Origin of the sequence: Ignisphaera sp., assembly GCA_038831005.1 — an archaeon.
Lineage (GTDB): Archaea > Thermoproteota > Thermoprotei_A > Sulfolobales > Ignisphaeraceae > Ignisphaera.
In genome coordinates, this window is record JAWBKZ010000001.1 from 1 (window position 1) to 230,686 (window position 230,686).

The 230,686-nt window shown below is 36.1% G+C and carries 222 protein-coding genes, 3 tRNA genes and 1 pseudogene (1 of these 226 cut by a window edge); 130 read left to right on the plus strand and 96 right to left on the minus strand.

The annotated features are described in order from the left end of the window. Nucleotides 1–1,431: glycoside hydrolase family 5 protein (locus QXK50_00005; GenBank protein ID MEM2007545.1), on the minus strand; the 1,431-nt coding region annotated here is incomplete at its 3' end. Nucleotides 1,432–2,211: 780 nt separating this feature from the next. Here QXK50_00005 and QXK50_00010 point away from each other — a divergent pair. From QXK50_00010 to QXK50_00025, 4 genes are all read left to right on the plus strand, one after another. Beyond that, nucleotides 2,212–2,403, plus strand: a complete 192-nt coding sequence (locus tag QXK50_00010) for a hypothetical protein (GenBank protein ID MEM2007546.1) — start codon at nucleotides 2,212–2,214, stop codon at nucleotides 2,401–2,403. A 606-nt stretch (nucleotides 2,404–3,009) separates the two neighbouring features. Then, nucleotides 3,010–4,959, plus strand: coding sequence for a hypothetical protein (locus QXK50_00015; protein MEM2007547.1), 1,950 nt, complete (start codon nucleotides 3,010–3,012; stop codon nucleotides 4,957–4,959). Between the two features lie 83 nt (nucleotides 4,960–5,042). Next, on the plus strand, nucleotides 5,043–6,323 hold the full coding sequence (locus QXK50_00020) for a hypothetical protein (GenBank protein MEM2007548.1): 1,281 nt from the start codon (nucleotides 5,043–5,045) through the stop codon (nucleotides 6,321–6,323). Between the two features lie 36 nt (nucleotides 6,324–6,359). Then, a complete protein-coding gene (locus QXK50_00025) occupies nucleotides 6,360–7,736 on the plus strand; it encodes a hypothetical protein (GenBank protein MEM2007549.1) in 1,377 nt (458 codons plus the stop codon). A gap of 155 nt (nucleotides 7,737–7,891) precedes the next feature. Here QXK50_00025 and QXK50_00030 read toward each other — a convergent pair whose 3' ends face one another. Genes QXK50_00030 through QXK50_00040 form a run of 3 tightly spaced genes read right to left on the minus strand, consistent with a single transcriptional unit; the run spans nucleotide 7,892 to nucleotide 11,173 of the window. Then, entirely contained in the window at nucleotides 7,892–8,707 is an 816-nt protein-coding gene (locus QXK50_00030; GenBank protein MEM2007550.1) for an ABC transporter permease, read from the minus strand. After that, complete coding sequence (locus tag QXK50_00035; GenBank protein ID MEM2007551.1) at nucleotides 8,704–9,618, minus strand: ABC transporter permease; 915 nt, start codon at nucleotides 9,616–9,618, stop codon at nucleotides 8,704–8,706. The genes QXK50_00030 and QXK50_00035 overlap by 4 nt, the downstream gene beginning before the upstream one ends. Further along, entirely contained in the window at nucleotides 9,605–11,173 is a 1,569-nt protein-coding gene (locus QXK50_00040; protein MEM2007552.1) for an ABC transporter substrate-binding protein, read from the minus strand. The genes QXK50_00035 and QXK50_00040 overlap by 14 nt, the downstream gene beginning before the upstream one ends. A gap of 570 nt (nucleotides 11,174–11,743) precedes the next feature. Here QXK50_00040 and QXK50_00045 point away from each other — a divergent pair. Further along, nucleotides 11,744–11,887, plus strand: a complete 144-nt coding sequence (locus QXK50_00045) for a hypothetical protein (GenBank protein ID MEM2007553.1) — start codon at nucleotides 11,744–11,746, stop codon at nucleotides 11,885–11,887. Further along, on the plus strand, nucleotides 11,856–11,993 hold the full coding sequence (locus QXK50_00050; protein MEM2007554.1) for a hypothetical protein: 138 nt from the start codon (nucleotides 11,856–11,858) through the stop codon (nucleotides 11,991–11,993). Before QXK50_00045 ends, QXK50_00050 begins: the two co-directional genes overlap by 32 nt. Before the next feature lie 1,506 nt (nucleotides 11,994–13,499). On the opposite strand, the gene QXK50_00055 is transcribed toward QXK50_00050, so the two are convergent. Together QXK50_00055 and QXK50_00060 are read right to left on the minus strand one after the other, a co-directional pair. Then, a complete protein-coding gene (locus QXK50_00055) occupies nucleotides 13,500–13,898 on the minus strand; it encodes a transcriptional regulator (GenBank protein ID MEM2007555.1) in 399 nt (132 codons plus the stop codon). Further along, entirely contained in the window at nucleotides 13,898–15,223 is a 1,326-nt protein-coding gene (locus QXK50_00060) for a DUF438 domain-containing protein (GenBank protein ID MEM2007556.1), read from the minus strand. Before QXK50_00060 ends, QXK50_00055 begins: the two co-directional genes overlap by 1 nt. A 324-nt stretch (nucleotides 15,224–15,547) precedes the next feature. Between QXK50_00060 and QXK50_00065 the strand changes: the two genes are divergently transcribed. Then, entirely contained in the window at nucleotides 15,548–16,033 is a 486-nt protein-coding gene (locus QXK50_00065) for a pyrimidine dimer DNA glycosylase/endonuclease V (protein ID MEM2007557.1), read from the plus strand. A 145-nt stretch (nucleotides 16,034–16,178) separates the two neighbouring features. On the opposite strand, the gene QXK50_00070 is transcribed toward QXK50_00065, so the two are convergent. Next, nucleotides 16,179–16,655 carry a ferritin-like domain-containing protein gene (locus QXK50_00070; GenBank protein MEM2007558.1) on the minus strand — a complete coding sequence of 159 codons (477 nt, stop codon included), beginning with the start codon at nucleotides 16,653–16,655 and terminating at the stop codon, nucleotides 16,179–16,181. Between the two features lie 383 nt (nucleotides 16,656–17,038). Here QXK50_00070 and QXK50_00075 point away from each other — a divergent pair, with 383 nt between their 5' ends. From QXK50_00075 to QXK50_00110, 8 genes are all read left to right on the plus strand, one after another. After that, nucleotides 17,039–18,202 carry a hypothetical protein gene (locus QXK50_00075; GenBank protein MEM2007559.1) on the plus strand — a complete coding sequence of 388 codons (1,164 nt, stop codon included), beginning with the start codon at nucleotides 17,039–17,041 and terminating at the stop codon, nucleotides 18,200–18,202. Nucleotides 18,203–18,302: 100 nt separating this feature from the next. Further along, the gene (locus QXK50_00080; protein MEM2007560.1) at nucleotides 18,303–18,482 is read left to right on the plus strand and encodes a hypothetical protein; all 180 of its coding nucleotides are present in this window, start codon (nucleotides 18,303–18,305) and stop codon (nucleotides 18,480–18,482) included. Nucleotides 18,483–18,611: 129 nt separating this feature from the next. Next, nucleotides 18,612–20,831, plus strand: a complete 2,220-nt coding sequence (locus tag QXK50_00085) for a beta-glucosidase (GenBank protein MEM2007561.1) — start codon at nucleotides 18,612–18,614, stop codon at nucleotides 20,829–20,831. A gap of 246 nt (nucleotides 20,832–21,077) precedes the next feature. Continuing rightward, nucleotides 21,078–23,525, plus strand: a complete 2,448-nt coding sequence (locus QXK50_00090; protein MEM2007562.1) for a glycosyl transferase — start codon at nucleotides 21,078–21,080, stop codon at nucleotides 23,523–23,525. A gap of 291 nt (nucleotides 23,526–23,816) precedes the next feature. Next, the gene (locus QXK50_00095) at nucleotides 23,817–24,578 is read left to right on the plus strand and encodes an aldolase/citrate lyase family protein (GenBank protein MEM2007563.1); all 762 of its coding nucleotides are present in this window, start codon (nucleotides 23,817–23,819) and stop codon (nucleotides 24,576–24,578) included. 208 nt (nucleotides 24,579–24,786) lie between these two features. Beyond that, nucleotides 24,787–25,890 carry a M42 family metallopeptidase gene (locus QXK50_00100; protein MEM2007564.1) on the plus strand — a complete coding sequence of 368 codons (1,104 nt, stop codon included), beginning with the start codon at nucleotides 24,787–24,789 and terminating at the stop codon, nucleotides 25,888–25,890. Nucleotides 25,891–26,061: 171 nt separating this feature from the next. Next, nucleotides 26,062–27,693, plus strand: a complete 1,632-nt coding sequence (locus QXK50_00105) for a DEAD/DEAH box helicase (protein MEM2007565.1) — start codon at nucleotides 26,062–26,064, stop codon at nucleotides 27,691–27,693. Next, nucleotides 27,690–28,928 (plus strand): DUF790 family protein, encoded by a 1,239-nt coding sequence (locus QXK50_00110; GenBank protein MEM2007566.1) that lies wholly within the window; start codon nucleotides 27,690–27,692, stop codon nucleotides 28,926–28,928. The genes QXK50_00105 and QXK50_00110 overlap by 4 nt, the downstream gene beginning before the upstream one ends. A 27-nt stretch (nucleotides 28,929–28,955) precedes the next feature. On the opposite strand, the gene QXK50_00115 is transcribed toward QXK50_00110, so the two are convergent. Further along, the gene (locus QXK50_00115; protein ID MEM2007567.1) at nucleotides 28,956–29,753 is read right to left on the minus strand and encodes a formylmethanofuran dehydrogenase subunit C; all 798 of its coding nucleotides are present in this window, start codon (nucleotides 29,751–29,753) and stop codon (nucleotides 28,956–28,958) included. Beyond that, complete coding sequence (locus tag QXK50_00120) at nucleotides 29,746–31,461, minus strand: formylmethanofuran dehydrogenase subunit B (protein MEM2007568.1); 1,716 nt, start codon at nucleotides 31,459–31,461, stop codon at nucleotides 29,746–29,748. Before QXK50_00120 ends, QXK50_00115 begins: the two co-directional genes overlap by 8 nt. Before the next feature lie 588 nt (nucleotides 31,462–32,049). Here QXK50_00120 and pheA point away from each other — a divergent pair. Together pheA and QXK50_00130 are read left to right on the plus strand one after the other, a co-directional pair. Continuing rightward, nucleotides 32,050–33,105, plus strand: a complete 1,056-nt coding sequence (pheA, locus tag QXK50_00125) for a prephenate dehydratase (GenBank protein ID MEM2007569.1) — start codon at nucleotides 32,050–32,052, stop codon at nucleotides 33,103–33,105. Nucleotides 33,106–33,171: 66 nt separating this feature from the next. Further along, the gene (locus QXK50_00130) at nucleotides 33,172–34,116 is read left to right on the plus strand and encodes a GNAT family N-acetyltransferase (GenBank protein ID MEM2007570.1); all 945 of its coding nucleotides are present in this window, start codon (nucleotides 33,172–33,174) and stop codon (nucleotides 34,114–34,116) included. 974 nt (nucleotides 34,117–35,090) lie between these two features. On the opposite strand, the gene QXK50_00135 is transcribed toward QXK50_00130, so the two are convergent. Together QXK50_00135 and QXK50_00140 are read right to left on the minus strand one after the other, a co-directional pair. Further along, nucleotides 35,091–35,483 carry a phage integrase N-terminal SAM-like domain-containing protein gene (locus QXK50_00135; GenBank protein MEM2007571.1) on the minus strand — a complete coding sequence of 131 codons (393 nt, stop codon included), beginning with the start codon at nucleotides 35,481–35,483 and terminating at the stop codon, nucleotides 35,091–35,093. A 300-nt stretch (nucleotides 35,484–35,783) separates the two neighbouring features. Beyond that, complete coding sequence (locus QXK50_00140; protein ID MEM2007572.1) at nucleotides 35,784–37,202, minus strand: MATE family efflux transporter; 1,419 nt, start codon at nucleotides 37,200–37,202, stop codon at nucleotides 35,784–35,786. A gap of 104 nt (nucleotides 37,203–37,306) precedes the next feature. On the opposite strand from QXK50_00140, the gene QXK50_00145 reads away from it, so the two are divergent. The 4 genes from QXK50_00145 (at nucleotide 37,307) to QXK50_00160 (ending at nucleotide 40,818) form a co-directional block, all read left to right on the plus strand. Continuing rightward, nucleotides 37,307–37,750: a PadR family transcriptional regulator gene (locus QXK50_00145; GenBank protein MEM2007573.1), complete on the plus strand. Its 444-nt coding sequence runs from the start codon at nucleotides 37,307–37,309 to the stop codon at nucleotides 37,748–37,750. 226 nt (nucleotides 37,751–37,976) lie between these two features. After that, entirely contained in the window at nucleotides 37,977–38,579 is a 603-nt protein-coding gene (locus QXK50_00150; protein ID MEM2007574.1) for an ECF transporter S component, read from the plus strand. A 42-nt stretch (nucleotides 38,580–38,621) separates the two neighbouring features. Then, nucleotides 38,622–40,079, plus strand: coding sequence for an ABC transporter ATP-binding protein (locus tag QXK50_00155; GenBank protein ID MEM2007575.1), 1,458 nt, complete (start codon nucleotides 38,622–38,624; stop codon nucleotides 40,077–40,079). A gap of 22 nt (nucleotides 40,080–40,101) precedes the next feature. Beyond that, a complete protein-coding gene (locus tag QXK50_00160) occupies nucleotides 40,102–40,818 on the plus strand; it encodes a hypothetical protein (GenBank protein ID MEM2007576.1) in 717 nt (238 codons plus the stop codon). Here the strand turns inward: QXK50_00160 and larC are convergent. Genes larC through QXK50_00175 form a run of 3 tightly spaced genes read right to left on the minus strand, consistent with a single transcriptional unit; the run spans nucleotide 40,806 to nucleotide 43,391 of the window. Beyond that, the gene (gene larC, locus QXK50_00165) at nucleotides 40,806–42,074 is read right to left on the minus strand and encodes a nickel pincer cofactor biosynthesis protein LarC (protein ID MEM2007577.1); all 1,269 of its coding nucleotides are present in this window, start codon (nucleotides 42,072–42,074) and stop codon (nucleotides 40,806–40,808) included. The two genes, QXK50_00160 and larC, sit on opposite strands and share 13 nt — an antisense overlap. Nucleotides 42,075–42,088: 14 nt before the next feature. After that, nucleotides 42,089–42,901 carry a nickel pincer cofactor biosynthesis protein LarB gene (gene larB / locus QXK50_00170; GenBank protein ID MEM2007578.1) on the minus strand — a complete coding sequence of 271 codons (813 nt, stop codon included), beginning with the start codon at nucleotides 42,899–42,901 and terminating at the stop codon, nucleotides 42,089–42,091. 22 nt (nucleotides 42,902–42,923) lie between these two features. After that, nucleotides 42,924–43,391: a VOC family protein gene (locus QXK50_00175; protein ID MEM2007579.1), complete on the minus strand. Its 468-nt coding sequence runs from the start codon at nucleotides 43,389–43,391 to the stop codon at nucleotides 42,924–42,926. A 58-nt stretch (nucleotides 43,392–43,449) separates the two neighbouring features. Here QXK50_00175 and QXK50_00180 point away from each other — a divergent pair, with 58 nt between their 5' ends. Both QXK50_00180 and QXK50_00185 read left to right on the plus strand, forming a co-directional pair. Then, nucleotides 43,450–44,229, plus strand: coding sequence for a radical SAM protein (locus tag QXK50_00180; protein ID MEM2007580.1), 780 nt, complete (start codon nucleotides 43,450–43,452; stop codon nucleotides 44,227–44,229). Nucleotides 44,230–44,641: 412 nt separating this feature from the next. Next, nucleotides 44,642–44,929, plus strand: a complete 288-nt coding sequence (locus QXK50_00185) for a hypothetical protein (GenBank protein MEM2007581.1) — start codon at nucleotides 44,642–44,644, stop codon at nucleotides 44,927–44,929. A gap of 108 nt (nucleotides 44,930–45,037) precedes the next feature. Here QXK50_00185 and QXK50_00190 read toward each other — a convergent pair whose 3' ends face one another. Further along, on the minus strand, nucleotides 45,038–46,117 hold the full coding sequence (locus tag QXK50_00190) for a deoxyhypusine synthase (GenBank protein MEM2007582.1): 1,080 nt from the start codon (nucleotides 46,115–46,117) through the stop codon (nucleotides 45,038–45,040). 337 nt (nucleotides 46,118–46,454) lie between these two features. On the opposite strand from QXK50_00190, the gene QXK50_00195 reads away from it, so the two are divergent. Then, a complete protein-coding gene (locus QXK50_00195) occupies nucleotides 46,455–47,435 on the plus strand; it encodes an FAD-dependent oxidoreductase (GenBank protein MEM2007583.1) in 981 nt (326 codons plus the stop codon). 78 nt (nucleotides 47,436–47,513) lie between these two features. After that, a complete protein-coding gene (locus QXK50_00200) occupies nucleotides 47,514–48,287 on the plus strand; it encodes a ZIP family metal transporter (protein ID MEM2007584.1) in 774 nt (257 codons plus the stop codon). 282 nt (nucleotides 48,288–48,569) lie between these two features. Here the strand turns inward: QXK50_00200 and QXK50_00205 are convergent, their stop codons facing one another. Together QXK50_00205 and QXK50_00210 are read right to left on the minus strand one after the other, a co-directional pair. Then, nucleotides 48,570–48,893, minus strand: a complete 324-nt coding sequence (locus QXK50_00205) for a transcriptional regulator (protein ID MEM2007585.1) — start codon at nucleotides 48,891–48,893, stop codon at nucleotides 48,570–48,572. Between the two features lie 51 nt (nucleotides 48,894–48,944). Next, nucleotides 48,945–49,277 (minus strand): hypothetical protein, encoded by a 333-nt coding sequence (locus tag QXK50_00210; GenBank protein ID MEM2007586.1) that lies wholly within the window; start codon nucleotides 49,275–49,277, stop codon nucleotides 48,945–48,947. Between the two features lie 796 nt (nucleotides 49,278–50,073). Here QXK50_00210 and QXK50_00215 point away from each other — a divergent pair. Then, on the plus strand, nucleotides 50,074–51,105 hold the full coding sequence (locus QXK50_00215; protein MEM2007587.1) for a hydroxyacid dehydrogenase: 1,032 nt from the start codon (nucleotides 50,074–50,076) through the stop codon (nucleotides 51,103–51,105). On the opposite strand, the pseudogene udg reads toward QXK50_00215, so the two are convergent. Further along, nucleotides 51,065–51,706: pseudogene (gene udg, locus QXK50_00220) on the minus strand (type-4 uracil-DNA glycosylase). The gene QXK50_00215 and the pseudogene udg overlap by 41 nt on opposite strands. A gap of 156 nt (nucleotides 51,707–51,862) precedes the next feature. On the opposite strand from udg, the gene QXK50_00225 reads away from it, so the two are divergent. Next, entirely contained in the window at nucleotides 51,863–52,066 is a 204-nt protein-coding gene (locus tag QXK50_00225; GenBank protein MEM2007588.1) for a DUF5622 domain-containing protein, read from the plus strand. Nucleotides 52,067–52,212: 146 nt separating this feature from the next. Then, nucleotides 52,213–52,755, plus strand: coding sequence for a PUA domain-containing protein (locus tag QXK50_00230; protein ID MEM2007589.1), 543 nt, complete (start codon nucleotides 52,213–52,215; stop codon nucleotides 52,753–52,755). On the opposite strand, the gene QXK50_00235 is transcribed toward QXK50_00230, so the two are convergent. Beyond that, nucleotides 52,748–53,293: a THUMP domain-containing protein gene (locus tag QXK50_00235; protein MEM2007590.1), complete on the minus strand. Its 546-nt coding sequence runs from the start codon at nucleotides 53,291–53,293 to the stop codon at nucleotides 52,748–52,750. The two genes, QXK50_00230 and QXK50_00235, sit on opposite strands and share 8 nt — an antisense overlap. 93 nt (nucleotides 53,294–53,386) lie before the next feature. Between QXK50_00235 and QXK50_00240 the strand changes: the two genes are divergently transcribed. The 3 genes from QXK50_00240 (at nucleotide 53,387) to QXK50_00250 (ending at nucleotide 54,835) form a co-directional block, all read left to right on the plus strand. Next, a tRNA-Leu gene (locus QXK50_00240) sits at nucleotides 53,387–53,471 on the plus strand. Nucleotides 53,472–53,666: 195 nt separating this feature from the next. After that, the gene (locus QXK50_00245) at nucleotides 53,667–54,611 is read left to right on the plus strand and encodes a DUF362 domain-containing protein (GenBank protein MEM2007591.1); all 945 of its coding nucleotides are present in this window, start codon (nucleotides 53,667–53,669) and stop codon (nucleotides 54,609–54,611) included. Beyond that, the gene (locus tag QXK50_00250; protein MEM2007592.1) at nucleotides 54,608–54,835 is read left to right on the plus strand and encodes a 4Fe-4S binding protein; all 228 of its coding nucleotides are present in this window, start codon (nucleotides 54,608–54,610) and stop codon (nucleotides 54,833–54,835) included. The genes QXK50_00245 and QXK50_00250 overlap by 4 nt, the downstream gene beginning before the upstream one ends. Nucleotides 54,836–55,082: 247 nt before the next feature. On the opposite strand, the gene QXK50_00255 is transcribed toward QXK50_00250, so the two are convergent. From QXK50_00255 to QXK50_00265, 3 genes are all read right to left on the minus strand, one after another. Then, entirely contained in the window at nucleotides 55,083–57,764 is a 2,682-nt protein-coding gene (locus tag QXK50_00255; protein ID MEM2007593.1) for an ATP-dependent helicase, read from the minus strand. Nucleotides 57,765–57,862: 98 nt separating this feature from the next. Then, a complete protein-coding gene (locus QXK50_00260; GenBank protein MEM2007594.1) occupies nucleotides 57,863–58,111 on the minus strand; it encodes a hypothetical protein in 249 nt (82 codons plus the stop codon). 22 nt (nucleotides 58,112–58,133) lie between these two features. Beyond that, nucleotides 58,134–58,841 (minus strand): DUF2192 domain-containing protein, encoded by a 708-nt coding sequence (locus QXK50_00265; protein ID MEM2007595.1) that lies wholly within the window; start codon nucleotides 58,839–58,841, stop codon nucleotides 58,134–58,136. 103 nt (nucleotides 58,842–58,944) lie between these two features. Here QXK50_00265 and QXK50_00270 point away from each other — a divergent pair, with 103 nt between their 5' ends. Both QXK50_00270 and QXK50_00275 read left to right on the plus strand, forming a co-directional pair. Next, nucleotides 58,945–60,525 (plus strand): radical SAM protein, encoded by a 1,581-nt coding sequence (locus tag QXK50_00270; protein MEM2007596.1) that lies wholly within the window; start codon nucleotides 58,945–58,947, stop codon nucleotides 60,523–60,525. An 83-nt stretch (nucleotides 60,526–60,608) separates the two neighbouring features. Continuing rightward, the gene (locus tag QXK50_00275) at nucleotides 60,609–61,109 is read left to right on the plus strand and encodes a hypothetical protein (protein ID MEM2007597.1); all 501 of its coding nucleotides are present in this window, start codon (nucleotides 60,609–60,611) and stop codon (nucleotides 61,107–61,109) included. Between the two features lies 1 nt (nucleotide 61,110). On the opposite strand, the gene QXK50_00280 is transcribed toward QXK50_00275, so the two are convergent. Next, nucleotides 61,111–61,608, minus strand: coding sequence for a class I SAM-dependent methyltransferase (locus QXK50_00280; protein MEM2007598.1), 498 nt, complete (start codon nucleotides 61,606–61,608; stop codon nucleotides 61,111–61,113). A gap of 176 nt (nucleotides 61,609–61,784) precedes the next feature. Beyond that, nucleotides 61,785–62,444, minus strand: coding sequence for an MBL fold metallo-hydrolase (locus QXK50_00285; GenBank protein MEM2007599.1), 660 nt, complete (start codon nucleotides 62,442–62,444; stop codon nucleotides 61,785–61,787). A 210-nt stretch (nucleotides 62,445–62,654) separates the two neighbouring features. Between QXK50_00285 and QXK50_00290 the strand changes: the two genes are divergently transcribed. Together QXK50_00290 and QXK50_00295 are read left to right on the plus strand one after the other, a co-directional pair. Beyond that, nucleotides 62,655–62,927, plus strand: a complete 273-nt coding sequence (locus QXK50_00290; protein ID MEM2007600.1) for a UPF0147 family protein — start codon at nucleotides 62,655–62,657, stop codon at nucleotides 62,925–62,927. 11 nt (nucleotides 62,928–62,938) lie between these two features. Next, complete coding sequence (locus QXK50_00295) at nucleotides 62,939–64,369, plus strand: DUF402 domain-containing protein (GenBank protein MEM2007601.1); 1,431 nt, start codon at nucleotides 62,939–62,941, stop codon at nucleotides 64,367–64,369. Here QXK50_00295 and QXK50_00300 read toward each other — a convergent pair. Beyond that, complete coding sequence (locus QXK50_00300; GenBank protein ID MEM2007602.1) at nucleotides 64,366–65,352, minus strand: phosphate uptake regulator PhoU; 987 nt, start codon at nucleotides 65,350–65,352, stop codon at nucleotides 64,366–64,368. The genes QXK50_00295 and QXK50_00300 overlap by 4 nt on opposite strands. Nucleotides 65,353–65,549: 197 nt before the next feature. On the opposite strand from QXK50_00300, the gene QXK50_00305 reads away from it, so the two are divergent. From QXK50_00305 to QXK50_00330, 6 genes are all read left to right on the plus strand, one after another. Further along, complete coding sequence (locus tag QXK50_00305) at nucleotides 65,550–66,824, plus strand: alkaline phosphatase family protein (GenBank protein MEM2007603.1); 1,275 nt, start codon at nucleotides 65,550–65,552, stop codon at nucleotides 66,822–66,824. A gap of 83 nt (nucleotides 66,825–66,907) precedes the next feature. Further along, entirely contained in the window at nucleotides 66,908–67,912 is a 1,005-nt protein-coding gene (locus QXK50_00310; protein ID MEM2007604.1) for an ROK family protein, read from the plus strand. A 4-nt stretch (nucleotides 67,913–67,916) separates the two neighbouring features. Further along, nucleotides 67,917–68,840 carry a hypothetical protein gene (locus QXK50_00315; GenBank protein ID MEM2007605.1) on the plus strand — a complete coding sequence of 308 codons (924 nt, stop codon included), beginning with the start codon at nucleotides 67,917–67,919 and terminating at the stop codon, nucleotides 68,838–68,840. An 82-nt stretch (nucleotides 68,841–68,922) separates the two neighbouring features. Next, nucleotides 68,923–69,654, plus strand: coding sequence for a 16S rRNA methyltransferase (locus QXK50_00320; GenBank protein ID MEM2007606.1), 732 nt, complete (start codon nucleotides 68,923–68,925; stop codon nucleotides 69,652–69,654). 73 nt (nucleotides 69,655–69,727) lie between these two features. Continuing rightward, complete coding sequence (locus QXK50_00325; protein MEM2007607.1) at nucleotides 69,728–70,225, plus strand: hypothetical protein; 498 nt, start codon at nucleotides 69,728–69,730, stop codon at nucleotides 70,223–70,225. Nucleotides 70,226–70,326: 101 nt separating this feature from the next. After that, entirely contained in the window at nucleotides 70,327–71,379 is a 1,053-nt protein-coding gene (locus QXK50_00330) for a hydroxymethylglutaryl-CoA synthase (GenBank protein MEM2007608.1), read from the plus strand. Here QXK50_00330 and QXK50_00335 read toward each other — a convergent pair. Continuing rightward, nucleotides 71,376–71,528: a hypothetical protein gene (locus QXK50_00335; protein ID MEM2007609.1), complete on the minus strand. Its 153-nt coding sequence runs from the start codon at nucleotides 71,526–71,528 to the stop codon at nucleotides 71,376–71,378. The genes QXK50_00330 and QXK50_00335 overlap by 4 nt on opposite strands. A 61-nt stretch (nucleotides 71,529–71,589) precedes the next feature. Then, complete coding sequence (locus QXK50_00340; protein ID MEM2007610.1) at nucleotides 71,590–72,069, minus strand: hypothetical protein; 480 nt, start codon at nucleotides 72,067–72,069, stop codon at nucleotides 71,590–71,592. Nucleotides 72,070–72,203: 134 nt separating this feature from the next. On the opposite strand from QXK50_00340, the gene QXK50_00345 reads away from it, so the two are divergent. From QXK50_00345 to QXK50_00365, 5 genes are all read left to right on the plus strand, one after another. Continuing rightward, complete coding sequence (locus QXK50_00345; GenBank protein MEM2007611.1) at nucleotides 72,204–72,512, plus strand: hypothetical protein; 309 nt, start codon at nucleotides 72,204–72,206, stop codon at nucleotides 72,510–72,512. A gap of 139 nt (nucleotides 72,513–72,651) precedes the next feature. Then, nucleotides 72,652–73,380, plus strand: coding sequence for a phosphoribosyltransferase family protein (locus QXK50_00350; GenBank protein MEM2007612.1), 729 nt, complete (start codon nucleotides 72,652–72,654; stop codon nucleotides 73,378–73,380). 50 nt (nucleotides 73,381–73,430) lie between these two features. Further along, nucleotides 73,431–74,075 carry a hypothetical protein gene (locus QXK50_00355; protein MEM2007613.1) on the plus strand — a complete coding sequence of 215 codons (645 nt, stop codon included), beginning with the start codon at nucleotides 73,431–73,433 and terminating at the stop codon, nucleotides 74,073–74,075. An 88-nt stretch (nucleotides 74,076–74,163) separates the two neighbouring features. Beyond that, a complete protein-coding gene (locus tag QXK50_00360; protein MEM2007614.1) occupies nucleotides 74,164–74,691 on the plus strand; it encodes an N-acetyltransferase in 528 nt (175 codons plus the stop codon). 10 nt (nucleotides 74,692–74,701) lie between these two features. Next, complete coding sequence (locus QXK50_00365) at nucleotides 74,702–75,571, plus strand: hypothetical protein (protein MEM2007615.1); 870 nt, start codon at nucleotides 74,702–74,704, stop codon at nucleotides 75,569–75,571. Here QXK50_00365 and QXK50_00370 read toward each other — a convergent pair. Together QXK50_00370 and QXK50_00375 are read right to left on the minus strand one after the other, a co-directional pair. Beyond that, a complete protein-coding gene (locus QXK50_00370; GenBank protein ID MEM2007616.1) occupies nucleotides 75,551–77,113 on the minus strand; it encodes a radical SAM protein in 1,563 nt (520 codons plus the stop codon). The genes QXK50_00365 and QXK50_00370 overlap by 21 nt on opposite strands. Before the next feature lie 52 nt (nucleotides 77,114–77,165). Further along, the gene (locus QXK50_00375) at nucleotides 77,166–77,591 is read right to left on the minus strand and encodes a hypothetical protein (GenBank protein MEM2007617.1); all 426 of its coding nucleotides are present in this window, start codon (nucleotides 77,589–77,591) and stop codon (nucleotides 77,166–77,168) included. Nucleotides 77,592–77,917: 326 nt separating this feature from the next. Here QXK50_00375 and QXK50_00380 point away from each other — a divergent pair, with 326 nt between their 5' ends. The 3 genes from QXK50_00380 (at nucleotide 77,918) to QXK50_00390 (ending at nucleotide 79,866) form a co-directional block, all read left to right on the plus strand. Next, on the plus strand, nucleotides 77,918–78,169 hold the full coding sequence (locus tag QXK50_00380) for a ribbon-helix-helix domain-containing protein (protein MEM2007618.1): 252 nt from the start codon (nucleotides 77,918–77,920) through the stop codon (nucleotides 78,167–78,169). Between the two features lie 43 nt (nucleotides 78,170–78,212). Beyond that, nucleotides 78,213–78,300: transfer RNA gene (locus tag QXK50_00385), tRNA-Leu, on the plus strand. A 615-nt stretch (nucleotides 78,301–78,915) separates the two neighbouring features. After that, complete coding sequence (locus QXK50_00390) at nucleotides 78,916–79,866, plus strand: hypothetical protein (GenBank protein ID MEM2007619.1); 951 nt, start codon at nucleotides 78,916–78,918, stop codon at nucleotides 79,864–79,866. A gap of 397 nt (nucleotides 79,867–80,263) precedes the next feature. On the opposite strand, the gene QXK50_00395 is transcribed toward QXK50_00390, so the two are convergent. After that, nucleotides 80,264–81,412 carry a pyruvate formate lyase-activating protein gene (locus tag QXK50_00395; GenBank protein MEM2007620.1) on the minus strand — a complete coding sequence of 383 codons (1,149 nt, stop codon included), beginning with the start codon at nucleotides 81,410–81,412 and terminating at the stop codon, nucleotides 80,264–80,266. Nucleotides 81,413–82,226: 814 nt separating this feature from the next. Between QXK50_00395 and QXK50_00400 the strand changes: the two genes are divergently transcribed. The 5 genes from QXK50_00400 to QXK50_00420 all read left to right on the plus strand — a co-directional run bounded on the left by QXK50_00400 (nucleotide 82,227) and on the right by QXK50_00420 (nucleotide 86,865). After that, the gene (locus tag QXK50_00400) at nucleotides 82,227–83,378 is read left to right on the plus strand and encodes a thiolase domain-containing protein (GenBank protein ID MEM2007621.1); all 1,152 of its coding nucleotides are present in this window, start codon (nucleotides 82,227–82,229) and stop codon (nucleotides 83,376–83,378) included. Nucleotides 83,379–83,384: 6 nt separating this feature from the next. Further along, complete coding sequence (locus QXK50_00405) at nucleotides 83,385–83,810, plus strand: Zn-ribbon domain-containing OB-fold protein (GenBank protein ID MEM2007622.1); 426 nt, start codon at nucleotides 83,385–83,387, stop codon at nucleotides 83,808–83,810. 57 nt (nucleotides 83,811–83,867) lie between these two features. Next, entirely contained in the window at nucleotides 83,868–85,313 is a 1,446-nt protein-coding gene (locus QXK50_00410) for a potassium transporter TrkG (GenBank protein ID MEM2007623.1), read from the plus strand. Nucleotides 85,314–85,362: 49 nt separating this feature from the next. Next, entirely contained in the window at nucleotides 85,363–86,004 is a 642-nt protein-coding gene (locus QXK50_00415) for an NAD-binding protein (protein MEM2007624.1), read from the plus strand. Nucleotides 86,005–86,070: 66 nt separating this feature from the next. After that, nucleotides 86,071–86,865 (plus strand): hypothetical protein, encoded by a 795-nt coding sequence (locus QXK50_00420; GenBank protein MEM2007625.1) that lies wholly within the window; start codon nucleotides 86,071–86,073, stop codon nucleotides 86,863–86,865. Between the two features lie 29 nt (nucleotides 86,866–86,894). On the opposite strand, the gene QXK50_00425 is transcribed toward QXK50_00420, so the two are convergent. From QXK50_00425 to QXK50_00435, 3 genes are read right to left on the minus strand one after another with little or no spacing between them, the layout of a single operon-like run. Continuing rightward, nucleotides 86,895–88,061 (minus strand): CBS domain-containing protein, encoded by a 1,167-nt coding sequence (locus QXK50_00425; protein MEM2007626.1) that lies wholly within the window; start codon nucleotides 88,059–88,061, stop codon nucleotides 86,895–86,897. Nucleotides 88,062–88,109: 48 nt separating this feature from the next. Continuing rightward, nucleotides 88,110–88,355 carry a hypothetical protein gene (locus QXK50_00430; protein MEM2007627.1) on the minus strand — a complete coding sequence of 82 codons (246 nt, stop codon included), beginning with the start codon at nucleotides 88,353–88,355 and terminating at the stop codon, nucleotides 88,110–88,112. After that, on the minus strand, nucleotides 88,294–89,145 hold the full coding sequence (locus tag QXK50_00435; protein ID MEM2007628.1) for a radical SAM protein: 852 nt from the start codon (nucleotides 89,143–89,145) through the stop codon (nucleotides 88,294–88,296). Before QXK50_00435 ends, QXK50_00430 begins: the two co-directional genes overlap by 62 nt. A 472-nt stretch (nucleotides 89,146–89,617) precedes the next feature. Between QXK50_00435 and QXK50_00440 the strand changes: the two genes are divergently transcribed. Genes QXK50_00440 through QXK50_00450 form a run of 3 tightly spaced genes read left to right on the plus strand, consistent with a single transcriptional unit; the run spans nucleotide 89,618 to nucleotide 94,967 of the window. Beyond that, nucleotides 89,618–91,366: an ATP-binding protein gene (locus QXK50_00440; GenBank protein ID MEM2007629.1), complete on the plus strand. Its 1,749-nt coding sequence runs from the start codon at nucleotides 89,618–89,620 to the stop codon at nucleotides 91,364–91,366. 43 nt (nucleotides 91,367–91,409) lie between these two features. Continuing rightward, nucleotides 91,410–92,642, plus strand: coding sequence for a DNA repair exonuclease (locus QXK50_00445; protein MEM2007630.1), 1,233 nt, complete (start codon nucleotides 91,410–91,412; stop codon nucleotides 92,640–92,642). Nucleotides 92,643–92,660: 18 nt separating this feature from the next. After that, complete coding sequence (locus QXK50_00450) at nucleotides 92,661–94,967, plus strand: SMC family ATPase (protein ID MEM2007631.1); 2,307 nt, start codon at nucleotides 92,661–92,663, stop codon at nucleotides 94,965–94,967. A gap of 23 nt (nucleotides 94,968–94,990) precedes the next feature. Here QXK50_00450 and QXK50_00455 read toward each other — a convergent pair whose 3' ends face one another. Genes QXK50_00455 through QXK50_00470 form a run of 4 tightly spaced genes read right to left on the minus strand, consistent with a single transcriptional unit; the run spans nucleotide 94,991 to nucleotide 98,018 of the window. Beyond that, complete coding sequence (locus tag QXK50_00455) at nucleotides 94,991–95,953, minus strand: thiamine pyrophosphate-dependent enzyme (GenBank protein ID MEM2007632.1); 963 nt, start codon at nucleotides 95,951–95,953, stop codon at nucleotides 94,991–94,993. Beyond that, complete coding sequence (locus tag QXK50_00460) at nucleotides 95,950–97,140, minus strand: ferredoxin oxidoreductase (GenBank protein ID MEM2007633.1); 1,191 nt, start codon at nucleotides 97,138–97,140, stop codon at nucleotides 95,950–95,952. Before QXK50_00460 ends, QXK50_00455 begins: the two co-directional genes overlap by 4 nt. Further along, the gene (locus QXK50_00465) at nucleotides 97,141–97,467 is read right to left on the minus strand and encodes a 4Fe-4S binding protein (GenBank protein MEM2007634.1); all 327 of its coding nucleotides are present in this window, start codon (nucleotides 97,465–97,467) and stop codon (nucleotides 97,141–97,143) included. After that, nucleotides 97,464–98,018: a 2-oxoacid:acceptor oxidoreductase family protein gene (locus tag QXK50_00470; protein ID MEM2007635.1), complete on the minus strand. Its 555-nt coding sequence runs from the start codon at nucleotides 98,016–98,018 to the stop codon at nucleotides 97,464–97,466. The genes QXK50_00465 and QXK50_00470 overlap by 4 nt, the downstream gene beginning before the upstream one ends. A 93-nt stretch (nucleotides 98,019–98,111) precedes the next feature. Between QXK50_00470 and QXK50_00475 the strand changes: the two genes are divergently transcribed. Beyond that, nucleotides 98,112–98,648, plus strand: a complete 537-nt coding sequence (locus QXK50_00475; protein MEM2007636.1) for a CDP-2,3-bis-(O-geranylgeranyl)-sn-glycerol synthase — start codon at nucleotides 98,112–98,114, stop codon at nucleotides 98,646–98,648. A gap of 245 nt (nucleotides 98,649–98,893) precedes the next feature. Then, nucleotides 98,894–99,289, plus strand: coding sequence for a metalloprotease family protein (locus QXK50_00480; GenBank protein MEM2007637.1), 396 nt, complete (start codon nucleotides 98,894–98,896; stop codon nucleotides 99,287–99,289). Here QXK50_00480 and QXK50_00485 read toward each other — a convergent pair. Next, nucleotides 99,277–99,582 (minus strand): hypothetical protein, encoded by a 306-nt coding sequence (locus QXK50_00485; GenBank protein ID MEM2007638.1) that lies wholly within the window; start codon nucleotides 99,580–99,582, stop codon nucleotides 99,277–99,279. The genes QXK50_00480 and QXK50_00485 overlap by 13 nt on opposite strands. 205 nt (nucleotides 99,583–99,787) lie before the next feature. Between QXK50_00485 and QXK50_00490 the strand changes: the two genes are divergently transcribed. Continuing rightward, complete coding sequence (locus QXK50_00490) at nucleotides 99,788–100,159, plus strand: hypothetical protein (protein MEM2007639.1); 372 nt, start codon at nucleotides 99,788–99,790, stop codon at nucleotides 100,157–100,159. A 651-nt stretch (nucleotides 100,160–100,810) separates the two neighbouring features. Here QXK50_00490 and QXK50_00495 read toward each other — a convergent pair. Further along, nucleotides 100,811–101,644: a hypothetical protein gene (locus QXK50_00495; protein MEM2007640.1), complete on the minus strand. Its 834-nt coding sequence runs from the start codon at nucleotides 101,642–101,644 to the stop codon at nucleotides 100,811–100,813. A gap of 83 nt (nucleotides 101,645–101,727) precedes the next feature. Next, nucleotides 101,728–101,961, minus strand: a complete 234-nt coding sequence (locus QXK50_00500) for an Lrp/AsnC ligand binding domain-containing protein (GenBank protein MEM2007641.1) — start codon at nucleotides 101,959–101,961, stop codon at nucleotides 101,728–101,730. Between the two features lie 96 nt (nucleotides 101,962–102,057). Between QXK50_00500 and QXK50_00505 the strand changes: the two genes are divergently transcribed. Together QXK50_00505 and QXK50_00510 are read left to right on the plus strand one after the other, a co-directional pair. After that, complete coding sequence (locus QXK50_00505) at nucleotides 102,058–102,204, plus strand: hypothetical protein (GenBank protein MEM2007642.1); 147 nt, start codon at nucleotides 102,058–102,060, stop codon at nucleotides 102,202–102,204. Continuing rightward, nucleotides 102,185–103,024 (plus strand): hypothetical protein, encoded by an 840-nt coding sequence (locus QXK50_00510; protein MEM2007643.1) that lies wholly within the window; start codon nucleotides 102,185–102,187, stop codon nucleotides 103,022–103,024. Before QXK50_00505 ends, QXK50_00510 begins: the two co-directional genes overlap by 20 nt. Before the next feature lie 7 nt (nucleotides 103,025–103,031). Here the strand turns inward: QXK50_00510 and QXK50_00515 are convergent, their stop codons facing one another. Then, complete coding sequence (locus QXK50_00515) at nucleotides 103,032–103,445, minus strand: secondary thiamine-phosphate synthase enzyme YjbQ (GenBank protein MEM2007644.1); 414 nt, start codon at nucleotides 103,443–103,445, stop codon at nucleotides 103,032–103,034. A 204-nt stretch (nucleotides 103,446–103,649) separates the two neighbouring features. Here QXK50_00515 and QXK50_00520 point away from each other — a divergent pair, with 204 nt between their 5' ends. The 4 genes from QXK50_00520 to QXK50_00535 all read left to right on the plus strand — a co-directional run bounded on the left by QXK50_00520 (nucleotide 103,650) and on the right by QXK50_00535 (nucleotide 106,791). Next, the gene (locus QXK50_00520) at nucleotides 103,650–104,417 is read left to right on the plus strand and encodes a hypothetical protein (protein MEM2007645.1); all 768 of its coding nucleotides are present in this window, start codon (nucleotides 103,650–103,652) and stop codon (nucleotides 104,415–104,417) included. A 189-nt stretch (nucleotides 104,418–104,606) separates the two neighbouring features. Further along, nucleotides 104,607–105,320: an RAD55 family ATPase gene (locus QXK50_00525; protein MEM2007646.1), complete on the plus strand. Its 714-nt coding sequence runs from the start codon at nucleotides 104,607–104,609 to the stop codon at nucleotides 105,318–105,320. Nucleotides 105,321–105,539: 219 nt separating this feature from the next. Then, nucleotides 105,540–105,803, plus strand: coding sequence for a hypothetical protein (locus QXK50_00530; protein MEM2007647.1), 264 nt, complete (start codon nucleotides 105,540–105,542; stop codon nucleotides 105,801–105,803). Nucleotides 105,804–106,086: 283 nt separating this feature from the next. Beyond that, nucleotides 106,087–106,791, plus strand: a complete 705-nt coding sequence (locus tag QXK50_00535) for a phenylalanine--tRNA ligase beta subunit-related protein (GenBank protein ID MEM2007648.1) — start codon at nucleotides 106,087–106,089, stop codon at nucleotides 106,789–106,791. Here the strand turns inward: QXK50_00535 and QXK50_00540 are convergent, their stop codons facing one another. Beyond that, nucleotides 106,792–108,063: an ABC transporter permease gene (locus QXK50_00540; protein MEM2007649.1), complete on the minus strand. Its 1,272-nt coding sequence runs from the start codon at nucleotides 108,061–108,063 to the stop codon at nucleotides 106,792–106,794. It abuts the gene before it with no gap. Nucleotides 108,064–108,065: 2 nt separating this feature from the next. Then, a complete protein-coding gene (locus QXK50_00545; protein ID MEM2007650.1) occupies nucleotides 108,066–108,806 on the minus strand; it encodes an ABC transporter ATP-binding protein in 741 nt (246 codons plus the stop codon). A gap of 94 nt (nucleotides 108,807–108,900) precedes the next feature. Between QXK50_00545 and QXK50_00550 the strand changes: the two genes are divergently transcribed. The 3 genes from QXK50_00550 (at nucleotide 108,901) to QXK50_00560 (ending at nucleotide 111,345) form a co-directional block, all read left to right on the plus strand. After that, nucleotides 108,901–109,230 (plus strand): hypothetical protein, encoded by a 330-nt coding sequence (locus QXK50_00550; GenBank protein MEM2007651.1) that lies wholly within the window; start codon nucleotides 108,901–108,903, stop codon nucleotides 109,228–109,230. Between the two features lie 52 nt (nucleotides 109,231–109,282). After that, the gene (locus QXK50_00555) at nucleotides 109,283–110,224 is read left to right on the plus strand and encodes a trypsin-like peptidase domain-containing protein (protein MEM2007652.1); all 942 of its coding nucleotides are present in this window, start codon (nucleotides 109,283–109,285) and stop codon (nucleotides 110,222–110,224) included. Between the two features lie 170 nt (nucleotides 110,225–110,394). Next, entirely contained in the window at nucleotides 110,395–111,345 is a 951-nt protein-coding gene (locus QXK50_00560) for a PfkB family carbohydrate kinase (protein ID MEM2007653.1), read from the plus strand. A 17-nt stretch (nucleotides 111,346–111,362) separates the two neighbouring features. Here QXK50_00560 and QXK50_00565 read toward each other — a convergent pair whose 3' ends face one another. Together QXK50_00565 and QXK50_00570 are read right to left on the minus strand one after the other, a co-directional pair. Beyond that, entirely contained in the window at nucleotides 111,363–112,580 is a 1,218-nt protein-coding gene (locus QXK50_00565) for a DUF4157 domain-containing protein (GenBank protein MEM2007654.1), read from the minus strand. Between the two features lie 15 nt (nucleotides 112,581–112,595). Continuing rightward, complete coding sequence (locus QXK50_00570) at nucleotides 112,596–113,063, minus strand: DUF61 family protein (protein MEM2007655.1); 468 nt, start codon at nucleotides 113,061–113,063, stop codon at nucleotides 112,596–112,598. A gap of 81 nt (nucleotides 113,064–113,144) precedes the next feature. Between QXK50_00570 and QXK50_00575 the strand changes: the two genes are divergently transcribed. The 9 genes from QXK50_00575 to QXK50_00615 all read left to right on the plus strand — a co-directional run bounded on the left by QXK50_00575 (nucleotide 113,145) and on the right by QXK50_00615 (nucleotide 121,815). Further along, the gene (locus QXK50_00575) at nucleotides 113,145–113,447 is read left to right on the plus strand and encodes a hypothetical protein (GenBank protein MEM2007656.1); all 303 of its coding nucleotides are present in this window, start codon (nucleotides 113,145–113,147) and stop codon (nucleotides 113,445–113,447) included. Continuing rightward, on the plus strand, nucleotides 113,444–115,438 hold the full coding sequence (locus QXK50_00580; GenBank protein MEM2007657.1) for a hypothetical protein: 1,995 nt from the start codon (nucleotides 113,444–113,446) through the stop codon (nucleotides 115,436–115,438). The genes QXK50_00575 and QXK50_00580 overlap by 4 nt, the downstream gene beginning before the upstream one ends. Before the next feature lie 83 nt (nucleotides 115,439–115,521). Next, nucleotides 115,522–116,007 carry an ATPase gene (locus tag QXK50_00585; protein MEM2007658.1) on the plus strand — a complete coding sequence of 162 codons (486 nt, stop codon included), beginning with the start codon at nucleotides 115,522–115,524 and terminating at the stop codon, nucleotides 116,005–116,007. A gap of 63 nt (nucleotides 116,008–116,070) precedes the next feature. Beyond that, nucleotides 116,071–116,670, plus strand: coding sequence for a V-type ATP synthase subunit E family protein (locus QXK50_00590; GenBank protein ID MEM2007659.1), 600 nt, complete (start codon nucleotides 116,071–116,073; stop codon nucleotides 116,668–116,670). A 2-nt stretch (nucleotides 116,671–116,672) separates the two neighbouring features. Next, the gene (locus QXK50_00595; GenBank protein MEM2007660.1) at nucleotides 116,673–117,566 is read left to right on the plus strand and encodes a hypothetical protein; all 894 of its coding nucleotides are present in this window, start codon (nucleotides 116,673–116,675) and stop codon (nucleotides 117,564–117,566) included. A 2-nt stretch (nucleotides 117,567–117,568) separates the two neighbouring features. Continuing rightward, on the plus strand, nucleotides 117,569–117,910 hold the full coding sequence (locus tag QXK50_00600) for a V-type ATP synthase subunit F (protein MEM2007661.1): 342 nt from the start codon (nucleotides 117,569–117,571) through the stop codon (nucleotides 117,908–117,910). 90 nt (nucleotides 117,911–118,000) lie between these two features. Next, nucleotides 118,001–119,773 (plus strand): V-type ATP synthase subunit A, encoded by a 1,773-nt coding sequence (locus QXK50_00605; GenBank protein ID MEM2007662.1) that lies wholly within the window; start codon nucleotides 118,001–118,003, stop codon nucleotides 119,771–119,773. A 12-nt stretch (nucleotides 119,774–119,785) separates the two neighbouring features. Beyond that, complete coding sequence (locus QXK50_00610) at nucleotides 119,786–121,186, plus strand: V-type ATP synthase subunit B (GenBank protein MEM2007663.1); 1,401 nt, start codon at nucleotides 119,786–119,788, stop codon at nucleotides 121,184–121,186. Further along, nucleotides 121,183–121,815, plus strand: a complete 633-nt coding sequence (locus QXK50_00615; GenBank protein ID MEM2007664.1) for a V-type ATP synthase subunit D — start codon at nucleotides 121,183–121,185, stop codon at nucleotides 121,813–121,815. The genes QXK50_00610 and QXK50_00615 overlap by 4 nt, the downstream gene beginning before the upstream one ends. Nucleotides 121,816–121,872: 57 nt before the next feature. Here QXK50_00615 and QXK50_00620 read toward each other — a convergent pair whose 3' ends face one another. Then, nucleotides 121,873–122,343, minus strand: coding sequence for a YkgJ family cysteine cluster protein (locus tag QXK50_00620; protein MEM2007665.1), 471 nt, complete (start codon nucleotides 122,341–122,343; stop codon nucleotides 121,873–121,875). A 159-nt stretch (nucleotides 122,344–122,502) separates the two neighbouring features. Between QXK50_00620 and purM the strand changes: the two genes are divergently transcribed. Then, nucleotides 122,503–123,510, plus strand: a complete 1,008-nt coding sequence (gene purM, locus QXK50_00625; GenBank protein MEM2007666.1) for a phosphoribosylformylglycinamidine cyclo-ligase — start codon at nucleotides 122,503–122,505, stop codon at nucleotides 123,508–123,510. On the opposite strand, the gene QXK50_00630 is transcribed toward purM, so the two are convergent. Continuing rightward, nucleotides 123,499–123,930 carry a putative metallopeptidase gene (locus QXK50_00630; protein MEM2007667.1) on the minus strand — a complete coding sequence of 144 codons (432 nt, stop codon included), beginning with the start codon at nucleotides 123,928–123,930 and terminating at the stop codon, nucleotides 123,499–123,501. The two genes, purM and QXK50_00630, sit on opposite strands and share 12 nt — an antisense overlap. Nucleotides 123,931–124,015: 85 nt before the next feature. Here QXK50_00630 and QXK50_00635 point away from each other — a divergent pair, with 85 nt between their 5' ends. The 5 genes from QXK50_00635 to QXK50_00655 all read left to right on the plus strand — a co-directional run bounded on the left by QXK50_00635 (nucleotide 124,016) and on the right by QXK50_00655 (nucleotide 127,698). Continuing rightward, nucleotides 124,016–124,687 (plus strand): phosphoribosyltransferase, encoded by a 672-nt coding sequence (locus tag QXK50_00635; GenBank protein ID MEM2007668.1) that lies wholly within the window; start codon nucleotides 124,016–124,018, stop codon nucleotides 124,685–124,687. A 36-nt stretch (nucleotides 124,688–124,723) separates the two neighbouring features. Next, on the plus strand, nucleotides 124,724–125,011 hold the full coding sequence (locus QXK50_00640) for a hypothetical protein (GenBank protein ID MEM2007669.1): 288 nt from the start codon (nucleotides 124,724–124,726) through the stop codon (nucleotides 125,009–125,011). A gap of 25 nt (nucleotides 125,012–125,036) precedes the next feature. Next, complete coding sequence (locus QXK50_00645) at nucleotides 125,037–125,981, plus strand: hypothetical protein (protein MEM2007670.1); 945 nt, start codon at nucleotides 125,037–125,039, stop codon at nucleotides 125,979–125,981. Nucleotides 125,982–126,091: 110 nt separating this feature from the next. Beyond that, nucleotides 126,092–126,799 carry a ribbon-helix-helix protein, CopG family gene (locus tag QXK50_00650; GenBank protein MEM2007671.1) on the plus strand — a complete coding sequence of 236 codons (708 nt, stop codon included), beginning with the start codon at nucleotides 126,092–126,094 and terminating at the stop codon, nucleotides 126,797–126,799. A gap of 185 nt (nucleotides 126,800–126,984) precedes the next feature. Beyond that, complete coding sequence (locus QXK50_00655) at nucleotides 126,985–127,698, plus strand: class I SAM-dependent methyltransferase (protein ID MEM2007672.1); 714 nt, start codon at nucleotides 126,985–126,987, stop codon at nucleotides 127,696–127,698. A 70-nt stretch (nucleotides 127,699–127,768) separates the two neighbouring features. On the opposite strand, the gene QXK50_00660 is transcribed toward QXK50_00655, so the two are convergent. After that, nucleotides 127,769–129,202 carry a tRNA uridine(34) 5-carboxymethylaminomethyl modification radical SAM/GNAT enzyme Elp3 gene (locus QXK50_00660; GenBank protein MEM2007673.1) on the minus strand — a complete coding sequence of 478 codons (1,434 nt, stop codon included), beginning with the start codon at nucleotides 129,200–129,202 and terminating at the stop codon, nucleotides 127,769–127,771. Between the two features lie 133 nt (nucleotides 129,203–129,335). On the opposite strand from QXK50_00660, the gene QXK50_00665 reads away from it, so the two are divergent. Beyond that, on the plus strand, nucleotides 129,336–130,328 hold the full coding sequence (locus tag QXK50_00665; GenBank protein MEM2007674.1) for a phosphate uptake regulator PhoU: 993 nt from the start codon (nucleotides 129,336–129,338) through the stop codon (nucleotides 130,326–130,328). Nucleotides 130,329–130,517: 189 nt separating this feature from the next. Here the strand turns inward: QXK50_00665 and QXK50_00670 are convergent, their stop codons facing one another. Genes QXK50_00670 through QXK50_00680 form a run of 3 tightly spaced genes read right to left on the minus strand, consistent with a single transcriptional unit; the run spans nucleotide 130,518 to nucleotide 132,710 of the window. Next, entirely contained in the window at nucleotides 130,518–131,171 is a 654-nt protein-coding gene (locus QXK50_00670) for an ATP-binding cassette domain-containing protein (protein MEM2007675.1), read from the minus strand. Beyond that, nucleotides 131,162–131,809 carry an ABC transporter permease gene (locus QXK50_00675; protein ID MEM2007676.1) on the minus strand — a complete coding sequence of 216 codons (648 nt, stop codon included), beginning with the start codon at nucleotides 131,807–131,809 and terminating at the stop codon, nucleotides 131,162–131,164. The genes QXK50_00670 and QXK50_00675 overlap by 10 nt, the downstream gene beginning before the upstream one ends. Beyond that, nucleotides 131,799–132,710, minus strand: a complete 912-nt coding sequence (locus tag QXK50_00680) for a substrate-binding domain-containing protein (GenBank protein ID MEM2007677.1) — start codon at nucleotides 132,708–132,710, stop codon at nucleotides 131,799–131,801. The genes QXK50_00675 and QXK50_00680 overlap by 11 nt, the downstream gene beginning before the upstream one ends. Before the next feature lie 112 nt (nucleotides 132,711–132,822). Here QXK50_00680 and QXK50_00685 point away from each other — a divergent pair, with 112 nt between their 5' ends. After that, the gene (locus QXK50_00685) at nucleotides 132,823–133,863 is read left to right on the plus strand and encodes a substrate-binding domain-containing protein (GenBank protein MEM2007678.1); all 1,041 of its coding nucleotides are present in this window, start codon (nucleotides 132,823–132,825) and stop codon (nucleotides 133,861–133,863) included. 73 nt (nucleotides 133,864–133,936) lie between these two features. Here the strand turns inward: QXK50_00685 and QXK50_00690 are convergent, their stop codons facing one another. The 11 genes from QXK50_00690 to QXK50_00740 all read right to left on the minus strand — a co-directional run bounded on the left by QXK50_00690 (nucleotide 133,937) and on the right by QXK50_00740 (nucleotide 143,528). Next, on the minus strand, nucleotides 133,937–135,448 hold the full coding sequence (locus QXK50_00690) for a hypothetical protein (protein MEM2007679.1): 1,512 nt from the start codon (nucleotides 135,446–135,448) through the stop codon (nucleotides 133,937–133,939). A gap of 187 nt (nucleotides 135,449–135,635) precedes the next feature. Beyond that, nucleotides 135,636–135,905: a winged helix-turn-helix domain-containing protein gene (locus QXK50_00695; protein MEM2007680.1), complete on the minus strand. Its 270-nt coding sequence runs from the start codon at nucleotides 135,903–135,905 to the stop codon at nucleotides 135,636–135,638. After that, nucleotides 135,875–136,408 carry a hypothetical protein gene (locus QXK50_00700; protein MEM2007681.1) on the minus strand — a complete coding sequence of 178 codons (534 nt, stop codon included), beginning with the start codon at nucleotides 136,406–136,408 and terminating at the stop codon, nucleotides 135,875–135,877. Before QXK50_00700 ends, QXK50_00695 begins: the two co-directional genes overlap by 31 nt. 47 nt (nucleotides 136,409–136,455) lie before the next feature. Beyond that, nucleotides 136,456–136,929, minus strand: coding sequence for a hypothetical protein (locus tag QXK50_00705; GenBank protein ID MEM2007682.1), 474 nt, complete (start codon nucleotides 136,927–136,929; stop codon nucleotides 136,456–136,458). A gap of 61 nt (nucleotides 136,930–136,990) precedes the next feature. Continuing rightward, nucleotides 136,991–137,512 carry a hypothetical protein gene (locus tag QXK50_00710; GenBank protein MEM2007683.1) on the minus strand — a complete coding sequence of 174 codons (522 nt, stop codon included), beginning with the start codon at nucleotides 137,510–137,512 and terminating at the stop codon, nucleotides 136,991–136,993. 526 nt (nucleotides 137,513–138,038) lie between these two features. Beyond that, on the minus strand, nucleotides 138,039–138,710 hold the full coding sequence (locus QXK50_00715) for an ABC transporter ATP-binding protein (protein ID MEM2007684.1): 672 nt from the start codon (nucleotides 138,708–138,710) through the stop codon (nucleotides 138,039–138,041). A gap of 5 nt (nucleotides 138,711–138,715) precedes the next feature. Then, entirely contained in the window at nucleotides 138,716–140,320 is a 1,605-nt protein-coding gene (locus tag QXK50_00720) for a hypothetical protein (protein ID MEM2007685.1), read from the minus strand. After that, entirely contained in the window at nucleotides 140,295–141,467 is a 1,173-nt protein-coding gene (locus QXK50_00725; GenBank protein ID MEM2007686.1) for a hypothetical protein, read from the minus strand. The genes QXK50_00720 and QXK50_00725 overlap by 26 nt, the downstream gene beginning before the upstream one ends. Then, entirely contained in the window at nucleotides 141,464–142,456 is a 993-nt protein-coding gene (locus QXK50_00730; GenBank protein ID MEM2007687.1) for a hypothetical protein, read from the minus strand. Before QXK50_00730 ends, QXK50_00725 begins: the two co-directional genes overlap by 4 nt. Before the next feature lie 276 nt (nucleotides 142,457–142,732). After that, nucleotides 142,733–142,996 (minus strand): hypothetical protein, encoded by a 264-nt coding sequence (locus tag QXK50_00735; GenBank protein ID MEM2007688.1) that lies wholly within the window; start codon nucleotides 142,994–142,996, stop codon nucleotides 142,733–142,735. After that, the gene (locus tag QXK50_00740; protein MEM2007689.1) at nucleotides 142,989–143,528 is read right to left on the minus strand and encodes a hypothetical protein; all 540 of its coding nucleotides are present in this window, start codon (nucleotides 143,526–143,528) and stop codon (nucleotides 142,989–142,991) included. Before QXK50_00740 ends, QXK50_00735 begins: the two co-directional genes overlap by 8 nt. Before the next feature lie 211 nt (nucleotides 143,529–143,739). Between QXK50_00740 and QXK50_00745 the strand changes: the two genes are divergently transcribed. From QXK50_00745 to QXK50_00795, 11 genes are all read left to right on the plus strand, one after another. Then, the gene (locus QXK50_00745; protein MEM2007690.1) at nucleotides 143,740–144,693 is read left to right on the plus strand and encodes a MoxR family ATPase; all 954 of its coding nucleotides are present in this window, start codon (nucleotides 143,740–143,742) and stop codon (nucleotides 144,691–144,693) included. 44 nt (nucleotides 144,694–144,737) lie between these two features. Continuing rightward, nucleotides 144,738–145,424, plus strand: a complete 687-nt coding sequence (locus tag QXK50_00750) for a hypothetical protein (protein MEM2007691.1) — start codon at nucleotides 144,738–144,740, stop codon at nucleotides 145,422–145,424. Nucleotide 145,425: 1 nt separating this feature from the next. Continuing rightward, the gene (locus QXK50_00755) at nucleotides 145,426–145,680 is read left to right on the plus strand and encodes a hypothetical protein (GenBank protein MEM2007692.1); all 255 of its coding nucleotides are present in this window, start codon (nucleotides 145,426–145,428) and stop codon (nucleotides 145,678–145,680) included. Nucleotides 145,681–145,753: 73 nt separating this feature from the next. Beyond that, on the plus strand, nucleotides 145,754–147,631 hold the full coding sequence (locus tag QXK50_00760) for a hypothetical protein (protein MEM2007693.1): 1,878 nt from the start codon (nucleotides 145,754–145,756) through the stop codon (nucleotides 147,629–147,631). Then, on the plus strand, nucleotides 147,621–148,520 hold the full coding sequence (locus QXK50_00765) for a hypothetical protein (GenBank protein MEM2007694.1): 900 nt from the start codon (nucleotides 147,621–147,623) through the stop codon (nucleotides 148,518–148,520). The genes QXK50_00760 and QXK50_00765 overlap by 11 nt, the downstream gene beginning before the upstream one ends. Beyond that, entirely contained in the window at nucleotides 148,501–150,171 is a 1,671-nt protein-coding gene (locus QXK50_00770) for a DUF58 domain-containing protein (GenBank protein MEM2007695.1), read from the plus strand. The genes QXK50_00765 and QXK50_00770 overlap by 20 nt, the downstream gene beginning before the upstream one ends. A 13-nt stretch (nucleotides 150,172–150,184) precedes the next feature. Then, the gene (locus QXK50_00775; protein MEM2007696.1) at nucleotides 150,185–151,831 is read left to right on the plus strand and encodes an archaeosortase/exosortase family protein; all 1,647 of its coding nucleotides are present in this window, start codon (nucleotides 150,185–150,187) and stop codon (nucleotides 151,829–151,831) included. A gap of 30 nt (nucleotides 151,832–151,861) precedes the next feature. Then, nucleotides 151,862–152,320, plus strand: a complete 459-nt coding sequence (locus QXK50_00780; protein MEM2007697.1) for a hypothetical protein — start codon at nucleotides 151,862–151,864, stop codon at nucleotides 152,318–152,320. Between the two features lie 16 nt (nucleotides 152,321–152,336). Next, nucleotides 152,337–152,810 carry a DUF1616 domain-containing protein gene (locus QXK50_00785; GenBank protein ID MEM2007698.1) on the plus strand — a complete coding sequence of 158 codons (474 nt, stop codon included), beginning with the start codon at nucleotides 152,337–152,339 and terminating at the stop codon, nucleotides 152,808–152,810. Continuing rightward, the gene (locus QXK50_00790) at nucleotides 152,807–153,358 is read left to right on the plus strand and encodes a DUF1616 domain-containing protein (GenBank protein MEM2007699.1); all 552 of its coding nucleotides are present in this window, start codon (nucleotides 152,807–152,809) and stop codon (nucleotides 153,356–153,358) included. The genes QXK50_00785 and QXK50_00790 overlap by 4 nt, the downstream gene beginning before the upstream one ends. A gap of 190 nt (nucleotides 153,359–153,548) precedes the next feature. Then, on the plus strand, nucleotides 153,549–154,418 hold the full coding sequence (locus tag QXK50_00795; protein ID MEM2007700.1) for a class I SAM-dependent methyltransferase family protein: 870 nt from the start codon (nucleotides 153,549–153,551) through the stop codon (nucleotides 154,416–154,418). A gap of 60 nt (nucleotides 154,419–154,478) precedes the next feature. Here the strand turns inward: QXK50_00795 and QXK50_00800 are convergent, their stop codons facing one another. Further along, nucleotides 154,479–155,156: a hypothetical protein gene (locus QXK50_00800; protein MEM2007701.1), complete on the minus strand. Its 678-nt coding sequence runs from the start codon at nucleotides 155,154–155,156 to the stop codon at nucleotides 154,479–154,481. 440 nt (nucleotides 155,157–155,596) lie between these two features. Here QXK50_00800 and QXK50_00805 point away from each other — a divergent pair, with 440 nt between their 5' ends. Continuing rightward, nucleotides 155,597–157,027, plus strand: a complete 1,431-nt coding sequence (locus tag QXK50_00805; protein ID MEM2007702.1) for a radical SAM protein — start codon at nucleotides 155,597–155,599, stop codon at nucleotides 157,025–157,027. Nucleotides 157,028–157,256: 229 nt separating this feature from the next. Here QXK50_00805 and trpC read toward each other — a convergent pair whose 3' ends face one another. The 10 genes from trpC to QXK50_00855 form a co-directional block, all read right to left on the minus strand. Continuing rightward, the gene (trpC, locus tag QXK50_00810) at nucleotides 157,257–158,003 is read right to left on the minus strand and encodes an indole-3-glycerol phosphate synthase TrpC (protein MEM2007703.1); all 747 of its coding nucleotides are present in this window, start codon (nucleotides 158,001–158,003) and stop codon (nucleotides 157,257–157,259) included. Between the two features lie 4 nt (nucleotides 158,004–158,007). After that, nucleotides 158,008–158,598, minus strand: a complete 591-nt coding sequence (locus tag QXK50_00815; protein MEM2007704.1) for an aminodeoxychorismate/anthranilate synthase component II — start codon at nucleotides 158,596–158,598, stop codon at nucleotides 158,008–158,010. Then, a complete protein-coding gene (locus tag QXK50_00820) occupies nucleotides 158,595–159,866 on the minus strand; it encodes an anthranilate synthase component I (GenBank protein ID MEM2007705.1) in 1,272 nt (423 codons plus the stop codon). Before QXK50_00820 ends, QXK50_00815 begins: the two co-directional genes overlap by 4 nt. Further along, nucleotides 159,854–160,453, minus strand: a complete 600-nt coding sequence (locus QXK50_00825) for a hypothetical protein (GenBank protein ID MEM2007706.1) — start codon at nucleotides 160,451–160,453, stop codon at nucleotides 159,854–159,856. The genes QXK50_00820 and QXK50_00825 overlap by 13 nt, the downstream gene beginning before the upstream one ends. Further along, on the minus strand, nucleotides 160,450–161,484 hold the full coding sequence (trpD, locus tag QXK50_00830) for an anthranilate phosphoribosyltransferase (GenBank protein MEM2007707.1): 1,035 nt from the start codon (nucleotides 161,482–161,484) through the stop codon (nucleotides 160,450–160,452). The genes QXK50_00825 and trpD overlap by 4 nt, the downstream gene beginning before the upstream one ends. Continuing rightward, nucleotides 161,474–162,205, minus strand: a complete 732-nt coding sequence (gene trpA, locus QXK50_00835) for a tryptophan synthase subunit alpha (protein ID MEM2007708.1) — start codon at nucleotides 162,203–162,205, stop codon at nucleotides 161,474–161,476. The genes trpD and trpA overlap by 11 nt, the downstream gene beginning before the upstream one ends. 26 nt (nucleotides 162,206–162,231) lie before the next feature. Next, nucleotides 162,232–163,521, minus strand: coding sequence for a TrpB-like pyridoxal phosphate-dependent enzyme (locus QXK50_00840; GenBank protein MEM2007709.1), 1,290 nt, complete (start codon nucleotides 163,519–163,521; stop codon nucleotides 162,232–162,234). Between the two features lie 238 nt (nucleotides 163,522–163,759). Further along, nucleotides 163,760–164,545 (minus strand): sulfide-dependent adenosine diphosphate thiazole synthase, encoded by a 786-nt coding sequence (locus QXK50_00845; protein MEM2007710.1) that lies wholly within the window; start codon nucleotides 164,543–164,545, stop codon nucleotides 163,760–163,762. A 147-nt stretch (nucleotides 164,546–164,692) separates the two neighbouring features. Continuing rightward, nucleotides 164,693–165,001, minus strand: coding sequence for an ATP cone domain-containing protein (locus QXK50_00850; protein ID MEM2007711.1), 309 nt, complete (start codon nucleotides 164,999–165,001; stop codon nucleotides 164,693–164,695). A gap of 375 nt (nucleotides 165,002–165,376) precedes the next feature. Continuing rightward, entirely contained in the window at nucleotides 165,377–166,981 is a 1,605-nt protein-coding gene (locus tag QXK50_00855; GenBank protein ID MEM2007712.1) for a glutamate synthase-related protein, read from the minus strand. Between the two features lie 323 nt (nucleotides 166,982–167,304). On the opposite strand from QXK50_00855, the gene purE reads away from it, so the two are divergent. Then, nucleotides 167,305–167,778 carry a 5-(carboxyamino)imidazole ribonucleotide mutase gene (purE, locus tag QXK50_00860; protein ID MEM2007713.1) on the plus strand — a complete coding sequence of 158 codons (474 nt, stop codon included), beginning with the start codon at nucleotides 167,305–167,307 and terminating at the stop codon, nucleotides 167,776–167,778. Nucleotides 167,779–167,909: 131 nt separating this feature from the next. Further along, entirely contained in the window at nucleotides 167,910–169,397 is a 1,488-nt protein-coding gene (locus QXK50_00865) for a DUF2139 domain-containing protein (protein ID MEM2007714.1), read from the plus strand. Nucleotides 169,398–169,529: 132 nt separating this feature from the next. On the opposite strand, the gene QXK50_00870 is transcribed toward QXK50_00865, so the two are convergent. From QXK50_00870 to QXK50_00880, 3 genes are all read right to left on the minus strand, one after another. Next, nucleotides 169,530–170,642, minus strand: a complete 1,113-nt coding sequence (locus QXK50_00870; protein MEM2007715.1) for an endoglucanase — start codon at nucleotides 170,640–170,642, stop codon at nucleotides 169,530–169,532. 311 nt (nucleotides 170,643–170,953) lie between these two features. Beyond that, entirely contained in the window at nucleotides 170,954–173,764 is a 2,811-nt protein-coding gene (locus tag QXK50_00875) for a DNA-directed DNA polymerase I (GenBank protein ID MEM2007716.1), read from the minus strand. Between the two features lie 99 nt (nucleotides 173,765–173,863). Then, nucleotides 173,864–174,634 (minus strand): DapH/DapD/GlmU-related protein, encoded by a 771-nt coding sequence (locus QXK50_00880; protein ID MEM2007717.1) that lies wholly within the window; start codon nucleotides 174,632–174,634, stop codon nucleotides 173,864–173,866. A gap of 108 nt (nucleotides 174,635–174,742) precedes the next feature. Here QXK50_00880 and ppdK point away from each other — a divergent pair, with 108 nt between their 5' ends. From ppdK to QXK50_00900, 4 genes are all read left to right on the plus strand, one after another. Further along, nucleotides 174,743–177,628, plus strand: coding sequence for a pyruvate, phosphate dikinase (ppdK, locus tag QXK50_00885; GenBank protein MEM2007718.1), 2,886 nt, complete (start codon nucleotides 174,743–174,745; stop codon nucleotides 177,626–177,628). Nucleotides 177,629–177,755: 127 nt separating this feature from the next. Continuing rightward, on the plus strand, nucleotides 177,756–179,969 hold the full coding sequence (locus QXK50_00890) for a CDC48 family AAA ATPase (protein ID MEM2007719.1): 2,214 nt from the start codon (nucleotides 177,756–177,758) through the stop codon (nucleotides 179,967–179,969). Between the two features lie 62 nt (nucleotides 179,970–180,031). Further along, nucleotides 180,032–182,524, plus strand: coding sequence for a tRNA(Met) cytidine acetyltransferase TmcA (locus tag QXK50_00895; protein ID MEM2007720.1), 2,493 nt, complete (start codon nucleotides 180,032–180,034; stop codon nucleotides 182,522–182,524). 5 nt (nucleotides 182,525–182,529) lie between these two features. Then, the gene (locus QXK50_00900) at nucleotides 182,530–182,925 is read left to right on the plus strand and encodes a hypothetical protein (protein MEM2007721.1); all 396 of its coding nucleotides are present in this window, start codon (nucleotides 182,530–182,532) and stop codon (nucleotides 182,923–182,925) included. A 161-nt stretch (nucleotides 182,926–183,086) separates the two neighbouring features. On the opposite strand, the gene QXK50_00905 is transcribed toward QXK50_00900, so the two are convergent. Genes QXK50_00905 through QXK50_00925 form a run of 5 tightly spaced genes read right to left on the minus strand, consistent with a single transcriptional unit; the run spans nucleotide 183,087 to nucleotide 186,904 of the window. Next, entirely contained in the window at nucleotides 183,087–183,773 is a 687-nt protein-coding gene (locus QXK50_00905; protein MEM2007722.1) for a metallophosphoesterase family protein, read from the minus strand. After that, entirely contained in the window at nucleotides 183,770–184,720 is a 951-nt protein-coding gene (locus tag QXK50_00910; protein MEM2007723.1) for a hypothetical protein, read from the minus strand. The genes QXK50_00905 and QXK50_00910 overlap by 4 nt, the downstream gene beginning before the upstream one ends. A gap of 12 nt (nucleotides 184,721–184,732) precedes the next feature. Beyond that, nucleotides 184,733–185,134: a hotdog fold domain-containing protein gene (locus QXK50_00915; protein MEM2007724.1), complete on the minus strand. Its 402-nt coding sequence runs from the start codon at nucleotides 185,132–185,134 to the stop codon at nucleotides 184,733–184,735. A gap of 19 nt (nucleotides 185,135–185,153) precedes the next feature. Continuing rightward, nucleotides 185,154–185,918 carry an endonuclease NucS gene (locus QXK50_00920; GenBank protein ID MEM2007725.1) on the minus strand — a complete coding sequence of 255 codons (765 nt, stop codon included), beginning with the start codon at nucleotides 185,916–185,918 and terminating at the stop codon, nucleotides 185,154–185,156. After that, nucleotides 185,915–186,904 (minus strand): hypothetical protein, encoded by a 990-nt coding sequence (locus QXK50_00925; GenBank protein MEM2007726.1) that lies wholly within the window; start codon nucleotides 186,902–186,904, stop codon nucleotides 185,915–185,917. The genes QXK50_00920 and QXK50_00925 overlap by 4 nt, the downstream gene beginning before the upstream one ends. 93 nt (nucleotides 186,905–186,997) lie before the next feature. On the opposite strand from QXK50_00925, the gene twy1 reads away from it, so the two are divergent. From twy1 to QXK50_00950, 5 genes are all read left to right on the plus strand, one after another. Continuing rightward, complete coding sequence (twy1, locus tag QXK50_00930) at nucleotides 186,998–188,050, plus strand: 4-demethylwyosine synthase TYW1 (GenBank protein ID MEM2007727.1); 1,053 nt, start codon at nucleotides 186,998–187,000, stop codon at nucleotides 188,048–188,050. 84 nt (nucleotides 188,051–188,134) lie between these two features. Then, on the plus strand, nucleotides 188,135–189,133 hold the full coding sequence (locus tag QXK50_00935; GenBank protein MEM2007728.1) for a hypothetical protein: 999 nt from the start codon (nucleotides 188,135–188,137) through the stop codon (nucleotides 189,131–189,133). A 90-nt stretch (nucleotides 189,134–189,223) separates the two neighbouring features. Next, the gene (rpl12p, locus tag QXK50_00940; GenBank protein MEM2007729.1) at nucleotides 189,224–189,553 is read left to right on the plus strand and encodes a 50S ribosomal protein P1; all 330 of its coding nucleotides are present in this window, start codon (nucleotides 189,224–189,226) and stop codon (nucleotides 189,551–189,553) included. Between the two features lie 73 nt (nucleotides 189,554–189,626). Beyond that, nucleotides 189,627–192,362: an alanine--tRNA ligase gene (alaS, locus tag QXK50_00945; GenBank protein ID MEM2007730.1), complete on the plus strand. Its 2,736-nt coding sequence runs from the start codon at nucleotides 189,627–189,629 to the stop codon at nucleotides 192,360–192,362. 43 nt (nucleotides 192,363–192,405) lie between these two features. Then, nucleotides 192,406–192,483: transfer RNA gene (locus QXK50_00950), tRNA-Arg, on the plus strand. A 554-nt stretch (nucleotides 192,484–193,037) separates the two neighbouring features. Here the strand turns inward: QXK50_00950 and QXK50_00955 are convergent. The 4 genes from QXK50_00955 to nrdD all read right to left on the minus strand — a co-directional run bounded on the left by QXK50_00955 (nucleotide 193,038) and on the right by nrdD (nucleotide 199,376). Further along, the gene (locus QXK50_00955) at nucleotides 193,038–195,179 is read right to left on the minus strand and encodes a beta-propeller domain-containing protein (GenBank protein ID MEM2007731.1); all 2,142 of its coding nucleotides are present in this window, start codon (nucleotides 195,177–195,179) and stop codon (nucleotides 193,038–193,040) included. An 804-nt stretch (nucleotides 195,180–195,983) separates the two neighbouring features. Further along, nucleotides 195,984–196,682, minus strand: a complete 699-nt coding sequence (locus QXK50_00960; protein ID MEM2007732.1) for a ThuA domain-containing protein — start codon at nucleotides 196,680–196,682, stop codon at nucleotides 195,984–195,986. Between the two features lie 4 nt (nucleotides 196,683–196,686). Further along, nucleotides 196,687–197,418, minus strand: coding sequence for a nucleotidyltransferase family protein (locus QXK50_00965; protein MEM2007733.1), 732 nt, complete (start codon nucleotides 197,416–197,418; stop codon nucleotides 196,687–196,689). Nucleotides 197,419–197,501: 83 nt separating this feature from the next. Then, complete coding sequence (nrdD, locus tag QXK50_00970) at nucleotides 197,502–199,376, minus strand: anaerobic ribonucleoside-triphosphate reductase (GenBank protein MEM2007734.1); 1,875 nt, start codon at nucleotides 199,374–199,376, stop codon at nucleotides 197,502–197,504. Nucleotides 199,377–199,773: 397 nt separating this feature from the next. Here nrdD and QXK50_00975 point away from each other — a divergent pair, with 397 nt between their 5' ends. The 11 genes from QXK50_00975 to galT all read left to right on the plus strand — a co-directional run bounded on the left by QXK50_00975 (nucleotide 199,774) and on the right by galT (nucleotide 209,091). Then, nucleotides 199,774–200,046: a monovalent cation/H+ antiporter complex subunit F gene (locus QXK50_00975; protein ID MEM2007735.1), complete on the plus strand. Its 273-nt coding sequence runs from the start codon at nucleotides 199,774–199,776 to the stop codon at nucleotides 200,044–200,046. 5 nt (nucleotides 200,047–200,051) lie between these two features. After that, entirely contained in the window at nucleotides 200,052–200,423 is a 372-nt protein-coding gene (gene mnhG / locus QXK50_00980; GenBank protein ID MEM2007736.1) for a monovalent cation/H(+) antiporter subunit G, read from the plus strand. Beyond that, nucleotides 200,420–200,668: a DUF4040 domain-containing protein gene (locus QXK50_00985; GenBank protein MEM2007737.1), complete on the plus strand. Its 249-nt coding sequence runs from the start codon at nucleotides 200,420–200,422 to the stop codon at nucleotides 200,666–200,668. Before mnhG ends, QXK50_00985 begins: the two co-directional genes overlap by 4 nt. After that, nucleotides 200,665–201,489: an MnhB domain-containing protein gene (locus QXK50_00990; GenBank protein ID MEM2007738.1), complete on the plus strand. Its 825-nt coding sequence runs from the start codon at nucleotides 200,665–200,667 to the stop codon at nucleotides 201,487–201,489. The genes QXK50_00985 and QXK50_00990 overlap by 4 nt, the downstream gene beginning before the upstream one ends. After that, nucleotides 201,486–201,908: a cation:proton antiporter subunit C gene (locus QXK50_00995; protein MEM2007739.1), complete on the plus strand. Its 423-nt coding sequence runs from the start codon at nucleotides 201,486–201,488 to the stop codon at nucleotides 201,906–201,908. The genes QXK50_00990 and QXK50_00995 overlap by 4 nt, the downstream gene beginning before the upstream one ends. After that, complete coding sequence (locus tag QXK50_01000) at nucleotides 201,889–202,392, plus strand: Na+/H+ antiporter subunit E (GenBank protein ID MEM2007740.1); 504 nt, start codon at nucleotides 201,889–201,891, stop codon at nucleotides 202,390–202,392. Before QXK50_00995 ends, QXK50_01000 begins: the two co-directional genes overlap by 20 nt. Before the next feature lie 6 nt (nucleotides 202,393–202,398). Further along, the gene (locus QXK50_01005) at nucleotides 202,399–203,961 is read left to right on the plus strand and encodes a proton-conducting transporter membrane subunit (protein MEM2007741.1); all 1,563 of its coding nucleotides are present in this window, start codon (nucleotides 202,399–202,401) and stop codon (nucleotides 203,959–203,961) included. A 57-nt stretch (nucleotides 203,962–204,018) separates the two neighbouring features. After that, nucleotides 204,019–205,494, plus strand: coding sequence for a complex I subunit 5 family protein (locus QXK50_01010; GenBank protein MEM2007742.1), 1,476 nt, complete (start codon nucleotides 204,019–204,021; stop codon nucleotides 205,492–205,494). A gap of 5 nt (nucleotides 205,495–205,499) precedes the next feature. Further along, nucleotides 205,500–206,405, plus strand: coding sequence for a hypothetical protein (locus QXK50_01015; protein MEM2007743.1), 906 nt, complete (start codon nucleotides 205,500–205,502; stop codon nucleotides 206,403–206,405). Between the two features lie 426 nt (nucleotides 206,406–206,831). Continuing rightward, a complete protein-coding gene (locus QXK50_01020) occupies nucleotides 206,832–208,112 on the plus strand; it encodes a galactokinase family protein (protein ID MEM2007744.1) in 1,281 nt (426 codons plus the stop codon). Next, entirely contained in the window at nucleotides 208,102–209,091 is a 990-nt protein-coding gene (gene galT, locus QXK50_01025) for a galactose-1-phosphate uridylyltransferase (GenBank protein MEM2007745.1), read from the plus strand. Before QXK50_01020 ends, galT begins: the two co-directional genes overlap by 11 nt. Here galT and QXK50_01030 read toward each other — a convergent pair. Together QXK50_01030 and QXK50_01035 are read right to left on the minus strand one after the other, a co-directional pair. Then, the gene (locus tag QXK50_01030) at nucleotides 209,088–210,062 is read right to left on the minus strand and encodes a GDP-mannose 4,6-dehydratase (protein ID MEM2007746.1); all 975 of its coding nucleotides are present in this window, start codon (nucleotides 210,060–210,062) and stop codon (nucleotides 209,088–209,090) included. The two genes, galT and QXK50_01030, sit on opposite strands and share 4 nt — an antisense overlap. A 667-nt stretch (nucleotides 210,063–210,729) precedes the next feature. Then, the gene (locus QXK50_01035; protein MEM2007747.1) at nucleotides 210,730–211,170 is read right to left on the minus strand and encodes an archease; all 441 of its coding nucleotides are present in this window, start codon (nucleotides 211,168–211,170) and stop codon (nucleotides 210,730–210,732) included. 229 nt (nucleotides 211,171–211,399) lie between these two features. Between QXK50_01035 and QXK50_01040 the strand changes: the two genes are divergently transcribed. The 3 genes from QXK50_01040 to QXK50_01050 all read left to right on the plus strand — a co-directional run bounded on the left by QXK50_01040 (nucleotide 211,400) and on the right by QXK50_01050 (nucleotide 212,963). After that, nucleotides 211,400–212,032, plus strand: coding sequence for a hypothetical protein (locus QXK50_01040; protein ID MEM2007748.1), 633 nt, complete (start codon nucleotides 211,400–211,402; stop codon nucleotides 212,030–212,032). A gap of 134 nt (nucleotides 212,033–212,166) precedes the next feature. Beyond that, nucleotides 212,167–212,688, plus strand: coding sequence for a hypothetical protein (locus QXK50_01045; protein MEM2007749.1), 522 nt, complete (start codon nucleotides 212,167–212,169; stop codon nucleotides 212,686–212,688). Further along, nucleotides 212,685–212,963 carry a hypothetical protein gene (locus QXK50_01050; GenBank protein MEM2007750.1) on the plus strand — a complete coding sequence of 93 codons (279 nt, stop codon included), beginning with the start codon at nucleotides 212,685–212,687 and terminating at the stop codon, nucleotides 212,961–212,963. The genes QXK50_01045 and QXK50_01050 overlap by 4 nt, the downstream gene beginning before the upstream one ends. 39 nt (nucleotides 212,964–213,002) lie before the next feature. On the opposite strand, the gene QXK50_01055 is transcribed toward QXK50_01050, so the two are convergent. The 6 genes from QXK50_01055 to QXK50_01080 all read right to left on the minus strand — a co-directional run bounded on the left by QXK50_01055 (nucleotide 213,003) and on the right by QXK50_01080 (nucleotide 220,276). Next, a complete protein-coding gene (locus QXK50_01055) occupies nucleotides 213,003–214,169 on the minus strand; it encodes a cystathionine gamma-synthase family protein (protein MEM2007751.1) in 1,167 nt (388 codons plus the stop codon). A gap of 411 nt (nucleotides 214,170–214,580) precedes the next feature. Next, nucleotides 214,581–215,543 carry an AIR synthase related protein gene (locus QXK50_01060; protein MEM2007752.1) on the minus strand — a complete coding sequence of 321 codons (963 nt, stop codon included), beginning with the start codon at nucleotides 215,541–215,543 and terminating at the stop codon, nucleotides 214,581–214,583. Between the two features lie 1,595 nt (nucleotides 215,544–217,138). Beyond that, a complete protein-coding gene (locus QXK50_01065) occupies nucleotides 217,139–218,026 on the minus strand; it encodes a NosD domain-containing protein (protein MEM2007753.1) in 888 nt (295 codons plus the stop codon). Between the two features lie 424 nt (nucleotides 218,027–218,450). Next, complete coding sequence (locus tag QXK50_01070; GenBank protein MEM2007754.1) at nucleotides 218,451–218,630, minus strand: hypothetical protein; 180 nt, start codon at nucleotides 218,628–218,630, stop codon at nucleotides 218,451–218,453. Nucleotides 218,631–218,763: 133 nt separating this feature from the next. Beyond that, entirely contained in the window at nucleotides 218,764–219,546 is a 783-nt protein-coding gene (locus QXK50_01075; protein MEM2007755.1) for a TIM barrel protein, read from the minus strand. A gap of 211 nt (nucleotides 219,547–219,757) precedes the next feature. Beyond that, nucleotides 219,758–220,276, minus strand: a complete 519-nt coding sequence (locus tag QXK50_01080; protein ID MEM2007756.1) for a hypothetical protein — start codon at nucleotides 220,274–220,276, stop codon at nucleotides 219,758–219,760. Between the two features lie 215 nt (nucleotides 220,277–220,491). Here QXK50_01080 and mpgS point away from each other — a divergent pair, with 215 nt between their 5' ends. The 4 genes from mpgS to QXK50_01100 all read left to right on the plus strand — a co-directional run bounded on the left by mpgS (nucleotide 220,492) and on the right by QXK50_01100 (nucleotide 224,215). Further along, nucleotides 220,492–221,658 (plus strand): mannosyl-3-phosphoglycerate synthase, encoded by a 1,167-nt coding sequence (gene mpgS / locus QXK50_01085; protein ID MEM2007757.1) that lies wholly within the window; start codon nucleotides 220,492–220,494, stop codon nucleotides 221,656–221,658. Between the two features lie 84 nt (nucleotides 221,659–221,742). Next, on the plus strand, nucleotides 221,743–222,240 hold the full coding sequence (locus QXK50_01090) for a DUF123 domain-containing protein (protein MEM2007758.1): 498 nt from the start codon (nucleotides 221,743–221,745) through the stop codon (nucleotides 222,238–222,240). A gap of 262 nt (nucleotides 222,241–222,502) precedes the next feature. Then, complete coding sequence (locus QXK50_01095) at nucleotides 222,503–222,733, plus strand: hypothetical protein (GenBank protein ID MEM2007759.1); 231 nt, start codon at nucleotides 222,503–222,505, stop codon at nucleotides 222,731–222,733. Nucleotides 222,734–222,832: 99 nt separating this feature from the next. Then, nucleotides 222,833–224,215 carry an ATPase domain-containing protein gene (locus QXK50_01100; GenBank protein MEM2007760.1) on the plus strand — a complete coding sequence of 461 codons (1,383 nt, stop codon included), beginning with the start codon at nucleotides 222,833–222,835 and terminating at the stop codon, nucleotides 224,213–224,215. 222 nt (nucleotides 224,216–224,437) lie between these two features. Here QXK50_01100 and QXK50_01105 read toward each other — a convergent pair whose 3' ends face one another. Next, the gene (locus tag QXK50_01105; protein MEM2007761.1) at nucleotides 224,438–225,598 is read right to left on the minus strand and encodes a sugar phosphate nucleotidyltransferase; all 1,161 of its coding nucleotides are present in this window, start codon (nucleotides 225,596–225,598) and stop codon (nucleotides 224,438–224,440) included. Nucleotides 225,599–225,610: 12 nt separating this feature from the next. Continuing rightward, a complete protein-coding gene (glmS, locus tag QXK50_01110) occupies nucleotides 225,611–227,455 on the minus strand; it encodes a glutamine--fructose-6-phosphate transaminase (isomerizing) (GenBank protein ID MEM2007762.1) in 1,845 nt (614 codons plus the stop codon). 166 nt (nucleotides 227,456–227,621) lie between these two features. On the opposite strand from glmS, the gene QXK50_01115 reads away from it, so the two are divergent. From QXK50_01115 to QXK50_01125, 3 genes are read left to right on the plus strand one after another with little or no spacing between them, the layout of a single operon-like run. Further along, on the plus strand, nucleotides 227,622–228,782 hold the full coding sequence (locus QXK50_01115) for an ABC transporter substrate-binding protein (GenBank protein ID MEM2007763.1): 1,161 nt from the start codon (nucleotides 227,622–227,624) through the stop codon (nucleotides 228,780–228,782). Continuing rightward, nucleotides 228,769–229,854, plus strand: a complete 1,086-nt coding sequence (locus QXK50_01120) for an iron ABC transporter permease (GenBank protein ID MEM2007764.1) — start codon at nucleotides 228,769–228,771, stop codon at nucleotides 229,852–229,854. The genes QXK50_01115 and QXK50_01120 overlap by 14 nt, the downstream gene beginning before the upstream one ends. Next, complete coding sequence (locus tag QXK50_01125; protein ID MEM2007765.1) at nucleotides 229,826–230,587, plus strand: ABC transporter ATP-binding protein; 762 nt, start codon at nucleotides 229,826–229,828, stop codon at nucleotides 230,585–230,587. Before QXK50_01120 ends, QXK50_01125 begins: the two co-directional genes overlap by 29 nt. Before the next feature lie 7 nt (nucleotides 230,588–230,594). Here QXK50_01125 and QXK50_01130 read toward each other — a convergent pair whose 3' ends face one another. Beyond that, nucleotides 230,595–230,686: the end of an FmdE family protein gene (locus QXK50_01130; protein ID MEM2007766.1), read on the minus strand. Its footprint extends 607 nt past the window's final position; only the last 92 of its 699 coding nucleotides appear in the window; its start codon lies beyond the right edge, outside the window — the gene reads right to left on this strand; the stop codon is at nucleotides 230,595–230,597.

Genomic DNA, 230,686 nt, shown 5'->3' on the forward strand with positions numbered 1-230,686 from the left:
AGTCGTTACAACAGTAGTAGTTCTAGGAGTAGTTAATGTAGTAGTAGGCGTTGGAGTAGGAGTAGTAGTTCTAGGAGTAGTTAATGTAGTAGTAGGCGTTGGAGTAGGAGTAGTAGTTCTAGGAGTAGTTAATGTAGTAGTAGGCGTTGGAGTAGGAGCCCATACTTCACCATATGTCGATTTGCATGAATCCATGGATCTTTTTAGGTTTTGGTATTTGTCCTCCCATATTGTTGTCCAATCATCTTTTAGTATTCCCCCTGTATCGCCGCTATTGGGGTTCCAGCTCCAGTAAGTCCACCAACATATTCCGTTCTGTATGAAATAGTCTATGAGTTTTTGTTGCCATATTCTATCTCTTGAATCTCCTCCATTGCCATATCTACCACCGAATTCTCCTACAAGTATTGGTAGACCTAATTGTGTCTTAACGTAGCCGTAATTTTGTTCCCATATTTTGTAGAGGTTGTCTGGATATACGTTTGGATCATTGAAGTATGGTTGTACGTATACATCGGGTCCATAGGTATGTGGCGAGTATAAGAGTTTGTTGCTTGGCAGATTCACCGGATAATCTTTTACCGCTCTTAGGTTCTCGCCCCAGTATACTGCATCAGGGTATAGAGGCACATTATCAGACCTTGGATTTGTGTAATGCGTTCCTTCAACTATTATTAGCCAATGTGGTGCTACATTCAAGATTTCTCTACCTATTCTTTCAGCAGCTAGATTCCAATCGGTTCTTGTGTTACCAATACCCCATGTAGCTCCTTGACCACTTGTATAACAGTCTTGTCTACCCATTCCTATGGGACAGTGTGGTTCATTCTTTAAGTCAGCACCTATAACATTTGGATATTTCCCAAATCTTTGAGCCACGGATTTCCAGACGTTTATAAAGTCTTGTTCGCTAAACGAACTTGTATACCATAAAGGTTCTATCTCATTGCATCCTATCCTATGGAAATCAAATATAATAAATATCCCTAGTTCAGCAGCTTTCTGAACTATCTTCTCCATGACTGTTACAGAATCTAGACCTTGTAGATCTTGATTACGACTATAGTCTATAGTTTTGGGGGTTGTTCCAGGTGTTACAGATGGTGGACAGAATGGCAATCTTATGGCATTAAATCCTAAGCTTTTGATTTGTTGAAGCATATCTTGCCAATTCCTAGACCATAAACCATGGACAACATAATCCGATGTCTCAAAACCAAACCAGTTAACTCCTGTGATATATATGGCTCGTTCTCCACTCGCAGTACGCATCCACACCTTACCATCTCTAATGAAGTATTCAACTGTGGATGTTTGGGATACCACTTGCACCGACTCATATGTGAACATGTACGTCATACTTAATACTATTGCTAGGGTTGTTAATGCAGATACAAACTTGAGTGTTCCATTAGAGTTAAATTTGTACATAACCTTTACATCACCTAATTAAATACACTGTTTATGACTATGTTCTGTCTCCAGATATTTGTGCTTTACGTGTATGATAGCTAGATATAGGTGGAAATAAGTAGAGATAAGTATTATCGATAACTATGCTAAGTAATGTGAGGTATTACGAGTAATGTCATATAGATTTCCATGAAATTTTATGACTTATTCTCGAGATGACAATAATACCACTCATAATGGTGTACATACCATATGATTCAACATTCTAATGAAGAATATACCGTAGTTTGAACTTAATACAGTTATGTGAAAGATACACATATACTGGTTCTTGCGGTAGCCCTTAGTACACCTAAGTTAGTTGGTTTGATTGTACTCAGCTTATAACTACTTTTTTACAATTACCTCAATGTTAGGTTGGATCATTAAGTGCAAAGCATTTATTAAACTAACTAGTGTTTGAGAATTATGATTGAATTGATTGATCTGAGTGTCGAAAACAATGAAGATTGCAATTATGAAATATACTAAAGAGTTCAATCATAACAATAGTGATGCTATCTTCATTAGTATTAGCATCAATAAATACGTATGCGCTACAGATCACAGTAAATGATGTGACTCAGAGTTATAAATGTTCTTCCTGCTACTGGTCAGTATGTTGGTACTGTTTCGAGGGGTTATTGTAGTGGTGGTTCTTGTCAGCTTTGGAATCTGAGACAGATAGGTAATGCATCTATTGATGTAAATCTATGGGGGTTAGAGGGTAGAGAATCTCAGTCTAGTGGAGAAGCTGTTATGGAGATATTACAGGGAGGGATTCTACGAACTAGATCTCAATGGCAATTAGGTACAGCTCCTCAATACAATACACCCGGATATCACGAGGTTATATATGGTGCTAAACCTTGGGGAACAACATCACAAGAATATCCAGCTTACCTAGACACACTATATAGGTTACGTCTTTGGAAATTCTTGTACAATTAATTCAATTGATTTGCTTTGTATGATTAACTCGTAATTCAAATCTTTGATTTATCCTGATTTATCGAACCTGATAATTGCTCCCTAATCTTGAGGCTCAACTAGTCAATCAATTAGAGTAACTCGATACACAATCAATGTAGTAATTAAAGATCTACAGGATACCAATATATCAATAGCATCTAGATACATAAGTTAATCAAAGAGTTAGCAGACTAATATCATTGTTTCAACATTTTCAATATTCTTCAGCTACCTCTATGAAGTTCTAAGGTTTTTGTAAATATAACGTACTAGACGACAAATTCAACCATAATTGTAAGTCTAGGTAACAATCACAATGAATTACAATAAGTCTAAGTAATGATTAAACAAAGAACATTACTCTAAGCTGATTAAAACTTATTTCCCCAATTATTCAGGATACGACGTATGTTCAATCTCTAATTAATTGTCCTTTAATAATATTCTCTGGTGTTACCAAGTTTAACAAGTTTGACTACATATCATTTTGATCTCTACACATTCTAGTCATTCTATAAGTTATGTTTTTAAATTTTAAACATGTATTAATTATATCTATGTAATTGGTATTGGGTGTACACTATCATGAATCTAAATTATAAAGAAAAACTAATCAAAGCAACCGCAATTATTGTAGGAACAATATTGGTACTAATGATAGCACCATCATTATTAACTCAACCAAATAATTTGGTTCCTGCACCAAGTACTAGTGTTATGCTTAATGCTGCTAGATCTGCATCATTATCTGGTGTTCTTCAGTTTAGGTCAAGAACATCTGGATCAATATCTGTTAGTGGTGGTAGTATTAGTGTTAGATCTGGTGATATTGTTGCTATAGATTTTAATGCTAATAGAGGTGTTTTATGGATTGGTACAGATGGTTGGATGTCTGTATCTGGTTTGAATGTGAATGCTGTTTATGTTAATGGTAATCTAGTAGCAAGTTCAGCAACAATAACAGGTGTTTCTGGTATACAAGTAGATTTATCATCTATACAGACATCACTAACAGTAACAGTAACAGGATCAGGATACACACAACTAGTATACAATGGACAGACACTTATATCAGGAACAGACAGTAGAACAATAGTAATACCCAACATAGGCGCAACAACATCAACAGCACTAAACCTAAACATAGGAACATCAAATGTATATCTATCAGCAACATCAGCACAACCACAAATAGGTGCAACAATAACAACACCTACACCTACACCTACTCCTACTCCAACGCCTACTACTCCTATTACACCTACTCCTACTCCAACGCCTACAACGCCTAGAACCACACCTACTCCAACGCCTACACCTACTCCAACACTAACAACTGTGCCAACAGTTACAATTACTACAACTACGGTTCCAGTAACCATAATACTGACTACTGTTGTTAATGTTCAAGTAGTTGCTACTGCAACATTTACAGTTACATCACCTATAACAACTGTTGTGCCAGTTACACATACAACAACAGTACCAGTAACAATAATTAGAACAATAACGGTGACAAGAACAACTACTACTCCTATTACAACTACTCCTACTCCAACGCCTACCACGCCTAGAACCACACCTACTCCAACACCAACAACAACTGTACCAACTACTGCGCCTGCTGGTGGTATTGTAACTGTTATAAATAACACTATAACTAGGGTGAGAGGTACTGGTACATTTACTATTACTGGTAATGCTAACAATAGGTATCCAGCTCTAGAAGTAGATGCAGATGGTGATGGAGCTATAGACTTTGTTGTTGAGCCAAATCTATGGAATGTTGTTGGAGGCTCTGGTCAAGTGGCAATGACTGTTGTTGTGAGAGGTCCTAGAGATTATACAGTAAACGTGGATATTAGTTTACAGAATATTCAGCAGGAGAGTTCTAGTGGTTGGGTTCATGCATATCCTGAGGTATGGATTGGTGCTAAACCATGGAATGTACTTGGACCTGCGACAGATGGATTCATATCAGGCTCTGCTACGTTACCAATACGTGTATCAGAGCTTGCAAACACCAATGTATGTGTCTATATGGGATCTTACAGTATAACTAGAGTTGATTCAAATCTACCGTTTAACTTCCCATTTGAGACATGGTTGACAAGAGATACCACGAGAGGTAAAACTGTACAGTCCAATGAAGTTGAGGTAATGGTGTGGTTTGCATATCATCAGATGCAAGGTGCAGGAGGCACTGTTGCAAATCCAACAATAACGATATACATTAATGGTCAACCAGTTAGTCAGCAGTATGAGTTATGGAGATCTGGAGGTGTAGGACAAACTGGTTGGGAGTACTTTGCATTCAGGCCAACAACATCTAGAGAAAGTGCGAGTAGAGTAGCATTCTGCTGGAGAGATTTCCTAAATGTTGCCAGACAATATAGTGATAGAAGTGGATGGGATAACATGTACTTCACAGTATCAGAAATAGGAACAGAATTTGGATCACCAAGCTATCTAAATGCGCAACTGAGATGGAGCATATCAAACTACTGGCTATCAGTCGGGGTATACACAGGATAACCTAGCTATTCAACAATAATAAATATTTTTAAATTATTTTTCTTTACTATATTTCTATACCCCATATTTGATAGCTAAGATGTGTGGTCAAGGTGTATAGAACTCTATATCCACTTGCTCTAGTTGGTATCCAAGTTATTCTCATAGCTCTAGCTTCATCATTTATAGCTATCGACATTGTTTATACTGGTAATCCATATTATTTATTGGAAGAGGATTATTCGCAAGGTATTGATATTGCTTATGCTGTTTGTATTCATAGAGATGTCATCTATGTTGTTGGATCTACATATTACCGTATGTTTATTGATGGTGTATCTATCTCTAATGGATCTAGGTTATTTTCTTGGAGATCTGACTGGATTGGAGAACTATATGATTGTATTATCGTTAACTCTAGCTTATTTGTTGTTGGTGTTAAGAAAAACGATTATGGTGTTAATAGATGGTTTATCGGTTTATTTGATACTGAACTTAATCTCGTTATGTGGAGAGAATCCCATGACAATGGAGCAGCACTTTCCATAGCGTATGGTTATGGCTATCTCTATATCGCTGGCTACGGTAGCATTGCAGCTAATAATTATAGCGATATTGTGTGGATTGTAGAGAGAGTGAATAGAGATGATATCTACAAATACATCTATGCGGTGTCTAATCCGTCTAGAGGTGGCGATATTGCAAGTGCTATAGAGGTTAATCCTGTGAGTGGAGATATATGGGTTGTTGGTACAAACAGCAGTAGACGTACATGGAGAATAGAGGTATATAATAGAGATCTCGTACATATATCCTCTAGAGATCTAGAGGTACCGAATTACCCATACTCCATAGCCTTCAACTCATTAGGTAATGCATATATAGCAGGAACTTCTCATGTTGCTAAAATTGATAGAGATTTAAATATAATTGAGAAAATTGGTATAGGTGGGGATATCAAGAAGGCTACTCTATATAATGACACACATCTAGTTTTAGTGATACAACATTCTGATGAATACGGTATTCAGAATCACTACATCTATATACTTGATGATGATCTCGATATAGTTGATACAATGTGTGTAACATGTGGTAGAAATTATTCAGCTTATATCGATAGAGGTAGAGTCGCGTTAATGGGTAGAGAGCTCTATGTAGCTGGCTATGGTGCTAGAAGTAGTGGTAGATACCTCATGAACACGTTCATCATAATGTATGCTGTGTCAATACCAGAAGATCTACGAATGATACATAAGGTTATAAGCAGTGATAACTTTTTCAACATTATAGCGACATCCCTAGTTCTTGTAGTTGCAGCTGGAGTATGTTTTGCTGTATTTAGGAAAATAGGTAAGAGAAAGAGCAAGAAGAAAAAGAGATAAATTTGTGATACTGAATGTTAGATGGTGGCGATAGCTATGAACTCTAGGATTAATTTATTACCTATGACTATAGTCATCATAGTTCTTGTCTCGCTGATATCTGTATTGGTATCTGCTGATGAAGACACTATGTATAGTATAGATGTAGAAATGGTTAGAAGATTAAAGATACTTCCTGGGGATGATAAACCGTATTGTGTTGCAGAAAGAGATAGGTTTATCTATGTAGTAGGTATAGGCAATAATGGAGATGTGGCATATGTATTCAAGATGGATAAAAATAGAGGCTATATACAGAGAACTTGGAACATAGGAAGAAAGGGATGTCCAATAGAGCTTCATGACTGCAGATTCATAGGCGATAGACTCTATGTTATTGGTATTGATTGTCAAGATTCGAGAGATACTAGCTGGATGTTTCTAGTATTCGATGATAATCTGACGCTGCTACTCAATATCAAAGAGAATCATACACTAAAAGAAGATTGGATACATGCATTTACATCTGATAGTGAGTATATATATGCTGTAGGAGCAGTGAATGGTACTGGAGGCTATAAGACAGTAATGATATGGCAATGGCGTGTAGAGAAAAGAAGATTATGGGACCTTCGTCTTGTTTCTAGCTATACATCTAGAGAAATCTATGGTGGAAGACCATTCGATATAGAGATAAATCCTATTACCAATCATCTATGGATTGTAGGTACAAACAGAAAACCATATGAGAAAATGCTTATGTGGAGCATAATGATTCTAGATAAAGATCTTAAGCCAGTTAAAGAGCATGCTCTGTTAGAAGAACTTCAAGGTCAAGCACTAACGGTATGCTTCGATAAACATGGCTATGCCTATATTGGGGGAGATGAGGCTGTTATAAAGATGGATACGGATGGCAATATCGTAGATATACGGAGATACACAAACACGAGTTTTTCGAAGAGTTTGTGTATAGATGATTTAATTTTCATGGTTGGAGATGTACTTAAACAAAACAGAACAAGACACCAAATAGCTGTGTTAATGGATACTAATCTAAATATACTCTCGATAAAGGATCTCCATGATCCAACTAATGCTACAAGTTCTTATTTCGATATAGGTTCTCTAGCATTTGATGGTAGGTACATATATGTAGCGGGTCACGAGGAGGTTACAAGATTTGAGAATCGGTTTGGATGGGTTATATACAAACTCTCTCTAAAGAGAAACGAAGAGATAGTTACATCAACACCAAAAACTATAAGTTCCATAGTCTCGCTTAACACATCACAATTCATTCAAATAGGCGATGTACTACCATACATAACACCACTAATAGTAGTTATAGTGTTAGTTGTAGGCTTTATAGTCTTCAGATATAAGAAGACCAAGAACAGAAGTAAAGTGAGAGGGAAACACAAAAAGGTCTGAACAAAAAGTTTGAAGTGGCTATTTTTATCATTACAAACCTAAGTCTTTATAATATTCCAGTTGCCACAATGTAGTTATAGGTTATGTATTTTATCTAGAACATTCTCCTCAACTATTTAATGTACTTGGACTCTAAGAAAGAACACCATGATATATTAGTAAAATAGTTTCCTATCTACATTGTAGCTATCTAGATGCTTCTTGATCGATTCTCCCAGAATTTCTGCTAATAAAATTGCTGCAAATACCACCAAAATTGGTGGTACTATATTGTGTGGTGCTACAACTACATACTTTACGGATTCAGCAAGAATACTTCCTAGAGATGGTGTTGGTGGCTGTACTCCTAATCCTATAAAGTTAAGCGAGATTTCTATTGATAGTGTCTCTGGAAAACTATAGATCGATAGAATAGCTACTGTAGATATTGTTTCTCTAGCTATATAATGTGTCAATACATATAATGTTGATGCACCTACAGCTCTAACAGACTCGATATAGGGTTCTACAGATACTGTTAAAGCTATGGTTCTAGTGACTCTATAGAACATTGGGAGAAATCTAAACACTATAGCTATAGCTATTACATGAATCCCGAAACCTATTACAAAAGCTGTTATAGTAGCTACAAATATTGATGGAACTATGTAGAAAAAATTCATTACAAGATCAGCGAAAGTGTGAAAGTGTTTAGAAAGAGCTGATAGAATTCCTATTAATGTGCCCAGAGTAGCGGAAAGAGCGAGGGATAGAGATGATACTGTAAGAGAAAATCTAGTACCATAGAGTACCCTTGTAAATACATCTCTACCAAGAGAATCTGTACCAAATAGATGATTAATAGAGGGCGGCAGAAATCTTCTATCTAACCTAACTTCATCATACCTATAAGGAACAACAATATCAAGTATAGCCATCAGTATCACGAAAATCGATATAGAGAGAAGCAGTATCGTTAGCTTCAGATTCATGATATAGAGACCCTGGGATCCAGCACACTATGGACGATATCTACAACAAGATTCACGAGCATCAATATGATTGATATAGCTACTCCCCAACCGATTAAAATAGGGTAATCTCTAGATGGTAGGGCTGTATAAAACACAAAACCCATGCCTGGGTACATAAATATTACTTCGGTAGCTACAGCACCAGCTATAATTACCCCAACTCTATAAAGTAACGCTGATAGGATCATAGGTAGAGAGTACCTCAAGACCTTGAGAAACAGATACCTCTTATTGTAACCCATAACCATATACATACCTACAAAAGGTTGTCTACAGCTATACTCTATAGCTGATCTAAGCACTCTATAGAATATCCCTATACCAGTAATAGTCAGTACTGATAATGGAGGCAAAATACTTCCAAGAGCAACAGAGTAACCAGTTCTCGCTATAAGTAAGAGGATAATTATACTCCATACAGTTGATTGTATAGAGCTAGACAATGAGGTAGATATACGAATTAGGTTACTATGTATATTGTGTACGAATTCCACATAAACCAAAGCTATAGATATGATCACTACAAAAGCTGATGAAAGTAGAGCAAGCTTAAGAGATGCCATAAATCCCCTAGAAACTATCGATACAACACTCTCTCCAGTATATATCGATTTACCCCAATTTCCAGTAAATATGTTCCTCAAATAGATCAGTAGATGGATTTGTATAGGTTTATCTAAACCTAATTGACGTTCAAGAACGCTCCTGGTAACAGGGTCTCCAGATATTTCTCCGTAGAGAACTGTTATAGGGTCTCCAGGTATAAGTCTAGCTGATAGGTATATAAACGATAGTATTGCTATAAGTAGAAAAAGATATAGTGATATCTTCTTTAAAGCCCTTAAAAAAATGTCTCTAGTTCTTAACATACACATCATCTAGTATGAGTATTTGGAATGGGAGTATCCTGAGACCTTCTACACTAGATCTAGTCACAATGATAATGTTTTCAAAGTATAACCATATAGCTGGACACTCGCTCCATATAATCTCCTGTATTCTTCTATAGATACTCTGTCGCACCTCTTCATCTTTTTCTTCAACAACTATATCTAGAAGTCTATCAACTTCTGGGTTACTATATAGAGGTGCATTAAGTGCTGCTTTGGTTCTCCAGTACGTTAGAGCATAGTATAATGAAGATGGTGAAGGTCCGTATATCGCTAGATCAAAGTCATGGTCTTGGAATACCTTTTTTAGAAAAGCTGTATGCTCTATACTCTGGATTTCTACAGATATACCTACTTCTGATAAGTAATACTTTAGTGTTTGAGCAAGCTCTATATCTTTAGGACTGCGTGTTGAAACAAGTAGTGTGAGAGTTCTATTGATTCCCCCAGCTTCAGTAATTAGCCTCTCTGCTTCCTCAGGATCATAGCTATACGGTTCTAGATATACAACGTTAGGAAATATAGGGGATGCAACGCTTTTCGCTATTACAGCAAATCCATTAAGTATATTCTCGACAATAGCTCTTCTATCAACAGCATAATTCATAGCTCTTCTGATCCTTACATCAGGAATCTTCAACGTATTTATAGCGGCTATAACGAATCTTACACCTGTCTCATTATACACCTTAAAACCTTCTCTCTTTAGCTGAAGAGCCATTTCAGGAGGTATACCAACAGAAATATCTACTTCTCTGGTCTTTAAAGCAGTTATTCTCGAGTTCACATCAGGTACAATTCTGTAGATAACCATCTCTAATAATGGCTTCTTGCCCCAATAATCATCAAAACGTTGAAGTTTTACATACTGTCCTCTCACATATTCAATAAGCCTATAGGGACCTGTGCCAATAACATCATCTAACGACTCGATCTTTTTATCCATATATCTTTCAGCTATATCCTTAGGCATTACAGCAACCGATAGATGAGCTAAATGCTCTATGAGTGGTGCAAAAGGTTTTCTAAGTCTTAACGCAAATGATGATGAGTTATACACAATAATATCATCTATGATTGGCATACCTTCAGCATCTCTAAGAAGCATTCTACCGATAGGGCTTATCTCTATGGATCTCCTGATGCTTGCTTCAACATCCCATGCAGTTAACTCTTTACCGTTATGGAACTTTATACCATCCTTAAGCACGAAAAACCAAAATGTTTCGTTAATAGGTATATATTTTTCAACCAGTTGAGGAATGTACACAAGTTTTTTCTCAACAGGATTGTAACCTATTCTGAAGAGACTTTCATAAACTTTTCCAAGGACCTCGAAATCAGCAACACTTGTAGCATAGTTAATGTCTATTGTTGTGATATCCGTAGATATAGCAATTTTCAATTCTCTAGCATAGTGAAATCCATTACTATCTCTAGACACATCTCCTCTAGACAAACCAATATAGATCAGAGAACAAGCTACAGCGATTATAGTTATGATGGCCATAATTCTAGCTAAAGATCTTGACATTCTGTATTCACCTTGCATAGCTATCCCAGATTTAAACTATTTATAGGTTGTCTCTAATAATATTTAAACTATTTAAACTAAGAAGGTAATAGATACATAGATACCCAGACTATAGCGAATTAGATAAACAGGATACTACCTACAAAATATAGCACAATGTAATGTTTCAAGAAGACAATAAAACACTAGATCCGTTCGTCAGTATCGCTAGTTTCTGGAAATCCATGCCGACTATAATATTGGTTTACTGGATAGACGATAAATTTAAGAGAATCTAGACCATTTAGTACCATATACAAGGTGTAGGTATTAACTAAACACAGCTAGGTAAAGATTCTTTTAGAGAGATCTAGATGTTTCTACGAATCTGCTCTCTTTCAAATCGATAAAGGGTTCTAGGATCTAGCTATGTTCAGTCTTGAACAAAGTCTTCAGCTATTCCTGAAATCAGTTTTACTCATCTTAGGTGTATAGAGTATCCAAGAACACACAGCATTAAGGAAACTTCTCGAGTTAATCTATGAACTCACAAATTATGAAGAGATCAAAAGGTCATAGATAGAACATAGCGTGGAACTAGCTTTACTTGAAGATATCTATACAACCTTGAGATACATATCTAGAGGCTTTAGAGTTGAAGAAGTATTGAGAGTAAGAGAAGCTGTAGATAAGGTGTTTAAAGTTGTTAGAAGAACTATTGATAAAGTTGGCTAGACATAGAGCAGAAGTGTATAGGGATATTAGACACTACCTCAAGATAATTATGGAAACAGCTAAAGAACTAGATAGAGAGGCTGAAGTCTATCTTTTCAATTGTTGAAGATACATACACACTATCAAGTAACATAGATGTACTGATTGTCACAGAACATTCACCAGAAAACTTACTAGTGAAGCTGTGGAAAAGAGGGATAAAAGATCCATTTGAAATAAACATAATAAAGAGATATGCTTGATCTCTATAGGAAAAGATCGAAATTAATGAAAATAGAGGATACAATTGATTTTATCGACACACAGCATCTCAGAAAATCAATACAAATATGATATTTGAATAGATAGAACCCAAAATCTCTAAACTAAACACAATTTTGTTGCTAATTAATACAGAATTATCAAATAATATATAGTATGGACTCTATATAACCCTATAGCATTGCAACTAGGACTATGACTATAGTTGGTATATCATACATCAACTAATTAAATTCACAAACATATCACAATTATCTATTTATGTTCAAACATAAATTAAATAATGCATCAATCATAAGCTAAAAACAGCTACATGATATAGTTATGAGATGTAAAAGATAATAGTCATAATATCACGATCTACTATACATTATATGGTACACCATAGCATAAATTCTGTAAAAATCTATATAGATCTCTTGGCTAGCTAAAGTTTAGAGCCCAGTATCTATGATTTCCATGTTTAATTATTTGGCTAGGTAAACACTATGAATATTCTACTGAAATATGATTATTTGGAAGTGTTTAAAACAAGTTACGCTATAACGTTTGGTTAAGGTTTCTAGAGACTAAAGAGAATTATAGATATTGCTTAAAATCTTGCTCTAGTGATAGAAAACAATTAAATCAGTTAACTGATGCTAGAGAACTAGCAAAGATAATCAAGATACATTATCACTATGCTACTTAACTGAAGTATTCATGTAATATAATACCTTTATACAACCAAAGTAAGCATCTTAGAATAATACTTTAAGTATCTTAGAAAGTATCTTAGAAGAAGACACATACATCTTGATGGAGGTACCCAATAGACGAAGTTATGGTCTATCCATCCAAAGTATCTAGATACTACCTAACTATAGAAAGAGAGTACGAAAGATCTAGGGTAGATGTTTGGAGGGATTACGATGTACAAGTATCTTTAGCATACCTATAGGTAGGCACATAACCCTGGATTTAGATATTAACGCTATGCATCTTCTAACCTACCTATTTTCACAAACTCTACACCATTACTGCTTAGCTCAACTAAAGCATATCTACCATACGTTAAACGTCCTATAAACTATAGCTGTTCTACCTAGCGTAACCCAATAGCTATACTTATGTATACGACTTGTTACCCAAAGCAATGGATTAAGTTCTTAAAGGTATCCTTGGAATATCTTAGAACATATTTTTCTCGTTGAAGCTAATTGAAAAACGTATTAAATACTTTAGCGGTGTTGGTATAGTGGTTGAGAATTGTTACCAATGTTGTTAAGCTGATCTTCTAGGTATTTAGTTATTAGTTATAGAATATAAATATAAATAGGTAGGTATACCGCTTATGTTAAGCTATTAGTATTTATTGAATCTTATTTGTTTTGAATAGCTCTAGGCATATACTGCATTTATCTGGCACTATATTTGGCTCTAGTTTTTTGTGTATTTCACATAGGTGCTTTCTGGACATAAAGTATATGGCTATTCTATCGATTTCCTTAGCTATTATGTATTGATCTACTTCACCACTTGATATTTTATCCACAAGATTCTCTATACGCTCTACTATATCTTTATATCTCCTTAAGTCTACCTGTGTTCCCCGTTCTCCGTTTATATACCTTGTTATAAGCGATGGAGATATTTTGAGGATTTTAGCTATCTCTACACCCATGAAGCCTTTCTTAATAAGCTTTAGCACTACTTCTCTTCTTATCGCAGGGACAATGTATTTTGATCCAAGCTCTAGTACAGACTTCATTATAACACCATTATCTTCTTCTTAATCTCCTCAACGTTATTTATGATATCTGTGAGATCTTCTACAATCTCTAAAGCTCCTAGGTACTCACCTTTGTCGTTTCTAACAGCTACTATAAGTACTCTAACTATTCTATCGCTAATTTTTGTCCAGAACTCCTTATACTCAGCTTTACCTGTTTCCAGTTCATCGACTACACTACGAACGAGTTTCTCAAGTCTTGGTGGATGGCAGAACTCAAGCCTTCTACCGAGTATAGTTTTTGTTCTTACGAAACCTTTCCTAAGCTTGCTCTCGCTATAGAATGTAACCCTATCGTTTTTATCGGCGTAGGTTACCTCTATGGGAAGAGACCTAATCAACTCCTTAACTTCTTCTACATTAAGATATCCTGTCTCTAGATCTACATCACCTTCCTCCTTAATCTCGTAGGTATCAGGATTTAAACCACCTCTAAGAGCGATATCTTTGAACTCTGGTGGAAGATTCTCTAGCTGCTGAAGCTCTATAGGTACCTTAAGTTCGTATGGTAGAACAGGCTTCTCTCTAGGGCTCCACTCTCTATCCTTGACATCAACTATCCACCCTATCTCATCAGCAATCTTAGCAATAGCGCTCCACTCACCTTCGCTAAACAAAGTCCATACAGCTGGAAATAGTATTTTATTCTCCCTAAAAACTAGTTCCCCTACATCCTTAGCTATATCGATTCCTAGTTCTCCAACTCTCCTTATATCCTCTAAACCCCTTAATTCTAACGCTTTCTTAATCTCCTCGGATAACTTCCTAAGCTTTACAACTACTTGATCTTCTCTACCCCATAAAACCCTTGGGATAGCTATAATACCTCTTCTCTCTAGATAGGGAAATAGAAGCATCTGCACCTTCCTATAATGGCTTCTTAAAGCCCTAAGACTATTAACAACGTTAAGTAAGCCTTGTAAATACCTTGAAGCTTCTTCAATACTTTGAGCCTTTAAAAGCATAGAGGAGTAAAAACCTAATGCTTCCGACTGCTTAAGTATCAATTCATTCTCTTTAACGAAAAGATCGACGGGATGCCCCTTAGGTACGTTGGAGAGCTCTTTACCAGCAAGATAATCTCTAAACAGCTCTACATGGAGATCGCAAAGCCTTAAAATCTCTTCTACAGAAACCCCTTCGACAACAAGGTGTTGCTCAATCAACGGTATTTCGAACGGTGATATCTGGGCAATAACATCCCCGAACTTCTTCTTAAGCTCTTCAACGTTTTCACCTTTGTGTATAGCTTTCAATAAGTTTTTCATTATCTCGATTTTTCTACTTATACCCGAATTTGACATGTGTCAAACACCAAGTATAGTAACGGTTAGCAGATATAAAAACTAACCTATTATAACAAACCAACTAATGCTGCAAACATTTTCCCTAACCTTTCAAAAAGATGTACTGTACATCTATAGCTAAATCAGTTGTTTACAGAAACAATGAATGTAATGAATAAATCAATACATATAGGGGTAGCTAATGGAGGGCAATTCAAAATACATAAATAACTTATGTATTACTTAACTAAGTAGGGTAAACACAGTGATAGTTAAACATATTAGTACTATGCATAAAGGTAAAAGCCTGGGTTTAACTATGAAAATGCTATAATCTCCGATATCCACGGAAATGCCGATGCTCTTAATGCTGCTCTAGATAGAGTAGGCCTTATTGCTCTCTGGAGAGAAGGTCTTCTAGCACAAAAAGTTCTTGAAGGATCAACAAAAGGTTACATAAACCATCCACAATTGACTAGATTTAAACAATCACAGAACCCATTACTATCTATTGGTACATATCTCTACTATGTATATCTTGAAGGCGTAAATAGAGGATACAGGTTCAATCTAAATAAAATCAAGGTATACAATACATCTATCACAGGCTTTATACCAATAACATCTGGACAAATAAGATATGAATACAAGTTGCTCTTATACAAACTATCATCTAGAGATCCTCAATGGAGGAAACAGATAGAATGTATAGAGAGAATAGATGTGAATCCAGTCTTCTATATAATTGAAGGATCGATATCTGAATGGGAAAAGCCTAGAGATTTCTTGCTAAGAGACGAAGATAGCGAGAGCATCAAATATGTATAGAGTGGAACCAGGCATAGGGCTGCAATAATTAATTTGGTGCAAAAGTGTTAAACTTCAATGAGTAGTGTAGTGATTGTTGTATTTATTTAAAAAAGTTTACCTCTTGAAGATATGTTAGAGCCATCTATTAGCTTTATATTTAATGTTATCCTCCTGGAGTTCCATGCCATGGACTATCTCTCCATATAGCACTCCACATATCCTCTTCATTAACAACATATTCGGTAGCCACATTATCTCTAATGCTGGTTAAAACTTTATGATGCTTAACTTCATCTTCATGTATAGCCATTATCAATAACTTTATTCTAGAATCACTAAATTTAGTGAAGAGTTGTTTTGTTGTCTCCATCATCTTTAATTCAGTTTCTATATGTCTTTCAATTTCTTCTTTAAGAATTCTGAATTCTTCTTGAGAAATAGCTGGCTGGTATCTGGTGATAAGCTCTATGATAGCTGTATAGAATTGTGCATGTTTTTCACTATCGTTTGCAATACCGATTAATAGTGCTTTCATAACTGGGTGCTTAATTCTATCTGCCAAAATCTTAAGGTTTTCAGCATGCTTCTTCTCCATATCAACTAGATACTTAAATATTTCAGTATACTGTTCTCCAGCCACTATAAACCACCTATAACCTAAGTCATTACTGGGATTCTAAGAATTTAAGAATTATCTAGATAAATTATCGAGGTATTGTTACAGTTCATGAAGGAAGTGGTATAGGGTTTGAAAGTTGTATATCGAGAATCAATTTGGTATAGCTATATAAGAGAAGTAGAGATACGCTATAAAGTCATATACTATGGGTCAGACGATTTGATGTGATATAATCCACATTAATTCTCTAAATTGGATAGAGAAATGGTTTCCAAGACAAAATTAGTTAGTTTTTAAATCTATAGCCATATCTATATTCTCTAAACTATTTACTAAATTGATATTAATATGGGTAACAGCTTATTAATTTCCTGTATTTCCACAAAATCACTTGATGAATCAAATTGATGTGGCTATTTATCATCTCTATTGTATATGGTGTTTTGGTATCGTTAGATCCTATATTGTTTGTCTTCATAGGATACAATCTAGAGGTTTCTGGTGCATATATGGGTTTATTGAGTGCTATATGGAGCATAGCATATGTCTTGATAAGTAAGGCATTGAACAGAGTTGCTGATGAAGGTTACAACAAGTTTCTATTATTGTTTGCGTTTGGGTCCCTAGGTATCGCATATCTATGCTTTAGATCATTGAATCATATAACAGCACTACTATCATATACTATGCATGCTGTTTCTGTAGCCTCAATGAATCTAGCTATTTCTGTAACAATGCTTGAAAACATCGATAGCGATTTATGGCAAACATCATCAATACTCCAAAGATGTTTGAGTAGTCTTGCTAGAGGCGTTGTTCTTATTGTGATGTCATTTGAAGGAGTACTATCCATACACAACCTGTTTTGGATATCTCTAACACTTGCGGTAATATCGCTTATTCTAACCCCATCTATATCTCTAACACTTGCGAGAAAAATCTATAGATTGAGTAGAAGTCTAGATGAGCTAGGAATGTATATTAAAGCATCATCATCTATCCTATTCCTCGATAAACCAAATCTAGTCCAACACATATTCACATATTCTTGGGATAAATGGAACACGATTCCGCCTTACAAAATACTCATCTCTACAACTATGACTACAGCTCTAGGAGACTATGTGTTCACTGTATTACCCATTATTCTGAGAAATTATATTGTTTTGAGCAATATGTGGATGGCGTACGGAATTGCAGCAGTGCTCTCCGCTATAACAATAGCAATACTTAAAGATCTTTCAACAAATAGACGAGGTTTCGCTATACCGTTGATTGCAATAAGAACATGTGTTCTCATATTGGGGCTATCGGTAATCAAAGATTTAGTGTCATTAACAACATACATAGTACTTTCATCACTACTCTATATGTTAATAGATATAACTCTATACAATATGTTTATAGAAGTTTCAGCAGGATTTTCAACAGCAAACTACTTCATATCAAGAGAAATGGGATCTATTTTAGGATCATTAATAGGTGGGATAATGATAGCATTTGGAGACACCCCATTTTTAGCTGTAGCAACAGTTATAGGATCCTTAGCAGCTTTAATATTGATATAGATAGAGTATTCCGTGTAGATAACATTTAAGTTACCGGTTACAGTATGATATAGATTTGAATTAATATCAAGAGCTTCAATCTTTAGTAAAGTTCTATGCAATGCTACCTATATACATCTGTAGTCCATCATATATGTGGAGCATTATTTCAAAAGAAGTCAAGGAGAAGATCGTCAAAGAGGTTACGAAAGTCTTCGAGATCTTGATGTACATAACCATGCTATCTAGATCGTTATTCATGACGATTCTAGAGAGAATCAAGGTATTGGTGAAGAATTAGCTATGAAAGGTTTGTAGAGGTTAGACTATAGAATAGATTTCGCTACAATAATTATGTAGAGCTTCTTCTTATTCATAATCAGAAATCTTTTATTTTTGCTTTTTCTTCATCCAAAAGTTGTGAAGATATATGGATATAGATAAGTTATTGAAGGAACTAGGTATTGAAGAAAAGATCAGACTTATTGTTGGTGCAGGCTTTTTTACAACAAAAATTCCTGGAGTAGCTGGAGAAACTAGAGCTATTGATCGTTTAGGCATACCTTCGATAGCTCTTAGCGATGGACCAGCAGGTATTAGAATACATCCAATTAGGTTTGGAGATAAATCTACATACTATACAACAGCTTTCCCTAACGAGATAGCTTTAGCATCTACATGGAATCCAGAAATTGTAGAGAAAGTCGGTAAAGCCATAGGTGCTGAAGCTAGAGAATACGGTATTGATGCTCTACTCGCACCAGGTATAAATATACATAGAGTACCTCTATGTGGAAGAAACTTTGAGTACTTTTCTGAAGATCCACTGCTTACAGCTATATTAGCTGCATCTTATGTCAAGGGTGTTCAATCCGAAGGTGTGGGAGCAACATTAAAACATTTTATAGCTAATGAACAAGAAACAGGCCGTATGAATATAGATGTAGTAGTTTCTGAAAGAGCGCTTAGAGAGATATATCTAAGAGCTTTTGAAATAGCCATCGAGCTTTCTAAGCCATGGGCAGTTATGGCGGCCTACAACAAGATCTATGGAAAGTATTGTACACAAAACGAATGGCTTTTAACTAACGTGCTTAGAAATGATTGGAGATACGATGGATTGGTAATGACTGATTGGTGGGCAGGCAATAATCCTGTTGAACAAATCAAAGCCGGTATAGATTTGATTATGCCTGGCGATGATAGAGTTGTTCAAATACTTTTAGAAGCGTATAGAAAAGGAGAGTTAGATGAAGAAACAATAAATGCTAGAGCTAGAAGGGTTTTAGAGCTTATATCAAAATCTCTAAAATGGAAGGGGTATAAACCATCCAGCAATCCTAATCTCGAAGAAAATGCTAAAGTAGCTTATGAAGCTGCTGCAGAGGGAGCAGTACTTCTAAAGAACAATGGAGCTCTACCGATATCTCAAGAAAAAACTGTAGCAGTATTCGGTAAAGGCTCTTACCTATCCATTAAGGGTGGTCTGGGTAGCGGAAACACATACCCAAGATATGTTGTATCTATAGTGGATGGGCTTAAGGAGAGAGGGATCAAGATAAACAACGAACTAGATAAAATCTATAGAGAAACTATGGTGCCACTCTGGTTCGATCAAGACGCGGTAACCTGGTACAGAAACATGAGAGAATACGTGTTCAAGGAAGGTGATACACGTCTAATTTCATGGCTAGTTATAGAATTCACTGAAAGCATATTATCACGCCTTATGGCTCTAACTATCTCGGAAGACTTTATTGACGAAGAAACTTTAGATCGTATTGCGAAAGAAAGTGATATAGCTTTAATAACTATCTCAAGAATCTCTAGTGAAGGATACGATAGGAAGGCTGTAAAAGGAGATTTCTATCTGAGAGATGACGAGTATAGATTGATACAGAAGGTCTCTGAGAAATTCCATAGCTACGGCAAAAAGGTTGTTGTAATACTCAATATACCTAGTCCTATAGAGATCATAAGCTGGAGAGATCTCGTAGACGCTATACTTGTTGTATGGTTATCGGGGCAAGAAATTGGTAGAGCTGTTGCAGACATTATACTAGGTAGGGTTTCACCAAGCGGAAAACTGTCAATTACGTGGCCCAAACATTTATCGGAAATTCCAGCAATAAAGACATTTCCTGGAGAACCTAAGGAAAACCCAAAGAAGATAGTATATGAGGAGGGTATATATGTTGGCTACAGATACTACGACACGTTTGGTATAGAGCCTGCGTACGAATTTGGATATGGTCTTAGCTACACATTATTTGAATTCAGAGATCTTAAAGTATATATGGATGGTGACAGTATTGCGGCAAAGCTTAGGGTCAAAAATATTGGAAATGCTGTAGGTAAAGAAGTTGCACAACTATACGTTAGAGCACCTAGAGGTAAAATAGACAAGCCGTACCAAGAACTTAAAGGATTCTATAAAACGAAACCATTGAAACCAGGAGAAGAAGAAGAGGTTGAGATAAAGGTACCAATAAAGTATCTAGCAGGTTATGATGGAAATAAATGGGTTATCGAGAGAGGAGAATACGAGATTAGGGTAGGTGCATCCTCTAGAGACATAAGGTTCAGAGCATTAATTACTATTGAAAAAGATGTGTGTTTTGATAAACATTGGTATAGAGTTGAATGTTAATACTAACCACACTATATAACCTTACTTAGATGTCACAGAGATAATCATAGCCTAGATCATGAAGTTCTAGAGAACAGTTATCTAGACTAGTCCAAACAAAGATAATTAATTGATTAATGATAACTAGAGGTATTTGGAAGATAGACATAATTTACTGGTTTCCTTAGTTAAACTTTTATACTGTATAGTGTGCTAATAGGACACGATATCGCTAAAATATAGATAGTTGTATAGAGGCTAAGATCTATGTATGGGTATTTTGATGATAAATCACGTGAGTATGTGATAGCAAGACCCGATACCCCTACACCATGGATAAACTACATAGGTCAGGAAGAATACTTCGGATTAATCTCAAATACAGCTGGAGGTTATAGTTTCTATAGAGATCCTAGGTATAGACGTATCACACGCTATAGGTATCACGGAATTCCGGCAGATCAACCAGGTAGGTATATATACATAAGGGATTCTGAAACAAGTGAGTACTGGTCTCCTACATGGCAACCCATAAAGAAACTTCTCGACTTCTATGAATGTAGACATGGTCTAGGATACACAAAGATAAAGTCAAAGTACAAGGGTATAGCAACAGAGATAACATATTTTGTTCCGCTAGGCCAGACATTTGAGGTTTGGAGATTGAAGATAAAGAACGAAAGAGATAGGGCATCAAATCTAGATATATTCTCATATACAGAGTTCTGTTTCTGGGATGCTCTAGACGATATGACAAACTTCCAGAGAAATCTCAATATAGGAGAAGTCGAGGTTGAAGATAGCGTAATATATCATAAGACTGGGTATAGAGAAAGAAGAAACCATTTCGCCTTCTTTGCATGTTCAGAACCCATAGTTGGTTTCGATACAGTAAGAGAAGAATTCATAGGTGTGTATAGAGGTCTAGAGAACCCTATAGTTGTTGAAGAAGGAGTCTCAAGAAATTCTGTAGCATATGGAGGTTCTGTTATAGGTTCACATCACATCAAGTTGAGTCTTAAGCCTGGAGAAGAACGTGAAGTAATCTTCATACTAGGTTACTCAGAAAATCCTTTAGAAGAGAAATTCGAAGCTCCTAACGTTATAAACAAGAAGCATGTTAAAGAATTACTTAAAGAATATATGAATCCCAGTAAACTTGATGAAGCTTTCCAAGAACTTAAGAGGTACTGGGACAACTTATTATCAATAATACAAGTTGAGACACCTGATGAAGACGTTAACCGAATCATTAATATATGGAATCAGTATCAAATATTTGTAACATTCAATTTAGCTAGAAGTGCTTCATATTATGAATCCGGTATAGCTAGGGGAATAGGGTTTAGAGACTCTAACCAAGACGTACTTGGAGCAATCCATATGTTTCCTGAAAGAGTTCGCCAAAGAATACTTGATCTAGCATCAATACAATTGCCAGATGGAAGTACATATCATCAGTACCAACCAATAACGAAGAGAGGCAACAAAGAAATTGGTGGGGGATTCAATGACGACCCTCTATGGCTCATAATCTCTACAGCTGCATATATCAAGGAAACAGGCGACTATTCAATACTATACGAAATGGTTCCATACGATAGTACTCCTGGAACAGAAACATCTCTATACGATCATCTCAAAAAATCTATAGAATACATTGTGAATAATCTAGGACCACACAAATTACCACTAATAGGTCATGCTGATTGGAATGACTGTCTAAACTTTAACGTACTATCAATGAACCCTGATGAATCTTTCCAGACAGCACCAGATAGAACTGATGGAAAGACAGCTGAATCAGTCTTCATAGCATGTCAATTTGTTTTAGCAGCTAAAGAACTTGCAGAAATAGCTGAACACATAGGTCGTAAAGATGATGCAGCATACTTCCGTAAACTAGCGCAAGATATGGCTAGTAGAGTTCTTGAACATGGATGGGATGGTGAATGGTTCTTAAGAGCATATGATGCGTTTGGTAACAAAGTAGGGACCAAAGATTGTGAGGAAGGTAAGATATTCATTGAACCTCAAGGAATGTGTATTATGGCTGGTATAGGGTTAGATGATGGTAAAGCTATAAAAGCTTTGGATTCAGTAAAGATGTATCTAGCAACACTTCACGGCATAATACTTCATTGGCCTCCATACACAAAATACTATGTGAATCTAGGTGAAATTTCTAGTTATCCACCAGGACATAAAGAAAATGCAAGCATATTCTGTCATCCTAATTCATGGATAATTATAGCTGAAGCTATTGCTGGTCGAGGAGATAATGCATTAGATTACTACAAAAGATTGAATCCATCAGCAAGACACTCTATAGCTCATATACATAAAGCAGAACCATATGTTTATGCACAAACAATAGCAGGACCAGCATCAAAGTATTTCGGTATGGCTAGAAACTCGTGGCTCACAGGAACAGCCTCGTGGATGTTTGTAGCTTTAACACAGTGGATATTAGGTGTAAGACCAACATATGATGGTCTTATAATAGATCCATGTATACCGAGGAATTGGAGTTACTTCAAAATGGTAAGAAAATTTAGAGGGGCTACGTACGTAATAGAGGTTAAAAACGAAGAACATGTGAATCGTGGAATAAAACAGGTATATGTTGATGGTAAACCAATAGAAGGAAATAAGATTCCGATATTTAACGATAATAAGGTACACAATGTTTTAGTGATCATGGGGAGCAAGTAGATATCAAGGCCTAATTTTTTGTTGATATCGTACCAATACTTTTTAGAAAACAGACTAAGAAGTTTAGTAGAATATCAGAATCTCAATGTTGTAAGGTATCGTTGTAGAATTCAGATATTATGAAGCTCTATAAAAATATAATTTAGAGCGTATTAGTGAATCTAGGAGGTTAATAACTTGTTCAAGAAGTAGACTAGTTTTATCAACTATTCGGTACATAGGTGGCTCACCACCTTATTAGTGTCTCTAATCAAATTCTATATAGTCGTATTGTATTTTAGAGGCGATCTGATGAGCAATATATTGTTAAATAAGATATCGAAAGGAAAAACAGTTTTTGGTACATGGATCACCATAGCTTATCCGGAAATTGTTGAAGCCCTTTCATTACTACCTTTTGATTGGTTTGTCTTTGATATGGAGCATGCACCTCTAGATGTTAGAGATGTCGAGTTTCTTTTAATGGCCATAAAGAGAAACCATATTGTTCCTATAGTGAGAGTTCCGTGGAACGATTTCGTTATAGTTAAACGAGTTCTAGACATAGGCTCTAAAGGTGTTCTCTTTCCGCAAATAGGTTCTAAAGAAGAAGCAGAACTAGCTATAAGATCTGTTAAATATCCTCCTGAAGGTGTTAGAGGGGTAGGTCCCAGAAGATGTATTATGTATGGACTTGAGGATGTTAGGGAGTACTTTAGAAAGGCTAATAGCGAAATAATCGTTATAGTACAGATAGAAACGCTTAATGCCATAAACAATCTTGAGCAGGTAGTTTCACTAGAAGGCATTCACGGTGTTTTCGTTGGACCATATGATCTCTCTGCACAACTAGGAATATTTGGTGAATTCTCCAGCACTAAATATATAGAGACTATAAAGAGAATAGCTGAAACAGCTAAGCGATACAATAAGATAGCAGGTATACATACGTTTAGCGTAGAAGATGCTCTAGAGAAAATAGATATGGGTTTTAACTTCATAGCTATATCAAGCGACATAGGGTTCACTATAGGAGGAGCAAAGAGGTTTCTCAAAGAACTCAATATACTGTAATTACTTTGCCTGAGATTATCACCGCTATACGCATCTTAATATTATCTAAATGCTTTAGATACTGGGATCTAACTCATATGTATTATTTGAATCAATAGAAAACAACCCTTTATGCTTAGATATGTAAAAAATATCGAAAAGAATCTTCTTGTAAATTTATTTTGTGATAAAGAGTTATTGTCGTTTAATATATGTAGAGGTACTTTGCATGTCTATACCTTATGATGAAATATTCAGCTATTTAAAGATTTTAAGTGAAGCCGTGGGACCCTCAGGACGCGAACACGATATAAGAAGAGTAGTTATTGATATGGTTAAAGATTTTGCAGACAAGATTTGGATAGACTCTATAGGTAACGTAATTGCTGTTAAAAAGGGTAAGCCGGGGGATTCGAAACTTATGGTAGCTGCGCACATGGATGAGATCGGAATGTTTGTAACACATGTAGAAGATAGTGGATTTCTGCGTGTTCAACCTGTAGGTGGTGTGTCAGAAAGGGCGCTAGTTTTCCAGAGGGTTATTGTTAAAACTAAGGATGGAAAAATGTACAGAGGCGTTGTAGGACTGAAGCCTCCTCATGCCATTAAACCGGAAGAAATTAGACAGATACCAGAGATTAGAGAGCTGTTCGTCGATGTTGGCGCATCTTCTAGAGATGAAGTAAAGAATATGGGTATCGATATAGGTGATATAGTAGTGCTTGATAGAGACGTTATTAAGATAGGTAGCAACCGTATAACGGGTAAAGCTTTTGATGATAGATTGGGTGTAGTTGTAGCAATTAAAGCCTTCCAGTCTATGGAGAACAGTAACGTTGATGTATATCTCGCACTAACGGTTCAAGAAGAAGTTGGTTTGAAGGGTGCCCGAACAGCCGCTTTTGCTATAGATCCCCATGTAGCTTTAGCTATAGATACAACAATTGCGAACGATATTCCTGGGGTTTCCCCAAATGAATGGTGTACTGCTCTAGGAAAAGGACCTGCTATAAAAGTTGCTGATGGTAGAAATGCCTCAGGTATAATAGTTCACAAAGAAATAGTAGATAAACTTATAGAGGTAGCAAATATGCTCAACATACCTTACCAATTGGAGATTCTAGCAGGAGGAACAACAGATGCATCTGCTATTCAGTTAAACAGAGAAGGAGTACCCACAGGAGCTGTATCGATACCTACAAGATATCTACATTCATCAGTTGAGGTAGCAGATCTAAACGATATAGTTAATGCAGTTAAACTGATTAAAGGATTTACTGAAACCGTATCAAGTGATTGGATAAAAAGACTAAGAGGGCTAGAGGTTAAGTAAATTAAATGAGTGCTCTATTTTCAAAATAGTTTGAGCACAATCATAATCATGTACTGCTGACTTTAGCGATTCGTTCATCGTATCATAAATCATTACTCGAAGACTTTATTATCTTGGTTAGAGATCTACGCACTTAAATATTGATTAAGATGATACACAAGGTTGTATATCGTGCTGCTGTTTAGAATCAAAAATCATGATTCACCATCGATACTTGAAATAGATATGCTTAATGCTATTGCTGATAAGATTCACGAAAGTGTTATACCTCTATATAGATTAAATCCTATTAAAGTTGCTAAATACGGTATAGAAAGAGCTCTTAAGCTTCTAGAAGATCTTAATGTATATGTTCCTGAAGATGTTCAGAGAGTTATTAGAGAAATAGCTAGAGACAATATCGATGTATACATAGATTTTGATGAACTTGGATTAATATTGTATGCACATGACACCAGTTTTATCGATACGCTTAAGGCAAAGAACCTAGTGTATTACGATGAAGAAAAAGGATTATGGCGAAGTTTGCCCAAGGATCTGAATATAGTTCTAGACGTAGCATATATGAAGGGGTACAGATGTAGAACATCGTTCACCATAGACTACAGTCTAGGCATAGAACTCAAACTAAAGGTGGCTCTAAGAGATTATCAAGAAGAAGCATATAGAAAATGGCGAGAAAATAATTGCAGAGGTATTGTAGCCCTACCTGTTGCTGCAGGCAAGACACATATTGCTTTAAAAGCTGTTGAAGATCTTAAAATGAAGACGCTCGTACTTGTTCCAACGATAGATCTACTCCATCAATGGAGAGATAATATTGCTAAGTTTTTGGGGATACCTAGAGATATTATAGCCATCTATGGTGGAGGTAGTAGAGATATAGGAGATATAACTGTTATGACTTACGATTCAGCTTCAATAAATCTCCATAAATACTTCAACATATTTGGACTTATTGTTCTCGATGAATGTCATCATTCAGTTTCTCAATCATATAGAAACGCACTCACTATGAGTACAGCACCATGTAGATTAGGATTAACAGCTACGCCTTTCAGATCTGATGGGCTTCACAGATATTATGAACATATCATAGGGCCTATAGTCTACTTCATAGAGAAGGATGTTCTACAATCTAGAGGATATTTGGCTAGTCATCGAGAGGAGAAAATTTATGTAGAATTATCTAGAGAAGAATTAGAAATGTATAAGAAATATATAAAGATGTATCTGGATTTCTGTAAAAAGAAGTTACCTAACGTCAGGGATCCTAAAAAGAGGTTCCAGAGGGTTCTTAGAATGGTTGGTAGGGATCCTGAGGCTAGAGAAGCTTTAAGAGCCAAACATAGGGCTAGGAGAATAGCTCTATCAACAGATAAAAAGATCAGAGTTGTTGAAGAGCTTCTTAGTAAATATAGAGATGAAAAGATACTGGTATTCTCTAGATACACAGATATAGTCAGAAAGATATCGAGACTATTTCTTATACCCAGAATACTTCATGATACTCCTGAAGACGAGAGAAAAAAGTATCTGGATATGTTTAGACGTGGAGAGATAAGGATACTAGCAACCGCCATGGCTCTAGACGAAGGTGTTGACGTGCCTGATGCATCTGTGGCTATAGTTGTGAGTGGTACAGGTTCTTATAGAGAGTATATTCAGCGACTTGGAAGAATACTTAGACCTAAAGATAGAGAAGCTGTACTTATCGAGATAATAACTAAGAGGACAGATGAACCATCACTAGCGAAAAGAAGAAGAAAATTCGAGATATTTAATGAAGATGAAGCTAGATGACCTACGGTAGACAAAACCTCAAACTTATACATAAACGTAATGTGTGTTATCCATACTATCTAGGTGTTGATAGAGATAGAGATTTAATTAAAGATGTAATAGAGTTTTATGAAGATAATGTAGGGAAAAGATATGGTGATATAGATTGGGAAGAGCTTAAGATTATTGTTGGTGACGATAAACTCTACAAAGCTCTAATAAAGATTATGGGACACTTCTATAAACCTGTAAATGAAAATCTACGGAACCTAGATCCAAAGAATTTAAGGGCTAGAGCTTTCCAGCTTGTTAATAAGCTTTATGGAGGTTTTGTACCATCAAATATCAGAGATGAGGCTCTTGAGAAAATAAAGAGTCTATTGGGGATTGATTCTAAAGAATGTCTAGACACAATTCTGTGGATTGATGAAGTAGATGAAGCAGTGCTTAAAAAGGTTAGAGAAGTATCTATAGAGGATGTAGTTAAAGTATTCAATCTAGAGACATTGGATACAATATTTGTCAACTCATATAGAATGTTTATCGACATCTATAGGTATGAGAAATCCATAGGTCTAATAGCTAAAGTTGTTGGAAGAACATCAAAACTCCATGGAATTGTATACAATATGAGGTACAGCAACGATTTACTAAAAATCACTATAGAAGGTCCTAGAGCATTGTTTAAGAGATCTCTATCATCATATGGTTCTAGAATAACTTTATTGATTACAAATATACTGCCTCTATTATCTAGATCGAGTAGATGGTCTATATACACATATATCTATAGATCGAGAGCCCCATCAAAAATGATAGTCATGTCCAACAAATTTAAACCATTGATAGGTTCAATAGATCGAGAATATTCTTTAAAGGAAATTTTTGATAGTTCTGTAGAGGAATCTATATATAATGTACTTCGTTCGCTAGGTATAGATATAGTTAGAGAAGAAGAACCAATAGCATTGGGAGATCTAGTGTATATACCCGACTTTAAAATATCTATAGATAGTAGAACGTTCTACGTAGAGATTGTTGGCTATTGGAGAAAAGAATACATTGAGAAAAAAATCTATAAATTAAACGAGGTTTCAAAAATAAACAAAAACATTATAGTTATTGCTGATGAAAAACTAAAGCCCTATCTCGAGAAACTAAGAATACCTGTAATATATTATACCCTTGCTTATGGTAGACCTATGCTAAATTACCGAAAAATTTTAGAAATAATTGGATGGAGTACCAGTAGATAATCAGTACCACCTAAAGTATCCTAAGAATCACTTACATCCATTCAATAAAAGTATTAAACCAAATCCATTAGCTAGTCTATCTCCAACAAATGCTCTAAAACTATGACTGTATGGTTTTTGGATATAATCTTGAATTTCTAGAGCTTCAAACCCTGTATCCATATCCTCAACACCTTTACATATAATTATAAGACCATTAATCATCTCTAAACCTGGATATGCACCACTAGATCCGTGAACAACTATAGTGCCTCCGCTCATTTTAGTTCCTAAGAAGTCTCCAACATCTCCAAAAATCTCCACATATCCTCCTCGCATACAGAAGCCTACATAATGTTGAGCATTGCCACGAATAACAATTCTTCCTCCCCTCATACCAGTAGAGTTGCTAAAGAATGGTTTAGCACCTACAAAACTACCTGCCTCACCATGTACTTCTATAATTCCATTCTCCATAGATACACCCAAACATTCTCTAGCACATCCTCTTACTATCAGGCATCCTCCCTTCATTTCATATCCCGCAAAAGGTCCTACATTGCCATGTACTTCTATAATTCCTTCTTCCATATCCTTACCTACAAACCATAGTTTTTCTGTACCCATGCCCGTAAAGATGATTTTTATTAATTTTGGATCCCCTGGAATATGGTTATAGCAATCTATTTCGAAAAGATCTTTGGCTTTCAAAACCCTATTACCGTATCTTATAGCTATAGATCCCACTTCATTTATTGTATATCCAGCGATAATTGAGGGAGAAATACTACTTATGTCTATTGGTGCTCTAGGTTTTTGGAGAAGCCTAAAAACCACTTCAATCATAACTCAAACCTTTCTTTATGCGGTCAAGAAGCATTCTAAGTACATCTGTATCACATAATACAGATTCTGGAGGTTCAACAATTTTATCAACCTCTATTATCTCGTAATCCATTCTATATATACTTCCCCTACATTCTATACCTGTTAAACATGTAGGTATAACTACGTCGGCTAGCGATGCTGTTAGAGACCATCTACTATCTATAACTATGAGGGATAATTCAGCTAGAATTCTGACACATTCATTAGGCATATGAGCAACAGGATCACTGGCAATTACAACTACGGAATCTACTTCACGATTCTTTAGCAAATCTATGGCTGTAGTTACTCCAGGTGCCATAATAGGTGAATCGCTATAGAAATCAACTGCAAATGGATATCCAGTAAATTTCTTCAAGAGAATATTGGTGCCTGTTACATTAAAGTGTCCTCGTAAAGGCTGTAGATACCATTCACCATAATTATTCAGCTCTTTAACTAGTTCTACAAGCTCCACTATGTTCATGAATTTTGCTCTACCCATAGATAGACCTAAACCAGTAAAGATGACTCCTTTTCTGGAGTTAAGCAAAGTTTTTATAAATCTTTCAATGATATCGGTACCTATGTTCACGGATTCCATCCCACCTCTATATCCCTTGATCATAGACCTTATGGCTCGTATGAGCTCTAGATCTTTACCAGGCTCTATAATCAATCCAATATCAGCCATCTTCATAGTCTCGCTTTCTCTTACATCTACAACAGCAATACTCTTTACATACCTCTTAATGATATACATGAGTTTTGGGTGAGCTTCAGCAGGATTAGCTCCCCATATAATGACAGTATCTATATCACTTAACATATCTAATTTGAAACTCTTTATAGTAGCTCCATCTAAACCTAATAATGTTGGTCCGTGGCATATTGATGCTGTTGAATCTATAGCACCCTTAAGAATCTTAGCTATCTCTATAGCTATCTCTATAGCTTCATTTGAAGTACTTGAGAGTCCATAGATAAGTGGGTGTTTTGAATTAAGTAGAATATCTGCAGCTTTATCTATGGCTATAGGTAACGGTACTTCTTTGAATTCGAAACTATTTGGTGTCATTATTAAGGGTCTCAATACTCTATTTCTATGTCTATTAATAAACTTTGAAACCGAAATAGAGCATCCATCTAGAACCTCAAGAACAGTATTACCACACACTTTTACAATAATATTACTACAAACAGCTCCACAAAAAATACAAGTAGCTAACTTAACATCATTATTGCAGATCTCATGCTGTTGCACTAGGTCTCTACCAGTGAATGTAATAAAAGGTCTACCTATATCGGCAAAAAGATCCTCTAAACGTGGTAAAGGTTCGTCACGATTCACCCTCTCTACACATACCTTTACAGATTTGTAGTTAGGCATACCTATTATTGATTTAGAGGATATCAGGAAATTACTCCATGGACCTATAGGAATGAATATAACTCTATTAGGTAGAGAGGGATCTTCTTTAACTGGAAGTATAATACTTCTATCGTTTGAAGTAATCCTAACTATGTGGTTCAACTTTAACCCATCTATGTCGGTGGGATTCATATATGCTACAGCAACAGATTTCTCATATTCTTTATCAAATTTTCCGCTACTTTCCATGGATATTGCCTGAAATCGTGTTCTTCCAGTTATAAGCGTGAATTCATTACAGTTTCTAGTAGCCATACTTCAGTCCTACGTTATACTGTTTAACACAGGTTTTATAAATAGATATTCTGCATAAACATACTTAAGTTCATAGATAATATACATAATTGTTTAAACATAGTTTATTTAGAATACTTGAAACCTAATCTTTACTGTATTTCATAATTAATGAAGTACTTTATGCTGATAGGAATATGAGTAGTTCGAACAACATTTAATTTATAGGTATTGGAACATCTATGGCTACTCGAAAAATTATCAAGGTGTATGAAATAACAGAATATAGAGTCTAGTAATAGAAATGAGTCTATAGTGATATTTTAGATCAGATATCATAGTGAGCATCACATGTATTGGCACAGCTAATAGCAAAGATGTAGAGGACTGCTGTCACGAGATGAGTAACCCTTAGATATAGTATTCAATGCTTTGGTTTATTAATATCTAAAGATATATTGAGGTATAATTAGTGTAGTTATTTGCATAACGTGTTAAAAGTGTTAGAAATCTAGGTTCATATTTATATTCTGGAGCTAGATAGGGTAAGTAGTATAACGCATGTTAAACTAGATTAAGAAGATCCAAAAGTCCATGGGTTATATGAACATGAGCAACGGAAAAGTCTATGAAAAGGAGTTAATGCGTATCGACACAGAAATTGTAGAGCTCATACTAAAACGTATAGAGGTTCTTAAGCAGTTTGATTATAACCGTTTGAAATATGTACTCACTTCCAGAAGAAAGGATACAGTGGAATCACTTGCAGAAAAGTATGGTATCTCACGTGATATGCTTCTGCATATATTTAGCTATATAGATGGAATAGCAATAGAATCAATAAAGCCTTTAACTGTGGGTTTTCTAGGCCCTAGAGGAAGCTTTACTGAAGAAGCAACTCTTAAAATGTTTAATGATCAAGGAGCCTTACTCACAGCTTATCCATCTATATACGATATATTTAGAGCTGTAGAAAATAGAGAAGTGGAATACGGTGTTGTACCTCTAGAGAATTCTCTTGAAGGAAGTGTTGGAGAGACTCTCGATATGCTTGCACAATCATCGGTTAAAATATGTGGAGAAACTGAGGTGAGAATAAGCCACAATTTTATAGTTAAACCTGGAACCAGACTAGAGGATATAAAGATAGTTTTAAGCCATCCTATGGCCTTAGCTCAGTGCAGGAACTTTATTTACACAAAGCTTAAGAATGTAAAGATAGAGACCAGATCGAGTACAGCTGAAGCTGTTAAAGAGTGTGTTGAAAGAGAGAATGTAGCTGCTATAGGTTCAGAACTAGCAGCCCGGATTTATGGTGGCGAGATCCTGGTTAGAGGGATAGAGGATCATAAAGAAAACTACACGAGATTTATTGCCATAGGCAATAAACCACTTGATAAAGGTGTTGATGTGAAAACCTCAGTAATATTTACTTTAAGAGATGTTCCTGGAGCACTCTACAAAGCTTTAGAGCCCTTCGCTATAAGAGGTATAAATCTAACGAAGATAGAATCTAGACCGATAAAGAATAGACCATGGGAATACATGTTCTTTATGGACTTTAATGGATCAATCGAAGATAGCAAGATTAGAGACGCATTAGAGGAGTTCATTGCTAGAACTACATCAGTTAAGATCTTAGGATCATATAAAAAGATACCGTAGCTTTAACTGCAAAAACTTTTTTAACCTTTACGAAAAACTATATCATGATTACCGACTGTGGAATCTATGGAGAGCTCTGAATCTGAAGAAGATGATTTATCTAGTAGATGTTTAGACATAATCTTCAGGAAAGCCAAACCTTCTGAATCTGACGACGTCTTTAGGATATATAATGATAGTATTGAGTATTTAGATAAAGAAAGTAAGGAATGGATAGAGAGTATAATAAGGAAAAGAAGTAGAAGAGCACGAATCTATGTAGCTATAGTTGATGAAAAAGTTGTTGGATTCGCCATAGTCTACAAAAAAAGAAATAATGCGTATATCGATGCTCTTGCCGTAGACACTAAGTACAGAGGTAAGGGGATAGGTAGCTGTCTATTGAGCTACATAGAGGATATCTTGTCTAGAGAAGGAGTTGAAAAGGTATATCTAACAGTTAAAAACCATAACAATAAAGCGCTAGGTATATACATCAAAAATGGGTACAGGATATCCAACGTAATCTTTATTCTTGAAGCTCGATCTAGCGATATAGATGTTCATACAGAAAACCTAGACAAGATATCAATTAAGGTGGATAGTGTTAAGAAAAGCTCTTTCCCTAAGATTAAACTCCTAGATACGGCGCTATGGAGCAACTTCACATGGGATGTAGATGAAGCCATCTATAGAATGAGTAAAGAAGAGGCAATAAATATAGCTGTATATAACGGTAAAAGATTTGTAGGTGTAGCTCAAATATCAGTAGAAGGCAACAAAATCACTGTTGAGAGACTAGCTATATCTTACTATAAACCATCAGAATCATTAAAGATACTCATAAATGCTATAAAGCTACATATGGACGAAAATTCTGAAGTATCCATAGTTATTCCTGTAGATTCTACAAAATCATCATTACTAAAAACACTCATATCTATAGGCTTTAGAATAATCGATAGCGAATATGTTCTGCACAAATATCTCTCAATAGAGGAACATCAAGCACCTATACCTATCACTCTTTAGCATCAATAAACAAGAAATGTAGGAGTACCGAAAATGTTAGTAACGATGTCTACAATATCGATGTAGCATGCATTACACTTTATTGAGGTTAACTAAACTTTTAAATGTAAGTCATATAAAATCACTCGGTGATCCAATATAGCTTTAGAGAAACAATGTTACAATATATGTGATGATATTATTGACTGCAGTATATGCAGTAATGATGCCTGTGAAAAAGTTTGCGAAGAACTTGAAGATAAATGCCCAAGTATGTGTATAGAAGTACTAGAAGAAAGCTAGAGTCATCAACATCTTCATGAAACCCACCTACCAGATATATCAATAATTATAGATATGCATATAGAGATATATAATACAGTACAATTTTTAACTGCTTAATAGTTAAAACTATAATTAACGTAGTCCATAACTATGCACAGAAATTGTGTATGGCTTATCATCGAGCAACAAGATCATGTTTAGATAAAATCTTGATGTATACTTTCGCATCTATAAACCCCAATTAAACATTACCAAGGGTTAATGATACCCCTACAATACTACTGTGGCATTGATTGTCCTACTCTAATGATATTCAAATCTTAACCTCATTAACACATACTGGTCATAGTAATCTATAAACTTAACTTTAAGGTTAAGCTTATTGTAACTAGTCTCTAGCACTACATATTATATTCTCATAATTCATGTAACCTTAACTATATCGTTATCTATTCGTAATATTGAGGCTTTGGATCAAGATACAAATTGGTTACTACAATTGAATTGATGCTATGTATCCAGATTTAGTGAAGAATTGACGAGTTCTACATAAATCGTACTTAGTCGTTAAAATTCTCATTTCTGTCTATATTGATGTACAAATGCTTTATTGCTCTAAAGTAACTGCTTTACATAATGTATATGAATGATTTTCGATATTGTTTCTAGACCATAGATTCATAAATTAGTAATAGTTAAAAATAATTACATTAGCTTAGTTCTGCTCTATACCACTCTACGAAATCCTTTAAAGCCGATTTTGCATGTGATATATATGATTTGCTATAATATGAATTAATGGTGCATAAATATTTCTCAAGCGGTTCTTCGTCAGGCTCTACCCCATTTGTTTCACACCATTCTAGGAAGCTTTTAATAGTCTTTAGCTTTGTTTTCTTCGTGCTTTCTGAATATCCTTTAAGCGATTTTTCATACTCATATAGAATTTCGTCTGTAGTTATAACCAATTTCCTGTTATTTTTCAACCAATCGCTAAGAATACTGTTTACTAAACTTTTTGAGTCAACACCAAGTCTTTTTGCAGCCACAGTAATTTTAGCAACAATATCAGCATCTATTTCGATACTACTCAAACTTGACATGTTTTCACCACTTAGTAAACTCTACATAGATATCTATTTAAGTTGCTCAGCATATAGAAATACAATGAACAATGATCATTTACCTTTACTGATTGAATCATGTATAACTGTTTACAGTATCTTAGTGTTCATGACCGTTAGATTTTATCGTGTATCGATATACGATATTGTACAATGGGGATGAGGATCAGATCCATCTATAATTTAATCAAGTTTATTCAAAAATCAAGCGTAATCTAAGGGTTTTTGGAGTTACCTTTAGTTGGTTATTGATTAGTAAAGAATCTAAGTAACTAATACTTAGATTCTGAATTCCTTTTTAACGATAGGTTTACTCCAAGATCCTTTATACATCCATAAAAATGATAAGAGGCCGCCAACTATATTACTTAAAGCAAAGGCAATATATATACCTAATGTAGCAAGACCTACTACTACACCTAATATATACCCCATACCTATCCTTATACCCCATAGCCTAATCATGTTTACAACTGTAGGTATAAGTGTGTGCCCTGAGCCTCGACCCACAGACATAGCCGAAAACGTTAAAGCAAAAAACGCAAGAGTCCAGATAGTTATTGTTAAAAATTTTTCAACTTCATTGTAGATCATCTCGATAGTGTCTTTCGGAACATTTTCTCCTGTTATAAATATTGCTATAATGCTGTTTCTAACAAAATACATGATAATTGATGTCAAAAATACTGATAAGAATATGAATGACGAGGTAGTTATCGCAATTTTTCTAGCACGTTCTCTGTTATTTGCTCCAAGGTTCTGACCAACCATAATTGCTATACTTTCCGTTAGTCCCCATAAACTTGTATTAGCTAAATCGAACACTATAAAACCTACAGAGACAGCAGTAGTGGCTATAACTCCAAATGTATTAATTAACCTGTTTTGAAGATTAAAAGCAATAGTGTTCGATATGTTCATTACCAGTAATGGCGTTGCTATCCTTAGAGCTAATTTTAGGTAATCTTTATCAACACTAAACATTATCCTTAGTTTCACCCATGAGTATCTTTTAAACAGTCTTTCCATCAGAATTACGATGCTCACAACCTTGCTTAAAACTGTTGCTAGAGCTGCACCGGCTGTACCCATTGGAGGTATACAGCTATAGCCCATTATAAGCACTGGATCTAGAACAACATTAGTAATGGCACCCACCATCTGGGAAAAAGCAGAAGTCTTGGTGTCACCTATGGATTGGATCAGTACTGATATAGTAAGATTTAGGGATAGAAAAACCATGTCTATGCTCATGATATACGAGTATAACAGAACATGATCTAATATTTCGTTAGGTGATGCTACAAAATTTTTGAAGATGTATCGAGACGACAAATAAAACAATGCACCAGATATACTACCACTAGCTATAGATACACTTAACATCTTAGATGCTACATCATTTATATTATCATACATTTTTGCACCAACATACTGTGAAAGTATAGCAAGATTAGCAGACGCAAAGCTCATTACAAAAGATGAAAAAAGAGAGTAAGCAGGCCACACTTGTCTAGGAACAGCCATAGCGAACTGATTATACCTGCTAAGCCAAAAAGCATCAACAATACCATAGATATCCTGAACCAATCTCACAAAAAGCAATGGTAAACCCAAACGTAAGAATACCGTTATTATTGGACCACTTACAATAGCTTCACGATATTTGCTACTATCTCCCGAAATGGTTCTAGCCATATACATACCTTATATTTCTGAGGAATATGTTCCTCAGAAATATAAGCTTAAAATACCTATCTAAGGTTCTGATAGAGAATATATGTAGCGTAGAGGTTGATAGTTTGGTCAAGAGAACTAGATACTCATGGCTAAAGAACCTTATACTAGCTATCTTAGCAAGCGGCGATGTTATGCATGGATATGTAATATACAAGAGAATAGAGGAAGCCGTAGGTGCTAGATGGAGACCATCGATAGGTACTTTCTATAGGATATTGATGAGATTAAGAAATGAGGGTATGATTGAATGTTATAAACAGAATAGAAGGACAGTTTGTAAGATCTCTGATAAAGGTCTAAACTATATGGTAGATGAGATATCACTACATTTGCCAAAATTCTTAGGTGTAATTAATGAAGTACTTAAAGCCTATGTATATGTAGTTAAGAATAGGAACACAAGTATGGATCTAGATACCGTTAATAAGCTTAAAAAATTGATGGATACGGTAGTAGATTCTTTAGCTCCAGATTCGTTTAGGCATCTATGTGAATCAAAATCATGATTAAGATGTTTACTTAATCAATATTCTTTTCACCCTGAGTTAGACCTATATAGATTGAATTGAGATAAATCATGTTTGCCTTATGATTAGGTATAAATTATTTAAATAATTTAAATATATTCTATGGATGATGCCTCAAATCCTGGATTTAAATTATTAGAAAATACTTAATGATAAAGTTTAATAGTTTAATGAATTCGCAATACTGTAAAAGTGGGTATGGACAATGGGGATAGAACAAACACGTCTAAGAACCTCTACTACTCATTTCGCACCATCAATGATGGCTTACATTGTAGTGTTTTCAGCATTAGCTATAGTGTTACACATATTTCAGTATCCATTTCCATTAGCGCCTTGGCTTAAATTTGATTTAGCTGGAGTACCTCTAACAATATTGTCACTAATCTCACTAAAGTTGGGGGGAATAGGATTTACAATATTTTGGGTAGGATCACTCCTACTTACCACAGATCCCACAAGAGTTATAGGGCCTTCTATGAAGACAATAGCAGAAGCTTTAACAGCATTACCTTTTGCATACATATACAAGAGATCTAAGGGTCAGCAAGAAAGCCTCAAGACTATCGCTATAGGGTTTGCAATAGCTTTAGCATCTCGTGTACTTATAATGCTACTTTTAAACTATATTGTAGCACCTTATTGGCTTGTATGGGCTAGATGGATGAAGACTCTCGAAGATGCGTATAGATTCACTATTACATATCTACCGGTTAATGCTCTATTTAATGCCATAGTTGTCTGCTATGTGATACCTATAGTAGCTGCTATATGGAAGTCTGTCAAGAAGTACATACTACCGTCATAAACTTAGATACTCTCTACAGAAAATTGGTACGGGTCTCTCAAGGTGAATTCAATAAGCAATGCATTTTTTAATCATGTGGTTTACGTAGATAACCTATGGGTAAAGTATAGAGATAGTGATTGGGTACTTAAGGGAGTCAATCTTAATATAGGTAAAGGTGAAAGCGCTTTAATAGTTGGTTCAAGTGGAGGTGGAAAAACAACACTAGCTAGAGCACTATGTGGATTAGCTGAGAAGATCTTTAGAGTTGAGATAAAAGGAAGAATAGAGATATGCTCTAAACCTGTACATCAGATGGATTTATACGAGCTTCAGAAATGTATACAGATCGTGAATCAAGATCCATATACACATTTTCTTGAACCTATACCTATAGAAGACATGATTACATATGCTGAAGGTATCTACGGGAGTAAGAGTTATGAAATAGTTGATCATGTATTAAAGATGTTCAAAGTTGAAGAAATAGCTAGGAAACCGATAGTTAATCTATCTGGAGGTCAATTAAGGAGACTAGCTATAGCTAAAGCGCTTATTACCGATCCTAAGATAGTGGTTCTTGATGAACCTCTGATGTGGCTTGATGATTTTGATGGAATAGATCTGGTTATGAGTGTTCTAAAAACGCTGAGGAGCCTCAAAAAAACGGTAATAGTTTTTGAGCATAGATTTCTACGTCTACTAAATCTCTTTGATAATGTATATAATTTAAAGAATGGGCATCTATATAAGCTAGATAGAGATATGGTGTTTCATAAAATAGATGATAGAACTAATACCGATAAAGCTACATATAAATATAGAGGTATTAATGAGAACTCGTGTCGAGAAGGACCAGTACTAGAGTTAAAAGATGTATGGTTTAGATATGATAGAGGTTCAGATTGGTTGTTAAAAGGAGTAGAGCTTAATTTATGTAGAGGAGATAATATAGTAATCTATGGTCGTAACGGTAGCGGTAAATCAACACTACTACGCATTATAGCAGGGATATTGAAGCCTGTAAGAGGTATTAGAAAGGTTTACGCTAAAGTGCTTTACGTTCCTCAAGTACCGTACCTGTTCATAACTGAAGATAGTGTGATTTCGGAGGTAAAGACAATATGTAGACATACAATTAAAAATGATACTTGTATAAACGAAGGAACAGAGGTTCTCAAAAAATTTGGTTTCACCAATCTTGATGTACTGCCTATAAACTTGTCGTGGGGTCAGCAAACAAGACTTGCTGTACTATTATCATATATAGCTTCAAGAAATGGTGTAGTGATTCTTGATGAACCTTTCACAGGTTCTACTTATCTAGATAGCTTCAATATTGTTGATCTATTGCTAAAGTTAGACAATGTCGCGGAAATAATTACGTTAAGTAGTAAGGACTATATACCTTTGTTTAGGAATGCTAGAACATACATTCTTGATGAAGGCACGTTAAAGTCTTTTGAATACCGAGACACAACTATATCAAAGATTGTGGAGCTCTCTAAATCGATTTACTAGTAGACTGTTAGGTGATGTATAGATGAGTAGTGTTAAGAGATTTGCTGAATTATTTATACCTATAGGTAGTAGGGTTTTTTCGACATACACAAGGATCTTTCTACCTATATCTATGAGCTCTATATCTATTGTGTCAACACTTCAGCCATTCCAAGACAGAGGAATAGTTTTTACGGTATATGGTTTTACTGTAGTGTTGTTACTTATGTATATCGTGAAGATTCTAGAAAGAGCACTGAGGAGTCTCACTCTACCATTCATGTTTATAGCTCTAGGTCTTCTGGTTAACTTCATATCTATGTTTTTAGGACTTACACCACCACCAATATATTCTTTAATATTGTCTGCATTCAAGGTTTCATTGATCTTCATATCTATAGCTCTTCTTATTCAATGGTTAAGTTTTAGAGAATTCAGATGTGTATTGAAGATGATCAAGTTAAGCAGTCTAGCAAAGATATTGACTATAGTGATGGCAGTTATGCCTACGCTATTCAATAACTATGCAGAATCATATACCGCAGTATTTCTGAAGCTAGGTAGACGAAGAGTTTACAAGGCTGTGAAACCATTGGTAGTTCAATCAGCTATACTGGCTCTAGATATTGCACAAGCACTCTATCTGTATGGATTCCCTAGAGATGTTTGTATATCTATTGATAGACCTAAAGCTAAAGAGATAGCTTTAATTGTGGCAATAATTTTTATAGGGATAGTACTTCTACTCTACATGCCATAGACTTCACCTCTATCTTTAATCATTCTATAAACTAAATCACGAATCGTTCTCAATGGTAGACCTGTAGCTTGAGCTATAGCCTTCAAACTCTCGTACTCTGGTTTTATAACCAGCACATTACCCTTTAGATCTTTACTAATTTTGAATACAACTGGATATTTAGTGCCTTTAATTTCTACGTCTATTATCCTCTTCTCCCTAATGGGTACAACAAATCTTCTGTATCTTGTATACCTTACACCCAGAGTACCAAGCTCATCTATAAGAATTCTGGCGATTTCACTAACCTTATCTAAATCAGCTATAACTCTAATAGTGTATCCAGGCCTATTTTTCTTCATGTATAGAGGAACTATAGCTACATCTCTAGCACCTACCTCCATAAGCTTATTAAATATATGGCCTATGATTTCTCCAGAAACATCATCTATATCAGTTTCAATTACAGCTATATCTTCAGACGCAAGATCTTCAATATCAAACTTGGTATCGTTGTATCCGACAATAATTCTCAATATGTTTGGCAAATCCTTTAAATCCCTTGATCCTGCACCATATCCTATAGATTCAATACGAATAGAAGGTATGTATTCGGTAAATTCTTTAACAATGCCTGCAATTATTGCAGCACCCGTTGGTGTTGTAAGTTCCTGCTCTATAGGGCCTCCAACTATCTTGGCCTTTACCTTTTTCAATATCTCTAATGTTGCAGGTGTAGGTACAGGATATAGACCATGTGTACAATGGATTCTTCCACCTCCAATAGCTATAGGAAGTGATATAAAGTGAGACTCTATGAGGTCTAGTGTTTGAAGCGCTATTGCTGAACCAATTACATCAACAAATGTGTCAGCAGAACTCAGTTCATGCATATGTGTGGTGTAGAGATCAATATCTCCATGAATAGATGATTCAGCTTCTACAAGTATCTCTATAGCTCTTAGAGCAAAGTTTTTTGCATTATCATTAAGATCTATATTTGAACATATGTTTCTAGTAATTTCTATCATTTCTCGTCCTGTTCTATACCTATGCTTTTCTTTGACCTTAATTCTGAGACTCTTAGCCTTAATACCCCTTTTTACAACATCAATAAAATCTAGCTCGAGTTTTTCGACACCTTCAGCATATTTTGGAACAACATCTTCAAGAACCTTTATTTTATCTATGTTAGCACCAAACGATACTAGTGCTGATAAAAACATATCGCCTGAGATTCCAGCTATGCTTGGATCTAAAACCACAACCTTCTTCATATTGATTCACACAATCATGTTATTTGCATCAAACCTTCTTTACATTTTTCTCTATATAACGAAATTCGTTTACCTATTAGTGCTGCAAGAACAGCAGCACTAACACCATTATCTATATTCACTACAGCAAGCCCCAATGGACATGCTTGAAGCATTGAATATAGAGCAGCTATCCCTTCTCCACCAAGACCATAGCCTACAGATGTAGGAACAGCTATAACAGGTACATCTATTAGTGAAGCTACAACCGATGGGAGAGCTCCCTCCATACCAGCTACAACTATAACCACATCAGCATCAACATCTTTTACCTTCTTGAGAGCCTCTATAACTCTATGAAGACCCGCTACACCAACATCATATATCGATATAGCTCTACATCCCATCTCCTCTACAACTACTCTACACTCTTCAGCTACAGATATATCGGCTGTACCAGCAGTAAGAATACCAATAGTACATTGATGCCTCCTTCTTTCAAAATCCTTCTTTCTCGCTATAGCTATCCTTCCTCTATCAAAAACTTCTATCTCTAGATCATCTATATGCAAATTCTTTAAATAATTTATATGTTCTTTCCTAAGTCTAGATATAATTATTCTACCGGTTTTCGGAACAACACTCCTTATTATCTTCTCAAGTTCTTCTAAATCCTTTCTCTCAGCGAAAACAATCTCAGGTATATCTCTTCTAAGTTCTCTACCTAAATCATATCTAATCTTGTTATCTATATAATCTAGCTCGAAAATCTTCAATCTCTTAATAGCTTCATCTACATCGATATCTCTTTTTGCAACCTTCTCAAGAATCTCTCTAATACTTGGCAAGAGATACTTCCTCTTTAATCTTCTAGTTGTTGAAGAACTTAAGAAGCTCTATAACTGTTCCTAAACTTTTTCGTGTATCCATATATATGTATATACCGTTTTCGAAATAACCAAGTTGTTCAATATCACCACCAATATCTTTTAGTTTCTCAATACATTCATCAACATTTTCTACTTTAAAAGCTATATGATGAACACCTTGACCATAGTTCTTAATGTATGTACTCCAAGTGCTATCACCATCTATAGGCTCTATCAATTCTATAACAATATTATCTAGTTCTATAAAAGCTAGCTTTGCTTTTCCAGCAGGTTTACCTCTATACATTGCTTTTGTCTTATTCCAATCATCTGTTTCAATGATTTTTGGCTTCTCGAGACCAAGGATCTTACACCATTTTCTAGCAACGTCTTCTATATCGTCTACAACTATACCTATCTGAACCACGTTCTTCAGATTCTTGGTGCAAGTCATAGAGATCATACACATGATAAACACTAAACTTAATATCTTTTTGGGGAATATTCTATCTAGAGTATGATGGTGAATGGAAGGATACAATCCAATTGAATTAACGGAAATAGTCAAGAAACATGTTACACAAACACGTAACAATATCGAGGAACGAAAATATTATCGATTCAGAGGAGGTAAATGGTACGGAGGTATAGCTACAGGTGATGTTGTTGGATGCAACCTCAGATGTAGATTCTGTTGGGGATGGCGCTATACCCATAGCGTTGACAAAGGCTACTTCATGTTGCCTGAAGAAGTGTTCACGAAGCTCATAGATATAGCCTCGGATAGAGGCTATAAATACGTTAGACTAAGTGGTGGGGAATCAACAATATCTATAGACCACTTGATTTATTTATTGAATAGAGTTGAAGAAATGAAACTCATTTTTATACTAGAGACAAACGGAATAATTATAGGATACGATGAGCGGGTAGCGAAAAAACTTGCAAACTACAGTAGGATAGTTATAAGAGTATCATTTAAGGGAACAACATCTGAGGAATTCCATAGACTTACTGGAGCTTCATCTAAATTCTTCGAGTACCAGATTAAAGCTCTCGAAAATCTTCTAGACAATGGTATGAAGCCTGGAGAAGATTTCTATCCAGCCGTAATGCTGAGTTTTACGCAAGATGAAAACTATACACAATTCAAGAGAAAACTAAGGACTATTCATCCTGTACTTTCGGAATCAATAGATGAGGAATACGTAATACTGTATCCACATGTTATCGAAATACTAAACAGATATAACCTTAAACCAAGAATAGCCTTCAAGCCAGAAAGCGTACCGGAATTTATGGTGTAGATACACCAATCATGACTAACTATAACCATATGCACACAATATTACACTATAGTGAGTATCCAAGTAACTATATGACTACATTATGTACACATAATAGTGGCTAGAGTATATCTCTGAACCAAGTATGTCTACTGCAGAGTTTTTATATACGGACCTATGCAGTTGGTGAGGATACTACACACTATTTGGATACTGTTGATAAAAATGATTGTGGGTATATACCTAGTTCAATAACAAGTTGGTTCTAGTAATACAGTAGTAGTCATAGAGGGAACGCTTAAGAGAAACTCTACTGCCGAGATCCATATTTAAACTCTGAGGTTATACCCAGGTAATTCATCTGTCTATAAGACACAATACAGAAGGAAGATAATACCTCTAGTCATAGAGCCTCCGGCGGGTTATGATAGTTATGAGGAGGCAAATATTTAGAAAGATTATAAATATTGTTGTTGAAGGTTACGCTGTTGGTGATGATGCTGTCGAACTCCGTATAAAACCTGTCAATAGCGAGGTAGAAATAACTAATCTATGCATAGAGAAACCCTACAAAGGTGGCAACGGTACTAACTGTAGAAAAGTGTTTCTATATGTGGATCAAGAGTGCTTCGGTAACATTACCCTTGATGCAATAAAGGTGAGCGATAGAGATACAATTGATTTAAATGCCAACATAAAGTTCTATACAAGGGAACAGTAGCTGTATTGTTATAGACCTTTAACAAAGGTAGTGTAGAACACAAATGAATTCCACATAAATCACTAATAAAATCATATACACCAAAATATTTTTTAATGGTGTGTTTCCTTAAACTCGTTCTCCTTTACTAGAAACCTGATTGAGTTTTTGAACCTCTTGAAATACCCACCCTAGATTGTGTACAAATCTTCTCTCAATATTTTCTTCGTATAGTGCTTGAGCTATTAGTGGTAGAGCTATTGTCGCATCTACATACGCTACCCTTTTTTTAGCTCTATAAGATACCTTTCCCCAGCTAACGGCTTCCTCTAGAGTAGCTCCTGATAATCCACCCCATTGAGGTGCATCTGTTGTTATCTGTACAACATATTCTAGCGGTTTGTAGTGTTCTTCACTTTTCTTGTTCAACTCGATAAGTGTTTGAGCAACTGTTACCAAATTGATGTAATCTTTGGGTACTCCTCCACCGATGTATATAGCTGACATCTTTTTTGCTTTTCTACCTATCTCTACTATTTGATTGAAGTCTTTAACCATATCTAGAACTATATCGTGACTTCTTTCCCTGGAAGCTAGAACAGCTGCAATACCATAAGCACTATCAACTAATGCAGGTGAAAATACTGGTACACCTACTCTATACGCAGCTGAAACTATACAGTCTATACCTCTTCTATCTAAGTATTCTCCAAAGAGATACAAGAATTCTGCTGTAGAATATCTTGATCCTCTGGGCAAGGTGTAGATGAACTCCTTTATCAAGTTCTCCATCTTTCGGTACGCAAGTTCATCTGCAAACACATCGTAGAACCTATCTATCTTGTACTTTAGAAGCTCGTAATCGTCTACATATGGGGATCCTTTGTAGTAGCTAAAGCCCATAGCTTCATATATATCTTCAGATATGTTTGCACCTGTCGATACAATAACATCTACATATCTCTTCTCTATAAACCACTTAACTATCTTCCACATACCTGCTGTACTCATAGATCCAGCTAAACCTAGAAACACGATATTATCAGGATCTTTCAGCATGGATACTATAATTTCATAAACTTCTCCTAGAGCTCTACCTTGATAAGCTGTATCGGCAAGATCGTTAAGCAGTTCTCTTACGCTTCTATTCCTCAACTCAAGTGTTTTTAGTTTCTCGATAAGATATGGATTTTCTGGAGATCTATTCATTTTATACACGTTGAAACGGTTCTAGCCAACTGTTTCTATAGTATACCCTAATAAATTTAGTAGATCTCGATCCACTATAACAACCATCATTAACAATAACTAGCTTCAGTACAAAGTTCAACCTAACCAGGTATAGAGACTGGTTAACATGATGTACCATATCAACGGTTATTAGGGATTAAGTCAATCTTCATTAATCTATATGGATTCTAGCTAGATAGCATATTATGTAAACGTTATTAGGAACCCAAATTAAGAGAACTACATGTATGAAGATATACACAATATGGTGTAGCACCTCAACATTCATCAAGCACATGAGGCTCTGGGGAAGATTATGTCTAGATTTAGATTATCTGTATCTCGAACAAAAACAGGTAAAGAGATATATGATTGTGTTGTAGTTGGTGCTGGTCCAGCTGGTCTTACATCAGCAATATATCTCGCTAGATTTGGCTTAAAGATTAATATAGTGACTAGAGATGTTGGAGGTAAGATGGCTATAGCTCCTCTAGTAGATGATTATCCTGGTATTCCCGAGATACCTGGGATAAAGCTTGCCGATCTTTTTGAACAGCATGTTAAAAAATTTGGTGTAGAAATTGTTGTAGGAGAGCTTATGGTGAACCTCAAGAGGGAGGGTGATATATGGTGTGTAGAGACAGTTAGCGGCTCAAAATTTTATGGGTATAGTGTTATAGTGGCTATTGGATGTGAGAAAAAGAAGCTTGGAGTACCTGGAGAAGATAGATTTCTTGGTAGAGGAGTATCGTATTGTGCAGTCTGTGATGCACCTTTCTTTAAAGATAAAGTTGTGGCTGTTGTTGGTGGAGGTGATTCAGCGCTTTCAAGTGCTCTTCATCTAGCATCATATGCTAGAACAGTCTATATAATCCATAGAAGGAACATGTTTAGAGCGTTTCAAGCATATGTTGATAAAGTATTGAAAGAACCTAAGATAGAGGTGATAATGAACTCAAGGGTTGTAGAAATACTTGGAAAAGATAAAGTTGAGGCTGTAAGAATTAGAACAAGTTCAGATGAAGAAAAGGTGCTGAAGGTTGATGGAGTCTTTATAGAGATAGGTTCTGAACCACCTAAACAGCTTTTGGAAAAAATAGGTCTAGAACTCGATGATAAAGGATACATAGTGGTTAAACCAGATATGAGCACAAATCTTCCAGGTGTATTTGCAGCAGGAGATGTTACTGGAGGACCCCATAAAGTACGGTTCGAGCAGATAATTGTGGCGGCAGCCGAAGGAGCTATAGCTGCAAACTCTGTTTACCACTACCTATTGTCAGTTAAGAAAGATTAAAATCAAGTGTGATTTAGATCTTTAAAGTATATAGGTTTACCTTTCGTAGCGTTTAGTTGATAGGGAAGGTATGAATTGATGTATCTTGATTCAGTATCCGAACCAATACTATTGGTCTTAATCAATGGATCCATAGTTATGGGGGCAACATCTCTAGGTTCGTTAACAGCTTTCTTTGGATATAGACTTTCTGATAGATATCTCGATCTAAGTCTAGGATTTGCTGCAGGAATAATGATTGTTGCCAGCTTCAGTAGCTTGATAATGCCTGCAATAGATGAGGGCCTGTATATTGATGTAGGTCTTGGCATAGCTCTAGGAACACTATTGATATTATTGTTAGACAGAGTTCTACCTCATGAGCACGAAAGTGTGGGATATGAAGGTCTAGAACGTTTCAGGGAGAAAATACGCAAGGCATGGTTAGTAGCTCTAGCCATGATCATCCACAACATACCTGAAGGACTTGCAGTAGGTGTAGCAACAATCTATAGCCCTTACTTAGGATTGGCAACAGCTATAGCTATAGGGCTTCAAGATGTAGTTGAGGGTATGGCTACATCACTACCTTTAGCCTCTGCTGAAGGAAAACGTCTTAAAGCTGTAGCCATAGGCATTATAAGTGGTGTGATTGAGTTACTAGCCACGTTTAGTGGAGCAGCTCTAGCTACATTGAGTAGAATATTCCTGGGTATAGGTATGGGGCTAGCTGCAGGAGCTATGATATATGTTGTAGTAGAAGAGATACTTCCAGAGATATTCCATAGACAAGCAAGAAATAGAAGAATAGCCACACTAGGGTTCATCATAGGGTTCTATGCAATGCTATACCTAGATATACTAATACATTAGCCAAATCACTAAATAAAGATAGCAATTTAGAACACCTGGGGAGAAGCTGGAGCTAATTCTCCACAGATCTTGAGAATGATGTTCAAAATCTATAGAATACGATATACAGAACACGTAGCTATGTATATATTCAGGTAATCGTTGGCTGTATACATACCCTAGGCTATTACATTAAGATTCCATATATAGACATCCTAGATAGTTACTCAGTATCATCACAAGACATTATATAGCAATCAAATTAGATATAGAGCATGCTATATGTAGAGTATTGCTCTACATCTACCTATTACCTATGACAAATTTCGGAGGCTCTATCCATTCTGATCTACATCTAGGACATCTCGATGGCTTTCTAGGTCTATCAAGTTCAGAAAACACATAGCCACATTTTCTACATCTTGCAGGTAGCATGAGCAATAACTTTTTATTTCCACTTTGTCGTCTAACGGTTTTCGCTATATGCGCCAAATGTTCATAAACATCGTAAACATCTATCCCCATAATCTGTGCAATCTCTTCCGCAGATAATGGGGCTTCTGTTGCTTCTAAAAGCTTCATTATCCTCTGTCTAATACTCCCCAAATATTCGTCTCCAAAATACACTCATAACCACCTTAAAGAGATGAAAGGGAGATAGGATTTGATCTAGTGGATTCAACACTCTGTGAAACCAAGCACTCTACACCATTCACGAATTATTTCTTCTTCTGCCCTCTCTTGCTCAATGAGTTGATGTTCAGCATAATTAGGTTTCCTGGATCCTTTATCGAGGCTCATCTGAATATATTCAACAGCCTTTCTAGTTGGATGAGAAACTATACTGATGTAAGCTCTAGCAATAGCTGCTACAGTTGCCTCATGTAGAACAATGACCTGGTCCTTCAGAACAAGAATCAACCTCATATGTCTATGGTTCGGCGGAATAAAACCTACAACCTTAACAACATCACTATTCCTATACACCTTCACATCAGTAGATACAGACATAACAACTCACTACTCAGTCCTTTCTTAAACAAGTTTATAGCTGATTAATACTTGATAGTTCTAGATCAAATATGGTATTAATATCTCATAAAGATTTCTATTCATTGTAACTATATTGATCGGTATATGGATAAGAGGCACGGTCTCCTAATTATCTGTATATACATCTACTATACCCTCTGTAAGACAAAGAAATAAAGACTAGGGTTTAAATAATGTTGATATAGAGAATTTGATTAATTGTTAGTGGGTGTTATCCATATACTTCCTAGATTTTGTTAGAGTATGCAGTATGTTTTAAAGAAATCAAGGAATTAGATTAAAACATTTGATATATTGAGAGATTTCGGAAATTTTTAATAAATTCTCTATATCGACCAACAGATTATGTTCTTCAGATTTTTCGAAGGTAGAGATTAGTTAAAATCAGTATTCGAGAGCATTGGATATACATTAAATCACATTCTAGATTTATTCGATGTTTGTTATCTGAGTGATTGAAGGTTTTGTTGATGTGGATGGATTTTGAAGTATGGTTATGTTTTGTTAATGTCTTTGACCGATTTTCATGGTGATGGGTATTTGTGTTTGATTTTTCTAGTTTATTGATCTTTATTAGAAGTAGTGATTGTGGTTAAGTGTGGGTTTGTTCTGATTTCCTCAAGATAAATAATATTACCAAACTCTTGATTAATCATACATAATCTATGGGGGTGTATAGATAGATTAAGGTCTAGTTCACTATTACTGGTTTGCTAGATCAGTTAATGTAAATGTATATGTGTGGGTGGTTTAAGTGGATAGATATAGATCTAAGGTAGTGATTACAGCTCCTATACACAATATATGTATTGATATACTTAAGCAGAAAGCTGATGTATATGTTTATGAGAAGCCATTGTTGAATGAAGAAGAGATTATTGAAGTAGTTAGAGAAATTGATCCAGATGCCATTGTAGCTGTTCGCGGTGTTGAGAAGATAACTAGAAGAGTGTTTGAAGCATGTAGTAATCTGAAGATTGTTGCTAGAAATGGTGTAGGTTATGATGGTGTAGATGTTGTAGCGGCTACTGAGTATGGTGTGTGGGTAACTATAGCTCCTGTTAAAGAGCTTTTTCAAGCTGTAGGTGAACATGCTGTTGCATTGATCCTGTGTTTAGCTAGAAAGATATGTTTAGCGGATAGACGTGTTAGAGAAGGTGGATGGATAGACAAGGATCTTTTGGGTATAGGTTTAGAGAAGAAGATTATAGGGATTGTTGGTCTAGGTAGGATAGGTGTTGAAATAGCTAGAAAGGTTAAAGGGCTTGGTGTAAACGTGATGTATTTCGATATAGCTAGAAAAGAGGATCTTGAGTCAAGTCTAGGTATCGCTTATTCAGATCTATACACACTATTAAGAGAATCAGATTTCGTCATTCTATCGGTTCCATTAACAGAAAAAACAAGAGGAATGATAGGCGAACAGGAGCTCAGATTAATGAAGCCTACAGCCTATGTAATCAATATAGCTAGAGGTGCTGTAATTGATTATCCAGCTTTACTGAAAGCACTAAAAGAGAGATGGATAGCAGGTGCAGCTCTAGACGTATTTCCTATAGAGCCTGTGCCTAGAGATGACGAGATCCTGAAGCTAGACAACGTTATATTAACACCACATATAGCTTGGTTTACAGAAGAAGCCAGAATAGCTATGGCTAAAACAGTTGCAGAAGAAGTTGTAAGAGTACTTAGCTGTGGAGAACCTCTCTATCCTGTGAATCCCGAGGTAAAGGATAGGGCCAAGGCTAAGTGTCGCTCTCTACGTAATCTAGATGCCTCTTCTTGACGTAGTCTAGAAGCGTTTTAGCATCTCTTTTGCTCCTTTCTTCACCGATATTTCCATGCATTAAGTCCCTTATGTACCTCAGATCGCTTGCCAGCATTTCTCGTAGAGAAGGGTTGTAGAGGGCTGCTGCAGGATGTATTGTAGGTATTATTGAGACATCTAAACCCAACAGATTTATTGAATAGACTCTACCCCTCATCCTCATAACACCTTCCCATTCAATACCATACATCGAGAACACCCTCTTACCAGCGATATTTCCCAATGTTACCACAATCTTGGGTTTGAGCATAGCTATCTGAGACTCTAGATATACACTGCAATTCTCTATCTCATCATCTCTCGGCTCTCTATTCTGTGGAGGTCTACACTTAACAACATTAGTTATATAGGTTTGTTCACGTCTAATATTCAAGCTCTCTAAAACCATAGTGAGTAAACGGCCAGCCGCACCAACAAAAGGTCTTCCAAGCTCATCTTCTGTAGCTCCTGGAGCTTCTCCTATAAGCATTACTGAAGCAGTTCTAGAACCTTCGCCAGGCACAGCGTTTTTCCTGTATCTATGTAGAATACATCTACTACAGCTCTTTATACTAGCTTCAAGTTCTTCCCAAGACTTAAACCGATTCGTGGAGACTCACCTTCGTCTATATCAATGTCTATGGTGTACCACTAGATGTGTAGTAGACACAATAACGTTTATATTTTATAGCTGTATATGTACAAGATCTGAAAGCTTATAGTCTGGTGGAACTCTATGGGTCTCAAGCATAAAAAGTACATCTATGTAGCTAGAGCAGATGGATACTACGTAAAGATTAGAGTACTGAAGAGTAGAACTGACGAAGAATCTAGATACATGGTGATCGGTCCAAAGGTTAGAGAACCTCCATTAAACGCTCAAGTTATTAGGGAAGACCAGCTACCAGATAAAATAAAAACAGAACTTTATACAGTATAGGGTAGTAGAGCTAGATGATGATGTCGACGTAAACGGATTGATGACGAGGGGTCGATACTCTGACAAAAATAGCCAACGATCATCAGTATAGGAACCAGGGTTAGATAGCCTTAGGTACTCTATGGACTTTAAGAGGTGCTGAAGGTATGTCAGGGCTTAAGATACAGTACCTCTCTAAAAAAGCTGTAAAGAGCATTCTGACGTTTCTTGAGAATAGAAAATATATAGACCCGATTTTCTTGGAAATAATTAGGGAGCATGAAGAGGTTAAGCTAGTCGTAGGCAGTAGGTTTGAAATAATAGTATTTGATTCAATACCGGCGTTATTTAGGAAGCTAGATAGAGACATCTATATGCCAACACTATATGTACTGAATATGCTATATAGTAGCAAAAAGATTGTTATTGTACCAAGTGTAACAACAGATGAAGGTGCTATAGCTCCTTTGAAAAGAGGGGCAGACTTAATGATACCTGGTATAAAGAAGATAAACAAGAGCTTTAGCAAAGGAGATATAGTGGCTATAATGGAGCCTGGAGAAAGATATATCGTGGCAGTAGGTATAGCTCTAGTTAATTCCATAGATATAGCTCCTAATATGAAAGGTAGAGGTATAGAAAATCTATCGCATATAGATGACGAGATATGGTCAACATCTCTACATATAGTTAAGGCGCTTTCTAGATAACATTAGGCCTCTTAATCCTAAACAAATTCTCATCGCTTCTGCTGTATATAGATATAAAGGTGTTCTCATAAACTACCTCAATCCTAATGATATACTCATAGTTCCTAAAGTCAATTACGGCTATACCGAGATTCTCGATAATATTGCCAATATATCTTAGTAATGAAGAACAGGAGTCTATAATGTTGCCACGCTTTCTACATCTTCCTATAGCTTTTATCGGGAGTCTATATCCCTTCAATAGAATAGCATCTACAACACTTCTCGCTATATGTTCATAACTTGTAGAACACACAAAATCAATAGGTATTACCCAGTAGCCTCTAACATTTCTAGAGACTATGTACCTAACAACAGTATATACATTGAGTTGCCTTTCCATGTATACCACAACAAAACCTCTACCAGAAAACCATGAACATCTAGCTTCAATACCATAACTAAATAGTATGTCTAATACCTCACTACATACACTTTCCTCGTTACCGATACCACACGTAATCATTATCATGGGTTCAGTAACCTTGACATCTATCACAATTCAACACGCTCGTACCTCGTCATCACCCAATAGGTAAATAAACATTTAACCCCTAAAAACTGGTTAATATAATTTCGGGAAACAAGTAGTGCGGGGGTGCCCGAGCTAGGTCAAAGGGGGCGGGCTTAAGACCCGCTGGCGTAGGCCTGCGTGGGTTCAAATCCCACCCCCCGCACTAGAGTTTTTAAATGCTGATTATTATCATACATGGTTATGGAGATTCAATGAGATGCACATCATATGGATATGTAGATTTGTGGTTAAGATCCTTATGAATGTCCTGATGGTCTGTTCTAATAGTATTTTTCATATACATTTATATTGGTTCCTAAACCGAGGGCTCTAATATACATGTTATTGGGAGAGCTGTATGGGGAAAAGTGTTGTACTTTTTGCCTCAGCCCAACTTGAGCAGCTAGATGAAAAGTATAGTTTGTCTTTCAAATTCAAGAATCTGCTGGAGAAGTCGTCGTTAAGTAGCATTATAGAGCCAGGCAATACTGTTGCCATAAAGTTACATGTAGGTGATATGTCTCATGGAGGTTTTAGAACCATTAGGACAATATTCGTTAAAATACTTGTTGATTATGTTAAAAGTGTCGGTGGAGTACCGTTTCTAACAGATACATGGGGTCTTAACCACGTTATAGTTGGTATAGAGAATGGATATGGCTATGAAGCTGTTGGAGCACCATTAATACCTGTTTCGGGTATAAAGGAACACGATGTTGTAAAGGTTCACGTACCTAATGCGTTAAGGTTGAATGAGGTAGAGGTTGGTGGGAATGTATACTATGCCGATGTCATTATAAACTTTGCCCATAGCAAAGGTCATCCAGCCTCGGGCTATGGTGGAGCCATAAAGAATATAGCTATGGGTTGCACAGGACCTAATACACGAAGAGAGGTACATAATCTCGAGCAACTCGATAATTATGGTAGAGCATTTCAAGAAGCACTAGTTGATGCATTCCATGGTGTTATCCTTAACAAGCCTAGGAAAGTGTTTCACATAAACTACGCACTCGATATAATACCCACATGCGATTGTGCTCCATGGTCAGATATACCTATAGTTCCTGATATAGGGATACTGGCATCAGAAGATGTTGTAGCTCTAGAGAAAGCAACACTAGATATGATTAACGAAGCACCTGTTGTTCCTAGATCTATAGCCGAGAAAGCAGATATAAAACCGAGAGAAAACAAGTTCTTTAAACTGCATGCCAAAGATCCATATATTCAGGTGGAGGCTGGTTATAGAAAGGGTTTAGGTTATCTTGATTACGAGATAGTTATGGTGGAGATATCTTGAGGCAAAAAGTATGGGTAAATCAAACAAAATGTATTGGATGTGGCAAATGTGTAGCGGTATGCACAAATAATGTATTTAAGATTGTTAACAGGAAATCTATTGCCGTAAATCCTGAAAACTGTGTTACATGTAGAGCATGTACAACTAATTGCCCTACAGGAGCAGTATCTTTAGCACCACGTGATATGTATGCTACATATGCTAGATTCTATAAGAAGAGCTAGATACTTGAAAATCAAATCATTAGCGATGTATTAGAACTTTATAGTGTAGATAGACAAGACATAGTTGATGTTCTTTTCCTTACGGATATCTAATGGATACTTATCAGCGATATACAGTTATGTACCTAGTTATTCTAAATGAATCATCATCTATATCGATTATCGAGGAAACGATAGTCATATACTCGATACAGAGGATTGGTGTTTGAGGTTGATGTTCTTGATGATCGAGAACAATCTTATGTATTTACTTGTTAACGACTTTTTGTTCTAGATATCTCTTTACAATTTCTTGTAGTTTTGCTATAATCTTTCTCTTGTCTTCCATTAAAACAACATCGCTATATCCATATGCGACAATGTTGTGTGCAAATGGGCTAGGCGCGTAATGACTAAATGTGTAGGCTATCTTTATTTCTTTAGAGTGTATCTTCCTGATGACTTCTTTAGCATGTGTAAGATCCATAAAGTCTTCCAGTATCTCTCTATATGTTTCTTCGATTATGGGAAACTTATGGTATTTCTCTACAACTTCTATAAGTTTTTCAGCATTTATTTGTCTTCTGGCTAGAGCTACGTCAATACCTTTATATCTTCTGAGAAGCATGAAGGCTCTTTCAGCACAATGTCTGAATCTCTTCTTGAAGAGCTCTGTACTCCTGACAGCTTTTCTAGCTATTTTCTCGACTAGATCTTCTGTAATCTTTTCTACTATATCATTGATGAGGTCTTTCAACATGCTATCAGATATAGCTAAGCTCTTTAGCGTTAGTATAAATCCGTTATCTGTCACGGTTATTCTAACATTTTCTCCAAGTTTCTTGCTGAGCATGTATGCATAAACTCTCGAAAGAACATCATTAACTCTCCTGCCAAATAATGCATGGAATATTATGTTTATAGATCTCATCTCTAAATCTCTCCATACCTCTATGACAATAAGTTCATTAGAGGGGATCATTTCCATGTACTGTAGTTGCTGATGAACGTAATCGTAGATATATTCAGCAGCATGTTTCTCTAGCCCATACTCTTTAACAAGAATCTCTAGAACTTTTTCTCTAGGAAGATGATCTATTAGTACAGCTAGATTCCTTCTAAACATACCTACCTCAAGTGCTGAGTCATAAGAAAGAGGTAGCATTTCGGAAAACCATGTTGGTACAGTAGGTTTCTCTCCTTCAGCTGGTAACACGTATATATGTGTTGGATGAATTGCTAAAATCCTATATGTCTTACCTCCTAATACGAAGATGTCTCCAGGACTGAGAATCTCTACAAAACCTTCTTCGAGGTCTCCAACATATTTCTTTCTATTCTCTTCATATGATATTACAGGTATTTTAGCTTCATCAGGTATGACGCCGACATTAAGTTGGTATATCATTCTGGCACCTCTTTTTCTACCAACAGTTTTCGTTTCTTCATCAAACCTAATCTTTGCATACACATTATAGTCCTCTAGACCAGGATATTTACCCGCTAAATAGTTTATAACGCTCATGAGATCTTCTTCGGTTAGTTCTCTATAGGGGTAAGCTCTTTTAACGATACCCAGAATTTCCTGAATAGACCTAGGTTTCTCAAGAGACATACCAACTACGTGTTGCACTAATACATCTAGTGGTTTTAGCGGTATCTTTACGTTATCTATCTTTCTCTCCCTCGCTAATTTAGCTAGTACTGTGCACTCTATAAGATCATCTCTATCGACAACAACTATAGCACCTCTACTTACAGCATATGCATTATGTCCTGCTCTTCCAACTCTTTGTAGAAGTCTGGTAACACTTTTTGGACTACTCAAAAGAGCTACTAGATCAATATAGCCTATATCTATACCTAGTTCAAGACTTGTAGAAGATACAGCAACCTTTAGTTCTCCTCTCTTTAGCTTATCTTCTACCTCAAGCCTTATCTCCCTACTGAGGCTGCTGTGATGAGCTTCAACACTATCTGCATCGAGTACCCCATTACTGCTCAATATCTTCTTAAGTTTATAGACAACTCTTTCTGTAGCACTACGGGTATTCGTGAAGATAAGTGTTGTACGGTTTTCGAGAACAAGTTTTGCCAAAATATCGTATATAGCTTCATTCAGAACTGAAGCAGGTGTGTACACTAGATCCATTTTTGGGCACAGGACATCTATGTCTATCGGTTTCGTGAATCTAGCATCAACAATAACCACAGGCCTAGGTTCACCACTATTATTGAACCCGGTTAAGAATCTAGCCACCTCTTCTAAAGGTGATATAGTTGCGCTCAATCCTATTCTCTGAAACTCCTTATCTGTAAGATCTATGAGTCGTTCAAGCGATAACGCTAAATGTGATCCACGTTTATTACCAGCTAATTCGTGTATTTCATCGATTATGACCCATCTAACGTTCCTTAGTTTCTCTCTAAATTTTGGAGCATTAAGTATTAAAGCAAGGCTTTCGGGTGTAGTAATCAGTATATGTGGTGGTTCTCGAAGCATTCTAGCCTTTTCATTAGGAAGGGTATCGCTAGTTCTGACACCAACTCTTAAGCTAGTATCTCTATTGCACCACTTCCTTACGTATTCATTAATATCTGTGATAGGGGCTATAAGGTTCTTCCTCATATCGTTGTTCAAGGCTCTCAATGGGGATACATAAAGAGCATAGACATAATCTCCAAGTTCACCATTAAGGTTATACCTAATTAGATCATCTATTATGGGTATGAATGCCGCTAAGGTTTTGCCTGTACCTGTTGGACTTGAGATAAGTACATTATGTCCTTGTTTTATGTAAGGTATAGCCATTTTTTGTGGTGGAGTTAAAGATTTGTAGCGTTCCTTAAACCATGTAGCTATAGGTTCAAGCAGAAAACTAAGTACGTATTTATCATCGAGTTCTTTGGCATAAACTATACTTTTTTCAGTACCGAGTTCTTTAGACATTATTAACACTGCGTTTTGACATATCGGCCATACAATCTCTATAAAATGCTTATTACAACTATACTGCTAAAAAGTTTGCCTCTGATAAAACCTGTTGTTCAGAGCATAGGTAGGTGTGAAAGTGCTTTCCTGATGTTCTGAGGTAGAGACATATAGTCTACTTCCTCTGCCTTTGTCGTATCATAGGCCCATTCTTTTTCTTCTTCCTCTTTCGTTACATATTTATGTTGAAGAGTCTCTAGAGGTACTATAAATAATTTTCCATCAGATGTTCTACACAACTCTACAACAATTCTCTTTGATCCCTTCTTAACTATATACACCTTCTCTGTTGTCACACCAATCACTAGGTAACACCTCTTCACAATGTTACTTGTTCTCACTTTTTAAGCTATTGACAAGATTCTGAGGAATCTCGAAGAAATGTTTAGCAACATCGATTATGTATCTTGTTGATGGTAGTGTATGCGGGATCCCTATATCGAGAGCTATCATGTTCTTAACCATGTTTAGACTAGTCTTATTCTTGATCTCATTTTCAGACATCTTTTTACCTACTTCGTAAGCTATAACAAACCTTATGAAACGTTTTACAGTCTCTTCTAAAGGTCTTAGCACTATATATGTCTTCCTCAACATCTCAAAGTATGATGCTCTATCTATAAAACCGAAGTAATACATTGTGAAGATGTATCTAAGCAGTCTTGCCGCAAGTCTATCATCTAGATTTTTACATATCTCTGAATAATCTCTACAGAGTTCATCATAGCTTGCAACTTTCTTTATTATATCTACTACTTTTTCAAGCAAAATCTCTATAGAAAAGATGTTTTCAATAATCTCTTTAGCAAGCTCTTCATTTATTGCTAAACCAAGCTTTCCGATGATGTATAGAGACGCCATATCTTTATCGTATAGATCTGGAGAGGCACTAGAACCTCTTATAGGCTCGATGCCCATCTCTTCATAGCTCTTCTTTAGTATATCTACAGCTTGTTCTCTAGTTAGTATATTTTCCTTGACTATTCTGCTCCATGCATTAACTATAGCGGTCACCCTCTTCCTTTTAATATTCATTGCTATCTCACCTAGTACATACATGCACTCTCTATTTAACTTAATTAACACTAGGTATATAAACAGATTATAAAGATTATTGACTATGAATTGAGGTTATAGAATGAATCTCAATGTAGATATAGCGATAACCACAGATAGATCCATGATGACAAATCACCACAGAAAAGAGTTCCTAGGATTCATAGCTACAGCACCCCCTATTGTTTTCCCCGAATCGCTATGGATGTACATATGCTGTCCCAAACCAAAGGTGGATAGATATGGACGACCCATAGAAGCACCCTATGGGTTAAGAAAGATAGAAGCAGCACTTCAGGATGCTGGATTCAATGCATACATAATAGATCCTGATTATCTGAACAGATATGCAGATAAGGTCAAGATACTGATGATAGGTCACCATGACTATTTTGCTTACGGTCCTCCAAGTTCTGAATGGTGGCTTATAACAAAGAAAGAGCCGGTTAATAGAAGAAGTTTCTTCAGGTTGATGGAAAGTGGAGCAGTTAGGGCTATGAAGAAGAATGGAGCAAAGATTGTTGTAGGAGGTCCTGCAGCATGGCAATGGTTATGGGAATCTGAGCTCGTGGAGAAGTGGGGTATTGACGTCGTTGTTGAGGGTGAGGCAGATAAACTAATTATCGATATAGTTGAGAAGATTATGAATGGTGAACCAGTACCTAGGTATATATCTATAGGGGCAAAGGAATCCCCAGGTATTGATGAAATACCTCTGATAAAGGCTCCAAGTGTTAACGGTCTTGTAGAGATAACGAGAGGTTGCCCGAGAGGATGTAAATTCTGTAGTGTTACGCTTAGACCTTTGAGACACATACCTATAGAGAGAATATTGAAGGAGATAGAGGTTAACATTTCTCATGAAATAGATCATACAATTCTCCATAGCGAAGATGTTGTACTCTATGGAGCACTAGGAATAGAGCCTAACCCTGATGCGGTAGTAAAACTACATGAAGAAGTTGTGAAGAGAACTAAGACGTTAGCGTGGGCGCACGCTTCTTTAGCAGCTATAGTTATTGCTCAAAGGAGACACAAGCTAATAACTAGAGTTACGGAGATAATTTACTCCAACCTCGAGCAAAATTACTTGGGTGTTGAAGTAGGAATAGAAACAGGGTCCCCAAGACTCGCACAGATAATTATGCCTGCAAAAGCTGCACCATTTAAACCAGCTGACTGGCCCAACGTAGTTGAAGAGGCGTTCTCGATTATGCATGATCATAACATAATACCTGCAGCAACATTTATCCTGGGATTTCCTGGAGAAGAACCTGAAGATGTTGTTAAAACAATAGAGCTGTTAGAAAGGCTAAAGAACTATAGAAGCATCATTGTTCCCATGATATTTGTGCCTATGGGTGCTCTAAAGAGTTCTGAAGGCGGTATCACTGGTCTCAATTATACACACGAACATGCTGAAGCGATGAGGATAGCGTTTTGGCATACTGTTAGATGGGCTGAGGATATAATCAATAGATACTATCTATCGAAAGCATACTTTACGCCCGTGAAGGCGTTATTGAAGTTGTTTTTGATATATGCTAAAAAGAAAATGAAGGAATTAGAGAAAGAGTTCATATTTCGTTTAGAGAGTATAAATCTTTCGCTATCTCGTTCATCAGATAGTCCAGAAGCTCTCGAAATGGTATGCAGGAACTAGATAGATAGATATGATAGATATTCAGCTGAAGTGTTTCACAGTTAATAACTGTAAACAAGCTATATTTATTCTTAGTGATGCTAGTGGTATCAACGATAAGGTCTAAGGTGCTACTTAGTATAGCTATACTTAGGGAGCTAAACAATAAAGTCAACTACTATAAGTCTGTTGTCAATAAAAATATTGATCAATACAACGAATACATAGCTAAAACATCCAAGATATTTCCCGAGAAAATAAGAAATGTAGAAAAAGAGGTAGGATCTCTCAAGATTCTACACAAGCATCTGGACTCTATCTCTATATTTCTGGAAGGCATAATACTACGACTTGAAACACTCACAATATCAGGTAATGCTGTTGCGGCAGCAGTAGCACTAAAAGATGTCGTCAAGATACTCAAAAAGAATATGAAATATGGTCCACCGATACTTTCAGTTCTTGTAGATAGATTGAATGATGTTTCGAAAAGTCTTGTTCTGGAGATAGAGAATAGCGTAGAAATGAAGGGAGTAGCAATAAAGGCCTCTTCAGAGGCTCTAAAGATAATCGAGGAAGCGAAAAAAGTTTCCGGGATAGAATAACTTATCTGTCGCTCACACCTTTTATGTAGAGAAACAGTCTGGCGGTTCTCATAGGTAGCGATACCTCAACAATCTGCACAGGTTTCCATCCAGGTATCTCGAAATCTAATGTGACAACCCTGGCGCCGGGAACAAGTTCACTCTCTAGTTTGGGCTTGAGAGCTTTGTTGACAGATGTCAGTAAGTACATATAGATGATAGTCGCATTCGATAAAGGAACTTTAAAGAAGTCATTGTTAATAAACTCTATTCTATCTACAACATTCTCTAGTTTTGCGTTACCCTTGGCCTTCTCTATAAGTGTTGAATTTAGCTCTACACATATACCTTTTTTGGCACCTTCTTTTAAAGCCCTTATAACAACTCTACCATCACCACATCCAAGATCATAGAACACGTCATCATCTTTCACGTTAGCTAACCTCATTATTATATCTAAAAGTTCTTCACGTGTTGGAACCCAGGGCACTCTTATAGTTCCATACGATTCCCATGACAACTTTCAACACCATTTAATGTTCAATCAGCAGTATTCTCACTACATTTAAATCTTGTTTTATTTAAAAGTTTAACGAACAAGGTAGGTATAGAAGTACTGTTCATTGACACACTATAATGGTAATCGTTAAAAAACTGATTTATTGTTGCATTAATGTTGTATGTAGTGAACCTTTGTTATAAGGAATAGTTTAATACATATACTGTCTTAGGCTTTATTGTACTTCTATCTATATATATAGAATTATATTCAACTCTATTTATATTCCAGTCTTTCGGAGCTTGCTCTAGAAACTCGTCTACAGGTTTTAGTGGAAGCTCTAAACCTTGTATCCAGTAATGCATAGGAATAACAATATTCGGATCCAGAACCTCTACCACTTTCCAGGCCTCTTTACCATCTATAGTGAAAACCCCTCCAACAGGCACCATAACCATATCGATGGGCTTGAGTTTAGAGGCTAGATCCCCATTAAAAATATGACCTAGATCACCTAAATGAAGAATAGATATATCATCTACTACAACTTTATACAGAACGTTTCTTCCTCTCCGCTTACCTCTATCTTTATCATGATACGTTTCTATACCCACTATCTTAATATTATCAACAAATTTTTCACCAACACTCATAGAGAACACCTTAGCACCAGGCTTTGCAACAACAGCGTAAGCATTATGATCGAAATGCTCATGTGTTATAAGAACTACATCTGCTGAAACCTGTGGAGTCTTTAGACCGAGACTTTTTCCATCATGAGGATCTATAACTATAACCAGTCCACTAGATGTCACAATCTCAAAACATGCATGTCCATGCCACCTTACAGTAATCATTATGTACACCTAATCTTTTTTAACTATATAAAGCGTCTAACAATATTAAAACTTTTTATATTTTTAGAGTATAGCTTTGCTAGAGTTCAGCTAATATCAAAGTCTTAGAAGCCAAACCAGTAAAATGTTGATTGAAGGGTGAGATCCATGTACTTTGATCAAGAAAATGTGGAGTCCCAGGGAAACACTAAGATTGATAAAAGGTTTAATATTAGACAAGCTGTATACGATAATGAAGCCAAGATTAGGCAAGCGCTAATGATATTAACGAGAATAATGAATGATCCATCAATTCCTAGAAATATTAGAAGAGCAGCTATGTTTGCTATAAGAGCCTTAAATGAAAAACAGCTCTCACCTGGTGTACGTGCAGCTAACGCTGTTGGCATACTCGATGAAGTGGGTCAAGATCCTAATATGCCTTTGCATGCAAGAACGCTGCTATGGTCCGCTATCTCGATTCTTGAAACCGTTAAAGATTAAGTGTGGAAGCAATGACGTATACATACAGAGTTAGAGGACCTTATTCAACGGCTATTGCAAAAATAATCATGGACTCAGGTCATAAGCTTGTTGATCTTTCTGAACAATTAGCCCAAAGATTTTCCCTACCTCCCAGAAGGGAAGAAGTACCGCATGCAACTGTAAAGACTAGCAATGATGATCCAAGTACTATAGTTATAGTTGGTCTAAGTAAGGCTGTGGAAGAGCTGTTCAACATTATAGTATCTAGTGTCCCATATATAGGCCGTGAAATAAATAGGTACGGACCTTACACAACAGTTGTAGCACAAGCAAAAGGTTTTAAAGATAATCAATGTATCGCCATGTTTAATGACATGATGCTTATGGTTCAAAACTATAGACACTGTATAGAAGGTGAACCAGTAATCGTGCATATTGTGAAACCTGCAGTATCATCGAATAGAACTGCCATAGCTTTTCCAGGAATCTCCATACTAAAAGATACTGTAGTGTTGCTTGATGATGGTATGAGTAAGGTTTTCTTTAGCGAACACATAAAGGATCCGGAAAGAAGATCTACGCTTTCGACTTTATCGAATCATATACTCAGGATGGGCTACAGCATAAGATGGAGAAGTTCAGCTAAATCAGCAGAACTTGAGAAAATTGCCAAAGATTTAGAAGAAGCTCTACAAGTGTTACAAAATCTGGGTATCGGGAAATATAGTGTAGGTGATGTTGTTATTGAGGGCGAGGCTATAGCATTCATTAGGTTATCAAGACCTTCAAAAGAGTACTTAGATATTATAAGAGATAGAGTGATGTCGACAGCCTTAGGCCATCACATAACGAGATCGTGTAGGAATAATGGTTTTGTTGATATAATTGATAGAATGTCTAGCTATCTCGACAAGAAGTCTCTATATAGAGCATTGAGGTACGCTATAGCCGATAACACCATCGGGAAGATATTCAAAGTTGTTCATAGGAAGTTTACAGGAGAAAAAATAGAATTAAATGATTTAGAGATAGTAAATGTAGTAGATACACAATTAGGTAAAGCTATCATAGGCAAAAGATTTATCAAGACTCCAGGGATTTATGATGGGCTAGGTGTACCTAAAGAGCGCGGCGATATAGCGATAACATTGATACCCATAGATGAATGGTTTATAGTGCACAGGTATATTGGTATTAATGGAAATGATAAAGGGATCTATATAAATATTAATACACCTCCAGAAATATGTATGGAGAATAGGACAATAAGCTATATAGACCTTCATGTGGATATAACGTATAGAGATGGCAAGCTGAACCTGATTGACTACAAAGAGTTCGAAGATATATTAAGGAAGGAGATTATTAGCAAAGATTTTGAAGAAAAAGTAAATGAAGTTATAAAATATATCGAGAATAATATAGAAGTAATAATAGATGTAGTTAAAAAAATAGTCTAATCTCTTATTATGTTTCCCTTTTGGCTGGATCCCATCTCCCTTAACAGTTTAAGTGTAACTATTTCAGCTATTTCAGCAGCTTCATATACAGCTACCATAGCTTCATGTGATACTGCTAAAACACCTGTAACATCTATACATTCTGAAGCTGAGGATAAGATCTCATTTGATAGTTCTTCACGTTGTATCAATACTTTCATAGCTTGCTGCATATTATGCATTATTAGAGAATTTATTGCTTTAGAGACATAGGAGGATACTTTTGCAAATATATTCTTGAAGTTCTGGCGACATTTCTCGTATTTAACTATGTTCAGCCCCGTTTTAAGAAATGTGTTTGAAACACGATCAAGTGCATCACCTATATGCTCTAGACTTTTTATGATTATGGCGTATTCAAGTGCTGTAACAGGATCTCTAAATGATGTTCTCTTTATCGTTCTCATACCCAAGAAGTGGAATCTATCAAGATCATCATCTACCTTTATTGTCTCCTTAAGTTTCTCAATGTTGCCTGACTCAAAATAATCTATAAGCATGTCAAACATAGTGTTTATAGTTGTTCTCATAGAGATTAGGATATCATTTAAATCTGTATTGAGTTCATCAACAGAGACCTTAATTTTGAACATATCGCCGTTCATAGCTATAGAGCCTGGCAACCTCATAGCTATTCTATAGAAGACTTCTCTAGCAATACTCCTAGGAACATCTATTGATATAATGTCGTATCCTTCGATATAGCTAGCAACAATAAGTTTTTCAAGCTGGTTTATATCCTCATGCTTTAAAGTAATCATGTTTGCTATTTTAGGTTGAGTAATTGTCAAAGGTCTGACTAGAAGATAGCCTGGACCCATTGTCACTTCTACTGAAGAACCTATATCGACGTTGAGGAAACCCAACCATTCTTTTGGTATCGTTATGCCTACACTTCTTTCCCCAATCCTAATAATCTTTCTCACATTTATTGACTGTTCCATAATACCACTCTACTTGGAGTTAAGTGATATAGATTACACTCAAACATAGCGAGTTATATGGGTGTGATTCCCAGTATTTATTTCTAAATGATTTCTTTAGCAAATTGGGGCATTTATTTAGCAAAGAAAGAGTCTAATCTTTATATACGAAATACATATCTTTATTTCGACAAACTCTAGAGGCAAGGGTATTAAATATGGTCAAGATATTATTAGTTGTAATAGATGGGGCTGCAGACGGTATTAGATTCAGACCTACATCTCTGGAATTAGCCTATACACCAGGTCTTGATGTTCTAGCGCAATACGCTGTTGGTGGATGTTTTCATCCAATAGACCCTAATATACCGCCAGAGAGTGATGCTGCCGTATTCTCTATATTGGGATATGATCCAAAGTACATAAACATAGGTAGAGGCATTCTTGAGGCATTAGGCGTTGGTATAAAGATTAGAGAAGGTTATGAAGTAGCCTTTAGAGCTAATTTCGCTACTATCGATCCCTCTACATTACGGATATTGGATAGAAGAGTCGGTAGAAATCTTTCTTCAGAAGAAGCAAAAGAATTAGCCAAGGCTTTAGATGGTATGGAACTTGAAGTATATGATGGATATGCGAGAGTTGTAGCTACAGTAGGACACAGAGCTGTTGTGATCATAGGTAGCAGAAGTAGAAGGTTAAACGCAAATGTATCTAATACTGATCCAGCATATGCAAGAGAAGGAAGGATTTCAGTAGCCCTGAAGAGTTTTGAGTCTACTGTATCACCTTGTAGACCACTTGATGATTCTGAAGAAGCTAGAACCACATGTGAGCTAGTCAATGTGTTTACATCTAAAGCTATAGACATTTTAGAGAAACATATAGTAAATATTGAAAGAGCTGAGAAAGGACTACTGAAGGCTAATGTTCTACTCTTAAGAGATGCAGAAGACAGAATACCAAGTATTCAACCAATTAAAGAAGTCTATGGAAAATCATTTGGAATTATTGCAGAAATGCCTGTAGAAATTGGCATAGGTGTGCTTTTGGGCATGGATATATCCAGGGTATCGATCTCAGGAGCACCCGAAGATATGTATAGAGAACGAGTAGAAAAAACTCTGGAACTTCTTAATAGGAATGATGTTGTTTATGTACATCTTAAGGGACCAGACGAACCAGGGCATGATGGCGATAAAAAGAGGAAGGTTATGTCTATAGAGACTATAGATAGATACTATATTCAACCCCTCATAAAATCCGTCGATTTAAATAATGTCGTAGTAATAGTAACATCAGATCATTGCACACCCCCAGAACTAAAAGCACATAGTGGTGATGCCGTTCCATTCATAGTAGCACACAAACGTTTAAAGAAATTCGATGAATTTACTAGATTTACAGAAGCAGAATGCTGTACTAAAGGATCGTTTGGAGTTTTCGAAAACGGATATATGGTTTTAAGCAAAATATTTAGTTTGCTAAAGTAGACAACAATTAGATGATGTTTGCACCTCCTATCTGAATAATGATGAACGGTAAGAGTACTGAAGAAAGGTGGTGGAGTGAGAATATGGGATACGTTATAGGGGTTGATATAGGAGGTACATGGATTAGAATAGCACTAGCTTCAAAAGATGGCTCTATAACCAAGAGATACACTATGTCAACTCCTAGGGAAGGAGATAGATACACAATTGCAAACACTATAGCTGAGATAATTTGGAATAGATTTTCTGGTTATGTTCAAGATATCGAGGCTATCGGTATAGGTACAGCGGGACCTCTAGATCTACCTAAAGGTACTGTAATAGGAGCACCTAATATACCTATACATGTGTTTGAATTAGGTAAACCGCTTATAGAGGAATTCAAAAAACCTGTGATTGTTGCAAATGACTGTATTGCTGCTGTATGGGGGGAAAAGCTATTTGGTTTAGGTCGAGACAAAAGCAACATAGTTTACATAACTTTGAGTACAGGTATAGGAGGTGGGATCATTGTAAACGATATACTACTTTTGGGTAAAATGGGTAACGCGCACGAAGTAGGACATATGGTTATAGATGTTGAAGGTAGAATGGAATGTGGCTGCGGTGGCAGAGGTCATTGGGAAGCCTATGCGGGTGGCGCAAATATTCCGAGATTTGCTTCAAACATTATAAGGGATTCCGAACTAGATGTTGAAGAGAAAGGTTCACCAATATATAGAGCGTTTATCGAGCAAAAACTAACGTCTGAGATGATATACAGAGAAGCATCTAAAGGCGATAAACTTGCTCTCAAGATTGTTAATGAAATCAATAAATACAATATTGCTGGATTCGAAAACGTAATAAATGCTTACGATCCGGAGATAGTTACTGTTGGAGGCGCTATAGCGCTTAAGAATCCTCAAACACTTGTTGTTGAGCCTATAAGAAGGGGTATCGAGAATTCGAAAGGCGTGGTCACGCATAGACCAAGAATAGAATTGACATCTCTCGGAGAAGATATAGTGCTAATAGGAGCGGTAGCATTAGCTGTAAATCCTCCAAGAAACCTCATTTCTATGCTGAAATATCTAGAACAACTGTAGGATCATGAGGACGATAAATGTTAATCCAGAACTAGACCTCGAGCTACTTTTTTATCCGTCTTTTGTATCACCATTACTTGATATATGTAGAGACAAAGTAAAGAAACGTTGGGGTAATTGTGCAGGACTCGTAATAGAAAAAAATAACGATAAAATTAAGCTATATCATAGTAATACAGAATGTCTAGAATATGCAGAAGAAATTCTAGGTCTATGGTCTCTACCAAAACGTATAGCATCTAATGTTAGTAGAAGATATAGAGATGTTGTTGAAAGACTTGTTGAAAAATATGAATGGTTTGGTATAGCTACATCTTCTCAAGACGATGTAGAAATATTTTCATCCATAATTTTATCCAAAAACACAAACTTTCACTCAAATGTTGTTAGATGGATTAGAAATGTATTAGAGGGGTATGATTGTATATCTGCTTTATTAAATATTGGTATGAGAGAAGTCTCAGAATATATTGGCAAAAGCTACCAGATCTATGAACTAATAAATGTTCTAAGGATATACATGAAATTAAGAGACAATATTCTATCTCTAAACGATGTATATTTACTCAAAAAGCTTCTGTTAGGTATAAAAGGTGTGGGTCTGAAAGTCTTTAATGCATATATGCTTTTCGTGAAAAAGAGTACACTATATGCTCCTATAGATAGGAATTTGATAAGTTTTCTAAAGAGATTTGAATCAACATCAGATATTGTTACAGAGTTACCAAGAAAGGACTTGTGTGAAAAATATGTATGTAATTTATGTACATCAAGATATGTATGCTCATACTACAGGTTTCAGGAGGCGTTTAAAGAATTATCAGGATGGATTCAAACAATAGCGTATGTATATAACAAAACTAGATGCAGCAAGGTATTGTGTTCTAGTTGCATACTAAAGGATCTATGTAGAGATAGAAAGATATGAAATTTCGCTAGAAATCCAGTAATTACATAGCGGTTCTACCAATATGTTTTTTAGCTCGAAATCATATCAGTTTTGAGAAAATATGAAGCCACTAACCATAGTGCTAGCTGAGTCGGGTATAGAGCTTGTACCAAGATCTATTCAAAGCCATTCATCAGTTATTAGTAGTGCAAGAAAAAGAAATAAGAATCCTTCTCAAATACTACTTGATATATCTCTTCATTACAGAGCTATGAAAAAACTCAATGAATGGTATAAAAGAGGTAGACCAGATATTGTTCACATTTCTCTACTTAACGCATTTTCCAGTCCACTAAATATTGCAAAACTTTTGAGAGTGTATATTCATACATATGATAATAGGATAATCCATATAGATCCTTCTACACGTATTCCTAGGAATTACAATAGATTCGTAGGCTTAATGGAGCAACTACTACTCGTTGGTAAGGTTCCTCCGGAGAGCGCTAATCCCTTAATATTTATCGAGAAAAAACCTTTGTCAGTATTTATATCTGAAAAATCTTTTGATAGAGTACTCATAATGCATGAAAAAGGAGATCTAATACCCCCAAGCTCTTTGGGTATTTCAATAGTTAAGGATATGAAGAACGATAGAAATGTATGTATAATTATTGGAGCATTTCAGCATGGGGATTTCAGGAAGGAATTTTTAACAATATCGAGAGAACATGTATCAATATTTCCTAAACCATTAGATTCATGGATAGTTGTATCTAGAGTTATTGAAGGTATTGAAAATACTTTAAACATATACGCAAGCAAATCACTTAATATGGACATAAACATTTAAGTATAAGTATTTAACAAAGGAAATGAATCTCTCACAGATGGCTCATGATACAAATTAGCAAATGGTTATGCATATGGATAGAGAAAGCGAAAAAGAAGTCATAACAAAATGTTGCGCTCTTGTTGATGTTCTTGTCGATATTGTTAGGAATCAAGAGAACTGCATAGAAATGCTAATTGATTATTCTCTAACAAGATATCCCTACATCTCTGCCACACTATACCTACTAGATTGTAAACATACTCAAAACATCTGGGGCAATCTACTGTACACTGATGTTGTAAGTATCACTATGAAGATAGATACACTATATAAGGACAGTATTAACTTATTTGAAGACATTATTCTGCTTAAAATCAGCTGTCAACATTCATGGATTGAATATGGTTATACCGTTTCTAGATCTTCTTCAGGTATATATAGTGTAGTCAAGTGTTGGTCTATAGGTTATGATGGTAAAAGGAATGTATTAAAAGGATTTGAAGAAGGTATATGTAGAAATGTTTTAGAATTAGTTATGGAGATAGTAAAGAAAACTAAGATGATTATGGATAGCGAAGGTCTGATCTAATATCTAAATGTTTTTATGTGATATCAACTCTTTTAATAACTATCGTAAGACTATTATATCTCACTCCTCTTTTAAGGCTTACACACTAGGTGGTACTAAATATGAATAAAAGCGGAATTATTGGGTGGGGCGTTTATATACCTATGTACCGCATTAAAGCTAAGGATATCGCATCTTTCTGGGGATATGATGAAGAATACGTGAACAGTATATGGATTGAGGAAAAAGCTGTAGGCAATGTAGATGAAGATAGCATTACGATAGGCTTTAGAGCAGCTCAGTATTCTATAAAAAGAGCTGGAATAGATCCTAGATCTATAGATGCTGTTTATCTAGGAACCGAGAGCAAGCCTTATGCGGTAAAACCTGGTGCAACAATTATAGCTGAAGCACTAGGTGTAAAACCTGCACATCTTGTTGCAGATCTAGAGTTTGCATGTAGAGCGGCATCAGAGGCTATAAGGATTGGTGCTTCGCTTGTCGAAAGCGGTCATGCGAAGTATGTCTTAGCTATAGGTTCTGATACAGCACAAGCAAGTCCTGGAGATGTGCTAGAGTTCACAGTTAGTAGTGGAGGTGCTGCATATATAATTGGACCATATAGTGAATCTGTAGCTATATTCGAAGGTATGGTTACATATTCTACAGATACACCAGATTTCTGGAGAAGGGATGGAGCTCCTTATCCAAGGCATGGAGAAGGTTTCACAGGTGAGCCTGCATATTTCAGCCATATAGTTTCAGTAGCTAAGATGTTAATGGATAGTCTTGGTCTAAAGCCCTCAGATTTCGATTATGCAGTATTTCATCAACCAAATGGTAGGTTTCCTTTAAGAGTAGCGTCTATGATTGGTATACCGAAAGAGAGGGTGTTGCCTGGGATAGTAACACCATGGATTGGAAATACATATAATGCTTCAATGCTCATAGGTTTAGCGAAAATTCTTGAAGAAGCAAAGCCAAATCAAAGAGTTTTAGCTGTATCTTTTGGAAGTGGTGCTGGTAGTGATGCATTTAGCATACTCATTACCGATAAGGTACTAGAGGTCGTAGATAGGGCTCCAAGAGTAAAGTACTTCTTAGAGAACAAAAAGTACGTAAAATATCATGAATATGCTAAAATGAGGAACCTGTTATCTATGTACAGGATCTAGCACTTGTAACCATCTATACAGAGGCCAAGTCTTTTAGCCATTGCGCATAGATTATTTAGACCAACTATGGCTTTACCTTTTCTTTCAGTCCTAATTACGGCAATCTTACCCAAAATATTTACAGAAGCTTTTTCACATTTATCTACCATATATCTCTAAACCTCTAAATTCAATATAATTATTGAAATTCTCTACGAATGTTATACAGATTTAGAACAGGTCTTCATCTTCTATATATTCGCTTTCCTCAAATTCCTCATGATGCTCCAATGAATCTGTTGAAAATCTTAAACCGCTTTTCTCAAAAATCTTGAGAGCTTCACCAAGAGGTAAACCAGTTTTCCTAAGTTTTGCCGCCATAGAGCCCCATCTAGATCTAAACTTTGAGGGAACTAGAGGTCTCACTCTTTTTGCTGTTTTTCTAGGCACATAGTTTTGATCCATGCCTGGAAGTCCGAAAGCGCCATCGGGTAACTCGACAATTTCATCTCTCTCTATAAGTCTTATCAGTATCTTTCTAAGCCTATCCTCACCTGCAATACCACTAAATCTCTCTCTAAGCTCTCTCCAGATCAAAGGTCTTCCAGCAGATTTAATGTATTCTTTAACAAGTCTTTCTAGCTCCTCTTCTGTAGGTGCCTTAAATACCTCTACATCTTCATCTTCATAAAGTTTCTTAAGCTTGACCATCTACTCACCTATTATAGTATATGCATTAAGGTTTATAAACTTTCTTATCATGAACAGTAAAAACGCCTATATATTTTAATCATTTTTTCTCCTGCTTAAATATTATCACCACACTATGATATCTATGGATAACTATGAATGAAGAGTCAATCAAACTTATAGTGATTGGGGCAAGACCTGAAGATATTGTTAGATGCATCATAATAGCTAGTAAAGCCAGGAAATATGTTCGACATTATGCTAATGTACATATATTTCTAGCATCAAATTCTAAAGGCTTTAGCGGTATTGCTGTTGAGGACGAGGTCTTTGTTGAATGTATAGATGAAGAAGAATCATTGGAGCAGATAATAGACGGTATATCTAGGGCAGTATCAAAAAGAAAATTCATGGGAATTCCGTTAGCAGCAGGAATAACAGATGAAGAGATAGAATCTAGGTAAAGAAGTATTGGATATATAAGTATTAAAATTTAGGTATTATTACATCTCTAGACCTTAAAGCATATATACTCTTCAGATATAAAAGTCTGGAAAGCAGTATGTGACTAGGATACAAAAGGTATTTTTACAGGTGTGTATAATGTCTGAATCTATAGAGTATTCAGGACTAGTAGTAGAGCTACTGTCTAGCCTTAAGAGATTCCTAAAATTCAAAGAACTTGAAAGCATCTTAGAGATCTCTATACCGACTCTTTGGAGATACATACATGGTGATATAAAGCCTACAGAAGATAGAGCAAAAAACATGCTTATGAAGCTACTCAGTAAACCTGTAATAGACACAGTTATGTCTAGAATTGTCAAGATGGTTGATAGTGATGTAGTGAACTTGTATAGTATCGTCTACAATATAGATGTGCTGACTTTAGCATCTATAGACGCCTTATTATGGAGCAAAGATCTAGGTCTTACGGCTGTAGTAACAGTTGAAGTTGACGGGATATCTCTTGCAACAATGATTGCAAAAAGACTAGGAACGAAGCTAATTGTTATTAAGAGAAGAAAGGAGGTGGGATTCGATAGATTTATCGAGTTAAGCTACGTTACATCAATGCCACCAGAAGTTGTTACATTATATCTACCTGAAGGTGTGCTTGGATATGGTGATAGAGTTCTAGTCGTTGATGATCTTGTTAGAAGTGGAAGAACAAGTGGAGCTGTATGTGAGTTAATTAAGAAAAGTGGAGCAAAAGCCGTAGGATTCTATGCTCTTGCGAGCATAGGGGGTACATGGAAAAAAGTTGTGAGTCAATATGTGGGTGAACACCAAAGATCGCTCTTCGAGTTAAAGACTTCTAATGAGATGTAAAATACTGGATACATATATCATCATATACATTACTCAACGATGTCAAGACTATGGAGAAGGTATTTGAGATTTATATAGTTACTAACATTGATTTAATCTCATGTAAGCAGATATTACAGGTTATAGAGAACCGTAAAGGAAAAATACATCTATTATGTGGAGGTCTTGGAGCATGTATAGATATTATTCAAGTAATTGATAAAGGTGCTGGTGTTGTCAAAATACATGATGATGATTATGTAACTAAATTACTTAAACATTACGGCCATTATTCATCAGGTAAATGGATCTCTATAGAAGGATTGTGTATAGCTGGTATAGATTCTAAGAATCCTATTCAAAATATGGAAAGGATCTCAAAGACTCTACCTAGAGATTGTGCAATATATCTAGTATTTTCGACATATAGTTTGACTAGCACAAAATGTGGAAAGAGTAGGTTTATGGGAAAAGAACTCGATGTAGGTTTACCCAAAGATATTGTTACAAGATTTTTAGATAGCATAGAAAGACCATTGATATACATTTCCTGTTCAGACTTAACTAATGATACTTGTATATGCACTCTTGAAAAAAATGTGATTTATGTAGCTATACCGAAATACTATCAATTAACTGGATTGAAAATTAATAAAAAAGATACCGAGATATCTATTGAAGTAGCCGAAGTATTACGTTATTTGCCTGGGGCATAGAACGTCAACACTTATATATCTTAAAATCTATCAAAATGATGTACAATGTTATAACTGTCCTCTCAAGGTAAGGTATTGGTGAGCGATAATGACTATGGATGCCAATGAATATGTGAAAATAAGACCTGCAACAAAAGACGATCTAGATGACATTATAGCAATCAATATAGAATGTCTACCTGAGCACTATCCATATAGCTTCTGGTTAGAGCATTTAGAGAAATGGAGCGATGTATTCTATGTAGCTGAGGTTAATGGTCGTATCGTCGGCTATCTCCTTTCAAGAATTGAGGAAGGAGCAACCTTTTGTAAAAGTGGAAAAGGTAGAGTAGGACATATAGTTAGCGTGGCTGTAAAAGAAGAGTATAGAGGTAGAGGTTTAGCTACAGCAATGTTATCAGCAGTAATATACGTTCTTCAAAATGTGTATAATGTTGAGGAGATCCATCTAGAAGTGCGTATCAGCAATACTAAAGCTATAAGGCTTTACGAAAAACTCGGATTTATAAGGATGGCCCAGGTTAGGAGTTACTATCTCGATGGTGAGGACTCATACATAATGGTGAAGAACCTAGCTCCTACACCATGTAGAGCTAAGTCTGTAGAATATCTATAGGCTGTAATCAATGTATACGAGAATTATAACAAAATTCTGCAATTGTGTATATCTAGAAAAATATCCGATAGTAATGATCAGAAGAAATGAATTAGCCATAAGGATAAGTTATAGCTACTTATCGGTATCCGATATATGTATAGCAAACTGTTTCCTAGTAGCATCATCGCATAAGCCTATGGGCTCTATTTCTGTGGGCCGTGTTATTCATAGGGGTGTAGACGTGGAAAATATTTACGAGGGAATGAGGGTTGTGTTGTTTCCAATTAACTCACCTCGATATCTAGAAACTCTAGGAGGGGCACAAGAGGTAGCAGTAATAGACCATCATTACGTTAAACCTGCCGAGTTCAAGAACTACAGCGATATAGAAACAATGTTAATAGCAATGCTATCTGTAGAAAGCGATGTAGTGGACCTGGTTAAGGGAAAGGACATTCTCATTATGGGTAATGATATTTCCCTACTTACTTTTGCATACTATGCATCACGATACTCGTGTAGGATAGGAACAATACCTAAGCTAACTATAAATAGTAAAGTCCTTAAAGGTGAACATGTATCTCTACATAATTCGGATAAAAAATTCGAAACAATTGTAGTAGCTACACCAGATCCCACAGCCATCTGCTTAGCCATAAAGAATCTGGCAGCTCATAAAGCCACAATAATACTCTATCCACAACTAAACAAACTTCTAAACGGAATTTGTATCAACAATAAAGAGATAAGGATGGCAACTATTGGGCTAGGGAACATGCAGATAGGGATCGAAATTTTTGAAAACTTTAAGGAATTCTTGATGAAGGAGATAACAATTATTGACCATGAAGATTTAACGGAACATGTTTCTAGACCTCTAATTCTGAGATTTAGATGACAAATAATTAAAGCGGTACTCAAAATATTTAGGATTGAATCCTATATCCACTACCTCTGTCCATGGAGGATCATTCATCCAGCCGGTATAGATGTAGGTATAGTTGCCTCTAGATTTGATTAGCTTTATTAATGTTGAAGGAGAGCATGACTTAAATGCACATTCAATTATAGTAGACGAGATACTTCTATCGCCTTGAGCAAGTATTGCCTGTATGAAACCCCATTTACTGTCCATAGCATCGAGACGCACAAAACTATAGTTTTTGAGAAGCTCTCTATACCTTTTTATTCTATCGGCATTATTCATGACATGTATTGGTGGAAAATATTGGTAAGGAGTCCAAGGTTTCGGTATGAGGATGTTTACAGGTATTTCGAGAAAATGGTATCTTCTAATAATTCTTAGTCTATCCATGAGAATTCTCAGAGAATTCAATTCTTCATCTATATTCAGCTGAGGAAATCCAGTAATGAGGTACATTTTTACATGTTCATATCCTACTTTGTATGCATTAATAATTATCTCTAAAATTGTGTCTATATCTAGGCACTTACCTATGCTACAACTAAATCTTTTGACAAGTGCTTCAGGAGCTATAGTTACGGTCTTCTGACCTAGATTGTATAACAATTTTAAGCGCTCTTCATTAACATGGTCTGGTCTTAGTGAAGGCGCACTTACACTTACTCCATTCTCATAGAGTTTTTCTAGTAATTTATCGATATATGGGATATTGAATAATGATAATGAATAAAATATGATTCGTCTTGCTAAAGTATTGAATTTAAACCCATTCTCTATAAGATCCTTCACAACATTTTCGGATCTATATCTAAATGGATAGAATAAATGACCCTCCATACAGAAGGGACATAAGTATGGACAACCTCTTGATAATTCGATGCGCACTCCGTATCCGTATATGGGTTCCTCTTCTGGGGAATACACTTGTTGGACTGGATGAAATGCTGTATCAAGAGATTCTACATAGCATCTTTTAGCTTTCGAGTCAAACGGTGAAATAGCCACACAATTTATGTCCTCTAGCATTCTTAGAGGTCTATCATCTCTAACAGCATCGACAATTCTATCTAAAACGTTTTCAGCTTCACCTATTACAACAGCATCGACAATTTCTGTCAAAGGTAATGGATTGGCCGTAGGCGCTATACCGCCAGCAATAATCAATGGTTTTGCATTTTTTCTGTATCTAGGTAGAAGATTTAAAGCTCCAAGAACTTTAGCTACATTTATGTAATCGAGTTCAAAAGATAATGATACTAAAAGAGCATCGAGATGTCGAGGATCAATATCTTGGTCGAGCGACTCAAGAACGTCTTCCTTTATGTTGTACACATACCGATACGCTATAGTATTGTTCAGACTGTTTATATACTCATAAGCAAGATGCATAAATAGAGAACTAGAGGCAGCTCTATAGGGAATAGGGATAAATATACCTATTTTAGTGTCTCCCGGTTTCCCTTTCTTGTTTACTTTATTAAATTCTTTTTTGGGTTTAAAAACTACCCTGGTCATTGTGTATCTAGCAGGTTAACATTGGCTATAGAGGTTATAATTCTTAGCAGAATCATCCATGTCTTTTCATAGCAGCATTCTTTTTTAAGATATCAATAACGGAATCTAGACATTCACTCAGTATATCGCTATGCTTCTTCCTTATATGGTCTTCAATTACTTGCACAGGAAGTTCTTCTTCACATATACTACATATAGCCATAGACGTATTGACTTTTCTAGCTATAGGTTTTAGCTTAAGAATTAAAGGAGCTGTATACTTCATCAAAACTCGTGACTTCATAGATGAGCCTGTTTTTTCAATGATTCTCTGAACATAACCCCTAATCTGATGTTTACTTAAATCATACTTCATAGCTATAGTGCTAGGGCTAGCACCTTCTACAAAATAGTCATAAAGAGCTTTCACAATCTCTTCTCTATTTGCTAACACCTTAAGTATTAGATACTCGAGTACAGACTCGGTAGAGCTCTTCACGCTTTCCCCTTCTTCACACTTAATTTCATAAAAATTTTTAAACTGTATAACACAACTAATTTATAAACTTTTCCCTATTTTTACTAGGGATCATCATATTGTATAGGCAATATATAAATATGTATATATAAACATTTTGAATGTATTATCAAGCTAACTAAACCTTAATTGAGCGTATACCATTACTTTACACTAATGAAAATCGCTATTAACTCTCATCATAATGTATATGCCGTTGCTTAAAACTGTAAGGTATATATGTAAGTCCTACCAAATTATACTGGGCCACTTATGAACTATTACTGTTTTGTGATGGGCGAATAATTATGAAAGAAAACACTAATCAAATAATAGAAATTGAAATTCCCCTCACAAGAGTGATCTCAATCAAAATTGATGTAGAGACATTAAATGAAACAGACATAATTTTCAGAAAGAAAGGATTCAGAAGTAGATCCGAACTAATTAGAGAAGCATTAGTTACATACATAGAGCTTTTAAAAAGATTTGATAGAGATGAATTAAGGAAAATATTATCAACGTTACTATCAGTAGATGATGTGCGTAAAAAAAGATAAAGCTTCACAAATTACATCCACTATAGGAGTTAATATAGCTATAGCGGGGGTGCCCGAGCTAGGTCAAAGGGGTCGGGCTCAGGACCCGATGGCGTAGGCCTGCGTGGGTTCAAATCCCACCCCCCGCACCATGAAACCTTGTTTCACTATGAAGTTAACTACTTCTTCAACCAGTCTTCTCGTCATCAGTTTGAGATTCTGTTTGGAAAGTCCTGCAGTTAATCTGATTTTCAATTCTGACGCTTCAACCCAGCGACTATTGGAAAAAGTTCATTATTTTCATTACTGGAGCAATAATAGATACCTTCATAGATATGACTTTCTTTGATGTAGATGTAATGGACATTATGTTAATGAGACTACAGAGAATAACGAAGCTTGTTGACACTATAGCGAAGCAGTAGAAGAGGAAATGAATTCTAGTTCATAAATATTGAGATAACTCAGAGGTCAGGGTTAGAGGTATCGATGGGACTACTCTTGTTGTAGTGTCTAGTTCATCTCTATCGTTGGTTCAGCAGATCGGCGCAAGCGATGGAGGTGACATCTCTCACCATTAGAACAATCTAAACTACGGTTCTCATGAACTCATATGGAATAGCAACATCAACAATATATGCGATGGTGTTACTGATAATTGTAATACTCTCAATAGCGATACCACTGGTATTCCTAAGGTACATACTGGTCTTTATCAACAAAATATTTCAGTTTTCTCTTGCACCTCTTTTGTCTTGGGTATGTGAATGAAAGTGATGATGATTTCAGTACTTATGTTTGTTACTTTCTTTGTTAGTGTTCATGCCTATAGTGTTTATAACGTTATCGATGTCCGTCACGCATTACTGTTTCTGAAATCTCAGTACATCGAAGAAGCTGGATTGCTGAGAGCAGCAGTGAGAACGTATCCAGACAATACAACAATATATATAGCAAACGACAACATCCTCGCTGCGAGGGCTCTTGCTATCCTAGGAGATAGGGATCTATCTAGTAGGATACTCACGAAGCTGAACAATGAGTATAGTGGAGGCTTCAATGGTAGAATAGAGATACTCTTTGGTGTGGACATACCAGAGGTGTTCTATACACCAGTTCACGAAGAGCTAGGGAGTGTAGGTGAGTACAGGATCATCTATGAAAGGCCTGGGAACCAAGTTATCGAGGATTGGCACGAGTACGCCGACTTGGTTGTGTACCGTGCACTAAAGCAATTGCTCTGGGGCTCCAGAGCGCAGGCTGAACTACTCTTTCTTGAACTAGTGAGAATGTGGGATGGATACGGATTTAGAGATAAAGCATATACTGCCACAGGTATGTATAGTACATACAAATGCGGGCTCTTCATCTACCTCTACCGTGCTCTTGATTCAGCTGGATCAGATATTGTTAAAGACCACGTTAATATCAGGAACAAGTGCCTTGAGATAATAGCAATGGCTCAAGACCTCGAGACAGGTGGGATAAGAACAGACTACAGAGTCGTCAATGAGGAAATCATCATTGAGGGAGACGTGAACGTTGAAACAACAAGCATTATTGTATTAGCGCTCTACTCCGATTACCCACTAGTGTTCTCGAGAAGCACTAGACAAGTTAACCCAGTTGCCAAAGCGTATCCACTTGCTGAGCCAGTAGCATATCTAGTAATAGCGTTAATAGTGTTTATATATAGATTTATATGGAAACCTGTCTAAGCTGACCATAATACCACAAGTAATACATTGAATCCTTCTCTAAGCCTCTTTGAACTTTTCCTACTCCCCACACATTAATGTTAGACTGTACTCGGTAATGGAGATGTTGTTCCTACAGGATATACAGGAGGTTATTAAACGCTTTGGAGTACTTACCAAGTGGTTCAAGAAGAATAGGAAGAATCAACTCTGTGTGCGAACAGTTAATTAGGGATCAACTAGATGTTAAGCTTAGGACTCAAGATGTAGGCTTACATGGGTTCAAATTCTCTGCACTAGAGTTCCTCTACTAGTGCTTAAGCATCTAATATATTATTTTCATTAAAATCTCGATTAAGATTAAGAGATAATGATAGTTTGTTTCTCGTAATACACGACGTAGCCAGCTTCTATGTGCTTAAGAAATGTCTCTCCACAGTAATTCAAGTTGATCAGCATATTCATACACTTCTTCAAGCTCTTTACTACTTACATGTCTATTTATGTCGCTATATTGATGAGCTTTATATTCAGGTCTGTATTGATCCATGATATTGACTAGAACCCTATCTTTCGGAAGATTTTCTGCTATCCATCTCAATACAGGCTTCAAGCAACACTCTATATGGTTTGGAAGTACGAGATGGCGTATGATCATGTCCCCCCATTCTATGGCTATGCGGTGATTCCTGCCAACAACTTCTAGATATTTAGGTATACCTGAAAGTCTTTGAGCGCATGAGTTGTTTCCATACTTAAAGTCTGGTAGCCATATATCTATCACGTATATTAATAGATTTAGAGCTTCTTCACTCATATAGAAATTACTATTCCATAACTGAGGAACATTCACATCTAGAAACCTCATGCTATCTAAGATGTTATGTATATCTGGTGTAGGATCTCCACCTACATGATTAATGTTTCTAGCACCCTTACGTCTGAGATCTTTTTGCATAAGTGCAAGTTGATGGGATGATACTTCGATACCATTGAAAGGATTTTCTTGAGATATATCCCAATTTTGACAAAAAACACACCTAAAGTTACAACTTCCATAGAAAATAGTTCCACTAGGAACGAGAGGAGCTTCTTCACCTATATGTAGAAACCAGCTATGTACATAAGATCTACTATCAAGTCTACAGAAACCTCTTCTACCTTCACTTCTATCGATACCGCATCTCCATTCACAAAATCTACAGCTTTTCAGTATTTTAAATGCTATCTTGGTCTCGAGATCCAGTAGATTTGGAGTAGATTCTCCATACTTTTTCTTAAACTCTCTAAACCCTATACCAGATTTTCGAACCTCTTGCCATAAAGAAGTAAAAATCTTTCCAGTATCTCTATGTACACCTACTAGACTATCTATATCTAGAGAATTCATATTGCCAACATCTCTAGGGATTTCCACAGCCTTAGCTATATGAAATTTAGCGGGATAATCATCAAGAAGAATAGCATAATACCAGCTCAAAGTTTTTCTAAAGGTCTCGTTATGGAGGGCTCTTATAGCATCAGGCCTGACATAATACCAGTAACTTTCTTTTAGTATGTCTTTCAATTTTTCTTCGCCTATAGATACCCACTCTAGAGTTAGTTATACTTGATTCAATCTACTTTAGTCTTTATATTTCATTCATGAATTATCTGAATCAATAAATACGCTATATAACTAGTGTTTAGAGTCTTATAAATCTTTGACTAAATTCATAACAAATCTGGCCACTACATCTTAGAGTCTAATGGTTTCTAATCATATTGAAGTATTTAGATCTTAGCTGAAGAATTGATATCACAACAATTCTTTAAAACATAACTCGGTTCATAATCATTATGTATCTTAGCTTGGTGAAGAGCGGTTAAAATCTAATGATGTAACACTATAGTTTACTGTAAGCTATATTGTAAGCTACAAGACTGTAAGCTATATTGTAAGCTACAAGAGGTTGTAGAATTCCAATAATATGCTAGTGGTTAGAATAATCTTAATTTTGTAGTTATTCTACAGAATCTGAAGTAGTATCATCATAAATTACACATATAGAGAATATAGATACACCATATACTCACCATATTCTATCTGATGCATGCTCAATTCGATAGTTTACTTATATGTATTCCATTGTATCTGGTTCATAATCTATTTGACTAAGCAGCAAAACAGTACATCAATTGATTCAAGGTTTCCTATACCCCGATAATCATCATGCATCAGTGGGCATGACTTAAGACATCTCTTATATCTCTTCTAATACATCTACTACTTTCAGCAATATAAATTTTAACCTTACCATTATGCTAACTTTTAAATATTTGAGGTTTCTGTGATCTAGTTACATAGACTCAGCATAGATTATGAAAGGTGATTAAAGAACTTGAGAAAGGTCTATGTTGTTGGTGTAGGCATGGTTAAGATCGATAGACATTATGACAAAGGATTTGCTGAACTTATTCACGAAGCTTTTGTAAAAGCTTATGAAGATAGTAAGGGTATAGAACCTGAAGGAATCGTGGTAGGAAATATGATGAGTAGTTCTCTCTATCAACAAGATTCTCTAGCAGCTTTAGCGACAGATGCTATGGGCTTAAGAGGTAAAGGTGGATTTAAGGTCGAAGCAGCTTGTGGTAGTGGAGGACACGCATTTGTGGCAGGGTTTTCTTTAGTTGCTTCAGGATTATACGATGCTGTGGCTGTTATTGGTGTCGAGAAAATGTCTGATTATCCTACATCTAGAGTAACATCTGCTTTAGCTCAAGCAGCTGATGCTGAACATGAAGTTGTCTATGGAGCTAGTTTTGCGTCACTTAATGCCTTAGTCATGAGGATGTACATGAGTAAGTATGAAGCTAAAAGAGAGGATTTAGCCTTATGGCCTGTCAGAATGCATGAACACGCTTCCTATAATCCTTATGCCCAGCTTAGGAACAGAATAAAGGTTGAAGATGTTTTGAATTCAACAATTATAGCAGACCCCATAAGGCTTATGGATTCCTCACCTATAGGTGATGGAGCAGCTGTAGCAATACTTGCTTCAGAAGATATTGCTAGAAAGTTTAATGATACATCTATACATGTTGCTGGAGTAGGTCTTGGTAGCGATGCTCTAGATCTTAGCTCTAGAGACGATCTTCTGAAACCTTTAAGCATAATCAAGGCTGCTGAAAAAGCTTACCGTATGGCTAAGGTAGAGCCAAAAGATATTGATTTAGCAGAAATACACGATGCATTCACTATTACCGCTCTTTTATGTATAGAAGGTCTGGGTTTCTCTGATTGGGGATGGTCATGGAGGTTTGTGAAAGAGGGTAGATTCACTAAAGATGATAGACCTGCACTAAACTTGAGCGGAGGTTTAAAAGCTAGAGGTCATCCTGTAGGTGCTACAGGTGTATACCAGATTGCAGAAATAGTTATGCAACTTAGAGGTGACTTTCCAGGTCTAAAAGCATCTTCAGCTGAATTAGGTTTAGCATTAAATACAGGAGGTGTTGGAACCTTAACTTCAGTGGTTATTCTGAAGAGGTGAAGAGATATGATTATGTCTCCAGCTAGAGTTTGGAGAGAAAGAGGAGCTAGACTAAGGCTGGAGGGTGCTAGATGTAGAAAGTGCTGCAGGATTTTCTATCCACCTAAACCATCGTGTCCGTACTGTGGGTTTAGGGAAACAGAGAGAGTAGATTTACCTAAAAGAGGTAAGTTGGTCAGCTGGAGTATAGAGAACATGGTTCCTGAAGGATATAGGGTCGAAGCACCGGTAATTCTGGCGCTAATAGAACTTGAGAACGGTGTTAAAATACTATCAACATTAACTGATGTAGATCCAGAGAACGTCTACGAAGGTATGGAGGTAGAAGCTATATTAAGAAAGCTGTGGGCTGAAGGCGTAGAAGGACTCATAGTTTACGGTATCAGGTTTGTGCCAGTCCATGCAGGAAATCGGAGTGAATTCTTTAAGTAATAGAGGTAATGTTAGCTGACGGATAGAATTAAAGCAATAATTTTTTCTGCAAGTATTTTGTTATCAACTCTCATGATTATAGCTCTAGCGATAGGAATAATATTCTATATATATTCAATCCATGTAGATAACAGTATTGAGTTAAATGCTTCAAAAAGCTTTCTAACTATAGTTGCAGTAGTACTGATTATCAGCTCCACCATAGCTTATGTATTTCGTCACTACGTTATTATAGAGATAGTTGATGCACTTATTGTTGTAGCTATCCACTGGTTTATTGTTCCTCTTGTTAATGCGCTAATATATGGATATGTAATTGGTCTAGATTTTGTTGATGCTCTTTTTGAGTCTGTAAGTGGGTTCTCTGGAACCGGATTAACTATACTGTTCAATATAGAGAAGTACCCTTACGTTATACTTATATGGAGAGCCGCTACACAATGGATAGGCGAACTTAGTGTCGTAGTATTCTCTGGAGCTCTCTTACCTCATATTCATAGAATCCTGGGAAGGGTCTATGTAGCTGAACGTGGTATAAGATTTGCACCAACAATACTTTCAACAACTAGAAGAATGCTCATAATATATGCTATCTTGACACTAATTGGGGCCTTCATGTTCATGCACAGTGGTATGGGGTTGCTTGACGCATTTGCACATTCAATGACGGGTATAGCTACTGGCGGTATGTCCACAAATACACAAAGTATCGCCTACTGGTACAAAATTCATGGATATGGAATCCTAATAGTGTCTACGGTTATAATGGTTTTAGGGGCACTAAATTTTGTAGATCTCTATAATCTCGTGAGAGGTAGAATTAGGGAATTCTTTAAAGGTCTGGAGGTCAAATGGTTTATACTTATAGTATCGATACTGACTGTCATAACTATAGGGATAACATTATGTCTTTTGGGAAATAGTTTTGAACATGTAGTGATAACGGTATACAATATGGTGTCAGGGTTAACAACTACGGGGTTCCAAGTAGGTGATATAAGTTGGTATCCCGATATACTGAAGATGTTAATAATTCTGGCTATGGCTATCGGTGGAGCTACATTTTCAACGGCAGGAGGTATAAAGATAAAGAGAATAGCATTAGCGTTTAAATCAGTGGTATGGTCATTATCCAAATCTTTTCTTCCTGAAAACGTCTATATAGTTAAGAGGGTGAATGGGGAAATGGTGGAAGATGAAGATATAGTGTCGACTTACGTATTCATACTACTCTATATTATAATAGCTTTAGTAGCCTCAACAGTTCTCTTTATCATATTACAGGTTAGGGGCTATAATTGGAGCCATAGCTATATAGACGCTCTTTTTGAAACAGTTTCTGCATTATCTTGTGTTGGTCTTTCAACAGGTATAACAACTGCATTTATGCCATTAGAAGCTAAAGTGGTATTGATGATTATTATGTATCTCGGTAGACTAGAATTTTTGCCGATATACCTGATTATAGGGTGCCTCTATAAAAAGAAAATAACTCTCGGATGAAATAACTTTAATATATGGCTACGATAAATAATGTACAGGTTGAAGCTAAATGCGAGTTATAGTAGTAGGAGCTGTTGATGAAATTATGGAGTTGATTCGAGAACTCATTGATAAAGGACATGAAGTTGTGGTACTAGATGATGATAATACTAGAATAGACAGATTTGTTCAAGAACTTGATGTAGCTGTATATCTCTTCTCGCTATTTGATTTAACAACATTTATGCGCGCAGGTATGCATAAAGCTGATATAGTTTTAGCAGTACATCCTGTTGATACAGTAAATGTATTAGTATGTATATATGCAAAAAGTTTTGCTGTACCGAAAATTTATGCAGTTGTAAGCTCCGTCCATACAGCTAATGTACTGAATAAATTAGGTTTCGCAGAAAGGGTATTAGTGAAATCTACCTCAGTTAGAAGATCGCTTATTGAGCTGATATATGGTGTAAGGATCATAGAGCTAGATGAAAAAAACTACATAGTAATGCTAACGTTAAGTGATGTAAACCACTTAGAGAACAAAAAAGTAGAAGAAATTGAAGAACAAGGTGCAAAAGTTTTAGCAGTGCTCGATAGTGAAAATAATCCTATTAATTATGACAAAGACTATGTATTAAAAAGAGGCGAAAAAATTATAATCAAGATAAATAAGGGATCTATGGAACCTCTATTATTTAAATACAGATAGGTAAATAACAATATTTATTACCAACCTCTGGTATATATTATATGAGCCGACTGAAGAGGTTAAATAATGGTTCCTGAAGATTTGATGGAAACCATATGGAACTTTATGCAAACATATCATCTTATTGAGGTTTTAGTAATTTCAATAATTGTTATAATTATATATGTAGCGATAAGAAGAATAGTATCTAGATTCAGGTCTAAAGGGTTTATATCGCGAGGTACTGAAGAAACTATAAGATTTGTATCTTTTACAGTTCTATCATTAATAGTCCTAGCTGTAGCAATATCTTATTGGCTTCAGAACTATATTACTGCAGCATTCTTTATCACAATGCTTGCCATGTTTATAGGTATAATGGTGTACTCTATAAGGACCTATATCGAGAACGCTTTATCGTATCTGATATTCGTTACGTCGAATATAGTAAGAGATGGTGAAAATGTAAAAATAGACTACGGTAGTAAGGTATATGAAGGAAGAATAAATATAACAGAAGGTAGTTACGCAACCATTACCACGGAAAACAAAACAGTATTCATTCCATATAGTGTTCTCCTTAAATCAGTAATAGCCAAATCTCTACGTAATGTTGTCAAATTTAGGCTTAAAGTGAAGGGTCAGAGTCTCGAACTCGATAAAATTATTGAAGATATTAGAGAAATTGCGAAAGACTTGAAGATGATAAATAGAGAAAGTATTGATATAAAACCTTTAGAAATAAAAGAAGATGAGATAACTCTCAACCTATCTTTCGAGGTACCTAACCCCCGAAACATAGAAGAATGCTATGAGACGCTAGTAAAGCTATTGACACGAAAAATACCTTACAGACTTTCATTCGAACTTATAACAGATTAATGAATTTCTGGCAGAAGCTACAGATAATCTTACGTCTCGTATTTTCTGTAGCGTTCTCTCTTTTGCATTCCTTTCTCTATACGTTTTCTAAGCCTCTTACTTAGTATCTCCATAACCTCTCTGATGCATGTGGGTAGATCCCAGCAGGATGATCTAGCCACACTATCGCCTATGTTTGTAACAATTCTTGCAGAAACTTCATACATTTTCCTAACATCTTTATCTATTATAGTATCGGACTTCTTTAGCGGTTTTACAGCAAGTTTGAAGTCTATGATGTTTAGATATCTAGAGATATCCGCTAAATAGCTATTGACAATTCTTTCCACATATACTTTAGCAACTTCATCGCCTTCAACAGCTTTACTTATGCTAGCCTCTATGGGGTATATAGTTGCGGATTTCTCGACATATTTCTTCAAGATGTCTATGCCGCTTAAAACACCTACTATACGATTGTCTTCCGTAATAACAGGTATGCCGGTTATACGGTTATCTATCAAGAGTTTTACAGCATTTGAAAGAGATGAGTTAGCTATAGTGGTTATTGGAGGTGATGACATGAAGTCGCTAACAGGAGCTGCTAGAAACGATTCCTCACTTTCTATCCATTCATATCCTTTTCTTCTACTGAGCTTTATACGATACAATCGTTCAACTATATCACTGAGGGTTATAACTCCAGTAATTTTTTCAAAACGATTAACGACAGGGAGTCTGGAGAAGGCGTTTTTCAGCATAAGCCATCTAGCTCGAGCTATACTTTCCCATTCCTGTATAGTTACGGCAGGACTACTCATAACTTTATCAACTGTTTCTCGTGGCACTAAATTCTTTTCGTACAAATACTTTAGAACGATATGTAGATTAACATGACCAACAACTACGTTGTCTTCATCAACTATGGGTACATCTCTAGCTCTCCAAGAAGCTATAACCGCTATAGCTTTATCTATCGATTCATTCATGTTGATACTGTAGGGAGGATCCATAACTGTAGCTACTTTAGTCTCTCTACCTACACCCTTCATCAATATTGCTCTATAGCTAAGAACACCAACAAGTACGTTTCTGTCATCAACTACAGGTGTCACTCTAATTCTATGTTCGCTCATTATCGAAAGAATTTCACCTATCTTCATCAATGGTTTGAGCAGTACTGGAGGATCTATAGCAATATCTATTATCGTTGACATATGTTCTTACCTAAAACTATGTATAGGATTCTAGTATTTTAACATTCATTAAAGGTTATTGATACGTTTCCTACAGAGGATTAAGTAAAATCTTTTCTTCGAACTTGATACTTCTTTACATATAATACCATTTCTAATCATATCAGCAATAGTCTTTCTCAGAAATACACCATCAATGTATATACCCACAGACTCTAGCTCGTTTCTCAACTCTTCAAATAGTATACCATTATCAGAATATCTGGTGAGTATTTCTATAATGAGTTTCTCGACATCTTTTCTTGAATAACTCATAGATTTCATCACCCATAATTTTCTTCAGTTCTATAGGATCTATAGCAATCCAAGGCTTCAAATCTCTTAAACATAATCTCTTCACAACAGAAGGATAGAGCACAATAACCTCTGGATCCAACATATATATAGTATTGTTGTCTATATGGCTTAACCTCTCTAAGAGCATAGAAAATGATTCTCTAATACAAAAACTTATGGGAACAGCTATACGTAATCTGAAACCACTATCAATAACGTTTTCTACAGCTTTAATCTGGTATGTATGTACAGAACCCTCTATACCTGTGATACGCTCAAACTCTTCTTCAGAACATCCCTTTAGTGAAATCCTCAACATCATGATATCTCTAAAATCCTTAAGTATTTCAACAAAGCTCTTCTCTAAGCCTAAAAGTAGGCCATTGGTCTCTAGTATGAATACAATATTTATTTCTCTAAATCTACTAAATGCTTCTATAACTTGAATAAGATGTTGAAAACCTAATGTAGGTTCACCTCCACTAATTCTAATAAAATTATATCCCCTAGATCTAGCTATAGATATCAATTCTTTTACTACATCTATAGGCTTCATCATGAATCCCTTTCCTAGGTTATGGTTTGCTTTCCAACTCCAACAATATGCACAATTAAACATACAACCTACAGCATCAGCAACAGCAGAGCCTCCATAATGTTTAGAGGCTCTAAATCTGTAGTACCTACGTAAATAGACACCATTTTCTTCATTTACTACGATTTTCTCTACATATTTCATGATATTTAAAACATTTTCTAGCTTCAACATCTAAATCATCAACTCTCTCCTTACATACTAAATCTTAGTTAGAAGTATTTATCTTATCAGTTAATGTACCCATCATCAATATGGAATATTTAGGTTTTGTTAAGCTATTGCGGTAATGGACAAGAATCTGAATCTATATGAACCACAATCAATTCAATATATAGAAATATATACAATAAGATATTAAGCTGATTGTTAATAGATATAGCGATTATGAATTGTTTCTAACATCTATACTCAGTACATCAACACCTTTTTTATATTGTTTACTACCATATAGAAATATCGTGTGTATAGAATAACTAGAAAGTCTTTTCGATAGTTATTTGCATATATGTCGAGATACTGGTTTAAGACACTTATAGTAACATAATTGCTGGATATGTTTGTTGATCGCCATAGATAGTAGGGTTACAATTTTGTGTATTGATGCTGGAGTATTGTAACTAAAGAGATACAACATGTTTTTAATTTGATTAAACTCACATACTATCTATATATACAGGAAGGTCGATACAAGGTGCTATGTACCTCTAACATAGTGTTGGGTAAAGTTGGCGTTATTTCATATCCGAGTTCTGTTGAGATAGTATCTAGACATCCTATTCCAATAGGAGCCTATGTCGCTATACCATTCAAGGCTATAGATGTAGTATCGGGTAACACTATAGACTATTGTGCTATAGGGGTTATAAGTCAAACATCATACAGAAGACTTGTACCAACATCACCTTCAACTACTGCTAGTGAAAGCATAGGGTTAGAAGACGATATGCTTAGGTATGCCCCATCACTTGCTAGAATAATAGCACTTGTGGGTATTGATAATGAAGGAAAGCCTATGATTAAGATGCCAAACATTCCTCCACCACCAGATACACAAGTTTATTTAGCTCATATAGAGATCTTGTCCATGCTATTCAGCAGTAGGAAGGAAGGTTCGATAAAGATAGGGCATCTGCTTACAGAACCTAGGGTCGAGATTTATGTTGATCTAAATGCTTTAGCAAAACATCTATTTATAACAGGTACAACAGGTTCTGGTAAGAGTAATACTGTAGCTATTTTAGCTGATCGTATGGCATCTTATGGAGGGACAGTAATAATATACGATGTTCATGGTGAATATGGCTCACTTATGCCATCATCAAACATAGATATAGTAAATATTGAATACAAAATAAATCCTCTTGAAGTTCCACCAAAAGTTTTAGCAAGAATGATAGTACCTGAAGGTGGAGCAACTGTTCAGAGAATGCTTGTCTCTAAAGCAATGGCGGAAGCTCAGAAGCTATTTAAAGAACTTATAAAAGACCATGGTATATCGGATAAAGCTATAGAGAGCATCTATTCAAATGCATCATTATCTAAACAAGAATTAAGCGAACTTCTTGAGTCATTAGAGACCGAAGCTGGAGAAATAGATACTGAAACAAAGCTCATCTATTTGTTCAGATACGTAGTTAAAAACTTCATAGAAAAGAAATATGTCAGATCTAGAGATAAAGAACTATATAGAGAATCTTCATTAAAGGCTAGTTCAAAAGTTGATGAATTTTTCGAAAACGCAGCTTTAAGTCTCAAAACACAACAAATATCTAACCTTATAGCTCCTTCAAGGATTATTGTATTAAATGTGTCTCTTCTTAGCGATGATCAGAAAGATTACGTACTAAAGATAGTTCTCGATGAACTTCTATGGCTATCTAAACACAACTACTTTATTGGAAAACCCTGTCCTATTGTTGTATTCATTGAGGAAGCCCATATATTTCTATCAGCATCTAGACCAACGGCATCTAGATACTCTATAGAGAGGATAGCAAGAGAAGGTAGAAAATTTGGATTAATTCTAGGCCTGATCTCGCAAAGACCTAGAAATATAGATTTGAATACATTAAGCCAGATACAGAATTTTGTATTTATGAAGCTTGTTCAAGAAGCAGATCAACAGTCTATCATGAATGCTTCTGACTTGCTTACTGAAGATCTGGCTAGATCGTTAACCTCTATGGCTACAGGTGAAGCTCTTATTATAGGTGAATGGATTGGGCGGTTTCCTGTTTTCGTTAAAATAGATAAACACGAAGGTAAGAAAGTAGGTACATCTCTAGATATAGCATCTATATGGAGAAACAATATGAGGTTGCGGTATACAAGAGAAGAGAACTCATCGATGTTGAAAGAAGCTGAAAAAGAATTCTATGAGATCTTTAGCTAGTATGTTTAAATGCTGTACGAATATATGTATCTAAGGGCTGAAAATGTTTGCACTACATGTGAGTGATACTCATCTAGGTGCTGTTCCTAATGGTCTTCTCTCTAGAGCAAGAGATGTCTACGAAGTCTTTAAGGAGACTATAGATATAGCATTAAAAGAACGTGTAGACATTTATATTCATGCTGGAGATTTCTTTAACACATCTACCCCTCCACCAGAAGCTTATGTTGTTGCATATAGAGGATTAAAGAAGCTAAAAGATAGAGGTATAAAGATTGTAGCTATTGCTGGTCAACATGATATTCCTAAAAAGTATGCGGTATCTCCTTTAGCGATTCTAAGAGATGTAAGTGTTGTTGATGTAATTGCTATAGACAGTATTGTTAATGAAGAGATGGATATAGGTAACAAGAAGCTGATACTATATTGTGTGCCATATACATTCAAGAACAAAATACCATCAGTAATACCATCTCGTGAAGGCAAAGCTATTCTAATGGCACATCTACTTCTTAAAGATGTAGGGATACCTAGTCCTGAAGCAGATATATCTCTAGATATGGTTCCCTTAGGTTTTCACTATATAGCTCTAGGTGATTACCATATAAGAACAGTATTTAGACATAGAGATGGAGCTCCTGCTGTTTATCCTGGGGCTACAGAAGTTCATAGACTTAGTGAACATGGCGAAAAATATGTTGCGTTAGTTGATTTAAGTAAGAATGATGTTGCTGTAAACTTTATAGAGCTTCAAAATGTTAGACCATGGATAATTATTCAATGTGATGATGTAGCTAGATGTGTCAATAACATTTTGGAAAACGCTAAGACTATTTTGTCAAAGGGTAAGAAGAAACCTCTAGCCTATATACTGATAGAGAAGATAAAGACAGAGATATTGAGCAATTACTTAGACGATATGGTTTCTAAAGGCTCTATAGAGTACTATATACTATCGTCATCCGAACAAAAGAATGGGGAAGAGATTAAAGCTTATGATCATAGCTATCTAGAGCAGTTAGAACATATAGATGTATTGAAAATATTGGTGAGTATACTGGGAGAAGAATCTGTAGCTAGACATCTTCTAGACCTCATAGAGAATCCAGATAAACAGTTAGCTGAACAATTTGTGAATTTCTTGAGGAATAACGAAAGTATTGTTAAAGAACTTGAAGCAAAGATCAAGAAATCATCTATACAAGAAATGGCAAAATCTTCTCAAACCTTTATAACAAATAATGGTGGTAAGTCTTTAAGGAAACTGCTCAAGTAGTTGAAGGTGTTAAACAAAATGAGTAATATAGTTGTTATCAAGGCTATAAAATTAAATAATGTTTTATCTCATGAACAGACATATATAGAGTTTCCACTAGGTTTAACAGCTCTTGTAGGTCCTAATGGTGCAGGTAAAAGCTCTATAATTGATGCTGCTATATATGCTTTATTTATAAATCCCCAAAACATAAGAGGTTTTAGGGGTTCAAGTAAAAAGAGTTTTCTAAGAATTGGAAGCTCTAGTGGATATATAGAAGTTGAGTTAAGCATAGGGGGAAAGAAATATGTTGTCTATAGGGGTATAAGTTTGTCTAAAGGTGATGAAGCTGTTCTCTATGAGGTTATAGAAAATGAGAAGAAGAAGGTTTTGGCGGTAGGTGTTCAAACTGTTCTAGATTATGTAAGAAAGCTTTTATCGATTCCTTCAACTGAATCTATTAGGTACACAATAATTTCACGTCAAAATGAGATAGCGAGACTCATAGAGGAAGCACCTTCTACACGAAAAGAGCTCGTATTAAAACTTTTAGGATTGAACGAGCTTGAAAAAGCCAAAGAGGTTTTAAAGCCCTACTTAGAATTGGTGAAAAGCGATATAAAGTTTTACGATAGCTATAAACTAGAATTGAATGAAATTAGGGAGAAGGTTAAAGCGTTATCTCGTAGTATAGAGGCAGATAGAGTTGAGTTTGCGAGATTAGAGAATGAACAGAAGATACTTAGTGAAGAGATAAAGAGATATGAGAAACTCATAGAGTTAGTGAAACTTTATGATAAGCTTTCTAAAGCTATAGGGATTGTTAAAGAGCTTAAAGAAGTAGAGTCAGCTTTGTCTCTATGTAGAGAAATTCTTAGTTTAGATATAGAGAACTTCATTTCTATTACGAATGTACTAAGGGATCGGAAAAGAGATCTTGATGAAGCTCTAGAAAAGCTGAAGACCATAGAGAACGAGATAAATATTGTTCTAAAGAACCTAGAACTAGAGCTAGAGATTCAGGTTCCTTCTTCAGTAGATACTAAAGGAGTTATAGAGTATCTTGATGAACTATCTAAGCAAATATATTTAGATAGAAGCGTTAAGCAAGCTGAATTCAATATAGCTAAGAATTCTGTAGAGATAATCGGTAGAAGCGCTAATTGTCCTCTATGTGGAAGAGAACTTAGTGATAATCTTAAAGAGAGACTTCTTTCTGAGGCCAAGAACCGTATAGATTCGATTTTGAAAGAATTGGATGAATTAGATAAGAGGTACAACAAGGTTAAACTGTATATAGATAACGTAAAGAAGCTTGAGAAAGGTAGGCTAGAGATTCAGGTAAGGATTGAAAACAATAGAAAGATTATTGAAGAATATATGAATAAGTATAGAGAGATAAAGAATAGTATAGAGACTGTGATCAGTAAACTAAAATCAAGCAACTTCTTTACTAAATGTCTAGATAACAGCAACATAATAAATGTTGTTAGATGTATTCACAGATTAGCGATAGAGACTATGAAGATATATGAAGAAAAGAAACATATGTTGAGGAAACTATTTGAAGAAGAGATAACAATAGATGAGGTTTCAAAGAAATATACAGAGGTTAAGAACAGTATAGCTGAACTTGGTTTTGATATCAATAAAATCAATATAAATGAAATTGAAGCTAGATACAAAGAGTGTCTGAATAAATTTAATGAAGTAAGCATGAGAATGGGTCAAATAAAAGGAAGAATTGAAAGTTATTTAAAGATGCAGGAGGAGTTCAGCAAAAAAGAAAGAGAAATTGAAGAAAAGCTCAATCAGCTTAAGAAAAGTATCGAAATATATCCTGTTCTAGACTTCATGGTGAATAAGCTTTTAGGTAAAGATGGGCTTCTAGCAAAGATGTTAACACAAGAATCAAGAAGACTAATAGAGAGATACACCAACGCTATTCTGAAGGAGTTGGACATGAGCTTCAGAATCCGTATCGATGAGGAATTCGATATTAGTGTACATACACCTTTTGGTGAACTTGATATCAGAAGCCTTAGTGGTGGTGAAATAGTGGCGCTTGCAATAGCGCTTAGAATAGCTCTAGCCTATACAGTTTTTGGCAGACTTCCAGGATTCTTCATACTCGATGAACCTACACAATTTCTAGATAGAGATAGACGTAGATCGGTATTTGAGATAATAAAGAAGCTTTCGGAAAGAGTTCCACAGGTTATAGTGATTACACATGATGTAGAGGTAGAAGAATTAGCGGATAAGGTAGTCTATGTCTCTAAGGAAGGGGGAAGATCTATAGTTAGAGAAATAAGTGAACTTGAAAAAATTACTGAAACGGTATAACACTAATAGGTATAATATCAGTATTACTCTACCACAGGTCCTATAACTTCCTTACCTACAAGCTTGTTTATACGCTCAACTTCTTTATCTACATATTTCTGTATAACATTGATATCTTCGTCTGTTAGATGAGCAAATCTACCTTGCGCCCTTAAGTAGTGTTTCACATGTTTCCTTTTAGGCACAGGAACAGTTACTCTAAATACTTCATTATTCTCTAGCTCCCAATTTATCCACATAGCTGTTTCTGTTGCAAGTCGAGAAATCTTGATTCCATACCTTGGATCGAATCTCCAGCCTGTTGTACAAGGCTGAATGACATGTATGAATGAAGGTCCATCAACAAGTAGACCTTTTCTAAATTTATTAGCCATATCTATATAGTAAGCAGGATTAGCTGTAGCTACATAAGGTACTCTATGAGCTGCAACAATCTCAGCTATAGGTTTCTTTGTCTGTAGCTTACCCTTTACAACTTTCCCGATAGGGGTTGTTGTTGTCCAAGCCATTATCGGTGTAGCACCACTTCTCTGTATACCTGTGTTCATGTATGCTTCGTTATCGTATAGAACATACATAACTCTATGACCTCTTTCAAGCATACCGCTAAGAGCTTGGAACCCTATATCAACAGTACCTCCATCTCCACCTATTGCAATCACATTTATTCTTCTGCTAGGATCTATCACACCCTTCTTTTGTAGAGATTTTATAGCCGCTTCTATGCCGCTAGCTACAGCTGCAGCATTCTCAAATGCTACATGTATCCATGGTACACGCCATGATGTATATGGATAAAGTGTTGTTGAAACCTCTAAGCAACCTGTAGGCGTTACAACAATTGTATTGGGTCCAGCAACCTTAAGCAGTATACGTACTATAGGCCCTACAAGACATCCAGCACAAAGGCCGTGGCCAGGTGCGAAATATTCTTCTCTTGGTAGATCAAAGAGAGATTTGTAGATAGGTATAGATGGAGAGCTCATTCCCTAACACCCCAATAAATTGATTCAGTTAGCCTTACACCTTTCTCGATCAGTTTAGATGCATGATAGTATATGTTGATTATATCGAGTTCCGTGACAGATCTCTGACCTATTCCAACTATGTAGTTGTATAAATCAACATCTATAGATCTAAGTCTTAGAGTTGTTAGGATCTCCATAGCCATAGGTCCCTCTAGAGCGCCACCAAATGAGATAGCTCTATCTAGAACGATAAGATGTTTGACGTTCTTAACACTATCAACCAGTTCTTTATGTGGGAATGGTCTAAATACTCTTATCTTTATTCCGCCTACTTTTGCTCCTTTCTCTCTAAGTATATCAACAACTTCTCTAACAGTTCCATAGAGTCCTCCGTAGGTAACTATGGCAGTTTCTGCATCATCTATTCTGTAAGTTTCTACAAATCCATAGCTTCTTCCGAATCTTTTATCAAATTCTTCATCAGCTTTCCTTAAAACCTCGTAGGCATTCCTCATAGCTACAACTTGTTGGTATTTGAATTCGTAGTACCAATTAGGATCAGCTATAGCACCAAAGGTTATTGGGTTCTCGGGATCTAATCTAGGTCTACTATAGTTCTTCGGTATATACTCTAGTATTGGAGCTCTATCCTTAGCTACGTTTACTGGCTCATATGTATGGCTCATTATGAAGCCATCGTATACAACCATAGCTGGTAACAGAACTTCGGGATTTTCAGCAACTTTATATGCCTGTATAATGCTGTCATAAACTTCTTGTGCTGTTGATGCTATCATTGTTATCCATGAGGAATCTCTTGTAGCAAACATATCGCTATAGTCACACCATATATTTATTGGCGCAGATAAAGCTCTAGCAGCTATAGCCATAACTATAGGCAGCCTCATACCTGAAGCAATGTAGAGCATCTCGTGCATAAGCTCTAAACCTTGAGAACTCGTAGCTGTAAACGTTCTTGCACCGGTTGCTGAAGCACCTATACATGCACTTAAGGCCGAGTGTTCACTCTCGACATGAATCATTTCCGCGTTAAGTTCACCGTTAGCAATGAACTCAGCCACCTTCTCTACAACCGGTGTTTGAGGAGTTATAGGATAAGCTGCAACTACATCTACATCAGCATCTTTTGCAGCATATGCTGCAGCATAATTGGACGTTAATGGGATTCTTTCCCACATATCCATCTACTTCACCTCTTCAACAAAATCTATAGCTTTAACGGGACATTCTTCTACACACAATCCACATCCTTTACAGAAATTGTAGTCTACCTCTAGACTAAACTTCCATTCCTTACCTGTAGCCGTTCTGTAGGGTTTATCCATAATGTTTATAGCTGGTTCTGGACACGCAATCCAGCATATCAAGCATCTTATACATTTATCATGATTTATGATGGGTCTGAAAATCCTCCAATCTCCTGTGGGTCTCTTAACGAAATTCCCAGGCTCTAGAATCATTCCTCCAATACTCATCGATTTCCATCCGGATAAACGTTTTTCTCCGCTCATGATACCTCAACCTCTTTATATGCTCTCCTAACAGCCTCAATATTAGCTTCAGCAACTTTAGGTCTAAATGATTCCTTAATTACCTCTTCAACATAAGTGATATCGACAATAGGCACAACCTTTATTAGTGCACCAATCATAGCCATATTAACGAAAGGATTCTTCAGAATATCGAGAGCTATCTGAGTTGCATTTACACGAGCTATCTTTAGATCTTCTCTACCTATGTAGGTTTTTAATTCGCTTAAACTCTTCTTTGTATTGATGATCAATGTTCCATACTGTTTAATACCCTCAAGATACAGTGACTTATTTAGCGATGGATCGAGAACAACAACAACATTGGGGTAAAGAATAGGAGACCTCGTGTGTATAGGTTCGTCAGAAACTCTCGTATATGCTCTTACTGGAGCACCTCTACGTTCAGCACCAAACTCTGGATAAGCTTGAGCATACTTACCTTGGTATACAGCAGCTTCAGCTGTTACAACTGATGCTGTTACAGCTCCTTGGCCTCCCCGTCCATGCCATCTTATTTCTGTTCGCGTCATACAAATGGCACCACAAACCTTTAATGGGTAAAGATATAAAAATGTTTATGATTACAACCACGTGATTTAAACAAATTAATAAGAGTGATCATCATGAATAGCGAAATAAAACAACTAATTCAAGCTCTATGGACTATTTTACCTGCTTATACAGCTAACGGAGCCCCAATTATAGCTACTAAAATCACAGAGATATTCGGGTTCAAGAAGCATCCAATAGATGGAGGTAGAATGTTTATTGATGGTAGAAGGATGTTTGGTGATAATAAAACGTGGGAAGGGTTTATTGCAGGAATAATTGTGGGAGTTTTGACGAGTATTATCCAAACGTTCTTTGAAGCTTCTGTATCCTTATATTCCTACTCTATTAGGGGTATAGCTCTAGGTTTCGGAGCCATGGTCGGTGATCTCCTAGGAGCATTTATTAAGAGAAGACTTGGATTAAAACCTGGAGCTCCTCTACCACTGATTGATCAATTATCCTTTCTTCTTGTAGCTATAGCTATTTCCCTAAAGTTTATAAATATTACCTTTAAGCAGTTCATATACGTAGCAGTAACCACAATTGTTCTTCATATAACTACCAACTATCTAGCCTACAAACTGGGCTTAAAGAATGTACCTTGGTGATTCTAAAATTCATCAATTACTCCATAGTTAAGTAATGAGAGAACACCAATGATAGAATTCGTCACTACGGTATTCATTAGTAGTGATACATTGTAGTTATATATATGAGGTTAGGATTTTGTTGTTCTTCTTATCTCACTGTGTTTAAATCAGTAGTAATAGAGTTCAATAAATGTTTCAGTCAACTACTTGTAGTACTCGAAAAGTATATTTTAATGTAGATCACTCCATAGAGAGGGAGTTAAATGAAACTAAAGATAGTTTTACAAATCATTACAGGTTTGCTGATTACATGGATTATTGTTGAGAGGATAGGATACGATGTAGCCATGAGTATGTGTTTTCTTACACCGCTTCTTGGGTTAGTTCATGAAGCACTTCACTACATCTATATAAAAATGTTTAAAGTTAACCATAGGTTCATGTTTAAGGGTATGTATATAGGGTTCCGTGTTACAGTAGATAATGTTGATCAGTTAATGGCTGTAGCATTAGCTCCACAGGTTATCACCCTATCTCTGATGATAACCTATGTTTGTTCTACAAACAATTATGCTATTGCACTTGCGCTATACCATATAACCCTATCTCTAGAGGACATATTTGTGATTGTGAAATATTTGCCATGCTATTTCTCATAACTCTTGCATATCTTTGCACAATCTATTTCAGCTCTATGAATACATAGACATACTGTAGACCCATTTACAGAGTATACAAAGATCTTGCCGCCTCTAATATTCTCGATAGTAATTATTCCCCTATGTTCTTTCTCTACATACTTCTGTATATAAGACTCAAAGAGATCTAGAGCACAGTCATTTGCTTCACAATCTAAAAAATCATAGATATTGCAAGACACATCATAAACAAGGTCTTTATAGATAAGTGTAGCCTTAAATATGGGTGCTTCAGGTTCAGGAATATTCTTCAAATTTTATCCCAATTAATTATGTACTGTATAGAGGTATTAAAATTTCTGTGAAGGAGGTATGAATACTTTAAATGAATATCCATATATGTTGTAGTTAATTGTTCACAGTCTTTTCTAATATAGTGTTTAAAATTCGAAAAACAGATAAATTTATTAACTCTTTAATATAGTCTATAGACTAAGAGTTAGAGTTGAGGTATAGATCATGAGCGGAGAAATACTAATCGAAAAAAGGAGAAGAAGAAAAAGAAAATTGAATATCGAGGGAAACAAGGTTATATTTAGAAAAAGACTTGAACATAGTTTTGAATTACCGCCCGATATAGCGGAATGGGTCAAAAAACACGTAGATGTGATAGATTGGCTTGTATTTGATAGTCAGGTAGCATCAGCATTAAGACATCCTCATAGTGTTAGAACATTGATATATCTTCTATATGCAAGAGCTAATGATATACCAATAGCACAGATGGCTAAGAAAATAGATATTGCTCACGAACAGCTCTACAGATTAGAAAGACTTCTATCTAAAGTGGGTCTAAAAGATCAAGTGTATTCGACGCTAAAGAAGGGCTAGCATCATATGAATAACATGGGATACCACTAATGTATTCTTATCTACTGTTTGATTTCAATTCAATTTTTATAAAAATCTAACCAGCAACTGATATTTTCAACGATCTGCTGAACTCGGAAGCTATATAGACCTAGAGCATACAGTTTATTGTTTACGGGTACCACATGTTTGTATATTTCATGTTGTAGACTAGAGGCATTGGATCTCTTGAATCCTTGTTGCATTATGTACAGAGACCTGATTCTCTTATGTAGACTGGTTCAGTATAAAAATTATTCCTCAGTTAAAGGAATTATCATCATTCTTCAGAGAGGTGAAGCTTCATCACATATCTATAACTTACAGTATATCTATAGTATCATGATTTTATCTACAGTCTAAATTTTTATTCTTTTTACCTACAACAGTTGATCTAAGTTGTGAGGCTTTTATGCAAAATGTATATATTTCCTGATCAATCTTGGATTATTGGAATAGTATCATGATTTATCATTCCTTAGGATCCTAGATATCATCTAAATCCAGGTTAATATTAATGCACTATTATTCCTTCCTGAATTTTGGTGTCAAAACAAATACAATGTTACTGGATTATCTTAGTGATGGGTATTTATAGCTACAAAAGGGTTGCGTAATTTTGTTTCACATCAATCATACGGTTTTTACAGCTCCATGAACTATACTTCTCATTGACAGTTCTTGATAAAGTTTGTAGTACTTGGATTTAGATGGATCTATGTCTAGCGCTGAAAGATCGTTTAAGAGTTTCTGTGAAAAGATCGATATATTTATACAGGGTTCAGCACATAGAACATTGGGTTTAATGCTATCCGCTATAAGCTTGACTATGAGGGCTACAGCTACTTGATCATTGTAAGTCATATCAGTATCTCTAATCTCTTCGGTGAGTAGCTCTATTATTTGTTTAAGCGTTGGATCGGTTATACGATCTATATTATCTCTTAGAGATACCAGAATAAGAACTAGATATTCTTTCGTATTTATGTTGGTAGGCGGTAATATATCAACATCGTTTAAGCATAGGTTATAGTCGTGCTTAAGAGCCTCATCAATATTCTTTGTAACAGTAGCTATGTCTATTACGTCTCTAATCATGTTGAATGCCTTTATTGTGTCCAGGAGTATGGGCTCTAGAACACTACATCTTCTTGCAGCAAGCGATATATCCATACCGTATCGCATTGGAATAAGGTCCAGCATTTTCTTAAGTATATCTACAGCTGCTTGATCGCCTTCTGTAAGGAATTTCGCAAGCCTTTTCTGTATATACACTATATCTCCATAACTAAAAACACCTTGTTTAATTCTATTGATGCTCCACAAAGTTACTGCCAAAACTAATGCAACTCTAGGTCTCGTAATTAGATCTATTTTAGATACTACATCGTTCTTCAATATGTTTTGAATACGATAACACTTCTGAAGCTTTAGCAATCCTTCAACATACTTCTCGTAACTACTCATCTAAACCACACTACCAGTAAGGAAACTAGGTTTGTTAGGTAAAAAATCAAAATGATTTATCTGAATTACCAGAATTTTCTACACTATCGTTCAACAACAATCAATGTCGTTGTACTTTTTATGTGGGGAAACCTTCTTATCTTAGCTATAACGGTATTCCTCAATGTATCAAAAGTATTTGATTCAACAATGGCAACAACGTCATATATACCGTAGACAATATGCACCTCCTTGACCTCGGGAATTTCGGATAGAGCTTTTGAGACTTCTTCTTCAGCACCGACGTCTGTGTTTATCAGGATTATAGCTTTAGGCATCTCTATCCCAATAACTATTACTCAATATAGCTATAAAAGTATTTATGATTTTTAAGTAACGAATATTCTATAGAAATTCGATGCAAGGTGAAGGTTGTGGAAGAGGTGGATAGTTATTCAAAAGAACACGCTGTTAGGGTATGTAGAGAAAAATGTGTGGAAGTTAGTGTCTACGTAGAAGAGCTAGACCTTTGTGTAAAAGAATGTGTGAGAAGCATAGTAGGTGGTAAACATTCTAACTGAGAGAATAAACTTAGCAGTAGATATAGGTTTCAATATGTATGTATTTGGTGGAGGTTCTCCATGTATTGTGCTGATGTCGGGTGGAACTAAATCAGATGGATGTGGTATAGCTACGTTACGGAAACTTGTCAAGGAGCTTAAGGATTTATCTGTGCAAGGGACGATAAAGATTATTCCACAGGTTAACGAATATTCATCGGTATTCGATATAAATAAGTGTTTAAAGAATAGAGTAAAAATTAGTTCACCTTTGTGTAGATTAATTGATAGAGTCCTAGAAATAATAGCGAATCAATGCATGGTAATAGAGATAGTATGCAGACCTGGTTTCATTCCATATATAGTTGTTTCACCATATAAACCTCTAGATGATGAACTACAAAGATTAGTTAAATCTATACCTATAGATATTGTAGTTAAATACGAACTGAAAAGTTTAGGATTTAAGCTGGCTGAAAATAATTGCAAAGCTATAACAATAGTTGGTAGAGGTGGTAAAACCTTTGACTTAAATGATGTAGAGCATTTGTATGATGTCTTGTTAAACGCTCTTACGAATCTGGGATTCATGAAGAGGAAAACTAGATCGAAATCTGTTGAGCAGAAGATTTTTAGCTCCTATAATCTTATCAAATGCACAAGTAGAGGATTATTCATACCGATGGTACATGCCGGATCTAACATCGAAAGCGGATCAACCATAGGTACGCTTGATGATATAGAGATAAAAGCTCAACATGATGGAGTAGCCCTATACGTTTCTAGACCAAAATTATGCGATATGAACGAAACTGTTTGCGTTATCGTATCACAAGCTTGATGTAGAGCTATTCACCCATTATTGTTACATATATCGTCCTATTCGTTCTAGGTCCATCCATCTCTAAAATGAATATGTTTTGCCAGGTTCCCCGCACAAGTTCTCCATTAATTACAGGGAAAAGTCTGTGAGGCGAAAGTACGGCTGAACCGATGTGTGCATGTGCATTATCGTCTATAGAATTGTGTCTCCAATCTCTATTTGGCTGGGTTAGCTCTTTAATAAAGGTAAGTATATCCTCCATAAGGCCTATTTCATGCTCATTAGCTATAATTGCTACAGTTGCATGAGGTGCAAAAACCATACATAGCCCACTACTGATACCGCTTTTATGCACAATCTCTTCAACTCTATGCGTAATGTCTATAAGTTCAAATCTTTTCGATGTCGAAAACCTTATTATCTCGTGGTGTACCTTCATTACTCTCACCATTACCATGGATAAGAACTAGATGAGGTATCTACAGTTTAAGATTAATGTCTATGGTAAAACAAATAAATGTATCGGTAAACCAAGTATATACACAACTGTTGAAAGACGATGTTTCTGTCTCTTACTGGAAACTTTATATACTGCTTAAGTAGCTAACTAAATTAGAGGCTATCGTTTAGCGAGGCGATTAGAGTGAAACAGAAAGTGCATGCCACTCCCAGCAATATTCTGAAGATATTTGAGAATCTAAGTGATTTTGCTGAATATCTAGATGTGGTTTTCGATGGCTACGGAATCGTTATCATGAGAAAGAAAGGATTGGTCAAGCCTATCGAAGAGAAACTGTGGCTAACTTACTCTATAGTTAAGGTTAATGATGAGCACGTGATTATGTTCAGATTTAGTGGTTCTTTAGATCCTGTTAGTAGGGTTAGGATAAGGAGTAGCGAGAAAGGATGCGAAATAGTATCGGAATGTATTGGCGATAAAAGTATTTGTTCGTACATAGACAACATGTTAAAGAAACTGACAACTAATTTAGATAAAATAGTTGAGAAAATGAATAAACGTTCAAAGAGTATCGAGATGAACATAACCAAATTTACGATGTCGCTAAGGTATGCAAAGGTTATCGATGGACTAGCTGAAGTAACATTATCCTCTCTATATCTAAAGTACCCACTTCTAGAGAGAAGAAAAGTAAAACTAGATGATGTGAAGAACTTGGATGAATTTCTAGATAAACTATACAGAAGATACAGTTCCCTAATTAGAGAAGTATACATTCATGTGAGTGATACAAATTGGATGTTTATACTTGCAGTTGATTTAGAAAACATGATATATACGCCAAGCTTTATAGAGGACACGCTTAGGGTAGTTGGTAAAGAAGCTATAGAAAGGTTCCTGAAGAAACAAGAAGAGTATGTCACGGTAGCGATACTAACAATGCAGAGTTAAGAACCTAAAGAAAGAGATTAATACTTAGACATATTAACCATTTAACCATAAGCAATACTATCATTGATATCGATTCATCATAACTGAATAATAAAGATCTTATTGTACCTCTATACTAAAAAGCTTTATACCCAAGTGTACTAGCATTATCTTAGCTGATACGCTATCGAATCTCAGGATGTGGATTTTATGAGTGTTGAAAAAATAGTAACCGGTATTAAAATTCTTGATACTCTTCTACCTAATGGTATCCCGAGGAATTCATTCATAGTTATTGCAGGTCCTGGAGGTTCTGGCAAGTCTTTCCTTGTTATAAATATAGCGAAACAATTCTTATTAAGAAATGAACCTGCTATATATGTAACATTTGATGAAGATCCTCTAACTGTAGCATCAATAACAAGTTCTGTTGGTGTGGATTTGTATAAATACTTGGGAGATAAGCTGTTTATGATAATCGATGGCTATAGTTTCCGTATAAAGGATAGAGAAGGCAAAATACATGTAGCTGTTATAGAGGAAGTTGATCCACAGAATACTGAACAAGTATTCTATACAGTTATGCAGACAGTAGATAGGGTTAATATTAGAGGTAGGGGTGTAATTGTAATAGATTCTCTAAATGAGTTTTTGTCTTACCATGAACATTATAGGGTAGCAGAATTCATCAAGAACCTTAGAGCTAATATAGCGAAGTATAGAGGTATACTTACACTGGCTATACTCCATACCTCAACAGATAAAGCTAAACAACTTCTAACTCTTGTAGAGCATGTAGCTGACGGCATCATATTAGCGGAGAGAGTCATCAAGGATAACACAGTAGTTAAAAGTGTCGTGATACAGAGGATGAAAGGTGCAGAACATAAGTTAACGAGACTAGAGTATACATCGATTGAGTGAAGTCTATATATCAAAGGCAATACCGATAGGTTATACATCAAGAAACTTGTTGAAGTACTGTATTTCAATCAGTATCGCAGAAAAATAGTATGTAAAAGTAAGAGCCATTGAGATACATTGCTCCTAAATACCCTGTAATCATCAAGGGGAAGTAATTGTAATAAGTTAAAAAAGCTTAGAAATGCATTAGCTTGACCGGTAATTCGTATAAATCTGTATATGTATCCAATAGACGGTATAGAGCTTAAGATCATACATATGAATCCTATCGCAATATTTGCTAAAGAACTTGACAAAGATACAAGCATCACTATTCTTGATGAACATCACAGAAGTACAACTCCTATAGCCTCAGATATAGCAAAAACATACCCTCTTGAAGATAGATATAAAAGGGTTATGATGAGTCCTAGAGACCATGCTCTATACTTTGAATATCCACTACCGTTTAGCTACATATTTATGTGCAAGCTTATGAGTTAGAAACGCTATACCTGTTGCAGTAAACGTTGATAGAACGAGTTCGTAGTGAGAGAACAACAGATATCTTATTGAGAAAGCAAGATCAAAATAATGACAACAGATAGCATCAGATCTATATACTCTCTTATACTCTCTAAAACAGTTATTACATTATTTATACCTTTGTATACCTCTCATGAATAATTAACATCACTGTATTTCAGATTTAGTACCCATATACTTCAATGATATGTAATTTTAATTTAAATTTCCACAAGATAGTTGAGATACGTGGTAGAGGTGTATGGGTAATGCAGGTTTTTGTGATAATATAGACAAGCTTATTGATCTTGATAATAATGTAAAGTCTCTAGAGATACATATAGCGTATACAATATCTTGGAAAGACTCGGAAAAGTTGTTTGAAAGATATCCTTTTGAAGATGAGATCAGAAACCTCATAAACTATGTAAAATCAAGGTATACTCTAGATATGCTAAGAGATGATAGGGTTGTTAGAGCTTATAGAGACTTCTTCTGGAAACTTGGTATAGATCCCACAAAAACTAGACCTGCAAGTGAAGCTCTAGTTAGAAGAGCCTTGAGGGATCAGTTTCCATGTATTAATCCTGTTGTTGATGCAGGAAACATAGCTTCAGCTTACACAATGGTGCCCATAGGTATGTATGATCTAGATAGAGTTTCTCTTCCCTTAACCATAAAGTTCAGTCAAGGGGGAGAAAAGTTTAAGCCTATAGGTGGTGGAGAAGAGGTTCTAGAGAAAGATATACCTATACTTGTTGATAGTAAAGGTACTGTTATGCATATATATCCACATAGAGATTCTATGGAAACATGTGTAACAGAGAATACAACAAAAATAGTGACTATAGCTGCAGGAGTTCCAGGGGTTGAGAGAGAGGTTGTTATGAGAGCGGCATCTATTGTCGTAGAGCTTCTACAAAAAATAGGATGGAGCTCATGTAACCTCATTATTTACAAGGATTGACTATCTCATAGCCTTCTTTCTTCCTGCACTAAGTCTCAAGGTGAATATTGTTTCGCTACTTACAATTCTCCTTATAACCATAAACATAACTACTCCATACACTAGATTTGAGATAGAGGCTATTGCTAGAGCTGGAATATCTTGGACTATGGCTATCTTAGGTATGAAGATGGTATTAGCTAGAGGTATAAATGAGAGTGCTAATCTGATGCTAGGTGACGATGATATATCTATAAACATTGGGAGATATACAGCTATAATTGTAGGTCCAATAACGTTTCCGAGAATCGCTTGAGCAGATCTCACATCTTCAGCAAAAAGACTTAGGAGGAGAGCTACTGATACCATGAACATAGCTAATCCCGCAACGTTTAGCAAGATGTATATACCAATATCGCTTGGTAGGGATATCGCTAAAGGTATTCCCTGAAGCGATTCAAAACCAGGTACAGATCTAAATATGAATCCAAATAACACAAAACTATATCCAATCATGTATATGGCGCTTATCGCTATAGAGACAAGAAGTTTAGCTCCAATAATACTCATCCTCTTTATCGGTAATGAGAGTAGTGTTTCAAACATTTTTTCCTCTTTCTCTATAGCCATGCTAGTGGATATAAGTTGTGCAGAGAATATTACAAGCATAAGTATTATCAATGGTATGAACAGCCCTCCCATAGTTAGAGCAAAAACGGTGTTACTCGGATTATCGATGACTCTATCTACTAGAAGTCCGCGAGTAGTACTGACAATAGCTCCTCCAATAAATTCTGGTGAAATACCTTTTTCACTAGCAACTGTTTTAATAACGTAGCTATTGAAGAGATTTATATATCTTGAAGCTATATCTATTACACCGCCTTCGCCTATCGTTAACGAGCCAAGTTTGACATAGACTTGTACAACAGATGGCCTGAGGCTAGATAGATTGTAGCTGAATCCAGGAGGAATAATGTAGAGTATCTTAGTCTCAAGACCTTTAAAGATCTCTATAGCTTCATCAATACTAGTACAATTGATGATTATGGTTTTAAGTCCTAGTGAATTCAAATAGCTTACGAAGACCTGCGAATAGTCTTCTCCATCCGTGTCGAATACAGCTACAATACTGCTCTCTCTAGTTGTTTGCTCTATTTGGTGTACTATACCTTGACCTATAATGAAGTACAGTACTGCTATAAGTATCAAGGGTACTACAACCATGGCTATAAGCAACTTTGGGTCTCTAATGATGCTTTTAAATTCTTTAACTACAAAAAGCCAAAACATACCTATCTACCTCTTGAAACAAGTTTTACAAAAACTTCCTCGAGATTAGAAACACCGTGTTCTTCTATGAGTTGCTTAGGAGCCCCTATGGTCAGTATCTTGCCTTCGTGTATTATCGCTACACGATCACATAGATACTCAACCTCAAGCATATTATGGCTACTAAGAAGAACAGTACCTTCAACTTCTTTAACATACCTCTTTATGGCTTCTCTAACGTGTACAGCGTTAATAACGTCGAGACCTGATGTAGGTTCATCTAGTATAGCTAGTTTAGGTTTAACCATAAGAGTTTTAGCTATTAGCAATCTCCTAAGCATACCCTTGCTATAAGTCTTAATCTTATCGTTTAATTTATCACCAAGACCACTAAGCTCTATACCTATAGACAGAGACTCCTTAACTTCATGAGGATTCTTTGCATAGAGTTTCGATATAAACTCCAGAAACTCGAGACCAGTAAGATACTTGTATCCACCAGCATCTTCGGGTAGATATGACATTATTTTCCTAACCTTATCAGCATCTCTAACAACATCATATCCACCAACAATCACTTTACCAGAAGTAGGCTGAAGAATTGTGGCTATAATTCTCAACGTAGTTGTTTTCCCAGCTCCATTAGGACCTATCAGACCGAATATCTCACCTGGTTTGACATAGAAAGTTATGTCATCAATAGCTCTAAAATTCTTCTGATACACTTTGACGAGGTTTTCGACAATAACCATTGACGTCTCCATAGATATAACCAAGATCTATACTATATCTAAGGGAAATATATTGTGATTAAGAGTATAAATATTTTGCTAGATGTAAAGAGGTTAGGTGTAGTATTTGTATCGTATAGTATATGAGATTCGTCTTAAAGGAATGCCTAATGAAATGGAATGTTTAGTTAAACTTCATGAAGTTATTAAGGATGTAGCCGTATGTGTGGGTTCTGCAACAACTTTTACGTGTTTTTATAAGAATGTAGTAGTTAAGCTTATGCCTAAATACATGGATAAAGTACGTCAACCATCTATGGCATATGAACCACTTCTACAGACTATATCGATTAATCTCGTTATCGAGAGTAGGTCGGTTAAATATATTCCTGAATTAGTTGAGCGTATCTACAGTTTTGCAAAGAATTGTGGTCTAGCTCTACAGCTAGTGAGGTAGCGTTAAACTATATATATATTTAGTAATCTATATAAATGTTGAGGTTGTCGTTATGGATTTGAAGGATCTAAGTAACAGGATTGCAGATATTATTGAGGATGTTAGAGAAAGTGTTGTAACAATTTCAACGGTTAAACTTGGTCTCGATGAGCTTTTCGGTATAACGCCTGTAAAAGGTGTTGGATCTGGTTTTGTGATTCACAACAAAGGCTATATCGTTACAAATAGTCATGTTGTTAGACATGCCTCTAAAGTTATGGTTACATTGCCCAATGGTGAAAGCATTGAAGGTAGAGTTCTAGCTTCAGATCCTCAAAAAGATCTAGCTCTACTAAAAATAGATATGGAAGGTCTAAAGCAGCTAGCTTTAGGGGATTCGGATAAAGTTAGAGTTGGTGAACTGGTTTTCGCAATAGGTTCACCCCTAGGGTTACCAGGCTCTACAGTCACCATGGGCATAGTTAGTGCAGTCAATAGAACAATAGTGGGTGAAAACATAATTCTTGAAGATCTCATACAAACAGATGCTGCAATAAATCCCGGAAATAGTGGCGGTCCTCTAGTAAATGTTGATGGAGAAGCTATAGGCGTGACCACAGCCATAATTCCCTATGCACAAGGAATAGGTTTCGCTATACCGATCAATACCGTCAAAAGATTTCTAGACATTATAGCCAAATTCGGTAAACCAGTTATGGTATGGATAGGTGTATATGTTGCTCCTATAAATAGACAAACTGCTGTAATGTATGGATTACCTGTTGAAGAAGGATTAGTTGTTATTGATGTTGTTAGAGGAGGACCAGCATATAGTGTTGGGATCAGAAGAGGAGACATAATAGTGAAAGCAAACAACAAAAAAGTTGTTAACGCTCGAGATCTAAGAGCGGTAGTTGAAGAATCTGTAGAGAGAGGATATATAAGGCTTGATGTTGTTAGAGGAGGTAGAGCACACACTCTCGACGTACCTATAGCGGTAGAGGAAATAGAGTAATGAACATTAAGTTATGTTATCAACCCATATCGCGTAGAAAGTGCATATGATGGTTGTCGATATTGGATAGCATTATAAGCATCATTATGAGTATACAAGGAATGTATAGAGAGTTGATATTATAACGATAAGATGAATTTCGCTATAAATTAATATCTATGGTTAGATACATGTCTATCTATATAGCTGGAAGAATCAATATCGATATATTTATAGAGATAGACGGGATACTGAGTAGAGGTAGGAAGTATAGAGGTAGAGTCTTATTTACCGATGTAGGAGGTACAGCAGCTAATATAGCTACATCTATAGCTAGAATAGATAGAAACCTTAAACCAAAACTCTTGGGAGCTGTAGGCAAGGACTACGAACAATTTGTTTACGAGAAACTGAGTCTCGAGGGAGTAGATCTGCAACATCTTAAGGTTTTAGAAGGAGAATCAGGTAAGGCATACATACTTATGGAACCATACGGAGAATCAACAATTATTACTCTTCCAGGTGTTAACGATCTATATGAAGAGCATTATGTACCTAACAGAATTGATGATGCAAAGGCTCTAGCGATATGCAATACAACACGTTCTGTAGCAACTAAGCTGATAGACATGGCTAGGATTACCGATATACCTATATTTATAGATCCTCACAATCTTTGGCCGGATCTAGTGGGATCTATCAAGAGATCTAGTGGAACATGTTTCTATCTACCGAATGAACACGAACTAGCTACTTACGCAAAAGTTGATGTAGATAACATATCTATCATCAAAAAATATTCTGAAGAAATAGGGTGCTCAATCATAGTCAAGATGGGAGAAAGAGGTGCCATAGGTATTCATGATGGTAGTGTAATAAGGGTATCGGCTCTACCTCTAGAAAGACTTGGACTCAAGGTTTTATCGACAGCAGGCTGTGGCGATACATTTACAGGTGTCTTTATAGCCATATATCTGAAGAAACACGATGTTGTTGAAGCACTTAAGCATGCATCTGTAGCTGCGGGCATTAAGGCCACGAGGATCTCTTCAAGAGCATCTCCATCAATGGACGAGATCCTGAATGTTGTAGAGGTTGTGGAAAGAAGAAACCTTATCGATTTAAAGATTGTGAAGATATAGAAGATATGACTAACTATCTATAGTTTCTCTACGTATCTCGATTCTATAAACACGTTGTATTCATCTAGATACGTACGGATATACCAACTAGCTATTGAATTGATGGTTATCTCCACTAAAGACTCTGATTGTGTATTAAGCAAAGCTTTACCGATAGTCGATATAACATATGTTAAATTGCTGTAAAAGTTTCTGGCATAGATAGGGCTACTCCATGTTGTGTTCCACAGCAGTATCCACTCGATGTGTGTGCTATTCGATACTTTATATATGTGTGCTTTATCACCTCTCCAATTAATCGCTATATCTTTTGATTTTTCGATACCTATACTGTTTGCGAGAATCAGCATCACATAGTAAGATCCAAGTACATCGATATGAACAGGTCTAGCATCTCTGTTAATTGATATAGTGGTATTTATAGTGATAATGGTATTGTTCACGAGATATCCGAAATAGAGTTCGGGTTCCATAATCATAAGCGTTGATTTTGGAGGCTTCTCGTAAGCCTTGTTAACGAGATCCCAGCCACCTTTTTCGTAGAGGTATCTAACGAAGTTTTCTCCATGGATATACGGGAACAGGTTTAGAGATATATATAGATCGTCTAGGTACAGCTTGGTCGGAGGTGAAGGTTCACAAAGCTTCGTCTTGACGCAGTACATATGTTGAACAAGACCTGCATCACCTTCGGTAAGTGTCGAAAAAGCAAGTGATGAATCTAGATACTGTGGCCATTCAATTCTGAAGTTGAGGAACTGTAGTACATGAGCAAGCTCATGAGCTAGGACATTCCTCGTAGTAGGTTTTCTAGAATCGAAGTAATCTACGTTTATGTAGAGTGTTGTACCAGCTGTTGCAGCCAGAAACATGCCTACCCAAGATCTCTCAAGCTGGATAATGCTTTTATTGAGTGGTATAAGAAGAGAAAGTTTGTAGAGCATCTCTCTATATCTAAGGTGTTCAGGAATCTCTTTATAGTCTTCTTTAGGAGCCCACATCTCTATAGCTTGAGCAGTAGTAATTATCTTTACCTCCACATTTTGTGTGAACCTTAACCCTCTAATGGATTCTATCTCTCGACATATTTCGTCTACGAATCTATAGATTATAGTTTCCATTACCTTTGTCCGGAAACGACTTCCTGTACCCACATACATATTTATGTAGGGTATTACTAGGGATATCAAAACTATAGAGATCAAGATAAAGGTAGGTATATCGTTTGTATGCATTCCCGAAGTCCTTGATCAAGTTATGCTATAGGAATACCTATCTATCGGTGGAATGTCTATAGAATCTAGGTCAACAACTATAGCTACCTGGAAAACAGTTGGAAATCTGTATCTTAATTCAGCTATTTGCGGTCTATATAAAGCTAGTTTCCTAGGTTCATTATCTAACGGAGGTTTTAACCCAAGAATACGTCTAACTACAGAAGCCTCTAATTCATCTTCTATAAAGCCTGTGAATGAATCCATATCAGCTCTAACCTGGATAACTATAGGGAGATACAGCTTATCAGCCTCGTCATTATTAACGAACTTTCTGAGTTCCTGGAGTTCTGAACGCCGAAACATATGGATAGAACCATCTCTACATATAACATAGGGTGAATTCTCGTTCAACAGCTCTATCAACTTTTTCCTAGATATAGGTAAATGCTTATTTGCAACCCTTAGCTCAGCCTGTAACAACATCTCTATATTTTCGCCCAAGAATAAACACCAATGTAACTAGGATACCTACTGTTCAAAAATTTTTAAACCTTACGCATACCTATCTAAAAGGGATATAGATTGAGTAGCCTTCTAGAGACTATAGAGAGTGAAGCTATCAAAATAGTTGAAGACGCCAAGAAGAAAGCAGAAGAGATTTTAGAAGAAGCTAGAAAGAAAGCTAAAGCTATCCTAGAAGATAAGAGCTATCTAGCAGAACTAGATTCTCTTAAGAAGAAGATCGAAAAAGACATTGAAGATGAAGTAAATAAGATAATTAGAGAAGCTGAGGCAAAGGCCAAAAAAATGAAGATCTATGCTGAAACGAAAGTAAGAGATGTAGCAAGAAAGATAGCCTCTCTTGTAGCTGGTGTAGAAATTTGAGTAAAATTAACCCTAGGTATCTAGTACTATCGGATCCCGATTTTGCTCAAAAAATCTATATCGTTGTTCCTCAAGATCTTCTAGAACAAGTTGCATCAGAGCTTATGAAGATGGGTGTAGTAGAGGTAATAACATCTAGAGAAAAGAAAGAAACTTATGAACGTGAAATAGAGTCTATAGCAAGGTATTACGAACTTCTAGAGAAAGCGTATAGCTTATATAATGAGTTCGTTCAGCATATAGAGGAAGATGTTGTTATAGAGATAAAGGAGTTTATACCCTTTGAGGAATTCAAAAGCTATCTAAATATGTTACTTGATAAATTTAATAAGGTTATTGGCGAGTTACGAGAAATAAACAAGATTATCGAGGATCTGAAGCAAAAACTAGATGAGTTGGAACTTCTACATATGTTGATAAAATCATTAGCTTTGTCTAATCCTAATGGAGATACCTCTCTATTGAGATACAACGGTAAAGAATTCATTGTTGATACATTCTATGGATCTCTAGATCAATTGAATCTTGTTTCATCAAGAGCTATAGCGGTCATAGGTCAAGCTATTCGGGACCAAAAAACAATAACGTCTATGCTTTTCATATCTCGAGAATACCATAGAGTTGTATCGATGATAGATAACAGTATTAAGAGAATTGAGTATGTTGATAAACTTGGAGTAGTATCTCTTCAGAACGCTCTAAACATTATTGAGGGAGAACTAACTAGAACTAGAGAAAGTATGGATAAGTTTTTGAATATAAAGAGAGATATGGTAACTAAACATCTACAAGATTTAGCGCTACTAAAAATAATACTTGATACTGAGTATGAGAGAATCAAGACTGTATATAGAGCGACTAAATCAAGATATCTATCTCTAATCATTGGATGGATACCTAGATCAAAAGTAGAGAATGTAGTTAACCATCTGAAAACCAGATACCCTATCGAAGTTGTAGTAGAGCATGATTCTAACCCTCCATCGGATTTCAATAACCTTAAACCATATAAACCATTCGAGCTTATAACAGAAATGAATGGAGCTCCATCAGTTAACGACTGGGATCCCACACCTCTACTTACATATGCATTCATAATGTTCTTCTCTCTAATGATATGTGATGTAGGGTACTCGATAGGATTGATACTAGCTTCAAGATACATTCTACCTATCTTTGCTGATGATCCTAATAGCGAAGGATTCAAGAAGCTACAGAAAATTCTCTATATAAGTGGAGCTGGAGGAATAGTAACAGGAATATTATCGGGTAGCTTCTTCGGAGATCTATTTGGTCAATACATTCCCACAAATCTCAGAATTATTTCTACAGAACCAGGACTGATGATAGGGTTCAGTATAATTATTGGATGGATATGGATACTAGCATCACATGTACTAGCATTAATTAAGAATGCAGTTAAATCTAGAGACTTATTTGGTGCACTTACAGAATTTTCTATGGTTATGCTACTGATCCTAGGACTGCTTTATGCGCTAGACTTCTTGAGTAGAAGGGGTATGAAGCCCATGTATGGATTTGTGAACGAAGAACTCTACGCATTTGTAGAACAGAACTCACTATATATTCAGCTTACATCATACGCATTCGTAGGTTTATTAGCAGCCTCTAGAATTAAGACTATGGGTGCTCTTGGAGCCATTCTATGGATATTCGATCTATCTGGAGCTCTTGGGGATGTATTCTCATTCATAAGAATAGCGGGTATAGCTCTAGGAACAATACTATTAGCCAATGTATTTAACCAAATAATTTATAGTGTGATAGCTATGAACATAGCTTTAGGTATAGCTATAGCTATAATCTCTCACTTCATTGTTTTTGCTTTATCACCTCTAGGACCATTTGTGCATTCGCTAAGACTCTGCATATTGGAAATAGGTTCAAAGATATATGAAGGACAGAATAGAAGGGTATCTCCATTATCAATAAAGATACCTCCGAGAGTGGTTGTAACAAGAAAGAGGTAGTATCTTTTAATTAGGTTTGAATTGGTTAAAGCATAAACCTTATATATCAAAACCTATTCATAATATAATGAGCGGTGTATATAATGACTACAGGTTTGGGTGAAGCATTAGCTTATACAGGTCCAGCAATTACTGAGCTTATGGCTGTTATGGGTTCTGTACTAGGTATATACAAAGTTGCATCAGTTGGTTTAACATCAATATCTGAAGACCCTAGACTCTTCAGTAGAGTAATGCCTTTAGCACTTCTTCCAGCAACCCAAGCAATGGTTTACGGGTTTGTATTCATGTTCTTGAGCTACAATACCCTTAACATAAAGGTTGCTTCTGAGGGATCTATAGAGATATTTAGAGGAATAGGTTTTCTGACGTTATGTCTATTTGTTGGATTTGCTGAATTTTGGTCTGCCCTCAAGCAAGGACAAGTATGTGCTGATGGAGCAGCAATGCTTGTAAAAACTGGCGGTAAGATATTTGCACCAACATTCATATTGGCAACATTTGAAGAGCTATTTGGTGTACTTGGATTAGTGTTTGGTCTACTGATGAGTGGACTTATACTAGGTTGAGATAGTCAGAGTTTGAGTTAATTGAATATGTATTGTTTTTAGTATTATGCTGGGGGTTTGTGGATGAGCAATAATGTAAGGGATATAGTTTTTAAGAAAGCTGAAGAAGAGGCTACAAGTATTTTAGAGAATGCTAAAAGAGAAGCTGAAAAGATTATCGAAGAAGCTATGAAGAGGAAAAGGGAGATTATTGAAGAAGAGAAGAACAGGATAATGAAGGAGGTTGGAATCGAGAGAAGGATTGCAGAAGCGAGAATGAGATATAGACAGATTATCAGTCTAACCAAAAACAGCATTGTTAGAGATATTGAAGAGAATGTAAAGAAAATGTTAGAGAATATGGATAAGAGAAAGAGGTTTGAATCTCTTCAAATTCTCGCTATAGAAGGTGTTAACGAGGTTTTAAGCAATCTTGGGACACAAATCGGTAGAATTGTCATCTATGTATCAAAAAGAGATCGAGAACTTTCAGAAAAGCTAGTAGAGGTGGTAAGGAGCAAGTTCAGAGGCATAGATGTAGAAGTGAAAGAGGTAGATATTCTTGGGGGTGTGGTAATCGAGAGTCCCGATAGGGGTATTATTATTGATAATAGCTACGAGAGCAGACTGAAAAAAGCATTAAGTTCTTCACTAAACGAGCTTCAGAGGCTTTTTGAAGTATGAATATGAAGCTTTCTGAAGCAGCTTCTTATGGATATGTAACAATCCTTATATCCAAATCACCATCCATAGAATTGCTAACGGATATACTTGAACATGAAAAGACTATCGATATATCTACAGCTGTTGCTAGAGGTATTTTACCAGTTGAATATACCAGATTGAGTAGGTATGAGGATGTAGAAAGTATAGATAATGCTGTATATTCGTTCTATCTAGAGTTAATCAGAGAATTATCTAAATATCTACCGAATTTATATAGCAGATATCTTGAAACATTTATAGAGATATATGATATAGATAGGATAGCAATTTCATTAGAAACACGAGGCAGTAAATCACTAGAATATATGTTCTCTAGATTTGGATCTATAGCACAATCGTTAACAGGTTACAGAGCAGATCTTCTACATAATGACTATAAGATGTGTCTTGAATCAGAATCCATTATAGAATGTGTGCATAGAGTCTACTTAAGTAGAGTTGTAGCAGTACTCAAGTTCTTATCTACACCATCTTTGAATAATATTGTGTTAATTGATGCTAGAAGAAGTGTTGATGCACTACATCTTTTTGTATTGATTAGACTATATAGCTATCTAATGAATGTCCAAAAGTTAAAAAAAGAACGTATAGTTATAGACATGTTTCTAGAGAGATACAGACTCGCTAGACATCTTAGAGATATTTTCTTAAGAGTTATTAACGGAATAGAGAGAGGGATAGACAGAGATATCTCACTCCTTCTTGTTTATGAGTCTAAATATATTAATAGAGAATTGAAAGATATGCTCATATACTCTCCAACACTTCTAGACAGACTCACTTATCTGCTTATAGAGAAATTCTATGAATCCAAGCTTGTGAGATACATAGCCATGAAGAAATACAGATGGTGATCATGGTTACACAGATAGATAAATTCGTTAAAAAGATTATAGCAATAGTTGAACCCCATCTAGTATCATTCATGCAGGTTTTAGGTATAGACGAAGTGTATGAGGTTAGAGGTGACAAAGATTTTATTAAAAGCATCAAGGATGCATTCTCGAGAGATGAAGTAGCTATAGTTATTACTCAAAGAAGCCTGGTTAAAAAACATGGAATTCCAGAACAAGTGAAGGTATATCCGATAGTTGTTTCTCTACCAGACAAACCTGAGGATCTTGGTGTTGAGGCTATAGATGTATATAGAGAATTTATTAGAAGATTCATAGGATATGAGATCTATATCAATTTATAGAGGTTTCAGAGAGTATGGTAGTTATTGAAACTTTTATATACATGTGTAACAGATGTTTATACTAAAGTATTAATGATTTGGTAGAGGTTTATGTCTAGTACGGGTAGGATTTATAGGATTACGGGACCGCTTGTTGTTGCAGAAGATCTTAAGGTTATGATGTACGAAGTTGTTTATGTAGGTGAAGAGAGTCTTATTGGTGAGGTTATAGCTATTAGAGGTGATAAAGTCTATATACAGGTTTACGAAGATACAACGGGTCTTACAGTAGGAGAAAAGGTTGCTGCTTCAGGTAGTCTTTTGTCAGCTGAACTTGGTCCTGGACTTATAGGCTCTATATACGATGGTCTTCAAAGACCTGAGAAAGATATTAGCGTAATAACTGGTAGCATATTCATTAAGAGAGGTGTAAGAGTACCAGCTCTCAAGAGAGATGTTAAATGGTTTTTTGAGAGAGAGAAGAGCTTAAGCATTGGAGACAAGGTTGAGCCTGGAACTATTATTGGTTATGTGAGAGAAACTCCGCTTGTTCTACACAAAATCATGATTCCGCCAAATACATCGGGTAGTTTGAAATGGATTGCCCCTGATGGTGATTATACTGTAGATGATACTGTTGCTATTGTAGAGAGTAGCGGTAGAAGGTATGAGGTTAAACTTTACCAGATATGGCCCATCAGAATACCTAGACCGTATAGATCTAAACTTGATCCAGGCGAGCCTTTAATTACAGGACTTAGAGTCATAGACTATATGTTCCCGTTAGCAAAAGGAGGTAAAGCAGCCATACCTGGAGGATTCGGCACCGGTAAGACTGTAGCTCTCCAGGAGATAACTAAGTGGAGCCATAGCGATATAGCTATATTTGTAGGATGTGGTGAGAGAGGAAACGAGATGAGTGATGCTTTAACGAGTTTTCTCAAGCTATTTGATGTCAGGCGAGGAAGGCCGATGATGGAAAGATCTGTGTTTATAGCGAACACAAGCAATATGCCTGTAGCAGCTAGAGAAACTAGTGTATTTCTGGGTGTAACAATAGGTGAGTACTTTAGAGATATGGGTTATGACGTTATAATGGTTGCTGATTCAACTAGTAGATGGGCTGAAGCAATGAGAGAAATAAGCGGTAGAATGGAGGAAATGCCAGGTGAAGAAGGATTTCCCGCATATCTCTCCTCAAGATTGGCCGAGTTCTATGAAAGAGCTGGAAGAATTGTAGCTCTTGGTAAACCAGAAAGAACAGGAAGTTTAACCATTATGGGAGCAGTATCACCACCTGGTGGCGACTTTAGCGAACCTGTTGTAAGAGGAACTGTTAGGTATGTGCAATGTTTCTTTGCTCTAGATTATGGGTTAGCTACAAGAAGACATTATCCAGCTATCAATTGGTTAGTGAGCTATAGTCTCTACATACCCTATGTAGCTGATTGGTGGAACAAGTTAACAAATAACGAATGGAGCGTATATAGAGAAACAGCTTCAAAAATCCTTCAAAGAGAAGCTGAGTTAAGCGATATAGTTAGAATTGTAGGTATTGAAGCGCTACCTGAAGAAGATAAACTTGTGCTTGAAATTGCTAGAATGATTAGAGAAGACTTTTTACAGCAAAGTGCATATGTACCTAAAGATGCCTATTCTCCGCCAGAAAAAGGACATATGATAATGAAATGCATAATGGAGTTCTATAGATACGCAAAAGAAGCTATAGCAAAAGGTGTTTCTGTATCAAAGATTAGAGAGGCTAAAAGTAGATCACTTATAGCTAGGATGAAATACTATACACTGGAGGAGCTCAAATCAGGAATATTTAATGAGGTTATAAAGACTATAAAGCAAGATTTTGAATCCATGATTACCTCATAATGGGTGCAATATATGAGTCTGTTACTAACTAGATCGAGTAGAGAAATTGTTGGAACAAGAGGATCATTACTATTTGTTAAAGCGCTTAAAGGTATTAAGTATGGAGAACTTGTTGAAATAGATGTTGATGGTGATACACGACTTGGTCAAGTTATAGATGTGAGTAGAGATGTAGCAGTAGTACAAGTCTTCGGATCTACAGCAGGTATATCTCCTGGTAAAACTATTGTGAGATTTAAGGGAGAGGTTCTGAGATTGGGAGTATCAATAGATATGATGGGTAGGATTTTCGATGGTCTTGGAAACCCAATAGATGGTGGACCACCTATAGTACCTGAAGATTATCTAGATATACATGGAGAGCCACTTAATCCAGCTCTAAGGATACCTCCTTCAGAACCTATAGAGACAGGTGTATCGGTTATAGATGGGCTACTCACACTTGTAAGAGGACAAAAACTACCCATATTTAGTGGTTCAGGTTTACCTCACAATAGGATAGCAATGCAGATAGTTAGACAAGCAGCTGTGAGAGGAGGTGAAGAAGAGAGATTTGCTGTTGTTTTTGGAGCTGTTGGTGTAGCATATGAGGAGGCGTACTACTTTCTCACAGAACTTAGATCTATGGGTGCTCTAGATAGAACGATAGCTTTCATAGCTCCAGCTTCTGCATCAACAGTAGAGAAGCTTGCGCTCCCAAGAGTAGCATTAACAGCTGCTGAAAATCTTGCATGGAGATACGATATGCATGTACTAACAATATTAACCGATATGACTAACTATTGTGAAGCTCTTCGAGAAGTTTCAGCAGCTAGAGAAGAAGTTCCAGGAAGGAGAGGCTATCCAGGATATATGTATACAGATCTAGCCACTATGTATGAAAGAGCTGGTAGAGCTCAAGGGAAAAAGGGTAGCATGACGATAATGCCTATCCTCACTATGCCTGACGACGATATAACTCACCCTATACCGGATCTAACTGGATATATTACTGAAGGTCAGATAGTTCTATCGAGAGATATGTGGAGAAAAGGTATATACCCACCTGTAGATGTATTTCTATCGCTTTCGAGATTAATGAAGGATGGTATAGGCCCTGGAAAGACTAGAGAAGATCATAGAGATATTTTTGCACAACTTATAGCAGCTTATGCTGAGGGACAGTACCTTAGAGAGCTATCAACGATAGTTGGTATAGAATCTCTATCTCAGAGAGATAGAAAGTACCTTGAGTTTGCAGATATGTTTGAAAGAAGATTCATTAACCAAGGAGAGTTCGAAAGAAGAATATTTGAGCAGACTCTCGACATAGGATGGGAGATACTATCTTTACTACCAGAAGAAGAATTGAAACAGATAAGACCAGAGATCCTCGAGAAGTATCATCCAAGTCATAGAGTGGTTAAAGTATGAGCGAGGTTATCAGGCTCTCTAGGGTAACAAAAATAGAGTTGATAAGACTTAGAAGAAGACTTGCTCTAGCTAGAAGACTCCATAGAATACTTAGAGACAGAATGACGTTACTTATTCAAGACTTCTATATAGCGTTAAAGAAATCTATTGAACTTAGAACAAAATTGAATCAGATGCTAAAAGATCTATACCCTATATACTTCAACACCTTATCGTTATACGGCAAAAACTATCTAGATACAGTAACATCTACGGTTGCTAAAGGTATAGAAATTCTAGCAAGTACAAGAAATGTTATAGGCATAACTGTGTCGATGATGGAGCTTAAAAAGTTTCCAGAAAGTAGTGTATACGTACCTGTTGAACTTTCGCAGCTTCAACTTAAAAGAGAAGAAATTCTAAAAACAGTTATAGAGTTAGCAGAATACGAGAAAGCAATGTATCTCATAGGGGTAGAGATAGCCAAACTTAGAAGAAAAGTCACTATGCTTGATAAAATACTTATACCAAGGATACTCAACACCATTAGGTACCTAACCATGAAATTCGATGAAATAGAAAGAGAAGAAAAGGTTAGATCGATAAAGATCAAATCCCTACTAGCTATAAAAAGAGGTGAACTGCTCTAATGCTTCATCCCATAGATATGGTGAAGCTGCTACCTCACTTAACCACTTAAATCTATTCTACTTGAATCTTGCTATCTCTTTCAAGTTATTTGGCCACGGAGCTAACGTGTACTTCTTTAGCCACTCCACATTTATATCGATGTTCTTCAATACATTCACTATCTTATCTATAACCTCTTTCGGTATTCTGTCTTCTGCAGCAGCTGGACAATCCATATCTAGGTATATCACCTTTTCGTTTCTTTCAAAATCATAGTACATTATTACAGGCCAAACTCTGCAATCAAATGGTCGAAATCTGTATATCTTGCAAAACCCTCTTTCATTTAGATATGGACATGGTATATCTTTTCTAGAGCCTATGGCTTTTACGCTCCCTAAAGGTGTAGAAACATCGAATGAATGTTCAATTGTTTTCTCTTCTTCGGGAAGTAGAATAGCGTAAAACTTTTTGCAACAGTTGTCTTTACATGTAGCACATATGTTTCCAAAATCTACAAACCCTAGATATTCAGCTAGTCTTTTCATCAACGGTATACCACTATGCGTGAAGATACCAATATTTTGCTACATAAACCTTAGTATCTTCAGCCAAAGATACAATATTGTAGCCGTAGCTAAGGATCGTGTTTTTTCAGAAATCTTTATGTTTCTATATTCACTTCTAGTAGTGTTGAGGGTTTCGCTATGTCTTGGAGTTATGCTAAAGCAGGTCTAGATCTATCTAAACACAAATCTATGCATAAATATGTGTTAGAACTTTTAGAGGGTTTAGCTAAAGATCTTGGTGTAGAGATAAGCGGTTTAGGAGGTTATGGTACAGCCATAAAGATTGGTAGTTATAAGATGATGCTCCACGTTGATGGTGTGGGGACAAAGACCATTGTGCTCGAGAAGCTCGGTAAACTGAAGGTGGCTGGATGGGATTGTGTTGCTATGAATGTAAATGATGTTGTATGCGATGGTGGTATACCTATTGCGCTCGTGGACTACGTATCTATGCCTAGAGACGATGTCGAGATATTTAGGGAAGTTATAGAGGGTTTAGTAGAAGCTGCAAGGATAGCTAAACTACCTGTTCTTGGCGGTGAAACAGCTATTCTAAGAGATCTAGTTAGTGGTGTAGATGTTGTTTGTACAGTATTAGCTATTAAGAAGAACTTTGTCAATGAAGCTAGGGTAGGAGATATTGTTATAGGTGTAGAGAGTTGGGGTCTTCACGCAAATGGCTACACATTAGTTAGAAGAGTTCTAGAAAGTAGCGGTTATCGTGAGTATAGAGGTGTTGTCGATGGTATAGATCTAGGTGAGGAACTCTCGAAACCTACAGCAATATATTCAAACCTAGTTCTAGAGGTAATTACACGTGGTTTGGCTCACGGTATTGCCCACATAACGGGTGGTGCTTACACAAAGGTGAAACGAATACTAAGAGGAACAGATATGGTTCTAGACATGCCGAAACCTCCGAAGATATTTGAGGTAATCATGAGGTTAGGTAATGTACCTATTGAGGAAATGTATAGGGTCTTCAACATGGGTATAGGTATAATTATAACAACATCTCTCGAGAATCAGGAAGAGATCTTAAAAATTGCAGAGAAGTTTGGATTTAAGGCATACGTTCTTGGTAAAGTTGTTGCTGGAGATGGTAAGGTGAGGCTAAAACTGTTTGACAACACATTACTCATCTAGATCTAGAGCACCAGAGTTACTTGCTGTAGATGTTTTTCTATCCAGATATATCTTCACAAGCTTCTCCACTTTAATATTGGAAACAAAACTCTTATGTGGACGAAGGCCGCCACCAAAACTCTTAGGTATGTGGAGGAGCTCGTGAACAATTACATAGATCTTTTCTTTAAAACTAAGCGAGTCGAAATTTTCAGATACAACCTCTACTATATACATGGGCTTGATATTCATTACATAAACCCATATTCTCGGAAGCCCATGGATTCGCGCAATAGCTCTAGTTCTTGAGTTTCGTGATCTAATAAAGTACACTCTTGATAAGTCTATATACCAAAAATGGTCTTTCAAAGTCTCGACTATATCTGCAGCGAGCTTCTTGATATCTTCTGCATGGGTATATACTACCCTACTCTTACTCAATTTAGACAACCTAATAAATTTACTATAATGCTTGATATAGTGGGTATATTACTGTATTCGTCGGTAGTATATAGTGTGCAGTTGAGTGTCGATTAGATTAAAAATTGTTGTATCTGTCTATCGTTTGGGTATGCATATGGTTGAAGTAATGTATGTATCGTGGAGAGACGTTATAGATCTGTGTTACAAGATAGCTATAGATGTAGCTAACTCTGGCTATGAACCTAATGCTATTGTAGCTATACTCAGAGGTGGTGTAGTTCCAGCATTAGTTTTAAGCGATATACTTGGTGTTGAAGAGTTTTACGCTATAAGAATTAAACACTGGGGTATAGCTAAAGAAGTCTACACAATTCCTTTAGTTGAACAGCTACCTCAAAGAAAGCTTCAAGGAGTCAAAGTGCTTCTGGTTGATGAAGTTGCTGATACAGGTAAAACTCTTGTTAAGGCTGTTGAAGAGCTTAAGAAATTAGGTGCATTAGAGGTTAAGACAGCTGTTCTCCACCTTAAATCATCATCTATTGTCATACCTGACTACTATGCGGTAAAGCTTGATAAATGGGTATGGATATTCTATCCATGGTCTCTAGCTGAAACATTATTCTCTCTGGCCTATAGAGAATTGGGGAATAAAGCAAATAGAGAAGATGTTATAGCGGTAATAGAACAGCTTGTAGAAACACTAGATGTAGAACACTATAGACGTGAAGTAATAGAAATGGCGCTAAAGTTTTACGCAAAGAAACAGTTTAAATAAACATGTTATAAATCTTTTAAGGTATTAGGGTGAGATATGCGTAAACACAGGATCTATAGACAAGGGGATCTGATACTCATAGAGGAAGATGATGCGCACTTAGAGTATATGGATAAAGAAAGCAATAGACTTGAGATCTCATCTGAAAATGGAAATAAGCATGAACTTTCGTGTAAGGTATACAGATGGAACAACACTAGATATGTGTTAATAGATAGCGTAGAGGTACTGAAGCATCCTCAACATCCTTGGCTAGCGATTGAACCAGGAATCTACAGGGTGACATTTGTGAGAGATTATGTTCTAGAAAGAGCCATAGACTAACAAACTCTGAGGTATATGCATCGATATGTTTTGTCACATAGGTTTAGGGAAAGCTTACGAAAGATCGTACGAATTTTTTCTATCATCTGTAGTAACGAGTAGTGGAGCTAAGAAGAAGTATAGAGATATAGTTAGGATAGAATGTTTTCTAGGCTACCCCTATAGACTCCTCATAGAGAAATTCAGAAACAACATCATACATAGCTACAGATATAGCCATAGACAATACTACGTCTTTCCACAAGAGTTCTACACACTTTTTGTCTCATTCTTTAAATTACTAAATAACCTATATAGACTATATAAGAGAGATCTAGATAGAGTGTTTAGACGAATTGAAAATATAATTAATTATTGTGAAAACATTGAAAAGTGTTACAAAAAGCTTCTAGATGAAAACTATTCTGTAGCTGAAGAAATTGTAAAGAGGGTTCAAAAAGGTAGGAAGGTGTTAACAACAAGATTAGAGAGAAACACTAAACGATGTATTGATAAAGCACTAACCTATTTTCCAGAAATTCTAAACATGTATACCTATAGATACACATCTCCAGAAAATCTAAAAGAATTTCTATTAAAGATTTTCCCAGAAAGAATTGCTAGAGCTTATCACGATTTCATTATAATGCATAATCCTGTAGTTGTTGCTAGAGACGAACTGATACTTATAGCGAGAGATAGTTATGATGAATTCGATGGCTTTAGGATCTATATAGATGATTGTGTTGATAAAGAACACTACTACTTTTTACTGAAAATGGTTGGAACACTTACACTAAATGGTTATGTGAGTAGAATAAAATGGGTAGCGCTTCTAGGTTACGATAAGAACTCTAATCAGATATTCTTACACTACGTACCATCCACAATGGTTCTGCATAATGTTGAGAAGTGTAGATTATGGTTACTAGGACTTGTAGATAACTTTGGGAGAGAGTATTTCTCTGATTTCGAGTTAATAGAGGTATAGAAAGGAGTTATAGATTCATTGATACTCGTTTCTTCATTAACTCACTCTATATAGTTTGGTTCTTGATTACTTTTAAACTCTGTAACTCAGTATTTTTGTAAGTGTGTAGTATGAGTGACAAACTTAAGAAAGAATTTGATGAAACCATAGATAGAATTAAGAGAGAGATAGAGTCTCTATCTAAGAGAATTGATGAATATATGGAGAAAGGAGATGTATATAGAGCCTATAGAGCGTGGAGAGATGGTGTTCTTGATTCTCTTAAAATACTTAGAAAAGCCTTAGATCATGTTGTAGAGAATATTAAGGAAATCAATGTAGGTGAAGAAGAGTTAAAAGACTTTGCTCTACACATAAGAGATAGCGTTAGAGATATTATAAATAGAATTGAAGAATTAGGAGAAAGAATTAGAGAATCAAGAGGTAGAAGACATATACATGTGTGGTATACCTTTAAACCGTTTAAACATGTTTTTCATGGAATTGCTGGTGCTGTTGATTTAACAGTTGACAGGATTTTAGATAGTGTTGAAGAGCTTGTTGATAATATCGAGAAAGCTCTTGAAGATGTAGGTAAAAAGGTTACTCAAGTAATTTCGGTAAGAATTAAGGAACAAGATCTAGAGATTATAGATAAGTTAGTAGATGCAGGTATATTTAAGAGTAGAAGTGAGGCTATAGCATATTTTGCTAGAAAAGGTATTGAAGCTAGTAAAGAGTGGATTGAAAAAGCTCTAGAACAAGCTAAAAAAATTAAGGAACTACAAGATTCTATAAGAAAGGAGATAGATCAGTATAGAGAAGATGAAGAAGAGTAATTGTATAGAATTCATAGAGTTTCGTGATTAGAGATAGAAAGTATTATACTTCGTTTAGTGTAATAAAACTATGCGATTATGTACTCTATACCGGTTCACATATTGTAGCATATCTATGTATAAACCTTAGACCGTGTGATATATGGATAACTATACCATTGAAATATGTAATAAATGGTGAATATATGGTTATAGATAAAGATTTAAGTAAGATTGTAGATGTCTTCGAAGTATATGAGGAGATAGCTGAAGGATTTAGTTCTTGGAGAGTAAAGCCATGGCCTATAGCTGTACTTGGTAAAAGCAGAGGGGGAATAATAGTCGATCTAGGGGCAGGATCATGCATCAATGGAATCTATGTATATTCTTTTGGAGGAAAATATCTTTTATGTATCGATGTATCTTACACTATGGATTTTCTGAGCAGGAGAAGTCTATTGAATAGAGATGTTGTAGGAGACTCTATAGCCGGTGATATGCTTTTCATACCGATAAAAGATAACTCTGTTGATGTTGTTTTAGCTATAGCTTCTATTCACCATGTACCTAGTAAGTTTATAGATAGAGTTTTTGCCGAGGTAGTCCGTATTTCAGTCAATGGGGCTTTAGTCATTATCACCTCTTGGTCTTGGAGACAACTGAGATTTACTATACCAACACTTATGAATATTATTTTAAAACTCTTTGGATTAGTTAAAAGTATAAGAGAATACAGAATTTCGTGGAGAAAGAAGAAGAGAACTCTGTATAGGTACTACTATCTGTATACACTTGATGAGCTTCTCAAGTTATGCAGAAAGTATAGGCTTAAGGTTCTAAGCTATGGATATACAGGTTATCTTAGGAACAAAAGCGATAACATCTTTATTGTAGCAAGAGTCGTTAAGAATTATGGTTAGGCTTCTCAAGACTTATGGATGTATTTCGATAGATATATCGATTTCAGCTAGATACAAGCTATAGCAGTACCTAGTTTAACTGTTTTACCATATATGGAGAATTATATGGTCTAGTGTAACCCAATCTCCTATAGTATTCTCTTGCACCTACACCTGATAGAATGAGTATCTTCGTGCAATTGAATTCATATCTAGCTATTTCCTCAGCTACTGCAAGAAGTCTTGATCCCCATCCCTTATGTTGCCAAGAATTTTCAGCTCTAGAACCTATAGGTATTTGAGGTCCATATACATGTAGTTCTCTAACTATAGCGGTTCTACTATCTACTTCAACTCTATGGACATACATAGACGGTATCCTAAGCCTAAGCAACCCCACGAGTACGCCTCTAGCACTATCTTCTGCGGATAAGAATACCTCTATTCCTTTACTAGCTTCATATACTTCCTTCAATATCTCGATATTAACAGGTTTAATACCCCTATAGAATTCTTGTCTACCTACTTCTCTAAATCTAATCTCATTGATTTCTATTCCTTTCTCAAGAGCTCTCTTTTCAACGAGTTCACGAAGATTAGCTTTCTTAGGTCCAGCAACAATAAGTTGTGCTGGTATGTCTCTCTGTATCCTCATAATCCTCACCCATTTAGGTATATACCTATAGAACTCGGATATCAGATCAACAGCTTCTTCATCTGAAAGAGCTCTATATTCACCCCTTCTCCACATATCGTAGAGTTTTGTTCCTTCAATAACAAGTGTTGGATATATCTTAAGCATATCCGGTCTAAAGTCGGGATTCTCAAATATCTCTCTAATCATCTGTATATCTCTATCTAGATCAGATCCGGGAAGACCGAGCATAATATGGTAGACAACTTTATATCCAGAATCCTTCAATATTCGTGTAGCTTCAATAGTATCTCTAACGCTATGACCTCTGTCTATACGCTTAAGAACGTCATCGTATGTACTTTGAACACCTATCTCGACTTTTGTTGTACCTAGTCTAAGCATTTGATCTACATGTTTCTCTCTACACCAATCAGGTCTTGTTTCAAGTGTAAGGCCAACAATCCTTATATATGCTTTCTCATTTCTAAGCTGAGCATCTTCGAGAGATGGAAATACCTCTGGCCTAGGACTAGGATATCTATTAGCAGCTTCGTATATGTTGGTTATAAACCATTCTTGATAATATAGCGGCATAGCCGTAAATGTTCCACCCATAACTATAACCTCAACTTTACTAGGTATATGGCCTATCACTTCATACTGTCTCAACCTCAACCACATCTGTAGATAGGGATCAAAATCTGTCTGTAAACCCCTCATGAGTGCAGGTTCGTTGCCTACGTAACTTTGAGGAGTACCTTGATCAGGTCCTCCTGGACAGTAGGCACATTTTCCATGAGGACATGGGTAAGGCTTAGACATAACAGCTACAACTGTTATTCCGGACAGCATTCTCGTAGGTCTCCTAATTTTCTTCTCTATAGACATGAACTCTCTATTACCTCCTCAACTATCTATCCTAATTTGGTTTTTATGCTGTACGCCTTTTAAACTAGTGTTATGAGGATATATTTAAACTATTTAAACTGTTTATCTCCTGACAATATATGGTTGTCTCGGTATGCGGAAGGTGTATAGACTTCAGGCAATAGGAGGCTCATACTATATAGCTCTACCTAAAGAATGGCTTAAGAGGTTCGGCTTAGGCAAAGGATCACATGTAGAAGTAGTGATAGAGGATGATGGTACACTAAGGATAAAACCTATCGAGATACAGGAAGAAGTTCAAGAAGAGTTGTCGAAGATAGAGGTAGAGGTTCAAGATAGAGAAACATTATTCTCACTCTTAATCACGCTATACCTCAGAGGATACGATATTATATCACTTAGGTTTAAGGGAAGCGCAATAGCTTCAGCTATAAGAGATGCTGTGAATAGAGCTAAAAACATACTTCTTGGATTCGAAATAGTTGATGAAGACAGTTCCAGTATAGTTCTCCAGGTTTTATCTTCAAGTGATACCGAAATACATACACTTATTAAAAACATGTATAGAATATCGAGATCAATGTATCTAGACTCTATAGTAGCTCTCATTGAGAGAGATGCTGAAAAAGCGTACTCAGTTGAAGCAAGAGATCAGGATCTAAACAGACTCTACTTCTATATAACGCGAGTGATAAGGAAGAAGGTTGTATCAGGTATTGTTGAACCTAAAGAGTTGTTAAAGCTTGTGGATCTGAGAATGGTTGTAAAAGCTATAGAAGAAATAGGTGATGATGCCAAAAAAGTGGCGAAAATAGTTCAGGAAGTTATACTGAATGATATAGAGATTGATATAAATAACGCAGAGAAGTTGAAGATGTATGTCGATGAACTAGATGAGATATACAGGAATATTGTGAATAAGATAGAGAAAGTGGTGCCACTTCCAGAGCTACTCGAATCTCTCTATACATGTGAAAAGATTAGGTCAGGGCTACACAATTTCAGAAAAGATTTAATAGAGAAAGATCCGAAAGCTCTTACGCTACTGAGCGAGGCAATCTATAGCTATGAAGATATAGCTACGCATGTATACGATATCATAAGCTTAATCTCTTCATCAATATAGCTTGTTTCTCTAAATTATTCTATAAGTACCTAGATCTAGAGTAATTTTCTTCAAGATGTAGCTTTATCAAAACGTATATATGTTGTGAATTATGTAATCATCATAAGTTAAATTGATGCAAAGTTAAATCATGGGCTAAAGTGATTAATTTCCTATATCTGTTTGATGTAACTACATACCTCTAGCTAATCAGCTAGACACTAGTTTACCGTTCTTAAGAAATATTCTTTTATCTATATCTATATCCGGTATGTTCTCTATGTGAGATGCTATCACTATACCTACTCCTTCTTCACGAAGATCTAATAGTATTTCAATGACCTTCCTTTTTTTCTCTTCATCAAGATTTGCAAAAGATTCATCAAGAAACAGTACCTGTGGTTGTACTACGAGAGCACGTACTATTGCTACAAGTTGTGCTAAACCTATAGAAAGTTTATGTACAGGACGCTCAGATAGATCAGCTATTCCTAATCTATCGAGAATATCTTTAGCTATATCCATGGCCTTATATTTATTGATCCCTCTTAACGTTAATCCAAAGACAATGTTATCGATGACGCTTCCCCTAATGAGTATGGGTTTCTCATGAACATAGACAACATGTCTACGAATCATAGTTCTAGTTTTTTCATCTAGTTTCCAGAAATCTTTTCCATCTGTAATCACGTAGCCCTTTGTAGGTCTATATATAAGGGATGCTATTTTCATGAGCGTTGTTTTGCCACTTCCATTAGATCCCACTATATGTACTACTTCATTAGTTCTGAAAACTACTGATATATTTTCTAAGACCCATTCTTTATCGTACCTATAGTACACATTGTTTAGCTCTATATCCATGCTACACGAACCCTAGTCAGAAGTTTAACAGCTATAGATATCGATACAGTTAGCAGAAGAAGTATTAAACTTAGAGCTATAGCTTCTTCAAATTCTCCTTTAGCAATTTCTAAAGCTATAGCTGTAGTCATTACGCGTGTGTAACCCTTTATATTTCCGCCAATCATCATAGCTATACCTAATTCGCCAATAGCTCTAGAGAAACCCATTATACATGAAGCTATAATGCTGGATATAGATTGATTTAATACAAACACTGTCTTCTGGTATTTATTTGCTCCAAGAGATAAAGCTAGCTCACTATATAATGCGGCTGTATCTTTCAAAGATCTATAGATAGTTGAAACTATAAGTGGTGTGATTAGTATTGATTCACCGATTATTATAGCAGTTGGTGTATAGAGGAGCTTTAAAGATCCTAGAGGACCTGAAGAACTGAAGAGCATGTACAGCAAGAGACCTAAGACTACTGTGGGTATACCTACAAAAGCTTCTGTTAAAGCTTCAACTATATATCTATTCCTAAATCTGAAAGTAATTATGTATGCTAGCGGTATGCTCCATAGGCATGATAAAAGTGTGGCCGTACCAGCTATGTAGATAGATCTAAATACAGTACCCATAAAATCATTGATCATCTGTTTTCCCCAAGGCTTGAGTTCTCCATATATTTAAAACCATATCTTCTTGATCTTTAACAGGTGTAAATATTTTTGTGCCAAATAATGTACAGAATTCCTCTACAATATTTTGATTAATGTATAAGAATTCTTGAAATAGTTCTGCATATCTCTTTTCAATACCTCTACAATTTGTAGCTATATATGTGCTGTAGATATTTAGTGATGCGTAATCAGAAGTATTGGTATATAGAATAACGATATTACTAAGTCTATTCTTTCTCTTTAAAATTTCATAGGTACCAACATCAGCAAATGTATATGCTTCTAACTCATCAGCTAAAAGAAGTGCTTGATCAGCTCCACAGCCACACTCTATATACCATTCACCCTCTAGTCGAGAAACATTAGATATTCTCCATAGATACCTCTCTCTCATACATGTTCCAGATCTATCGGCTCTACTAACGAATTTGGTTAAACCTTTTTGTGTCGCTATGTATATTCTTTGAAAAGCGTCAACAAAACTCTTGGATCTCGAGACATTTGCTGGATCACTACTAGGACCAATAATTACGAAGAAATTGTATACAAACGGTTTATGTCTATCGATTACCCCTAGTTTTAGGTATTCAGCTTCTAGCTCAGGAGCATGAACTATAACCATACATACATCACCTCTTTTTGCATATTCTAGTGCAGCACCACTACCTACAGCTACAAAAACAATCTCTGTATCTGGATATAGTTTTCTGAATGTATTTGCTGTATACTCAAGCAGTCCTGTGGTATACAGCGATGTTGTTGCTGCTATTCTTATTATGATTTTTGAGTTACTTCTGTCAACAAGATAGTGTGTACCTATAATCAGTAGAGAAATTGATATTATAGTAATTATTATCTTTATCCATAGTTTCATCATCTCTGCCTATAAATGTTGTAATTCTGGTGATAAGGTATTAACTATATCGCTATCTGTAAAACCGATAACGATATAAAAACCTTAGCAGTATCTGGGATCTGTGGTCTCAATGGATTACGATGATATTGTTATAAGATTTGATGTAGTTATAGAGTATAAAGGTCATAAAGTTCTCGATAGACGGATAGCGTCAATATTCAAGATGCTGAAAGAGAGAGGATCAATGCTTAGTGCTTCTAGAGCTTTAGGTGTTCCCTACTCTAAGATATACGATATTATAGCTAGAATCGAGCGTATAACAGGTAAGAAGGTTGTTGAGGCTAAAAGAGGTGGTAGAGGTGGTGGTGGAGTAGTACTGACAGAATTTGGTGAGAAGCTGATTTCGCTCTATGAAATAGCATTGACAAAACTCATTGAGACAGGTCTATCTAGTTATAGCCAGACGATATCGGGAGAAAAAGGTTTAGTTGTAGCTCATAGCCACGATCCAGCTCTGTCTGTGGTATTTTCTGCTCTATCTAGAGATGGTGTAGAAGTTAGTAGTATGTGTCTGGGTTCTGGATTATCTCTAGCTATGTTAAGTCTTGAGCTTGCAGATGTAGTGTGTATTCATCTCTATGACCCTGAATCAAAAATGTATAATACTCCATATCTGGATAGATTTTGGTTAACAGATAGAGTTGAACGCATAGGAGGATATCAACGTGAGATAGTTTTCATTTACAGAGATGGTCTGAAGTTTAAGTCTATTGAAAATATCCTCCACGGAATTGTTACCGGTGAACTAGTTGTAGCTAGCAGAAATAGAGGCTCTGGAACTAGATTACTTCTAGAGAGTCTTCTAAAAGATTATATGAATAGATTTTCACTAGATTCAGCAAATGTGAGAGGTATTGGGAAAGAGCTTTATACACATGATGATGTTGCTGAACTTATAAAGAGAGGAGAAGCTGATGTAGGTTTAACTCTTAGATATGTAGCTGATAGACATGGGTTAAAGTATATGCATGTTACATGGGAATTATACGAATGTTATGCATTAAAGAGTCGAAGCAATAGTTATATAGATAGATTCAAAAATATTCTTCATTCACAACAATTCAAATCCATACTAACCGGCATACCTGGTTACAGACCCTACACAATTTAACGAAACTATGATGTAGAGGTTTATTTAAACGATAATTCTGTATTTAAAAATAAAATCAATTTGTTAGAAATACCTAATTCTGGTTGCCTCGTTTCAGTAAGCTTAAGATAATGAATACCATTAGTGCTAATGCTGTAGCAGGTAGTGTTGAATGTATCCATAGAACTCTGTACAGATATATGTACCATAGAATTCCTGTTAAAGCCCCTATAACCATAGACGTTATGGCGCCTTCTTTTGTAGCTTTTCTCCAGTATAGACCTATTGTTACAGGACCTATGAAGCATGCAAATATTGTTCCAAAAGCGGCACTAACTATATCGATTATAAGTCTGTTTTCAATTAATGCAAGTGCTATAGGTATTAATGAGAAAGCTATTGCAGATAATTTTGCTATACGGAGTAGTTTTTCCTCATCTTTCACACTCTTAGCTATCTGAACAATATCTCTCACGAGTGTATTAGAGAGTGTTAGAACAGTTAGAGCTATAGTTGACATTGATGCTGCAACAGGTGCTGCTAGAATCAAGCCTCTTACACCTATGGGAGCTATTAGCGATATCGTTTTAGGTATAACCCAATCAGTATCCTTCATGAGCTGAACAACTTCCTGAGCTGAGAGATGTTTATCTAGTATAAGGTGGCAGAAGGCTCCTAGCGAGAACATAAGAGATGCATAAGTAGCTACAAGTAGAGGTCCTATGAGTCTTCCTCGAGATATAGCTTTAACATCTCTAGCAGCATAGAACTGTATCAATAGGTTTGGTAAAGCTATTTGAGCCATACCTATTGAGAAAGCTATACTCATTATTAGTATCGGAACAGCGTTTTTCTCTATAGCTGGTGGCGGCCCCATGCCGTCGAGCTTTAACCATAGCGATCCAGGTTTACCTGCAATAATTGTTTGAGAAAGCTGTTGAATCCCATTTATTGGCCCTCCTACGTGGCTCATTATGTAGCTAAATGTTAGTATAGCGGCTATAATCATTAGCGATCCGAGGAACAGATTGTTTATAGCTGCAGCCTTCAGTCCACCGATAACGATATATATTATGACAGGTAGAGCCAGCAATAGTAGAGCGTATTTGAAGTCTATTCCTAGCTGTGTCGAAAGTATTACTGCACCACCTTTGTAAACACTTACAAGATATAGTGTAAAGAGAGATATAATTATTGTAGCTGCTATAGCTCTGGCTAAGACACTTCTATATCTATGTCCTATTAGTTCCGGTACACTCATAACCTTGTTCTTGGAGACGTAGTCGAATAGCTTACCTGCTACAGCTATCCATAGAATTACAACACCTATAACATGCCATGCTGTTAGCCATGCTCCAAACCCTAGATTATATAGATAGGTAGCTCCTCCTCCACCCAGAAATGATGCAGCGCTAAAGTATGTAGCCATTATGGAGAATGCTAGTAGCCATGGACCTAGGGTCTTGTTGGCAAAGATGAATCCTGTGAGTGTCTTGCTAGCTCTATAGCCTATGAACCCTATGGCTATAGTTAAACACATGACTGTGAATATTATGGCTGTATCGATATTGATTGTAGAGCTGAATGCTACAATGAGTCTATTCACCCCTCAACTCTTTGTATACACTATATGCTATACCTAGAATGAGTACCGCTAGAGATACTATGTATCCTAAAGCTATTGAGATATCTAGCTCCACAATATTCAACACCTAAGAAATATACAAGATAGTTGGGACCACTTAATAAACTTTACTTGTATATCTCTAAATACCTGGTTTATGTTCATTAATCTATATCAGTCCATAGTCATCTAGAAGATCTAGGACTTTCTTCAGCTCTTCATAAAGCCTTATACCTTTGTCTGTTATACGTATGAACCTAGTTTTTCTACTACTGTTCATCTCTATAATTTTTCTCTCTTCTAGTTCCCTCAAAAGCTTTACAAGTCTGTCGTAGGGCATGTTGACGAGAGTTGCTAGTTTAGTTGGATTTGTTTCACCTTGAATAAGAATCTCGAGAACTTTGAACACTATCTCAATCCTACTTCGCTTTCTGCCCATAGCCTTGATACCTTTAGACTATTGTGTACAGCTAGAGCAACAGCTGATGTACTTCTTACAGATTCAGAGATTAGTAGAAGTATGGGTGTAAACTCAACACTAGCTACTACGGCTAATGCTCTTAAATAGTATGATAGAGAAAGCATTAAAAGAAACAATCTAATAGATCTTTTAGCTTCTATAGCTACATAAGATGAAAGTAAACCTGCTACAATATCGGGAACCAGTATCAATAAAATTGTTGGTACCATAATGTACATTTTATTCTCTATATGTCTCTGGACAATCATTATAGTGAAACTCGCAATAGCTGTAGTAGCTGTTGCTACATACAGAGCTGTAGCTATCCTTATATCGCTAGAGAGTATAGAGAGAAGCACACATAATTGACTAAGCGAGAGAAACATGAAAGATAGGAAGGCTAGTGCAAGTTCATCTCCACCAATCTCTCTATAGATCTGTAGAAACCTTAGAGCTGTATAGAGGAAAGCTGTAAAACCCATCAACTCTAAACAAATTAGCACTAAACTATAGAGCAGTAACAATCACCTCAACGAGGTGTATACACAAATCTCATACCATTCATATGAACCTCTATGGGTATAAACGTCAATCCTCTAGGTGTCCTAAATAGATAGCCTATGGCAACAACCTTTGTGCCATTCATATATCTGGCGAGTTCCTCTCCATCAATACACTTCTCTTCAGCTAAAGACCTATATCTAGACATAAAGACAGTGGATACAAGATCACCATCAACCACGAAAACACCTACTCTAGAATCTCTCCACATAAAAAATCCCCTAATAATATTTCTAGAACCTCTAAGAGCTGTATATCCATAAACCCCGTGGACAAACCTTGGAGGCGGTCTAGGGATAGATAGATACTGAAACGCATCTTCAACTATTTGCTCAACAGGTTCTTGCTGATCTATAGGATAGGTCAAGTATATTACTAATGGTATAGATAGAACTATCAATACAGAGGCTACAGAGATCATTACTATGGTCGTTCTATCCATAAGCTTCACAGCATAACCACAGAATATATATTCAAGTGCATATAAAAATTGTTTAGTTAAACTATCTTATAACACTATTATCATCTAGAGCTTCAACCCACGTGCTACTGCATCTACTACTGATTGTCATTCTGTTTTTCAAGATTCTTTCACACTTAACAATCTCTATAACAAATCCATTAATTACATCTACGTAAACTTTAGCCTTATTTTCACCATTTTTAGCTAGTATAACAACAGCTTTATCTGCTCTCATGACGATAGAACCATCTCCTTGAACAACGAACCTCACAATAGGTTTAATTACAGCTATACTATATCCGTTTTCAAGTAGAGTAGAGGCATTAGGATCAGATCTAAGTATGTTTTCGATTCTAGTTCTATACTCATCACTAACCTCTACAATATAATGCCTCAGTATTTCTCTACTCAATCTAAATCCATAGAACCATCTAGATTTATCATTGATAGCGTTTGGTATATTTCCTATATTGTATTGAGCATAAGCATAGCTTAGGGTAACTACTATAGCAATAGCTATGACTATTATAACTACATACAAGAGTATAGATCTTCTGTGCATAAATTTCACCTGTTCATGAAGTAAAAGTTGTAGTAAAGTATTTAAGTAGGACTCACAGAATGTGTAGAACTATCTACTGAATTACTCATAACTAAGTATCTAGAATTATGTTCACTGACACATACTCTTATGTAATTTATACATCCTACAAATAAGGGTAACATCCTATGTAGATATACTAGATTATGAACTTAGTACTTAATAGAATGTGTAAATATAGTATACATACTTATCTCATATGTCTTATGGCTATACCTAAAGCATAGCTTAACTTAGATAGCAGACCTCTAGTATAATTCATAACATATACTGTAGGATCAAGGCAAAAAGCAGAACAAAAATATTGTATTAACCGTTAACGGTAACCGAAAGAGTTACTAAAGAAGCAGATAAAGAAATTATGATATAGTGATACTGATTACAGGTGTACCTACTCGCTATGGGAAGACCCAGTAGATAATATTTATACACTATATTATTTCTGTCTTTCTTCCAGAACCCGTTTATTAAGTATCATACAAATTTATCAGAATCGTTGAAATGTGTGTAGTTTACTGTTTACTAGAAGCAGATCTTTATCAGAGTTATAGTTTTGGTGTAGATCTGTAGTTGTTACAATGATTGCTGTACCTTTTTCATCTACATATCTTCGAAAGAGCTTCATAACTGTTTGTGCTGTATTGTCATCTAGATTCGAAATAGGTTCATCACCTACAACTAGTATAGGGTCTTTAGCAAGTGCTCTAGCTATAGCTACTCTCTGTCTTTCACCACCACTCAATTCATCTGGATATCTGTACATCTTATCCTCTAAACCAAGGTATGCTAGAATATCGCTAACCTTTCTTCTTCTTTCGTTTCTCGGTATTCCTAGGAGCTTGAGTGGTAACTCAACATTATCTGCAACACTTATCGATGGTATTAACTTGAACATTTGATCTATGTAGCCTATGTATTTAAGTCTCAGAAAAGCTCTCTCACCCTCATTGATACTTGTTACATCTCTATCTATAAACTCTAGAGAACCTTCATCAGGTTTAATGAGGAGAGATAGGATTTTAGCTAAAGTTGTTTTACCTACACCACTCCTACCCCTAACAACAACTAGTTCTCCAGCTTCTATAGCTAGATCTACATTATCTAGAATCTTTTCTCTTCCCATCCACTTAACTACAGACAATAATCTGATTATATACATAGTCTCTACCTCATTAACAATCCTAATACTGTTCTACAATCATAAACTCTATTCAATGTATTAATATACATCACCAAACTCTTTATGTTGTGTATCGTTAGAGATATTACATATCCTTTATCGAAGTTATCTCTATAGAGAATAACTAGAGAATCTCTATAGCCTCTATTGGTGTAAAGGTAGTTGATTAGAGCAAGAGGATATACATATCTTCTGCTACCCATAAAGTAGAATACTTTAGCGTCTCCTAGAATCTTGGTGTTATCTATAGATGAGATATACATATAGTTTAAGCTATGTACTTCTGATTCTCTATAGATCCAGTAGAAAATAGTTCTATCTCTACCTAAAACAATGTTGCATACACTAATTACGTTCATCAACACAGTTATCGAAACTATGAAGAATATAAAGATCTTTAAAATACTGTTGCGAACTCTAGAGACAATGTATCCCATGAGAAACGAACTCATTAACGGAAGATAGTTTAGAATTCTGTGGAATATCTCCATAAGCTCTGGTCGACTGAAATATATATACATAATGTTTATAGAAAGTGCTGTAGCTATCCCCAAAATTAGAGCTCTACCTATATCCATTTCTTTAGGTAAGAAACAGAAAAGCGGTAGCGGTATGGCTAGAGGCACTATGTATGGAACAATATCGATTCTTTCAAAAGTTACTCCATAAGCCAGTGAATAGACAATGATAGCTACAGTCATGAATATGACTATAGAGGTTATAGAGAGGGTAGAGGTTTTTCCGATACCAAGTTGGATAACCAGGGCATAGCTTATATAGACAAATAATGTATAGAATACATATAGAGCTATGTCCTCAACAGCTATTCTATATCTAAAACCGTATCCACCGTAAATAAAATAGTAAAGAGCGAACGCTATTGCAAAAATACTTGAAGAAGATATAAGTAGTTTGAATCCTTTCCATATATCTTCTCGTTTCTTCGGCTTTTCTACGATATAGTAGATCATTACTATAATTATAGTGCTGATCATGAACTCTAGAGTTAGAAGCGATGTAAAGTGATGTGTAGTAGATATTGTTATGAAGAGAAGAAATAGAATAAAGTAAGTAGTGAAATCAATTCTTCTCCTCTCTATCGAGACAACCATAGTCAAAAGGATTAGATAGAGAAAAACATGGGCATAGACCTCTTTGAGTATAGATGACGAGAATAAGGCTAGAGATGGTGTAGATACATAGTACAACGTTATGGCAATAGCTATACCTTTACGAAGATTTACAGTATTCATTAAGAGGTATATAGAGAGGATCTGTATAGATGTTACAACTATCACATATAGGTAGCGATAGATTATCTCTACGTTTGTTCCAGTCACTAGCGAGTATATCGCTATAGATATAGGTAAACCTGGCCACCTATTGTTGTATCCATCAAAACGGTCATCCATCCATATACGTGCTTCAGGGTTCTCGACAATAGTTCTACTCACTTTTATCAAAGGCCATACATCTGTTGAAAAAGGTTGATTATAGACTGTTGTAGGAGTTACTCTAAGTATTACGGCAAAAACTATGGTTGCTAAAAGAGCTATAGATGCTCTATATAGTTTCTTCTCTATATCCATGTATCTTCACCATAGCAAGTCCAATGAGTGTGAAGAATAGTATGTATATTGATGTAGCTAGAAGGATATCCTTTGATATAGCTACCTTAAGTGGGTAACCTACTATTGTTAGAGAAATAATGTTTGAGAGCATTCTAGTGGCTATTAAAGATAGCTTTATTGATGTAGCTATAAATATGGCTAGAACTATGGCTAGAGATATCTTTATCTTGATACTAGATACACCTTGTTCATACAGTACCTCGAGATTATGGCTGTTTATTGTAGCAATTGATTGACCGATCATGTATAGACCTATAGACATTATGAAGGCTGTTGCAAAAGAGATGAGTATGTAGATATCTCTAGGTAAACCTAGTCTAGATACAAGCATTTCAGTCATATGCTCATATATATGAGGCCTGATTTCTCTACCAATATACTTTAAAGCTACAATAGCTCTTTCCATTAGAGACATTCTATCTCTATGTAGACCAAGTCTTTCAGCAAAAACTAGATAATCTTCTCTCGAGCTAAACACTACAACAGCCATAGATACATAGCCTCTAGCTACACCTCTGATAGATTGTGCCAAACTTATCGAGGATAAGAGTTCATAATTATAGGGGTATCCAGCATCTATTATCCCTGAGACTCTTAGGATAAGAGGTATAGACAAGAAAGGAGATGAAAGCACGATGATATCTCCAACACGTATGTTAAGCTCTTCAGCAATATTTTTGCCTACCCATATGCAGTAGAAACAATACTCATCTATATCTCTACCATCAATGATTCTATAGTCTGCAATAATCTTAAGATCTTTAGCCTCGATACCTCTAACAATTACAGCTCTAGAGTTATTGATGTAGACTATTGCCAGGATTTGGTAGAAAATATATTCAACATCTTGAGCATCTTTAAGCATGTTTTTGAGAACATCTGTAGATACGAGTGATGTGAAGGGAGCAAGAGCATAACTAGATACCACTACTACAGGTTTTTCTCTAAATACTTCAGGATATGCTATCTCTTCATAGATGTTGTACAGAGACTGTAGATAACCTAAAACAGTTAGTAGAACTGTTGATGTAATAAGTATGGACGTGAATACGAGAATACAGCTTTTAATGCTCACGAGTTTCAGTATCTCTACCATCCACATCAAAATCCATCACCAGTTCTTCCAATAATTATCGCTACAGACAAGGTTATGGTCAACAGATTTATTGTTATGGGTATCATCAACGAACTGAACGTAGGTAGAGAAATAGTAAACATGTACACACCTAGGAGCTTCAAGATCCATAGACCTATATGTAGAGCTACAACACCTACTGAAACACCATAGAGTATACCTATACATGCTATAGATAGGACAGCTAGATAGAAACATAGTTTCAGAGATATTCTGTCTAAACCCATATTGTAGAGCACTGTTACCTCATCTCTATATAGGTTCCATACCCTATCTATAGCCAGATACACAGCTATGAGGTAGGGAGCTACAGTAGCTATAGAAAGAAATCCTGCAATAGATTCTATACTTTTGCCAAGGTCTTCAACTATACTTCGTATTGCGTAGTTATGGTAGCTTCTACAGAAGTTAACAGTATGTCCATAACCGTCTATACCGCTTGTGATAGCTATGTAGCCTAGATATCCATTACCATCGTGTAGAGCTACAACAGTTCTATTGATACAGTAGCCCTCTATACATACAGCAATATCTGAACCTACATCGATGCCATAGAGTTCAGCTACACCTCGACCTATAGAGAGAAAATATTTGTAACCGTTTTTCATCTGCTTGGATATCCTGATACCCGTAATCTCTCTATATATATTGAGGTTGTCTATAGAATGCATCTGTATGGTGAAATTCTTATCTCTATACAAAATATCTAAATAGAGAACACGAATTACTGTACAATTGCTGTAAGAAGGCATATCCACGTAAACTGAGGACTGTCTACTGTAGAGATCTAGAACTAATTCAGTTTGCCTATACAGAGTGGCTATAGAGCTAGAGAGAACCGTTGCTATAGCTATCGGCAGCGATATGGAGATTACAAAAAGAATAAAGACTCTACTACGCAAGAAAATAGCTAGCAGTGCTAGGAACGTATGTATTAAGGCTCTAAGACTGTTACCCATAGTATCTAGCCAAATCCTCTGATACGATTACACTAAGGTATAGATCCGATAAATAAACTAAAATATCCTATAGCTACGAAACCATAAAACAACTCATACTAACACTGCTCTAGAGTGTTATGGAGAAAGAAGCAAAATTTGCGCAGAATCTTATTCGGGGGCAGTAGCAGTCATTATAGAGAACAGAGCTAACGAATTGAGAAAATAAGATGCAGTAGCGGTAATTCATGTATGTGTAATTCTTCCGCAGTAGCGCATCTATATCACCGTCCCACTCTAGCGATCTCTCTTCAACTCTTCATACGTCACTATACCTATGACTACAGCTAGTGCCGTAAGTATTAAGAAATAAGCCATTCCAGACCATGTATATATAGGTTTACTCCAGAGATAGAACGGTGAAGGAAAATACCATTCAAGAAATCTTTCACCAGCAACTTCAGCAACTAGGTTTATCCATATATAGTTGACTATGAGTATTACTATGTATAGTTCTAGTACTAGGAGTATCCAGAAAACAGATCCTCTGGCTCTACCCATGATGTTCACCCCTCCCTATTTTCGTTAAAGCTGTTCTGGCTATGAAGACGAGGGTTATTGTGAAGCTGAGGAAAGCTGTAAACATGTACATCGCATCTCCCCAGAGCAGATAGAAAGATGTATCAGGTTTTGGATTCACTTTATCGGCACCTTTTATGTTGGCTCTGAATATCTCGTACCAAATCCAGTTAGCGAGAAGAAGAACCGTGTACACAGTTACAGCCACCACGAACCTGGACTTCGGCATACCCAGCGCTTTAGCTAGAAGTACCGTGAAGACCAGTAGAACCGTGTAGGACGAGAACACTATAACGGATATAACCAGGTCTACCCAAAACCATGAAGGTGCATAAAATATGTAGAGAATTGATGGCACAGGTCTCTCTATATGAAGCCTCCAGTCTATATTGAGTTTATAGACTTCCCACCACCAAACACATGCCGAAATGGTGAGCATATGCGTAAACAAGGCTATGGATAGACCTATAAGGATATGCTTAGCACTAACACCACTAAAGGTATCGATTTTCATATCCTTAACCATAGTGTTTCTGTTTATGATCTAAATTAAGTTTAGAGGAATTATGCCTCTAGTGGTCGACTACATAGAATTGAATCAATAGCAAGTACTATACTTCACGGTATGTAGTGCACGTTATTTTGCTTAATAGTCTATCCGTAAGGTTCTTAAACTGGAATAAATATCTTCTAGGGATTGAGAGAAATCACCTAGGTGTTTATTTATGGATCTAGATAGAGCTTCAAAAATAACTAGTGAGATAATAAGGTCTATATCTAGAGTGATTGTGGGTAAGGCAATTCTATTGAAACATATACTAGCAACACTTATCGCTGGTGGTCATGTGCTTATAGAGGGTCCACCTGGAACAGCAAAAACTTTGATAACAAAGAGTATCGCTAGAGCTATTGGGGGTGTATTTACTCGTGTCCAAGGTAATCCAGATATATTGCCCACAGATCTAACTGGCTACTATATCTATGCTCTTGACGGAACCAGAAGATTTGTGAAAGGTCCTGTATTCACTAATATACTGATGTTTGATGAACTTAATAGAACTCCTACGCGTGTACAATCAGCTCTTCTTCAAGCTATGGCTGAACTCCAAGTTACTGTAGATGGTGTTGTACATGATCTTCCGAAACCGTTTCACGTTATAGCTACCGAGATCCCGATAGAAGAAGAGGTAGGTGTGTATCCTCTAGTTCTCACCCTTCGAGATAGATTTTGGATTAGATGTGTATCTCCATACAATCCTGTAGAGGAAGAAATGGAAATGGTTAAGAAAGCTGATCAGCTGTATATTGTAGATGCTTCTGGTGTAGATAAAGTTGTTAGCATAGAGGAATATGTAGAGCTACAAACCTTTGTTTCTAGAGGTATATACATAGATGAGAGAATAATCAGGTACATAGCCGACATAGCTAACTATATCAGAAACCACAAATACAACAAACTTGGGTTAAGTCACAGAGGATCTATATACCTCTATAGAGTAGCAAAAGCTTTAGCACTTATAGATAAAAGAGACTATGTTATTCCAGACGACATAAAGGAGATAGCTGTAGAAGTTCTCTCACACAGAATTATTTTATCTGAAGAAGCTGTAGCAGAAGGTGTGAAACCTGAAGACATAGTTAGAGAAGCTCTACAGAAAGTTGAGGTTCCTAAAGAATGAAGTCACAGCCCTATATATCGGTATGAGGCATAGAGATGTTCACTATGGAGAACAGATATATTATTATAGGCCTAGCTATTATCTCTATATCCTCTCTATTCATCGTCTATGGGGTACTGATCAGCAACGACAGAGTTATAGGAGTGTCGCTTTCCATACTAGTCGTAGGTGTCGTGTCAACAGCAGTTGGTACAACGTATAGAGAGCCATTAGAAGAAATGTTGGAGCACTATATCCATGATCTAAATCTATTCTATACATCAGTTCTAGAGGATACAGGTATTGTGGGTAGCCACAAGATCAAGTTATGTCTAGAGGATAGAGTTATAGTATTTTCAGAAAGGGTAATACCGTGTAGTAGAAACATATCGGTAGGTGTAAATATGCTTGATAGAGTTCCTTATATAGCTCTACCGATTACAAACATACTTGATTACATATCAAAAGTTGTTGGTGAATCTAGTGATGTGGTTGATGGATTTAGAAAGATATTCATAGATACCTCGTACCTGTGTAGAGAAGTAGCTATAACTAAGGAGAACGATACTATATCTATAGAGTTGAGTAAATTATCAGAAAAAGCTCTAGAGATGATGAAGACACCAATAAACATTATCAGAGTATATGTACTCACATTATTGGCACACCATTTTAAGAATGATATAGAGATAGTTGATGAAGTTATTACAGCTGAAAGCTATAAAATTATTGCGAAGATTTTAGGTGAATGATGTGAATAGAGTTATAGTAAGTCTAATTGTTTATGCTCTCCTTACATCAATACTAACGATATTTCTTGTACTTGTCGGAGAATCTAGACCAGATGCCTATCTATCTGTTGCTATACTGATTTACTTCATATTCACAGCTATAGATAATTCGATAAGAAGTAGAGCAAAAATGTTAGCTGTAGATATAGCGTTATTAACGGTGTTCACAGCTATGGTACTCTTTAGAGTACTGATAGTTTTAGAAGTAATACGGTGATGTACATAGTTCTCCGTATATACTTAAATAATTCATTAGCAAGCTTAAGCATAGAGGGTTGATTAAAATACAGATGAGATCTATAAAAAGAATAGCTAGGTATATCGCAATACCTTATACAGTTCTTCAGATAGCTCTACTTCTGACACACATTAGCTATATCTATACACAATCTATAGAATCTTTAAGCATAGATCCTGCTCCACTCTTTAAATTACTTCAAGATACTCTATACAGTGTATTGATTAACGAGTACGGAAAAGCTGAAGCTTTATGTGGAGAAGCGCTAGTATTATCTCTACCAACAGATATATATAGCATGCATAGAAAAACGTACACCACACTAATGAACATTATAGACATTCTTATCGATATAGAGGCAATGAAGTCAAAAGATTCGGTAAATAAAACAAATCTGCTAGCCGCTATATACAGACTTGAGATAGCCAGGTCAGATCTAGAAATTGCTGTAACAAACTATATCAACAAGCTTTCGAATATGTTCATAGATCAGGCATCTAGGTACATAATGACCAGAAACACTATGGATAGTGTAGCTAATCTGGACACAAAGTTGAGAACAATAATTATGGATCTCACTCAACTGTATCTACATGGTGAATATGGTGAAGAGCTGTATATACATATAGATTACCCAGATATTGTTGAAGGTGGTAGCAGGTATACTGTAAACATATCTATAGTTACTAGAGCTCTTGTAGAGAATATAAACTTGACACTGATATCCATATACGGAGGTGTTGTAAGTAGAGAGGTATCAGGGATAGTATCGGTAGATAGATCAATAGCTATAGAAATGATTGCACCATCAGCTGAAGAGCTTCTGGCTAGAGGTATAAATCCTTTAACAATTAAAGATGCTGTTTTAATGGTTATAGCTAGAGCATCAGTAGAGAATAAGACCATAGGTGGTCACAAATTAACTAATCTTTCAATTGTATATAGACGCCCAAACATACAGTTTTTAGTACCAAACTATGTTTACCCAGGTCAGGTGATAGAACTTCAAATAATATCTGGTGTTGATGCTCCTTTAAACCTCTCGATATATCTCGATAGAATATCTAGTGACACATTCATTACAAATACAACTATAGATATAGGGGAGAACAGGCTCTCTATAGAGATTCAGAATCTCTCTATAGGATACCACAAACTTATCTTCGTAACAGAAGCTGGAGGAAAATACGTACCTCTAGTACATAGCTCGGTTTTCGCTGTTGTTAAGCATAGGGTACCAGTTATCGCAGATGTCAGCAAATTTAGTATAATACCTTTGGCAAAACCCTTAATTAATCTGTATGTAGATTCACCAACTCTCTATAGTGTTAATATATATTTAGATGGTAAACTTGTAGCAAGCTACAGACATATAGATAAACCTAGATTCTCTATCTCTATAGATACACCTCCAACAATTCTTTTTTGGAGATACAGCATATATATCGAAGTTAAATCCGAGGATCCTAACTACATACCCACAGATGTTGAAGGATACATATACATAGTTAATCTACCAGTAACTACTCTAACAGTACTTGTGGTAGGAATAGCCTTGACATCACCTTCGAGCTCGAGATATATCGCTATATCGCTGAGAACTCTTGGTTCAGGTGTAAGAAGGGCTATCTCTAGATATAGTGGAGAGACAACTGTAATCGATATAGCTAGACCTAGATTCAGAAAAACTAAGTTAGGTGATCTCTATAGAGTCTTCATAGCTTTGATATCTAGATATATAGAACCTCCAAAAAGTTCGGAAACTCTTAGAGAGTTCTACACTAGATTTGATAGAACTGTTGTAAAACCTGTAAAGAGTTTTGTTAAAAAGTTTCTAGATATCTATGAAGAGGATCTATATTCAAATCACGATTTAGATGTATCTGAAGCCAAAAAAATTGTTAAAAGGTTAAAAGATCTTGAAGATTGATAGAGAAGCTCTACTGATCATAGTTCTGTCAATTCTAACAACATCAATATCTATAGTCATGAACATGTCTTCCACAACCCCCTATAGCCCATATAACACGTACGACGATGGATATTCAGAACTTCTATCTATTACAGATAGAGTTACCGTAATTAGGGGTCTCAAAAGTATTGAAAACAATTCTGTAGTATTTCTACCCATAGCCAGAGGTATGGATAGAGCTAGATATGAGTGGATTAAAGATATACTGAATAGAGGTAATACTGTGGTTATCCTCAATGAGGCTGGCTACATTAATGAGTTTATGGAGTTTATAGGTATAAGAGCTAGAATTGAGAAGACAAAAGTACTTGATGAGGTACATAAACTAGATTCAAGAGTGTACCCCCTGATAACCCTAGAGATCAACATCAATAATAGTGTGCATATGTATAGGGTAGCTATGTATAGTCCATCACATATAGTTATAAGTGATGTATCTAGTGCTTTTTCTACTAGAGGTACAACATCTGTATACGCTTATGCTGATATAGATGGTAATAACTATTATTCTCTAGGCGAAGAAATGGGGATGTATATAACGATATGTTCTTTTAAAGTAGGTAAAGGAGAGCTGTGGCTTATATCTGATCTAGATCTATTTAGTAACAAGCTGATCAATATAGAGAATGCGAATAACAGAAAGTTTCTAGAGACATTGGTGGAGTTCAGGAGAATGTATATAGTTATTGATTACCTGGAGTTAAGCCCTATAGACATTATCAAGTATAGCTATAACGTTATAGTTCCCCTAAATCTAACCAAGGATCATATCTCCATAGGATTATCTATATACATACTTCTTTTATCTATATTGGTAGTGATGCGTTATGCAGAAAGAAGAGGTTAAGCTTTATCAAGTTATAGACAGTTTTGTTGTGCTCTATGCTATAGTATCTATACTTTATCTCACATTTAATGTAGGCATAATCATCATATCTGTACCATTGGTACCTATAGCTATATTCCTGGTTTACAGAAGGTTCAGATATCTCCTACCTATCGCTATATATGTATCGTTAATTTTTATGTCTACGGTGAATCATCAAGGAGTCTACCTATCGCTTCCTCTAGCTATAGCTACACCCTTCGTGTTGAGAGCACCTGGTGCTGGAAAAAGAGGTCTACTAGGTCCTTCATCTGTTACTGTAGCTAGGTATTCTCTTGTATCGCTACTTGCGGTCTTTATATATCCTCAAGTATCTATACCTATAGTTGTCGTTATATTGTCCACCTTCGGCTATATCTTCTACAGCTATGTAATTCTTTCAAAATCTTACACTAAAATCTTAGCGCTATCGGATACAATTCCTGTAGACAGAAAAGCTTCTGTGACTATAGAAGTCTATACACCTATCAAATCATACGTGATTATCGATCATAGCTTCGGTAGTAACATATATGTTGTTAAAGGTAGATCGATAATACACCTTGAGTTTCCAGCTAAACATACCGGTAGAAATGTTGTAGATCTCTCTGTGTATGTTTTTGATGGACTGGGGTTTGCTGGTAGATATATAGCTAAATACTTTATAGAATACAAAGCTATTCCCATGGTTCAATATATTGTTGAAGCTGTGGAAAAAACATTCCTAGAGGTTCAAGATATAGAGAGTTTCTTATCCAATGTAGAAGTAGCTGTATACAGTTTAGATCTAGGAGCTATAGCAGTATCTATGAGTGGTAGAAAGGCTGTAGATATTATTCGTGAGTACATACATAGAGCTAGAGCACATCCCTATGCTCTAAGAATCGTTGAAAGATTTGCATCAGTTCTAGAAGAGTTATCGCATATGGTTGGTAGAGGTGATGATGTTTTTAGGAGAAGTAGATGGGGCGAGTATATGGGTGTTAGATACTATACCGCAGGAGATTCAATTAAACATATACACTGGAAGAAATCAATAAGCAGAGGCATCATGGTCGTTAAAGAATTTGGGTCGACGGTTTATGAGAAGATATACAATGTTGCTGAAGAAGGACTTGAACCTATTGTTATAACAGATCTGTATGCTTCTAGTGTTCTTGATCTCGACAGAATAGCGTTTAATTTAGTTAAACTCTGTTTAGATATATTCAAGAGGTCTCCTACAACTGGGTGTACAGTTATTCTCGTAGTAGGAGATATTGTGATAAGTCTGAGGGGAAGAGTAGTAGATATTCTGTATAGACTGTATCGTACATTCAAGGGACTATCTATACAAACTCTATTCAATTACACCTCGATACATAAAGTAGATGAAGGATATGTTGAAGAGATTCTCGAGATAGATAAAAAACCTAAGATATTCTCTATATACATTTTGAGCAACACTATGTATGCTGACAAACTTGCAGAAGTTATAATTAGAGAAGGATGTATACCACCAAAACCATTTACAGCTATATATAGTAGATCACTAGAGCTTAGATACGCTATAGCTAAATATATTCTCAGTAGATATGGATACATATATACACCTTTAGAGCTAGTTCCAGAAGTAGTTATGCGGAAGAAATAAAGGATAGAGACCTATGAATAGTGATAGACTCTACAAAATTGTTGTACTCATTCTTGTAGCTATAGCTCTAGCAGCAACACTCTATATAGCCTACAGAGACTACCTATATGTATACATAAGATTGATGCTTACAGAAGACTATAGCTATCTAGTTGTTGCACTACCTATAGCTGTAGGTGTTTTTCTGAAGGTGATATTAGATAGATTCAGTATTGAAGGTATAAACGTGTTTAGAGCTGTAACATCAGTTATGTTTCTATCGACAGCTATAACATTCTACGTAATTGGGGAAACGGTAACGGAAATGTATATTGAGCTAAAGACACTCTCTATAGTGTTTCTCTTATGGTCTTTTCTAGCTCTTTTTCTAAGATCTAGAAAATTGATGACAGGAATTCTATCAATGATGTTGCTACTAATACTCATACCAATACCTAGACCTATTGCGGATGGTCTATCATCTTTTCTCACAGAGATCGTAGCAAGAACTGCGGCTCATATCACATCCACAAAACTTACAGAATCTAATGGAATAATAGTGCTTATCACAAAAGATTCAACTGGAATAGAAAGATCGTTTGAGATAGCTCCAATATGCAGCGGTATAGTTTCGTTTCTATCAGTACTCTCTATAGCGCCATTGGTTATATACTTGTCCTCAAAATCTAGTACGTCTATCAGAAGGAAAGCTATGTATACTACCCTCTCTATTGTTTCTGCTATCCTCACAGTTTTTCTAGGGAATATCTCTAGACTTGTACTTATAATCTTAGTAACAAGGACTATAGGTTTTGAGGAAGCTCTAAAGTTTTTCCATTACACACCATCTATTCTGTATGTAGCTATAGCTACGGCTTTATCGCTATACATAATCTCGAAAATATCTAAAGAGAAAGCTGTAGTGAAGCCCTATACAATTAGCTATATGAAGCCCTCTATAGCTTTCTCAGGATCCATAGCTCTTCTTCTATTCATAGCCATAGTGTTTAACGTACTAGCTCCAGCGGCTTCAACAGTAACTTTAGCACAAACAACACCTTCTGTGATTAGTTTACCCAAACTTCTAGAAAACCCCACTACTATTGTACTAAATTCCACAGACATATTTCTATTTAAAGATGTACCTGAACCCAGACTTGGAACAGCATTAGGTATACCGATAATAAGGAGTATAGCATTCATGTACAACAACACGATATTCTTAGGCTATATAGAGGTTGCTGATGTACCTACGAAATTCCATGGATGGTACGTATGTGTGACACTACAAGGATATAGAATTCATAGATCTTGGACAGAACTAGGTAATATCACGATAAACCATATGCTGATATCCAAATCAGGCAATATGATGCTACTTAGCTACGCAATCTACAGGTACATTCTTCAGGAAGGAACTACATACATAAGGTTATCAATAATGACACCAATATCTAATGAATATTCAGAACAGTTGCAGATGGCTAGAGACATTCTAGGTAATGTTAGATCTATTGAGATATCTAGATCGAGAACCACCTATGTACTAGATTTATCAATGATCATAACAAACACTAGTGTTGTCATAGGATTCATGCTTCTGATCCTACACTATCTTGGTAAATATCTACAAAAGCTATATATTCGTAGATCTCGTGAGGAAAAGGGTTTGAATCTGTAGATTCATTATATCGGTTTTGGTGAATGCATATTGTGTATAGATTCATCATTAATTAAGTTGAACAGTATGGTTATAGTACTAATGGTATTAGTTCTTGCTGTTTCTATCTCCAGTAGTTGTATCTCTATACACTCAGATAGCGGTATATTTGAAGAATTCTTGAAGCTCTATATCGAGGTAGCTGATCTAGCTAGAAAAGGTGTTGATGTTTCATATATTGTTTGTAAGCTTAAGGAGGTTCACGAAGCTATACAGAACAATAGAACAGAATATGCCAAGCTTTTGCTTTTAAACTTAAGCACAGAAGTTGAGTATCTTAGGGAAAGAGCACCCACTATCGTTATGTACAAGAATATCGCTAAAATGTCTATGGTTGTAGCTATAGCTTCTATACCCCTAATTCTCTATATAGTGTTTCCCAGATTGTACATCTATGTATGGTTTAAAGCTAGAAGAAAATGGGTGATTAAAACTGAATCTACTAGATGAAGAAGTTTTAGCAGTTATTCTAGCTATAACTGTTGTGGGTTCAGCTATAGCTATAGCACAGATATTGAGACCAGAGATAGTGGAACCGTTTCAAGCTCTTGGTATACTAAATGAGGAGATGAAGATAGGTGAGTATCCAACAAAAGTTTATCCAGGTCAGAATCTAGAGCTTTATGTATATGTATATAATCATAAAGCTTATCCAGCACTAGTGCAGGTAAGGTATAAGATAGGAAATAGAGAAACATTACCAACAAATACTTCACCAAGTTCTCAACCTACGATAAAGGTATATGAATTTCTTGTTGATGTTAAAGAGAATGTGACTAAGAAGGTGGAGATACCGATAACTATTGAGAGAAATACTGATGTAGATGAAATAGCGTTAATCTTTGAGCTATGGATATATGATATAGATAGAAAGGAATGGATGTACACAGGTATTTGGAACCATCTATACGTGAATATAGTTAAGGTGCAAATACCGTGAAGACCAGGTCATCGCAAAATAAGACGTTAGAAGAATATGTAGAAGAGCTATATGATAGAGCAAGAAGAGGGAGGTTCAATATTTTGAAGAACATCTATAACGATATAGCATCAGGTAAAATAGTTTTAATGGATCCAGCTCCCCCTAGAGATTTTGTAGAGTATTTATCAAGACCAGACTATACACTATGGTTATGGACAACAATAACATTAACAGCAACTACAATAATAACAGTTGTGTTATCACCTACTGTCTTATGGATAATATATCTGAGATATATCTTAGGATCTATATCTGTCCTCTTTCTACCTGGATACGTATTGATAGAGGCTCTGTATCCGAAAGAACAAGATCTTTCTTCACTAGAGAGACTAGCATTATCTATAGGGTTATCATTAGCAGTAGTTCCATTAATAGGTCTTCTATTGAACTATACGCCGTGGGGAATAAGACTAGAATCGGTATTGACATCGTTAACAATATTTATAGCAATAATGGCTATAGTAGCTAACTACAGAAAATATCAAATACTGAAGAAACGAGTTTGAGATAATATGTAATGATTTATTGTTTTATATTAATAAGGTTTGTTGTAAAAGCATGTAGATGTTTATATCATATTCTATATATCTATGTATGATATAGGTAAGGTCAAAATATATGAAAGAATCTATTTAATAAAGTTTCTGGTATTAAATGCTTAAAGATTTTACCTAAAGTATGTTTATGGGAATAGTCATGCACAACGATAAACCTTTGCTTAAAAAAGTTGTTGAAAAGATCTTGGGTAGCGAGTATGTTGAAAAGATTTGGAAACGTATTGAGATTGTAGGTGATATAGCTGTTATTAGAAAACCTTTTGATCTTTCTCCAGATATTTTTAAAGCTGTTGGAGAAGAGCTTTTGAATCAGCTTCCCTATATCAAATCTGTTTGGCTTGCTGTTTCTCCTGTTCATGGTGCTGAAAGAATTAGAGAGTATATACATTTAGCTGGTGAAGCAAGAAGCGAGACAGTATATAAAGAATATGGATGTATCTTTAGACTAGATATAACTAAAGTCTATTTCTCTCCAGTTCTTAGCTACGATCATATGAGGATAGCTAGACAAGTAAAGAAGGGTGAGAAGGTTCTCAATATGTTTGCAGGCTTTGGTCCATATAGCGTAATTCTATCTAAGTATGCTCAGCCAAGCTATGTCCTATCAATAGATATAAACGATTATGCAGCTAGATACATTAGGATAAATATCGAATTAAATAAGGTATCGATATTCAATGAGGTTATACATGGAGATTCACTACTTATAGTACCAGCTTTGAAAGAGAAATTTGATAGAATCTTGATGCCTTATCCAGATATGTTTGAAGAAGCTATAGATGTTGCAATTAAAGCTGTTAAAGATTATGGCTATATACATCCACATCTATTTATTGAGGCAGAAAACAAGAGACAAGCATTTATGAAAGCTGTAGAGAAAGTTGTAGAGAGAATCAGCGCCACTAATATACCTGTAGAAGTTGTTGGGAGACATGTAATTAGAGGTATATCTCCAAGAAGGTATCACGTTGCAGTAGACATCGTTGTTAAGAAGAGTGGTAAACTATAACTGAGTATTCATAGAAAGGATATGGCTATTTAGAATCAGTAGCACAATAGCATAGAAAACTTATTGATTAGAAGACTTTTCATCCTCTTTGATGCTCTGTCCATTGAATTCTATGTATTTTCTTAATAGAGGTGAGTACTTAATTACATCTAGAGCTGTTTTTAAGTGTTTATTGAATAGAAGATTGTAGAGATTTTTATGCTTCATTATTATTGATGTGCTACAGTTCACTATCTTCATTATCGATGTAAGGGACATAGGATCTGATACAAAATCTTCTAGACATTCTCTAAAATATGGATTTTCAACTATAGCTAGCTTGAGTAGTGTAACTATGTTTATCCTGAGGACAACTCTTTCGTTGTATATACCCTCGAGATATATCCTAAGTACATGACTTCTAGGCACCATTGTGCATTTTATATAGTTACAGTCTAGAGCATCTACATAGATATCACTATTCTCAATTCTATATATTTCCTCTATGTCATGACTTAAATAAAGCTTAAATAAACCAAATCTACTCCTAAAAATCACGACTTCATTATATCTAGAAATGATGTAGTCAATAATTTTCCAGAAGCTGAGTTTCTTAGGGTACTTATCTATTCCGTATTTATCGAGAAGACCTGAGGTTATAATTGGTGGATCCATGCAGTGTAAATCATATCTAAGACAGTTGAGAACCTGCTCATATATGGATTGAATAATTATGGTGATAGCATCAAGTATCTTCATACTACACACAATAAATTATCTATAGCTCTGACTTTAAATACCAATAGTATCATTAAATCAGGACCCTTACAATATTCTAAATTAATCCAAAATTATACTTAATTTAATTTTCATTTGAGTGCTATTAAGGATACACATATATAGCTTCAATATTACCAGAAGGACTAAACATACATTAGGCTCTGGTAGAATGAAGTGGTAATTTATGGTGAAACAGTGAAGGTTAAAATCGCTCTCATAGTTTTCCTCATTACTATACTACTCGTATCCTATATTGCACTAATCTACTGGAGGCAGCTGAAGCCCCCCCGAGAAACCTAGAAAGATACGTATAGATCCCGCTCCTGCCACTAGAACACCTGAGTTTTACGATCGTTTGAAAACATATGCGGCTGAAAACACTTCTCCACGATCTAGCTATCCCATTGTCAGGGACTATTATGTCTAGCAGAAGTAGTGTTGATGTAGTTATTGCATTGATTAGATTATTTCTAGGGAATAGGCTTGTGAGAAGCCTACTAAGATATGCTACTAATAGCACTATATGTTATGTAGATGGTGCAGCTGAAAAACGTAGCTATATGCACTACGCATTATCTAGATACATAGGCTCTAAAGTTTTATGCCCCATAACATCGAGATTTACTATAGACTTTATGTATATGCTCATTGATGTCGGTATAAAGATTCTTGGAGGCAATCGTAGAGAAATTGCTGAAATGCTTAGTGATCCAGCTGTTAGAAGAGGTGTAGAATGTGTTATGAAAGGAATAGCAGAGTATGGTGTAACAATTCCACAAATTCTTCCAGCACCTTTTCTAGTTGTATGGAATTTCACAAACATCTGCAATCTCCAATGCATACATTGTTATCAAAAAGCAGGAAGAAATATGGAAGATGAGCTCACACTTTCTGAGAAACTAGCACTAGTAGATCATCTCGATAAAGCTGGTGTAGCTGCTGTTGCACTAAGTGGTGGTGAACCAACACTTCATCCAGATTATCTAACCATAGTTAAAGCACTTGCTCAGAAAGGTATATACGTAGCTGTAGCTACAAATGGCTGGAGATATGCAGATATAGATGAACTTAAGAAAGCTGCTGAAGCAGGTTTACGGTATGTAGAAGTATCGATAGATTCTGCTTATCAAAGTAAACATGATAGATTTAGAGGTCTCGAAGGTTCATGGAATAGAGCTATAAAAGCTCTAGAAAATGCTGTTAAACTTGGAATAAATAGTGCTATGGCTGTAACAATAACGAAACTCAATATAAATGAAGTAGATGAAATCCTTGATTTAGCTCAAAACATAGGTGTAAATAGAGTAATATTCTTTAACTATATACCGGTTGGGAGAGGTAAGGAAGTTCCGAATCTCGATCTCGATCCAATTGAAAGAGAGAACTTTATGAAGAAGATATATAGAGAGATGAAGAAGAGAAAAAACGAAATATACATAACGGCACCTCAATACGCTAGAGTAGTTCTCCAGATTAGTGGAGGTAAAGAGATAGCACCAACACACTACGCTATCCGTGGCGATATAGTTACAAAACCTTTAGCAGAATTCATAGGTGGATGTGGAGCTGGAAGAATATATGCAGCTATACAACCAAATGGAGATGTATCTCCATGTGTATTTACGCCTATAGCTCTAGGGAATATTAGGTACATAAGCTTTGAACGTATATGGAAAACAAACAAATTACTCAAAATGCTGAGAAATAGAGAGAATCTTGGGCTACCTTGTAGAATCTGTTCCTATAGATGTATTTGTGGAGGTTGTAGAGCTAGAGCATATGCGTATTTCGGAGATCCTTTGGCTCCAGATCCAGGATGCATCAATACTCTGTATACAAGGATTATCTAAATAATCATGAACTATACATAACAGTAATCATTTTAGGTAAAGTAACTGTCTCGGCAATCTATACCAAGATAGGTTTAGTTGAATATAGATCAATCGAGATCAATCGTCTTCTTTAGATATTTTCACAATAGATCTATGCACAGTAGCTGTGTATCTATCAACATCAGCTACACTATTGAGTTCATCTCTATGATTCTTGTGAAACACCTACATTAGAGCTAAAGGATCATTAGATTGTTAATTCATATATTTTACTTGGATTAAGCATAATTTCTGTCCCTATTAAGAAAGCTTTTGCACCAGCGTTCTTTAGATAATCTATATCTTTTCTACTCTTTATACCACTTTCAGCCACTTTAGTTACTCTATTGGGTATCTTTTCAAGAACTTTGTATGCTTTTGATAGATCTATCTCAAATGTTATCAGATTTCTTGAGTTTACACCAATCATTGGAAAACCCATGTCAACAACATGTTCAGCTTCATCTTCGTTATGAACTTCTATGAGAACTTCTAGATTGAAGCTTCTTGCAGCTTCATATAGTGCATCTAGTTCTCTATCGGTAAGTATTGATGCTATTAACAAAATGGCGTCAGCACCTATATTGTATGCTGTTTCTATTTGGCTATAAGATACCACTATATCCTTCATCAATATGGGTAAATTAGTTATGGATGCTATAGATATGAGATAGTTGTAAGAACCTCCAAAGTAAAGTTCTTCAGTAAGTACACTCATCCCTACAACATGTTTCTCTACATGTTTTACATAATCTGTGGGATCTCTAACTATATTTAATCCTGAGGGTGATCTCATCTTGAATTCAGCTATTATTGCTATACGATCTCTACGGTGCATCTCCTCTATTCTATCCCTAAGGCTATAAAAATTACGAAACCTGCTTATTCTGAGTACCGGTCTCAAGCTATTATATCTAACAACATTTTCAAGCCATCCCTTAATGTTCTTCGGCATAAAGCTACACCATATCTATGAAATTCTTCAATATCTGTTTACCGTGCTCTGTACCTATGCTTTCTGGATGGAATTGAAGACCATATATCGGATATTCTACGTGGTGTATAGCCATAATCTCTCCATCATTTAGAGATATAGCGTCTATAACAAGCTCCTTAGACACATTATCTATAACTAAGCTGTTGTATCTAGTTGCCTTAATTATCTTTGGGATACCCTTAAGTAGGGTATCTTCATTCAGTATCTTTATGGTATCTATTTTTCCATGCATAATTGTTCTAGCTCTTCTTATTTTTGCTCCAAATGCGTAACCTATTACTTGATGTCCAAGACATATACCTAGAATAGGTATGGATTTACAGTATCTCTTTATAATATCTAGAGATATACCTATATCTTCTTTTTTCTCGGGAGTTCCGGGACCTGGCGAAATTATTATTTTGTCTGGATTTATTCTATCTATAGCTGATAGAGATATCTCGTCATTTCTTACAACAATAGCTATAGCACCTAGTTCGCTAACTATTTGAGCTATATTGTACACAAAACTATCATAATTGTCTATCACGAGAATAAGCTCCAATACAATCACCTCTCGATAATGCCTAGAGCCACTTTTAGTGCTGCAAGCTTGTGTTCTGTTTCTTCATATTCCATTCTAGGTTTAGAGTCGTATACAATACCTGCCCCAGCTTGTATCCTTACAAGATCTTTATATATGAAGGCGGATCTGATAGTTATAGCCATTACAGCTTCACCAGAAGATGTAAAGAATCCTACAGCTCCAGCATAAGGACCTCTTTTGTATTCTTCTAATTCTTCTATCAACTTCATTGCAAAAGGCTTTGGAGCTCCACTTACAGTTCCTGCGGGTAGCAATGCTTTCATTAAATCTATAGCATCATATCTCTTCTTCACTATACCTACAACTTTCGATACCATGTGTTGCACATGGCTGTACTTCTCTATATACATAAGTTTCTCGACCTTTACTGTACCAGGTACACATACTTTTCCAAGATCGTTTCTAGCGAGATCTACGAGCATAAGATGTTCAGCTCTATCTTTTTCTGATTTAAGAAGCTCTTCCTCAAGTACTCCATCCTCATTGTTGGTTCTTCCTCTGGGTCTTGTACCAGCTATTGGGTAAGTTTCAACAATACCTCTTCTATACGAATAGAGAAGTTCTGGACTAGCACCCAATACAACCCTGTTGCCGAATTTTATGAGGTATGTATAGGGTGATGGATTTATCTCTCTAAGATTTAGATAAAGATTAACAACATCGCCTCTATAGGTATATCTCTGAAATCTCGATAAAACAGCCTGAAAAACATAGCCATTCTTGATGTACTTGAGAGTCTCTTCAACAGCTTCTTCAAATCTTTTACCATCTAGCGAAGAATCATAAAATTCGACTCTCACATTTCCTCTACTGTATCCACCTCTACATTTCTCTAGTTGATAGGGATCTCCATCGATATAAATAGACCCTCTACTGTAATCATATATGGCTATGTTCATGGGCTCGAAGAACTCTACATAATTCCATTCCTCTGAATAGGGACGGAGATCCGGTATTTTCTCCCACAGTCTTACAGCATCATACCCTACGTATCCTATCAAACCTATATCTAGTGGATACATATGGTTACGTATCTCAACCTTCTTTAAACTAGTTCTAAGTTCATCAAGAACATCTTCATGGCTTCCTCTCACAGTGTTCTTAACCCCCCATACAATAATACTATAGCTTCTTTGAGCAAGATCCTCATATACAGCAAAGATCTCTTCTTCTCCATCTATACACTTTATAGCGTCTTCAATATTGGGCATGTACTTCATGTTCATTTTCTCCATTCATATACAACCTCTTTAAGCTTTCTAATCTTTTCCAAATCCTTTTTCTTGGGATGGATCTCAACACCGCTAGAGACATCTATCCATCTAGGTTCTAGCTCTAGGAACTCGTGTACATTCTCTAGAGTGATGCCTCCAGCTACTCCAGCATCCCTATGGTAATCAAGAAGAATTCTCAGTACCTTAGGATTACTGGGCACACCTTTTATTGGTGAATCAAATAGTATTAGACTGAGGTACTTTTGTACTTTCTTCAAATAGTCTAGATAGTCTAGTGATGCAGGTACATATAGTATGAACCTCTTTGTATTGTATGTTGATAGAGTCTCAATTTCACTGTCTTTTAAGATTCTATGTATCTGTATATAGTCTGCGTAACTATTAACTAATGTATCTATAGCTCCATGTACTTTAACGCTAACGATAGGTGTTGAAACTATATTCTTTAGTTTGGCTACAAATTCTTCTGATACGTATCTAGGACTTACAGGATCTGTTACAACACCTATGAAGTCTACACCTATTCTATCTATCTCTAAAGCATCGTCTAGATTAGCCACACCACATATCTTCAGCTTTATCCTCATAGAATTTTCACCAATAGAGATCTAAATCTATCTATATCGCCATTAATTTGAACTAATGTTTCTATTCTATCTATTAATTTTGGTAGAAGATTCTCAGCATATTCAAAACCATCCTTAAAGCTCTTGACAATATCTGCTACATATAGTGCTAAAGCTGTATTCATCTCTATAAATACTTTAGCATCTCTATCCAGACCTTTGGCAGCTCTTAAGATCCTAGTAGCAGAATCTTCAACACCAGAGACTGTGAGTCGCGTTATAGGTATACTTTCTACTCCAAAGTCATTGGGCTGTAGTGTATAGTATTCGATTCTAGATCCTTTAACTTCATACACATGTGTTAAACCCGAAGGACTTACCTCATCAATACCGGGTTCACCATGTATGACAAGTACCTTCTCGAAATCTAGACGAGCAACGGCTTGGGCTATAACATGGGCAAAAGATTTCGAGAATACACCAATGACTTGTTTCTTGGTTCCTCCAGGGTTTGTTAAAGGACCTAACACATTGAATATTGTTCTTATCCCTAGCATCTTTCGTATTGGTGCTACTCTCTTCATGGCTGGATGGTATAGAGGCGCGAATAGGAATACAAACCCGGTTTTACTTATCAATTCTATTGCTCTATTAGGCTCTATCTCTATCCTATATCCGAGAAATTCTAAGAGATCTGCTGAACCACTTCTACCGCTTACAGCTCTATTACCGTGTTTAGCAACAGGGTAGACAATCGATGTAAGTATTGCTGAAGATGTACTAACATTTAATGTTCCAATACCATCTCCACCTGTTCCAACAATATCTATAGCATAACTACAAGGTATCTTCAGAGACTTCATCCTCATAGCTTTAACAAAGCCGACAATTTCATCAACAGATTCTCCTCTAATCCTTAGAGCTACAAGAAGGGCTGAAACAATAATGTCCGGTATTTCTCCATCCATAATGCTTAGCGCTATAGACATGGAATCTTCTTCACTCAGTTTTTCTCCATTAATGAGCTTACTCAGTATTGCTCTATAGTCCATCCAGTACACCTCTAACAGTTTCGACAATTCTTAATGCCTGATCTACTCCGTCATTCTCCAAAGCTTCAACAATAGCTGTGCCAATAGCAACACCATCAGCACCTGCTTCCAAAACCTTAGCTATATCGTTTATCGACAAACCGAACCCAACAACGAGAGCGTTGTTGGTGAGTCTTCTAACCCTTTTGACTAAGGCAATAGGATCTATGGGTATCGGTATACCTGTAGCAGGTCTTAAGCCATAATACAGAAATGGGTGAGTCAGTAGAGACACTTCTGCTACAAGTTTATCAGGCATAGAGGGAGAGACAAATAGTGTTACCTTTAGTCCGTGGTCTTCAACCTCTTTGACTATGTCTTGGTATCTATCGACGTAGTCTATGAGTAAGTCTGGGAAGAGAACGTAATCTATCTCAAGTGCGTGTAGATTCTCTATAAACATTCCAAGATTCTCCACATGATCATCAAGATACGTCAAAACTATTAGAGGAATATCTGTATTCTTTCGAACAGTTTTGAGCACTTCCCATATATCTACAATAGAACACTTAATACGACTATAGCTCCTCCTTATTACTGGACCATCGTATTTAGCAAATTTAGGTGGAATGCCTATCTCAAAGAAGTCGACTCCCCTATTTCTTGCTTCCTTTAAGAATAGTAGGAACTTATCTATTGATGGAAATCCCAATGTATTATAGACTACGAGATATTTACCCATACACTCACCTCTAGATTTCTGCAAGTCTATTCCTTTCCGTATCTAATCATCATAGATCTGTAGTTCTCTATATCTAGTAATCCATGACCACTCATATTGAACAGTATGACTGGTTTTTCATTTCTTTTCTTTGCCTCTAGAGCAATATCTATGACTACTTTAGCAGCATGAGCGGATTCTGGTGCAGGTACTATTCCTTGTGTTTCTGCAAAAATTCTGGCTGCTCTATAGACATCTCTTTCGCTAATCTCAGCATACTCGATAACTCCTTCTCTAGCTAGTAAGCTTAAGCTTGGTGCTAATCCATGGTACCTCAATCCACCAGAATAGATGGGTGGTGGTATGAAGTCTTTACCTAGTGTAATCATCTTAATAAGTGGTAGAATTCCAGCAGTATCTGGATAATCGTATGTATATACACCTTTACTAAACTTAGGTACTTCTGCTGAAGCTACAGCAATAAATCTCTTACCATTGTTTCTAAGCCCTATATATGGATACGCTAATCCACCGAAATTACTTCCACCACCTACACAAGCTACAACTACATCAGGTTCTTCACCTACAATTTCCATCTGTTTAATACTCTCTAAACCTATTACACTTTGATGGAGTAGAACAACATCTAGAACACTACCTATAGCATATCTGTATCTATGACTAAGCGTGTACTCTATAGCTTCGCTTATAGCTATTCCGAGAGACCCAGGATTCTCTGGATCTCTACTAAGTATTTCTCTACCAAAGTTCGTTAATTTTGATGGACTAGGAATTACTTCTGCTCCATAGAACTCCATGAGGGCTCTTCTACTAGGTTTATGTTCATAACTAACTCTAACCATAAACACAGTTGACAGAATTCTATACAGAGATGTAGCTAATGCAACAGCAGAACCCCATTGGCCTGCACCTGTTTCTGTTACAATCCTTTCAATGCCTTCGATATATGCGTAATACACCTGCGGTATAGCTGTATTAATCTTGTGGGAACCTGTGGGTAGAGCACCTTCATATTTAAAGTATATCTTAGCTGATGTATCTAGATACCTCTCTAATCCTATGGCTCTATAGAGAGGTGTAGGTCTACCAACAATTCTGTATTTCTCTAGAACATCTTCGGGGATCTTTACGTATCGCTCAACTGTGAACTGCTGTTTTAAGATTTCGCTAGGCACTATTTTCTGGAGCAATTCTATTCGTGAGGAACCATTTTCTGGATCCATTGGTGGTGGTAATGGTTTAGGTAAATCCGGTATAATATTGTACCAGTAGCTAGGTAGAATTTCATCCAGATATCTTTTAGGTATATCTACCATTGGCTCATATCAATCCCCAGCCACACTTCTCTATATCTTTTCCCCTATTAAAGCTTTACGTATAACGTTTATGTATAATGTTCAGTCTCCAGAGACTCTTCATCTAGTCAGTCTGGTCTAGGAATCATCACTCTGTACCTCTGTAGTGTTATAGCAGAATAAAAGGATCTAGACTCGATTAATGTTACATAGATGGTTTAGTTAAAAGTATTGATTTAACCTGTACAGTATGGCACCTCTAGCTAGCTAGATCTTCTGAAATTACTTCCGCAAGTTTCTTGCCAGATAAAATCATAGAACTAAATATAGGACCCATTCTCGGTAATCCATATAGTGATGCAACAGACATACCAGAAACATATAGCCCTGGTATAACTCTTCCTGTTTTATCTACAACAACTTTTTCTGATAGTTCTGAATAAGCAGATTTCTCTCCACGTAGAGCTATATTTGCCTCAGGTAGTTTTCTAGCAACTATCTGCAGAACTTCTGCATCATGTCCTGTGGCATCTACAACAGCTCTAGATCTTATGAATAGAGGATCTACATGTAGACCAGACATAATTACGGCACTCCACTGAATAACAACACCCTCTATTCTAACAGGATCAGATCTATATATAACATCCTCCACATGGATTCCTTGGAATATTTTTGCACCTGCATCAATAGCTCCGACAGCTAGTTTAGCCATAAGCTCTGAAGCATCTATAACGTAGAGGTCTTCTTCCTCATCTCTATAGAACTTTATATTGAAATCCTTTAGTATAGATAAAACCGAATTATCCACAACAACTTTGTGGAAAAGCATACCACCACCACCAATACCACCACCAAAGCTAAGTCTACGTTCAAGAACTAGAACCCGTAAACCTCTATCAGCTAAATATTTAGCGGCAGTCATACCTGAAGGACCTGCACCTACTATAACGACATCAGTATTACTCAAATCTAGCCATTCCTTCATTGTATTTCTAACTATAGCTCTAGTTATCCTTACTTCAAGAGATCTAGGAATAGACATAAGTCTAACCCAATGTCTTATCTAGGATTCAGTATACATTTGCTGAAACTTAAAGATAATAACTTTAACTCATATAACAGGACAGAAGGATAAGCTATATCAAAGCATGTCAATAATAATGCAGAAGCTATAGAGATAGATGAAAAATTATGTTGATTGAGAAAGCTCTTCCTCAGTCTTCCTTCTTTTTACAGCTCTATCGAATAATATCCAATTACGGTACCATTCATCATTCTCTTTTTTAAGAAGTTCGAGAATTATCTTTGTAAGCTCTTTAGCGCTAACCTCTTCTTTACCTTCTGATATAAGTTTAGCTGTAACGAATGTAGCAATTCTCCGAGCAGCATCTAAGGTAGCGCCAGCCTTTAAGCAAGAAACAACAATCTTTTCGTATACATATGGCTCTTTACTACCATCTCTCTTAATAACAAGTATCTGGGGCATCCATACAATCATTATCTGCACCCATATTCAGTATGTAGATACCTAGAAGAGAATATAAATATTTATCAGAATAGAACATATAGTATGCAAAGCACTAAAGGTACTATAACATGATTGAGTATCTATATTGCTGGTCTAAAAACTCTCTACATGTATCACCTATATTGTATAGCCGACCAAGCTAGACATATCAAGCGTATCAATGATTTGTAGCTATTTCTATGTTCAATACATCCCTAAACCTACTTAATCTTGAGCTACAGTAATTCTGCTCCTTATTTACATGAATAATATCGGGATAGGATCTACATACATTAGGAGGCGTGCAGATCTAGATGTAAAAATGTTAATGAAATTATAGTATTTTTAGATGCGGTACTCGGCATTCTATTTGGTGAGTATAGACTCGAATAATTCTTTATCTACTTCATCTGTCATCGATATACCGGTTACTTTTGCAGCTCTTTCTGTTAATGATGTTAGATCTGATCGATCTAGCAGATCTAATCGATATTTTCTCTGTCCAACCATGAGGATCTTTATACCTGTTGCGATTTTTAAGAAGTACGTGTAAAGTCCAGCAGCACCTGTTTCTATTAATTTCTCTAAGTTTTGTGCGCCATATCTTCCTACAAGCTCATATGTCGATGCAAAGAATGATTCTGGTTTAGATCCGTATCTCTCGACAAAATTCTGTGGAAGTGCATTTTTCTTAGAGAGTTCTATGAAGTATCTAGATTTCATAACGGCAAGTATTGGTGCTCTAGCCATTGCTACAGCTTTTATATAGGGTTTGTCACCGAAATTGCTCATTGCTATAGCTTTAACTATTTGATGTTCATTAGAGAATCCTCCAGCCATAGCTATGTCTGGTATATGCATACCCTTCTTTTTCATTATTTCACAGGCCTTCAATACCCATGCTTCTAGATATATTGTTGGTACACCGCTTTCGTTCATCATGGGTACCGGAGACATGCCTGTTCCACCTCCAGCACCATCGAATGTAATGGCATCTGCTTTAGCTTGTGCTGCAATCTTCATCACGAATGCGATGTCTATAGGTCTGTAGCATCCTGTCTTTATCCATATCTTTTTGACTCCCATAGATCTCAATAGATCTATTCTCTCCAAGAAGTGTTGAGGATCTGGTTTACCTATCCTGCTATGTCTTTCAAAACTCTTCACTATGCCTAGCTTGAATGCTTCTTGGACGCTCTTGTCTTCAGGATCAGGGATGACTATGTATCCTCTTTTCTTTAGCTCTATAGCTCTCTCAAGATCTCTTACTCTAACTTCACCACCTATGGATTTAGCTCCTTGTCCAAACTTCTTCTCTATGATATTTACCTCTAGCTTTGATGCGGCATAGATATCCACACCCATTGTCTCATCTTCTATATTGTTCTGGACAGCTATATCACCGTACTTTCCATCCCAAAGCTCTCTATACGTCTTAACTCTGAACTCTAGATCCTTAGAGTACACCACTTGATTGTTAGAGAATATAGCTTCCTTATCCATTCCGCAAACATTTTCGCCTACAACAATAGCTGTACCAGATATAGCGGCACCTATAGCAAGTCCTTCCCAATTCTTTTTAGCTACATCAGTAGAGCCTAGAGCTGCAATGAATACAGGTAGCTTGAGATTTACGTTACCATAGCTGGTAGACACATCAGCTTTCTCGAAAATCATTTCCTCTGGAATAGGCTCAATACCAAAGACTTCTGAGAGTCTTGGTATAAGCTGTAGATCAGACCAATCAAGTCCAAAGTCTTTATTGGCTGCAGCTGTACTCAATCCAAATTCTTCTGGCTCAGGATATAGAACCTCTCTTCCTCTAATAGCTGATTTACCTACTTCACATAGTATAGGGCAATTATATACACATAGTGCACAAAGACCACTTATAGGCGTTATATCTGGAACTCTTGTTCTAGTGCCGGATAACACACTACTGTTTTCTGTTGGTAATTTCTTTTCCGGCATATTCTCACACGAACTTTGGCGCTAGGGTTGAGTTTAAAAATTTTTATGGTCTTTAAACAAGAATATACATGTATAAAATTAATAAATTGAACCAGTTACTTGTTGTTCAGTAGATAAGCTTCTGAAAGATATTGATAAGATGCAACACTAATTCAGAACTTCATAATTCTTCCTAGGTACTGAAGCTAGAACTAGACTACCGTACAGCTGTTGGGTACAGCGTTAGTGATAATAATTACTGGATGTTTAATTCTAATTTTAACGTCTTATGTATATATAAATCCTATAAATCCAGGTTATAATAGCCCAATGTGGTGATTTTGATGCCTAAGGTAGCTGTTATCATGGGTAGTAAGAGTGATTGGGAGTATATGAAGGAAGCTGTAGAGCTACTTAAACAGTTCGATATAGAGGTTGTGATAAAGGTTCTTTCAGCACATAGAACACCTGAAGCTACATTTGATTTTGCTAAAAATGCTGCTGAAAATGGTGTAGAGGTTATAATCGCTGGTGCAGGTGGAGCAGCTCATTTGCCTGGAGTGGTTGCAGCTTTAACGCATCTACCTGTGATAGGAGTACCTATACCTTCAAAACATCTAAATGGATTAGATTCACTCTTATCTATTGTTCAAATGCCTCCTGGTGTACCAGTAGCAACAGTTGGTATAGGTGGTGCGAAGAATGCAGCACTTCTTGCTCTACGTGTACTTAGTCTAAAGTATCCCGAGATTGTAGCGAAACTTAAAAGATATGTAGAAGATATGAAGAAGGAGGTTCTGTCTATAAAGCTTGAATAGATTGTCTAGAATATAGAGCATTACGTGTCTAAAAATATTTTAATCGATATCATTTTAATTTTATTAGTATATGTTATGGATACAATGTCACATAGCTTCATGTTGTGGTCTGTTACGGGGGCTTGATCCCTATGTCCAAAATCCTTAATAACTTAGGTGGGGTGTTTCCTCCAAGATATGGCCCTGAATGGGGTAGTGGAGGTATATTTGGGCTCAAGTACTATAAGGAAACACTATACTTTACATTAGCTTTTGAAGCTGAAGCACACTTCATTAATGACAATGAAAAGGTCTATAGATATGAGCTTGTAGGTCCAGGGCCTAGATCTGGAGGAGATACATATAATGCTGTTGATGTTGTTGATGAATACATATATTTTGGTGGATGGGTTCATGCACCAGCTGTCTATGTAGGTAGAAAGAATGGTATGGGCTCCTATATATCGTTTAAGAACAAGTGTAGTCATATACACTCATATGATGTATATAACGCTAGAGTTGAACTTCTATGGAAAGAATGTTTAAATCATGAAACAGATTGGGTTGGTGAAGTAAGTGAAATAGTGTATGATCCAGCGGGAGATAGACTTCTGCTTGCTAGAGGAGATGGTATGGTTAATCTAGGTGTATATCAGATTGATAGAAAAGGAGGAAACTATAGGAAGCTATCTAGTGTAGCTGCACAAAAAGGTTCGTACTTCTATGACCATATATGTTTCGATATGTTTAAGGACTGGATTGATGGTGTTATAGGGATACAGTGTGTGGATCTAGTTGAGGATAAGGTTAGGTATCTAGAGCTAAAAGATATAGCCAAGATGAGTATAGATGGTGGTGAAGTTTCGTGGAGATTACCAGGTTCAGCTACATCGGCTTATGGAAGATTCTTTCTATTCATTCGTGGAGGATTATTGGTTGGAAATCCTGTAGATGAATCTATTGAGCCTATAGTGTTCTATAGACTTTTTGATTTTGGATTGTCTGGATATACCCCTAGAAGGTCTATGGCTAAGCCATTTGCTGGAGGAATACTTGTTGGATTCAATAGCTATTCAGAAGCAACTATAAAGTCTACCAACGAGTATGAAAGAATTCTTTCAAAAGCTACAAATACTATAGTAGCACCTTCTGTTCTGCTATTTATTGCACCACCGATAGCCAAGATAGTTGGTATCTTTGGTGCTAGAATAACGGGTTTCGAATCCGTGGAAGACAAGCTCATTGTAGCTTATGATACTATGGCGAATACGTTTAGATACGATGCTCTACCAATAGATGCTGGATTCAGAGGGTTCACAATTCTAGACCAAGATATAGTCAATAGAAATCCTCCACTAAAATTTGTGATCAGAGGATTCCAAGTAGAGAACAGAACCTTTGGAGGAATACCTACAGCAGGTTATCGAGAACCTTCTATAGAGATATTGAGTAATAAGGATAACAAGATCTATATATATGAGTATGATTTATCTCTACCACCGACTAGCATAGTACAAGATGTATATACATTATCAAAAGGCAAAAATGTTCTAGATTTAAAGAGCTATAGAAACTCAATATTGTCGTTCAAACTAGAGAAAGAAGATAGAGAAGCATTGATCAAGATAAATCTCATGTAGTAGGTTTCATATTGTATATCATAATGATAAACAAACAATAGAAATGAACATGAAGTTACATCCAACTTATAATCAATAAACTCTATATATTGATGCTTGTTGATGAGGTAAAGGTGTCCAAAATCAGTATATTTATATTGTTACACTAGGCAAAACAGTAAAATCTCTTAGTATCCACACAAATCTTGCAATACCGTTAGATGATCTGGTACCCCATTCAGTTCCTATCTCCCAACCTAATAGATAGTGACTAGATATGTTGAACGTTGAATACCTAGTTGTGATATTAACGAAGACTGTTGGATCGTAAGCAACATGACCACACTTGATGTTTATTTCCTTAGGTACAAATGCTATGTATTGCCAACCACCCCAAGAAACACTATCTTCTCTCCATACCTCAAAGATTATGTCAACTCTTGAGCCGTTAACAACTATAGGCACAATTTCTTCACCAACTTTTCTTCCTGCTGGATTAAGATTCTGTCTATAGATCCAAACCATTATCTCTACATCACCATTTCCAGGTGATGTACCAGGATTATTTGCTACACTAGGTCGAACTAACCATGCATCTGCAGCTATATTGAAGTTCATTGAAGGCTCTATATCTTCTATACATATGTGGAAGGATATAACGAAAGGAGTCATCTCACTAATCTTCATTGGAAACTTGACTCCAAAACCATTAGCGTATCGTCTTCCCCAAGGTTTTCTACCTATATATACTTCAGGATAACCATTTACCCATTCTACTGGCTGTATATCTGTCAAATTAAATTCAGCTTTAATAATGCGTCTAATAAGGTCTATTAGTATTTGTTGTGTCCCTTTGTAGCTCTTCATATTCCACGGATTAATTTCAACAAAAGCATCTACAGTATTATCACCATTAACATCTAGTTCGGTTGAAGATCTCAACGGATACGAAAGTTTGATTTCGGGAGACGCTGTTATAGTTGTGAACTTAATCAAGGTATCCACCAAGGTCTTAGTTAATGTTTCCGTATACGTGGTATAAAAAGTAAATAGCTTTGTGGTCTCTATTGTTTCTGTTACAGTCATTATTGATTGATGTGTGTGTTGTGTTACTGTGTGATGGTGTGTAACAATATTTGTTATCGTAACTGTTTTTGTTATCGTAGCTGTTGATGGTTTGGCCGCATTTGAATAGTAGAGATATCCTCCAATAAAACCTATAACAATTATTACTATGACAATTAATGGTGCGAGTAATTGTTTCATGGCTACCTACACCAAGTCGACTATACCTTGGCTAGCTCTAAAAAGTTTTTGATGTGTGATATATCATGGAATACCTTAGCCGATCAAGTTAATGGTTGCACTTAGTAGCTACTTATTCAAATATATTATAGTTTCAGAAAGCGGAGTTTTGATATAGATAGAGTTTTTGGTAGCTCAAAAATGTGATTTAGTATCAAGATAGATGAAGATATGAGGTGAATTTACATTCTAGGCTAGTTCTATGACTACCATAGAACTATTTTTGCATACATGTTAATATTGTTAGTGTGGTGGATGGGGATTGAGGACATCTAAATTAGTTTTGATCCCCCAGCTATATCTTCCCAACTAAGGTTTAGAGCTGTAAACAATTGTTCTAACGTAGACCTCATTGCTTCAACATATTTTTGTACATCTATCTCTCCTATTCTCGCTAACTGTATGGGCTTTACACCTTCTTTAGATCTAACCTTTACATAGGTTATTATATCTCCAGGAGATATCTCGATACCGTATCTCTGGAGCATAAGAGCGGCTTTAACGTGTTGAGGTGTAGTTTTTACGTATTCAGATAGGGTTTTTGTCAAACCTATGTGGAAAGCTACTTCGTCTAGTGTCAAAAGTCTATTCTTTAGAAGCAGATAGTATTTCCCTAACGTGTTTTTAACGTTATCGATAACCTTTACAGCATCTTCAGGCTCATTTATACTCGCTATCTGTTTTATTATATCTGTGAATAGGTTCTTTATGAAGTCTGGAGTATTTCTTTTCTTACCCATCATACCCTTAATATCTATATCTCCTCCCGATTGTACACCCACGTAATTCTTTTTGAGAGCAAATGCAACAAATCTATATGTTTTATCTATCTCTAGTTCAAGACCATAAGTTTCTTCAACCCATTTCTTGAGTTCCTCAAGTTTTGATGATCCAGGATTCCATATGAATAGAGAATCGGTATCCCCGTAGAGAACCTTTAGATCTAGTTCCTCAGCTTTACTAATTGTTGTAGATATGACCCTTCTACCTAAGGCAGTAACACTTTCAGCTACTGAAGGAGCATAGAGTGGAAATGTCTCAGCTCCAAAAACGCCATAGGCAGCATTGATGTACACCTTCATAGCTCTTTGAACAACATCGTACCAGCTACGGTATAGTGGATCTAGGTTCTTATCTTTTGCTTTTTTCTTGTATAGCTTGACTCTAAAGTCTCTTAAAAGTCCTACGATTTCAGATGTTATGCCTACGTTATCCATACAAACCTTATGAACAACGTTACCTTTTTCATCAACTACATTGTCAACCTTATTACACGGGATTTTATCAGGATCTATTGTTTCGTAGCTTAGGTTCCATCTCTTTATAATTGATGGATATAATGATGCGAAATCCAGAACCACAACATTAAAGAATATTCCTTGTGGTGGATCGATAACAATAGCACCTGCATACTTCTTTCCCTTGATTATGGCTTCAGTAACTTTCCTTCCTTTGAGCATAGATATATCTTCTTTACGTGGTATAATGAATCCTTTACGTCTATGCTCCCAATAAAATAGGTTCTTGATCCAAGTAGATACCGTTGTTCTACAAACATCCTCTAGTCCAAGTTTGCTTATACGCATAATGAGCAACATAAGTTTCCAGACAAGTTCATCTGAAAAAGTGGTTAGAGCTAACGTTATTTGGGCATCTCTGATGTTGTATCTGGCAAGTGTTGATAGATCTACTTTACCTAACTCTTCGTCAAGCTGAACCTTACCTACGCCTAAGAGTGCTTGTGCAACTGAATCAAGATTAACTTCTCTATATCTACCTTCGAATGCATATACTTGTATAGCCTTATTGCTGAAGAACTTGTAGAGATCTAGGTGGAGAGCTGAAGATAGTTTAGCCACATATTCTACTTTACCGCCTTTCAATATCTTCTTCACTTTTATGTTTATGAATTCATTGGGGATATTCAACTTGATTGCTCTTATGTAGAGGTACCGTAGATCAAAGTTATCTCCATTGAATGTTAAGACTATAGGGTATCGAGAAAGTATTGTCAGTGCCTCAAGAATTATCGATACCTCGTTATCGAATATCTCTATCTCTACATTGTCTTCTGGTAAAGGTTGTATCATCTTGAGGTTTTCTCTATACAACACCAAGACTTTTCTAACTCCATCGTTTGATGCAAAAGCTATAGACATTATTGGATACGAGGCTTGATCTGGTGAAGGTATTTTACCTTCAAATGGTGTATACACTTCTATATCTATGGCAATACGTTTAGCCGATACCCATTTAGTTTCAAAGAGCTTAGCCAAGTTGATTGCTGTTTCAATACTTTCAGATCTACTTATCCCTAGACTATTAATTAAACTACTCTTTAGATGCTCCTTGTCCACCTCAATGATTTCCTCAATCGAGTTACCTTCTACTCTATAAGGCATGCCGGGTATTAGACTACGATCATAGATGTAGTTCACATGATACTTTATGTCCGCTTCCCATGCAGCTGGAACTTTGGTTCTAAGTGATCTTACTGCAAGAGGATCTTTTGTTACAATTTTTGTGAATCGTTTAACTGTTTCATGTAGAAGATCGATTTTTTCGACTGTTTCTATGGAATCGAAAGATTTGTGTCTAACAATTTCTGGGATCTTACTCACTTTATCGGGTGGAAGATCCGTTAAGAAGTAAGGCTTGTGTCCTGTTTTATCATACCAGTGCAAGAGTGTGTGATGTATAGGATCGTAGAATATTAAGACAGCTTTACCAACATCACCATTGTAATCTACATCTAAAAGAAAAGCATAATCAATCCTATCTACGTTATTTGGATAGCTATAGAATTTCACTACCCTTACATTATCCAGATCCATGTTGTTTGGTATATACACCCTCAGACCTGAGTGTATAAGCTTCTTCCACACACTTTCTTCACTATACGGGACTACTGGTTGTTGCTCGGATTGTTTGAATTCATTAGTACTGTTTACATTACTGACCTTAGATTTAGACACTATTTCGCTCTCTCTACTACCAATTGGTAGAGATTCTCTGCTTTCTGGTTCTTGGTCTCCAGATCTGTTCTTCTTGATGAATTCTAACAAAGTCTTCTGCTTAGACACGTCTAAGTCCCTTAGTCATACCAGTACTAAACCACATTGTATGTATTCTATCCCCGTATAATAGTAATGTATAGATGTGTTTATAAAGTCTGTGCATTATTAGCGGTATGGAAAAATATGGTTCAATTCATATTTTTTCTTTTTCTCTTCATATTCATCTCTACTCATAATAGGTTTGGCAGGAATACCCGCCACAACGGTGTACGGTTCTACACTTTTTGTGACAACAGATCCAGCAGCTATGACAGCTTCTTTACCGATCACTATTCCAGGGGTTACTATAGTGTTTGCACCTATAACTACTCCGTCCTCTATTATGGTTTCTATAATCCTTCTACTCGGTGGATATCTATCATTTGTAAAAACAACCCTTGGTGCTATAAATACGTTGGATCCTATCCTAACCTTAGGCGGTATATATACGTAAGTCTGTATAATGGTGTTCATTCCTACATCAACATTGCCATCGATGACTGTGCCTGTACCTATCTTGCATCTAGATCTGATTACAGTTCTTTCTCTAATAAGTACATTGTGTCCAAATATAACGTCGTCCTCTATAGATGTATCCTCGTATATTGTTGTACCACTACGAATAATAACGTTATTACCTATGCTTGCTCCGCTACTTATATCGTCAATGATTTCGTCAAGTAAACCTGCATAACCGCTTCTAATGATCTTAAGCAGTTTATCTTGAGTTATGTAGCCTATAACTACGTTGTTGTCGATAAACCCATTAGAGCCTATACGTGTAGAACCATAGATCTTCACGTTATTCCCCAGAACAGTCCCGTTTCCCACCGAGGTATTTTTACCTATAAACCTTATGCTAATAACTATCACCTGTGGAGTTCTGATGTGATACACATGTTATACACAAGTATTTTATAAATATTGTTTCATGCATCTTGGATTTAAAGCAATAAGCCTTATTAATCCTAAACATAGTAAGGCTAATCGTGAGGTATGAAAAGCATGGGCAATCCAGTAAAGAAATATGTGTACCAGTTTGAAGAAGGTGATCCTGAGAACAAGAGGCTCTTTGGAGGGAAAGGAGCAAGTCTCATAAGAATGGTTAAAGTAGGACTACCTGTTCCACCAGGTTTCATAATAACTACAGAAACATGTGTAGATTTCTATGCTCCTAGAAAGAGTGAAGTAGACTACATAGAGTTTGAGTTATCGAAGAATCCTCCGCCAGAAGTTCGAGACAAGCTTATAGAGAATGTGTGGAACATAATAAACTCCCTAAGTTTACCCAGTGGGTTATGGGAACAGGTTGTAGAAAATGTCAAAATAATTGAGCAAAAGACGGGCAAGAAGTTTGGAGACCCAAATAACCCACTACTTGTATCTGTCAGAAGTGGTGCACCTATCTCAATGCCCGGTATGATGGATACAGTCCTAAACCTTGGTCTAAACGATGAAGTTGTTGTGGGTTTGGCTAAGTTAACCAATAACGAGTGGTTTGCATATGATGCTTACAGAAGATTCATCAATATGTTCGGTAAGATAGTTCTTAGTATAGACGAGAAATTATTCAATAAGGTTTTTGAAGAGCTTAACGAGAAATATGTTAAAGAGGTTACACAGAGATTTGCAGACGAGATAGCTAATGTGAAGGCTAAGTTCCCGACTTATTCACCTAGGCTAGATGCTCAACCACCTAGAGAACTTGCACCAAATCTATGGAAGAGGTCTGTTGAGTACCTCAAGGAACTTGTAAACCAATTCAAAGCCATAGTTAAAGAGAATTGGGGAGAATTTCCACAAGATCCATGGAAACAGCTAGAGCTTGCAGTAAAGGCTGTTTTTAGATCGTGGATGAACCCAAGAGCTATTTACTATAGAATATTCAATAAGGTTACACCAGATATAGCTCACTGTACAGCTGTAAATGTTGTCACAATGGTTTTCGGCAACATGGGATGGGATAGCGGAACTGGTGTAGTATTCACTAGGAACGTTGCTACTGGTGAAGATGAGCTTTATGGAGAGTACCTTCCAAACGCTCAAGGAGAAGATGTTGTAGCAGGTATTAGAACACCTTTCCCAGTTGCAGAACTCAAGAAGATGTTCCCAGAACTTTATGATCAGCTGTATAAAGCATCAAAACAGCTTGAAAGAGCACTTAAAGAAGTTCAAGACATTGAGTTTACAGTTGAGAGAGGTAAGCTCTACTTCCTACAGCATAGAGATGCCAAGATGACTCCACTAGCTAGGGTTAGAACAGCTGTTGACATGGTTAAGGAGGGCATAATAACGAAGGAGGAAGCGATACTCAAAGTTAAAGCAGAACACGTGATACAGCTTCTATATCCAAGGATAGATCCAAATGCTAAAGCTAAACCAATAGCCAAAGGATTACCAGCTTCACCTGGAGCTGTAAGTGGACAAATTGTTTTCCATCCAGATGATGCTGTTGCATGGGCTAAAGAGGGTAAGAAGGTTATACTTGTCAGAATAGAGACTAAACCCGACGATGTCCACGGATTCTATGCGGCTGTAGGTATACTCACAAGTAGAGGAGGTATGACAAGTCACGCAGCTGTTGTTGCTAGAGCTATAGGTAAAACTGCTGTTGTTGGTGCTGAAGCTCTAGATGTACGTGAGGAAGAAAAGCACTTTAAGGTAGGAGATATCGTGGTTAAAGAAGGCGACTGGATCACAATAGATGGTAACTCAGGTAATGTTTACCTAGGTATAGTTCCGACTATAGAAGGTGGCTTAATACCTGAGCTCGCAGAGATACTGAACTGGGCTGACGAAGTTAGAAAGCTAGGCGTTAGAGCTAATGCTGATGTACCTGAAGATGCTGAAGTTGCCCTCAAGTTTGGTGCAGAAGGCATTGGACTACTTAGAATAGAGAGAATGTTTAGGAAACCCGAAAGACTAGAGCTTCTGAGGAAAGTTATCCTCTCTGAATCGGTAGAAGAGAGAGTTAAGAATCTAGAACCTCTAGCATCTATGATTAAAGAAGACTTCAAAGGTATATTCAAGATAATGAACAGCAAACCTGTAATTGTACGTCTAATTGATCCACCGCTCCATGAGTTCTTACCTAAACCTGAGGAAGTTCTTCAAGAAATATATGAGCTGAAGGCCAGAGGAGCTTCAGAGAATGTTATAAAGGAGAAAGAGTGGTTATTGAGAAGAGTAAGAGCTTTACAAGAAGCTAACCCAATGCTTGGTCATAGAGGTGTTAGAGTAGGTGTAACTAATCCAGAGATCTACTACTATCTATCCAAAGCAATACTAGAGGCTACAGCAGAACTAGTTAAGGAGGGATACAACCCAATAGTCGAGATAATGATTCCACAAGTATCAGATGTAAATGAAATCAGGTACGTGAAGCAAAAAGCAATACTACCTGTTCTAGAAGATGTTGAGAAAAGATATGGAGTTAAACTAAACGTGAAGATAGGAACAATGGTTGAAACAGTTAGAGCCTGTCTAGCCATGAACGAAATAGCCAAGGAGATAGACTTCATAAGCTTTGGAACTAACGACTTGACACAAGCAGCTTTCAGCTTCAGTAGAGATGATGTAGAGAACAAATTTATGCCATTCTACCTACAGGAAAAGATCTTGCCTAACAACCCATTCCAGACACTAGATGTAAAAGGTGTAGGTAAACTCATAGAGATAGCAGTAAAATCCGCTAGAGAAAACAACCCGAAGATCGAGATAGGGATCTGTGGAGAGCACGGAGGAGATCCAGACTCAATAATGTTCTTGTATAAAGCAGGACTAGACTATGTATCTGCATCACCTTTCAGAGTACCTGTAGCAAGACTAGCAGCAGCACAAGCAACAATTAAATACACAAAGAAGGATGTAAAAGTTAGTTACGACGTATAATATATCCTTTTTATCCTCTTTTTAAATCAATTTCCACATCTTTATATCCAATATACATCTATATGTCTTCATCTATAAACTTATATACCTTGTGACTTCTAGAGATCTAGGTAATGGTGTTAGTGCATTGGCTACAGAGAATGAGATTACTTTAAGAGTTGAATCTGCTAGACAACGTGATGTTGGTAGAAAAATTGCTCGATTGCCACGAAAAGCGTTTATAGAGCTTAAGCTAGAGCCTGGCGACTACATAGAGATCAGAAGCGGTAAAGGTGTTACAGTAGCTTTAGCATGGAATGCATATCCTGAGGACGAGAATTACGAGATTATAAGGATCGACGGATTCATGAGGGAGGTATTGGGTGTTAGTGTAGGAGATGTTGTTAGGGTTAGAAAAGCTCATGCAGTACCTGCACAAAAGGTTATATTAGCTTTTGTTGAAGGTGATTTTCTTGGAGCTGATTATGATCCAAGATATAAGGAATATTATGCTCGCAATCTTGCTCAATATGTTAAAAGAGATCTTCTTCAGAAGCCTTTGATAAGAGGTGATATTGTTGTTGTTTCTTATTTTGGTTACTTTGGAAATCCATTGAGACTTAGAGTTGTATCAACTATACCAAATCAGATTGTATATATTACTGAAATGACTGAGATAGTTATAAGGCCTGAGCCTGCTAGAGTAGCTCCTGCTGGTGTTCCAAGAGTTACATGGGAAGATATAGGAGATCTCGAGGAAGTTAAGGAAAAGATTAGAGAAATTGTTGAATTACCTCTAAAGCATCCGGAGCTTTTCGAGAGATTAGGTATTGATCCGCCTAAGGGTATTCTTCTTTATGGTCCTCCTGGTTGTGGAAAAACATTGTTAGCAAAAGCTCTTGCTAATGAAACGGGCGCCTACTTTATTGCTATAAATGGTCCAGAGATAATGTCTAAATACTATGGAGAATCCGAACAGAGACTTAGACAGATATTTGAAGAAGCGGAAAAGAATGCTCCAGCAATAATATTTATAGATGAGCTAGATGCTCTTGCACCTAAAAGAGAGGAGGTTGTTGGCGAGGTCGAGAAAAGAGTTGTAGCACAGCTTCTAACGCTTATGGATGGTCTTAAAGAGAGAGGTAGAGTAGTTGTTATAGGTGCTACCAACAGGCCCGAAGCTGTTGACCCCGCATTAAGAAGACCTGGTAGATTTGATAGAGAGATAGAGGTACCTCCACCAGATAGAAGAGCTAGAAGAGAGATACTAGCGGTACATACACGAAATGTACCTCTATCAGAAGATGTCGATCTAGATAAACTTGCGGAGATTACTCATGGCTATACAGGTGCAGATCTATCTGCATTAGTGAAGGAAGCTGCTATGAATGCTTTAAGGAGATTTCTTAAAGGTCATGCAATAGATTTAGATAAACCCATACCTTCAGAGCTACTTCAAAAACTTAAGGTAACAATGATAGATTTCCTTAACGCTATGCGTAATGTAGCTCCATCGCTTATGAGAGAAGTACTTATAGAGGTACCAGAAGTCCGATGGGATGATATAGGCGGTCTTGATAACGTTAAACAGCAGCTTAGAGAAGCAGTTGAATGGCCTTTAAAATATCCTCAAATATTTGAGCAAACCGGTATAAGGCCTCCCAAGGGTATTCTTCTTTATGGTCCTCCTGGTTGTGGAAAAACATTGTTAGCAAAAGCTGCAGCTACAGAAAGTGGTGCAAACTTTATTGCTGTTAAAGGACCTGAGGTTTTGAGCAAATGGGTAGGTGAATCTGAAAAAGCTATCAGAGAAATATTTAGACGTGCTAGAAGAGCTGCACCAGCTTTGATATTCTTTGACGAGATAGATGCTATAGCCGCTATGCGGGGCCATGATGTCTCGGGTGTTACGGATAGGATAGTAAATCAGCTTTTAACAGAAATGGATGGAATAGAGCCTCTCAGAGGTGTAGTTGTTATAGGTGCTACCAATAGACCTGATCTACTAGATCCAGCTCTTCTAAGACCCGGTAGGTTTGATAGAATCATCTACGTACCTCCACCAGATCTTAAAGCTAGATACGAGATTCTCAAGATACATACAAGGAAGATAGCTTTAGCAGAAGATGTTGATCTCATTGAATTAGCTAAAATGACAGAAGGATACAGTGGAGCAGACATAGAGAATCTCGTCAGAGAAGCCGTAATGCTTGCACTTAGAGAAGATATAAGACCTAGACCTATAGGTTATAAGTACTTCAGGAAAGCTATGGAGCAGATTAAGCCTAGTCTCACAGCAGAAGGTCTTCAAGCATATGAAAGAGTTAGAGAAGAACTGACAAGAAAAATGCTCTACATGTAGCCTCTGATCAATCAATTTTATCTTCTTATCATATATTATTTGCGATAAGGTTGTGATTAGTGTTGTCTAATAATCTCAAGCATTTAACGAAACGTGCACCTAGCTACATAACAGAAAATTTTAAGGAATTCAAGTTACGTTTCCGTAAAGAGCTTAATAAAGCGTTAAACGGTAGATATAGATTAATGGTAATACTTGCAGGTGATAATGCAGAAAGACAGGGAGTTTTATGTGTAGATATACTTCTATCTTACCTTAAATGGATAGGGAACATGAGAAAGGGCATAAAGATTCTTTACGTATATCATGATGAGTTCAATGACGCTCTCTACAGGAGGATGATTGTTGAAAGATTCATCAAAAGGTATGTGAAGAAGCATAGACTTGATGTAGAGCTCGAGATAGCTGTTTACGAAAATTCTGAAAAGTATCTTGGTATCACATCCCATGCTCTTGTAATAGATCTTGTAAACAGTTTGAAGCCTAATGATGTTGGTAGACTTGTAAATGTGGTTGAAGGAGGAGGCATAATTATAGCTTTTACACCTAAATGGAGTGAATGGGTCAACAGGAGAAATCTTTTCCAGATGTCTTTAGCTGTTCCACAGTATCCAGAACCTAGAAATGTTTTTACTAGATGGTTTCAGACAATAACTATGGCAAGCAAAGGTATCTATGTATATGACGTCGATGGAGATAATATCGTGAAATTTGATGAAGAGGATATCCCTAGCGAAACAATAGAGCCTATATCCATTCCAAACAATACAATGTTCCCTAAAGATCTCTACAAACTAGCATTAACACAAGATCAGGTTAATGCTATAAACGCTATAGAGAATCTTATCGATAACCCTAAGAATCCGTACATACGGGTGTCCGTAGTTCTTACAGCTGATAGAGGTAGGGGTAAATCTTGTGCCATAGGTATAGCGTTAGCAGGTTTGATTCAGAACATGCTTAAGCATAGGAATAGGATCAGAATCGCTGTTACAGCACCAGCTGCAACTAATGTGCAATCACTTATGATGCTTGCTATGAAGGCTCTGGATACCCTAGGGCTAAGATACGAGATTATGAAGAAAGAGGATACGGTTATCGAGCTTAAGAGCGAAAGATTCAGTATAGAGTATTGGAGTCCTGCAGCTGTAGTTAAACAAGATGTAGATATTGTTGCCGTTGATGAAGCTGCTGGGATACCTGTTCCATTGATTCACAAGATATGGTTAAAGTTTAAGAGAACAATATTTGCAACAACTATCCATGGATACGAAGGTGCAGGTCGAGGTTTCTCCATAAGGTTCCTTAAAAGGATTAAGGAAGACCGAAAAACAAAGCTAGTGATATACGAGATGGAGGAACCCATAAGGTATAGCAGACATGATCCTATAGAGAGATGGGTCTTTCGTGTACTTCTTCTTGATGCAGAACCAGATGAGCTTACAGAAGAAGATATGAAATACATAGAGAAGAAGGAATTCATATACCTCAAACCTGATGTATCAGACCTATTCACTATAGAGAGGGAGAAGATCTTGAGGAGCCTGTTCGGTATCTATGTTCTTGCACACTATAGGAACGAGCCAGACGATCTAGGTATGATAGCTGATGCTCCTCACCATAGTGTTAGAGGCTTGGCTCTCCCTAACGGAAAGATTGTAGGAGCAGCACAACTTGCAGAAGAAGGGCCTATACCAATCAACTACATAGATTCTTTATTGAGAGGAGGTAAGATACCCGGCAACATTATTCCCGATAGATTGCTCAAGCACGGTAGGCTAAGGGATATCGGTAACGGAAGAGGATGGAGGATAGTCAGAATAGCTGTACATCCAGAAATTCAGGGAAGAGGTATAGGTTCCTATTTCTTGTCAATGTTGATCAGAGAAGCTTTAGAGAGAAACTACGATTGGATTGGGAGCGGATTTGGGGCTACCGAGGAGCTTCTCAGGTTTTGGATCAAAAATGAATTTGTGCCTGTACATATTTCTCCTGATAGAAATCCTGTTAGTGCTGAATATACTGTTCTCTTGATAAAGCCTCTTACAGATACATGGAGCAAGATAGTCGAGTTACTAAACAAGGAATTCAAAATGAAGGTGATCGACAGTTTATACGATACCTATAGGGATCTAGAGGTAGAGGTAGCACACATACTACTGAACACAGAATATCGCTACAAAAAAGATGGAGAAGAATGCATGAAAACAGATGAACTTACAGCTATACAGGTCGACAGACTTTTAAGCTATATCAATGGATACATGACTTACGAATCGTGCAACGATGTTATTGTTAGGCTTGTCAAATATTACTGGCTTTTGCCAAAAAGTTGTAGAAATTTGGATAGATTTGAAGAAATGGTGGCTATAGCTAAAGTTCTACAGGGTTTACCGTGGGAAACTGTAGCAGATATTTTGCGCAACAAAAAGAGCAAGATTATAGAGACTGTTAGAGAGACTATCGTAAAGCTTACAGAGACATTCATAGGCTTAAATAGAGAAGAAGCAGAGAAGTTTCTAGGTGGAGTTACATTAGATAAGTATAGGGTGTAGTAGTAGTGGGTATTAGGTGGATCGACATTATCGAGAAGATCTATAGAGAGATAGACGATATAGTGATCAACTGCTCCTCTTGTTCTCCATCCTCAAGATGTGTCGAAGAACTTACACAATCTCTACCAATAGGTATAAGAGTATTGGGTGAGTGTTGTGCTTGTGTTTTTGAAACAGTTCTAGAGACTATACCAACAATAGATAGACTATACACTCATCTAGATACAGGCGATTCTGTAGCTATATATGCTCTAGACGATATAATTGTAGAGATTTCTCAAACATCTGTAATGTTGATTCCCACAACTTTGCTTACATCATATCTAGACATTATTGATGAATCTGGCTATAGAGATGCCGAAGTAGTAAGGAATTGGTTGAAAAGTAGGGTGGAACACTAAGGCTAATAATCCAGAAGCTACGATTTTACATTCTATACCTTATACCTATTGTTTTACTAAATATACTCTATTAATGCTGATCGCTCTTTGTATAGCCCTAATAATCTTGAATGATGTAGCTGAACATAGATTTTACACAATGTTTTTATTCTATTCTTAAGTTATTTAATTGATTTTGGATGCACTTTGATTCCTGAAGAATCTATATCCACAATTGTGTAGAAACCTTTCGATAGAGGTCCAGGGTTAATCACTATAGTCTCGTTAATTTTATCTACACATCTAGATTCATGTACATGTCCACAGAATATTGCTAGAGGTCTCACTATCTCTATAAATTTTCTAAGTGCTATTGATCCCACGTTTTCTCCCGTATATATACGATCACAGTTGGTTCCATATGGAGGGACATGGGTAACCAGAACAAGTTTTGATGGATTTCTCACATTCTTCAACGAATTGTATATATTCATGAGAATCTTCTCTATGTCCTCATCTTGTAGCTCGAACGGTGATCTAAAGGGTGTTTTGTTTGAGCCTCCTAAACCCATGAATATGTATTCTCTATACTCTATGAATTTCTTGTGCAGGTTCACAAATACGCTATCTACTATTTTATCGTAGTGATCAGCTATATCAATGTTTCCTGGTACAGCTATAAGCAGCTCAACTTTATACATCTTTGCTATATCTATAGCTCGCTTAATGAGATCTAGAGTCTTAAACGGTGCTTGATAGGGAGCTATATCTCCTGAAAACACCACTACCTCTATGCCTGGTTCTTTCTCAAAAACTGTTCTCAGTAGATCTACATAACTATGGATATCGCTTATAGCCAGGATCCTCACAAGCTATCACCTAAGGATCCTAAATCATTGTTACTGATTCTATATCTGGAGGAAAGCATATTTAAGCCATCAACAGGTTCTATATGGAAAAGTTCTCTCCTCTTAGCCTCAAGAAACACGGGCTCTATATTCATAAACTGTGCAGCGGTGGTAATCTGTTTACCTTTATTAATGGTTTCAGTTAATAGTTCATCTATCTTACTAGTGTAGTCGAGTTCCCGGCACATATGGTGATCGAGTATGATGATGTTTAACGTATCTAGATTTATAAGGTCTGTGAGAAATCTTATTGAGTTCCTAAAGCTGGAATCACTATATCTGTAGCCTAAGAGATACGTTGGAGGTCCATCAACTATAGCTATACCAGCCTTTCTGCAGAAGTCTATTAGAGATTTATGGTGATGCGTAGGTCCACCTTCTATATCTGATGTATAGAGAAGAACATTATCTCTGTCTTCTATACATACGCTAATGATGTAGCCAAGCGTATCCTCTTCGCCGTGGGGTAACGGATGTGAGAAATTTACACGTGTCTTATCTAGCTCTATAGATCTTCCATCGGCTATAGATATGGTTCTAGCTCTATCGGATACAATTCTAAGGAATATCGAGGCTCTAATCTTTTGTGAAACATTTATGCTGTTCACAGGATCTTTCACATAGATAACTTTACCTCTATAGATATCTGGATCCATGAATCGTCCAGGATCATGGTGATCATAGTGGTAATGTGTTACCACAACTATATCGCTATCCTTAACCAGATTCTCTATTTCGTCGAATTTCTCTAGAAGCTTTCTAGCTTCATAGATATGTGGTGGAAGTCCAAATCTTCTTGGTGCTAGAGCTGCTGAAGGATCTATGAATATGTTTGCTGAATAGGTCTGTATGAACGTAGCTTGAGATCTAACACCCATGCTTTCGAAAGCTATAAGCTCTATATCCATTGTATCAACCGGTTAATCGCCTTCCACAACAAACGTGGATAGCGCATACGCTACATCTGTTTCTCCACATCTTGTGTAAGAAGATATGTTGAGTATTCGTTCACCTCTACTTAATGTGCAACTTTCGATCTCTATATCATTTAATGTTTCGGGATGCTTTAAGAAATGTACATTATGGTTAACGACTAGAAGCGCCTTATTACTCTGAATAGATGTAGTTGCAAGAGCTTCGGCTACAGCTATAGTTAACATCGATATCAATCCTCCAGGTATTTCTCCATGAGATGTGAGTATATCCGGGTTAAGCTCTATCAATATCTTCAGACAATTTCTTTTAGCATTTCTTGAAGATTCACGTATAGCTATAGCGTTTCTTAAAACTAGTGGAATATTATCCAAGATTTCGGTAGACAAGATCCTGCACCTCTAAAATCTATGTCTTGTTTATATTAATGAACTTTTCTAGAGTCGGATTAGGTCTGCTCTTACCCACAAGTTCATGAAGAGCTATAAACCTAAAACCTTCTCTATTCATTAAAGCTAATGCTTCTTGAGTAATTTCGGGGGCAATCAATATTCCCTCAACTTTGTGGTTCTGGGATAGATAGTATTCCACGTATCTTTTGAGTTGAGCAACAGCTGGAACACCAGCCTTTTCGTTCTTAACCTCAACTACAATCATGGTGTTGTCTTTCTTAATCAGTATATCTATCTTACCGTAAGGTGTAGGTATATCTATACCAACTATAGAGACTTCTTCAGCTAGGGTCAAAACCTGTGGATTCGAAACAATCAATTTAATTAAATCTGATTCTCTTCCTACAATACTGAGTTTTGTTGTCGAGAGTTTGCATATCTTTATGAAGTCTATCTCGATGAACTCTATGAAGACTTCTTCATAAGGTTTATCTCTAGTAGATCTAAGCCTAAGTTTATCTCCTACGCACTCAAAGTATGATGAAGATTTCGGTGGTTGCCAATTGAGTGGATCTACACGTGTTGATTCGTGAACTAATAGAGATCCATCTGGCTTAGCTATAATCATACGGTTAGCGGGATATGCATATGAAGATGCTCTACCTATGTACTCTATACTTGTTTGACCAACTATAACTATAACCCACTCCTTTTTATACATGTTAAGGATCTTAGCTATGATTGTGCAACTAGATTGGTCGATATCGCTGCATATCTTCATGGCTGAACACATAGATGTTTTCTCAAACCTTCTTCAACAATCTTCTGGAGGTCATCAACTGTACAAGTCTTCCTTATGGTGAGAGATGCAGCTTCTTTATGTCCACCAAAAACACCTTTAGATCCGCTATCTATATGGCTTACTAGCTTACCACATGTATCTAGAGCTCTCTTCTCTGTGGACCTAATGGTTATAACAAACTTATCTTCTTCTTCCCTAATGAGTATTACAGATCTCTTAGCTTTCTTCATGTACTCTGATGAAGCTATACCAAAGAGACCAGCAAAAATTAGTGATTCTGGAAAAGTGAATGTAGCTATATCCCATCCACATAGACTCTTAGCCTTAATCTGTATCTTCTTTATTAGGAGACTTAAGAGCCACTTAGCCTTCCAGTAAACTTCATCGAATTGCTGTATCTTCCAGAATTCTTCACCCTTCACTATACTGTCTATTGAGTTATAGATGATGTTGTTATTTGTAGGTTCAACAGCTAAAACAAGTTTAACCTTATCAGCTATACTCCTAACATATTCATCTTCTGTGGATCCACCTTCACAAACATTAGCAACGGTAACGAGCATCTGTTCATAGTTGTTCAAATTTCTTAGAACGGATTGGGCAAGTACTTGAGGTGTTGACTGAAGTGTTGACCAGTATATCTTGGTATTACCTATAGTCTTCAGCTCATCTAACGCTTTTTCAGATGATTGGTGGTGATCTATAACTATAATCGATATTCTTCTCTTAACAGCTTCCAGCAATAGTGATAGGTCATCGATATTCAATGCTAGATCAACTAGAACTATGATATCTATATCTTGCTGTGAGAGAATCTTCTTTAGATCTAGTGCTAGTCGCCATGGATGAGAGTGTCTCAGTATTACCTGTCCTGGATATAGATCCCTCAAGAATCTTCTAATGTACAGTCCAGCGGAAATAACGCCATCGCAATCTCCGTGGAAGAGAATAACACATTTTTTCATACTTCAGCACTCTCCTACACAACATTTATTATAGCTCTAAAATTTATGTTATTTGTAGAATTCGCAAAGTGAGAGGTAAAGGTCTGCATATTTATGACCTACAACGCTGTAGCTGTTCATCAGAGAGATGATCAGGTTTTAAATATTCTGCATAAACAGAAGTACCATATTGTGGGAAGTCATAGTGCTGTAAAGAAGTGTTACTGGATCCATAAGACGCTTACCGAAAAAATGTTCTGTTATAAGGCTAAATTCTATGGTATAGAATCCCATAGATGTATACAGTTTTCTCCAGCTGTATTGTGGTGTTGGAATTACTGTCTACATTGCTGGAGATATAGACCTGGTTCAGATCATGGATTCAGAACAATAGAGGCTGTTGATGATCCTAGATTCATAGCAGAAATGGTCGTGAAAGAACATAAGAGAACTGTGAGCGGCTATAAGAAGTATCCTAACGTGGATAGGAAGATGTACGAAGAGTCTCTGAATCCGAAGCATGTAGCTATAAGCTTAACTGGTGAAGCAACGCTTTACCCAAGGCTTGGCGAGCTTATAGAGGAATTCCATAGAATGAATCTAACAACATTTCTAGTCACAAGAGGGATAAGGCCAGAGATACTTGCCAACTTGGGTACAGAACCTACACAACTCTACGTATCTCTAGAGGCATTTGATGAAGATAATTATAGATACTTCAATAACCCTGTCTATCCAAATCTATGGAAGAGAACCCTAGAGACTTTAGAGGTTTTACCGAGCTTCTCATCTCCAACAGTTGTTAGGTTGACATTGATTAGAAGTTTCAATATGAATCTTAGAGCAGTTAGTGAGTGGGTGAAGTTGCTGAAGATAGCTGAACCAACCTTTATAGAGATTAAAGCGTATATGCATATAGGGACATCAATATTGAGGTTGAGTAGAGATGATATGCCTAGCCATAAAGAGGTTAGAGAGATAGCTATAGAGATAGCTAATAGATTAGGGTACAATATTGTTTCTGAAAGTGTTCCCAGTAGAGTGGTTCTTCTCTCAAGACTCGATAAACCTGTTATAAGATACGGTAATCCTCCTGTAAGCTGGTATGATAAAGATCTACTGGATGAGTATTCAGGTGAATATGGGGTTTTAGACGACTTTATTTAACGATACAGCTATATATTGTGAAGCTGTATAGCTGTGATAGTACCTTAAAAGAATAATCTATAGAGATTTGCTGGGGCTGAAGTCATGGATGTATCTATAGGTAGGAGAGGCGCTATATTGTTTCCACATAGTGTTTGTGTTGATGGTCATGAGGATGGCTGCTTATTTCGATTTATAACACATATACATGCTGATCATATTGTGGATCTCGATAAAAGCGCTATATACTGTAAACACGTTATTGCTACACCAATAACCCTCGATATACTGAAGGTCATGGGTTACACTATTCCTACGAACAAGGCTATAGCATTAAACTATGGACAGAGCATGAACATAGATCAGAATGGTTGGCTCAAGTTATCGGTAGCTAAAGCAGATCACATACCTGGATCAGCTCAAGTAGTTCTAGACACTAAAGATGTTTGCATTGGTTATACAGGTGACTTTAGAGCACCAGGTATAAGAACAGAGATACTTAAGGATCTCGATACACTTGTTGTTGATGCTACTTATGGAGATCCATCATATGTTAGAGAAAACGAGGACGCCATTATGAATGAGTTCGTTAAGCTACTAAAAAAGCTTTTGACAGAAGGTCCTGTAGCTATATATGCCTATCATGGTAAGATAAATGATGTTATGCTGAAGCTTCGTCAATGGGGCATAGACGCTCCATACATTCTGTCATCTAGTCAGTGGAACATATACTGTGTACTCAATAGGCATGGTTATGGAACATCAGATGTTTTTCATCAAGGATCGAGAGAAGCTGAAGAAATTATAAGGAGTGGATGGTATATAGAGTTTGCTTTAACATCTAGATACAGTTTCCTTAGGAGGAGAAAAGGTATCTCACATGTGCTTGTAACAGGCAGGTACGGTAAAACTGTTGTCAGATTGGGTGGATCATGGGTAGTGGGTTTAAGTGGTCATGCTGATTTTAATGAGCTTGTGTACTATGTTGATGAAGCTAGACCCAGACTCCTTATTGTTGATGGGTATAGGAGCCAGTATGCTCATATATTTAGTTCTTATGTTAAAAGCTCTTTAGGTATAGAGGCTGTAGTTAAACCTTTTTAGATGGAAACACTTAATAACCCTTGCAAATGGATAGAGTTATCTAGATTTATAAGAGGGCAAGCCGTAGATCTACCTCAAGGTGTAAAACGTATGGAGTATGTATATGCAACACTATTATTACATTCCGCTAGAAAAGAGATTTCAGAAGATAGTCTAAGAAGAGTACTTGAAGCAGCAGGTATAGCTGTAGATGATATAAGGTTGAAATCTTTTGTTGCAGCTGTGAAGGAGATAAACATAGATGATGTGCTGAAAACATCTTTGGCTATGCCTGTGACGCCAGTAGCAACAACATCTGCTACTACTGCTCCAGTAGCTCAAGCTGCACAACCTTCTGCTGAAAAGAAGGAAGAAGAGGAAAAGAAGGAGGCTGTATCAGAAGAACAGCTAGCTGAAGGATTGGCAGCGCTTTTCGGTTAAGTATATAGAGTCGAAATCCGGATTAGTATAAAGTGGTTTTTATTAATTGCTATAGCTCTGTAAAGGTATAATGATGAGTATAGCTGATACATCAGTTTTTAGAGTAAGGCTCTTCAGTAGTAGAGGACATCTTAGACAGGAGTGCAATTACTGTAAATCTTATTTCTGGAGTACTATGGTAAGAGATGACTGTGGAGATTTTCCTTGTACAGACTATACATTCCTAAATATCTCAAGCAAGAAGAGGTCGAGCTATAAAGAGGTTAGGAACTTATTCCTAGAGTTCTTCAAAAAACGTGGTCATGAGGTTATTGAGCCTAAACCTGTTGTAGCTAGATGGAGAGAGGATCTATATCTAACTATAGCAAGCATAGTTGTGTTTCAGCCGCATGTAACATCAGGTCTTGTACCTCCACCAGCCAATCCATTAGTTATTGCACAACCCTGTATAAGGTTAGAGGATATAGATTCTATAGGTCATACCTTTGGTAGACATCTAACGAATTTCATAATGGGCGGTCATCATGCATTCAATTATAAGGATAAGTTTGTTTATTGGACAGATGAAACGGTTGAGTATGCTTATGAATTCTTTGTTGAAGAACTCGGTATACCAGAAGATGAGGTAACGTTTAAGGAATCGTGGTGGGAAGGAGGAGGTAATGCAGGACCATGTTTCGAGGTATCAGTAGGAGGTCTAGAGCTTGCTACACTAGTCTTTATGATGTATAAAGCAACTGGTAATGATTATGAAGAGCTCCCTCTAAAGATTGTTGATACTGGATACGGTATAGAGAGGATAGCTTGGTTTCTACAGAAAACACCAACAGCTTTTCATGCAGTCTATGGAGAACTTCTATCAGAGTTCCATAAGGTTCTGTCTCTACCTGAACCAAAGAGAGATATACTCATGGCGACTCTTCTGAATCTCTCGAAAGCAAAGAGTGTATCTAGAGATACTCTATATACAATTGTTGCCCAAAGACTTGGAATATCTGCAAAAGATGTTGAGGAACAGTTAGTAAAAGTATTTGATCTCTATGCTATTCTTGATCATACCAAAACTATAGCCCTTATGCTGTCAGATGGTATTGTTCCTTCAAATAGTGGTGAGGGTTATCTAGCGAGATTAGTGATTAGAAAAACTCTGAGGAAATTGAATAAATTGAATAAAGAGATTAAACTAGCTGAACTTATAGCTAGACAGCTAAGCTATTGGAGCGATATGTATCCAAATATGGCTAGAGCGAGAGACAGAGTTTTAGAGATGGTTGAACTAGAAGAAGAAAGATATAGAGGAGTACTATCTAGAGTATCAGCAATAGTATCAAAATTTTCATCAAGACCTCCAGGTATTGATGAATTGGTTGAGATATATGATTCGCATGGAATACCTCCAGAGATCCTTGTCGAAGAAATTGAGAAAAGATATGGAAAAGAGGTTGAGGTTCCAGAAAACTTCTATTCGATAGTTGCATCTAGACATAGTAGACCAAAGATCTTGAAGGAAGTTGAAGAAGTTAGACTCCCAAAGGATGTTGTTGAATGGGCTTCAAGATATTCTTCAACAGAACATCTATTCCATATTGATCAGTATGTCAGAAGATTTAAGGCTAGAGTTCTAGGTGTTTATGAAAAATATGTTGTTTTAGATAGATCTGCTTTCTATCCTGAGGGAGGAGGACAGCTTGGTGATAGAGGTTATCTCTATATAGATGGAAAGGCGCTTAAGGTTCTAGATACTAAGAAGGTAAATGATGTTGTTGTTCACGTTGTTGATTCAACTGAGGGTTTGAGTGATGGTGTAGAAGTTGAAGGAGAGATAGATTGGGTTGCGAGATACAGGAGAATGAGGCACCATACAGCTACCCATATACTGTTAGGAGCCATAAGGAGGGTCTTAGGAGATCATGTATGGCAAGCAGGTGCTGAAAAAACAGAACTAAAGGCTAGATTAGATGTAACTCACTACAAAATGCTTACAGATGAAGAAATAACTAAGATCGAGGAGCTGGCTAACAATATTGTTGATAATGCTATAGATGTAAGGATACAGTTCTTACCCAGAAATGATGCCGAAAAACTCTACGGTTTTACTCTATACCAGGGAGGAGTACCTATGACACCAACAATAAGAGTTGTAGAGATACCTGGATGGGATGCTCAGGCATGCTTTGGTACACATGTCAAGAATACGAGTGAGGTAGGAGCAATAAAGATTGTAAATGTTGAAAAGATAGCCGACGGTATTGTAAGATTTGAGTATACTGTAGCAACAGCTGTACCTCTCTATGCTCATGATCTTGAGAACAAGCTTCAGAATATAGCTAAAGCTTTAAATGTATCGTCAGCAGAAGTAGATAAAAGGATTCCAAGTTTTGTGAAAGAGTTAAATGATATAAAGAGTATGCTCAAAACATATAGATCTCTATACATAAATGAAACACTTAACGCAATAAAGAACAGACTAGAGTCTCTCGATAAAGTAAAGCTCTACATACATCGGGTAGATGTAGAGGATAAAGAGCTACTAAAAGAGATAGCATTAAAAGCAATAGAACAGGAACCAGAGCTCCTCTTTATAGGACTTATACCTCAGAACAACAAAACATACATAGAGATATCTCTAGGAAAAGAAGCGGTACAAAAAGTAGATGCAAAACAACTAATAGAACAAATATCAAAAGAAATACCAATAAAAGCAGGAGGAAAAAGAGACCACATAACAGGCATAATAGATCTAGAAACAAATAGAGCAGAAGAAATGCTGAGAAACAGAATAAAACAATATCTAGAGAAACAAAGCTAAAAAACCCCAACCACACAAATAAAACACACAGCCGCCACACAATGGGCCCGTAGCTCAGCCAGGATAGAGCGCCGGCCTTCTAAGCCGGTGGTCAGGGGTTCAAATCCCCTCGGGCCCGCCACACAGTATAATGCCTTTAACTTCTCTCACAATCGTATCCTGAAAACATATTGAATGTGGTTGATATCGGCTACACAAAAATGTATGTATATTATTTTCTTTAGATATGGAGCTTAACGTGAATTTTGTGTACAATTTATGTGATCTATATAAAAATCTTAAAATTGAGGTTCTCGAAGATGTGGTAGTAGGTGGGTGTGAAAACTGCTACGTGGCTCGGGATTTCAATATCTATCTTAATTAACGACCTCACGAAAACATTTACATTGATGTAAGAAGTTTCGATACATATGGTCCAGATGCTCTTGCATATATAGCTAACATTTATATAGTTAGAGATTGTGTTAAAGGGATCTACATACTTTCACCACTCTACCGTGAAATACGTAAACCCCTTCACATAGTTATCCATCCTGGAGTTGATGATACCACCATTAAAAGCTTAAGAATAGAATTTGAGCCACCTATCAATAGAGTTCTAGATTTGCTAAGAGAACATGTTTGTAGAAAAATAGTATTGTGTTATTAGTAGGTTTGTGGTTGAGATCTATATCGTTATCTAGTTAGTGGTATTTTATATAGTTCTTCTAATGTTTGGTAGTCGTATATCTTTATGCTATTTAGTGATACTGTGTAGAGCTCGTTGCCTATGTATATAGCTCTTCTAGAGCCTTGATGCATTAGTATTGTTGTTAGATATATTGAGTTGTTTTTAATCTGTATTACGGCTATGCCTTCTTGTTGCCAGAATATCATTACCGGCATGTATACTCTACCAAACTCTATATCTAGTGTAACAGCTCTGTGATTGTGCAAGACTTCGCTATAACTATCTCTGATGTAGATCTTGGATACCTCCTTCATATTCGTAGAGTTACTGACATCGAATAGAGATATCTTAAGGCTGGAACCTTCTATGCCTATTCCTAGCAACGTATTGTTTGGTAATGGATGTAGGTATTCACTGAATCCAGGTATCTTTAGGAAGCCTAGCACCTTTGGGTTAGTTGGGTCACTGATATCTATAGCGAAGAGGGGGTCTATGTTTCTAAATGTTACAAGGAATAGTATGTTTTTAACAACTCTAGCTGAATATATTCTTTCACTTTTTGCGAGTCCTTCAAGTTTTCCTAAAAGTTTGTATGTATTTGCATCATATATATAGACATTGTTTTCTGATTCTGAGCTAGACTCGTACGTTAAACCTATGTAGTATGAGGGTTCTCTCTGTTTTTCTTCAACTCTAGGTCTCGTAATCGTTATCGTTTTCTGTGTACATATTGAGTTGCTACACTCATCTACCTGTATTTTAACTTCTGTTGTATTATCTGTGTATTGGTAATATATCTTATCGACATATAGTTTAGGCTTTAAATTAGAGACTGTAGTTGCTAGAATCGTTATGTTGTTTACCTCCTCTATAGCGAATTGATCCAGCAATCTCCCAGGAACCTTGAAGTAGTTCGCTAACCTAATAGAGAATTCCTGCACATTGAATACATATACTCTAGTTAATTCGACATCTATGGTTGATAACTCCTTATTTATCTCATCTACGAGCTTTCTAATCTCTTGTTCATCAAGAGCACTAATGCTTTCGATAAGTGTTTGGTATGCTCTATCTATTTCCTTAGAGACCATGTATTCGGATATCTTTTTCGTTATTTCTTCGGGAAGCAAGATCAAGGCTTTCTCCAACACTTTTTCAATTACTAAGCGGTGCGGGATTTCGTCTGATACTATGTATAGTTTTCCAGGGATCATGTATATCCTACTTCCTCTACTCACTAAGAAGGATTCAACATTATATGTTGAGTTCACTAGATCTACTACAGCTATGTTTACGTAGCTTGTTGGTGCTTGATCTATTATGTGGATATTCTCTGGGTTCAAGGGTTCACTATTTACGAAAGGCAGAATTAGTGTGGATTTACTGATGAAATTAGGGTCTAGAGCTTGAGTTAGCACTAGGTATACGTAGTTATCTATTCTCCGTGCATCTAAGAAGTCTCCCGTAATCTCTAAGCTTAGTTTTATCCTTGGGTTTACAGCATCAGTAAGATCTATAACGAATACACTTGTGTTTACTGTTCCTGGAGATACTAAAGCTCTGAGATTGCTTCCTACACCTACTTCTAATGGTATAAATGGCATAATCGTGTAGTGCTGTACTACAGTAGCTAGGGTATCACCATAAAGGAATAGTCCTGCTACTTCTCCTGTGAAGTTAAGTATACTTAGAACTTTCCTACCTATGGCATCAACTACATAGATACTAGAACCACTTGCAACAGCTATGAGCTTACCATTCGTTTTAACAATATCAGGTTCATCAACACCAACAACCTGTACATTTGTTTCAGATACCCTTGTTTCAGATACCTCTGACTTTGGTATCATAAGTTTTGCTAATGCTGTATCACGTCTTCTGAATAGCATTTGATATAGCGATTGATCAATATTGTATAAGCTTTTTGCTTGAAGTAGATGCTCTAAGATATCCTTGAATCTGTTATCTATGTGTTCATGTTTTTCTGTAATTACTGGCGTTTTTGTTAGAGTTACAATAGTAGCGGTATGTGTTTGTGTATATGTTTTTTCTCTATATATATACAGTAGATATGGTGTTAGAGCTAGCGATATACCTAATATTAAGGCTATTGTTGCTAATACTGTAGATCTATTTTCTACACTCAAAATTCACACCCGATCTTTATCTTACTCTTGTAGTGGTTTTCAATTTAGACCTTGAACTATGTTTGTTCAGATACTTGTACATGTTGTTCAGTAGATGGATATACCTATGTAGCTCTAGATAATGTGTCCTTAGTGTTCGAGTATTTGATCAAAGAAGTTAAGCTTATGCTAAGATTATATATCTACATCTTTGATGAGGTATGAGCTATAACGTTAGAGAGATAGCCCAAACTGAGGCTTCCGCTAAAAACAATTTACTATTAACTCAAAGGAATTAGAAGAACCTAGCTCTCTATATAGTATAGGGTTTTTGGAAGATTGTAGAAAAGAGTTGTTTATATTCATTCACTTTGAACATCATGTTGATCTGTTTCCTATTATCTATATCAATAATCTCTATCCATAGTCTGAGGATTGCTTTTCTTTTACATAGTTCTCCCCATAAACAGTTTCTAGATATTAGTAGGCATATCACGTATCTAGCTTTATCTAGAATCATCTGTTGTTAGTCTAGCTATCTTAATCTCTCCGCAATTAACCAAACTCTTCTTCATAAATATAAGAATCATGAACACCATTATCATGGCTTCTACATAAAGATGTCATTTTAATAATCAAAACAATAGGTCTAGAATTTTGAGGAAAGTGTTGAGAAAGACTCGATACCCAGATTTTCGGAAGGTAAGACAAAGCATCTTTAAGAATAGATATGGTATGGTTCTCTATATAGTGAAGAGCTGTCACCTCCATTATTTAAATAAAACAGGCTTTGAAGAACATACCTATATCTATCGCTATAAATATCTAGCCTCTATACGTCTGGCGATCTAAAAGCTCTTTATCTAAGACCCACACTATACCTCCTAAGATATGATTTTGAAACCACTCTTCTCTCCATCTCTTAACTTGATGACCAAAAGCTGTGTAGAATACTCTACCATCTCCATAGCTATGGCACCAAGACATGGGGTAGTCTCTAACATCTTTTGATGAAATAGACAAGTCTACGGAAGATGTATCCAGGCTTATCAAGACTCTTGCTCTATTTCTACCTATCCAGTTTCTAAAGACATATATCTCTTCGTATGCTTTAAATCTCTTGGGTAAGTGTTTCGTTGCAGGATGATTAGTGTCTTCCACGATGAATACAGCTTCTTGTTTCCATGGATGTGAATGAAAGTATCCTCCAATCATTTCACCATATCGAGGATAACTGTATAGAGTATCTGCTGCGTTATGTATACCAATAAATCCTCCACCACTTTCAACAAATTCTATCAATAGATTCTTCTGTTCTTCAGAAAAAGGTATATCGCCTGAGGTTAGGAAAAGAACTGCTTTTGAACTATTTAATGTAGTATTTGTGAATTCTTCTAAATCTTCTGTAGCATAAACCTCAAAAAGATTTGTTTTCTCTCCCAATCTGGTTAAAACTTCTATAGCAGTAGTTATATAGCTATGTCTATAGCCAGCTGTATATGTAAAAACAAGTATCTTATCCAAGACTCTACTCCTGAACAAAGATCTTTACATCATCGAGACACAACTTCTTATACTGTTCTACACCACCTATGTCGTACCACGAACCATGGTACTCGTATGCAATAACATTGAACCCTCTACTCACCATCCACGGTATGAGGTCCCCCATAATATCGAATGATGTTCCTAAATGGTCTTCAGCATATGTCAACAATTGTGGCGTAATGGTTAGTATAGCTAGAGATACATACAGGTTTATCCAAGGTTTTTCCTCAAACCCTATAACCTTATCTTTATCAACTTTAGCAACACCTACGGGAACTTTGTATCTATTAGCTAAAACAATAACGATATCAGCTTTTCTTTCAATATGTTTAGCAATTAGGCTAGATACATCTATGGGAGCAATTATATCTCCATACCATACCAAAACTATATCGCTATCGAAAAACCCATTCTTAAAGGCGTTCAGTAGCGCTCCACCTGTACCTCTATAATTATCGTTATCTATACTGTACCTAATGTTTACACCAAATCTAGATCCATCACCAAAATAGTTTCTTATTTGTTTCCATCTATATCCAACAAGAAGAACTATATCATCTATACCGAACTTCTTCAACCATTTAATAACATATTCAAGGACAGGTTTTTCCTCAATTCCTATAGGTATCATAGGCTTAGGGATAACCTCTGTATAAGGTCTAAGCCTAGTTCCTTCTCCACCAGCAGGGATAGCTGCAACAACCTTAGTCATTTAGGTACCCGTGTAGTATATCCAGAGAACAAATATATATGGTTTGTAGATCAGGTAGGAGAAGAGCTACAGTTTCACGTAATCTATATAGCGAGTTCCTCTACTTCTCTTGATAGATCTCTTCTTAAATTAAATTCTGCAGCTCTTCCGCTGTTCCATGCTTTAACTGGTCTATAATACCCCACTATCCTGCTCCACAAATCCATAGGTGCTCCACAATTTGAGCATCTGGTTACTCTACCTATCGATCTATGTCCGCATGAAGGACATACAGCTACCGTAGGTGTTATAGACATATAGACTATGTCTGTTTCTCTAAGAGTTCTTGTAACAAATCTAGCTACAGTCTCTAGTGAAAGTTCTTTATCCACGAACACGTGTTTAATTACGCCACCTGTAAAGAGTTTCTGGCATTGTGATTCTATCTCTAGCTGATGCCTGAGGTGTAGAGTTGTGTAGGGTGGTGTAAGCTGATTTGTATAGAAGGGGTTCTTTCTTCCATCAACTTCACCAACAGGTATATAGATAGAGAGATCTTCAGATCTGGTGAGCTCTTTAGCAAAAGATACATCTTTCCAAGCAAGTTTGACTCCTAGTGTTTCTCCCGGTACTTCTTCAACATTATATAGCACTTCATCTTCTTCTTCAAACTCTTGAAGCCTCTTGCTTATGTATCTAAGTATATCGCTATATAGCTTAACAACCTTGGGTATATCAGAAGGCTGCATCTTTAGCCAGAGAAATGGGTTCCCCATCATTACAGATGCATATTCGGCCATACCTATAACACCGATTGTGTTGTAGTAGAATTTGAATGGATCTGTAGGATCTATGTATTCTTTAGTCATTGGATACATGCCTTCCGCAAATAGTTTTTGGTATCTAGCTCTAAACCACATAAGTGTTTCTCTGCCAATCTCTAGCAGTTCATCAAGTTTATCGAACATTCTTCTCTCATCTGATATTCTAGCGATCATAGCTAGTCTCGGTAAATTAATTACAACAACATTTATGGATCCAACTGACGGAGGCATATCCCACATACCTTTAGCTTGATGTAGAATCTCTCTAACTCTACCCATATCGCTCAACAATCTACAGCAGAAACTGAATAAGTCTTCAGCTTTGTGGCGATAGCCGTTTAGGAAATACATCTGCCCGACTTTGGCAACCATACCCCAGAAGCTTTTCCCTAGATCCTCATTGCTATTAAGTATCTTCTCCATATCGTTATTCATTATCGCTGTAGGTATAGGGAATGTGAATGGCTGATGTAGGGCATCTCCTTCAACAAACACTTCTGTAAATGCCTTCAAGACTATTTCAGCTTCATCGATATAGTTCTCATAAGTATCTAGAACGAACCTAAACTTTTGTTCCGGTAAAGGTACTGGCTGGCTTCTATAGAACTTGTTGCTTATAGCGAAAACAACATTTGAGAAAGGACTTTGTCCAGCTTTTAATGGGTAGTTCATGTTGAAGATAAAGCGCTGAATGTTTTGTTTAACAGCTCTATAGTCGAGTTTGTCTCTTCTTATGAATGGAGCTAGAGTTACATCAATTCCATAAAGACCTATAGCACCTGTTCTCTCCTGGCTAAAGATGTAGGCAGCATTCATAACTTGATCTACAGCAGAATCTAGGTGCCTTGGTGGTCTAGAAGCAACCGTAGGGGTTTTGAGACCTCTTTCCACAATAGGTTTAGAGTCTATTCCACCACAATAAGGCTTAACTATAGATCCATCTCTAATCTTATATATATAGATCCATCCATCTTCATGAAGCCTAAGCGAATCCATTGGCAGAAGCCTTAGTGTCTCCTCATAGAGAGCTGAACCTAGGACATGGCTCAGCAAACCGGTTACAGCTTTAGGTACATTAGCATTATCTTTTACAGCCCATTCATAACTACTCAAATACTCTTCAATAGCGGAACTTTCAAGTTTTTGTAATACCATGATAATCATCCTGTGGTAAATATATCTAGTGCGAAACCTAGTTATACATCCTTACGCTGAATTATATCCAGAGAGAGTTAGCTGAAAATAATATTACACAGAAAATACTTTTGTAATACCTATGCTATTTAATTGGCTTTATCCATAAACAAAGCTTTTGTAGTGTATGTACTTAAGGTCTCGAGACTTATTCTAATTCTCCAGTAGCCTCACTACCTTAGTTAATCTCGCTAAGAGTTTATTCAATAATTTCAATGTTTTCATCAATGTATTTACAACTTTACTACTGCTTTAACTCTAGAGCATCTGTACTGTGGAATGGTATAGACATTAGTCTATAAAGATTTTCATATATTTTTAAAAGTTGATTATATGTAGGAAGTCTCTGGTATAGGTTATGAGCTTTACAGAATATGTAGTCGAGTTCATATTGATAGTCTATCTTTTTTCTGCTATAATGTTTTTAATTAGAATTGTTAGAGGACCAACTATATTTGATAGAATTGTTGCTGTAGATGCTTTAAGTTATGATCTTACTGTATTTATGGCGTTGATAGCTTTCTATGTAAATAGACCTTTAGTAGCTACACCTATGATGCTCATAGCTCTTTGGGCTTACGCTCTAGATGTATGTATATCTAGAGCTTTGAGACATAGAGATATGGGTTGATATAGATGCTACAGCTATTTGTAGAAGCAGTTGAGCTTGTAGGTATTGTTCTTTTACTTATCGGAGGATTCTTTGAGCTTACTGGAGCTATAGGTGTACTCAGATTACCTAACTTTTTTTCAAGAATTCATGCAGCTACAGCTTCAGCTATAGGTGGAACTGTAGTTCCTTTGATTGGTTTAGCTCTAGTTGCTCTAGCTCAGATCGAAATGGGTTGGGAGAGAGTGTATCTAGCATCACTATGTATTGTTTCAGCCATACTGATACTACTGGTAGCACCAGCAGGTAGTCAAGCTCTTATGAGGGCAGCATATATGTCTAGATACAGAGAGATAGAAGATGATGAGGCTGAAGCTACAGAGAGGGAGTATAGATGATACTGCCTCTCTTAGTTGTATTAATAGCTTCGTTTTTCTCGGTAGTCGCAGCATATCTAACTGTTGTCGAAAAAGATCTTTTGACGGCTGTAGTTTACTTATCTCTTCTAGGTGTATGCTATACAATCATATACTATGTACTTATGGCTCCTGATATAGCTCTAGTCTACATCCCTATATCTACAGTCATTTTACCGGTTGTATTGATAATTGTGTTGAGAAAGACCAAGAGGTATGAAGAATGACTAAGGTTAGTAGAAGGATGAGAAATCTGGTTGTAGCGATATCGCTAGGGATTTTCGCGATATCTCTTGGAGTAGCTCTTAGTGTAGGACATTTAGGTATTCTACCAGCTAGAGAGTTGAGGAAGCTTGCTCAAAACATTTTAATCAATACCTATAATCCATGGAATCAAACACTAACTTCATATTCATTAAATGCTGTTTCAGCTATTATATGGGATTACAGAGGTATAGATACAGTATTTGAAACAATGGTGCTTTTTGCTGCTGTTGTAGGTGTTTCACTTCTGTTTCGTGATGTTCATAAAGAAAAGGTGAAGAATCGTGTAATGCCGTTTACCATCAAAATCTCTACACAATTGATAGTACTAGTTACTATAGTAATTGCTTTATCGCTAGCTGTTCACGGTCATTTAACACCTGGAGGAGGGTTTCAAGCGGGAGCTGTTATAGCTACAGCTATAGCTTTAAGCATAATCGTTTTCTCTCTAGATGTTCTACATAGAATAGGTTTATCAACTAAATTTCTTCTAGGAATACGGTTAGTATCTTTATTGCTCATACTATTCACAGCTTTGCTACCTCTATTCACATTGTTAATAACTAATACTTGGGCATATATCATGCAGAATCAAGTAAAAACTGACTCACAATTCTCTATGCCAAATATGTTTCTAAATACTCCTTTAGCGGGATCGATATTTCTCTTCAATTTATTTGAATTTGCAGCAGTAGCTACAGCATTCTCATATGTATTGATACTCTTTGTTATGTATAGAGAAAAAAGACATGCCATAGACAAGTTGAAGGAGGATATCAATTGACGCAAGAACTTCTATCCATGATTTTCACAATCGCCGTAGTAGCATTTGTGGTCAATATAGTTGTGGCGTCTTATGGTATATTTGCTAGACATTCTGTATTGAAGAAAATTATGTCGCTCGTTATATTCTCTGATTCTATAAATATTCTTGCTATATCGCTTGGTTATAGAGTTGTCGAAAGAGGCTATCCTTCACCTCCAATAATTAGTATAAAGCCTCAGAATCCAGAGGATCTAGGTGTTGTAGTATCTTCTGCTGTAGATCCACTTCCTCAAGCATTTGTCTTAACAGCTATAGTTATAGGTCTCTCTATCACGATATTTCTCCTTGGATTATCCGTGCTATACTATAGTTATTTTGGAACAGACGATATAAGGGTTTCTCTTAAGGAGAAAGAAGATGAAGAGGATATGGAATAAGATTGTTATCTCTATCTTTGTGTTCATTCTATACATAGTATTTACAGGATTTGCTACAGAATTGACTATCATTTCAGGACTAGTACTTTCAATTACTGTAGCTATAGCTACTGAAGCAAAGCTTATCGAAAGAGAGCTGAATATTAATGATATAGCTAGGCTACTCTATCTCTTCAAATACTTGCTAAGATTCATCGTCATAGAGCTTAAAGAACATATAGAGATAGCTAAAATAGTATTTAGCAGAAAGGTAAAACTCGAACCTAAGGTAGTAAAGATACCTATTGATCTTAGATCTAGCTATGGTATAGCTTTCTTGGCATCAACAATCACAAATACTCCAGGAACAATAGTAATACATATTGATAGTAATAGAGGGAATCTATATATACATTGGCTTACTCCAAAATCTGAAGATCTTAGTGAAGTGAAGAAAATTATTGTTGGAGATCTTGAGAACATTATAAAGAAAATATTTGAGTGAAGAGCTATGGCTATGGCTATTGAGGTAGGGGTTATATCGCTCCTATACCTGATTTCATCAGTAATTATTGCTCTTCTGCACACGATTTCAGTTAGAGAAAGATTAATTGATTTAATAGCAGCTACTTTAGCATTAATTGGTTTGCTACTCAATATAAAGATCTTCATGTACGTAAATTCCATAGGTTTACTAGTTTATAGATTTGGTGGATTTCCACCACCGTTGGGCGTAATCTATGTAGTAGATGGTATTAGCTGTATATTAGCTCTGCTAGCCTCTTTTGCATTACTTCTATCGCTCTTGTTTTCAATTCAATTCATAGAACCAAATGTAAAGGCTCTATACTATGTTCTAGCATTTCTACTTACTTCAGGTGTGGTTGGATCTCTCTTTACAGGAGACATATTTAATCTCTATGTATCTATAGAGCTTGTAGCTATATCGTCCTACGCTATAACTAGTATCCATAAAGATAATCCAAAAGCTATTAGAGTAGCAATAATCTATGGTATTAGTGGAACTATTGTTACATCATTTCTACTTCTAGTTACATTTATGGTTTATGGTTCTTATGGAACACTAAATATGGCTGATATAGCTCTAAAAGCTTCTAATATAGAAGCAGAGGTTGTTTTCTCTGGTAATGTTTATGGAGATATAGTTTTCATCTCCAAGATTGTATTAGCATTAGCTACATGGGTTTTTCTTTTTAAATCTGGTATAATGCCTAACCATTTCTGGCTTCCAGAAGTATATAAAGTTGCACCTCTACCAGCTATAGCCATCTTCACGGCATCAGCTGATATAATCGGTATCTATGGTTTAATTAGATTCTATTACACGATATTCGGTATAGATACTCTTGTTAAAGATTTTAGAAATACTCTCCTAATTTTGCTCATGATTATCGGCGGAATGTCTACAATAGTTTCAGCAGCTTTTGTATCTAGACAGAATAGTATACGTAAATTAGTGGCATATAGCTCTATATCTCAATTCAGTTTATCTTTACTTGGTGTAACGATAGGTATTGGTGAAGCAATTGGTGGAGTCATTCTACATTTGATTTCAAATGGGTTAGGAGATATGTCTATAATATTTAGTGCTGCAACTATAAAACGTGTAGCCAGAGGTAAGTGTAGTAATAGATCAATGATAATTATTCCATACGTAGCTCTAGTTATAGGTTTATTGAATCTCTTTGGAATAATACCTCTTCTACCAGGTTTTTGGAGCAAAACATATCTAGCTATGGGGTTCGTTAAAGCAGGGTTTCCTCAGGGAGCTGCTATAGTTCTTATATCAACAGGTCTTTGTGCACTAGGATATATGAGGATGATTATCAGATACTTACCTAGAGCTTCAGATTCGTCTGTATGTATCAATAATAATGGTGTTTCTAGAGAACTTGTGCTACCTTTGACTATATTGATTATCTTAGTAATAGTAACTATTGTTTTAGGTATTTTTCTCACGGCACATAATTATGTGAGAGATATTTTCGTATCATATGGATATATGGTTATGGATAGCAAAAGATACATAGATATAGTGTTTTCAGATAGCTAGACTATAGAGTTAAAAGTTATACATTAAGAGAATTGATGTAGCTAAGAGGTGCAATAAATGATTGACTCAATAGTAATGAGGTTCGTAGTGCCTATGACGCTGATGCTCATAGGTAATCTATTTATGGCGAGAAGAATTATATATGGATCTATTCTCAGAATATTGAGCTTCCTATCTCTTTCAATAAATCTATGGGGAGAAGATCTATTCAATAGCATGCTTGTAGCTACATCCATAGTTATAGGTGTTGTTCTTGCTCTCTATACAACTAGTTATTCGAGATCAAAATATGGAACACTAACACTTGTACCTATTATCGATCTACTTCTTCTATCAATATTGTTTACCTTCATATCGAGAAATTTAATAGAACTTGTCACATTTTGGTTATTAGGTGAATTGCTGGGGTTCTTGTTGATAGCTTATGACTATATCTATAAAGGTGATACAATCTCTATGGCAGCCGCAATAAAGTATCTATTGTTCTCTATGGTTCCAACCGATATATCTCTCTTCATACTTCTAGCTATTACAGGTTTAACAGAAGCATTTACAACACCTTTGAAAAGTCTATCACTATTTATTACAGATCCTATCGTGCTTATACTAATTCTTTTTGGTTTTTTTGCAAAAGCAGCTATATTTCCTTTACATTTCTGGCTACCAGATGCTCATTCAGTAGCTCCATCACCAGCTTCAGCAATTCTATCAGGACTCATGGTTAAGATGGGGATATACGCTCTATATATGCTGAGTTTCTACTCCATAGATAGAGCATTATTTAGTTCTATAGTCTTGTTCTCTGGACTTTTGACAACTCTTTATGGAGCTATGCAAGCATCTTTACAACGCGATATCAAAAGACTTTTAGCCTATAGCACTACATCTGAAACATCTATAATAGCTGTTCTAATAGCTCTATATGTGATGTCTGGTGACATATTGTTTATAGAAGCATCAACTCTGTATACTGTTGCTCACGCAATATACAAGGTATCGATGTTTATGGATTCTGGATTCATAGAACTTGTAGCTCATGAGAGAGATATTAGAAGGCTTGGATATATATACAGGATTAGCCCTACAGAATCTCTTGCTACATTACTATCGATTATGGCTGTTCTAGGGATGCCACCTTCTATAGGATTCTTAGCTAAAGTGTTTATGTTTTCTGCGATTTCGCATAACATTACGTATTCATGGATATATGTAGTTGTTTTAGTTATAGCAGCAGTTAAGGTCTCACTATCCATCGTGTATAACATAATCTATTTCAAGGCCCACATGGATCGCAGAGAACCAATGATGACACGTTTGGGGTTAGGTGATGCTCTTCAGCTACAGAAATACACATTAATGATCTCGATATCCTCTTTCATATTCACCTTCACTATATATATATTGAACTGTATGAGATATACTGAGCTTATGTTGCTTAGAAAACTTTCCTATCTACTGATAATATCTATGACTATGTTTGTAGCACTAATCTATATGCTATATAATCTCATTAGACATAATATAAGAAGCTGATATCCATGTCGATAAACGAACATGATAAAGTTATGTACTCGATCATAAACTACATGAAGATGTATCTAGTTGCTGTAGCGTTATTTGCAACAACAATGGGTCTCTTAGTCAGAAGCTATGTAGCTATAGAAGCAGGGTTTAAGATATCTATTGTTGTATTGTTTACAATAGCTGTAGAACGCATGATATATACACATAGGGTTGAGATAGTTTCTACAGTATCCATAGTCTCGATAGCGATAACAGCATTTTACTTCATTCAACACGCTAAAGATTTCATAGGCTTGGTTGCTTATGTAATGTTATCTATAGTGTTCTTAATCATGAATGAGAAAAACGGGAGAAAGATCAACACATTGTTGGATATAGTATCACTAAACATTATGTTATACTATATCGCTACATCATTATTTTTAGTAACTAGAGACTCGTTAACAGTTTTAGAAACACTAACAATCATTGTCATAACTACGCTATTTGTGGTTAAAACATATTGTATAAAATCTAAAGCTTTCTACAAAGTACATGAATTAAGTAGATATCTAATACGTACCCTTGGTACGAATATCGACAAAATCTTCAATACACTCTCTGAGAAACTTCTTAAGAATAAGCAGAAAACAGAAGCAATCTCAAGAAGATTATCGAATAGTGTTACAAAAGTTCTACAGAATCTAGCTCATATAGACATACCTTTTATCATTATTGAATTAAAAACTATAGAATATATGATGACAATATCTAAAAAGTTTCTTGAATTCGAGAAATATATAGAAAATCTATTGATAAAAATATTTTCAGCTTTAGAAAGAATTCAGCATTCTATGGAGCACTCATTTCTATTCTTTGTATTCTTGATGAGCATATTAATACTCATATCAATGATATTCTATATATTGTTGCACATCTAACCATCTGAATCACAAACATTATCTATTACAAAACACTTTTTATAGAATCAAGACATACATAGATACAATGCTTACAGACATATATACAGTAGTGATGTGCTTCATCACATTTAGATATATGTAAGCATCTTCAGAAGAGTGCTAGGTTTACATCAATTTCTTTTAGATCGATAACTTGTGTCAGAAATACGTCACATATGTTTTTACTGAACATAATAGTATGTTTATAGGGTGTAGTAAGGTTTGTGGTATCTATCTGATTTGAGTATCTTTTTAGTCTATTCTGAAGTATCGATAGAAGTATCTTTAATGAATTTAAAATACTTTAAAAGATAAATTGCTTCAAGCTTTACTTGTGCATTTAACTACACTAACTCAAAGTATCTTTAACCTCTGCAGCATAAAGCTAGTGGATAGGTCGTTAAAATGAGTGAACAGTCACAAGTAGATCTTGTTGTAAAAGAATTCAAAGATATATTCAGATCTAAACATGAAGTTGTTGTTTCTGCACCTGGTAGATTAGATTTCCTCAATACTCATCAAGATTATAAAGGTTTACCCGTAGTTGCTGTTGGTATAGATCTTAGAACATATGTAGCAATTAGACGAAGTGGAGATAGACTTTTGATTGTAGGTTCTGGTAACATGCTTGACGAAGGCTCTAGATATCTGGATATCTTTCCAGTAGATGCTCCAAACCTTATTGATTCACCTAAATGGTTTGGAAATTATGTTCGTGCAGCAGTTTCAGTACTTAAAGAAGATGGATATAGTATAGATGGTGCAAGAATCTGGATACGTAGCTGGATACCAATGGGTTCTGGATTAGGCAGTAGTGGCACGTTATTAGTTTCTCTTATTGGTGCTTTCAACGAGTTATTCGGGTTTGGTCTAGATACTAAAGCTATAGCTGAATATGCCTATAGAGCTGAGCACGATATTATGGGGATACCTTGTGGAAGATTAGATCAGTATGCAGCAGCTTTTGGAAATATTGTATATATAGAGACTAGACCTCCCTACAATATAGATATACTAAATCTCTCTGGAGGATTTTTTGCTGTTATTGATACAGGTATTAGGCATAGTACAGCAGAAATTCATCCCAAGAGGCAGAAAGAGATTGAGGAAGGTCTATCTAAACTAGTGGATATAGTTTCTAGAGATTTAAAGGAGCTTCTTGGCCTAAGGTATTGGGAGCCTAGGTGGGAGTACCTAGATCTAACTACCTTAATACCATACATAAAACTTCTTGACGAAAAACCTAGAGATAGAATACTCTATACACTAAAGTCTCATAGATCTACTATTCTTGCTCTAAAGGCCATAAAGGGAAGAGCTATTGATGTTGAAGAGATTTCAGAAACACTTGAAGTGGAGATAAACAGAGCTAGAGAATTATTGAACAAAGGCGTTCTAGATGTTGTTGGTGAAGTTATGACATATCAGCATAAGCTCCTTAGCAAACTTTATGATGTGAGTCTACCTCAAATAGATTCTCTGGTTGAGAAACTAATAGAGTTTGGAGCCTTAGGGGCAAAACTTTCTGGAGCTGGTTTAGGAGGAGCTGTTATAGCTCTCTTTAGAGATAAAGAGACTGCTGAAAAAGCAGTTAAAAACATTATAGACTCTAGATATGGTGTACGTGGATGGATTGTTAAAATAGATAGAGGCCTTACTGTTCATGGCGATGATTATGAGGGATAGAGAGAAAGTGTTTATGGAGCTTCGCTGGGATCCTGTTCAAGGAGAATGGATAATGGTGTCAAATCTACGTGGTTATAGACCTTGGCAACCAGAAACCTACTGTCCTTTTTGTCCTGGAGCGCCAGAAACAGGATATGGGTGGAGAGCACTAATATTAGAGAATAGATTTCCTATGCTAATTCCAGAACCTCCAGAACCATCTAGACATAGTTTCTATGTAACAGCTAAATCAGTAGGCAGATGTTATGTTGTTGTAGAGTCACCTATTCATTCTCTTGATGATTTAAGTGATTTGCCACTAGATGATGTTATTTATATTCTAGATCTTGTTATAGAGAAACAGAAAGAGATTGAGAAAGAGAGTTACGCTACCTATTTCATATGGTTTAGAAACAAAGGAAAGGAGATAGGCGTCTCATTAACACATCCACATAGCCAGATATATGTAACACCATTTATTCCTTCTAAAATAGAGAGAGAGTTAAAGAATGCTGAAGAGTATTGGCGTAAAAATAATGAATGTCTTTTCTGTAGGATTCTAGAAGTTGAATCCTCTGATAAGATTAGAGTAGTATATAGTTCAGATTGCTGGATGGGTTTTATCCCATTTTATGCTCACTGGCCTTTCGAGGTACATATCTATCCTAAAAGACATGTTCAACTTATTACACAATTAACAAATAATGAGGTAAAGGATTTGGCCAAAGTTCTTAAAGTTGTTCTATGTGGACTCAAGATATTGTTTTCAAAACCATCACCATACATAATGGTATTACATCAAGCTCCTCTCAAAGGTAGCTATAGCTACTATCATCTTCATATAGAGATCTACGGTATGTTTAGAGATGAAAGCAAGATTAAGTATGCAGCAGGTATTGAAACTGGTGGAGGAAACTTTACATATGACTCTACTCCAGAAGATAATGCACTTAAACTTAAAGAGAAGATAGATAAATGTAGAGAAGAACTAATAAGTTAAAGTTCTTTTAAAAGCTCTCTAACAGTCCTTCTCACAGCTTCAGTAGAAGTCATAGATGGTGTCCAGCCCAATTCTCTTAACTTTGTTATATCTAGCAACATAAACTTTACATCGCCATACCATCCACGACCATCACAAGTAGAAGGTCTAAATATGTACTCAACATTATTCAGACCCATTTCATCTACAACTATATCTGCTATTTCTTTTACGGTAATCCAGTCATGATTTCCAACATTATACACATGGTAACCTTTATTTCGTGCACAAAGCTGGAGAAGTAGTAGTGATGCATTTACAGCATCTATTACATGTAAATAACTCTTTCTCTGTGTTCCATCACCTAGTATCTCAAGCTTCATGGGATCTCTTCTTAATTTGTTGATAAAGTCAACTATAACTCCATGTCTAGAACGTGAACCTATTATATTTGCGTATCTAGCTATAGCGATGCTGAAACCATATAGGCTGTGGTATGAATGGTAAAGAATTTCACATGCAGCTTTAGAAGCTCCATAAACAGATATAGGCGCATAGGGATGTGTTTCTGGTGTAGGTATGGTTCTAGCATCTCCATAGACTGTAGAGCTTGATGCAAAGAAATGTATATCTACATCGTTTATACGTGAAGCCTCTAGAACATTAAATGTTGCAACAATATTCTCATTGAAATGTATCTTAGGCTCTATAGATGATATCCTAACCTCAGGGTTGGCAGCTAGATGTATAATAGCATCAGCATCTCGAAACTTGTTGACCCATGAATTATCGAAATTCTTTAGATCTGCAACAACAAGTTCAACTTTTCCTGTATCTAGCTTATCCCTGATATTGTTTATAGATCCGCTACTCAAGTTATCTATCACGATAATATGATCTGCTATACCTTTCTCAATCAGCAAATCGATAAAGTGGCTACCTATGAAACCTGCTCCACCTGTGACAACAATATTGCTAAACATATTGTTCATATTGCTATACCGATTCTAAGCTCTATTGGTGCTAGATTTAATATCTGTTTTCTGTTTATTGTGTAATAAGTTGAACTAGTTGTTTGCTAAGTGGTATTGATGTAGAGGTAATGGACATAACTAAATTGATTGAGAACATCAGTACTTTATCGAAGTCAAAAGCTTTGATGAAGCCAATTCTTTTCAGAGTTTCTAGATAGAGAATAGTTACATCTACATTAATAATTCGTCATATAGTCTTCATGATGATCATTACTCAAAGATTCTTTATCATTCTCAAGATATGGACTGTGATCAGACAAATGCCTTATCATCATTTATTTAGATTATCAGCTCCAGGGGTATTCTTCATACAATCTAATGTCTATTCATCTTGATATTTAACTGCACCAATATATCTTTTACCTCTCATCTAATCTACACTTGTTAAAGAAGTAAATATAGCTTATAGTTATGTAGGATCTAGGTAACAGCTCTATTATTCTATATCGAAGTAATAGATGTGTAGTTCTAGAATTCTATCTATGCCTATTCCTCAGACAAAATCATTGCACACTAAGTTTACCTATTATTCAATATTCTATCGCTATACAAAATGATAAATATATCGAGAACTCTAGCAAGTATACTCTACATTATTTGAGCCTTGGTTATATCCATTAATGGGCTATATATCTACAACAAATGTTGCATACCACTTCTCTTTCTCTCTCCAGAGCCTCATCTCATTATATGTTATAGCTTTCACAACTGTTCTAGGTTCATGTTTATTATGCTGAAACTCTTCACCATAGATATATCCCTCGATACATATCTGCTTCTCTTCTCCATTAATCTCATACATTTTATTTACGATAAACTTGCTGAAGACCATGTTTTTACTATCATGATGATACAGCATTTCTTCAAGCCATCTATACAGAAGATTTTCTATATCAAATCCACAAATATTTATAGGTGTACCAACTTTTGGTTCAACTCTACTTGTATCAGTTATAATTTCAAAAACTGCTTCAGCAGCTTCTTCAAAAACTGCTTCAATACTTTCTCCCCAAACCTTTATAAGAACATCAGCTGTATGGTCCAAAAATTCAAATCCTCTATCCATAAGTTACACCAATGCTATACCTCATATACTAAAATCTTTTAAACTGATAAAATAATTCATTAGCTAACATCTATATCTAGATAGATCATAATCATTTTATTCAAGGTAGCAACAGAAATCAATGTTAGCTTGATCAGCTTTCTAGAGTAGTGTTTCTATTCAGAATTGCTATAATACCACTAAAGATGTTCAGTAATACGTTGCTTGTGTTTGTTTAAGTTATTGATGAATGTATCTAGTGTTAGAATATGTGTTGATTCAGCTTAAGAAATATATTCTTGCTAATTATGAGACTGCTATGGGCTCTACTTTGAGTATACAGGATATTGTTAATAAGGTTATAGAGTATCTGAAGTGGCATCCTAATGCAAAACCTTCTGAAATAGCTGAATACCTTGGTGTTAATCTAAGAACCGTTAGAACTATTTTAACTAAGCTGAGGGTTAGAGGAATTGTTGTTAGGACAGATAAAGGTTATACACTAAAGGCCAGTTTTTACACAGATTCTCGAAATATGCGAAGTAGTTCTGTAGAAGGATCTAGTAAACAAAGCTCTATTGATAGAGAGTTTATGGAACATGGATTAAATGTACCAGATATCGAGAATATTTTCGAGAAAATTAGAGAACTGGATAGCAAGATTAATAATATAGAGAACATTGTTAAAGAGCTTAAAAATACAGTACTAGAGATTGGTAACAAATCTATTAAAAGAAGTAATTGTGAAGCTCTCTATGAAGCTATAGAGCTTCTAAGAATGGGTCTAGAGGCTATAAGATTGGGAGATCAACGCTCATTAGATAATGTGCTTACAGAGTTAGAGAGTGTTGTAGAAGATTTGCGTAGATGTATATTGAGTTAATAATGTAGTGAATCATCTGTTGAATTAGATACAGATAACTAACTGTATCCATGTATGGAACTTGAGGTAATGTTTATAAGCTTCTAAATTTATGCATATATGTGCATAAAAAATTCAGCTAGAGTGAAGCAAGGATGCAGCAGGTACGTGAAGAAAATATGAAAAAAGCGGCTGTTTGGGAAGAAGCATTACTTCAAGAGTTCATATACGCTATAGGTCATATAAATCATGTAGAACAACACTTGATAGAAATCGATTCATCTACAGGTTTACCTATCTTTGGAGATATTATAGACATGTTTAGAGAGCAGAGAAAACTTGTTGGTCAGATAATGTTTCTTATAGAAAGGATTGAGGCAACTAAAAGTGATTCTGATATAAGATCCTCGTGGGAAAACATATGGTGTGCACTAAAACATGCTACTTCAGCTCTTATCCATATAGATGAATGTATAGAAAAATTGTTGAAAAAAGCTAGAGAAAGCGGTAATACTGTAATGCTGGAATGTGTTAAAACTCTTTTAAACATCAGGAGCAATATATTGAGGAACATAATTAACGTTATTAGGAGAGGGAAAGAAGCTTCATCAGCACTAGCTGAAGCAAGTGTTAGATGTAGAGAAGATTTGTGTATTGAAGAGGTTGAAAAGAGATGAAGTCTTCAGGATACGTATTGCTTAAAGTTGTTGAAGATACACCTAAAAATATTAAGACAAGGATATACAAGGTTATGAATGGAACAACAATTTCTATAAATAATAAGAGATATAGATCTAAAGGACTCATAAAGGACATTGATGGAGTAGCTCTATCAGGATCTCTCTACTTAATACCGGTAAACAGTATTGCAACAGTAATTGATATACTTTCTCGAAAGGGTTTAGCAGATTTTATCCAGATAATCAATCTATGTAAATGCTTATGTGAATAACAAGATCCTCTAGTTTGAATAGTTAAATTTTAGTAAGAATTATATGTTCAGAGCTTGAGATAAATCTTCTATTATATCATCAACATCTTCTAGCCCTACAGAAAGTCTGACAAGATTCTCAGTAATCCCGAGCTTAACTTTGTGTTCTGGCTCTATAAACATAGCCCCGGCTTTAACAGGTAGAACAGCCATACTCTCTGTTCCTCCCAAACTTGGACATCTCTTAACCAGCTTCAGCCTCTTTAAGAAGTTCACGACATCTTGATAACCACCCTTTATCTTGAAACTAACTACACCTCCAAATAGAGGTTTCTCAAACAGTTTCTTAGCAATTCCATGGTATGGATCTTTCTGTAGACCTGGATACATAACTTCCTCGATTCTACTATGCTCAGCTAGGTATTCAGCAACAGCTTTAGCATTACTGCTGTGTTTCTCAAATCTTATCTCTAGCGTCTTGATTCCTCTTAAAATCATGTACGCTTCAAATGGCTGTAGAATTCCTCCAAACATTCTTCTCCATTCCCAGAGAACCTTTGTATCTGTTAATAATCCTGCAACAACTCCTCCTACAGCATCGTTGTGTCCCCCAAAGTACTTAGTCATACTATGTATCACAAGTTTAGCGCCATACCTAACTGGCTTAAGTAGTATAGGTGTTGTAAACGTGTTATCAACTATAAGTACAGTCTTCTCAATATCTATGCTCTTGTAGATATAGTCGATATCTATAACCTTGTTCGTAGGATTGGTCATAACCTCTAAGAATATTATAGAAGTATCTCTATCTACTGCTTCAATAATCGATTCTGCTGAAGGCCATACCTTAGATAACTTTATATTGAGTTTAGGAGCAATATTATTGAGTAGTGCAAGAGTTGAGCTATAGAGCTCCATAGGGACAATAACTCTATCTCCAGGTTTTAGTCTCCATATGAATGTTGTAGATATTGCAGCCATACCGCTATTGAATGCAAGTGCGTCTTCAGTATTCTCTAGCTTGGCAACTATTCTCTCTAATGCTCTTGTTGTTGGGTTTTCTTCTCTTCCATACCTAAGGTAGTTACCTCTATCAGTAAATACAGCCTCCTTCAACTCATAATCTATGTATTCATATACTACACCAAGATATATAGGCGGTACATGTGATCCATAGTTATCTTTATGTTCATGTCCATGAATAGCAGTTGTAGAGGGTTTGGCCAAAGCCTAGTTCACCAGTTTAAGCTAAATCATTGAAAAGCTTTTAAACTTTGTTAAAGAGAACAGTAATACAGTTAATATGTTAATATATATATCAGAATAGAGGTTTGATAGAAACTTATCATCTACTTAATGAATCTATATATTATTTAATGAATGATTAAACTCCTATATTATTTCTTTACCATCATCTAAGATTAAATCCTTACGTAGGTGTTTTCCTCAAATAATTTAAAATATGATATCTATTATCGAGATGCGTTAAAGTCAAGAAACATGTAACGCTATCTAGAAGCGTGACATAAACAACTAATTCTACCACATTTAAAAATTAATTATAAGTATTGAATGCTTTAATAATGATAGAGCTTCAGTTTTAAACAACCACATATTGATTATCGGCATCTACATACACTACACTATTTTACCAGACACATAATCCCAAGATGTTTTCTTAAGCGGTAGACCTCTTATTGATAATGTTTTAGTATTTATAGCTATGCCTATTACATATGGTTTAAATCCTATGCTCCTCATAAGCTCTAAGACTTCATCCATATACATTCTGTTAACCACTAAAATAGGTGTATATTCTTCGTTAGATCCCATAATGATATCTATCTTTTCTAGGTTCTCACTATATGCATAATTTAAGGCTATTGGATGTAGAAGTTCATGGGGATCAAAATCTATGTAGATACCTACGTTATTTAGTTTGGATAGAATCTCTATAGTTTCATAGAGAGTATCGCTTATATCTATTGATCCTGTTAAGCCTATTCTCGCTCTCTCTATACAGTCAACTATTTTTGGATCTATGGAAGGTCTACAAGAAAACTTCCTAACGTCCTCATCTATGGGTACCCTATTCCTTGTATACTCTATGTAGGCTATATATGATAATCCTATGGGTCTAGGGATAATAAGCATATCTCCAGATCTAGTTCTTCTCTGCAAAGGAAGATATCTACATGTAGCTAAAATGAATACATCTATCCATATGTCGTTGCCTACATTAGTATCTACATTCTCTATGAAACCACCATAGACATTAACAGCATCATTAACCCCCTTAACCATCTCCTCGACAACATCAACATTATCCGATCTGACACCTATAGAAACAGCATACACATAAGGTCTACAACCTTTAGAAAAAACATCACTTACAGCTGCAGTAACGGCTTTAAATCCAAGATCGCGATAACTACACCAAGGATATCTAGCTCTTGATTCAGCAAAACCATCAACCTTTAAAACAAAATATTCATCATTAATCTTAAAACCACCAGCATCATCTAACCACATCAATAACGAAGCTGGATGCCTCCTTATCTCTCTAGCCAACCTCATAACATATTCGTTTAAATTAGTCATATATTTTTAAACCTCTAGGTATTGAGTTACTGGATAAATATTAAATGATTTACTTGTTTTAGATCCTAGATAGAATAATACTGTCAGTAAGGAACTCTCTACACACTCTTTGAATCTCCTGAAGTATGTTTCACATATTTAGTAATAGAATATTGGAATAATATTTGGAAATTTATGTTAATGTAGATAATTCATATGGAGAATAAAACTCGAGTCTTATTTAGTAACAATTGTTGAGTTCATTGATCATGAATCATGCAAAACTATTGTACTAGAGAGTTTCTATATACCTCTTTAAGCTATTTGGTTTTGAATTAGTTTCTATAATTGGATAGAATGGTGTATAAACATGAGAGAACTATAAATGATTCTACCATAGTTATATATGTCATGTAATTGAATGAGAAAATAAGTTTATTACATAATCTATTGTTTATAATATCTTCATTCTTCCTCGAATCTCATCAGTTCATCATTTGGTTTATCTCATACCCATATCTTGATTTCTATGTCTAACAGCTATATGGCTTATGACTGTTGTTGTAACTAGCACTACTACTATATGAATTCTATATAGAATGCTATTATTAAGAAACACCTACTTGTTATCAGATGTCACGAATTCTTCATGATCTACAACATAGATGTATATAATCAAATATCAAGAGACTTATTAGAAGTAGGGTAAGAGCCTGAAGTATTTGTTGAATTATGTAGATCTATCGACATTATATTTAGGTCATCTATTACATATAGCTACCTAGCGTTTAGTGTTGTTTGATCTATATCCACTTAAGTTTGGTTGCTAGTTTAGACTTCTTCACATTATCAGTATAATCTTCATCTACATGAGCTTCGTATTCATTTAGTCTACTGTCTATCTATTACTAGAACATATGCTTCATGTCCAATCCCTAATAATCTATTGATCTACTATCTAAACATATTTTGCATTCTTATGTCGTTATATGTATTACCATAGTGTTTGATCTATTTCTGGAAACTTTAACGAGAATCTTACTAATATCAAATTGATGTAAGTTATCGTCTAGAAATATTTAAAGCAGAAGGAAATACAAAATAGAGATGGATTCTATTACTAATCATATATAGATTGTAAGTATTGATAGAGGATCATATGAGAAATGCTTATGTATAGTATGTTGATTCCAGATAAAAGATCTTAGCCTAATTAAGCAAATTGATAGAAGAACCTCATGGTCAAATACTAATAGTTTGTTTCGATAAACAGTGTTATACATATGTTGGAGAAACTATGTTATTGTGAAGATAAGTAAAGATGATAATGTCATAAAATGGCGATATAGAGATACATTAATACATCTTTTGTAAAACTTGTGTATAGGGGGGTATTATCTTTATGATCGATAATGTTCTGGTTGTAGGAATAAACCAAAGAAAATAGCGGTAAAAACATTAGATAAATGAGAGCTATAGATGGTAGTTTAAACAAATAAAATAGACTTTATTCACCTATTAGACACATAAAGATAGTGTATAAGATAATAACTAATACATGTAGTGTAGATCGATACAGAAGGTATGTAACTACTCTATTAATAGCTAGTGAATGATTATTTTCGTCGAAGAGATAAAACTAGAATTGTTATAAATACTATCAATGGAATGATCAAGGGCTCAGGTATTGGTACTGGAAGCATTTTGTCAAACGGATAAAAATCAATATTGTTGTTATCCAATATTTTGCAGAGACCATCATCATCACCTTTGGCTCTACAATCATCAGGATTGCTTAGTGATTGCCAGAAGTTTCCTACATTTCGATCTCCTATTTGACAACTCCAGGTAGCCACAATATAATCGAAACTAATGGATACATCATTTAAGTTGTTGAAGAAATTGTTTAAGCATAGTGTGACACTACTATGGTTTATTTTAATACCGATTCTGTTGTTATTAATATTGTTATTAAATATTCGCACATTCCCAATACCTGGACCGATAGATATACCAACATCATTATTCTCTAGAGAACAATATCTAATATCAATATTACTTGCTTGATCTATGTATATACCAGTATTGAAATTTTTTACAGTAATATTCCCAATAACAATGTTACTTGCAGACTTAATACTTATACTATGATTTCTATAGTTATTTCCATTAATTACATGGTTCTGTCCATCGAATATGATACCACTACCTGTTATCGATATTGCTATATTATCTAGGTTTTTAAGGAGTTTATATATCGAATAGTTTTGTCCACCAATATTTATGCAACTACAGCTGATGTACTCTCCATTAACTGGTTCTGAAGGACACCAAACCCATCCATATTCTTTTTCACCTTCATAGAAGTGACAATTACCACTTCCACCATCTATCCGTATAGAGATTAGCTGATTTTGAGTGTGTATAGGTATTGCTATAATTGTTACCATGAATAATAGCATTAGTGTAACTGTGTAGCCTATTACTGTTTTTCTTAAAATCATTATCCCACTTCATACACAATGATTTTGTGGATAGCTTGTCGAATATTGTACAACTATAATAAATTCTGTGGAAATATATTTATTTGTTCGTCTTCTATTTCTATTACTCTAGCCTGGTAATTTTGGAGTATTGTTGTTAATTGTTGCTAGATTTCTACTGTATTTCTTCTGTGTATTAGTCTTTGTATGTCTTAACTATATTGGTGAAGAGATTTAGAGTTACACTCTAGACCATAGAGCTATATAGTACATTTAATATAGATGTAGATTATTCGTTTTTACTGATTTAAGACTTTGTAAGAAGAAGCTTTACCACTCTCCATTATTTGAGTAACTAAATTATGGCATAAAGTTGTTTACTGTTTGTAGTGATTTTTGATACATTATTGAGGCTTGGTAATTGATTAATGTAGATTCAATTAAACTATATAGTGTAATTCTTTCTGATGATGATTTTGGGAGTCTTCCTTATACTATACTGTATTATGATATAGTCTAGAAGCAGAGGCATCTCTAGTATTAAAGCTTCGATAACTCTATCAATACCTTCTACAACAGCTATTGATGAATATTGATATGTCTTAATATTATTAACCTTCAGCAAGATCTATCTCTATGAAGAGTACAATAATTCATGAGATATATTCTTCATACTATAGACCTATTGATACATAACTTCCACATCTATGTTTTACAATCATCAGACTACGAATATATTCAGAACAATTATTCCCACACTATATGTTGGCTATGCGTAGAGACTTGATATATTTAACAACATTCCTACATATATTAATATTATCTCTACACACAACCTCGAATACTATAAAACCATTGTATCTTGTTCTCATTATCCATGTCTCGATCTTATTCCAATCAACTGTACCAGTAGTAGGTGGTTTATGTTGATCTCTATAACCATCATTATCATGGATATGCATTACCTTAATATATCTTCCAGCAGTGTTCAGAAATTCATCAATATTCTTGTTAATGTTTGCGTGACCAATGTCTAGACATATACCAACATCTCCATCAAGTACTGAGATAAGTTGTATAAGTTCCTTTGGTCTAGATCCAAACAAGTGCTTCTCTATTATGTTCTCTATAGCTATGGCTATACCTCTATCTCTAGCTTCTCTAACTATATATCTGAAGAACTCTAGATTAAGCTCTAATGCTCGATTTACAGCATAGAGAGGATGAATAACAGCTATTTTTCCATTGATTTTGTTGATAAAATCTATCCATTTAATAAATCTAGCTAAACCATTGGGCGAAAGAGCTACCTCAGGCTCCATCTCGTCATAAGGTATATGGACAACATCAACACTATTAGATATAGTTGAAACATTATCTAGAATTTCATGTATATATCTATCTTCAATAGCTTTACCACCAAAAGCAACAAAGTTGTTGTATGAAACTTCTACACGAAGACCATCACTTACCAAAGCTTCTATAGCTCTCTTAGGAGTTAATGAAACATATAGCATTGTTGAATATGTATAGTAGACCATGATCTACTACCCATATATCTCTTAACCAACTATACTAGAAATTAAAAGGTGTAGAGAAATATGGAACTAGAGATACAGATATCGATATACACAACAAGTATACCTAAATAATTAATTCCAGATATGTTCAAATGAAACCAGATGCGATATTTCCAGATCGAGAGTAGAGGTCTAGAGTCTAATTTATGGCCATGGTTTACTGCTTTTATTTCTAATTATTTTTAAGAAGATTCTCCCAGAATTCAGCTTCCTGTACTTCTCCTATTACAACAGCCTTCACTTTGCTATTTACTACAATAACAGTCTGTGGTACAGCCATAGCGTAGTGCTGAGGTACACCGTTTTTTGTCTCGATATCAACTAGCATCATGAAGAGTTCTGCTGCAGTTCTATCAGTATCTATCCAGAAAGCTCTATAGTTATCTGGATAGTGTTTTTGGAAAAACTCATACATATTGTGGCAATGTGGACATGTAGTTAATCCAAACATCAATATACATGGATTAGGTAGAGCTGTATCCTGGAACTGAGATAGAGAGACTTCTAGCTCATCAACAACGATCTTTCCAAAAATTCTTGAACCTAGATATAGTGGAACACCTTCGCCATTTCTTGGAGTTTTGTTAAATGATATAGAGATGATCACTACTGAAATACTTACCAAAATTATCAATACTATTACTACAACATACAGTAGAGAGAGCTTTGGCTTCTCTTTCTTTTTGATCAATATAGCACCCAACTTATGTCTATAACTCAACTACTTAAAATCTTTAATTAAGATCTAGACAGACTACGATGATGTAGAATGATTGAATCTGTTATTGTGTTCTACATACGGAACACATTAGCTATAAATTCTCGTAGCTGTTCTGTATCTTTGATATATGTTTATAACAATCTGTAAAGCTTATAGAATTCAGAGAAATGTGTATGGTGTTATCGATGTATGTAGGGTATCCATCGAGATTTGAGGCATATGGTGCTGTCAAGATCTATGAGCTTAGCAAGGTTCAGGTTCTTCTTGGTGTAGGCGGTAGCTCTAAACCTGGTTTATACGGTATAGCTAATTTCGATGAATTTATTAGGACTGCTGAATCTACTGCTATAGTTGTTCCAACAAGAGATGAGGATCCTATGGTTCTTGAGGGTGTCTTAAGAGCTGTGCCTATATATTCGCCGTTAATAGTTGTTTCTGCTTCTACTCAAAAGCCTCTAAATGTTTATGGTATGGAGATGGATATAGCTAAGACTCTCTATAGAGTTACAGGAAGACCCACAATAGTTATTCATCAAAGGGATCCCGTCTTAGCTGATATACTTAAAGACAGTATACCAAATATTATCGATGAAGATGGACTTATTCATTATGGTAAAGGTGAAGCACTATTAATAGCAACTCTAGTTGCAGATGGTATAGGTGTAGAGAATATTGGTTTTATTGATGCTGATAACTATATACCTGGAGCTGTAACAGAATACACATTAATATACTATACCGTTCTCAGGATGGCTGAGTCTGATTACAAAATGGTTAGAGTTTCGTGGGGATATAAGGCATATGGATCTGTGGAATTCTACCTCAGGAAAACTGGTAAAGCTTCTCAAATAGTTAATAGTGTCTTGAACAAGGTGCTGTCTTTTAGACGTAGAATAGAGACAGAGATAATCAAGACGAGCAATAGCGGTGAACATGCTATGAGTATGAAGCTAGCTAAAGAACTTACATATGCAGGTGGATATGCTGTAGAGACGCAAGAGCTTGTAAGTATTCTGGAGATGTGCTATATAGATGTAGATACTGGTCGCTGTCCTTCTCTACCACACAGCATTGAAATCTATCAAGTAGAGTCTAGAAATCCCCATATTCATTCAGAAAAAGGTGAAACACATGTAGTTGAAATGATAATAGATAGTCTATCGACGATATATCACTCGAAACTGGGTAGTGATAGTAAAAGTAGAAGCCATATGATCAGTATATTGAGGGAATTAGCATACGAATCAGAACCACCTCTACCGCAAGTATACAGATACCCAGATATAAATGCTAGAGCTTTTATGGATAGACTTCTTTCTGAAAGCAGATTATGTGTAGCATATGGATTATGAGGTGTCAAGTTCTTCTAGATCAGAGACACTTAACAGAATAATTATTGCTGCCCTAAGTAATGATGTTATATGTAGGGAGAGGTTTTGGATAAGTGTAGCAACATGAGGGTACCTGGGGTATATACACTACTCATTAATGTTTCTATAGATTTCTGCACTACTGTTGGTTCTCTTGGATATATATGTATTGATAGCGGTATGTATAGCTATATAGGTTCTGCTAGAGGTTTTGGAGGTATTGAGGCTAGAGTTAAACACCATATAGATAGAGTTAAGAAGAGACTGTGGTGGCATATAGACTACATAACTAGCTTAAAGGCGGTAGAAATTGTAAGTATTGTATATGCAGAAACTGTAAGAGATCTAGAGTATATGCTTGCCAACTTTCTAGAGAGATCTAGTTGCTGGTCTATAGCTGTACCTAGATTCGGTTCAACAGATAAGAGAAGCTCTACACATCTGTTTAGGTGTTTATGTAGCTTTAGTAAATGTCTAGATGAACTCACGGAGATGTATATATCAATAGGTCTAAGACCATGTGTATTACAGTTCAATAATCATAGTCCTAGACTAGAGAGGTAGAGGATGATTCTGAGCCTTAGGCTGTAGGGAAATGCTGTAGTCTCTAGAGATCTAGATTAGGTTAGAGCTTCTGGTATCGTGGTTCCATAGACATGGTAGAAGATATGAGTGGAGAAAGTACAGAGATTGGTATAGAGTTCTTGTAGCTAAATACATGCTGATTAGAACAAGATCAGAAGCTGTTGAAAAGGTGTATAGAGAATTTATTGAGAGTTTTCCTATACCAGAAGCCTTATGTAAAAGCCGATGTACTGATGTCTAGATGTTCTTCAAAAAGCTTGGTCTTCTCCATGGAGCTAGAAGGATTAGGGATTCTGTATATATTGTTATCGAGAGGTATGGTGGGAGAGCTCCAGGTAGATTTAGAGAACTAGTAAAGATTCATGGTATAAGTAGGTATATAGCTAATGTTCTACTAATTAAGGTATGTAGAGTACCGACACTATTTGTAGACATAAATGTTGCTAGATCCGTCAAGAGATTTCTAGAATAAATAGAACAATGTATTTAAACAAAGAATAATAGCTATGTATCACAAAACTTTATAAAACATGGTTTGCCTAAAGTAGTGATAGGCAAAAGGTACTAGTTTATGAGTAACAGTTATGTTTTTGGTGTTAAAGAGCTTGACGATGTTCTAGCTGATACGCCTTACCCTGGCTCTATGGTTGTTGTTGCTGGTCATCCTGGTTCAGGTAAAACAACACTTGCATCAACAATATGCTACGCCAACACGTTAAAAGGTCATAAATGTCTCTACATTTCTTTCCAAGAACCTAGAGAAAAACTCTATAGAACTATGAAGAAACTAGGTATAGATCTAGAAGAGCAAGAGAAACAAAACATGTTGAAGTATCTCTGGTTTCCTGTAGTTAAAGGGATTGAGGAGATCGTTGAGGTCATAGATAGATCTATACATGATCTTAAACCTTCGGTAATAGTTGTAGACTCTGTTAATGTATTGTTCACATACGTTTCTGATCCAGATAGACGTGCATGGCTACAGAATTACTTCTACCAGTTACCAAGATTTATTGAGTGTCTATCTATTCTTGTTGCAGAACTTCCTTTTGGTGAAGAAAAACTCTCTCTAGGGGGTATAGAGTTTGTAGCTGATATTATCCTTATACTTAAACATAGAATATCTGTTGATAGACTTGTTAGATATATGGAGATTAGAAAGGCTAGAGGTGCACCTATAAGGATGGCGCTATTTCCTTTTCAAATAGTTGAAGGTAGAGGGCTTCGGATATTTGTTCCACCTGTTCTGAAGGAGATAACAGTACCTAAGAAGTGTTATCATTTCTTGAGTCCTGTGTTAACGAATGTATTTGAAGAAGTATGTTCAGGAGAGGTGATACTCACTATAATGTCTCCCTATATTGATACTCTATATCCTTTGATACTTGTATTTGATATAGCTATAGCGAACAACCTTAAGCTTCTCTTCATGAGCTATAAGTATAGTGTTGATGAGCTACAGAACGCTATCTTGAAAAACATGACTAGATTTGGATTATCCTCTAACGTTATTGAAGAATTCTGTAGAAAGCGTATAGTTTTTGATGCTGTGAATCCATATACGTTCTCGTTAGAAGAACTGCTTATGGGTAAGCTCGATCTTGTGGATAGCTATAAACCAGATATACTCACTATCCATGGTCTAGAGATGCTTAAACCAATTATAGACGAGAATCCCTATAGATTCTTCAGCCTTTTGGCGAATCTAATTCTCTATTTAAAGAAGATGGGTGTAGTAACGTTCTTAATGTTATCTGATTTATCTAAAGAAACAACAAGAATGTTTGCAAAACTTTCCGACACAATTATACGCTTACTCTATATTAAAAAATCCGATGTTATTGTTCCCTACATTTACCTGTTTAAGAGAGGGTTAGATCCAAAGATCTACAGAGTTGATGTGGAGAACTATCTTAAGGAATTCTCTAAATCAATATCTTGTAACTCTAAATAATAGAGAGTGAATGTAGAGATGTTTTGAAAATCATCGATATGTTGTAATCTATGGATAGATGTAACGGCTGTAATGGTGTGTACCATCTCTATACATAGATTCTGAAATTTCTAGAACTTTGGAAACTGGTTAATAGGAAACATAACTATATTGCAAAGGTCCGTTATTATCGATATGGAATCATTAACACGTTTGCGTACTTCAATACAGAACACACCAGCTCTATAGTTTTGAAACTTCTTCACCAGGTTTAAGTACTCTATATGCATTAATGCGTGTACCTGCACCTATTACTGCTCCGATTTTAACATATTCTCTTCCTCTTCTAGTGATCTTGAAGCTTCTCGCTATTTTTACTTCTTCTGGAACTATGTTTAACGTTATTACTCCAGGCTCTATAACACTATTGAATCCTATAACTGAGAAACCTATGTATGATCTACTCCCTATAGTTGTGTTTTTCTGTATAGAGCTCCACACAATCTCTGTATAGGAGCCTATAGTTGTGTCTCCCTCTATTGAGACATAGCTTCTCACAAGGCTATGGCTACCCACATATGTTTTTCTACCTATATATACAGGTCCCTTAATGATAGCGTAATGATCTATCTCGACATCATCTTCAATGATTACGGGACCTTCAATAACTGCATTAGGTGATATCTTAGCGTTACTACTTATGGATGATCTATCTATCTGCTGAAGTATGTATAGAGAAGCTCTCAGTAGATCCCATGGATACTCTACATCTATCCACCATCCACTCCATATACATGGTTTTAGCCTATATCTATTGTTTATAGTGTTTAGAGCTTCTGTAACATTTCCATAACTCTCTACATATTCTATGAACTCTTTCGGCAGTATATATGCACCACCAACAACATAGAGACTCTGGTATCCATGTATAGGTTTCTCTATAAATCTCTCTATAGATCCTGATTCGTCTAGAACTGCTGTACCATAGCTCTCTACATCTTCTTCGGGTATGAGAACAACGCTATAGCGGTTTTCGATATATGTGGAGAAGAGTTCTTGATACATATCTCTTGGCGCTATTATATCGCCGTAGAGGAGAACAAAGTCTCTATGAATAGAATCTTTTGCAGAAATTATTGCTCCCTCTATGTCAGGCTTCTTTTGCTGAATAAGCTCTATCTCTAGATATCTACCATATTTGACAGCTATATCCTCAAAATCCTTTGGGTTGTTTATAACCATATATACATGTCTAATACCAATACCAACTAAGTTGTTGAGAACATATTCAACAATATGTTTACCAACAAGACTAAGGAGTGTCTTAGGTTTACCGCTAGTCAAGATCTTTATTCTTTCCCCAATACCACCAGCAAGAATTACAACAGGTATGTCTATAGCCATAGACACACCGTTTTATTCGACTGTGACAGTTTTTGCGAGATTCCTAGGTTTATCTGGGTTAAGACCTTTTCCAATAGCTGTATAGTAGGCTATAAGCTGATACGGAATAGTATATACTATTGATGCTGTATAAATTGATAACCTGGGTAGCTCGAAAACGATATCAAGTCTCTTTTTAGCTTCTTCATATCCTTTTGGTACCAAGCCTATAGTCAATGCTTTTCTTGCCTTCATCTCTTCTATATTTCCTAGAATAAGTTCTCTATATTCATCATTAAGTACTGTAAAGAAAACAGGAAATCCTTCTTCAATAAGAGCTATGGGTCCGTGTTTGCTTTCTCCAGCAGGATATGCTTCTGCATGTATGTAGGCTATTTCTTTAAGCTTGAGTGCACCCTCCATAGATATGGGTACACCTATACCTCTACCAAGATAAAAAGCATTTCCATGCTCTTTCAATTTCTCGCTAAACTTCTTTATTCGTGGTTCATAGATATTTATAATGTTTCTCGATATCGATGGTAATTCAGAAAGTTCTCTCTCGATACTCTCTATTGTTGACATTATTTCAGATCCCAAAAGCTTAGCCAACTTAACAGCTATAGTTATGAATACTAGAAGCTGGGATGTAAATGTTTTTGTTGCTGCAACACCTATTTCTGGACCAGCTCTAGTGTATATAGCGATATCAGATTCTCTAGGTATAGCACTATCAATAACATTGGATATAGCTATAACTCTAGCTCCTCTCTTCTTTGCCTCTCTTATAGCCATTAACGTATCTATTGTTTCACCAGATTGACTAACAGCTACAAGTATATCTCCTTCCCTAAAGATCTTCTTAAACCTAATGTATTCAGAAGATATAAAGGTAGTTGTGTTAATTCCGCAAAGAATATTCAACATATATTCTCCTGCTAAAGCAGCATGAAAAGATGTTCCACACCCAGTTAAAAATACTCTATCTGCATTAATCAATAGTCTAGAAACTTCCTCAACTTCATCAACAATACTAAAGAGAGTGTTCTTAAGAGCTATGGGTTGCTCATGAATTTCTTTAAGCATGAAATGAGGGTACCCTTCCTTCATAGCCATATCTGGAGTCCAATCTATTACTCTCACTCTATTTCTCCAATCTATAGCACCTCTATCAATATTCTCTATATATATATTTGTAGGCGATATATAGCCGAAATCTCCATCATTTAGCACGATAATCCTATTCGTATACCTTAGAAAAGCAGGTATATCACTCGCAATAAAGATAGCTCTATCTCCTACACCTATAACAAGTGGAGATACATTCTTGATGAAGTATATTTTGTGAGGATCAATAGAGGTGATAACCAGTAGTGCGTATGTCCCTTTGAGAATCTTTACCAATTGCTTAACAGCTTCAAGAACTGTAAAACCATTTCTAACGAATTCTTCAACTAGATGGGGAACGACTTCACTATCTGTCTCACTAATAAATATGTGTCCCTTCTCAAGCAGCTTCTTTTTTAGTTCACTATAGTTGCTTATGATTCCGTTATGGACTACAGCTATAGTATTGCTACAGTCTGTATGAGGATGAGCATTAAAATCACTAGGCTCTCCATGTGTAGCCCATCGAGTATGCCCTATAGCTGTAGAACCATCATAATCTATGAAACCCAGCTTCGCCTCAACATCTAGAATCTTTCCTTTACTCTTTCTAACAATAATCCTCCCATTATCAACTACTATGGCAAATCCAACTGAATCATAACCTCTATACTCTAGACTGAGAAGAGAATCCCTTATAACTAAACCAAGCTGTTTACCGAAAACTTCAGTGCCTCGAGAGCCACAAACTATACCGATAATACCGCACAAGCTCTTCACCAATGCATTACAACACATTAGCTATACCATAGTTAAGAATACACACAATAATATACTTACATTAACCATAGCTTAACCTATCTTAATCTACACGATATTGCTACATAAAGTTTTATACCCCTCTAGTGCACCTTTCATATGTATCTGGTGCATATTAATGAAGCTCGATAAACACAATAATTTGATTAAACTCACAGTTATAGTGCTACTTATAGCAATATCACTATTGACAGTAGTGTTTATAGCTAGATATTTTGCTGTAGGTACAGCTAAAGAGAGGCTTGAAGAAAACTATATATCTATTGTAGATTTTGTTGGAAGAAACGTTACCATTAAAACAGGTATCAGTAGGATTGTAGCCATAGGCCCTGGAGTACTTAGACTTGTGGCTTATCTAGATGCTGTAGATCTTGTCGTAGGTGTTGAAGAAGCAGAGCATCAGTGGAGTAGGATTGGAAGAGATTATGCTATGGCTTATGGAGATATATTTGTTAATCTATCTGTAGTAGGTCCAGGAGGTCCTCGGAATCCCCCAGACCCAGAGAAAATAAGAGCTGTTAAACCCGACTTGGTTCTCATGTCTAGAGCATATGTGGAGCTATATAATCCTGATAGACTTGCTGAAGAAGTTGGTGCACCAGTTGTTGTGATAGATTATGGTGAAGCAGGTTACCTAGATATAGATGCCTTCAAATCTACCTTAAGGTTTTTGGGTAAAATACTCAATAGAGAGGATAGAGCTAAAGAGTTGTGTAGCTATATAGATCAAATAGTTATCGACTTAAGGAACAGAGTTATCGGTATAATGCCTAAACCAACTGTTTATGTAGGTGCAGTATCCTATAAAGGTAGACAGCCATTTACATCATCCCAAATAGCATTCCCACCTCTAACACTCATAGATACACCATCTATAGTTGATTCCCTGGACAATAGACGTGGCTTTATATCTCTAGACTTTGAGTATATACTGCAGAAGCAACCCGATGTAGTATTCATAGATCTGAATAATCTCGATGTTGTGTTAAACGATTTCAATAAAGATCGCCAGAAGTTCTGTAGCTTGAATGCATTTAAGAATGGAAGGGTGTACTCTATACTTCCATACAATTATTACCACACTAATGTAGCTACAGCATTAGCTGATGCGTACTACATTGGTAAGACTCTGTATCCCGAGAGATTTAGTGATATAGATCCTGAGCAAAAAGCTGATGAAATCTACAAAACTTTTCTAGGCAAAGAGATTTACAGAATGTTTTTAGAAGGTTTTGGGAGAGGCTTTAGCAATCTTAGTGATCTGTTTGAATGTAGTTAAAGGTGTGGATATGGCTCTAGAAATAAGTACAAAACTTTTTTCGTATAGATCTTTGATTATTTTAGTGCTTTTCATACTTCTACTCATACTCATACCCATAGCTTCTTCGATAGGTCTATATCGTGTAACCTTTCTAGATGTTGTGAGAGTTTCTTTAGGTCATAAGCTACCAGAAGATGAATATATAGCTCTTTGGCTACGTATGCGTAGAACTTTTGTAGGTATTATCGTAGGTGCTCTTTTAGCTGGTGGAGGTGTAGTTTCGCAAGCGGTTTTCAAAAATCCTCTAGCTTCGCCATTCACATTAGGGATTTCTCATGCAGCTGCTCTAGGTGTAGCAGTATCTCTTACGATAGGTTATGGAGGCAGATTCTATACATGGTTTACCGCTATATCGAATCCCTATATACTTCCATTTTCAGCCTTTATATTTGCTTCAATACAGAGTATCTTAGTGCTCTTTCTAGCCTATAGAGCTGGTCTATCACCTTACGCTTTAGTTCTATCGTCTATAGCCATGTCATTTATATATCAATCTATCTTAGCCATTCTACAGTACCTAGTTCTAAATGAGCTTCAGATAGCCACAATAGTTTTCTGGATGTTTGGTGATCTAAGTAGAGTAGGAAACTTAGAGCTACTAATATTAGCTGTAGGCTTTATACCCATAACTTTATTATACATGTTTATGCATCTAGATCTAGACCTGATCTCTCTCAGTGATGAAGTTGCATATGCTTCAGGCACTAACCCTAAGAGACTAAGATTCATTGCTATGTTTATAGCTGCACTAGGTACAGCTTTCGCTATATCTTTTGTAGGCATACTAGCCTTTTTATGTCTAGTTGCTCCACATATAGCTAGATCTATTATAGGTAATTCGCATAAATACCTCATACCATCTTCAATGCTTATAGGTTCTATACTTGCTGTAGGAGCTGATATAGTTTCTAGAGTTATTCTCTTTCCACGAACTCTCCCTATAGGTATTGTGCTTTCATTCATAGGAACACCTCTATTGATATTCTTACTGTTTAGAGGTGGTGGATATAGCTATCATAAAGGTTATTGATGTATGCGTAAACTATGGCTCTCATAGAGCTTTAAACAATATATCGCTAGAGGTTATGCCTAGAGAGGTAGTGACTGTTGTAGGTCCTAATGGTAGTGGTAAAACAACTCTATTGAAAACAATAGATAGAATACTTAAGCCAATCAGAGGATCTATATATATAGATGGTAGAAATACCGAGAGCTATGTTCAGCGTGAATTAGCTAAAGTTGTGGCATACGTTCCTCAGAAAATAGACTTAGGAACATATATGACTGTGATTGATTTTGTTTTAACAGGTAGAAGACCTTATGCAGAATTCAGCTACAGCAAGATGGATGTAGATAGAGCTGTAAACGCTTTAAGAGCTGTAAATGCTGAACACCTAATGCTAAGGAAACTTAATCAACTTAGTGGAGGTGAGCTACAGAGGGTGGTTATAGCTAGAGCACTTGCATCAGAACCCAAGATACTTCTACTAGATGAACCAACAGCTAATCTAGATCCAAGATACCAGCTAGAGGTACTGAGTCTCATCAAGAAGCTCTCGCTTGAGAATGGTATCGCTGTTATTATGGCTATACATGATCTTAGCCATGCCTATAGATTTTCAGATAAAGTTATCATGATTAAAAATAGCGAGATAGTTGCTATAGGTCATCCAGAGGAGATACTCACGGAAGAAAATATAGAAAAGGTTTTTGAAGTTAGGGCCAAGGTCTTTAGAGATATCAAGGCTATAGTGATTGGCTAAACATTATTTACTGTGTGTATGTATCAACAATAATTCTGTATGGTACTTTCTCTATCTTCATTATACCCCTACCGATAACAGCGTTAATGGCTTCACCAG

Excerpts from the sequence above, each read along its gene's own strand:
- QXK50_00010 (MEM2007546.1), top strand. The coding sequence starts at position 2,212 with ATGGAGATATTACAGGGAGGGATTCTACGAACTAGATCTCAATGGCAA.
- QXK50_00015 (MEM2007547.1), top strand. The coding sequence starts at position 3,010 with ATGAATCTAAATTATAAAGAAAAACTAATCAAAGCAACCGCAATTATT.
- QXK50_00025 (MEM2007549.1), top strand. The coding sequence starts at position 6,360 with ATGAACTCTAGGATTAATTTATTACCTATGACTATAGTCATCATAGTT.
- QXK50_00030 (MEM2007550.1), bottom strand. The coding sequence starts at position 8,707 with ATGAATCTGAAGCTAACGATACTGCTTCTCTCTATATCGATTTTCGTG.
- QXK50_00035 (MEM2007551.1), bottom strand. The coding sequence starts at position 9,618 with ATGTTAAGAACTAGAGACATTTTTTTAAGGGCTTTAAAGAAGATATCA.
- QXK50_00040 (MEM2007552.1), bottom strand. The coding sequence starts at position 11,173 with ATGTCAAGATCTTTAGCTAGAATTATGGCCATCATAACTATAATCGCT.
- QXK50_00055 (MEM2007555.1), bottom strand. The coding sequence starts at position 13,898 with ATGAAGTCTGTACTAGAGCTTGGATCAAAATACATTGTCCCTGCGATA.
- QXK50_00060 (MEM2007556.1), bottom strand. The coding sequence starts at position 15,223 with ATGTCAAATTCGGGTATAAGTAGAAAAATCGAGATAATGAAAAACTTA.
- QXK50_00080 (MEM2007560.1), top strand. The coding sequence starts at position 18,303 with ATGCTACCTATATACATCTGTAGTCCATCATATATGTGGAGCATTATT.
- QXK50_00085 (MEM2007561.1), top strand. The coding sequence starts at position 18,612 with ATGGATATAGATAAGTTATTGAAGGAACTAGGTATTGAAGAAAAGATC.
- QXK50_00090 (MEM2007562.1), top strand. The coding sequence starts at position 21,078 with ATGTATGGGTATTTTGATGATAAATCACGTGAGTATGTGATAGCAAGA.
- QXK50_00095 (MEM2007563.1), top strand. The coding sequence starts at position 23,817 with ATGAGCAATATATTGTTAAATAAGATATCGAAAGGAAAAACAGTTTTT.
- QXK50_00100 (MEM2007564.1), top strand. The coding sequence starts at position 24,787 with ATGTCTATACCTTATGATGAAATATTCAGCTATTTAAAGATTTTAAGT.
- QXK50_00110 (MEM2007566.1), top strand. The coding sequence starts at position 27,690 with ATGACCTACGGTAGACAAAACCTCAAACTTATACATAAACGTAATGTG.
- QXK50_00115 (MEM2007567.1), bottom strand. The coding sequence starts at position 29,753 with ATGATTGAAGTGGTTTTTAGGCTTCTCCAAAAACCTAGAGCACCAATA.
- QXK50_00120 (MEM2007568.1), bottom strand. The coding sequence starts at position 31,461 with ATGGCTACTAGAAACTGTAATGAATTCACGCTTATAACTGGAAGAACA.
- pheA (MEM2007569.1), top strand. The coding sequence starts at position 32,050 with ATGAGCAACGGAAAAGTCTATGAAAAGGAGTTAATGCGTATCGACACA.
- QXK50_00130 (MEM2007570.1), top strand. The coding sequence starts at position 33,172 with ATGGAGAGCTCTGAATCTGAAGAAGATGATTTATCTAGTAGATGTTTA.
- QXK50_00135 (MEM2007571.1), bottom strand. The coding sequence starts at position 35,483 with ATGTCAAGTTTGAGTAGTATCGAAATAGATGCTGATATTGTTGCTAAA.
- QXK50_00140 (MEM2007572.1), bottom strand. The coding sequence starts at position 37,202 with ATGGCTAGAACCATTTCGGGAGATAGTAGCAAATATCGTGAAGCTATT.
- QXK50_00150 (MEM2007574.1), top strand. The coding sequence starts at position 37,977 with ATGGGGATAGAACAAACACGTCTAAGAACCTCTACTACTCATTTCGCA.
- QXK50_00160 (MEM2007576.1), top strand. The coding sequence starts at position 40,102 with ATGAGTAGTGTTAAGAGATTTGCTGAATTATTTATACCTATAGGTAGT.
- larC (MEM2007577.1), bottom strand. The coding sequence starts at position 42,074 with ATGAAGAAGGTTGTGGTTTTAGATCCAAGCATAGCTGGAATCTCAGGC.
- QXK50_00175 (MEM2007579.1), bottom strand. The coding sequence starts at position 43,391 with ATGTGTATGATCTCTATGACTTGCACCAAGAATCTGAAGAACGTGGTT.
- QXK50_00180 (MEM2007580.1), top strand. The coding sequence starts at position 43,450 with ATGGAAGGATACAATCCAATTGAATTAACGGAAATAGTCAAGAAACAT.
- QXK50_00185 (MEM2007581.1), top strand. The coding sequence starts at position 44,642 with ATGAGGAGGCAAATATTTAGAAAGATTATAAATATTGTTGTTGAAGGT.
- QXK50_00190 (MEM2007582.1), bottom strand. The coding sequence starts at position 46,117 with ATGAATAGATCTCCAGAAAATCCATATCTTATCGAGAAACTAAAAACA.
- QXK50_00195 (MEM2007583.1), top strand. The coding sequence starts at position 46,455 with ATGTCTAGATTTAGATTATCTGTATCTCGAACAAAAACAGGTAAAGAG.
- QXK50_00200 (MEM2007584.1), top strand. The coding sequence starts at position 47,514 with ATGTATCTTGATTCAGTATCCGAACCAATACTATTGGTCTTAATCAAT.
- QXK50_00210 (MEM2007586.1), bottom strand. The coding sequence starts at position 49,277 with ATGTCTGTATCTACTGATGTGAAGGTGTATAGGAATAGTGATGTTGTT.
- QXK50_00225 (MEM2007588.1), top strand. The coding sequence starts at position 51,863 with ATGGGTCTCAAGCATAAAAAGTACATCTATGTAGCTAGAGCAGATGGA.
- QXK50_00230 (MEM2007589.1), top strand. The coding sequence starts at position 52,213 with ATGTCAGGGCTTAAGATACAGTACCTCTCTAAAAAAGCTGTAAAGAGC.
- QXK50_00245 (MEM2007591.1), top strand. The coding sequence starts at position 53,667 with ATGGGGAAAAGTGTTGTACTTTTTGCCTCAGCCCAACTTGAGCAGCTA.
- QXK50_00255 (MEM2007593.1), bottom strand. The coding sequence starts at position 57,764 with ATGTCTAAAGAACTCGGTACTGAAAAAAGTATAGTTTATGCCAAAGAA.
- QXK50_00265 (MEM2007595.1), bottom strand. The coding sequence starts at position 58,841 with ATGAATATTAAAAGGAAGAGGGTGACCGCTATAGTTAATGCATGGAGC.
- QXK50_00270 (MEM2007596.1), top strand. The coding sequence starts at position 58,945 with ATGAATCTCAATGTAGATATAGCGATAACCACAGATAGATCCATGATG.
- QXK50_00285 (MEM2007599.1), bottom strand. The coding sequence starts at position 62,444 with ATGATTACTGTAAGGTGGCATGGACATGCATGTTTTGAGATTGTGACA.
- QXK50_00295 (MEM2007601.1), top strand. The coding sequence starts at position 62,939 with ATGACGTATACATACAGAGTTAGAGGACCTTATTCAACGGCTATTGCA.
- QXK50_00300 (MEM2007602.1), bottom strand. The coding sequence starts at position 65,352 with ATGGAACAGTCAATAAATGTGAGAAAGATTATTAGGATTGGGGAAAGA.
- QXK50_00305 (MEM2007603.1), top strand. The coding sequence starts at position 65,550 with ATGGTCAAGATATTATTAGTTGTAATAGATGGGGCTGCAGACGGTATT.
- QXK50_00310 (MEM2007604.1), top strand. The coding sequence starts at position 66,908 with ATGGGATACGTTATAGGGGTTGATATAGGAGGTACATGGATTAGAATA.
- QXK50_00315 (MEM2007605.1), top strand. The coding sequence starts at position 67,917 with ATGAGGACGATAAATGTTAATCCAGAACTAGACCTCGAGCTACTTTTT.
- QXK50_00320 (MEM2007606.1), top strand. The coding sequence starts at position 68,923 with ATGAAGCCACTAACCATAGTGCTAGCTGAGTCGGGTATAGAGCTTGTA.
- QXK50_00325 (MEM2007607.1), top strand. The coding sequence starts at position 69,728 with ATGGATAGAGAAAGCGAAAAAGAAGTCATAACAAAATGTTGCGCTCTT.
- QXK50_00330 (MEM2007608.1), top strand. The coding sequence starts at position 70,327 with ATGAATAAAAGCGGAATTATTGGGTGGGGCGTTTATATACCTATGTAC.
- QXK50_00335 (MEM2007609.1), bottom strand. The coding sequence starts at position 71,528 with ATGGTAGATAAATGTGAAAAAGCTTCTGTAAATATTTTGGGTAAGATT.
- QXK50_00340 (MEM2007610.1), bottom strand. The coding sequence starts at position 72,069 with ATGGTCAAGCTTAAGAAACTTTATGAAGATGAAGATGTAGAGGTATTT.
- QXK50_00345 (MEM2007611.1), top strand. The coding sequence starts at position 72,204 with ATGAATGAAGAGTCAATCAAACTTATAGTGATTGGGGCAAGACCTGAA.
- QXK50_00350 (MEM2007612.1), top strand. The coding sequence starts at position 72,652 with ATGTCTGAATCTATAGAGTATTCAGGACTAGTAGTAGAGCTACTGTCT.
- QXK50_00355 (MEM2007613.1), top strand. The coding sequence starts at position 73,431 with ATGGAGAAGGTATTTGAGATTTATATAGTTACTAACATTGATTTAATC.
- QXK50_00360 (MEM2007614.1), top strand. The coding sequence starts at position 74,164 with ATGACTATGGATGCCAATGAATATGTGAAAATAAGACCTGCAACAAAA.
- QXK50_00365 (MEM2007615.1), top strand. The coding sequence starts at position 74,702 with ATGTATACGAGAATTATAACAAAATTCTGCAATTGTGTATATCTAGAA.
- QXK50_00370 (MEM2007616.1), bottom strand. The coding sequence starts at position 77,113 with ATGACCAGGGTAGTTTTTAAACCCAAAAAAGAATTTAATAAAGTAAAC.
- QXK50_00380 (MEM2007618.1), top strand. The coding sequence starts at position 77,918 with ATGAAAGAAAACACTAATCAAATAATAGAAATTGAAATTCCCCTCACA.
- QXK50_00390 (MEM2007619.1), top strand. The coding sequence starts at position 78,916 with ATGAAAGTGATGATGATTTCAGTACTTATGTTTGTTACTTTCTTTGTT.
- QXK50_00405 (MEM2007622.1), top strand. The coding sequence starts at position 83,385 with ATGATTATGTCTCCAGCTAGAGTTTGGAGAGAAAGAGGAGCTAGACTA.
- QXK50_00415 (MEM2007624.1), top strand. The coding sequence starts at position 85,363 with ATGCGAGTTATAGTAGTAGGAGCTGTTGATGAAATTATGGAGTTGATT.
- QXK50_00420 (MEM2007625.1), top strand. The coding sequence starts at position 86,071 with ATGGTTCCTGAAGATTTGATGGAAACCATATGGAACTTTATGCAAACA.
- QXK50_00425 (MEM2007626.1), bottom strand. The coding sequence starts at position 88,061 with ATGTCAACGATAATAGATATTGCTATAGATCCTCCAGTACTGCTCAAA.
- QXK50_00430 (MEM2007627.1), bottom strand. The coding sequence starts at position 88,355 with ATGAGTTATTCAAGAAAAGATGTCGAGAAACTCATTATAGAAATACTC.
- QXK50_00435 (MEM2007628.1), bottom strand. The coding sequence starts at position 89,145 with ATGTTGAAGCTAGAAAATGTTTTAAATATCATGAAATATGTAGAGAAA.
- QXK50_00445 (MEM2007630.1), top strand. The coding sequence starts at position 91,410 with ATGTTTGCACTACATGTGAGTGATACTCATCTAGGTGCTGTTCCTAAT.
- QXK50_00450 (MEM2007631.1), top strand. The coding sequence starts at position 92,661 with ATGAGTAATATAGTTGTTATCAAGGCTATAAAATTAAATAATGTTTTA.
- QXK50_00455 (MEM2007632.1), bottom strand. The coding sequence starts at position 95,953 with ATGAGCTCTCCATCTATACCTATCTACAAATCTCTCTTTGATCTACCA.
- QXK50_00460 (MEM2007633.1), bottom strand. The coding sequence starts at position 97,140 with ATGGATATGTGGGAAAGAATCCCATTAACGTCCAATTATGCTGCAGCA.
- QXK50_00465 (MEM2007634.1), bottom strand. The coding sequence starts at position 97,467 with ATGAGCGGAGAAAAACGTTTATCCGGATGGAAATCGATGAGTATTGGA.
- QXK50_00470 (MEM2007635.1), bottom strand. The coding sequence starts at position 98,018 with ATGACGCGAACAGAAATAAGATGGCATGGACGGGGAGGCCAAGGAGCT.
- QXK50_00475 (MEM2007636.1), top strand. The coding sequence starts at position 98,112 with ATGAATAGCGAAATAAAACAACTAATTCAAGCTCTATGGACTATTTTA.
- QXK50_00480 (MEM2007637.1), top strand. The coding sequence starts at position 98,894 with ATGAAACTAAAGATAGTTTTACAAATCATTACAGGTTTGCTGATTACA.
- QXK50_00490 (MEM2007639.1), top strand. The coding sequence starts at position 99,788 with ATGAGCGGAGAAATACTAATCGAAAAAAGGAGAAGAAGAAAAAGAAAA.
- QXK50_00495 (MEM2007640.1), bottom strand. The coding sequence starts at position 101,644 with ATGAGTAGTTACGAGAAGTATGTTGAAGGATTGCTAAAGCTTCAGAAG.
- QXK50_00500 (MEM2007641.1), bottom strand. The coding sequence starts at position 101,961 with ATGCCTAAAGCTATAATCCTGATAAACACAGACGTCGGTGCTGAAGAA.
- QXK50_00515 (MEM2007644.1), bottom strand. The coding sequence starts at position 103,445 with ATGAAGGTACACCACGAGATAATAAGGTTTTCGACATCGAAAAGATTT.
- QXK50_00525 (MEM2007646.1), top strand. The coding sequence starts at position 104,607 with ATGAGTGTTGAAAAAATAGTAACCGGTATTAAAATTCTTGATACTCTT.
- QXK50_00530 (MEM2007647.1), top strand. The coding sequence starts at position 105,540 with ATGTATCCAATAGACGGTATAGAGCTTAAGATCATACATATGAATCCT.
- QXK50_00535 (MEM2007648.1), top strand. The coding sequence starts at position 106,087 with ATGGGTAATGCAGGTTTTTGTGATAATATAGACAAGCTTATTGATCTT.
- QXK50_00540 (MEM2007649.1), bottom strand. The coding sequence starts at position 108,063 with ATGTTTTGGCTTTTTGTAGTTAAAGAATTTAAAAGCATCATTAGAGAC.
- QXK50_00545 (MEM2007650.1), bottom strand. The coding sequence starts at position 108,806 with ATGGAGACGTCAATGGTTATTGTCGAAAACCTCGTCAAAGTGTATCAG.
- QXK50_00555 (MEM2007652.1), top strand. The coding sequence starts at position 109,283 with ATGGATTTGAAGGATCTAAGTAACAGGATTGCAGATATTATTGAGGAT.
- QXK50_00560 (MEM2007653.1), top strand. The coding sequence starts at position 110,395 with ATGTCTATCTATATAGCTGGAAGAATCAATATCGATATATTTATAGAG.
- QXK50_00565 (MEM2007654.1), bottom strand. The coding sequence starts at position 112,580 with ATGCATACAAACGATATACCTACCTTTATCTTGATCTCTATAGTTTTG.
- QXK50_00585 (MEM2007658.1), top strand. The coding sequence starts at position 115,522 with ATGACTACAGGTTTGGGTGAAGCATTAGCTTATACAGGTCCAGCAATT.
- QXK50_00590 (MEM2007659.1), top strand. The coding sequence starts at position 116,071 with ATGAGCAATAATGTAAGGGATATAGTTTTTAAGAAAGCTGAAGAAGAG.
- QXK50_00595 (MEM2007660.1), top strand. The coding sequence starts at position 116,673 with ATGAAGCTTTCTGAAGCAGCTTCTTATGGATATGTAACAATCCTTATA.
- QXK50_00600 (MEM2007661.1), top strand. The coding sequence starts at position 117,569 with ATGGTTACACAGATAGATAAATTCGTTAAAAAGATTATAGCAATAGTT.
- QXK50_00605 (MEM2007662.1), top strand. The coding sequence starts at position 118,001 with ATGTCTAGTACGGGTAGGATTTATAGGATTACGGGACCGCTTGTTGTT.
- QXK50_00610 (MEM2007663.1), top strand. The coding sequence starts at position 119,786 with ATGAGTCTGTTACTAACTAGATCGAGTAGAGAAATTGTTGGAACAAGA.
- QXK50_00615 (MEM2007664.1), top strand. The coding sequence starts at position 121,183 with ATGAGCGAGGTTATCAGGCTCTCTAGGGTAACAAAAATAGAGTTGATA.
- QXK50_00620 (MEM2007665.1), bottom strand. The coding sequence starts at position 122,343 with ATGAAAAGACTAGCTGAATATCTAGGGTTTGTAGATTTTGGAAACATA.
- purM (MEM2007666.1), top strand. The coding sequence starts at position 122,503 with ATGTCTTGGAGTTATGCTAAAGCAGGTCTAGATCTATCTAAACACAAA.
- QXK50_00640 (MEM2007669.1), top strand. The coding sequence starts at position 124,724 with ATGCGTAAACACAGGATCTATAGACAAGGGGATCTGATACTCATAGAG.
- QXK50_00645 (MEM2007670.1), top strand. The coding sequence starts at position 125,037 with ATGTTTTGTCACATAGGTTTAGGGAAAGCTTACGAAAGATCGTACGAA.
- QXK50_00650 (MEM2007671.1), top strand. The coding sequence starts at position 126,092 with ATGAGTGACAAACTTAAGAAAGAATTTGATGAAACCATAGATAGAATT.
- QXK50_00655 (MEM2007672.1), top strand. The coding sequence starts at position 126,985 with ATGGTTATAGATAAAGATTTAAGTAAGATTGTAGATGTCTTCGAAGTA.
- QXK50_00660 (MEM2007673.1), bottom strand. The coding sequence starts at position 129,202 with ATGTCTATAGAGAAGAAAATTAGGAGACCTACGAGAATGCTGTCCGGA.
- QXK50_00665 (MEM2007674.1), top strand. The coding sequence starts at position 129,336 with ATGCGGAAGGTGTATAGACTTCAGGCAATAGGAGGCTCATACTATATA.
- QXK50_00670 (MEM2007675.1), bottom strand. The coding sequence starts at position 131,171 with ATGGATATAGAGCTAAACAATGTGTACTATAGGTACGATAAAGAATGG.
- QXK50_00675 (MEM2007676.1), bottom strand. The coding sequence starts at position 131,809 with ATGATCAATGATTTTATGGGTACTGTATTTAGATCTATCTACATAGCT.
- QXK50_00680 (MEM2007677.1), bottom strand. The coding sequence starts at position 132,710 with ATGAAACTATGGATAAAGATAATAATTACTATAATATCAATTTCTCTA.
- QXK50_00685 (MEM2007678.1), top strand. The coding sequence starts at position 132,823 with ATGGATTACGATGATATTGTTATAAGATTTGATGTAGTTATAGAGTAT.
- QXK50_00695 (MEM2007680.1), bottom strand. The coding sequence starts at position 135,905 with ATGGGCAGAAAGCGAAGTAGGATTGAGATAGTGTTCAAAGTTCTCGAG.
- QXK50_00700 (MEM2007681.1), bottom strand. The coding sequence starts at position 136,408 with ATGGGTTTTACAGCTTTCCTCTATACAGCTCTAAGGTTTCTACAGATC.
- QXK50_00705 (MEM2007682.1), bottom strand. The coding sequence starts at position 136,929 with ATGGATAGAACGACCATAGTAATGATCTCTGTAGCCTCTGTATTGATA.
- QXK50_00710 (MEM2007683.1), bottom strand. The coding sequence starts at position 137,512 with ATGCACAGAAGATCTATACTCTTGTATGTAGTTATAATAGTCATAGCT.
- QXK50_00715 (MEM2007684.1), bottom strand. The coding sequence starts at position 138,710 with ATGTATATAATCAGATTATTGTCTGTAGTTAAGTGGATGGGAAGAGAA.
- QXK50_00720 (MEM2007685.1), bottom strand. The coding sequence starts at position 140,320 with ATGGATATAGAGAAGAAACTATATAGAGCATCTATAGCTCTTTTAGCA.
- QXK50_00730 (MEM2007687.1), bottom strand. The coding sequence starts at position 142,456 with ATGGGTAACAGTCTTAGAGCCTTAATACATACGTTCCTAGCACTGCTA.
- QXK50_00735 (MEM2007688.1), bottom strand. The coding sequence starts at position 142,996 with ATGGGTAGAGCCAGAGGATCTGTTTTCTGGATACTCCTAGTACTAGAA.
- QXK50_00740 (MEM2007689.1), bottom strand. The coding sequence starts at position 143,528 with ATGAAAATCGATACCTTTAGTGGTGTTAGTGCTAAGCATATCCTTATA.
- QXK50_00745 (MEM2007690.1), top strand. The coding sequence starts at position 143,740 with ATGGATCTAGATAGAGCTTCAAAAATAACTAGTGAGATAATAAGGTCT.
- QXK50_00750 (MEM2007691.1), top strand. The coding sequence starts at position 144,738 with ATGGAGAACAGATATATTATTATAGGCCTAGCTATTATCTCTATATCC.
- QXK50_00760 (MEM2007693.1), top strand. The coding sequence starts at position 145,754 with ATGAGATCTATAAAAAGAATAGCTAGGTATATCGCAATACCTTATACA.
- QXK50_00770 (MEM2007695.1), top strand. The coding sequence starts at position 148,501 with ATGCAGAAAGAAGAGGTTAAGCTTTATCAAGTTATAGACAGTTTTGTT.
- QXK50_00775 (MEM2007696.1), top strand. The coding sequence starts at position 150,185 with ATGAATAGTGATAGACTCTACAAAATTGTTGTACTCATTCTTGTAGCT.
- QXK50_00795 (MEM2007700.1), top strand. The coding sequence starts at position 153,549 with ATGCACAACGATAAACCTTTGCTTAAAAAAGTTGTTGAAAAGATCTTG.
- QXK50_00800 (MEM2007701.1), bottom strand. The coding sequence starts at position 155,156 with ATGAAGATACTTGATGCTATCACCATAATTATTCAATCCATATATGAG.
- QXK50_00805 (MEM2007702.1), top strand. The coding sequence starts at position 155,597 with ATGTCTAGCAGAAGTAGTGTTGATGTAGTTATTGCATTGATTAGATTA.
- trpC (MEM2007703.1), bottom strand. The coding sequence starts at position 158,003 with ATGCCGAAGAACATTAAGGGATGGCTTGAAAATGTTGTTAGATATAAT.
- QXK50_00820 (MEM2007705.1), bottom strand. The coding sequence starts at position 159,866 with ATGGAGAAAATGAACATGAAGTACATGCCCAATATTGAAGACGCTATA.
- QXK50_00825 (MEM2007706.1), bottom strand. The coding sequence starts at position 160,453 with ATGAGGATAAAGCTGAAGATATGTGGTGTGGCTAATCTAGACGATGCT.
- trpD (MEM2007707.1), bottom strand. The coding sequence starts at position 161,484 with ATGGACTATAGAGCAATACTGAGTAAGCTCATTAATGGAGAAAAACTG.
- trpA (MEM2007708.1), bottom strand. The coding sequence starts at position 162,205 with ATGGGTAAATATCTCGTAGTCTATAATACATTGGGATTTCCATCAATA.
- QXK50_00840 (MEM2007709.1), bottom strand. The coding sequence starts at position 163,521 with ATGGTAGATATACCTAAAAGATATCTGGATGAAATTCTACCTAGCTAC.
- QXK50_00845 (MEM2007710.1), bottom strand. The coding sequence starts at position 164,545 with ATGTCTATTCCTAGATCTCTTGAAGTAAGGATAACTAGAGCTATAGTT.
- QXK50_00850 (MEM2007711.1), bottom strand. The coding sequence starts at position 165,001 with ATGATTGTATGGATGCCCCAGATACTTGTTATTAAGAGAGATGGTAGT.
- QXK50_00855 (MEM2007712.1), bottom strand. The coding sequence starts at position 166,981 with ATGCCGGAAAAGAAATTACCAACAGAAAACAGTAGTGTGTTATCCGGC.
- purE (MEM2007713.1), top strand. The coding sequence starts at position 167,305 with ATGCCTAAGGTAGCTGTTATCATGGGTAGTAAGAGTGATTGGGAGTAT.
- QXK50_00865 (MEM2007714.1), top strand. The coding sequence starts at position 167,910 with ATGTCCAAAATCCTTAATAACTTAGGTGGGGTGTTTCCTCCAAGATAT.
- QXK50_00870 (MEM2007715.1), bottom strand. The coding sequence starts at position 170,642 with ATGAAACAATTACTCGCACCATTAATTGTCATAGTAATAATTGTTATA.
- ppdK (MEM2007718.1), top strand. The coding sequence starts at position 174,743 with ATGGGCAATCCAGTAAAGAAATATGTGTACCAGTTTGAAGAAGGTGAT.
- QXK50_00910 (MEM2007723.1), bottom strand. The coding sequence starts at position 184,720 with ATGGATATAGAGCTTATAGCTTTCGAAAGCATGGGTGTTAGATCTCAA.
- QXK50_00920 (MEM2007725.1), bottom strand. The coding sequence starts at position 185,918 with ATGAAGATATGCAGCGATATCGACCAATCTAGTTGCACAATCATAGCT.
- QXK50_00925 (MEM2007726.1), bottom strand. The coding sequence starts at position 186,904 with ATGAAAAAATGTGTTATTCTCTTCCACGGAGATTGCGATGGCGTTATT.
- twy1 (MEM2007727.1), top strand. The coding sequence starts at position 186,998 with ATGACCTACAACGCTGTAGCTGTTCATCAGAGAGATGATCAGGTTTTA.
- QXK50_00935 (MEM2007728.1), top strand. The coding sequence starts at position 188,135 with ATGGATGTATCTATAGGTAGGAGAGGCGCTATATTGTTTCCACATAGT.
- rpl12p (MEM2007729.1), top strand. The coding sequence starts at position 189,224 with ATGGAGTATGTATATGCAACACTATTATTACATTCCGCTAGAAAAGAG.
- alaS (MEM2007730.1), top strand. The coding sequence starts at position 189,627 with ATGAGTATAGCTGATACATCAGTTTTTAGAGTAAGGCTCTTCAGTAGT.
- QXK50_00965 (MEM2007733.1), bottom strand. The coding sequence starts at position 197,418 with ATGACTAAGGTTGTTGCAGCTATCCCTGCTGGTGGAGAAGGAACTAGG.
- nrdD (MEM2007734.1), bottom strand. The coding sequence starts at position 199,376 with ATGGTATTACAAAAACTTGAAAGTTCCGCTATTGAAGAGTATTTGAGT.
- QXK50_00975 (MEM2007735.1), top strand. The coding sequence starts at position 199,774 with ATGAGCTTTACAGAATATGTAGTCGAGTTCATATTGATAGTCTATCTT.
- mnhG (MEM2007736.1), top strand. The coding sequence starts at position 200,052 with ATGCTACAGCTATTTGTAGAAGCAGTTGAGCTTGTAGGTATTGTTCTT.
- QXK50_00985 (MEM2007737.1), top strand. The coding sequence starts at position 200,420 with ATGATACTGCCTCTCTTAGTTGTATTAATAGCTTCGTTTTTCTCGGTA.
- QXK50_00990 (MEM2007738.1), top strand. The coding sequence starts at position 200,665 with ATGACTAAGGTTAGTAGAAGGATGAGAAATCTGGTTGTAGCGATATCG.
- QXK50_01000 (MEM2007740.1), top strand. The coding sequence starts at position 201,889 with ATGAAGAGGATATGGAATAAGATTGTTATCTCTATCTTTGTGTTCATT.
- QXK50_01005 (MEM2007741.1), top strand. The coding sequence starts at position 202,399 with ATGGCTATGGCTATTGAGGTAGGGGTTATATCGCTCCTATACCTGATT.
- QXK50_01010 (MEM2007742.1), top strand. The coding sequence starts at position 204,019 with ATGATTGACTCAATAGTAATGAGGTTCGTAGTGCCTATGACGCTGATG.
- QXK50_01015 (MEM2007743.1), top strand. The coding sequence starts at position 205,500 with ATGTCGATAAACGAACATGATAAAGTTATGTACTCGATCATAAACTAC.
- QXK50_01020 (MEM2007744.1), top strand. The coding sequence starts at position 206,832 with ATGAGTGAACAGTCACAAGTAGATCTTGTTGTAAAAGAATTCAAAGAT.
- galT (MEM2007745.1), top strand. The coding sequence starts at position 208,102 with ATGAGGGATAGAGAGAAAGTGTTTATGGAGCTTCGCTGGGATCCTGTT.
- QXK50_01030 (MEM2007746.1), bottom strand. The coding sequence starts at position 210,062 with ATGAACAATATGTTTAGCAATATTGTTGTCACAGGTGGAGCAGGTTTC.
- QXK50_01035 (MEM2007747.1), bottom strand. The coding sequence starts at position 211,170 with ATGGATAGAGGATTTGAATTTTTGGACCATACAGCTGATGTTCTTATA.
- QXK50_01040 (MEM2007748.1), top strand. The coding sequence starts at position 211,400 with ATGTATCTAGTGTTAGAATATGTGTTGATTCAGCTTAAGAAATATATT.
- QXK50_01045 (MEM2007749.1), top strand. The coding sequence starts at position 212,167 with ATGCAGCAGGTACGTGAAGAAAATATGAAAAAAGCGGCTGTTTGGGAA.
- QXK50_01050 (MEM2007750.1), top strand. The coding sequence starts at position 212,685 with ATGAAGTCTTCAGGATACGTATTGCTTAAAGTTGTTGAAGATACACCT.
- QXK50_01060 (MEM2007752.1), bottom strand. The coding sequence starts at position 215,543 with ATGACTAATTTAAACGAATATGTTATGAGGTTGGCTAGAGAGATAAGG.
- QXK50_01065 (MEM2007753.1), bottom strand. The coding sequence starts at position 218,026 with ATGATTTTAAGAAAAACAGTAATAGGCTACACAGTTACACTAATGCTA.
- QXK50_01075 (MEM2007755.1), bottom strand. The coding sequence starts at position 219,546 with ATGGTCTACTATACATATTCAACAATGCTATATGTTTCATTAACTCCT.
- mpgS (MEM2007757.1), top strand. The coding sequence starts at position 220,492 with ATGTATGTAGGGTATCCATCGAGATTTGAGGCATATGGTGCTGTCAAG.
- QXK50_01095 (MEM2007759.1), top strand. The coding sequence starts at position 222,503 with ATGTTCTTCAAAAAGCTTGGTCTTCTCCATGGAGCTAGAAGGATTAGG.
- QXK50_01100 (MEM2007760.1), top strand. The coding sequence starts at position 222,833 with ATGAGTAACAGTTATGTTTTTGGTGTTAAAGAGCTTGACGATGTTCTA.
- QXK50_01105 (MEM2007761.1), bottom strand. The coding sequence starts at position 225,598 with ATGGCTATAGACATACCTGTTGTAATTCTTGCTGGTGGTATTGGGGAA.
- QXK50_01115 (MEM2007763.1), top strand. The coding sequence starts at position 227,622 with ATGAAGCTCGATAAACACAATAATTTGATTAAACTCACAGTTATAGTG.